Consider the following 230,686-nt stretch of genomic DNA (forward strand, 5'->3'; position numbering starts at 1 on the left):
CATCATAGTGTCCATACTTGATTGAGGTAAAGTAAGTGTAGTTTATCTTGGGAAAGTTGCAAAAGTTATTATGGGTGGTCTGATTAACTTACGTACAGTGCGGCTACAAATGTGGTAATAAGGGGTATTGAGTAAACTAATTTGTTGTGAGCGTGGTTTAGGCATCATAGTGTCCATACTTGATTGAGGTAAACTAAGTGTAGTTTATGTTGGGAAAGTTGCAAAAGTTATTATGGGTGGCCTGATTAACTCGATATCAATCTGGCTTTTACTTGGAGCAAAATATTTACTGGACCAAAATTTGATAAGAAAAATAGGCGAGGATTATACAATTAATTGGTTTGTAGCTATATCTTCAACACTAACGGTATTTGTAATATTATCAATGTTAAAAGGACACGGTAGAGGCCGCTTTGGTTCACGACCAATTACAACGTACCGTAGGCAAGTGCATTATAAAAGTAATCCAGATTAATCATTAAACCGATCAATCACAGCTTTCATTTTCTCAGCCACCTGATTCTTTTCAAGGTGAGCATAGCGCATAGTGGTTGCGATATTTGAATGTCCTAAAATATGTGCTGTTTCCTGAACCGTCATACCGTTCTGTACAAGCCTACTAGCACACGTAAGACGAAAATCATGTACACGGAAATCTTCTATACAGCATTAGCTAACATTAGGAACGACTCGACGAATAGCGATAGTAGAATGTTTACAGGGATTATTCCCTCTTTTATCAGTGCTATTTATTCGATATAAAATTTGTATATACCTTGTTATCATTTCTAAATTACAACACCAGATACACGCGATTTGACACGTATAACACCGCTTCATTATTTGTCTTTGAACGCTTTAATAAAATAATTTTTATACAACTTTAAATATGGTAGGATAAAGTAGTATTAAATACTCGTGGGAGACAATGATGGCTATGGTAAAAAAAAGTATCACAGTGACAGATCAGCAAGCACAATGGATACAAGCTCAATTAGCAACAGGAAATTATGCTAGTGATAGCGAAATACTCAGAGACTTAATCAGAAAAGAGCAAATGCGCACAGCTGAAATTGATGTTATTCGACAAGAATTAATCAAAGCTGAACAAAGTGGCTTTAGCTCCCGCACTACTAGTGACATTGTTAATGCTGTAATTGCACGTAAACAAGTTAATGACCAAATATAGGTTAAGTGAAGCTGCCGCCAATGATTTTGAACAGCTTTTTGAATATGGTATTGATAACTTTGGTTTACCTAAAGCTAAAGAGTATATAGATGGATTAACAGCTCATTTTCATAATATTGCTGAACATCCATTACATTACCAAGCGGTTGACTATATACGAGAAAACTATCGGCGTAGTGTATATGATAAATATTCAATCTATTACATTATCACTGATAGCAATATTGATGTAATGCGAATATTACGAGCTGAAAATACTTCAACAGCATTTGAATAAGTTAGAAAATATCACATAGGGCTATTTTTGTACTTTAGTAATTTATTCATACAGTTAAATTGCATAATTAGTGGTTACATAAATACTAAGCAGCTACCTTGTAATCAATAGCTCGCCGGTGCGACTCTGGTAGTCGGCACTATTTATTCCAAAAAGAGGTAACAATTTTTTTAATGGCATTAATGCGTTTTTTACTATTTATTTAGCAATAAATTAGCTAGACTCGATTGCTTTTTATTAAAGGGGGTCTGTGTTGATTCGAGTATATTGTCTTTTTTTGTTAACGCTTTTTATACCGTGGTCTTATGCTGATACGCTTGAGACGTTTAATCTCGAATTCTCGATACATGTTGCCAAACAACTCAAAAAATACGATATTCCTGGTGGCGCTTATGTCATTGTAAAAAACAATAAGATAGTTTCCTTAGAAACGTTTGGCCACACTGATAAAACAAAACGCCAAACTGTTGATAGTAATACGGTATTTCGTTTAGCTTCTGTATCTAAAACCTTTGCTTCCACCATTACTACAATGCTAGCACAAGAACATGTGCTTAACTTATCAGACTCAATCACTAAATATGTACCCGACTTTGCTTTGGCTAAAGAAGGTGCTGCTGAAAAAATTCAATTGAAGCATATCCTTAGCCATTCCAGTGGTTTAATGCCTAATGCTTATGATAATTTACTGCATGAAAACTGGAGTATGGATAAAATTATTGGTCGCTTTGATCGTATTACTCCTATTTGCCAACCCGAAAAGTGTTACGGCTATCAAAATATCACTTTCGGATTATTGCAACCGGCCATTGAAACTAGCCAAAATAAAAGTTATTCCACTTTACTGACAGAAAGACTATTTTCGCCTTTAAAAATGGATGACAGCTCCATTGGCCTTAAGGCATTTCAACAACACACCAACACAGCTAAACCTCATGTTTTAAGAAAAACCATTTTAACTAACAAGAGAGACAAAGAAGGTAAAAGACTAAAGCAATATATTTGGCGCGCTGTAGATGTAGAGCCTGATTTTTATAAAGTGGCGCCTGCTGCAGGTGTTAATTCAAGTATTTCCGATTTATCAAAATGGCTAATTGCAAATTTAGGTCATAATCCAGATGTTTTATCGCCTGCACTGTTAAGTGAAGTGACAACACCAAGAATAAAAACTAAAAAAGATTTACGGAGAAAATATTGGCGAGAGCATTTAACCGATGCACATTACGGTTACGGGTGGCGTATTTATCAACTTCAGGAGCAGAAAATTATCTATCATTCAGGTTGGGTAGAAGGTTTTCGAGCTGATATTGGCTACTCACCTGGATTAGATGTAGGTTTTGCCATACTTATCAATGCTGAAGCTAATGTTATTAATCAAATCTCTAGTGAGTTTTGGTCACAAACCCATAAATTTTCAACCCCATAATCAAGTGAATATTGTATGTATGAGGTATCAATGGATCTATGGCATTTATGAATAGTATGTATATTCATGTGGGCGCCCGCTTTATTACTAAACACAAAATAAAAGTATTAATTAGGTTACAACAATGAAAATAAACTTACAGCCGACTAACTTTATAGATTCAGAAAATAGCGCAGTTATTAATTTTGTTAAAGAAGTTATTGGCAATAGCACAGATCCAAAAGAACAAGCGATTAAGCTTTATTATGCTGTGCGTGATGGTTTTCGTTATGACCCGTACCATATTCAGTTTACGCCCAAAGGAATGAAAGCCAGTACTGTTCTTGCTCAAGGATATGGTTACTGTGTATCTAAAGCGGTTTTACTTGCTGCGGCAGGGCGTGCAGTGGGAATTCCTACCCGCTTGGGTTTTGCTGATGTAAAAAATCACCTTAGTTCAGAAAAGCTAAAAAAAATGATGCAATCTGACATTTTTTCTTGGCATGGTTATACCGAGTTTTACCTTAATAATAAGTGGGTTAAAGCAACTCCCGCATTTAATAAATTATTATGTGATAAAGCAAGTATCAAACCTCTAGAATTCGACGGTATGAATGATTCCGTGTTTCATGAGTTTGACCGCTCTGGCAATAAGCACATGGAATATCTGACAGAGCATGGCTATTTTGACGATCTACCTTTTCAAAAGATCTATGAAGCATATAAAAAGGACTATCCAATGTTTACTGCACTGTTTGAACCGGAAGCGGAGTTTAATATAGATGGTCAATTTGAAGATGACGCTTCAGCTAACTAACATCAACTCGGTTCAAAATCTTTTAACTCATTGTTAAATAAAGGTGTTTTTACTGGTTTTTGTCTCCCCCTCAGCTTCTGAAGTAAAAACTTCATGCTCGGTAGTTATTTTGCTGCTCCATAAAAACTAGCAACTACCCTATCACCGGTAAGTTGCTAGTGTGAAAAAAAATTTTAGAAATATCCATTAAGGCATAATCAGTTCATTTTCATTATCTGAATTGGTAACACGTGTTAAGCTATTTGCTGTTGTAGTATTTAAAAAATAGATCTCTGTTTGTTCAGGTAATTCTGGTAGTTGTGGTACAGGGTCTATTGTATGTGAAACAATGCACAGTACATTAGCCCCAAAACCTAAGCAGTATATATTTGTTAAATTACTTGAAACCTCAAATGTACCAAGTACAGAACCTGGTACAGCCGAAATTGCATCTACAGATGTTACCTTAGCACCTGCAAAGCCACCCGCCGTATTAACAAGATTAAAACCTTCGGCAAGCAAAACTGTTTTACTATTATCGTAAGAATTAGTAGTGCTAGTGTCGAAACTGGTATCCCAAGCAGCGCCAATCCATGCAGCAGTCGGTGTTTCTTCTTTACTACCACCCGTTTCATTAACTACAGGCAAGAATGGGGATTATACTCATTTGACCTTGGTTCACTGCCATATTCCTAATATTGTAGTAAATGTAAGTATTATTAACTTCCATTAGCACAATGTCATTGTCACTAGTTGCAGCAGCAAGGCTTATTGCTGTGCCGCCAGTTTTTGGAATTGATTTCACTTCTTTTCCTGAGCCATTAACCCCAACTTGATATATAACATTAGAAACACTCGGTGTAACAATTTGGATGTCATCAGTTTCACTTGTTAATACTGTTGCCACGCTAGTGCCGTCAGCAGGAAATTGATAAAGTGTGTTACCTTGGCCAAAATAAACCATGCTACTGTCACTTGCAGCAACCGTAATATGAGTGCCATTTGCGATAGTAAAAATAGCGAAAGATAACGTACCACTGCTAATATTGTATGAAAATAATTGGTTATCTATTTCGAGTAGATAAAAATTGTCTGCCACTTTTAGTTTATAATTAGCGTAATCGCTAACCGCTACAATAAAACTACAATTGGTAAAGTCAGTATCACAGCGTTGTAATGCGCCATTATCAACCACTAACCGGACCTGAAATTGCCCCTGTATTTTCATCAGTAATATTAATTACTGGTGCTTTAGCGATAATAGGTGATTGAGTGGCGTCCATGCCAACAGTAACCATTTTCCAAATATCGTCAGTAGTATCACATACCTCATCTATACCCGACAAACGATAAACATATTGTGAGTTTTCTACATTGGCAAAGTCTGATATAACCCCACCATCAACCAAATCACACACTTGATGCGCTAAACTTTCATTAGAAATCTGAACTGGTGTATGAGAGCCACTTTTTAATGCACTCGTTTTATATAATTTTCCATCAGTTTTTGGGTAAACAACGGCGTAGTTATTCACATTACTGATAATTTTAGTGGTTCCGTTGTACACTCCTGACCTTACTAAACTTTCGCGTTGTGTTGGTAAGGTAATACCAAATAACAAGTCTGTAACAAGGTTTTCAGTGGCCTCAATGAGAGTTGGTGAATTAGGACTGGATGGGTCTACCGAGCTTAAACCATGTGTATAAAATAAAAGAGTTTCTGTGCCTCCCGCAGTGCTACCACTATTGTTTATCGTGATCTTAACGGTATCAGTAACACTAGCGCCATCATTGTCAGTTACTGTGAGGCTAAACTCTAATGCTTCTGTATTTTCAACTTGGAGAGCAATAAATGTTGGGCTGCTAATTTCCGTAGCAGATAACTGCACTGTTGTGCCCGATATCTGCTGCCATAAATAACTTACTGAACCTTCAATATCATTGCCACTTCCAGACAATTGCACCGTACTGCCCTCATCTACTGTTTGATCTACGCCAACATTAATAGTGGGAGGTGTATTGGTTGCAGGCGTAGATGGGTCACCTCCTCCATCCCCGTCATTTCCACCACTTCCTCCTCCGCAGGCAGATAAAATAAAAAGGCAAGTTAACAATAATACGCTTTTGAATTTATTCATGTGTGCTCCTAGCATTGTATCTATTCAACATTTTAATAAAGTAATAAAAATAAACTTATCTGTGCCAACCATCCCCAAAAAAAGTCAACGAGATGTTTCTGTAAAGCAAAATTTCTGCCCGTATTTATTATTATTTTCTTTTAATCAAACCATTAAACACTACCAGAATAGTTGCATTATTACATCGACACTTATCGACACTTATCGACAATTAAAGCCACTTAAGAGGTGTTAAGATGAATGATAATTAGTTACTATTTATTTGTTGCCTAATTAAAAGGAGCCAACAACAAAAAAAATGCTTGAGTATAAGGACTACCATGACAGATAAAACAGCAGTCAAACGTCGAAAACGCGGTGTAAAAGCATCTCGAGTAAAACTTGAAAAAGCACTTATTAATGCAGGTTTTACAACGCAAGCAGCTTTAGCAAAACACATAGCAGAAATTGAAGGCACTGACTCAATACCCAAGGATATTGTCAATAGAGTATTCAGGGAAGTGTCTGTATCCCCACATACTTTAGAACGTGTAGCCAATGTATTAGGTGTTGAAGCTTACACCCTCTATCTTACCAATGACAATTTTCAAGCTCCTAGTATGACATCTGATAAGGAAGACAATGAAGACAATAGCCATGATATTCTTAAGGTAACAACCAACAAACCAACATATACCCAGTATTGGAAATACTCATCCATAACCATCGCTTTGCTAGTTTTCTGCGCAAGTATTTTCTTTATTATGCAAATAAAAAAAGTGTCTAATGAAAATACCTTAATAAAACTTCAAACATTAATTCCTTCGTTAGGTACCCCCACTAATAAGTATTCATTGGCGCTTAGATCTTCGCCATCAATAGAATCCACGGCCGAGAAACTTAAGGCATTGCTGAAAAAAGATTTTAACGTGGTGCCTAGAATATACAAACTAGACGAAAACAGCATACAAACAGAAAATATTGAACGCTCAAGCCAAGTAGATATGATTATCAACATGCAATTATTTAAGTTGGGACGATTCTGGCTAGTAGAGTCATCTATTCTTAAATATCCAAACAAGGTGATTTTAGCCAGAAAGTTACTGACAAAATCAGAGTGGTTATCATTGGGAGAGGAATATACAAAACAACTTGCTCATACTCTTAATACGTTTATTCAAAAGGGCTATACTCAACTACCTAATGAAACACTACCCAGTTTAGAGTATTTAACACTCATTGGTGAAGGTTTGTCACTCTTAGACGAATCAAGTGATTTCAACAAAATAAAACAAGCACAAAGTAAGTTTCTTTTAGCAAAAGACATTAATGAAACATTATCACTGGCTAAAGGCGGGATTTGCCTAACCTACTTATATGAAAGTTGGACTGGTGATGAAAAAACATTACTCACGCGTGCTAGCCAACATTGTGAAGAGGCAAAACAAGGTGAAGAAAACTCAATAGTTGCAACCGCAAATAGCTTTTTATTACGTAGAACGGGGCGATTAACTCAAGCCTATACATATGTTGAGCAACAATTAAATCAAATGCCTGAAAGTGTAGATCTACTTATCGAAAAAGGTAATATACTTTTAGAGCTATTTCGACAAACGGGGGAAAGCAACAAGCAATTAGAACTTGCTAAAAAGTCATTACAACAAGCCTCCTTATTAGCACCTAATTTATGGAAAAGTTATTTTATTTTAGGATTAGTAGAATGGACTCTAGGACATCAACGAGCTGCAATTGAGGCAACATCTGTTGCAGCAAACCTTAACCCCAATGATCTTGTTTTATCAAATATGGCTACCTTAAGTTTTTGTATCGGTGATATAGAGCCTACCAAAGCATATGTACAGCAAATACTGCTAAAGCAACCTGACTCTTATTTAGGTTTGGAAAAAATGAGTATGCTGCATTACTATGCTAACGATTTTCAGGCTGCAATAGATTATCGCCTTAAATCCATTGCTAATCTTTGGAGAATCAAGTATTCATGAAATGTGGGGGGCACTAGCAGATGCATATCACTTCAATGGAGACATAGAACTTTCAATCCAAACTTATGAAAAAGCATTACAAATTATAGATAGGGAATATGCTCGAGGAAATCAAAACCTATCGCATCAGGCCTTCAGGTTATATTACCAAATAAAACAACATATATTAGATAACAAGCAATACCCCTTAAATGAGTCTGTAAATACAATACTACTGTCACTTGCGAAGCAACATAACACTCTCGATAGCTCAACCATTGCTCGTATTGCGTTAAGTTTTTATTACCTAGGCGAAAAAGTCCACACTGATGAATATAAACACTTGGCAAGTACTCGCTGCCCTGTCTATCTACAACTTCCTGATTGGCAATAACGGATAGTAGTTCAATAATTGATCTTCACCTCCTACCTCACAGCCAAGTAATATTTATTTTTTACAAGTAAATTGAACTTATTTTGAAAAGCACACTCTTACTAATAGTAATGTTATTCCCTTAGTGTTTCATGTTTTATGCACCTATTTTTATAGGTGCATTTTTTTTGCCTTTTTATATGAGTAATACATTCGCACATACTAGAAATACACTAGGTAACCTCAGATCGGCTTAATAAATGTTCTTCTAGCAGCTATTTTTACTAACTTCGGCGTTAAATTCACTTGCAATAGCTCCCTATTGACGCGTAAATTTGCCTTGCTTATTTTGCGGACTAAAGTAGTAAAACTATCAAACCAGAAGCAAATAGAAATTTTAATCTATAATTTTCAAAAAGTTAACCATATCTTAAACCGAGCTTAGGTTAGGTAAACTTTATAGTGATTAAAATTAATACCACTAAAAATTCACTTCTACTTTTATATTTCAATATTTAATTTATACTGTACAAATAAACAGTATAAAATTGAGAGTTATGAAAGTTATTCCAATATACATCGAGGCGGGTATTTCAGGTTTTGAATCTCCCGCAGCAGAATACAAAGAACTGGGATTATCGTTAGATACACTGCTGATCCGCCACCCTAATGCTACATTTATTGGGCAAGCCTCTGGTAGTTCAATGCAAGGTGTGGGTATATTTGATGGTGATTTATTAATTGTTGATCGATCACTCAGCGCCCGAAACGGTGATGTTATTGTGGCCAATTATAATGGTTGCTTCGTTTGTAAGATTATTGATAAACAACAAGCACGATTACTGTCAGCATCTAAACACCATCAACCTGTGATAATTTCACCTGAGGATGATTTTCAATTAGAAGGGATTGTTACTCGTTCAATTAGACTACATCACCAGGCACCCGAGTTAAAAGCATGTATGGCTTAGTTGATGCTACTTCATTTTATGCATCGGCCGAAAAGGTATTTGACCCAAGCATTCGTAATAAGCCCGTTGTTGTTTTAACCAATAACGATGGTTGTATTTGTGCCGTTTGCCCTATTGCCAAACGACTTGGTATTCCTAAATTTACGCCTTATTTTCAAATTAAAGATTTACTGCATAAACATGGTGTTGTTATTCGTTCATCAAACTATGAATTATATGCTGATTTATCAGAGCGCATGATGACTGTAATCAGTCGATATTGTGATAACCAACACATTTACTCTATTGATGAATCTTTCTTATACTTTAATAATTTTCATAAAGCGATTAACAGTTGGTTTGACTATGGTCACCAAATACGCAAAGCAATATGGAAAGAAACGCGCTTACCTGTTGGTGTCGGTTTTGGCATTACCGCAACCTTAGCCAAAGCAGCAAACCATGCATCTAAAAAGCTTGATGGCTTTGATGGCGTAGCTGTTATTGATTCGATTAAAAGTGCGGCCCCTATTTTACAGCGTATGAATACCTCAGACGTATGGGGAATTGGTAGTAGAATAACGAAAAAGCTCGCGGTACAAAATATTCATACCGCCTTTGATTTAGCTAAACAAAACCCTAAAGATATTCGACAACAATATAGTGTTGTAACTGAGCGCACCGTAAATGAATTAAATGGCATTAGCTGTTTATCATGGGATGATGTAAAACAGCCCAAACAAGCCATATTTTCAACTCGAAGCTTTGGACTACGTATAAACGATCACCATCTACTTCATGCAGCATTAGCAAGCCATGCCAGTATCGTTGCTAAAAAACTGCGCCGCCAATCATCACAAGTTAAAAAACTCATGGTGTTTGCTTCAAATTCCCCTCATGATGACTACTATTATAAACAAGCTATTGTTTACTCGTTTGCAATACCTACAGATAACACCACCCAACTAGCACAAGCGGTTTCACTGGTGTTACCGCAAATATATCAATCAGGTGTTAACTTTTATCGTTGTGGTGTAGGTGCTATCGAGTTAGCAAGTAACCAATTTAAGCAAGGTGATTTATTCAATGTTGATCAAAGTAATCCGACCTTAATGCAATGTTTTGACAGCATCAATAAACGCTATGGTGATGGTTGTATTAATATTGCCAGTGCAGGACAAAAAGAAAAGTGGAATATGAAGCGCAATTTTCTTAGCCCACAATTCACCACAAATTGGCGACACATACCTAAAATAAACTGCTAAACTCAATCAATAATTCAACTCAGTAAATAACTAAAATCAGCTATCAGCAAAGATTAAAAAAGGTTTATTATGTGCGGTAGATTCAACGCTACTTTTGATAGTGGTGTAAAAAAACTTTATACCAGTTTAAAAATTAATAAAGTCAATGATAAACCCATTGATAAACGGTTTGTGAAAGCGGCTGATACCGTTTCTATTGTGAGAGAAAAAGGTAATAAGCGTATTGTTGAAAATGCAATTTGGTGGTTGTTAATTGATCAAACAACAACCGGTTTTACCCCCTCAAAATACACGTCATTTAATACCCGATACGATAAATTAAATACACCTAGAAGTCTTGGTTATCAAGCCTACCGACACTCACGCTGCGTTATTGCAGTAAAAGGTTTTGGTGAAACTGAATTTAAAAACAAAAAGCCCGTACATTATTTTGACATAGCAGCGCAAAATGGTGGTTTGTTGCCGGGTGGTTTATGTCGAGACTGGGTTAATAACCACACAGGCGAAATAAAAACGTCCTGCTCGGTCATCACTTTACCACCCCATGAAAAACTAACACATATTCATAGTAAAGCCATGCCGCTGATACTGCCGCAAGATGAAACTATCATTAATAATTGGCTTGATGTGGCATTAACCGATATTGAACAATTTACACCACTACTGCGACCACATATCCCACAAAACTTAATAGCTCAGCAGATAGATAAACCCATGACACACAACCCAATTAGCAAACCTGAATTAATCACATTGGATAACTTAACTTAGGGAGAAATAAGATTAGTGCTTGTTCCTTGACAGTTGCCACTTGTATAATTAAAACAGGTTAATCAATATAGAGGTTTTGCGTGTGAAGGGGTTATTGTTCTTGCTAGTATGTGTTTTAGCTAGCCATTCATGTTATGTCATTGCAGAAAAACCAAAAACACGAGACATAAGCCATTTAATCTCTAAAAAAGAATTTACAAGCTACAAAGACGTAGCAGAATTTATTGATAAATCACCCAAAGTATCAATTACTGTTGCACCATCGAAGGCAGACATTAATGAATACGGACAACAAGTAGTTAAAGTATTAACGGGGTCAGATTGTGATAGAGATGGCACGATGGATGACAATGCAACCTGTAATGCTGTTTTTTATAAACTCTGGCTAAAATATTCTTTATAAATTCCCCTTTGAATTCACAATAACGTATTTTATGTGCGGCTTTAATGACACGGGTATTAATCTATAATTGCCGCAGTTATAGCGCAAGATGCTGAGTCGAGATCAGGCAATAATATGCGTGCACCATCAACATCTCCGTCTTGGAATTTACCTCGTATTAATTGAATAATACCGTCTGCTTTATTATACATTGCTTCCAAATTATCAATATCGTCAGCTTTAAACATTCTTTCTTTCTTTTGTCGGCAAATCCAATTTTTACAATGGTTAGCTTGATCACCTAAAATTGGCCACTGGCTATCATCCGTTGAAGATAAAGTTAACTGTCGAATTTTTTCAAAGGTATGTAGGCATATTAATTTAAATACCGCTAAATGATTCTGCTTTTTATTTAGGTTTTTTGATTTCAAACTCAGCCATTTTTCATTGGGAGTGTAATCGCTTAACCAGGTTATAAAAGCATCATTTGGCATTGGTTTGGCTATTTGATAACCTTGGGCTGATTCGCACCCCATTAACAATAACATAAGACCATGATTGGTTGTTTCTACACCTTCAGCAATAACATGACGGCTAAATGACCTAGTTAAGGCAATAACACCTTCAATGATTGCAAAGTCACTAGGGTCATCTAGTATATCGCGAACAAAACTTCGATCGATCTTAATTGTATTTACCGGTAATCGACGTAAATGCGTTAAAGATGAATAACCCGTACCAAAATCATCAAGTGAAAACGCTACGCCGAGTTTATTTTGACAAGATTCAATAATATGGGTCAGTGTTTGAATATCTCCAAATACAGAGCTTTCCAGAATCTCTAGTTGTAAATACTGCGAATAGTGTAGCGGGTATTGAGCTAACGACTTTTCAAGTTCTTTAACAAAGGAGGATGACAACAAATGATTTGAGGAGATATTAATACTCAACTCAAGCGTTAATCCCTGCTTTAACCATTCATCTATTTGTTGTAATGAATTTTTAATAACCCATTCACCTACCTCAATATCTAATGGCGTATTATCAATTAAAGGCAAAAAATCTAATGGCGGAATAATCCCTTTTTGTGGATGATTCCAACGAATTAATGCCTCAGCACCAAACACTTCGCCTGTGGCCATGTTTACTTTTGGCTGAAAGTACAATTCCAATTCATTATTTTCTAGGGCCTGTTTTACTTCATCTACTAACAGATTTTTTTGAATAATACGTTGGTCTGAAGCCGGGCTATATAAGTGAAAACAGTTTTTGCCATTCAATTTAGATTGATACATAGCGTGGTCTGCATGACGCAGTAACGTATCAATATCACCGGTATCTGATGGGTATAATGTTACCCCGCTAGAAGCGGTAATATGAAGTTCAACATCGTCAATGAAATAGGGTAACGACAGTATTTTATGAATACGACACATCATTTTTTCATATTGTGACGTACTTTTAATGTCATTTAGTAAAATGGCAAACTCATCACCGCCTTGACGTGAAACAGTGTCTTCGTTTCTAATACACGTTTTAATGCGGTTAGCTACTTCAACCAGTAACAAATCACCTGCTTCATGACCATGATTATCATTAATTGGTTTAAAATTGTCTAAATCAAGAAAGCACACGGCAAGTTGGTGACCTGTACGTTCACTATGAGCAATAGATTGTTGAAAGCGATCAACAAACAAGGCTCTATTAGGTAGCTTAGTAAGTTCATCATAATGTGCCATCTGGTTAAGTTTTTCTAATTGTTTTTTACCTTGCGTAATATCTGAAAACACACCAACAAAATGCGTTACTTCATCAAAATCATTTTTCACCGATGAAATGTTGAGCAACTCAGCATAAAGTTCCCCTTGCTTTGTTCTATTCCATAATTCGCCTTGCCAAAAGCCACATGCTGCAATTGATTGCCAAATTTGTTCATAAAATTCTTCGCTTTGTTTACCCGAATTTAATATGTTTAAATGTTGCCCAATAATCTCTTCATGACTATAGCCCGTTATGTCAGTGAATCTTGGGTTTACTTCAACTATAATTTGTTGCGCGTTAGTGATTAAAATACCTTCATGCGTATCATTAAATACTTTAAAAGAGATTTGGTGTTTTTCGGAATTATCCTTTTGTTGAGTAATATCTTGTATGGTACCTATACTCTGAATATGTTGATTATTATCATCATAAATATGCTCAGCATTATCTAGCACATACTTTAAACGTCCGTCTGGTAATAACAGTCTGTATTCGCTTTGAAAAGGTGTGTGTTTTTCGATACTAAAATTTAAACACTTAAAAAGATCATCCCTGTCATCGGGGTGAATTCGTTCAAAGAAAAGTTCAAATGTTATTGTTTCTTTTTTGTCATATTCAAAAATACTATAAACTTCATTAGTCCAAAATATCGCTTCAACATTAACTGTTTGTACCCAACTACCTAACTTCGCTACCGCTTGAGATTGTTCTAATATATTACTAAGGTATACTTGCTCTGAAATGTCACGCACAACACAAATTAATTGATCATTGATGGCTATTTTATTCAAGCGAGCATCAAAGTGAGCCAATTGGTTGTTTATTATTAATTCATAATTAAAAGCAAGCGGGGTTTGTAATTTATTAATTTTATCAATTTTTAGTTGAAATAACTCGCCAACACTACCACCTAAAACATCTTGCATACGTTTACCAATAAAACTTTGCGGTGGCTTATACAACAAGATTGGGTTCTGAGTGATGCAATCTAAAATGGTGCCGTCGGACTTCATGCGAAAATAAGTGTCAGGCAATGCTTTAAATAAGCTTTTAAGTTCATCATGGTGACGTATATCATTTAACTCAAGTTCTTTTAATATCGTTACATCTTGAACTATCCCACACATTAAGTTTACTTCGCCGGTTTCGGCGTATGCGAAGCCACCTGAGACTAAAATCCAACGAATCTCCCCATCCGTTCTTCTTATTCTACATTCAAAGATCCAATCAATTTTATGGTTAATGGCATATTGATACTTCTTATCTACAGCTTCTTTATCTTCAGGAATGACATGGCTTAGAAACAGATCATAATTCCATTCTGGTAATTTTGAGTCATACCCAAAGATTTGGTCGTGCTTTAATGAGCGAACAGACGTGTTGTTTATTAAATCAAGATCCCAATTTCCAATATGACTATGATCAAGAACAAAGCTCAACCTTGCATCATTTTCACGTATCTTTTTTTCGACTAATCGACGTTTTGTTGTGTCAACTGCTTGAATGATAAAGCCATAAACATGATCACTTTCAGGCTTAAAAATTGCTATGGTTGATGATCTAGGATAATAAATAGCGCCATCTTTTACTTGAAAAGCGTCATCGTTTAAAATCGTTGTTTTTTTTGTCGCCGCTTCAGTTAACCGTTGCTTCCATATACTTTCCGACTCAGGTAAATTTTTCCATGTAGTTGTTTCCCAAAAAAGCTTACCGACATAATCATTCCGATTTACTCCTTGAGATTCGAGGGCAGTGTCATTAACTTCAATCACTACGCCTTCAGCGTTAAGTATCGCCATAAACTGAAACTGTTGATTGAATATCGTATTAAATAGTAACCCTGATGCTTCAAGTGTTAAAGAAAAGGGGATATTGGGATTTTTAAATTTCATCCCCTGATTATGATGTATATTGTCAATACTTCCACCAAAAAACTGTTATTTTTCACGAAAATCTACTAAAAAGCAGTAATAAAAGCAGTAATGTTGTCATTTTATATCATAATACCTGTTAAAGGCATCAGCTTTATATTTCGTTATATGGCCATTTACCTTAAACTAATGTTTCAACCTTAATGACTTTTGCCATTAATTATTTTATTCCTTTATTAACTGATTTCAAATTACCCTATATTATGGCCGCAGAACGTTTTATCCCCTATAGAAAACAAGATATTGTAAAAATGTGCACTCAGGAGTTGGCCGATGAAGACTCGGTACTGTCTTTTGAACAATTCTGCCAACTACTTTCCAGTGTTATTCATTATGACTATCACGAATTACTGGAGTCATTAAAAAATAATTACGCTCCCTTTGATCCAAATACGGATACAAAGCAGTTAAAACAACTTAGCTTAGCTGAGCGTGAGCAATGTCAAACAGCCTTCACTGAAAATTTTTCTCAAATTTTAAACGCGGCTAATTTTGAAAAAGTTACCAACCAAGACTTACAAGAAGCACTCACCGAAGAATCATTATTTAAAGTGAGGCTTGAAGTGGAATTTGATGATTTTGAGCAAATGGTTTTTTATCGCCGAGGTGAGTCGCAATTAAGTGAAACCGTGACTTCACTGTGGGGATTACGTAAACAAACAATCAATTTTACGAATTATGATCGTGTTGCCGTATATATTACTTTTAAAGATAAAGCGTATTATGCTAAAAAAAGAAATCAACACTGGGTTATGAACCAAGCTCTACCATAATAAAATTATTTCAAAATGTACCAAAAGCCGATTTAGAGATGTTATTCCCTAACAGCGAAGTAAGAATGCGGCCAATTGACAAGGTAATTATTGGGGCTTCCGCTATGGTGGGCGGTACCGTGGTATTAGTAACGAAACTAGGCGCGTCTATTTTAATACTATCGGCATTATTTGCCTTTTGGCTTGGTTTACGATCTGACTCGGTGGCGATGACACAACAACATTTTATTTCTCTTGGCTTAGGTATGGCTGTTTTTTCTGGTTTTATTTTTAAAGAATGGAGTAAATTTAAAAATAGAAAAATTAAGTTTATGAAAGCGTTGTCAGATAATCTATATTTTAAAAATTTAGATAACAATCCGGCGTTTTTCATACCTTAATTGATGCGGCCGAAGATGAAGATTTCAAAGAAGCCTTATTAGCTTACACCTTCTTACTTAAAAATAAGCAAGGACTAAGTAAAGCCGCTTTAGATAACAAAATTGAGGCTTGGTTTTTAAGTAAGTACAACTGTCAGCTTGATTTTGAAATATCAGATGCACTAGACAAACTTGAGCGCATGCAATTAGTAATTTCAGAGGGGGAAACTTATCAAGCACTTTCATTGGTTCAAGCAAAAAAGCACTTAGATAAGCGATGGGACTCTATATTTGATTACAACCAATAAGTGTATCAATGTTATTTTTATGTATTGCTAGTCATTTTTTTCTTTGCCCTTCTCGCCCTTTTTGGCTTAAAAGCCACCTTGGGCAAACCTGAAAAAGGCTGTTGGCTAGCCTCTGTTACCATATCAGTGATAGTACTAATGAGAGGGTCCATAAAACTGACATAATTAGCATTTTTTTCTGCAATAGCGGTTAATACCGATTCCCATTGAGCTGTCATATCAGGCAAAGTTGCCTTAACAGGTAATGCATTAATCAGTGCTACGCCAATATCAGTGGCTACTATTTTTTTTCCTTGTCGTTGTAAAAAGTTACGCTTAAAAAGTAAATCTATAATTCCTGCCCGAGTTGCGTCAGTACCTAAGCCGTCAGTATATCTTAACACTTTGCGAATATTTTCATCGCTAACAAAACGTGCAATGCCCGTCATGGCGGCTAACAGCGTTGCATCAGTAAACGACTCAGGTGGCGATGTATGCTTTTCAATTAATTCACCTTGTTTACAATGTAGGTGTTGTCCTTTTTTTAATACTGGCAGCTGATTAGTCTCGTGTTGCGATGCTTTATCATTGCTCGGAAAAAGCACTTTCCAACCTTTTTGCTGCTCAACCTTTGCATTTGTAGTGAATAACCCTCCTGCAATTTTTACTGTCAATTTGGTTTGTTGATATTTATAAACAGGATAAAATTGTGCCAAATATTGGCGAGTAATCAATAAATATATATTCTTTTCAAACGAATTTAAATTGATGTTATTCGGCGACTTTTCGGTGGGAATAATCGCATGATGTGCTGTGATTTTTTTATCATTCCAAACATGGCTTCGAATAGAAGCATCGGCATTTTTTGCTTGCTCATGACAGGGTAGCTTAGTGCCTGCCAACATATTAATAATCGCCGGCGCTTGCTTCAATTGCTCTTTAGGTAAATAACGGCAATCTGACCGTGGATAAGTGATCAGCTTATGTTTTTCATAAAGTGACTGACATACATCAAGTACTAATTTGGCATTCATTGAAAATTGCTTAGCTGCTGAAATTTGTAAACTAGATAAATTAAATGCCAAAAATTTCAGGTTTTGCTGTTTTTGTTCAATACTTATGTCTTCAACAATCGCAGGTTGATTATTAATTCTTGCAACGACATTCTCAGCCAAGCCTTTAACTAAAACACGACCTTCTTCATCGCAATATTGTTGGCAAGCTTCGCTAGGTTGCCATTTTGCAGTAAAACACATGTTTTCATTGTCTTGCTTTTGACTAAGACTTAAATGAGCTAACACTTGATAAAATGGCTTAGAGATAAAATTAGCAATGGCTTGCTCCCTTCTTACCACCAACCCTAACAACGGTGTTTGTACTCGTCCTACTGACAGTACGTTATTGTATCCTTGTTTCTGCCCTTGTAAGGTATATGCTCGAGTTAAATTGAGTCCATAAAGCCAGTCAGCTCTTGAACGTGCTAACGCTGAAATTGACAAAGGCATAAAATCTTGATTGTTTTTAAGTGAGTTAAGAGAACGCTTAACAGCGGGTAAATTTAAATCACTAATAAGCAGCCTTTTTACTTTGGCTTTTTTAGCTGTAGAAACATTAAAATAATCAATAACCTCGTCAACTAACAATTGACCTTCTCTATCTGGATCCCCCGCATGAATAATGGTATCGGCTTGCTTAACAAGATGACGTAACACCGTTAACTGAGCACGAGTACGAGCAATGGGTATTAACTTCCATTGCTGAGGTAACATAGGCAGAGTTTCCATAGACCACTTTTTAAAGCGTTCATCATAATCTTGAGGATCGGCTTGCGCCAGAATATGCCCCACACACCAACTGACAACGTCACCATTAGCAACTTCAATATGTGTTTTGTGATTTTTGTGAGGTTTAGGAAGTGCAGCAGCAATAGCCCGACCTAAACTGGGCTTTTCAGCAATATATAATTTCAACTAAAAGCGCTATTAGATTAAGTTATACAGCAAATATAACTCAAAAACTGTTTTTATGTACAGTACTCTTTTGCGTTATCTGAAAATAACTGACTATTATTCGTTATTTTTTAGGCATTATTTTATTCTGTACTTTGCGCATATGTTCACGAAAGCTTTTATCAAATTGACTTTCCCCGCAAGAAAAAACAGAGGTAGAGCCTTCTACTGGGCTTCCTAAGAATTGCTCTCTCTCAATGATACAAGTACCGTTATCATTTTTAGTTATCGATATATCACCCGACATTTTCAGCGTATTTTTTTCGTGAACTTGTTCTAATGTTAACTGCTGACTGGAGTGTGGTACAGGAATTTGAGCGCCATGCATAATTGAAGGCGATCGAAATTGTTGATGTGTGGCAACGCCTTCTGCCATTACTTTTTCTTTAATCGATTTTCGTAAATTTTCTAACTGTGTGTAACTTGAAAACCCTGCGGTAATGGTTTTCTTTATAATCTTTTGTTCTTTATTACCTGATAATAAATCATGTTTTTCTTGCCTAACATCAGATGAATCTTGTTCTGATTGCTGTGTTACTGATTGTTTTGGCTTTGATTTTAATTTTGGTGTTGATGTTGCAATTTCGCTGCCAACCGTTACGTCTTTACCTATGACAGGTATAGCATTAATTTTGGCAGGTAATTTATCTACAGCGATAGGTTTTTCTTTAACTGTCTTAGGAATAATAGCCACAGGCTTGGGTGGCGTTTTGTATAAATAGCTTTTAATCGTTTTTGAGATGATTTTCTTTTGTTTCGGTTGCTCTTTCTCAGATATAAAAAAAAGCAACAAGGCAAGTAAAACATGTATTAATACGGAAACAACTAAGAAATGTTTTTCCATTGAAAAAACGCTCTTCTTTGCGGCGCGAGCGTTGGTTGCTCAATAACATTTCCTTTAATTATTAATACCGGCACAAATCTTGTCCCCTCCTTTTAATACTTATACAAAATAGACACAGCATAAACGAGTAAGTTCAATATCTTATAAATATGTGTTTTTCGCAAAAGAATGCAATAAAAGAAATGGTTCAGCTAATTAAAAATTTCTTTTTCATTAGCATAAATTTCATCGTCAATAGACTCAATTCTCGATTCAAAAATTGCTCGAGCATCATGAAGTCCACGGTTATAAAAATAGGCCCCTATCTCTTTAGAAAAGAAATCGAGTAGAAACTCCGCGTCAAATTGTTCAAGCTCTTGCTCTAATTCATTATCGAAATAGGTTTGTAGTTTTTGAACCATACAATCGCGTTGCTCTTTAGAAAATTCAATTTTAGACATACTTATACCAAGTTGATTACGTTATTTTCCTTCAAGCAAGTCACACACCTACTATTTGATTAAACCATATCAGCAAAAGGGTTTTCTGTAGGTAAAGCAATTTTATGTTTAAACTCTGCAAAACGTAAAGCGTCACTATGAATCTCAATCAAGTTTTCATCTAGCAAACCTTCACCAAACTTATAAATAAGATCAAACTCACCATGATTTGCACGTTGACGATACACATTTTGTGCTTGTTCAACTAAAGAAAGTTTTTCTTGGTATTCACCCATTGCCTGTTCACCATAGCGTTTGCTCATCATCGCAAGTGTTATTTTAGGTGACATTACCGTAGCCGTAGCGTTATTACCGCCAAAACCTTTCGAATTAATAAAAGCAACATCCATATCACCACAATGCCAATGTTCTGTCGCAATATTTAAACGATCATTGTGAACATCATCAGCCACTTTATCAATGGTAGTAACGCCTGGCATAATATTGTCATTAAAAATACCCAAAGCCATCGCCATTTGATCACCACTTGCCGGGCCAATTGTATGTCCAACAAACGCTTTTGGCGCAGCAACAGGCCAATTAGTGATATCGAAACTCGATGCGATACGATCATAGATCAACGATTCTGTAACACGGTTTTGTGGGGTGCTTGAACCATGCGCCAAAATAAAGCTGCGCTCTTTTAATGATTCTTTTCCTAAGATATTTTGAGCTAACGCAACCGATTTAGCCATTGTAATATAGTTACCAGGGCCAGGAGCGGTAATAGACTTTTTGTATCCATCAGCATTCACAAATACATCAGCAACAGAAGCCATAACTTTGGCTCCCATTTCAAGTACAAGGGCATCATCCATTAACACAACAAATTGAGCGCCTTCACCAATAGTAAAGCCACAGTTTTCACCAAACGGACGACTAGTTCGGCGATGATCTGCTGTATCACTACGGTCTAATTTTTTTAATCCCTCTTCATTCGCTAACGCACTCATATTACCAAAGCCTTCAATAACTTCAGGTGTAATAGGTGCTTCTGCACTGCCGACAACAGCAACACGAACTCTGCCTGCTTGTATATCTTGAACAGCAGAACGTAAATTATAAAGAAAAGTGGCACATGCGCCTGATGAAGAAAAGGTGGTACCAACATTACCCGTAACATAAGCATTAATAAAATCAGTAGACATGGTATTTAACCCCAATGCTAACTGTTTTGTACTCACTCGAGAACCTGACAAACGGCTTTTCAAAAGCCCGCCAAGCCCTTCCTGTTGCATTTGTCCTACGACAGATGCTGAATAAGTGCCGACTTGATCTGGACTAATTTTATCTAAAATCGCATCCCATTCTATACCAGTAGAGCGAATTGCATCGGTAGCAGCAAAAATAGTGGCTTGTAAACCCCGTGGTTGATACCGACTATTATAAAGGGTGCTTGGCTCAAAACCTGTTGGCATTTGTCCGGCTTTAATTGGGTTATCGCGGTAGGCATCGTGAGTAATGGTTAAGTGCTCAGGAATTTCAACCTGTACTTTGCCTTCACCAATATCAGTAACCTGCCAAGCATGAGGTAATGGACGCGGTAGTTCTTTAGCTCGTAGTTCAAACGAGATATGTTTATCGATAGGTTGCAGATGCATTTTCTGATGCCAATGGGTGGCATCGGGATCAAAGTGATTTGTTTCTATTTTACGTATCAATGTACCATCAAGGATCTGTTGTCCTAGTTTAGCTTCCACTTCACTAGCTGCAATAGTATTCCCTTGCTGATCAACTAATTTACCTTCCTGAGACGAAACTAGCTTCATTAAACTAGCTAAGCCAACAAAGGTCTCTTCACGCGCTTCTGCATTAATTTTATCAATAACAATACGGCGAAAACCTTGATGAAATGATGTACGCCCGGAGGCGTTAATGCCTCCCATGCCAATAACTACAGGTAATGCTTTCATTTAAATACCTAATTTAACGATAAACAATTTATCAAATTCTAATATCGCTAGTTTATCGTTAAGAAAAATAAAATAATAAGCAATTACAGCCAAAAAATATGCAATAATGGCCACAAAATATAAATACAACAAAATATATGTCAATAGATGAAAAAAACAGTATAGAGACAAATCAATTAAACGTGGGTTTAGTGATCTATCAACAGATATTAGCCACAGGCTTAACTTTACCACTAGAGATGTTATTAGCAGGTGAAGCTTTTGGTCGTCGGTATGATAAATCAGCGCCAAAATTATCAACGCAATTAATTAGTCAAGAAAGTACCGCAGTCACCTCACGTCTTGGTATTCAGCTTTTACCGGACATTACCTTAGAAAAGGTGACATTTAAAAACAACTCAAATATAGAAAGCAACACGAACAATGAAATATACAGACCCGACATTATTTTGGTTCCTAGCTTGTGGCGAAACCCTAGACCTATATTAAAACAACACAAAAAACTCATATCTTGGCTAAACTATTGTTGGCAGCAAGGCTCTACTTTACTTGCTGTAGGTACGGGGGTTTGCTTTCTGGCCGAATCTGGTTTACTTGATGACCACAGTGCCACCACCCATTGGCACTATGTTGAACAATTTAAACGTGATTATCCCAAAGTTGAGATCAAACCTGATTTTTTCATTACCCAATCCGAACGCATTTATTGTGCAGCAAGTTTAAATGCTTTAGCTGATATAATTGTTCATCTTATTGGCCAAACCTATGGTCAAGCTGCTGCACAAAATGTTGAACGAAACTTTTCCCACGAAATAAGAAAACCTTACGAAGAACAACGTTATTTAGAAGGGGCTGTCGACAGGCATGCTGATGAATTAATTGCACAAATTCAGTTTTGGTTACACACAAATTTAAGTAGTAATATCAGCTTGTTAGAGGTAGCGAAACAATTTGATTTAAGCCGCCGATCATTTACACGCCGTTTTAAAAAAGCGACAGGCATTCGTGCAACCGAATATTGGCAGCAACTTCGCATAGAAACCGCGAAAGAGTTATTGGCCTCAAGTAATTTATCTATACAAGAAATAGCCTACCAAGTGGGTTATCAAGATCAGGGGCACTTCACTCGTTTATTCAAGAAAAATCTTTCCTTAACACCTAAAGATTACCGAGCAATGGTACGTAAAAAATTATTTAGTCAAAAGTAAATATCAGCAAAACTTCAGCTAATACTTGTCAGAGTAGTTTAGGTTAGGCAAAATAACCCCGACTAAATTAAATTATCAGAGATTAACATGAGTGAAAAACTATCCACCGCCCTGTCAGTAGCACAGAAGCAAATCAATCAAATGCTAACCATGCAAGATGCAATGAACTCGCGTGTAAGCGAATCTTGGCGTAGTAATGGTTACGAGTGGTATCGCGCTATTTGGGTTGAATGTGCTGAAATGCTAGACCACCATGGTCGGAAATGGTGGAAACATCAAGAAATTGATATTGCTCAAGTACAGCTTGAGTTAGTAGATATTTTTCACTTTGGTTTGAGTTTACGCTTAATGACAGGCGATAGTGTCGATTATATTTCTAGCAAGTTAGCTAAAGAGTTACATCAGGGCACGGGAGAAAATGATTTTAAGATTGCCTTAGAAAATCTAGCCTCTGCCGCAGTCACCAAGAAATCTTTTGATGCTAAGGCATTAGCTGACTGTATGTCATTAATGAATATGGATTTAGATGAATTATTTCGTCAATACGTTGGTAAAAACACCTTAAACTTTTTCCGTCAAGATCATGGCTATAAAGAAGGTAGTTATATCAAAATTTGGCATGGAGAAGAAGACAACGAAGTATTAGCAAATTTAGTGAAAACACTCGATACAGGCGCCGATGATTTTCAGCAACAACTGTATGCCGCACTTGAGGCTAAATATCCAAGCGCCTAACCTATAGCAATAGCGGTATTTAACTTTATACCGCTCAATACAAAGCATAGCGTCTCAAAGAAAACACTTACTATAGCTTGCTATATATAGTGCACTAACCTAAGTATTAAAACTAAAATATCTAAACTAATTTCTTTGGCACAAATTCTGCTTAATCAATATTAAGTACTCGTTTTATTTATTGTTAGCAATAAAGCGTCAAGAATTTGAATTGTTGGAGATGTTATGGAAATTATTTTATTTGCTTTAATCAGCCTAATTGTTATTGTTGGTGTCTTAGCAAGTCGCTTAAATGACAACAGTTTTCCCTTTCCTTTTGACTCTAAAGCCGCTGTTTTTACACCCGCAGAAAAAAACTTTTTAAATTTATTAGAACAAGCGATGGGACAAAAATATCGTATTATCAACCGTGTGAAACTGTCTGACATAGTTACTATACGACAAGGCGTTTCTAACCGTGCAAGTCAAAGTGCTGCAGCAAATGCTGAAGGAAAATACTTAGACTTTGTTATTTGTGAACGTAGCACAATGAAATTATTAGGCGTGGTCGATTTAGTTGACACGCAAGGTCGTGGTTACAAAGTAAAAAAAGATTGGTTTGTCAGTGGCGCACTCGAAGCCGCTTCAGTACCCCACTTACGCATAAAAGTTAAAGCCAATTACACTTTAGATGAAATTCGGGCATGTATAAATTCACGTTTATTAGGTAATAAAGCTCCCGTACCTCAAGTTAAGGGTAAAATTATTCCCGCCCCGATGATCAGAGCACGTTCAAAAAATACAGGCGTGTTAAGTTCCGTTGCGGCGAAGGCCGAACTTTCTTCACAAATGTCTGGCCGCTTACCTGGAAAAATGTCAGAACAAAATGTTGCTGCACTTCCACATTAATGGGTTTATAGCGCTAATACATAGCAAAACATAGCAAATTTTCGTGAATAGTTGTAAGGCAAAATTTTTGCCTTAATTTTTTGCCTGAATATTGACTAACTTTTTTCTACTAGCCAAGTTATAATCTTTAGCTAATTGAAACGTTAAAGAGACACTCATGAAAGCAGGTATTATTGGCGCAATGGAGCCTGAAGTTGCCATTTTAAAGGATAAATTATCACATTGTGAAACTAGCAGCCACGCAGGTTACATTTTCCATCAAGGTAAGATAGACAACAATGACGTTGTTATTGTGCAATCAGGTATTGGTAAAGTTGCGGCAGCACTCGCAACCGCAATACTTATTGATAGATTTAAGCCAGATTATATTGTTAATACTGGCTCTCTTTGGTGGCTTTGATGCCACACTGAAAGTTGGCGATATTGTAGTTAGCTCTGAAGTTCGTTATCACGATGTTGATGTAACAGCCTTTGGCTATGAAATAGGTCAATTACCCGCAAATCCTGCCGCTTATACACCACACGAAACACTAATAACAGCAGCGACAAAAGGCATTGAAGCACTTAGCGACATTCAGGCAATGCTTGGTTTAATTACCACTGGTGACACTTTTATGACTAAAGACGACGATATTGCCAAGGCACGCGCCAATTTCCCCACCATGGCAGCAGTTGAAATGGAAGGAGCCGCTATTGCGCAAACCTGTCATCAATTAAACGTACCTTTTGTTATTATTCGTTCATTATCAGATATTGCAGGAAAAGAGTCTCCAACCTCTTTCGATGAGTACTTAGAAACCGCCTCGGTTAATTCTTCACAATTAGTTGTCAACATGCTTAATGCACTTAAAGACCAAACGCTTAACAAATAGGTTTTGATAATAAACACACATGACTGACTTTACCGCGCTTTCTCCTTTTAGCTACCAACTCTTAATATTGCTGACTGTAATTTTAGTTAAAGCGCTTGTTAGTCATTTTATTATTCATGAACCGTTACGTGCTTTTCAGTTTTATTGTGACAAACTAAGTAATAAAGTTAATAAATCTCAGAATAGTCCCAAACAGCGAGCAATCGCGGGCTTAGTTGCTATTGTCATCACACTAGTACCTATTGCCATTATCCTATGGATGTTTGAAATTTTAGTAGAAGTTAATTTTTTATGGCAAGCATTATTACTGTATGTAGCCTTGGGCTCGTTTGGTATTAAACAAACAAGTAACATTATAGTGCAAGCATTAACCACTAAACAAAATCATTTAGCAAAACAAACTCTTAAACCTTGGGTACTAAGGGAAACAGAACCTTTATCTAGTGTAGGTTTAAGTAAAGCAACCATTGAAATGCAGCTATTGCGAACCTTGCAACATGGATATACAGTAGCTTTAATATTTATGCTTGTAGGCCCTTTAAGTGCCATTTGCTTTCGACTATTAATAGAGATGCATTATTGTTGGAATAGTAAACTAATTAAATACCGACATTTTGGGCTATACAGTAAACATCTCGTAAATCTAATTCAATGGTTACCCGTTAGAATATTCTCATTATTGTTGTTGCTAATGAGTATAGGTAAAAATGCGACGCTTATTTGGCGCTTAAGTCGACCCTACTTTTTTAAACTCCATAATAGTATTGCCTTAAGCTTATTAGCACTGAATTTAGCTATAAAGCTAGGCGGGGTCGCTATGTACAATGATCTGCAGCACCCTAAAGAAAAGCTAAGAAAAATTAGCTTTAACGATTTGGCAAGACAACCCCAAACCAATGATATTATTCGTGCGCATAAAATAATACATGGTATTATTTATATCAGTTTGTTTTTTATGATCTCACTTGCAGCGGCGATAGAATTTATTGCTGCTAATAGTTAGTTGCGGGTTAATATAAACGCGGCTAAATATAGCGTAAAGTAGACGCAAGGCACGGTTAAATTTAATGAATACGTCACAAATTCAACACACTATTAGGAACCACTATGATTAACATTACTCACCTGAACATTATTAAAAGTATTGCGTTGGCCACCAGTCTTTTTATCTCTACCGTATTTGCCAGTGATATCCCTGAAATTTCGCAACAGGCATTTTTATCTGCTGTTAAAATGCCCAGTAACAACATTGTACTATTAGATGTGCGTACTCCGGCAGAGTATAACGAAGGCCACATTCTTGGCGCCATTAACATTAGCCATAATGCTATAGAAGCTAACCTCCCTCAATTAGCACAATACAAAAATAGCAATGTAGTTGTATATTGTCGCTCAGGTAAACGTGCGGCTATCGCTCAAGACATTCTTAACGCAAATGGTTTTACCAAACTTCAACATTTAACTGGCGACATGAATGGTCGGCTTGAAGCAAAATTACCCGTTGTAAGTCAACAACCTTAATATGAATCCATATTTACTGATAATAATGCGCCAATAAACACATGACAGAGCTTTTATACTACTTAGATATTTTTGGTATTATCGTGTTTGCTCTTTCTGGCGCATTAATGGTCGGTAGATATAAGCTCGATCCCTTTGGTGTTGTCGTTCTCGCTTGCGTTACTGCCGTTGGTGGTGGCACTATTCGTGACACCATTTTACAAGCCCCTGTATTTTGGGTTGTTAAACCGTATTATCTATACGTTATCCTAACCACCGCACTCTTAACTATTATTTTAATACGTCAACCTAAGCGTATTCCCAAACGCTTTTTACTTGTTGCTGATGCTTTAGGCTTAGCGCTTTTTGCCGTTTTAGGAACGCAAAAGTCAATTATGCTTGGTGCTGCTTACCCAGTAGCCATTGTTATGGGCACTATTACCGGTGTTGTCGGTGGTATGATTCGTGATGTTTTATGCAATGTTATTCCGATGATCTTAAGTAAAGAAATATATGCGTTAGCAGCCATGCTAGGCGGCAGTTTATTTGTAGCGTTTCATTTATTGGGTTGGTCTGAAAATGAAGCAACGATTGCCGCTATTTCAGGTGCTTTACTCGTTAGATTGGCAGCAATTTACTGGCGTGTTTCGCTGCCTGCTTTTGATATAATTGACAAAGAAGATAAATAATTTACGCTTCTATTCCCCAACCGTCATTGTAGCCAGAAAATTTAGTCGCAAGTCGGACAAAAAAAGCTAACTTTCGTTAGCCTTTAATTCAATTGATAAAACTATTTTTTATAATATGTTTATTTCATCTTACGGCGTGCAACTAAGCCACCCGCTAATAGCATAAGCATCCAACCAAAACTTGCTGCATCTCCGTCTTCACCTTCTACGGTAACTTCTACTGTGGTTGTTGTCGGAGGCGTACCACCAACACTAGAAATCTCTGGTGCAACAGGCTCTGGTGTCACTGTAATATTAAATGTACGCACAGTTTCAGTGCCAAATCCGTCGGTTACTGTCAATGTTACACGGAATGTTAACTCAAATGACGGGAAGCCAGATAAGGTCACGGTACCATCACCATTGTCGGAGAAATTCATCCAATCAGGTAAACCTGTTGCTGTAATTGTTGGAATACCACTACCTTGGTCAACATTGGTTTTAATGGTGATATCCATTGCGGTATCAACAGGTACTCGAATATCAGATGACATCTCAAAGGTTGGTCTTTCAACTAAATTAATAGTCAATGTTTTTTCAAAGGTATTGTCTGCACTGTCGGTTACTTTCACTCGAATATCATGCGTTGCATTCTTATCAAAATCTAAACGATTACCGCCATCGGCAACTACAACATAAGTAATACCACTTTCAACCACTAACGCAAAGCGCCCATCGGCATCGTCAAGCAAACTATAAGTAAAGGAGTCATTATTATCCGCATCAATTGTAGTTAAAGGGCTAACTTTCGTGCCATTTTCAGACGCTTCTAATAGTTTGTTACTGTTATAAACAGGGATATACTGCCCATCAACAAACATCCAAGCAAAAACACCCGGATGATTAATATTACTGCTAGTTGAGTAATTTGTATTTTTGTCTAACGATACATAATTGGTATTATCATCATTACTCCGGCCGCCTAATAAGCCGGTTGTCCAACCGGTATTTTCATAACGGTACTCAACAACAAAGTTACCGTTACCAATATCATGAAAACGCATTTGACCCGCAAAAGGCGTAGTATCGGTAGGATGCGCAGGCCAACCGTAATCTGATGATTTAGTAATTCTGTCATCATAGGTTAACGTAACTACGTTCTTCACTGGATCCAGATGATAATAAACTTTATTACTGCCCGTTGAATTTCCACCAACAGACAAAACGCCAGGGTTACAAGTTTTAGTGAAATTACATGCAATACTTGTATGCACGGCAAAAACAGGGCCCGTTCTACTCCATAAATCTTGCCCTACCTGTGTAGAAGAGTCAGAATCCACTAATAACCAATCAAATAACCCCGTTTGTACCGTTTCAAAAATGACATTACCATGCTGATTCATTTTAAATTGAGTTGCCGCATTATAATTCGTTCCGTACAGGTTAAAACCATTGGCAAACACACTAGAAACATCAATATCTTGGGTCTGCCAATTAGTTACAGCAACAAACTCAGTGCCAAAATCACCAGGGCCATTTACCTCAATTAAATCATTACCTGGCTCAATAACAACAGGTATACCAAATTCAATATCAGTGGGGGCTGTATTTAGCGGTACCGCCCAAGAAGAGTGTGACACAAATGCCATAGATAATGCCAAAGCACTATGAACCATGCCTCTCATAAGTTTATTATACATATATTCCATTAACCTTTTTTTGATTAGAGACACGCGTAGCAGTCTGATTGATATAAAGTTTATTGAGGACATACTACCTGATTAATTCAATGGTTGAAAGTTGTAAACGGAAACTCAACTATTTCTTATAAGGACAGATAAATAAATAATGAATATAATGAATAAGTGGGCAATCAGCGCTCAACAATTGCCTTTTCAATAAGTGCTCGACAAGTAAAGCATTAGCGAAATTTATACCAGTTTCATTAATTAAGTGATCTATTTTATACGTAGAAAAAATTGCCAAATACAAGGCATTTATTTCAATAACTAGTTGTTCTAATTATTAAATAAATAACGATGTAATTGGTGATTTTAGCAAGTAGAGATGATCGCATAGTTACCGAGATTGGTATTAGAGCCTTTCACTCAATATTTAAACCAAAAAAAGGCTAACTTTCGTTAGCCTTTAATTCAATTGATAAAACTATTTTTTATAATATGTTTATTTCATCTTACGGCGTGCAACTAAGCCACCCGCTAATAACATAAGCATCCAACCAAAACTTGCTGCATCTCCGTCTTCACCTTCTACGGTAACTTCTACTGTGGTTGTTGTCGGAGGCGTACCACCAACACTAGAAATCTCTGGTGCAACAGGCTCTGGTGTCACTGTAATATTAAATGTACGCACAGTTTCAGTGCCAAATCCGTCGGTTACTGTCAATGTTACACGGAATGTTAACTCAAATGACGGGAAGCCAGATAAGGTCACGGTACCATCACCATTGTCGGAGAAATTCATCCAATCAGGTAAACCTGTTGCTGTAATTGTTGGAATACCACTACCTTGGTCAACATTGGTTTTAATGGTGATATCCATTGCGGTATCAACAGGTACTCGAATATCAGATGACATCTCAAAGGTTGGTCTTTCAACTAAATTAATAGTCAATGTTTTTTCAAAGGTATTGTCTGCACTGTCGGTTACTTTCACTCGAATATCATGCGTTGCATTCTTATCAAAATCTAAACGATTACCGCCATCGGCAACTACAACATAAGTAATACCACTTTCAACCACTAACGCAAAGCGCCCATCGGCATCGTCAAGCAAACTATAAGTAAAGGAGTCATTATTATCCGCATCAATTGTAGTTAAAGGGCTAACTTTCGTGCCATTTTCAGACGCTTCTAATAGTTTGTTACTGTTATAAACAGGGATATACTGCCCATCAACAAACATCCAAGCAAAAACACCCGGATGATTAATATTACTGCTAGTTGAGTAATTTGTATTTTTGTCTAACGATACATAATTGGTATTATCATCATTACTCGGCCGACTAATAAGCCGGTTGTCCAACCGGTATTTTCATAACGGTACTCAACAACAAAGTTACCGTTACCAATATCATGAAAACGCATTTGACCCGCAAAAGGCGTAGTATCGGTAGGATGCGCAGGCCAACCGAAATCTGATGAATAAGTAATTCTGTCATCATAGGTTAACGTAACTACGTTCTTCACTGGATCCAGATGATAATAAACTTTATTACTGCCCGTTGAATTCCCACCGGCAGACAAAACGCCAGGGTTACAAGCTCGAGTAAAATAACATGCAATACTTGTATGCACGGCAAAAACAGGGGCGATTCTAGCCCATAAATCTTGCCCTACCTGAGTGCTATCAGGATGCACTAATAACAGACCTTCTACCGTTTCAAAAGAAACATTACCATGCTGATTCATTTTAAATTGAGTTGCCGCATTATAATTCGTTCCGTACAAGTTGAAACCATTAGCAAACACACTAGAAACATCAATATTGTGGGTATACCAATCATTTACAGCAACAAACTCAGTGCCAAAATCACCAGGGCCATTTACCTCAATTAAATCATTACCTGGCTCAATAACAACAGGTATACCAAATTCAATATCAGTGGGGGCTGTATTTAGCGGTACCGCCCAAGAAGAGTGTGACACAAATGCCATAGATAATGCCAAAGCACTATGAACCATGCCTCTCATAAGTTTATTATTCATATATTCCATTAACCTTTTTTGATTAGAGACACGCGTAGTAGCCTGATTATTATAAAACTTCTTATATATATTACCTAATTAATTCATTAGATGAAAGTGATAAAACGCACTAGGTAACCCTTCTATTTTTCAACCATTTCACTTACTATTTTTGTTGCTCCTGCGAATAAGTTCTTAGTTGGTCATCGGCTTTGAGCCTATATTAAACAACCTGCATGATATATCTATTACGCTTCTATTCCCCAACCGTCATTGTAGCCAGAAAATTTAGTCGCAAGTTGTTCAAAATCAGCTTCTTGTTTACTGACCATGTCATAACTTGGCACAATTGACATGGTACAGTCTACGTCCCAAACATTGGGACTTTCATCAGGATGCACTCTTACACTGACTTCTTCCATGTTTTCGTTAATAAAATCTGCCATTGCTTGCGCTTGTGCTTCTTTTTCAAATAAATGAAAAAAAACCACTTTATGTGTCACACTGAGATCTATACCGACTTGGTGCATTTCTGCTAATACTTGACCTGTTTCGTCGTTGGGAAAATTCATGATTTCACTCTACTTTTTTTAAACATTGAGACGAACGATATGAACGAATAACAGCATTATAAACAGCGGTTATCCACTTGAATAGTTTTTTGAAAAATTTAGTCTAAAACAAACTCAGCTCGGCTTAACAAATCTTTCTATAGTGAAAATTTTTTCAAACCAAGTTGAGGTTGAAAGAGTGAATATTTACGTCACTAAACGGTTAATCTTCTTGAGGATATTCGGCTAACATGGTTGAAATGGCTTGTTTAATTCTGTCATTAGTATCGGCACTATTTTCCTTGGCTTTTAAACCCAACGGATAAACACTACGCCATACAGAGCGATTTTGTTTAGGATCAACCAAGTCAACCACTAAGCTTCCTCGGTTGACCGTTGCATATTTTTGGTCCGTTTTCCACGTTGTAGCCCGTAAACAACTAGAGCAAAAACGTACTGATTTATTATAGTTAGCATATTCATTCTTTTTACCGTTAAACACATGATAAGTTACGATAACATCTGCATTATCGAGCGATTGATAGCTAAACTTTTTATTTGCCATTGTACGTTCTATAGCAATTTCAATGGCATTACGACGAGTATCTAACAGGTTTTGAGTCTCAGTAAATGTAGAATTTCGATCATAGAGGCTATAGCTTTTTACACCTGAAAAATCAAAATTATCATGGTAAACCACGCCCGCTTTTTGATTACTTGCACAAGCACCAAGCAGCGTAAAGAGTGCAAACATAATAATTATTTTCAACATGGTAAATAAAAAGCTATCAAATAAAAGAACTTACCTTAGCCTAACAAGTTCTTTAGTAACTATAAAGCCATGACACAAAAAACAAAGAAAACAACCATGCCACGCTTACTGTAATGTATCAAAGCTAATATCTTTAAAGCTAACTACTATTCCACCAAACTCTTTGGCGAACGCTTTCGCATCGTTTTGTTGACTAAAGCTTGCTAAGGTTTGCCCCATAGCGCCGGTTTTTTCTGAGCCGGTTACGTACCAAGCTGTTTTAGCATCAATAAAATATTTATCGTCAATGCTGTCACTGCCCCAGGGCATTTTGCTCATGTCATGCACTAACATTTGGCTAACGTTACGCTTATTTTCTGGATCTAAATAATAACTGAACATATCGCGCGTTGAGCAAAATTTGAAAACTTTATCGCCCTGCTCTTTTCTAAAAAGTTCACCTTTAGGTCCATCAAAACGGGTAATCAGCATGCCACATAAATGACATTCATCGCTTGACTCCATGGCGACAGCTTGATGTACCATTTGGGTTTTCTCTGACTTATCAGAGCAAGAAATTAACGACGTAGTAGCAATAGCAAGGGTGCAAACCAAAGTTAATATTTTAAAAATTTTCATGGTAAATATTCTCGATAGATTAGTTAAAGTTTCTTTTTCTTAAAAATAAAAATAGCCAACATAAGTGGCAGAATGACCCAAGCAACTAACGCAGAAAATAACTGCATTTGTGATAGGCTTGCATTAATAGCAACTGACAAAGCACCATTTACATCACTACTGTCTAGTCCTGCAAAGTTAACAAGGCGAAATATATCGGTAGGATTTAGCATCATTAATTGCGTTAGTCCTTGCTGAGTAACGCCTTCTTCAACGCCTACCAGTAAAGCTAGTAAAGCTAGGTCAAACGCCAAGGCAAATAAGAACCATGTTATTAATGCAAACCCGGCTGCTTTGGATTTTTCACTGACCGACAGACTAATTAAATAAGCAATAGCGGTGAAACTTAACCCTAATAAAATAGCACTGACAATAAACAAACCAAAGGTACTTAGGATAGTTGCATCCCCCATTTGCACGTATAAAACGACAGCCGATGCACCAAATCCTAGTAATGTTGCCAGTGCGATAATCCCGCCCTGCCCTATAAACTTGCCTAACAATAATTGGCTTTTACTCAACGGGTACGTCAACAATAATAATAAGGTACCGCTTTCTTGTTCCCCTACAAAACTGTCATAACTAAGTAATAACGCAATAAGGGGAATCAAAAAAACAGCTAGACTAGCCAAGCTTGCCACAGTAGTTGATAATGATGTAACTCCTACAGCACCTGATGCTGCAGCACCAAAATAGGTTAGACCAATAGATAGCAACGCAAAAATCAGGGTGATGGACACTAACCGGTTACGTAAACCATCATGAAACTCTTTATTAGCAACAGTGAAAATTTGTTTCATTGGCTTTGCCCTCTTGTTTGTTGTTGCTCATGTTGTGAGAGGAAGTGCCGGTAAACTTTTTCTAAATTAGCTGATTCAAGTTGTATGTCATTCAGATCATCCAACATCAGCAGTTGCTTTAATACTGCTAATTTCTCATGCTCTGGCACCATCAAAGTGTTCTGACACGTATCGCTTAAAAAACGACTTAATTTTGAATCTTGCGCCACCGCATCATGTGAACCTTTGGGTTTAATAATAACGGGTAAATCCGCTTGTTGACGTAATTCACTTAACGTACCCATCGCCAAAAGTTTTCCTGATGATAAAATCATGGCTCGATCAATATGTTGCTCTACGCCCGGTAACACATGCGAACATAAAATAACACTAGAACCATTGGATTTAAGTTGGTCAACAGTTTGATAAAAATCGCCGGTGGCAATGGGATCCAAGCCAACGGTTGGCTCATCAAGTAATAATAATTTTGGCTCACCAATAAAAGCTTGTGCCAAGCCAAGACGTTGACGCATGCCTTTTGAATAAGTTTTCACTTGCCGCTTCATCGCATGAGTAATACCAACTTGCTCTAATAAGTCTATTGCTTGTTTTTTACTAAAGCCCTTCAATTTAGCAAAATAGGTCAGTACTTCCAAACCGGTTAATTGTTCATAAAAACTCACATTTTCAGGTAGGTAACCAATTTTAGTACGACAATGCCAAGCTTCCTTTGAATCTGGTGCCATGCCCATGACTTCAACGCTTCCTGAACTGGGTGAAATCACCCCAAGGATCAGCTTCATCATCGTGGTTTTTCCTGCGCCATTATGACCAAACAAACCTAGTACTTCGCCTTCATTTAACGTCATAGTCATCGCACTCAAAGCGTCTAATTGACCATACGTTTTTCCAAACCTTCAATTAAAGAAACTAACGGGGTGTTCATAATTATTCTTCCTGCGCAGACATTGTATTTGTGTGGCTAATTTGTAAGACCGGTGTTACATCCGATTTTTTCTTAGGGATGAAAGGAGCCATCAATGGAAAACTATCTTTCACACCGGGTGGCTTCAATACGGGAAATTGTTTTTGTACCCAACGTAAAATCAAAATTGCAGGGCTGTCCATGATCATTTTCATTTCTGGGTATTGCCAAACTAATTTATCAATACCATCATTCGGTTCAAAAATAGCATCACCTATACCGTTATTGTCCATATCCCAACCAAGGTAATTACTCCAATAGTTGCCTTGGCCGTCTTTGCTCCATTCCTGCTTTTTATTAGAAACATACTTTACTTGAGTTGGATTATTAATAAAGTTGTTACCATAAATTTTAATGTTTTCTGATCCTGCGGTTAAATGAATGCCAATTTCAGCCGTATCAATAATATTATGTTCAACCGTGTTATAACCCGAGTTGTAAACAAACAAGCCTTTACCATCACGACCTAATACTTTGTTTTCTGGTTTGGTCCATACATTTTTAATGTAATTATGGCTAATAGTAGACTCGGTAATGAAATTGAATAAAAAGCCATAATCTTCGCTGTCTGTCGTTTTATTGCCCGTAATTATTAAACGACGTGAGCTCATAAAGGCGTAACCCGCACGAGTACTGTAAGCTGTATTATGTTGAATCGTATTATCATAAGAATACATATAATGAATACCATAACGAAGATCATGCATTGTATTGTTTTCTATTAGGTTATTTTGACTAGAAATAACATAAATACCATCTCGTGTTTCATATGTTTCATTATTAAAAACATGACTATAGGTCACATTGGATAACTGGATACCATTGCCTCTGTCCGCAGAGCGCAACGCTAAATTTCCTTTAACTTTGTTATTAAACACTTTTGCTTTGGTGATATTATTAAGCCAAATACCAAAACCATCGCCTGATAACGTCGTATTTTTAATGACGATACCTTCAGCTTTTTTCTTATCTGAACTTACGCCAACTTTTTCATTAGAATAAATACCTGAGGTTTGCTCAGTAAGATCATGACCCCAGTTGATAATATTGAGGTTATCGATAGTAATATAAGAATTTTTGAGAACAAGTGCATGCCCGTATCCTTGAGCATCGATAATACTACCAGTCTCACCACGTAGCGTAATTTGCTTAGTAATAACAAAGTTACCACGGTATGTGCCGGCAGTTAATGCCACAATATCGCCATCTTGACTGGCATCAAGTATTTTTTGCAGATCATCAGCCGTTGATACTGAAAATTCTGCAGCAAAAAGAGGCGAACTAACACTAGTCAGAAAAAAAGTAAAAGGACGAGTAAAGGGTATTTTTTATTCAAGCGTAACAAGAGAAATTCATCACTAAGTTCTAAAGGAATAACAGCATAACATTTTAAACTATGCGTCTGTTGATCTTAAGTAAAAGTTACCTAATTATAACCATAAAAACACTTTTAATTTTGCAAAAATAAAGCCCAACACCTCACAGTATTGAGCTTTAAAAATCAATTTAAACTGAGTTTATGCATGAACAAACATACGACCGCGCATTTCCATATGTAAAGCGTGACAGAACCAGTTACAGTAATACCATTGAACACCGGGTTTGTTCGCAATAAAAGTGATAGACGATGTTGCTTGCGGGCTAATCTCCATTTGCACACCGTGGTTAGTCATACAAAAGCCATGGGTTACATCTTCGACTTGATCTAGGTTAGTTACCACAACGGTCACTTCATCACCTAAATTAACATCAAACGATTCTAAGCCGTAGGTTGGCGCAACTGACGTCATGTATACTCGTACTTTTTTAGGATCTTTTTTGTCACGAATAACTTTATTGTCACTCATTAAGTCAACACCATCTTTCTTTGCCATTGCTACTGTAGGAGCAAAAAATGGGTCGTCACGTGTCCATATTTTTTTAGGTTTAACTTTACTACGGTGTACCATAATACAGTCATGTGGTTCAGCAAACGTAGGTCCATCATGAACAAGCTTCATTTCATCACCAGTAATATCAATTAATTGATCATTTTCTGGTTTTAATGGACCCACATTTAAAAATCTATCTTTAGAAAACTTACATAGCACAACTAACCATTTACCATCTGCGTCTTTCGTCTCACCTTGCGATGTATGGTTATGACCTGGTTGATAATTTACATCTAATTTTTGACGAACATAATTAACCTTTTCACCATTATAGGCTTTTATTGCATCTTCAACATTCCATTTAACCACTTGGCTATCTAAGAATAAAGTAGTGTAGGCATTACCACGACCATCAAAAGAGGTATGAAGTGGCCCTAAACCTAATTCAGGCTCAGCGACAATAGTATCACGCGGCTTAATTTTATTTGCAAATAAGTCATCTAATTTAGCAATAGAAATAACGCTCACTGTTGGTGATAATTTACCATTGGCAATAAAATATTTTCCTTCGGGAGAAGTGTTTAAACCATGTGGTGATTTAGGTACTGGAATATAACGTGTTAAATCCGAACCCTTGCGGCCATCTAATACTGGCACGTTATTACCATTATAGGTTTTGAATTTACCGGCTTTTAATGCAGCTTCACAAGCCGCTAAACTGAAGATAACCACATGATCACGTTCTGAGGCAAGCATTTCGCCTAAGTTCATGCCCATTTCTGAGTTGTAACAGGTTGAAGCGAAATATTTACCATCAAAGTCAGCATCAGTATTATCTAAATTACCATCAACCATGACTTGGAAAGCCATTTCCATGGTTTCTGCATCAATAACATTATATAACGAACGGTAAGTGCTGACATCTTTCATACCCGATTTCCCATCATTATTCATCGGGATTTCAAATTCACCATTACAAACAACATATTTTGTATATGGTGCTTTTTGCACACGTAAACCATGCACAGCTTGTACGTTAGGTATCGTTAGTATTTTGTCTGTTTTCATAATATCACAACGAATACGACCTACGCGGCTATTAGCCTTATCGTTGATAAATACATATTTACCATTGTAGCTACCATCAGTCATTGACATATGTGGGTGATGAGAATCACCGGCTAGATAGTGATCACCATCACCTCTAATGTGCTTACTTTCATTTGTTAAGCCCCAACCTGTTGCAGAGTCGATATTAAACATTGGAATACGCATTAACTCACGCATTGAAGGTACACCCATAATGCGTACTTCGCCTGAATGACCACCTGACCAAAAACCATAATATTCATCTAATTCGCCAGGGTGAACAACTGGGCTCATCGCAGCATGTTTTGCTTGCGCTTTTGCGGTTGATGCAAACATTGCTGCTGTCATTGGTGCAGCAACAACCCCAAAGACCAATAAGTGCGGTTTTACCGAAAAACTTTCGGCGGTCTTCATTATCTAATGCGACTTCGTTATTTTTTTGATCTTCATTACTCATGGTTTCTCTCCACTCTCTTATATTTAAATGTGGTTTAGATTTGGTCTAGTGTTTAAATGATACTTACACAACTTCTTTAATGTTAATTTCAGCTTCTTTATACTTAGCTTTTTTTCTTGCCATTTTTTTAAGTGGCGGGCATTTTTCTTCATTATAATAAGTTACCTGACAATCTAGACAGTAGTGACACTCTCTCATGTTGATAACACCATCAGGATTAATTGCTTGAATTTCACACTCTTTGGCACAAGTTTTACACGGCTGACCGCACTCTGGACGACGGCGTAACCACTAAATAAACGAATACTGTTACTGGTTGATAACGCAGCACCTAGCGGACACAAATAACGGCAAAAGAATTTACGGTTAAAAATATTAATAATTAGTAACGCTGAGGCATATAAAATAAAAGGCCATTCCCGATCAAACTTCAACAAAAATGTTGTTTTAAACGGTTCAACCTCAGCAAATTGCTCAGCTAACGCTAATGACTCCATTGACAAGCCAAACAAGGCCAATAAGATTAGATATTTAATTGCCCATAAACGCTCATGTACAGCCCAAGGCAATTCAAACTGAGGAATTTTAATATACCGAGCAAAAATATTGATTAATTCTTGTAGCGCCCCAAACGGACATAACCATCCACAATAAACCGCACGTCCCCATAAAATCATGGTAACCGCCGCAGCACCCCATAAAATAAAGATAATGGGGTCAAGTAAGAATAAGTCCCAAGAAAAGTCTGACATAAAGGCTTGCAAAAAGGTAAAGACGTTTACAACAGATAATTGTCCTCCCCAAGACCAACCAATAAACACGACCGTGATTATCAAGAAGCTGTGGCGGAAATTGTGCATAAACGTTGGATGACGTACGAGAATATCTTGGAAAAATAAACTCATTACAACAATGAATAATAAAATAATTAAGATAACAACTTCGGTATTTTTTTCTTTCCACACTTGTTGTGTTAACGACAACTCTGGCTCAGGTAAAATCAGTGGAGGACGATCTACATACTGATCTAACGTGTGATAGTCGGCCTTAAAGCTTGTAAAAATACTATCTAGAGGACCGGTTTGACGACGCACAAGTAATTCTAACTGCCAGTCAGATCTTTGGGTTAAAGTTGTGATGAGCACGAATAGTAAAAATTGATTTTTCTTCAAAATCAGGCAAATTATCCATTGCCAGATCAGTGATCCTAGTATGATCTAAATCTCTAAAGGCAAAAGCATCACCATTTTGTAAAACTTGAATACGATCAAATATCCCGCCTCTAACATACCCAGAGCCCTTATATGAGTATCCTTGTCCCATTAAAATTAGTGCATGTTCATCAGGCTTTAGGGTAGACATTAAATATTCATATTCACTATCACCAAGTAAGTTTCGTCCAATAGAAGGAATATCAACTTGTGCAAAATAAATTTCCGCAAACATATCTTGCTTTTGTTCTGGGCTAGCTTCATTTATATGCTCAGCTTCCGTGCCAACAAAGGCTTTATCAACAGTTTCTCTATTGAGATATAGCTTACGGATAGCACCATTACCAAGCATTGTTAACCAATCTGCTTTTTCATAAACATCTGGGTATATAGTACCCATGGGTTGAATTGCTTCTTGTCCAAAGCCTTAATAATCCCTAAAGAGCGCGCGACTTGTATGGCTGATTTAACGATAGCAACATTCATCACCATTACGGTAACAGTAGCACCTGACAAGCCGTCAATATGAATAACACCTTCTGTTTTGTTTCCACCAACTTTTAGCCTATCTTTTACTGTTAGGCCATCATATTGATCTGCAAATTTATGTAGCTTGGATTCAGGAATTCCAACCAAAATAATAGGTTCGTGATGCTCTAATACTTTAGCACCTAAATACACACCGTTAGTGTCAATGGCCACAAGCATGTTAACTGGTTCGCCAGAGTAAGCAGGGATTTTTTCTAAGTCATTAGTTTCAAAAGCGTAGCCTAATACAACTTCTTTTTGACTCTCATCTTGACCAAAAACAGTCCAAATTAATGGTGCACCTTCTTTGGCAACCATTTTTTCTGAAATTTTGGTTTGTTCGGGGAAGATCTCTTTAATTAAAGGCATTGGATCTTTAGGCGGGCTAACAAATAAAGCCTGCGCAGGAAAGACAACCGCTAGAGACAAAAAGAATACAGGACCTAAAAGAATTAAGATCTTATTCAAGATTTTATTAATGGGACTGAAGAACATCAAGCATCCTATTCTTAATACAAAACAGCAGATAATAATCATAATAAAGCATAGCACCGCTGCGACAATATGCCACAGTCTACTTTATTAGTATAGAAGTGTAATGATTTAGATCAAACAATTGTCATCGATAAATTCCCTTTAACAACAAGGATATACCACTTTAGTGGTAGGTATTATAAAGAATTAAACCTAGTAGTGTGATAACAGTAACTTTGATAGTTAGGATGGTTTATTTGGCAATGCCGTCAAGGTAAAGCAATTGCAATTGATACGTGAAAAGAAGCAAGAAAATTATAACAATATTAATACAAAATAGGTTACCACTTAAGAGGTAACCTATTTTAGACCAGGTAAAAATTATTTAACCGTCACTCGCGCAAATTTACGTTTGCCCACTTGGTATACAGCATTACTACCACGGAGAACCACCAAATTTCTATCGGTAATTTTTTCACCGTCTATTTTTGCTGCGCCCTGTTTGATCATGCGATAAGCATCTGACGTGCTAGCAACCAAGTCAGCATCTTTTAATAAGTTAGCAATGGCAATTTCACCATCTTCAGGCGTAATGTCAAGCTCTGGCATTTCATCAGGCATTGCACCTTTTTGAAAGCGATTAATAAATTCTTGATGTGCTGCTTCTGCCGATGCTTCATCATGAAAACGGGCAATCAACTCTTTAGCTAAATCAATTTTCACATCCCGTGGGTTCTTCCCTTGTTCAATTTCAGCTTTATACGCTTCAATTTCGGCTAGGGGTTTAAAGCTAAGTAACTCATAATAACGCCACATCAGCACATCTGAAATCGACATGATCTTACCAAACATATCTGACGGGCTGTCAGTAATACCGATATAGTTACCCAATGATTTAGACATTTTTTGTACGCCGTCCAATCCTTCAAGTAAAGGCATCATCAACACGGTTTGTGGGCGCCGCCTTCTGATTTTTGTAATTCACGACCCATCAATAAATTAAATTTTTGATCAGTACCGCCTAGCTCAACATCGGCTTCAAGTGCAACAGAATCCCAACCTTGTACTAAGGGGTACATAAATTCGTGAATGGCAATGGCTTGCCCATTCGCATAACGTTTTTTAAAATCATCGCGTTCCATCATACGAGCAACCGTTTGGCGAGAAGCAAGTTTTAACATGCCGGCAGCACCTAGTTTTTCCATCCAAGTTGAGTTAAACGCAACAGTCGTTTTCGCAGGATCTAAAATTTTAAATACTTGATCTTTATAGGTCTGCGCATTAGCTAACACATCTTCTTTCGTTAATGGCTTACGCGTTACATTTTTACCCGTGGGATCACCAATCATGCCAGTAAAATCGCCAATTAAGAAAATAACTTCATGACCTTGTAGCTGAAACTGACGCAATTTGTTAATTAATACGGTATGGCCAAGATGTAAATCTGGCGCTGTCGGATCAAATCCGGCCTTAATTTTTAAAGGTTTACCCGTTTTTAACTTCGCTAATAATTCTTCTTCTACTAAGATTTCTTCTGCACCACGTTTTAATTCTGCAAACGCTTGACTAACATCGGTCATTTTCAGTTCCATTAGTGATATTTATTTCAATGTGCGAATTCTACTCATTTTAGCGACCACATAAAAGTAGAAAAACGAATGAACGCCTTATTTATAAAAGTTTTTATACAAACATTGATAAAAACTTTGCTATAGTGGCTGATATGTTAACGACAGTTATCGTATTTCAGTTCTCAACATTTCTATCATTATAAAATAAACTAAATAAATACCTCCGTGAATAAAAAACAAATATTACAGCGTCAATTAAAAAGTTTGCTTCGCATTGCCCAAAGCCTACAAAAAGCTTTTCAAACACTCCCCAAAAAACATCAAACGGTTATTATTGGCATTAGCGTGCTCGCCTTGATATTAGTTTTATTACCTTCAAGGGAAGAGTTAACGGTAAAAAACACACATACTCAACGTTTTGAAGTAGGTAAACGCTATCAAGTAGCCATGCCAGGACAAACAACGGATAAACAATCAATTAGCCCTATTGAAATTGAAGTACCGACAATAAGTCAACCAATCAAGAAACTCGATGAGGTGGATAAAGCGTTCACAAGCACGGTAAATTCGGAGCAGCAAAGTAATATTGCTTGGCAAACGATCACGGTGCGTAGTGGTGATTCTCTTGCCAGAATATTTAAACGTTTAGGTTTTAGTGCTCAAGACACCTATGCCATTAGTAGTGCAGAAGGTAAAGACAGCAAATTACTCCTTAAAATGAATGTGGGCGATACCCTAAGAATTGCGACAAATGACGCAAAAAAAATAACGGCATTAGAATACCCTCGCTCTAAAACAGAGACACTTTATATCAACTTAGTTGGTGACACTTATCAGTCATATAAAGAAAGTAAAAGCGTTGAAATTCGTGAAAATTTCGCCCACGGTACCATTAATACTAATTTTTGGAATGCCGGTACCGCATCCGGATTAACAGATGGACAAATTATAGAACTTGCCAATATTTTTGGTTGGGATATTGATTTTGCATTAGATATACGGGTGGTGATAGTTTTCATATTATTTTTGAACAAAAATATGTTGATGGTGAATACATTGGTACAGGTAATATTTTAGCTGCAGAGTTTATCAATCAAGATGATGTATTCCAAGCGGTTCAATTTAGCGACAAGGAATATTACACCCCTGACGGTAAGAGTATGCGTAAAGCCTTTTTACGCGCACCTGTAAATTTTAAATATATCAGTTCAAGCTTTAAACGGAAGCGTTTTCATCCGGTGCAAAAACGTTGGAAGGCACATAGAGGCGTTGATTATGCAGCTAAAACTGGCACACCGGTTGTTGCTGCAGGTAATGGTAAAGTAACGCATTCAACCTATAATAAATACAATGGCAATTATGTCTTTATTCAACACGGCAATGGTATCGTTACCAAGTATTTACATTTTTCAAAGCGTGCTGTAAAAAAGGGTCAACGAGTGAAACAAGGACAGCTCATTGGGTACGTGGGCGCAACAGGTTTGGCTGCCGGGCCTCATTTACACTATGAATTTTTACTCAATGGCGTACACCGTAACCCGAGAACAGTTAAATTACCCGATGCGAAACCCATAGATAAAAAATATAAGACTGAGTTTACCGCGCTCGCAACAGAACGTTTACAGGCACTCGCTAGTGCGAAACATGCCATCCTATCGATGACGGATAATGAAAAAACATTACAACCAAATAATGATTAAATAAAATCAGGTAGTTTCAATGAGCAATAAACAAAAATACTATATTGGTTTAATGTCAGGCACTAGTGCCGATGGTATCGATTTAGCCTTAGTCTCATTTGAACGAAATCATAAGCTTAGGCATCACGCCAGTTATTATCAACCTTATAGTAACGAAATAGCTGAACAAATTAAGTCACTGTATAGGCCTAATGCCAATGAAATTGATCGAGCGTTTACTCTGGATGTAGCACTCGCTAAACTTTTTTCTCGTGCGATTCATGATTTTTTAGCTCAGCAGCACTTAACACATGCTGATATTATTGCTCTTGGTAACCATGGTCAAACTATCCGACATAGGCCATTAAATACAAATGCTTTCACTTTACAAATTGGTTGCTGTCAAACATTAGCCACCTTAACTAATATTCGTGTTATTGGGCAGTTTCGTCGTAAAGATATGGCATTAGGTGGACAAGGTGCACCACTGGTACCTGCTTTTCATCAAACTATTTTTAGTGAGAATAAAACACATAATCCATCAAGTAAGAATGCTATTGATGTTTTTGTTGTAAACATTGGTGGCATTGCCAATCTCACCTTTCTTCCGGCGCAAGATACTTTCAAAACACTCGGTTACGATACTGGTCCGGGTAATGCGCTCATGGATGATTGGTTTCAATTACATAACCCAGACAGTACATTTAAATATGATAAAAACGGTAATTGGGCAGCTACAGGTATTATTAATGATGAATTATTACACCAATTATTGTCCGATAACTATTTCAAGCTCCCTGCCCCTAAAAGCACTGGTAGAGAGTATTTTCATTTACCATGGTTACAAAAACAGCTAAATAACGTTGCTCATATAAGCAGTCAAGATGTGCAGGCAACATTAACCGCTTTTACAGCAATAACCATCGTGAATGCGATTACCCAACACCATCTAGATAATACAAACATGGTCAAAATTTATCTGTGTGGTGGTGGCACGCATAATAAAGATTTAAAAAACCAACTAAATCAACAGCTAGAAAAACAAATAACAAACTACGAACTTCTTCTTACTAATCAAAAAGATATAGATGTAGATCAATTAGAAGCCATTGCCTTTGCTTGGTTAGCATTCGCTTATGACAAAAAGTTCTTAAGCAATATGCCGGCAGTGACAGGGGCTAGCAAAGGTTGTACTCTCGGCACTGAGTTTTTACCCTAATAGTTACTAGTAAATATCAATTTTATCTCTATACTAAATCATTCTAAGAATAAAAAAACAGCAATACTGAGTTATTTCTCATACAAGAGTTCTCTTTTTTTATCGCTTTTAATTTATAAAAATCGAACTATTTGTGTGTTTTTTAATCTAAGTATTTACGTATTTATAATAAATGATTAGGAGAAGCTATGGAATTCAAAGATATTCATATTGGTATGAAATGCGGCAGCAGAAAAGGCAGTGGCACTGTGACTTGGATAGATGGTTCAACACGCAAAATTTATATGGCTGACACCTGTAATAATAATAATTTTGAAGTGGAATTTGAAGACATCATTGAAGATCCACAAGTACACAATAAACAAGATACCTTTTATTAGAGCGATTGTTTTACCTAATATAGTTAACTTATCATTTAAATTATTTAACCTTTAAATTGAACCTAAAAGCCCATAAATATTATGGGCTTTTATTTATTAATTGCTGAGACTATGATGCTCACCACTATTAACATAGCACACGATTACTTTTCTGGCATAAAACTGTCTTCTTCTATCGAAAGGGCATAAGCTTTATATTCCATATCAGATTGCAAAATATGCTTAGCCATCCAATTATAAAGAAACATCCCTATTTTATGTTGTATATCGATATCATAATGAATAAGTCTATTTCTAAGCGCATTAAAATTATGCCTCAATTCTTCATGTTGTTTAATATGTTCATCCGTTGCAGGGTAATTAATTTGTCTTAATAAGTTTTCTTCCGATTCAAAATGCAAATCAATATAGGAAGACAAACTTTCAAAAAGAATAATGGCGGACTGTTTATTGTCTTGTTTAAAAAACTCATTAATCATATCAAATAGTTCTTTATGCTGATTATCCATATCCGCATTGCCAACCGCGTATTCTGCATCCCAATGAATTTCAGACTGACCGAAACTTTCATCGTAAGTAAGCACATCTTCCGGATTTTTCACTGCATAGTTAACACTTGCTAATATCGCACTTTTTTTCAAAGGCTTAAGCAAATACCCACTTAATCCCTGCTCTATCCATTCTTTCATCACCGCTTTTTCAACATGATTAGCGTATGCGATAATAGGGACTTTATTACCTTTTTTACGGATAGTTTTTGTAACATCAATACCATTAACGTTAGGTAAATCATAGGCAAGCAGCACTACATCGGGCTGAAATTTTGCTATTTGAGATAACGCTGATTTTCCGTCGTTCACTAATAAATATTTAAAAACAGTTTCTGAAAAAATTGCCTCTATGACTCGTGTAAACAAGTCTGATGGCTCAGCAATAAGTACTTTATAGCGAGACGTTATAAGTGGTAAGTCTTTTTCTTCAGTTGAGGTTAAAAGCTCAGCATTTACGCCTACAATTGTTTTGTTACTTTGCGTGTTATGCTTATTAACACTCTGCTTTATTTTGTCATTGTTTAGTTTTAATTGGTTTAATTGAGTTAAAATATTTTGTATTTCAGAAGAAATGTTTTCATTCATTTCATCAAGGGACAAGCCAATTAGGTTTTGTAAAACCGTTTTTGCCTCCATGCCCTCTATCCCTGCAAAAGAATCATTGGTAGCCGACAGTAGGGTTTCACCACATTTATTAACTTCGTGGATAAACGACTTTTTAAGTGCTACACCGTGCTCAATACATGAGGCGAGTTGATCATCCCCTTCAGAAATAAGTATATCTAAACTATTATTTTTATGACTATCGATTATCTTTAACTCTTGTAACAACACCGGCTTTAATCGATAAGGCTCATTTAACGGATTGATTATAACGTAATTATCGAATAAACCATTTTCACAAGCTAAATAAGCGTTAAGCGTTTCACGATTGTTAATCAGTAATACTGCACTATGGGGCGCAATATTTTGTTCATATTCTTCCAAATAATCGATATAAAACTGTATTGTGTTTTTTACATCATTTGAAGATAATAGTAAAACTTTGGGCGCTAGCTTAGCTATCTCTTGCATTCTTTTTGGGTTATGTTTATATGCTTTAAAATCAAGCTCTAATTCCATAATTTGTTTAATAGCCGGTTCCACCACATCACGATCTTGATAAACCATAATTACGTCAGGTTGGTTAAGCACTCTCATTGAGCTCACGGACAATCTTCCTTATTCTGTTGATTGGTTGTAGCTACAACCCTATATTTTTCGTTAAACGTCATAATCCATTGTTCAAAGTGATACGCGTTAAGTGGTTTACTGTATAGAAACCCTTGGTGATTATAACACCCTAATTCACATAATTTATCGGCTTGCTCTTGTGTTTCAATTCCTTCTGCAATTAGCTCAATATTAAATGTTTCCGACAATAATATTATTGCCTTAATAATAGCCGCATCATTCTTATCATGCTCAATATTATCAACGAAACATTTATCAATCTTCACATTATCAATAGGTAAACTTTTTAGGCGTTGTAAAGACGAATACCCCGTACCAAAATCATCAATAGCCACTTTAATACCTAGCTTTCTTAAGGCACGTAAAATAGGCGTGTGATGATTATTGTCTTCAGAAAAAACCGATTCAGTTACCTCAAGTTCAATAACATTACCAGGAAGCGACTCCTCTAATAAGATACGTTCAACCTGAGAAAAAAGATCATTTCGGTCGAACTGTTTTAACGAAATATTTATTGCCATGGTGCCAGTAAAGAGATCGCTATCTCTCCATAGTTTTAATTGCTTACAAGCATTTTTTAAAACAAAATAGCCAAGCTCTTTAATCGTGCCATTAGCCTCTGCAATGGGAATAAATAAATTAGGGGGATTATCCCCTGTTCTGGGTGTATCCAACGAATTAAACATTCAATACCATACACCTCATGACTTTTGGCATTAATTTGGGGTTGATACCACACTTCAAATTGTTCTTTTTCAATGGCTTTATAAATTTCAGCATCAAGTTCTAAACGCCGTTTTATTAACTCTTTTTCTTTTGTATCAAAAAATAAATAGTGATTGCCTCCTGACTCTTTTACTTTCAACATAGCAACATCGGCAAAGGTCACTAGCTCTTTAATATCGGTAGAATCCGCAGGAAATTGACTTACCCCAATACTGGCCGTTATTTTAAATGTACCATATTTTGTTTTAAATGGTTTTTCAAAAAATAATAGCATTTGTTTGCAAATGTTATCTAAATTTTTTATTGTTTTTTGCCCTTCAATAACAATAATAAATTCATCTACGCCACTGCGCGCTACAATATCACTATCTCGTAATTTACCACCTAACCGATTAGCCACACTCTTTAATAGTTCATCGCCTGCTTCATGCCCTAATGAATCATTAATAAATTTAAATCGGTCTAAATCACAAAAAAATACACAGAAGCAGGTAGGACTTTCTTTATGTGTTTCCGTTAAATATTCGAGTTTTTCAAATAATAAATGCCTATTAGGTAAGCTAGTTAAAACGTCATGATATGCATGGAAATGTAATTCTTCTTCAGATTTTTTTCGGTTAGTGATATCCGAGAATTGACAAATATAATTAGAAATTTCCCCAGTGCGATCTTTAATACTACTAATATTTGACCATTGAGGATAAATTTGCCCATTTTTACGTTTATTCCATATTTCGCCCTGCCAACAGCCTTTTTTTATCAACGCTTTCCAAAACCTTTGATAAAATTCTTTATCTTGTTTTCCTGAGCTAAGTACTGCGGGCGTTTTTCCTGTCACTTCAGCTTGTGTGAAACCCGTTATATCAGAAAAACTTTTATTCACTGTTTGTATACAACCTTGACTATCAGTCACGATAATAGCTTCGTAAGTTTGGTCAAAAATTTGTTCAATAATCGATTGATTATATTGAGTTATATTTTCATAATTGACAGCTTTAACAAACAGCAAGGTTTGCTTTTTTCCTGCTAGGTATTGTGAGAAAAAAGACACCTCTACGGGAAGTTGCTTTCCCCTTTTATGTTTGATAATGGCATGAAAATGGCCACATGTAGGGTTATCATTACTTGCCTCAATTTTTGTCGCTAAAAAGGCGTCTATATTTTCAATTGAAGCCCCGAGTAACTCGTCTTTACTGCCGCCAGTCATTGTAAGGTATGGTTCGTTAACGTCTATTAACACCAAGTTTTGATCGAGTATTAAAACACCTGTGGTCACACAGCTTTGAATTAACGTTTTACCTACACCTTTCATAGCTTATATTCCTTAATCAACATAAAAACGTGTGATATACACTAAATTTAGTGTAGTAAAGAAATATTAGGATGTACATTTTTGAATGCGTTAATTTAACAAAACCAGGTACTTAGTAATGTTATTATTTTATCATTAGGGGTAAACTAACGGGTAATATTCCACGTGGTTTTTGCTTACCAAAAACAATAGAAATACTAGTATGGTACCCAGGACTATAAGGTGTGTTGCTAGCCATTTGATAAATACGATCATCAAAAGTAACTAAAATAGCGTCTGCTTTATCAAGATAAGGTTGTAACAAATAAGGTGAGCCTTTTGCCACCACTACACTGGTTATTTTTTTCTGCTTTGCTTGATTTAATTGGAGAGTGAGTAACTGCTGATAACTGACCTTCTCTTGTTCACTCACTAAATAGGCTTGTGTGGAACGATCTTCTGCTCCTCCAATATCAACTAGACTCGCAATTTTGGTGTCAATGGTTGCTATGAGTAAATCTGCTTTTATTAACTTCTCAGCTTGTTTAATTTGCGCCTGGGCATCAGCATCAGCTACCACGGTTGCGCTAATTTTTGGTGGTGTTAGCCCTAAGCTTGTCCAATGAGACCCAATGGCATGCTTTAAAGCGCCAAACTCTTGCCAGTTTAAAACAAACAGGTGAATACGTGTCATTTTCAAAACATCAAACGGTAACTTATGCCGTTCGTTAGTTAATAAAACGACTGCATTATCGGCTAACGCTTGTTCAAGCTTCAAATGTTGCGGTTTAGCTATCAATTGCTCTGCGATAGCAACTTGTTCTGCCATGGAAATTTTTGGTAGCGTTATAAATTTCGCCTTATAGCGATTAATACGTGCGAGTGATTGCGTAACTTCAGCTAATGAAAAAACATTATTATCACTTTTTTGTTGTAACATGTTAGCAACAGATTTAATGAACAAATAAAATTTGCCTATGTCCTCTTTAGTTCTTATTTTAAAAGGCATGACGGCCAAATCGGCACCAAGAACAAAGGTTTCAACAACGGCAGTTACTTCATCAAAATAATGCGCAATACCTGCCATATCCAGAGCATCTGTTGCAATAATGCCATCAAAATTCATTTTTTTCTTAAGAGTTTTGTTAATATTTTTCGTGACATAGTTCGGACGAATAATTTGCTCACCAAACATGTTTTCAACCGTTGTGTTATCGAGTGCCGGATATTGAATATGTGCGGTCATAATCATCGCGGGAGAACTGTGTTTTATTGCCCACTGAAATGGTGCAATATCTTTCTTTTCTATTGTCGCTAAATCATGTAAAACTGAGGGTAAACCTAGATGACTATCAACATGGGTATCGCCATGCCCTGGAAAGTGTTTCAAGGTAGCCATAATGCCTTGCTGTTGAAAGCCATTAACAGCCGCAACACCTAGCTCTGCTACCTGTTGAGCATTTTCCCCAAAAGAACGAGTATTAATGACAGGATTATCAGCATTGGTATTAACATCTATAACAGGAGCATAGTTATTATTTATGCCGAGCAAGGTCAATTCTTTGCCAATTACTGTCCGGTATCCGTAGCGTACTTTGTACCATAATCTGGGTAAGTGGCACCAATAGCCATGTTGCCTGCAAATGAGGTTGCTTGTGGTAACCTCACAACCCTCCCCCTTCTTGATCTATAGAAATAATTAACGGTAATCCTGAATCTGATTGCACTGCGGCTTTTTGCAAGTCATGCGTTAACTGAATCACCTGCTTAGTTGAGACTAAATTTTCCGCAAAAAGAACCACACTACCGATACCTGATTTCGTGATCATCTCAGCTAAAGCTACTGGTAATTTTGTCACGGGTTGTAAACAGGTTCCTTTTTTTGAATTGGCACTATCCGTGCAATAATAACGAATATCTAACGCTATTTTTGCGGCAATTTGTTTTTCTAAATCAGAAAAAAAACTCGATGATTCTTTCGCGTTTGTCATAGGTTTATTTGATACGTTATTGCCAGAAAAAGGTTGGCTAGAATAATTATTCGGTAATGAAAAACAATTACCGATATAAGTGAAACAAAAAAAAACAACAATCAATTTAAGACTATTGTTTAACGCTTTTACTTTCATTTACATAACGCCAAAACGTTTTTAACTAAGTTATTAATCCCTGACGCTGCTTCTGTTAGGGAAGTAGCTAACATATAGGCGGGTGTTGTCACTAATTTATGAGCATGATCAATAACGACTTCATCAACATTACAATTTTCATGTATTAAGCCTCTGGCTGTAATTAACGCGGCTGTCCCTTTATCGGTACCGATAGTACCTTGTACGCCTTTAGGATATATAAGTGGCAACATGGAAGGGGCAATACACATATAACCGGCGGGCTTATCTGCTTTAGCAAACCCCTGACAAGCGGATAATACTTGAGTATTCACTTCGTAATTATCACCATCTAAAGCAAAATTACATAAGTTTTTTGCTGCACCAAAACCACCAGGTACAATCAAAGCATCAAATTCTTGTGTTTGTAGGTCGACTAAATCTTCTATGTTGCCACGGGCAATACGAGCAGATTCAACTAAAACATTTCGATTTTCTCCCTCACTTACCTCACCCGTTAAATGATTTATAACATGGTGCTGTGCAATATTGGGTGCAAAACAACGATAGCCGGCGCCATTTTGCTCTATCGCTAACAAAGTTAATACTGATTCATGAATTTCACTACCATCATACACACCACAACCACTTAAAATTACCGCAACTTTTTTCATCATTCATCCTTAGGGAGCATATTAGCCTTACCATTAAGCCAGTTTATTAATTGACATATTAGCACCAACAATACAGAAAAAAACATCAATCCTGCAAATGGTAAAGCACTACCATCATAATAAAAAGCTAAAATAGGCCCCGCCATTGCACCAATACCAAATCGTAGGGTACCTATTACGGCGGTAGCTGTACCTGATTGTTCAGGAAACTTGGTTAACACTAAAGCATCAGCATTCACGGCAACCATTGAAATACTTCCCATCAATGGAATGATGGATAGCACAGTGTAAGAAAGAGGCATCCCTGTTAAATTAACAAAAAATAAGCCTGCAGAAGTAATAATCGATAAAATTAGCCCATACCACAACATTTTTCTTGAGCCTTTTCGCACAACTAAACGGGTATTAATAAAATGCGCCAACATTAAGCCAAATACGTTCATTCCAAATAAAATACTAAAGCTAAATTCAGAGACTTGATATACCGTTAAATAGACAAAGGGAATAGCCGTAATATAAGCAAAGAAAGCAAGTGAAACCATCATTGAACTAATAATATCTAAACGCGCTTCATTATTTGAAAACACAATTTTATAACGACCCAAAAAGTTTACTTGATTCTCTTTGTTCACTTGGGTTCGAGAAACATCAGGTAAATACCGCATAACAAGCAATATTACGATTGCACTATAAAAAACCAACACATAAAAAATTAACTGCCAACTATGTGCAACTAATAAAATACTACCTATACTCGGCGCTATCATAGGAGCAAGCATCATAATCATTGACACATACGACAGCCCTTTTGCTGTATCCTTTTGATAATACTCACGAATTGTTCTGGGCACAACAACCGTTGCTGCACTACTAATAAACGCTTGTATAAAACGTAATAGCAAAAACTGCTCAATATTAGTCACAAATGGTAATAATAAACTCGCAATTAAAAAGCCACTTATGCCAAATAACACCATTTTCCTTCGTGAACTATTATCAGCCATAGGACCAAAGATAATTAAACCCAAGGCGAATCCCAACAAATAAATACTCAATGAATTTTGTATCATTGGCATGTCTGTATTTAAATCCTCAGCCAATATAGGCATTGCAGGTAAATACATATCAATAGCTAACGGAGATAAAGCCATTATTGATGCAAGTAAGGGTAAGATTATTTTAAGTGATACTTGTGTCGAAGTGTCTAATTTCATAATGATTTTTGCGATTACTGTAATTGTTTATATGTATATTCAAACACTAATTTACCTAATGCTTTCACTGCGTTTTCTACCTGTGTATTCCACTGCACACCAAAACTAATGCGCATAAAGTTAGCGTACTTTGCTGAAGGGGAAAATATGATACCGGGAGCAAAGCTGACTCCGAGTTCTAATGCTTCTTGAAAAAAATCACTGGTATTAACGTGCGACTGACACCTAATCCACAACACGCTACCCCCTTGAGGTTTAGAAATGCAAACCTCCTTGGGAAAACTTTCGGCAATTAACGCTCGCATACGCTCACAATTATAAATTAATTTTTTTCTGAGCACGTTTAAATGTCGATCATAGTCGCCACTTTGAATATATTCGTTTAATGTCCATTGCTGTAACAACGGTGTAGAGCATGATTGAGCGCGTTTCGTGCGTTTAGCTTGTTCTTCATATTTACCGGGTAACAACCATCCGATTCTATACCCTGGCGCCGCTGTTTTAGAAAATGAGGAGCACGTCATAACCAAGCCATCTTTCGAATATAGTTGCGCTTGGTCTGGGTTTACGTTCAGTAAAATACAGCTCGCTGTATACATCATCTTCTATTAACGGAATGCCTTTTTGTTCAAGTAAGCTAACCATGGCTTGTCGTTGCGTATCTGTTTTCATGGAACCCAATGGATTATTTATCGCCGAAGAAAACAAACACGCCTTAATTGGATGCTCTTGAATTGCCTTCGTTAAGTCATCTAAACAAACACCGTCTTCAGTGCAAGTATATATTTCTAATGCTTGCATACCCAAGGTTTCAATAAGCTCTATAATACCAAAGAAGCAAGGCGACTCTACCGCAATAACATCACCACGTTTAGCAACACATTGCAACGCAATAGACAAGGCTTCCTGCGCGCCATTAGTAATCACTATGTCATCAGGGTTAATAGCCACTCCTTGTTCTTGATAACGAAGCGCCAATTGCATACGTAGTTTGCAATCTCCTGTAACGGGTCCATAGCTAACAGCTTTTTCAGCGACTTTAGAAATAACAGCGCGCATTAATCTTGCCAGTGTTTTATCTGGAGGATTAGCCAAAATAGGGTTTGAAATACCTAAAGCAATAGTATCAGGCATATGCACAGCCTGATAAACCTGTTCAATCATATTACGACATTGTACGGTTGTCGGTGTACAATGAGACCATTTTTTAGGTCTAGGTTGTAACGTGCGTGCTTGCTCTGCCGTTAAATAATAACCCGATTGGGGTCTAGCGCAAACACGCCCCTGACGCTCTAATTCAATATAAGCTTGCTTTACCGTTGGCACACTGATTTCAAATTGTCGACTTAACTTACGTAAACTCGGTAATTTATCGCCAGGCAATAAAGCACCTGTTTTTTGTTGGTAGCCAATAAAGTCTATAACTTGTTGATATAAAAAAGCAGTTGATGATTTATCCAGTAATTGCATAACATAAGCCTTTGGAAAACAAACTGTACAGGTTCCATTTTCAATATTTTGTATATGTTATTAGAACAAATAATCACTATACTGTCATTCTCTATTTTAAAATTGCACAATAAAATGACGTACCGCTGTTATATCTAACCATCAGCAGTAAAAGGAAAAATAATGAGTAATAGTATTCTATATCTACTTACCGTACTTATTTGGGGGTCTACTTGGATTGCCATTAATTATCAACTGGGCGATGTTGCTCCCGAAGCATCTGTGTCATATCGATTTTTACTTGCTGCAATTATTTTATTTGTTTTTGTCAAAGTAAAACATTTGCCGATGCTGTTTTCTTTGAAACAACATGCTTTGTTTGCTGCTTTTGGCGTTTGCTTGTTTGGCATGAACTATTTATTGCTTTATAACGCCCAACAACACATTAATTCAGCATTAAGCTGTATTGCCTTTTCAACGTTAATGCTAATGAATATAATTAACGCCAAAGTTTTTTTTAAAACACATATCACCAAACAAGTCTATTTCGGTGGCGCTTTTGGCTTATTTGGTATTGTGACACTTTTTTGGCCACAATTAACTGATGTACACTTAGGTACGGCAACCTTTTTGGGCTTAGGGCTGTGTTTATTAGGCACCTTTTCTGCTTCGATGGGGAATATGCTATCCATCAAAAATCAAAAAAATCATATTCCCATTGTTCAGGCCAATGCATGGGGAATGCTGTATGGTGCTATTTTCACTAGCTTAGCCGTGGTAGTACAAGGTAAACAATTCACTTTTTCATTTGAACCGGCTTATTTAACCTCGTTGGTCTACTTATCACTTTTTGGCTCTGTAATCGCTTTTGGTTGTTATTTAAGCTTGATGACACGTATTGGCTCTCACAAAACCTCGTACGCGAATATTATTTTTCCGGCTATTGCGGTATTAATCTCAACCGTTGTCGAGGGGTTTGCTTGGAGTGAATACACAGTAATTGGGCTAAGCTTCGTTTTATTAGGCAACATAGTGGTACTAACCAAAACAGAAACATTACAGCGGTTATTCAGCTTTAAACAAGCAGCAAAAGTTTAATGTAAATGGCATGCTTTAATGAATAATAAAGCCAAAGATATGTGCCAATAGCATACGACATAGTGGCTCCTTCCTGCTATGTCGTTTTTTATACACGTTATTTATACATGATGCTTTAACATTTCATCATGTCTTGCTAAAACCTCAGAATTATCTTGCGGTGACAGTGTGCTTACCACATAAATAACCAAAGAGCATAAAATAAAGCCGGGAACTATTTCGTACATAAGTGAACTTAATGACTGCCCATTAATAGTTAATGGTAAGTAAATCCATAGTAATACAGTTACCGCCCCAGTTACCATGCCGGCTAACGCAGCATTTTTTGTCATTTTTTTCCAGTATAAACTACCGATAACAACAGGACCAAATGCAGCGCCAAAACCCCCCAAGCATTACTAACTAATGATAAAATTGAAGAGTCACGATCGTAAGCTAGATAAATGGCGACAAGTGCTACTAAAAACACAGAAATTCGTCCAACCAACACCTGTTGTTTGTCTGTAGCATTTTTATGTAAAAATGTTTTGTAAAAATCTTCTGTCAAAGAACTTGATGTCACCAAAAGCTGAGATGAAATAGTACTCATAATTGCGGCTAAAATGGCAGCTAATAAAAAGCCTGAGATTAATGGGTTAAATAAAATTTGCGACAATAAAATAAAAATAGTTTCCGCATCATCCGGCTTTATTCCTGTTTTAGCAACATAGGCAATACCCGCAAATCCTGTTGCCATCGCACCTATAATAGAAACAATCATCCAACTCATACCAATACGACGCGCTGTCGGCATATCCTTGACACTTCGAATTGCCATAAAGCGAACAATAATATGAGGCTGCCCAAAATAACCTAACCCCCAAGCCATTGCAGATAAAATACCAATAAAGCTCATGCCACTAAAGATATCTAACAAAGCAGGATTTATTGTATTAATACTTGAATACATTTGTGATACCCCACCAATTTCAAAAATCGCAACCACAGGGACTAACACCAAGGCTATAAACATAATACACCCTTGCACAAAGTCGGTTAAGCTCACCGCTAAAAAGCCACCAAATAGCGTATAGGCAACAACCACACCCGGTAACATACAAACCTACCTCATAATTTAACCCAAAAGAGCTCTCAAACAATTTTCCACCTGCAACAATTCCGCTTGATGTATACAGTGTAAAAAACAACACAATAACCACTGAGGACACGATTCTTAGCCAACGAGAATCATCATGAAAGCGATTTTCAAAAAAATCCGGTAAGGTAATTGAGTCATTCGCAATTTCGGTATAAGTTCTTAGACGAGGAGCAACGATAAGGTAATTTAAAAAAGCGCCAAGCACCAACCCTATCGCAATCCATAAGCTACTAATACCAGTAATGTACATTGCACCCGGCAAGCCCATTAACATCCAAACCGCTCATATCAGAAGCACCAAGCAGACAGTGCAGCAACACTCGGGCTTAAACTCCTACCTCCAAGCATATAGCCTGAAACGTCACTCGTTGATTTACGATACGCATATAAACCGATACCAAGCATTGCAATAAAATAAAGCCCCAAGGAAAAAAGTGTTTCAAATTCCAAAATAATACCCACCATTATAATTATATTTTTATCATTGCAACTAAAGAGTACTACTGCGCGTTAATCCATAAATAATTCTTAATCCATCTACCTTCTCTGTATACCAAAGTTAACTTATAGGTGCATAAACTCGCATCTTGGCGTGATTTGAGTAGAAGCCCCTCCTCTTGATGCTTACCAATTTTCATGGTTTTATGCGCTAAAAAATAAGAAACTAAGCTAAAAAAATAATACAATAAGTAATAAAAAAATTATTCTGCCCTTTTTTTGTATAAAGTAGTTACGGATTAAGCCACCAACAAGCTCTTTAATATAATAGTGTGTTATTGGAAACATTAAATGCCTACAAGCAAGCAATCAAACAATAGAGTGTTAACTGCTTTTCAATCATGCAGAGACGGCTTAGTGCGTTCCATAATGAAAATGAGCGTAGAACAGCAAGATGTTGATGATATTTTACAAGAGACATTTATTAGGGCTTTACGCTCTGATAATAAGCAACAAATTAGCTCTCCAAAGGGATACTTATTTGTCGTTTCAAGAAACCTAGTACTGAAAAAATTGATGCAACAATCAAAAGAAATACATATTGAGTTAGATGAAGCCTTATTAGAAGATGACGTTGATAATACTGTAGAAAAAGAACTGTATCAAAAACTAAAATTTGAACGTTTTAGTAAGGTGTTAAATTCACTACCTGAAAAACACCGACGCGCGATACTTTTACGTAAACTCTATTGTTTAAGTCATAAAGAAATTGCAAAAAAAATGGATGTATCCGTAAGTTCTGTAGAAAAGTATATTGCGACAGGCTTAAAGCAATGCAAACAGTCACTTTGTGCTCAAGGATATGAAGTTAACGAACATAAACTTCCACTGCATCTAAATCAATCAAGCGAAGAGCGTACAAAATGAATGCTAACAATAAAGTAATTTCCCTACATACAACCAATTCGATTGATGACGAAGCATCGATTTGGTTAGTGAGACTCGACAATGGAAATTTATCAAATCAATCTAGGAAAGAATTAAAGGCTTGGCTATTAGCAGATAAAAGGCATCCTGCAGCATTAAATGCTATGGCCGACGTTTGGGATGGTATAGATGAAGTACTCATTAATATTAGTGATGAAAAAACATCAGCTAAGGTGTCTTTATGGCCAGTAATAAAACCTATTTTCAAACCGTTTGCCTTAGCAGCAAGTGTTAGTTTCGTTGCGATTTTTATTTGGTTTGCTATGCCTGAAAATATTCAGAGAAATTCATATGCCACCTTGATAGGTCAGCAAATGGATGCAACCTTTGACGATGGTTCTATAATACATTTAAACACCAATAGTCGCATTGAAACTGAATTTACTGATGATAAAAGAGTCATTAAATTAATTAAAGGCGAGGCATTATTTGAAGTCGCCCATGATCCTAGTCGCCCATTTATCGTCTATGCGGGTAATCGCTTAGTCCAAGCAATCGGCACAAAATTTGTTGTGCATTTAGCTCCCGAAAATATTCAGGTTACCGTTACCGATGGCAAAGTTAAAATGTCAAAAGTCGCTCTAAATACTGAATTAGCCGATATTAAGGAATTGAATAATTTAGCCATGCAAAAGGATGATGTTTATATTGCTAAAGGTGAAAAAGTTATTGTGGGCAGTAATCAAGCACCTAAGTTAACTCATATTAACCCTGATAGTATAGAACGAGAACTATCATGGCTTGATGGAAAATTAATTTTTGATAATGAAGAGTTGTTTGACGTAATTGAAGAGATTAACCGTTATCTCGATATTCAAATTGTGCTAAAAGATCCTTCGCTACACAATATTCCAATAAGCGGTCGCTTTGATCTAAAAGATAGCGAAGCCTTAATTGAAGCAATTGAGCTTTCTTTTAATATGACATCTCAGCAATTGGGTTCAAATAAAATATTACTGACTAAAAAAATATAACAACTCAGCCTAATAAAAATTATTGTTTAATATTAACGTATTACACTACATACCTCTGTTGATGTTTGGCCTTAAACGGCCAATGACAAAACCTCAAATTACTGCCTTCTGCGTTATACCGTAAAAAAATTTTATTTTTTATAAAATATCTTTACGGTTTTACTATCCCTGCTACTCTTTAGTATGTGTTGCAAATAAAAAGAACAGCAACAGCACACAATAATTATAAAATTAAATTATCATTAGGAAGGAAATAACATGTCTATAAAATTTCGTACTACAACGTTAGCACTAGCAGTGGGTGTAGCATTAGGAACCGCCCCCTCATATGCTGCAGACAGTAATTCAGGACAAGTCAAAGAAGAAGCGGTTGAACGTATTGCGGTGGTAGGCTCACGTGGAGCACCACGCTCTGTTGATGATTCACCCGTACCTATCGATTTAATTGGCGCCGAAGAACTAGAAAAATCGGGTAATACCGATATGTTGGAGCTATTAAAAGGTACAGTCCCTTCATTTAACGTTCACACAAACCCTATTTCTGATGCGGCAAGCTTAGTTAAACCTGCTAACCTTCGTGGTCTTTCGTCAGACAGTACGTTAATACTTGTAAATGGTAAGCGTCGTCATCGTGCTTCAGTCATTGCCTTACTTGGTGGTGGTATTAACGATGGTGCGCAAGGTCCTGATATTTCAGTTATCCCTAGCTCTGCACTAAAACAAGTGGAAGTATTACGTGATGGCGCTGCCGCACAATATGGCTCAGATGCAATAGCGGGTGTCATGAACTTTGTATTAAAAGATGATGCAGAGGGTGGCTCATTTACCGTACGTCATGGCTCGTATTATGAAGGCGATGGTGACACTACAGAATTTTCAGGCAACATTGGTATGCCGCTAACCCCAGATGGTTTTGCTAATATCAGTTTTCAATATAAAAATTCCGATGCAACCAGTCGCAGTCAACAACGTTCTGATGCGCAAGGGTTGATAGATGGCGGCAATACAGCAGTCTCTCCATTAACACAAGTGTGGGGCTCTCCGGAAATTAACGACGATATTACTATTTTTGGTAACTTCGGTTTAGATTTAGGTAATGACCGCGAAGCTTACATGTTTGGTAACTTCTCTGAGCGTGATGTACGTGGTGGTTTCTATTATCGTAATCCACACACACGTGGTGGTGTGTATAGTAATGGTGACACGGATGATGATGGGGTAAGTAATCTGCTGATTGCCGACCTTGATGGTATCGGTGTTGGTGGTGAGTGTAGCCCAGTGAATATCACGACAGGTAACGTATTAACGCAAGACGATTACATTAATAATGTCGCCAATAACGATAATTGTTTTGCCTTTAACGAAATATTACCGGGTGGTTTTACGCCAAACTTTGGTGGCAATATTGTTGATACTGGCTTAACCATGGGTACGCGCGGTCAAATTGATGATACTTTCTCGTATGACGTGAGTGGCTCAGTGGGTCGTAACGAATCTAGCTACATTATTTTTGACACCGTAAATGGCTCTTTAGGGCCGGATACTCCACGTGACTTTGCACCGGGCAAACATATTCAACTTGAAAAATTCTTTAATATTGATTTAGTTAAAGAAATTGAAGTGGGTCTAGAAGCACCGTTAGTGATTGCCGGTGGTTATGAATATCACTCGGAATCTTTTGAAGTGATCGCGGGTGAAGAAGCCTCGTTCATTGCCGGCCCTTATACTGACCAAGGTTTTGGTATCGGCTCAAATGGTTTCCCTGGTTTTAAACCGTCAGCAGCAGGTAAATTCTCTCGTCAAAACTATGCATTTTATGTTGATGTTGAAGCACAGTTCACCGAAGATTTCTTGATGGGTTATGCCATTCGTTATGAAGATTATAGCTCATTTGGTGATACCACTAACTTTAAAGTCACTGCGCAGTATGATGTAACAGATGACTTTTCACTACGTGGCTCAGTCAGCACAGGGTTTCGTGCACCAACGGTTGGTCAAGCAAACTATGCGAATGTTCAAACCAACTTAGATGGCGGTGTGTTAGTTGATTCAGCTTTATTACCACCAACCAATGCGGTAGCGGTTCAACTTGGCGCAAACGAGTTAACGCCTGAAGAATCTGAGAGCATGGCCTTTGGTGCAGTTTGGTCACTTGATGACTTTCATTTCACCCTTGATTACTACCATATTGAAGTAACCGACCGTGTGTCTCAATCGGCTAAACTTGATTTATCAGCAGAAGATAAAGCGATATTAAAAGCCGATGGTGTACCTAACGTAGATTCAATTCAACAAGTAAGTTTCTTTACCAATGACTTTGATACCACAACGGAAGGTTTCGACTTTGTTGCGAATTACTCTACTGCGTTATTAAGTGGAGACACAACCTTTAGTCTTGCTTATAACTACAATAAAACCACGGTTGATGACTATACTCCAGAAATTACAGGTGTTGGTAAAGTGTCTCGTTTAGAGAATGATTTACCTAATCATCGCGGAACCTTCACTTGGGCGCAAAACTGGGATGATTTTAGTATGTTTACGCGCGTAAACTACTATGGCGAATATCAAGGTGTGCATGTAGATTGGATAGGTACGCCTGATGAACCTGGTACAGAGATTAATGCTGATGCAGAAGTAACAGTGGATATTGAAGTAACGTATCACGCCATGGAAGATCTTAAAATCAGTGTCGGTGCACAAAATATATTTGACGAATACCCAAGTCGTTTAGATTTCAAAGAACAAACAGGCTCTGATAATAATAGGTGGGGCGGTCAGTATTATGAAACATCGCCCTTTGGTTTTAATGGTGGTTTTTATTACTTAAAAGCGACTTATAGTTTTTAAGGAGGGGGAAATAAAGGCTTTCAAGTTTTTATTACCTTCGCTTAATAAAGTACTATAACAAAACCTTAGCAATTGCATAACGCCACTCGTTTATAAACGGGTGGCGTTTTTCTTTAAAACTATTTTGAATGCTAGAATGGTTTGGTGTTAAGATAAAGATATTGTTTAATTAACCCCAGATCTGCTTAAGCAACGACCACAGAGTTTAGCTCTACATCACTGATATTAAGGGATGGCTTATCTTTCTTTAAGCAATAAGCCACTAATCCCGCGAGTAAATTGAGCATAAAACCATTAACACTACGATGTCTTGAGTGTTCGATGAACGAAATATTCTTTAATTGGTCATTTATGGTCTCAATAATAAATCGTTTTGAAAGCATGGCTCTATCCCATAATGACATCGCTTTTGCTTTCATATTCTTCCTAACAGTGGTGATCAGTGTCACACCTTTATCAAACAAATCGGCCGCTAAAGCTTTACTTAAATATCCTTTATCACCATATAATTTATCTGGTAAATGTTCTGCTAACTCACTAACTGGTTGAGTATCATGAACATTGCCACTAGTCACTTTAGCTGCCACTATTTCACCGAGGTGGTTTACTACTAAATGGAGTTTGAAGCCATAGAACCACCCCATAGTACCTTTACCTCGTTGGGCAACACCTTTGAATGTTTTATGTCTTGGAATACGAATATTGTGACAGACTTTTATTGATGTTGAATCAATAAATTCAATGCCTGTAGGCTTTCCTTTAAGTGTTGAAAAGTAAGCACACATTGGCGCAATAATCCGGGGCATGACCGCTAGGAAACGTGTATAACTCAGTAAGTTTGGAAAGGCGTCTTTATAAAAAGCGGATACATGGCCGAGGTAATAATTTTTAAAATCACGATAATGTGACATGTGAAAACCAACCACTATTGTCATAACTTCACTGGTGGTCATTTGCCCTGTTCGTTGACGTTTTTTGGTTCCGTCTTCCAGTAATTGTTTTTGCCATTGCGGAATAAATATTTTGCAAAAGTCATCGACATCGCAATACAATTCAACTAAATTCTTCATGCCTGTTCCTTGTGTGATTGAATGTTTTTTGGTCGAAAGATCTGATCACGGAACAGGCAATTAGTTCAATTTTCTTAAACAAGATTCAGGTTAATTATTTATTATTTAAATATATGATTATCAATGTGAAGATTAGACTAATTGAAAAATATATTAAAAATTAATAGAAAACAAAAAAATAAGAACAAAAAAAGGGGAAACTCAACTCAAACAATGGTCATACGTTGTCCATTAAATAGATTACTTTCACCCGTGAGTTAATATTCTGAGATCTGAATTAAGTGTTTAATCGTCTTTTGAACCATAATAAAAATAAATACCTTCAGTTTACGATAGTTTTTAACTTGTTATTGTTTACTACGCCCTTGCTGTCTTATGCGGCAGAAAGTTATCGTTTTAATTTACCCGCGATGAATGCAGCCACAGCCTTAGATAAATTGGCTGATATTTCGGGTTACTCTCTCTTATACCCATTTGATGACTCACTGGCTATTGTTACCAATCCATTAGTGGGGACCTATTCACTATCAGATGCCTTGGCAAAACTGCTGTTAAATACCCCATTAAATGCAATTGCTACCGAAAAACGTGTGATTGCGGTGTCTTCAATCTTGAAAAAAAACAACTCAGAAGATCTTGATGCAAGCACATCATCTCCATCCCCTAAGTCTACCGAATTAACCAAAAATATAGAAAAAAAGCCAAACAAAGAAATTGAACCTGAACGTATTCAAATAATAGGTTCGCGTCGGATAAATAGGTCACCCAGTGATGCATTAGCACCATTAGATATTATCCATAAGCAAGATATAAATGCTCGTGGAAATAACGATATGCTATCCACATTATCAAATGTTATTCCTTCATATAATGTTAGTCAGGAAGCGATCAGTGATGCAGGTACGCTAATAAGACCAAAGCAAGCCTTAGAGGCTTACCTACTGATAGCATGTTAATATTAGTTAATGGCAAAAGACGTCATCGTAGCGGTGCAATTTATGAATACGTATCAGGAGTAAATATAGGTGCCCACGGGGTTGATCTTGAGCCAATCCCTAGAATTTCACTTAAAAATATCGAAGTTTTACGTGATGGAGCTGCCGCGCAATATGGCTCTGATGCAATAGCAGGCGTGATTAATTTTCGATTAGAAAACAGCTCAGAAATAAACAGAATAGAAATGCGAACAGGTCAATACTTTGAAGGTGATGGCACTAAATTTGAGCTATCTGGCATTATGGGAACTGAAATTAGTGACAGTGGCTCAGCGAATTTTTCATTTGAATTTTCAGAAAGTGATGCAACTTCTCGTGGGATACAAGACTTGCCGGTGCAAAGTTTAATTGATAGTGGGGTTAGCATAGAAGACATACAAAACCCTGTTGTTATTTGGGGAGATCCGAATATAACCAATAATATTAAGCTATTGGGTAATTTGGAAATGGATCTGGGCACTAGTAATAACTATAAACAACTGTATCTGTTTGGCAACTGGGCACGGCGCGATATAGATAGTAGTTTTTTTTATCGTCACCCCAATACCCGCGCAGGTGTATTTATTAATCCAAGTGATGGTACTCGTCTTTTCTTTGACATGACTAATGATAATACAGGCAATTGTCCAACGCCAACTATACCAGGCGATTTGGGTGATATTGAAGCCTTAAGAGACGTTTCCAGTAATCCTAACTGCTTTTCTTTTAATGAACAATTTCCGGGAGGTTTTACCCCAAGACTAGGTGGAAGAATAATCGATAGTAGTATGGCAGTTGGGTTGCGAGGTGCATTAACGAATAACAAAGCTGAATTAACTTATGATATTAGTCTGGTCATTGGTAAAAACCATGTTGGTTATGAGTTAAGTAATAGTGTCAATGCATCATTTGGTGAGCTTTCACCTAACGATTTTGATTTAGGCTCTCAGATACAAACCGAGCGTTTATTTAATGCTGATTTCACTTATCCTATTGACGTTGGTTTTGAGTCAGAATTAAATGTAGCCTTTGGTTACCAAAACCACTTTGAGCAATTTGAAATTAGAGTCGGAGATAGCGCCTCTTATGAAGCAGGAGCTTTTATTCACAACGGCGAAGCTATTGGCGCAAATGGTTTTCCTGGCTTCTCTCCCGAGACTGCCGATAAAAATAATCGTACATCTAATGCTGTCTATATAGACATAGAAAGTGACGTTACAGAGTTTATCTCTGTTTCACTTGCCATGAGACATGAAGATATTAGCAATATAGGCAATACTTTTGATGGTAAACTATCCGCACGTTTACAAATAACCGACAATGTTGCCATACGTTCAACACTCAGTAGCGGATTCAGAGCCCCTACCGTTGGTCAGTCAACGCTTCAACGTATTTCTACTTCAAATTCTATTGTAAATGGTATCGTTGCTCAACAGAGCTCACAATTAGTCAGTGCTTTAAGTCCAATCGCTACTGCCCGTTCAGGTGGTGGGCTTGAATCGGAAAAAGCCACGCGTTAGTTTTGGCGTATTGTCAGAAATAGGAATAGTTAATGTTACCTTAGATTATTTTTATATAAACGTTAAGGATCGTTTATCACTATTTACCAGTGAAATAACAGCCAGTGATGCTCCTTTGTTAGCCGCTTCAGGTATAAACTCAAACGTAGCAAATATACAATATTATGCTAACGACTTTAATTCAATTACTCAAGGTATTGATTTGGTGACAAGTTTACCGTTTGAATTTCTTTGGGGTAATAATATGCTCTCATTAGCGTTTAACTATACAAACACTGAATTAGAAGTCACTAACCCTAAGAGCCCAATATCAAATAGTAATGTACGTAAAGAACGAGAAGGTGGCATTCCAAAAAACCGCAGTGTATTAACATACGCATACACTAAAGAAGCGCTTAGCGCATCAATTCGCCTTAATTATTATGGGAGTTTTTACAATGCACAATTTAACGATGTGTCGTTGATTGAAAAAGTTGACCCAATTATTATCACTGATGCTGAAATTTCTTATAATGTCACAGATAATTTAGTGGTCGCTTTAGGTGCTAAAAACATCTTTGATGTTTACCCAGAGGAAAATAGTAAAGGCCGTACACCAGGATTTTTAGGTGCTATCTACCCTATTAATTCCCCAACAGGTTACAACGGAGGGCATTATTACCTTAGCATGGGATGGGATTTTAGCTGATATTCCTAAAGATACCAATCTATTAAACAGTCAGTTCGCTGTTCATTTATTAACTACAAATCAATATCTTAATTATATATCTCTTCAAACACAGGTTAATTAATTTTCAAAATCCTTTCGAAATCAGTACATTAGAAATGATTAATTAATAAACGCATAATAAAGTTAAGTTAATTCTTTAGAAAGCAAAGTGAAACTTGTTATAATTAAATTGAAATTAATAATTATCATCAATATATATTTTATAAATATAATTTAACGCTATTAGGTAACCCAATGCAACGACTCTCTCTGACTTTACGCCAAGACAATGTACCTTTAGATCTAATTTCTCTAATTAAAACGATATTAGCAGCAACCAAAGAGATTTCATTCCGTGTAAGCCAAGCGCATATGAGTGGCTTAATGGGCTCAACTTTAGATGAAAATATTCAAGGTGAAATACAAAAAAAACTAGATGTTGTTGCTAACGAACTATTTAAAGATATTTTACTTGAATCAGGCTTTGTTAAGGCTATTTCGTCTGAAGAAGAAGATACTTCAGTCGCAGGTAATGCTGTGGGCAAATATATCGTTTCTTTTGATCCATTAGACGGTAGCTCAAATATTGATATTAATTCACTTATTGGCACTATTTTTTCTATTCATGAAGCGCCAGAGCATATGGATGCTAACAACCCTGATATGTTCAAACAATCTGGAGATAAACAGGTTTGTCTTGGCTATGTGTTATATGGCCCTGCCACCATGTTAGTTATGACCACAGGTAGCGGAACGCATTTCTATGTGCTTGATAGAACCCATGGTGGTTACCTACTCGTTCATCGCAACGTAAAAATCCCTGAAGATACGCAAGAATTTGCCATTAATATGTCCAACCAAAGGTTTTGGCAAGAGCCTATGCAAAACTATATTGGTGATTTAATTGCCGGTGAAGCCGGTGTCCGCGATAAAAACTTTAATATGCGTTGGATTGCAGCCATGGTAGGTGATATTCACCGTGTATTAAGCCGAGGCGGTATATTTACTTACCCTACAGATAGCAAAAACCCCAACCAACCTCATAAGTTACGCTTAATGTATGAAGCTAATCCAATGTCTTTCTTAATAGAGCAGGCCGGAGGCTTAGCCATGACAACAACTGGCCGTATTATGGATATAGAGCCTACAAGTATACATCAACGAGTCGAAGTGATTATGGGTTCTAAAAACGAAGTGGAAACTTGCTTAAGTTACTTTAAATAATACTTATTGCTAATACATTAAAAGCACTTCAGAGCATCAATTCTGGCGTGCTTTTAAATAACCATGCGCCCTAACGCTAATCAAGTGATAGCAAGCATTGCATCGGACCAATGAATAGATTCTTGATAAGCATTTAGATACTCTTCATCCATTAGTTTAATTTTATTAGCAATCCTTTTAGCTTGCTGCCATTTACCTTGTTCTAAGGCTAAAGAAAGTGCTAAGTAAATAGCCAAGTAATTATTTCTTTCAATTAAGGCCGTTTTAATTTCTTTATGCACAGGCAAAATATTCATCACTTCAGTAATGCTTTGATCTAATACTCCATCTATATGAGATAACATACCGGTTAAAAAAGCGGTGGGTGGATTTTGATCTATTTTTTTAATACTCGCTATTTTTTCGCAAAATTTTGCTCTAATAAGCGAAACTCTTATAATTTGATCTGGTTTTCCTTCGGCTAAATCGGCAAGCACAAGTAATGCAATAAACTTTTTCAACTCAAGGTCACCAATATATATCAGCGCATGTTTTAAAGAACATATTTCTTTACTTGGTCCATAACCTGGGCTATTAATAAAGCGTAGTAATTTATACGTGAGAACTACATCTTTACTAAAGACTTCGCTGATCGCATCAAAATCGAACTCTGGCCTATTGGCATGCTCCATTAAATCCATAATGTGTTTTTTCGATGAAAGAATATTTTTCTTCCTTAGCATCTCAGGTTTTGCAAAAAAATACCCTTGAAAGAGTGTAAAACCTAGTAATTTCAATTGTTCAAATACTTTTTTAGTTTCAATTTTTTCAGCAAGTAATGTAAATTTATAGTCTTTTAGTCTTGATAAAGAGCGGCTAATATCAAGCATACTAAGTTCGAGTACATCCACCTTAAGAATATCAATATAGGGCAAGAAAACATCCCACTGAGGATCAAAAATGTAATCATCTAAAGCAAGGGTATACCCTTTTTGTTTTAATGATTTACACACCGCTAGGAGTTCGTCGGTAATAGCGACATCTTCAAGAATTTCTACCACTATTTTCTTAGGATCTAAAAAACTAGGAAAACGATGGATAAGCGCTTCTGCATGAAAATTAATATAGGCAGGCAAATTTCCAGTGACCTCTTCCAGACCTAGCCTTAATTGGTTATCAACGATAATTTTTGATGTTGCTTGATCTGGATTAATACTAGGAAAGGTATTAGATTTCCCATCACGAAACAACAATTCATAAGCCACGGTTTCTTGCTTAATGTTCAGTATCGGTTGCCTAGCAATATACGAATACAAATTACTCACCTCTAAACGTTAAAGCATCAAGTTTTACTATAAGATAATTACTAACTAAATTAAATATAATTTAATACGTGTGCATATGCTTTAATCATTTCACGTGATCCAAAATATGTTTTATAACCAATCTTATACCCAAATAAAGTAGACTTTGTTAGAATAATGCCAATATTTAAAATGAAATTTTAAGAGAGCTATCATATGCCACATTATGCTGTGGGTCACAAGATACCTGATTCAGATTCTATCTGTTCAGCTATCGCGTTATCCTATTTAAAAACTACCCTAGGTGAAGAAACTGTACCTGCCCGTTTAGGCGAACTCAGCCCTGAAACCTTATTTATTCTTGATAAATTTGGTTTTGAGCAACCCATATTAAAAACGAGTTATCTTGGTGAAAGCCTTTATATTGTTGATCACTCAGAACGCACGCAAGGACCTGATGACTTAGATGATGCAACGCTACTAGGTATTATCGACCATCACAAATTAGGTGACATAACTAACTCAACTCCACTAGAAATTTGGGTTCGTCCAGTTGGTTGTACAAATACTATTATAAAAATGATGTATGACTTTCATGAAGTTGAGATCCCTAAAAATATCGGTGCCATGATGTGCGCAATTTTGAGTGATACTGTTATTTTTAAATCGCCAACCTGTACTACCGCAGATATAAAATGTGTTGAAGCATTAGCTGAAATTGCCGGCATTGAGAATCCAACTGATTTAGGTATGGAAATGTTTAAAGTAAAATCAGCGGTCGTTGGAACCCCTGTCAGGGATCTCGTATTACGAGATTTTAAAGATTTTAATATGAACGGCAACCTTGTTGGTATTGGTCAATTAGAAGTGATTGATTTAGCCATCTTTGATGACATGAAAGCAGATTTAGAAGCCGACATTGCCAAATTAAAAGCCGAAGGTAACCGTCACACTGTTATGTTATTGTTAACTGATATTATGAAAGAAGGCTCAGAGCTACTTATTGTTAGCGATAATGATAACTTGACCCAAACAGCTTTTGGTAAAGCAACGACTGATGGTAAAGTTTGGCTTGATGGTGTACTTAGTCGTAAAAAACAAGTGGTTCCACCATTACAAGATGCTTTTGCTTAACCACCCTTCTCTTATTGAAGTTATAAAAAAACCGGCAGTTCTTTGTTTTTTTTATGTTTAATATCACTATGTAGTGTTGGGCTTCTGTCCGATAATGGGGCAATAAATTACCCCTACAATGGATGGAATATTTTTTCCTGAACAGAAATGCATAGCCAAGTTGCTTAATAGCTAACAAAAAGCGTTCTAATATTACAGATGAAAACTTTAGTAACAAGGCGAAAGCACGGAGTTGACGTTAGTCATTACTCCGTACATCCTGTACTTCGCCTTTCAGGCCATCCTTCGGATGTTCAAATTATTTCCCGAAGAATTTGTGAGTACTTTTAACGATGTTAATAAAAAATTTCAGCAAAAAGATTAGACTCGCTCGAAAACAGTTGCTATCCCTTGGCCTAATCCTATACACATAGTAGCTAGTCCAAGATTCACATCTTCCCCTTCCATTAAGTTAATTAGGGTACCTGAAATACGTGAGCCAGAACAACCTAGTGGATGTCCTAAGGCAATTGCCCCACCATTTAAGTTAATTTGATCCATTTTATCTTCAACTTTTAATGCTCTTACACAAGAAAGTGCTTGCGCTGCAAAAGCTTCATTAAATTCAAATAACTCAATATCTTCAATAGATAAGCCGGCACGTTTTAATGCTTTCTTCGTTGCAGGTACAGGACCGTAACCCATCGTTGATGGATCGCAACCTGCAACGCCCATACCACGAATTTTAGCACGAGGCGTTAAGCCTAACGCTTTAGCTTTCGCTGCTGACATAACTAACATGGCAGAAGCCCCATCAGAAAGTGCAGACGAAGTTCCCGCGGTTACCGTACCATTTACTGGATCAAACACTGGACGTAACGCAGATAAACTTTCAGCTGTCGTTTCAGGACGAATAACTTCATCATGCTCAACTAACGTTAAAGCACCAGATGCATCATGCCCTTGAGTGGCAACAATTTCATTGTCCCAACGACCATTTAATTGTGCTTCATAGGCTTTTTGATGAGAGCGCGCGCCAAAGGCATCTTGCATCTCACGTGTAATGCCATGTTGTTTACCTAACAATTCTGCAGTTAGCCCCATGTTGCCAGATGCTAAAGCGATATGCTTATTCAATGCGGGGTCGAAATCAACGTCATACATCATAGGTACATGACCCATATGCTCAACACCACCAATCAAAAATACATCACCCTGTCCACACATAATACTGGTTGACGCTTGGTGAAGGGCTTCCATTGAGGAACCACATAAACGGTTAATCGTTACACCACCGATAGATTTAGGTAATCCGGCCGAGTAATGATGCATTACGTGCAATGTTAAAACCTTGTTCTTTAGTTTGTTTTACACAACCCCAAATAACATCTTCGATGTCGTCTGGATTTAATTCAGGGTTACGTTTTAATAATTGCTGCATCAAGTGCGCTGACAATGCTTCAGCACGTACATTACGAAAAACACCGGCTTTTGAGCGCCCCATTGGAGTTCTTATGCAGTCTACAATTACAACTTCGTTCATTTTATTCTCCTTGGGTTAAGCGTTAGTTTTAACGTCTGTAGTGAAGTAAGATTTACCTGATTTTGCCATTTCACGTAGGCCGTCAGTTACATGATAAATTTCACCTAAGTCAGCATATTTATCAGCCATAGCGATAAAATTATCCAAGCCAAGTGTTTCTAAATAGCGAATTGCACCACCTCTAAATGGAGGGAACCCAACACCATAGATTAAGCCCATATCAGCTTCAGCAGCGGTATCAACCACACCTTCTTCTAAACAGCGAACAACTTCATTCACCATAGGGATCATCATACGAGCAATAATTTCTTCTGTCGTAAAGTCTTTCTTGTCTGCACAATGTGGAGCAAGTAGTTCATAAGCAACAGGTCTTGGCACTTTCATTGGACGACCACGTTTGTCTTTCATATGGTCATAAAAGCCTTTGCCGTTTTTCTGACCAAAACGTTCATTAGCATACAAAGTACTGACGGGATCATTATCAATTTTTTTCATACGCGTAGGAAAGCCTGCTGACATAACACCAGTACAATGGTCAGCCGTATCAACACCAACAACATCAAGCAAATAAGCCGGACCCATTGGCCAACCAAATTGTTTTTCCATTACTTTATCTATCGCAGTGAAATCAGCACCTTCAAGCACTAATTGGCTAAAGCCTGCAAAGTATGGGAATAAAACACGGTTAACATAAAAGCCGGGGCAGTCATTAACAACAATAGGTGATTTACCCATTTTAGCTGCATAAGCAACCACTGAGGCTACCGTTTCATCTGAGGTATCTTTACCACGAATAACTTCAACCAATGGCATTTTATTTACTGGATTGAAAAAGTGCATACCACAAAAATTTTGAGGACGTTTTACACTTTGCGCTAATAAATCAATAGAAATAGTAGAAGTGTTAGACGTTAAAATAGCGTCTTCGCTGATTACGCCTTCAACCTCTGCTAACACAATACCTTTTACTTTAGGGTTTTCAACAACAGCTTCAACAACAATATCCACATCTTTAACGCTGTCATAGCTTAAGCTTGGTGTAATATTATTTAAAACACCGGCCATTTTTTTCACGCTCATACGACCGCGTTCAACTTGCTTAGCTAAAATACCAGTTGCAGTTGTTAACCCTAAATCAAGTGCCTGATCATTAATATCTTTCATAATGATCGGCGTACCTTTATAAGCGGATTGGTAAGCAATACCACCACCCATAATTCCGGCACCTAATACAGCGGCTTTTTTAACAACCTTAGTTGCTTGTTTACTCGCCTTTTTAGCCTTGCCTTTAATAACTTGGTCTGCCATAAACAAACCAATTTGTGCGGTTGCCGCATCTGTTTTTGCTAGTTTTGCAAAACCTGCATTTTCAGTTGCCATTGCACCCGTACGATCTAAACCTGCAGCGGCAATCAAGGTGTCTATCATCACCATCGGCGCAGGGTAGTGTTTACCTGCTTTAGCCGCAATCATGCCTTTACACGTATTGGATGACATAATAAATTCTGTTTGAGAAAGTTTTAGCGCTTCAAATTTAGGTTGACGTTTAGCGCGCCAATCAAGTTTTCCATCAATCGCCAATTTCAGCATACTAATTGCTGCCGCTTGTAAATTTTCAGGAGCAACCACGGCATCAAGCAAACCTTGTGCTAAAGCTGATTCGGGTTTAAATGTTTTACCTGTTGACATCCAAGTGGCTGCGTTATCAAAACCAATAATACGTGGGAGTCTTACCGTTCCACCAAAACCAGGCATTAATCCTAATTGCACTTCTGGTAATCCAATACTGGCATTAGTATCAGCAACACGATAGTCGCATACCAACGTCATTTCACAACCACCACCTAATGCGATGCCATTAATAGCCGCGATTGTAGGTAATTGAATATCTTCAAATGAATCGAACACATCTGTGGCTGTTTTTGCCCAAGCGGCTAATGTTTCTTCTGGCTGCTGAAATGAAACTAAAAATTCAGTGATGTCGGCACCAACAATAAACGTTGATTTTCCAGACGTCACCATAACGCCTTTAGCATCGCTGCAGTTGTTTATGGCTGCAACTACTGCTTTATATTCTACAAAAGTTGCTTGATCAAATTTGTTTACTGATCCCTGAGCATCGAACTTAAGTTCTACAATGCCGTCTTCGAGTAATTGGGCTGAAAGGCTCTTGCCTTGATATATCATACTCTGTCTCCTTCACCTAAAAGTGGTGTTGATGTTTTGATGATTAATCTCAATTTTAGCGCCTATATATTTACGCTAAAACACATGGATAACTAATAATAGCTGACTGAGTGTGCCTTGAAATACGATGAATAGCAAATATTTTTAAACAAGCGTTTTAATTGACTGTATTAATTGCAGAGCATTCCATATAAACAACTGTTTTAACTAATAATTAATTATTTACTAATTCTTGTGATTGACTAAGTATGATTTGTTAAAAATTGTTAATTACCGTAAAATACATCACTCTTACGTTCTTCCTTCGGTATAAATTACACTAATGATAAAATTCATTAAACGCTTCAATCAGCCTGAACATTTATTGCTTGCTATGGCTTTTACTATGCCCTTAGTTTTTTCTGTTTGGATGGTATTGTTAAACAATTTTGTTATAGAAAAAGCCAATTTCACCGGTATTGAAATTGGAATATTACAAAGTTTGCGTGAAGTGCCTGGCTTTTTAGCCTTTACGGTAATTTATGTTTTACTTTTTATTAAAGAGCAACGACTCGCGTTAATATCATTAGCAGTGATGAGTTTAGGGGTATTTTTAACAGGTTTTTTTCCTAGTATTGTTGGCTTATATTTCACTACGGTATTGATGTCTGTTGGTTTTCATTATTATGAAACGGTTAGCCAATCTTTAACGCTGCAATGGGTTGATAAAGACAAAACCGCACATTTCCTCGGAAAAATGCTCTCGGTGAAATCAATAGCTTCATTAATAGCTTTTTCTAGCATTTGGCTTTTTATGGAGCATTTTAATTGGTCATATCAACTCACTTATGCCCTGTTTGGTGGTATAGGTTTATTATTTACTATATTTTTGGCCTTATCATTTCAGCATTTTAAAGAAAAGACAGAGCAGACAAAAAAGATAGTAGTGCGAAAACGTTATTGGTTGTTTTATGCCTTAACGTTTTTTAGTGGTGCACGCAGACAAATTTTTGTCGTGTTTGCAGGTTTTTTGATGGTTGAAAAATTTCACTATAGCGTTGCCGATGTCAGCGCCTTGTTTCTTATTAACTATGTATTCAATTGGTTATTTGCAGCCAAAGTAGGCAAATTGATTGGCATTATTGGTGAGCGTTTAGTATTACGATTTGAATATATTGGCTTAATTATTATTTTTATTTGTTATGGCTTAGTCGAGGATGCGAACCTTGCTGCCGCATTGTATGTTATTGATCATTTGTTTTTCGCTCTAGCTATCGCTATTAAGACCTACTTCCAAAAAATAGCTCAACCTGAAGATATCGCAGCTAGTGCAGGCGTAAGCTTTTCAATTAATCATATTGCGGCAGTAATTATTCCTGCGTTGCTTGGTATGCTTTGGATTTTAAAACCTGCTTGGGTTTTTTATATCGGGGCTTGCTTTGCCTTATGTTCACTATGTTTAGCCATGCTGATTCCAGACAAACCCAAAAGATAGGGATGGAAACACGCATATCAGTGAGCTAGGTTTAACCTATATCACGGCATCAGGTATTAAGTTTTCTGGTATCGTGCTTAAAAAAATAAGCCAAGCTTCTCTACCTTATAATAATCTATAAACCTGAGAGGGGCTTGGTTATATCATTATGACTTGGTATTAATCCCTTTTTTGTTCAAGAAATTTTAAAAATTCTTCTTCCGGCATAGGTTTTGCGTAATAGAAACCTTGTACTTCGTCACAACCAAGTTCAACTAATCTTGCTTGCTGATCGAGCTCTTCAATCCCTTCTGCGATAACTTTTAAGTTCATCTTTTTGCCTAAATTTATAATCGTTTCAGCAATAATTGATTGTCCTTCTTGTGCTATATCAGTGATAAAAGCACGATCAACTTTCAAACGATCAAGCGGCAATTTTTGTAAATAACTCATTGATGAAAAACCCGTACCAAAATCATCAAGGGCAATACTAATACCCACTTTCTTTAATTCAACTAAAGCATCTATTACGACTTGAGGTTCATCCATTAAAATACTTTCGGTAATTTCTAACTCTAATTTACTAGGTAACACTGCATGCTTTTGAATAGCATGTAAGACAGCCTCGACAAAGTTTCCGCTTCTAAATTGGGGGATTGAAACATTAACTGAAATGGTCACATCGTTAAAAGCATTTTTTTCTAAGGTTTTAATTTGCGAACAAGCTTGATTGACAACCCAATCACCAATTTCAATAATTAACCCTGAGTATTCTGCTAACGGAATAAAAACAGCCGGAGAAATAAAATTACCGTCTGTTGTACGCCATCGTAGCAAGGCTTCTGCACCAATCACCTTACCTGAACTTAACGATAATTGAGGCTGATACCAAAGCTCAAGACGATTTTCAGCAAAGTCATTACGTAATTGCCTAATCATATTCAAACGCCATTGCGTTTCATCCTCCATTTCAGGATTATAATAGGCAAAATGAGTGCTACTATTTTTCTTAGCGAGGTTTAAAGCGATATTAATTTGGTTTAACACTTTTACACCGCTACTGTTTGCATGCTCCTTACTACAAAAACCAAAACAAGCATTAATGGGTAAATTTTGTTCACCCGCTGTAAACGGTTGTTCAAAAATAGCGTTTAACGACGTCGGTGAAAGGCAGGTATCAGAGCCAATAACGCCAAAAACATCCGCACCAACACGTGCTATTTTGCAGCTACAACTTAAGCGCTGTAAACGCTGAGAAACAGCATTAAGCAGTTGGTTTCCCACATCTTGCCCTAAGGCATCATTGATATCACTAAAATGTTTTAAATCAATCAATACGGCAACAGCATTATCTTGGCCATCTTTTGAAAAAGTCTCAAGCATGCGCACAAACTCTAATCTATTTGGTAAATTAGTTAATACGTCTTTATAGGCAGCATTATTAAGTTTTTGAAACAAGTGAACATTCTCATAACCAATCGCTATCCCAGTTAAAAACACTTCAACTAGCTGCTTTTGTATATCACTAACAGATTGCGCTAGGGTTAGATAAATAACCGCACGATAACCTCCTCTCGCTAAATAGAAATAAAGCGAGTCATCACAATAAATATGCGACTTTTGGGTGAAACATGATTTAACTTGATCACTTATTTGTTTATCTTCAATCGTTTCTAACTTTTGATTAACTAACTGAGAAGAAAATCCTTGCTGCGCGATGATATAGAAACTTAAATCATCTGCATTTTCTATAATCCCTTGCCCTCTTGCACAAAATAAGCAATTAACATCTTGCTCTAAAAGAGAGCCTAATTGTTTTAATGCACCTTGGGTGTATTTAGCAATTGAATGAAATTCAAGTAAGCTAGAAGATCCGGAAACAATTTTTTCTAACCCCAAACGACTTTGATTGACAGTCGATATTTGCTGATAGGAACGAATAGCAGCATAAACAGTCGTTACCAGTTTTCTACGTGTTAACTCTGTTTTTGTTTTGTAATCATTAATATCATATTCTTTAATCACACTCTCTTCTGGCGCATAACCCGGTTGGCCGGTTCTTAAAACAATGCGAATATCTTGTCGATTTAATACTTCACGTATGTATTTCACAACTTTTAACCCAAAGATCATCTGTTTCCATCACAACATCAAGTAGTACTAAAACAATATCAGGGTTATCGTTTATAATTTGACAAGCGTCTTGGCCTGAGTAGGCGTGAAAATACTCTAAGCGTCGACCTAGGACAATTAAATCTGACAGCGCGAGTTGGGTAACTGAATGAATTTCAGGATCATCGTCAACAATCAGTACTTGCCAAGTTTTTGTCTCGCTGCATTCCGGCGTTTCTTCTTCATCACTATCATCAATGAATAGAAAGTCATCATGTGAATTTTCGGATACTTGCATACCATCCTCGAGTGATTAGCTTTATCAGCCAATTACATTTGAATTTATAACTTTGTGCTTACTTATTATATAACTATAACCGAACTAAGCCTTATTGCTACTTTTTTACTAATTTCTTTCACATAATAAAAGTCACTTTGACAATTTTCAATAAACTCATACAATAAAATTATGCCCTATCTTTATTAAATATCAGGTGAGGTATCATTACATTGTGATGAGATGTTATTTGATTAATTCTTATCTATTGATATTATTAAGAAAACATTTACTTCGGGGTATTAAGGTGAAAACAAAAAAAACAACGACTATTGTCATTGACCAAACTAACGACAATGCGCGAGATCTCCCAATAGCCAATGAAGAACAAGACAAAAAATCAGAATCTCCTACGCACAAACAGTTTTTTAAAATATCACAACTATTGGGTGTTGAAGCACCTTTGCTACCGATAGAAAAACGTATGCCCCTTGAAGATCGTAGTAATAAACGAAAAAGATTAACTAAATTACGTAAACAAGAAAATATTGAAGCCATAATGGATAAAACATTTAGCTTTTTCGAACACAAGGATATCGATAAAAGACCAGATATAGACTGGCTTAACCGATATATAGTTTTAGCGGAGAATGTTAGTAACAAAACCATGCAAGATTTATGGGCTAAAATTTTAGCGGGTGAACTATCACGCCCAGGTTTGTATTCCCTTAAAGCATTAAAAGTTTTTCGTGATATGAGTATTACGGACGCTAAGTTGTTGGCAAAGGCCTGCTCTTTAGCAGTAAAAGATCATAGTAAAAAAAATATTCGTATTATTTCAGGTAGTTATCAACAACCAGGACTATTTAATTTTCTCAATAAAGATAGGCAACAATATGTAAATCTAAGTCATTTTGGTTTGAATTATGCTGACATATTAGCTTTAGCCGATAACAATTTGATCTTTCAACAAGAAAGCGAATCAAGTGCTATGACAAAGGGTGAAACACTTACGTTTTATTATAATAATGTGCCGCTGAAATTAAGCAGTAAAAACAATAACATTGCATTACAGTTTTATAAATTCACACCTATAGGTACCGAGTTGGCGAATTTAATTACAGAGAAACCAAATGATGAATTTTTCGCGACATTAAAGCAACAATTAACTCATCATTTTGATCTAAAAGATAGCGAATGATCTGTAATGAAATAACAACCTTCGATAAAACGAAGACATTTATGAATTACAAATTATCTTCTTTATTATCATTTAGTTGAGAGGAATTACACTTAAATTCCATCACCATCTGTATGTAATCCACACTCTCTTTGCCCTGGACCAAAACGGGTTTCACTTTCGTCCATACCTAACGTTAATGGTCTAGTACTGTGAACATCCCCAACAGACACATAACCTTCATCCCACAACGGATGATAAGGTAAATTATGTTGTGTTAGATATTGATGCACATCTCTATTACTCCAATCAATAATAGGGTGTACTTTAAAACGACCACGTAAAATACTAACGACAGGCAAGCCTTGCCTATGCTCAGTTTGCTGACGACGAACCCCTGAAAACCAAGTACCACAATTTAGCTCTGACAAACCACGTTCTAAAGGCTCTACTTTATTTTTATGATTGTATTCTTTGAGTGCTTGCTCGTCTTGTGCCCATTGCTCTCCATACTTAGCTAATTGCCAAGCGGCACTTTCTTTTGCACTATAAACATGTAAGTTTAATTTTAATCGTTCAGTTAACTGCTCAATGAAACGATAAGTTTCTGGAAATAAATGCCCAGTATCGGTTATCAATACCGGAATATTCGCATCAACTTGTGTCATCATGTGCAGCATAACGGCTGATTGAATACCAAAGCTAGACGATAATACGAACTGACTAGGTAAATTTTCCATAGTCCATTCTATGCGTTCAATGGGCGATTGTTGCTCCAAAGATTCATTCCATTGTTCAAGCCAAGGTTTAGGTAAAGAGGCCGGAAAGCGATTTTGAATTGGCGCTTTCTCTTTGTTTAGTAAAGTACCTTCTTGGCTCACTTTAGCTAACTCTCCTGCTTTGCTCAACGTTAAAGCATTATTCATCATGAAAGTCTCTTACGCTTATTACTACTTCTTTTACAATGCCAAGACGAATAGTAAAATCACCAAACCCCTCGCCTTTATTTCGTTCTGCAGCCCAACGCGCACTTAAGTTATCTATTTCGTTTAAGATGTCTTGCTCGCCTAGGTTTTCTTTATAAAGCTTAGGAATTCTTGTACCCGCTAAGTTGCCACCTAAATGCATGTTGTATTTACCAGGACCTTTACCTACTAAGCCCATTTCTGCCAACATTGCTCGACCACAGCCATTAGGACAACCTGTAACGCGTAAAATGATAGACTCATCTTTCAAACCATTTTTATCTAGAATTGTTTCAACATCATCAATTAACCCAGGTAAATAACGCTCTGCTTCTGCCATTGCTAATGGACACGTAGGCAATGCAACACAAGCCATAGAATCTTTACGTTGTTTGGTTACGGTTGCATCCATTAGGCCATATTTAATCGCAATGGCTTCGATTGCAGCTTTCTGCTCAGTAGGTACGCCTGCCACGATCAAGTTTTGATTTGCGGTAATACGGAAATCACCTTGATGAATTTTCGCTAATTCAGCCATACCTGTTTTTAATGGCTTATTTGGAAAGTCTTTAACACGGCCATTTTCAATAAATAACGCTAAATAGTGTTTGCCATCAATACCTTCTGACCAACCAATTCGGTCACCGCGTTCAGTAAATTCATAAGGGCGGCTTTCAGCGAACTTACTTCCTGCACGTTTTTCAACTTCGGCTTTAAAAACATCAATACCGACGCGATCAAGGGTATATTTTGTTTTCGCATTTTTGCGGTCAACACGATTTCCCCAATCTCGTTGAGTGGTTAATACGGCCTCTGCAAAAACGAGTGTTTGATCAACAGGTATATAACCAAAATCATCCGCCTTTCTAGGGTAAGTTGCTTTATCACCATGAGTCATCGCTAACCCACCACCAACTAACACATTAAACCCGATTAATTTACCGTTTTCTTGAATAGCCACAAAGTTTAAGTCGTTACCATGCACATCAATATCGTTAAGCGGTGGAATAACAACCGTGGTTTTAAATTTACGAGGTAGATAAGTACTACCTAAAATAGGCTCTTCTTGCTTAACAGTACTTTCAACCTTGTCAGCATCTAACCATACTTCAGCATACCCACGCGTTCTAGGCATAAAATGTTCGCTAATTTTCTTTGCCCATTCATATGCTTCTTGATGTACTTCAGACTGATACGGGTTAGCAGTACATAACACGTTTCTGTTCATATCTGACGCAGTGCCAATACTATCAATTCCAATACTATTTAAGGCTTTATGAACGGTTTTAATGTTCGGCTTTAAAATACCATGATACTGAAATGTTTGACGCGTTGTTAAACGAACACTACCAAACATAGTATGTTCAGTCGCCCATTTATCTACGCCTAACCATTGTTTAGGTGTAATAATGCCGCCAGGTAAACGTGCACGAAGCATTAAGGTATGCAACGGCTCTAACTTTTGCTTTGCACGTTCAGCGCGAATATCACGATCATCTTGTTGATACATGCCATGAAAACGGATTAATTGGAAATTATCACCTGTCATACCACCTGTGGTTTGATCTTGTAAATCTTTAGCTATCGTTCCACGTAAGAAGTTACTTTCTGTCTTAAGACGTTCGTTATCATGCAACTTACCTTCAACAATGATAGGACCCGGTGCGATAACTTGTTCAGAATTATTACTTGTGCTCATTAATAAACATCCTTCTGATAACGCTTAGCGTTACGTAAATCTTTTAAATACTCTTGTGCTTGCTCTGCTGATAACTTGCCTTCAGTGGCAATAATATCTATCAATGTTGCTTCTACATCTTTTGCCATGCGACTCATATCACCACAGACATACACATGAGCACCACGCTCTAACCAACTAAACACTTCAGCTGAATTTTCTTTTAACCTGTCTTGTACATATATTTTTTCAGCTTGATCTCTTGAGAAAGCTAAGTCTAGTCGAGTTAACAAACCTGATTTAAGGTAAGCTTGCCACTCAACTTGATAGAGAAAATCTTGGGTGAAGGTTTGATCACCAAAAAATACCCAATTATCGCCGGTTGCTTCGTCGGCTTCACGCTGTTGCATAAAAGCTCTAAACGGAGCAATACCTGTACCCGGACCAATCATAATGACAGGGGTATCATTATTTACGGGTAGACGGAAGTTGTCATTATGTTCAATAAACACTTTAACCGCTTGTCCTTCTTCAAGACGATGCGCTAAATAACTTGATGCACCACCAAAACGTTGCTGACCATCAACTTCATAACTCACAACACCTAAGGTTAAGTGAACTTCTTCTTCCACTTCAGCTTGTGCAGAAGCAATAGAATACAAACGAGGCGTTATTTTACGTAGTGCATCAACGAAAGGTTGTGCTTCAACCGCTGCCGGAGCTTGCTTTATAATATCAATAATTTGATGATTAGCTGCAAACTCACGGCTAGCATTTTTGTCTGAAGCAATCTTAACTAGATTTTCATTACCTGACTGATTTGCCCAAAATTCAATAAACGTCGGTGCCGTTTGTGTAATTTCTAATTGGCTAATCAAGGCATCTTTTAAATTGAATGTTTGTTGCTCTCCATTTACTTTTAATGAGATGTCTTCATCACCTGTAAAATTAAGTGTGCTCAGTAATTCCTCGGCTAAAACCACATCATTTTCAAACCATACCCCCAAGGCATCGCCTGCTTGATATGTAAGGCCAGAATCACCAAGGTCTATTTCTATATGACGTACATCTTTTGCTGAATCTCTACCCGTAATTTTTTGACTCACAGAGAATTCAGCCGTTAATGGATTTTGTTTAGTATACTGACTTACCTCTGAACCATTACTAGTAACAGGTAAATCAATCACAGTAGCCATTCCGGCATCTTGTTGAGTTAACTCATCTTTTAATGCCTTAACCATTGACTCAGTCCGGCTTAATGTTTCACTGTCATAGTCAAGGTCACAATCAATACGTGGAGCAATCTGTTTTGCACCTAACGCTTTTAAGCGCTCATCAAAATCTTTACCTGTTTGACAGAAAAACTCATAACTGCTGTCACCTAAAGCTAATACGCTATAACTTAATTCAGGTAGCTTAGGCGCTTTTTTACTGAATAAAAACTCATGGAATATAAGCGCATCATCTGGTGGCTCGCCTTCGCCATTCGTACTGGAAACTATCAATAAATGTGTTTCTGATTTTAATGATTTTACTTTATAGTCAGCAACATTTTTAAAATTGACTGTAATGCCTGCTGCTTTAGCACTTTGCTCTAATTGCTTTGCAACACCTTTCGCATTACCTGTTTGTGATGCATATAAAATGGTTAATGTTTTAGCAACTACGGCCATAGGTGCAGTAGATATAGGAACACTTTGCCCTGATTCACTTTTTGCCGCAAGATAACCACTTGCCCACGCAAGTTGCAACGACGAATAGCTTGAGGTTATTTGCTGTAATAAACCAAGTTTGGTTTGCGTCAAGTGAACTTGACGATGTATTTGAAGTTTGCTGTAAAGATAGCTGCTCTTGTGGCATAAGAATATTCACCTATAACAATGTATGGGTAAAGGATAGACAAAAACTAATAAAGCTAAAAAGAATAGATAGCTGTTTATTATTCTAAAAAGGTATATAAAGATAAGTAGCCATCAAAAATTAACCTTAGACAATCGTAAATTATCCCGCTATGTTAATAAAAATAAGTACTTATAGTAGGATAATAGGAATAACACCTTTGTGAACATTATTAACCCATTCAAAATACTTTTTTCACCGCTGCATTTATTTATTCTCCTTGGTGTTATGTATTGTGCTACATCTCATAGTTTTGAGAAGAAAACTGTCTATAAATATGTATCTGCCAGTAATGTTACTTCTTTTTCTGACATTGAACCTATCGGCCGTAACTTTAAAAAGATTGTTGTGGACTGCTACGCCTGTAAAATTAATTCAACTGTCGACTGGTATAGAACTAAATTATATTTATCAGAATTTAGACAATACATTAGTCAAGCGGCGTTACTTCATAGTGTAGACCCTGCGTTCGTTCGAGCAATCATTCATGCAGAATCTCATTTTGATAGAAAAGCTATTTCCAAACAAGGCGCACAAGGTTTAATGCAATTAATGCCAGATACAGCACAATCATTAGGCGTTAAAAATGCCTTTATAGCCAAAGAGAATATTAATGGTGGTGTAAAACATTTAGCCCACCTATTTAAGAAATATCACGGGAACAAAAAATTAGTAGCCGCTGCATATAATGCGGGTGAAGGTGCGGTAAAGAAGTATGGTGGTATCCCTCCTTTCACAGAAACAAAGGTTTACATAGAGCGAGTTGATATTTTACATAGACGCTATCAACGCGCTATAAAAATATAAATCCCAGAGAAACAAGTTCACTGGGATTTTACCATATATGGTATTATTTAATGGTGTGCTCTTTAATTATTAGGCTTAAAGCGTACCTTTAAAAATGCACGATTGTACCCACAAAAACACCATCAAAGGTTAAATCAGAATACAAATCATCTAAGTCGTTTAATTCTAACTTCATTGAGCGATATCCAAGCATTACATTTAAATCAACCGCTAAATTGTCAAGCACTTCATAGCTTACACCTACTTGATAATCGTATAGTGTTTGATCGTCGTAAGAAGCAAAATTACCCTCTGCAAAAACATTAAAGCCAGTAAATGGCAAACCAACAATAGTTGATACATATAACATAGGTACAATACCTGAGCCGCCTAACTCACTGGTAATTGTGTTTTGTCCCCCCTCTTCAGTATCTGAACTATAGATGCTTGATGCACTAATATGTGTATCTATATCGCGGGCTGTTAAGCCAAAATCAATAGTAAGCAAGTCATTATCAAAGAGTTCATAATAGAAGGTGTAATCTATATAACTTAGATCAAATACGGCATCAACATGTGCATTAACATCGTAGGTTTGTCCGCCAAACGTAAACTGGCTTTGAAGATCAGTATTACCTTTTGTATCTAAGGTCGTTGATGCTATTTTCAAGTTTGGAATCAAAGGAATTGGATGCTCAAGTGCAATAAAATAATTACTTTGTGTTTTATCTTTAAATGAAAAACTTGTTTGATCTTCTGCAAGCTCTCCTTCGCCAAAAGAACCATCAGCCTGATTAGCCCAAATTTGTCCACCAATATAAAGCCCTAATAACGTATCTGCTTGCGAATTAGTACTGAGTACTGCCGCTAAGCTTGTTATTATGATTGCCTTTTTCATTCTCGTTACCCTTTTCTTAATAATTCATTTAAATCAATTAATGCTGCATTAGCGCGCGAAATATAGTTAGCCATGACTAAAGAATGATTAGCTAACACACCAAAACCGTCACCATTTAACACCATTGGGCTCCATAGTGTTTCTTGGCTAGCTTCTAATTCGCGAATGATTTGTTGCAGGCTAATAGTCGCATTTTTATTTTTTAACACACTGTCAAAGTCAATTTCTACGGCCTTTAAAAAGTGTAATAACGCCCATGCTGCGCCACGAGACTCATAAAACACATCATCGAGTTTCCACCAACTTGTTCTTACTTGTGAATGAGACCCTTCGTTTGTTGATTGCCTTGCTTCACTGTCTCCTGCTAAATCAGTATTAATTTTATCTTTACCTACGCTCGCACTTAGTTTTTGAGAGTAACTACCTAACCGTTTTTGAATCTCATCTAAATACGACGTTAAATTATCAGCTCTCGCATAAAATTGAGCACTATCATTTTTAACGTTACTAATACCAACTAATGCATTTCTATAGAGGTATAAACTATCGATCGCCTTTCTATATTCAGATTCAGCACTTGGCATAGCCCAACTTCTATTATCAATATTAAATTTGGGTTGAGCTTTTTGAATATGTATGTTTTCTAATGATTGCGATTGTGAGCGACTAAAGTCTTTTCTCAAGACTAACGCCATATCTCGCACCATTTCTAATACCCCAAACTCCCAAGCCGGCATATTATCTAAAAATACACCTGGCGGTAGTGCATCGTTAGAGATATACCCCCCGGGTTTATCAAGAATACTTGAAGCGACTTTTATTAACGTTGTGGTAGTGGTATACCCCACAACCGGTGATACATTGTCGGCCGCTGCTGCTGCAACAACTTCTTCTTTAACATCAAACGACGCAACATCGAAGCTCCAATAAACGCCAACCAAATAGAAAAGTAAAAAAACACTGGCGACAGTAAAGCCAACAGTTTTCGCTGAGAAATTCATTCGCATAGTTTGCTCCTAGTGATGATGAACATGCGTTTTTGACACAGTTTTCTGTGCTGCTTGTTCTTGAGTCGGACTATAAACAGGCATTTGCATCGTCACAGACACATTATCAGAAAAATTTAAAGTTATCTCAACCTCTTGCTGAGATTTTAGGGGATTTTTAACATCAAATAACATTAGATGAAAACCTGAGGGCTGAAGCTTAACACGTGCGTTAGGTTCAATCACAATAGAATCTACTTTACGCATGCGCATCATACCATCAATCATTGAGTGTTGGTGAATTTCGATTCTAGGAGATACATCACTATGAGCACTCAGTAATGTAACTGCTTTCTCTCCTTTATTTTCAATATCCATATAAGAGGAAGAGTGAACAGTGCCTGGGATGGTTGCACGAACATAGGCATGCTCAATTAATAGCATTGAGTTTGGCTTTTCAGCCATTGGATTTGCTTTTCCAAAAAAGCTTATAAAAACACATGGTAATACTATACAAAAAAAATATATCTGCTTCATTTTATGCTACACATCCCTTTAAATAATTGATGAAGTTAAATTAGCCTTAGCTCGTTTTTTTAACTGGTTTTTGAGTTTTATTGTTCATTTTTTCTTGGTTAAGGCTATTTCTTCATCTTCTAATATATCATCTTGACAATTTATTCGTGCGATAATTTATACATTTGAAATTTTAGTGCTGCCTAGCTCGATTATATTGTATTTCTGACTTATTTCTAGTGACTAACCAAATAATTAAAGCAATTAATAAAACAGGCCAAAAAATACCAATGGCTACCATAACTATGGAGCCTGCAATTAATAAAGCAATAAAAATCAATGAACCAAAAACACTTAACACTATCGCTAATGCAATGAGTACAAGAATAACAGTGGCTACTGCTGATACGCCTACCGCTTTTAACGGCTCAATTAATTGACCATCCATATAAACGTCTATGTCAAGAAACTCCAAAAAACTAGTACCTAAAACATACGTAAGAAATAGCGTTGCAAATATTGCTAATAGTAAAGATTTAAAAAATGTCATCATACCCTCCCACATTTAACCGTATTAATTCTTATCTGCGTCGACTATCTGGCAATAACATACTGGCAACGACATAAGCAACCGCAGTTGCAACGGGAAGCATAATTAGAGCACCTATTGCCGCAATTCTCACAACGACACGTGGAAGATCAAAGTGTTTGGCAATCCCGCCGCACACACCCGATACTTTTTTATGGTCGCAATCTCTAGACAAACTTCTGCTTATACTTGGGCTCGCCGAATATTCTCTTTCATATTTCATACTATTTTCCTTCTCAATGTTGCTTGTATTCCAGGGAAAGTGGAATATGATTCAAATTTACCTCCCCTGCTTTCCCCAATTACGCACTTTTTCTGAACAAACCATTTTCTACGTAGGTTGTGCAGGCAAGTTACCATTTAAGCCGCTGCTAATTTCTGCCTAATTTGCGCTATTTCTTTTTCTATTGCGTCATTTTTTTCTAATTCATCAAATTGTGAATTCAAGCTTTCATCTGCTGAATTTGTTTGTACTAAATCATATGCTTCAACTTGTGCTTCAATGTTATCTATTTTTTGTTGGTATCGTTCAAACTTACTCATTGCTTCTTCAATATTGTACAGCGCAGACTTTTCTCGAATTTTTAACCTCACTTGAGCTGATTCTTGGCGGAGTGTATATGCCTCTTGACGACGTCGTGCTTCTGACAGTTTAGTTTGTAAACGAGACGCATCATCTTGCACTTGCGCTAAAAATTCGGCTAATTGCTCGCTTTCATTTTCAAGTTGCTTTAGTTCATTTTGATATTTATGTTTTTGAGTTAATGCAGATTTCGCAAGATCTTCTCTTGTTTTCGTCAGGGCTAATTCAGCTTTACTTTGCCAGTGTTCAATACTCGCCTGCACCGACGCTATGTTACGATCCTGTGATTTTTGCTCTGCAATATTTTTCGCTGCTGTTGCTCGAACCTCAACTAACGTTTCTTCCATTTCTTGAATGATCAAACGTATCATTTTTTCTGGTTGCTCTGCTTTGTCTAGCAAGCTATTTAAATTTGCGTTAATAATGTCACTAAAACGTGTAAATAATCCCATGAGTTTTCTCCTACTATTTCAATAATTGTTTATTCAGTGGTTTAATTAGCTTCCGGTTGCGTTGCTTGCTCAGATTCATTAGTTTCTGATTCCGATCTGCTCTCAGTAAAAAATGCTAAAGACTCTATAATCGACTCATCAAAAGTAAAGTTAGCATTAAGGCGATTAATTTCTTCAGATATTGACTGTTGTAATTGCAACGTAAAGTCTCCTATAACCTGTTGTCCTTGTGCTATTACCATCTCACTTATTGAATTTTCAATAAGTGACGAATCAGCTGCTTTGGCATTGACACTAAAAGCAGCTCCTAATGTAATAACTAATGCCACGGTAATTGCGCTACGATTAAAATGTTTCATGTTGAAATTCCTTCTTTAAATTGTAAAAAATATTGGTTAAATCATTAACAACATCACGTTGTTATTGTGTGTATTTGAACACTTATGACTACTATTACAAATGTCATGCCAACAGAATAAAAAAACACAACAAATTGATTTAAAACAATTAATTTCAAACTAACAAAAACACACCTAATACAGACATAATATGTCAAACAAAAATTTAGTTAAATTGACCATGCCAATAGTAAATTTGACCAATGTATATTACTGCCTAAATTTAAACTCACATTAGTTTAAAGTTTAGACATTCGTTAGAGGTAACCTCTAGCCACAATGCTTACGTAATTCAAGATATAAAAATTAAACATTAACTTTCAATAAATTAAAGATTGCAAACTTCTTAAGCCGAATTGAGATCAATTAAACTAGTATAAAAATAGCTGCTATAAGTAGATTGAAAAGTCGAACTCAGATTAACTAAACCAACTTTAATTAATTCATGATAGTGATTTGATAGTTGATGGTTGTTTGGTGGTTATGGTTATGGTTAAGGTGATAATTTCAAGTAATATCGCTTCAGGCAATGGAACAAAATTGATGCGAAATTTGTCTCTATGATTAGTTAAATCATATAACTAAAGGAGATTTACACTTTATTCTATGTTCACTAAATTGAATAGTTGCTAGTTTTGCCCCTGTTTTTGTGCAAAGAAACTCACCAGTAAAGACAAAGCAAATATTGAAAAAACGGGTACCATCATTAAAACGAGTAAAGAAGTTGGCGTTAACATAATTTGTTCCTTTAAGTTATATTGAAAAATAGTCGATTTTGGCAATCCACTTTAACTAAGGAGATGAATTACGCACCTTAGTAATAAATTTTACTAACTATTACAAAGGTTGTGCCATTCTTTCAATTAGAAACTAACTTATTAATAATTAACAAGTTATAGTTAATTTTATTTGTGTTTTTATATTATTCCCGTAGGATAAAACAACCAAATCTGGCATAAACAACTATTTTTTAGCGAATTATGTAACAAAAGATAAAGAATACTATGCCCAATAAAAGTACCGCCATAATTATACCAATGGTATTAAATGCCTTTTTTATGCTAACAAAGTTGTACTTGATACTGGCAGTGTTGACGAAATAATCACGTATTCCACCGGCGGTAGAGGACAAAAAAACAACTCGCCGACCAAAGTGTGAGGTTACTTTATGGAGTAGTTTTACCTCACTGGCAATTGTTCAGATATTTATTTAGTTAACCTGAGCTCGGTTCAAGGTATGATTAACTTGTTGAAAATTAATATTTAATTTTAATTTTATCACTATGATTAGATAGTTTTGCTACTTTAGTCCGCAAAATAAGCAAGGCAAATTTACGCGTCAATAGGGAGCTATTGCAAGTGAATTTAACGAAGAAGTTAGCAAAAATAGCTTTTATAAAAAGATTTATTAAGCCGAGCTGAGGTTAGTTATTACAACTTGAGCAAAGGCTTGCTTTAAGGTGTCGCCATTTGCCTTATCGTCACCAGATGAATCCCCCAAAGAACGCCGAAACTGTCGCGCCCCTGCCAAGCCATTACATAGCCCCATCATATGACGAAGTACATGCCATGCTCGATTATTTCCATGTTCTGGCGTTGTACTAATATAACTATCAATATACTCCGCCATAATATTCACGACTTGCTCCCGCGAGATTATTGGTTTATTCACACCATAAATCTGTTGATCAACTTGAGCCAACATATAAGGGGAGTTATAAACTTCACGACCGATCATCACACCATCAACATGCTGTAAATGCTCATTAGCCTCTACCAACGTTTTGATACCCCCATTAATAGAAATGTTTACGTTTGGGAAATCTTGCTTTAGTTGATAGACCCTAGCATAGTCAAGAGGTGGAATATCACGGTTTTGTTTTGGGCTTAAACCACTTAACCAAGCTTTACGAGCATGTACAATAACGTGCCGACAGCCTGCGTTAGCCACTTGTTCAACAAATGTGTGTAGAAACTCATACGAGTCTAAATCATCTATACCAATACGCGATTTCACCGTAACTGGTACATTTGTAGCCGCTTGCATTTCACTAACACACTCAGCTACTAATTGTGGCTCAGCCATCAAACAAGCACCAAAACGGCCGTTTTGAACGCGATCTGACGGACACCCCACATTAATATTAATTTCATCATAACCATGTTGCTCTGCAATTTTCGCACATTCCGTCATGTCTTTAACATTACTACCACCCAATTGCAGAACTACGGGATGTTCAGCATTATGATAAGAAAGATAATCCCCCTTACCATGTATAATAGCCCCTGTTGTTACCATTTCGGTATAAAGAACCGTATGGGCGGACATTGTTCGGTAGAAATATCGGCAATGCCGATCCGTCCAGTCGAGCATGGGTGCAACGCTGAAACGATGATCTATTGATTTTGTTGTATTTAATGGGTTTACTGGGTTTACTGGGTTTACTGGGTTTAACATTCTATAGCCTTGAAAATTACACTGTATAAATTATCGTGATTTTCTATTAATTGCCGTCAATTTCCATGAATAGTACACCCTATGTACACCATAAATGAGTAGGATTTTTAATGGCTTCATGCACTGACCAAATTTCACTAGACAATTACCAAACGTCAAATGGTAAATGGTGACTTTAGCTATCGCTGTACAATTGTAGTTAAGAAAAACAGCGCGATTATACACTGAGAATCTAAAACATTCTGTAAAAAACTAGCAAAAAATTGGAAGGAAAAAGTTGATGTTAACCCTAACGATGCATTTTTGATACTTGATGGGGCAAGGTTTGGACTTCCCAGATTTCACTACAATATTTATAATTATTAGAAATAAACAAAATCTGTAGATTCAGTAGATATAGTTACGTTCACATTCTATCGCTTTAATAAAGATTCATTTCATTTTTTTAATTATTGTCTATAATCATCACTCAACGAATTAAGGATGATTAAGTGATGAAAGAATTCCCTCCTGTAGTACTTGTTGAAACCTGGCTACATATTATCAACTGCAAAAGTAAAAACATTTCTCGTCAAAAAAAGAAATACTCCAAAACATCAAAGTACATTTTGGCACAGTGGAATTAGCAAAATTATATGTTGAACAAAGTAAGGATGAAGAGATTGAAATTCATTTTCTTTAGTGTTTACATAACAGGTAATGAGGAAACTTTATTTTTCAAACTGATGCTTAGGCTTCTTATTGTAGACAAATCGAGTTAACTAACCTGAACTCAGCTTAATAATTGTTTTTCTAATCGGTATTAATCTATAACCATTGGCATAGCTTCAATATTTACAATTTCACTACGATTCATCGTTATTTTAAAACGCTGTAAGTGTTCACCTGTTTTGTCTACACAGCGAAGAATAAGGTTGATTTGATAGCGACGTTCAACCGCTTGGCTTGATATTTTTTGCCCATCTAAACTATACAAACGACCAAGACCTTTTTTCAAAAAACGAACAAAGGGGGTTAAATTAAAAAATATTTGTTGTTGAATTTCATCATACCCGGGTAAAAAGGCTTTAACGATCACTTTATTATCGCAACGAAAATGAAACAAACGGGCGGCTTGCTTATTTTGTTGCCGACGCTTTTGAAATAAGTCATTCACTGATTTAGGTAAATCTTTTGGGGTTATGTATTCTAACCACAGTATTTGATTCAAAATACGTTTTTGATTAACACTGTGCCTAAATATATTTTGCCATTTTGGGCGACCTTTTTGAATTTTACGCCAAATTACGTTGGTCACGTCTTCTTTAAATGTTTCTCGTAAACCGTAAATCAAGCCTAAAAAAGCGATCAACGCTAAGGTGACTTCGGTGAAGCTTGATCGTGCATTCAGTACAAGCAACATAACAAAGGCCATAATAACCGCAGTAACGCTGCCTCTGACTAACCGTTTCAAATTTAAATCTAAATATCGCGTTTGTTTTTGAAATACCACACCGTATTCAATTAAACGCTGTAACAACCGCATTTTATTCGTTATACGATTAGGGTCTGAAAGCGTTATCTGCGAATTATAGTTACATTCAATACGATAATTATTTTCTTCACGACAAAAAGTATATAAAAACTCGCGTTCCGTAGTAAATTCACTACTTTTAGGCCCCTTAGACAGTAACTTTAAAAATGACTGTTCTATGTGCCAACTCAAATAGTTATCGGCATTTTCAAAAAAAGAACTCAATTTAGTGTCGGAGGGGGTAGATCGTCGTAGTTTTTTTACTAATCCTGCTATCTGGTCTGCTAATTCAATAGCTGCAGGATAAAACTCTTCTGCCGTTTTTAATTTTAAGGTTTGTTTGACATCAGCATCCGCTATTTTTAACTGATAGGAATACAAATTTAAATTCAGTCGATAGTCACTTTGCCCATTTTGATCTTCTTCTTCGAAACGTTGACTGATAAAACGACTTCGCACTAGAGGAAGATGTAATTGGGCCGAATAATAGGCACTATGACTTTTAATATTACTGTAAAAGTAATCTTCAACATTTAACGTGCTTGGGCTGATGCCCATTTCAACAGGCAGCGAAAAATAAAGATCAATACGTTGCAATTCTTGAGGCAACAATTGATAACTTATTTTAATCGATAAATTCTCATCTTGAGATAATTTGACTTTTTTCACGCCTTAATACTTCACCCTAGATAATATGGTTAATTTTTTCCCTCTAATTACAATATACTAACCTTATTACTTAAAATAAAGCAAAGGCTCTCTGTTCAGCCATTAACAGTATATTAATGGCTGAGGTTGAAACATTACAATGTTAGAGACTTTACTTTGCCTTCTTCGTTAGTTTTTCAGATATTTTATAAACCACCACAAAAAACAAAGGTACAAAGAAAATAGCCAATACGGTTGCCGATAACATACCACCAAATACCCCAGTACCAATCGCATTTTGACTGCCAGATCCGGCGCCAGTGCTTAAAACTAAAGGGGTAACACCAAGCATAAACGCTAGTGACGTCATGATAATGGGTCGTAAACGTAAGCGCGCGGCTTCAATAGTTGACTCTATCAAGCTTTTTTTACCATGATTTTCTTCATACAAAGAACGCGCAAACTCAATAATAAGAATAGCGTTTTTAGCCGCTAACCCTATAGTGGTTAACAAGCCCACCTGAAAATACACATCATTCGATAAGCCTCTAGCCAGTGCAAATGATAATGCACCTATCACACCCGCCGGTACTACCATCATCACTGAGAAAGGAATACTCCAACTTTCATATAATGCCGCTAGACATAAAAATACAACTAATATTGATAAGGCATACAATAACGGTGCTTGATCACCTGATTGCCTTTCTTGCAGTGACATACCTGACCATTCAAAACCTATGCCTTTTGGTAATTTCGCTGCAATTTCCGTCATCGCCTGCATGGCATCACCCGTACTTAACCCTGGTGCTGCTTGCCCCAAAATTTGTACCGACGAAACACCGTTGTAGCGTTCAAGTTTTTCGGGCCATATATCCAACGCGCTGAACTAAAGGCAGTAAAAGGTACCATTTCATCCTGATTATTGCGTACATACCAAAATTTAAGATCATCAGGCATCATTCTATAAGGCGCATCAGCTTGTACATAAACCCTTTTCACTCGACCATTATCAACAAAATCATTCACATAATTTGATGCCCAAGCCGTCGAAAACGTTTGATTAATATCTGTAAGTGACAAACCTAACGCCATCGCTTTTTGTTGATCAATATCGATTTTAAATTGTGCTGTATCTTCTTGACCATTGGGCCTAACAGCCATTAACCGTGGGTCTTGTGCTGCCATACCTAATAACTGATTACGTGCATTTATTAGCGCTTCATGCCCAAGTCCAGACAAGTCTTGTAACTGGAAGTCAAAACCTGATGAGTTACCTAGCTCTCTTATTGCGGGAGGAACAAACGCAAATGCGGCCGCTTCTTTAAATTGTGAGAAATGCCCCATTGCTCTACTAGCAATAGCTTTAACGTGTTGATCTGCTCGTGTTCTTTCTTTCCAATCTTTGAGCTTCACAAAAACTAAGCCCGAATTTTGGCCTTGTCCACTAAAACTAAAACCAATCACGGAAAATATCGCCTCCACATTCTCAGCTTCATCTTCTAAATAAAATTTTTCTATTTTATTCATCACTTCTGCAGAGCGTTCCTGACTAGCACCTTGTGGTAGTATCATTTGTGTAAACATGGTGCCTTGATCTTCATCAGGTAAAAAAGAAGTTGGCAGACGCATAAACAAAAAGACTAGACCAACAACTAATAATCCATAAATCAACATGTAACGAACAGTTTGGCTTAAGATCTTTCCTAAAGCCGATTGGTAGCGGATGGTTGATCTATCTATTAATCGATTAAACCAAGCAAAAAAACCTTTTTCCGGTTTCTTATGATGCTCAACAGGTTTTAGCATTGTGGCACATAACGTCGGGGTTAGAATAAGGGCAACAATGACAGATAACACCATAGATGACACAACGGTAATGGAGAATTGTCGATAAATAACACCTGTAGAACCACCAAAAAATGCCATGGGCACAAATACAGCAGATAAAACTAATGCAATGCCAATTAAGGCACTGGTAATTTGTTTCATGGATTTACGCGTAGCTTCTTTCGGAGACAAGCCCTCCTCATGCATCACACGCTCAACATTTTCAACAACCACAATGGCGTCATCAACCAACAACCCTATGGCAAGCACCATACCAAACATCGTTAAGGTGTTAATTGAAAAACCAAAAGCCCATAAAATCGCAAACGTTCCCAGTAATACAACCGGCACTGCAATGGTTGGAATAAGGGTTGCTCTAAAATTTTGTAAGAACAAATACATAACACAAAAAACTAAAACAATTGCTTCAGCTAACGTTTGTATTACCCCCATTATGGATAATTTAACAAATGGCGTGGCATCATAAGGGAATACCACTTCCATTCCTTCAGGAATTAATGGGCTCAATTCGGCAATACGAGCACGAATAGCTGCCGCTGTTTCAAGCGCATTAGCCCCTGATGCTAAAGAAATACCTAAACCTGCAGCCGTTTGATTTTTATACTCTGTCAATAATTGATAGTTTTCGCCACCCAGTTCAACACGAGCCACATCTTTTAGCAATATCGTAGAGCCATCCGCATTAACTTTAATCAAGATATTGCTAAACTCTTCCGCTGTTTTTAAGCCCGTTTCAACAATAATACTGGCATTAATTTGTTGTCCTTTAACCGAAGGTGCCCCACCTAATTCACCCGCGGCAATCTGTGCATTTTGATTGGTTATCGCTTCAGTAATATCTTGGCTACTTATCCCGTATTGCGTCATCTTTTCTGGATTAATCCAAACACGCATAGCATATTGTGATCCAAAAAATCTTACGTCACCAACCCCGTTAACCCGGCTGATTTGATCTCGAATATTGGCAGCAATAAAATCTGATATATCATTTCGGTTAAAGTGATTATCTGGTGAATAAAAAGCAATAACCATTAAAAAACCAGAAGATGACTTTGCTACTTGAATACCATTTTGCTGTACGGTTTGCGGTAATAATGGCATGGCCGTTTGAAGTTTATTCTGAACTTGTACTTGTGCTGTATCAGGGTTAGTACCCGCGGTAAAAGTTAGTGTAATACTGGCATTACCGCTAGAATCAGACGAAGCACTAATGTATTGCACATTGTCAATACCCGTTAAACTTTGCTCAATCACTTGTACTACCGTATCTTGAACCACCTCACTAGAAGCCCCCGCATATTTTGCGGATATAGAGACCGATGGAGGGGCTACATCCGGATACTGAGAAATAGGTAATTGCAAAATAGACAACACACCGGCAAGCATGATCATTATGGCAATAACCCACGCTAATATAGGGCGATCAATAAATGTTTTAGCCATGCTTTATTTCACCTCTAAACTTGCATGTACAGGAGTAACAGGTGCGCCAGGGGCAATTTTTTGTAAGCCTGTGGTGATCACTTTCTCGTTAGCCACTAGTCCCGAAAGTACTAGCCAATTTTGCCCAATTGAACGGCCAATTTTAATAACTCTAATTTCAGCAATATTATCATTGTTAACCACATAAACACTCGACTCACCTTTACGGTTAAACTGCACCGCTTTTTGTGGAACCAAAATACTATGTAAACGCCGGCTTGAGTTAATTCAATACGTGCAAACATACCCGGCAACAACCGTTTATCTTTATTTTCAAATTCAGCACGTATTGTTACTGTGTCTGTATTTGGATTAACACTCACTTCATTAAACAATAACTTACCCTTGTATGAGCTATTGCCTAAGGTAATTTTCGCTCTATTTTCAACAGATTGTAATTCGCCTGCAGCAATACGTTGCTGTAATTTATTAATCTCTGAGCTCGCTTGCTTAATATCAAAATATATTGGGTCTAGTTGAGTAATAGAGGCTAACGCATCACTTTGTCCTGCGGATACTAGCGCCCCTTCTGTAATATTCGACTTACTAATTATTCCAGAAATAGGTGCTAACACTTGAGTATAAGTTAATTCAATATTGGCTTTGTGTAATGCAGCTTTATCCATCGCTAATTCAGCGTTCAACGCATCAAATTGCGCCTGTGCTTGGTCAACACTTTGTTGACTAACAGACTTGTCTTTGATTAGCGTTTTATAGCGTTTTAATTCTGCCTTAGCGGTAACTAAATTAGCATTCGTTTGTGCTAATTTTGCCTGAGCAGAAGCCACATTTGCTTGATAAATAACATCATCTATTTGATACAAAGGTTGTCCTGCTTCAATACGACTACCTTCAACAAAATGACGTTTTAAAATAATCCCTGTTACTTGCGGACGTACTTCAGCTACTTTTGATGCAACCGCTCTCGCAGGTAAAACATCTACTAACGAGACACTTTGCTCTGCTATTGTCACAACATCAACTTGTTGTCTTGGTCTTGTAGATGCCGATTGTTTGTTTGCTTTACTTGGCCGGCATGCTGTTAAGAACACAATAAACGATGACAACAACATAAAGGTGTTGATCTTCAATTTCATAAAAACCTCTAACTGATTTTAATTATAATGACAAAACATGACAATCTATAAAGCACAGGAGCCACGGTTAAATTTGAAATATCTTACGATAGGCAGACAAATACGAAAAAGGCCTTCTACTGTAGATACACTCCTTTGAGCTAAATAAAATACGTACATTAATTACAAAATTAAACATACATACACGAATGTTTTGTATTTTAGATTAGTATTAACTACAATATCAACCATTAATTAAACGATATTGATGCTTTTTGTAAATATTTATGTAGGTGAGTTATGGTAAGAAAAACCAAAGAAGAAGCAATAGAAACGCGTAATCAATTACTCGATGCTGCGGAAGCTGTTTTTTATGATAAAGGCTATTCTCAAACGACCTTAATGGATATTGCTAAACATGTAGGTATGACGCGTGGTGCGATTTATTGGCACTTTAAAAACAAAGTTGACATATTTGAAGCTATGGTCGATCGAGTAAGGTTACCACTAGACAGATTGGCTGAAGAATGTGCTGATGAGAACGAACCCGATCCTTTAGGAAAATTACGTGAGTTTTCAATCGCTTTATTGCGAGACATAACAACAGATGGAAGAAAAAATAGAGTGATGTCTATTTTATTTCACAAATTTGAACAAAATGGTCAAGCGGAAGAGTTAGAAAAAAGACAAGTGATGTCATTTATTGAATGCACTAATCGAATTGAACGTAGTTTAATTAATGCCATCAATAAAGGGCAGTTACCTCAAGATTTAGATGTTTATCAAGCAGCTATAATAAAACATGCTTATTTCGCAGGTTTACTCAATAATTGGTTATTCTTGCCTAATCATTTTGATCTAAATTCAATGATAGAACCCTTAGTTGATAATTATATGTTCTTACTCCACAACAGTCCTGAATTAAGAATTAAACAGTAAGCATTACAACTTCAACTACTTCATAGTTGCACTATTGTACTTTATTTAATAGTGCAAGGTACTAGCGTGAATCTATCGACTTTAAATTTTGATAAATATTCTACGTTGGTACAGTAATAAAGAAATAACCCAAAATAAAACAACATGAGTTAGCGCAAATAAAAATGATGCAAGAGTTGGTTCTGCTATTAACTTAAATTGTTCATACAACCACCGATATAAACTACTATTACCAACAGAAACATTTAAATAAACAGTGACAAACAAAAACGATAAAATATAAACAAATAACGGATTTGTGCCATAAACAAGTAATGGCGAGGCCAACTTTTCTTGCCCTTTTACATCAATTAACCAAATAAAAAAGGCTAATAACAAACAAGCAACCCCTGTAGTGTAAATAACATAAGAACTTGTCCATAAGGATTTATTAATAGGCAAAATAAAACTCCATAAAATCGCAAGTCCTACACCAAGGCAGCCAATAATTCCAAGCTTAGAGACACTAGAACTTTTATTTTTTATCGTAGTTAAATATCGCGTTAATTCAAAACCTAACAGCATATTCACCACAGCAGGCATCGTACTAAGTACCCCTTCAGGCTCAAAAGATATACCGTGCATACTATACATATGATTTGCCCCCAAAATGGCAAGGTCAAATTGACGCACAATATTACCTTCAATGGTTAATCCTGCTTCTCCTACACTCAGTAACATTCCCCAATAGGCCAATAGAATAACTATCGAAACAATAAAAATACCACGACGACTTAATAACATTACAAAACTAGCCGCTATGACATAGGCTATACCAATACGTTGTAAAACGCCCATAATACGCCATTCTTCCATAGGTGTATCAAAGGGAATAACATTAAGCATAAAGCCAATAAAAAACATGATAAAGCCACGTCTTAGAATCCTTAGGAATTGAATAGGAGACGCTGAAAAGTTACTCTTTTTAAAAGAAAAAAACATTGCAGAGCCAATAATAAACAAAAAGAAAGGAAACACTAAATCCGTTGGCGTAACACCATGCCAATTCGCATGCAATAGAGGTGCATAAACATGTGCCCAAGTACCAGGCGTGTTGACCAAAATCATCAATGCAATCGTTATACCTCTAAATGCATCTAGGGCAAGGTATCTAGTCATAGGTTAAATCCAAAATATCTAAACAAATGTTAAAAATATTAATCATACAAAAATGACAGCGCTATCATTAGCTAATGTAAAGCAATATTAAGCATTTTGCTAATGTTTTAACTGAAATATTACCAAATCAAATTGCTATTTTTAGGCTAAGACTTTTTAAAGTCAGCCATAACCTATAGACGCTGTGAACTACTGTGTTAAACTGAAGAAAAATCTATAATGCTAACTGCTATGTCTGCTGAAAAATTACTCTATCAAGCCCAACAAGTGTGTCAAAAAAAGGAGCTCGTTTAACTAAAGCTCGTGAGCAAGTTTTTTTACTACTTGCTAAGCATGAAGGTGCCATAGGTGCCTATGATTTATTGGATAAACTCAAAAAATCAGACTCTTCAGCCAAGCCCGCTACTATTTACAGAGCCTTAGATTTTTTGTCTAAACAAGGCTTTGTTCATAAAATTGAGTCCATTAACGCCTTTGTTATGTGTCATCATTTTGGTGATTGTAACCATCCTGTACAATTACTGATTTGCGACAAATGTGGTCAAGTAGAAGAAATACAGTCCAACAATTTTGATCTGGCGTTGCGCTCTATGGCTGACGCTAACGGTTTTAGCATTACCCATCAAATTGTCGAAGCACATGGGCACTGTCAAAGCTGTCAAAGCTGTCAAATCGAATAAACATAATTCCATTAATCTCATAAATTAAACATTTTATCTCAAAAGCTTTCTCTAAATTACACATATAATGATACATGTGGTATAAATTCCGATTAAAATTCGGTTTTATATCGAAATTCAAAAATAATCATTAAACTTGGACGGCTATGAAATATTCATTATCAACAGCACTTGTTTGTTTATCTGTTGCTTTTAGCAGCAGTTTGTATACCACAAATGTTCTCGCTAAAAACACTATCGCAAGCGACAAGTTTCGCCAACTTGAAGAAATTTTACCCACGCCAAATGTCTATCGCACTGCATCAGGTGCGCCTGGCCATCAATACTGGCAACAACAAGTTGACTATACTATTGACATTAAGTTGGATGATAAAACACAGCAACTAACAGGTCGTGAAACTTTAAATTATCAGAACAACTCACCGGATACCTTGCGTTATATCTGGTTACAACTTGATCAGAATATATTAAAACGTAATGCTGATAGCAAGTTATCTACTGCAACAAAACCGTTAGAAAAAGTGACCTATACGGGCGTACGCAATATGGTTGAAAAACCAAAGTTTGATGGTGGCTACAACATTACAACGGTGGAAGATAGCAAAGGTAAACCGCTACATTTTGTTATAAATGGTACAATGTTACGTATCGATCTACCCAAGCCATTAAAATCTGGCGATGACACCGAATTTAAAGTTGAGTGGAATTACCAATTACACGAACAAAAAGTATTAGGTGGTCGTTCTGGCTATGAGTATTTCGAAAAAGATGATAATTACCTATACGAAATAGCAGGTTGGTTTCCACGTGCTGTTGCATATTATGATGTGATGGGATGGCAAAACAAACAATTTCTAGGCCGTGGTGAGTTCACCCTAGAATTTGGTGACTATGATGTAAAAATTAGCGTGCCGAGTGATCATATCGTGGCTGCTACGGGTGAACTACAAAATCCAAAAGATGTCTTAACTAAAGCTCAACGTCAGCGTTTAGATAAAGCAAAAAAAGCTAAAAAGCCAGTGCTTATTGTGACCGCTGACGAAGCTTTAGAAAATGAAAAGTCTCGTTCAACAAAAAATAAAACGTGGCACTTTAAAGCTAAAAATGTGCGCGACTTTGCCTTTGCCTCAAGTAGAAAATTTATTTGGGATGCACAAGGTTACAAGCATGGTGGCAGTAACACTATGGCGATGTCTTATTACCCTAATGAAGGTAACCCTCTATGGGAGAAATACTCCACTGAAGCCATCATTCATACCATGGAGCAATACAGCAAATACACTTTCGACTATCCATACCCAGTTTCTATTTCAGTAAACGGTCCGGTTGGTGGCATGGAATATCCTATGATCACTTTCAATGGTCCACGTCCAACACTTGATAAAAAAACCGGTGAGAAAACCTATTCTCGTCGCACTAAATACGGTCTAGTTGGTGTTATTATACATGAAGTGGGTCATAACTATTTCCCTATGATTGTCAATTCAGATGAACGTCAATGGACCTGGATGGATGAAGGTTTAAATACTTTCCTACAATTTTTAGCTGAACAAGCATGGGAAGAAGGATATCCATCACGTCGTGGAGATGCTGCTAACATTACGAGCTATATGAAAAGTACTAACCAGGTCCCAATCATGACGAATTCTGAGTCTATATTACAATTTGGTAATAATGCCTATGGAAAACCTGCAACTGCACTTAATATTTTACGTGAAACAATCATGGGCAGAGAGTTGTTTGACTTTGCTTTTAAAGAGTATGCACAACGCCGGAAGTTCAAACGTCCTACTCCAAAGAGATTTCTTCCGTACAATGGAAGATGCCTCAGCAGTTGATTTAGACTGGTTCTTCCGTGGTTGGTTTTATACCACTGATCATGTTGATATTGCCCTTGGTGACATACATCTTTATACCGCAGATAGCCAAAACCCAGATACTGAAGAAGCTTGGTTACGAGCATTAGAAAATGAAAAACCGGAATTTATTACTCGTCTTATGAACAAAGGTAAAAAAGTTCGTACTCAAGACAAACCAGAGTTATTAGATTTTTACAACGAACATGATAAATTCACTGCCACAAATGCGGCACGAAATAAATACAATGCCGGCAATAAAAAACTTGAGCAATGGGAAAAGGATTTATTACTCAACCAAAGTAACTTTTACTTAATTGATTTTGAAAATAAAGGCGGTTTGGTTATGCCTATTATTTTAGACATCACGTACGCAGATGGCAGCACTGAACATATGAAAATACCGGCTGAAATTTGGCGACAAAATTCAGTAAAAACCTCTAAACTGCTTGTACGTGACAAAGAAATTACGGCACTAGCAATAGATGCTAAATGGGAAACGGCTGATGTTAATGTCAATAATAACTATTGGCCGACTAAACCTATTAAGTCACGTTTTGAACTTTATAAACGTAAAAAAGAAGATATGATGCGCGATTACAATAAAAAATTGAAAGCTGCAGATGATGAAAGTGAAAACGCGGATAACTAATGCTAACATTTTTACTTTCTAGCATAAGTAAACGAGCCATAGGCAGAATACTGTTAAGTATTTTGCTCATGGCTGCTACGCACACTATTGTTGCCCACACTTACTTTTTTGGTGTTTCAGAACTTAATTATAATAAAGTGACTCAACATATTGAAGTAATACATCAACTTACCGCTCATGATATTGAAAATGCTATTGCTGAAATACAACAAATTAATTTCTCTTCTGAGCATCCTAAATATGATGAACTAATACAAAAATATATCGAAAAACATTTTATTTTAGCGCAAGGTGATAAAGCGATTAAAATGAACTGGATTGGCTTTGAAGTTAAAAGAGGCCAACTTTTTGCCTATCAGGAAAGCGTTTCTAAAGAAATTTTAACTCACCTCATGGTAAAAAACACAATACTCGTTGATACTTATGAGAAGCAAGTCAACACAGTCAACTATCAAAGTTCACGCCTAGAAAATACAATACAAGGTAGTTTAACTTTTGATCACCGACATAGGGTGGCCATAATAACTTCAAATGAATAAGTAATTAATAAAAAATTACGCTAGATTGATTTACATTTGTGACAGAAGTGTGCAAAATCAAAGTACTAAAAATAGCTAAAGCTCGGAAAATCCATGAGAGTAGAGTTCATCAACCCGTTTTTATCATCAATGCTTAATGTTATGTCTACCATGGCGCAAATGGAGCTCGTCCCTGAAAAGCCTAAATTGAAAACAACCGAAGTATCAATGGGGGATGTTTCTGGCTTAATAGGTATGATTAGTCCACAAACAAAAGGCTCTTTATCCATTACATTTGATGCACCTTTAGCTTTAGCAACAATGAAAGGGATGGTAGGTGAAGCACCCGACGAAGTGAATGAAGAAATCACAGACTTAGTGGGTGAAATCACAAACATGGTTACCGGTGGTGCTAAGCGTATGCTGAGTGAAAAGGGTATTGAATTTGATATGGCGACTCCTATTGTTGTCTCGGGAAAAAACCATACGATACACCATAAATCAGAAGGTCCTGTTGTGGTTCTTGCACTTAGAGGCGAGCATGGAAAAGCTTACATTGAATTCTCTTTTGATGAATAAATAGAACAGTAACAAATATAACCTGAACACCCAATAAACACTATTTTTCAATAGTGTTTTTTTGTCTCTGTTCCACAGAATACAAGGCGTTTATTTCAATAACTACTTGCTCTAACTATTAAATAAAAAAGGATGTAGCCGGTAATTTTAGCAAGTAGAATTATCACGTAATTAGCGAGACTGGTATAAAGCACTGGATATCACAATATGTGGCAACAAATAGAAATACAGTTAACAGCAAAACCAAGAGCATTTCATTTAATAACAAATGAAATAATCAATCAACTACCTGCTCTTACTAATATTCAATGTGGTATTTTACATTTGTTTATTAAACATTCATCTGCATCATTAACTATCAATGAAAATGCTGACCCTACTGTGCGTAGCGATATGGAAAAACATTTTAATGTGATAGCCCCAGAACAAGCACCGTATTATCAACATACCTATGAGGGAGATGATGATATGCCTGCTCATATAAAAGCAAGCTTACTTGGCTCTAATGTGACTATCCCAATTACCAATGGAACGCTTAATTTAGGTATCTGGCAAGGAATTTACTTAGGCGAGCATAGGAACCATCCGGTAGCCGTACGCTAGTTGCTACCATTCATGGCGAATAACAATGGGTTAATCTTCCTCAAGTACGTGCGGCCCTGCATAATTATCGAAGCGTGAATATTTACCTTGGAAAGTTAACGGTACTCGACCAATAGGGCCATTACGCTGCTTACCAATAATAATTTCCGCCATTCCTTTAAATTCACTATCATCGTGATAAACCTCATCACGATAAATAAACATGATTAAATCAGCATCTTGCTCGATTGAACCTGATTCACGTAAATCAGAGTTAATAGGACGCTTATCACTACGTTGCTCTAGGCCACGGTTCAACTGAGAGAGCGCAACAACTGGCACTTGTAATTCTTTTGCTAACGCTTTTAATGAACGTGATATTTCAGCAATCTCTAAAGTACGATTATCAGAAAATTGTGGTGCACGCATCAATTGCAAGTAATCGATCATGATCATTGAAATACCGCCATGATCTCGATGGATGCGTCGTGCCCTGGAACGAACTTCTGTCGGAGTTAAACCTGCAGCGTCATCTATAAACATTTTACCATTTTCAATCAACAACCCCATGGTAGAAGACAAGCGCGCCCAATCTTCATCATCCAATTGTCCTGTTCTTATTTTAGTTTGATCAATTCGCCCTAATGAAGCGAGCATTCTCATCATAATTTGATCTGCCGGCATTTCAAGACTGAAAATTAAAGCAGGTTTATCCTGAGTCATCGCGGCATGCTCTGCCAAGTTCATAGCAAAGGTAGTTTTACCCATTGAAGGACGTGCTGCAACAATGATCAAATCAGATTTCTGTAAACCTGCCGTCATTTTATCTAAATCAGCAAAGCCACTAGGCACCCCCGTTACACCACCAGTATCCGTTGAACAAAGCTTTTCAATTCTATCTACGGTTTTTTCTAATACAGAATGAAGACTTTCAGGTCCTTCAGATTTATTAGCACGCTTTTCAGCGATAGCAAATACTTTGGTTTCAGCAAAATCGAGTAGCTCTGCGCTGCTCCGTCCTTGGGTATCATAGCCTGCTTCAGCAAGCTCATTAGCCACACTAATCATTTCACGCGTAACGGCTCGTTCTCGAACAATATCAGCATAGGCCGTAATATTTGCAGCGCTCGGAGTATTTTTCATCATCTCCGCAAGGTAAACAAATCCCCCGGCATCATCTAATTTTTGATCATTCTCTAAGGCTTCTGATAGCGTAATTAGATCAACCGGCTCACCTAGCTCAATTAACGTAGCAATCGTTTCAAAAATAAGACGATGAGAACGACTGTAAAAGTCTGCAGCTACTGTTTTTTCTGCAACACGATCCCAGGTTTCATTATCCGGCAATAAACCACCCAGGACTGACTGCTCAGCTTCTAGAGAATGTGGTGGTGTTTTTAATTCATCTATTTGCTTGTCTTTGATAAATTGCTTTTCTTTGGCAAATTTACCAGGCTTTCTGTCTGCCATTTTTGAGCCTTACTTTTAGAGATTTGAGAAGGTATTTCTAAGTGGGGTAATGTAGCAGAAACACCGATAAAAATAGAGCAATAAAACAAAAATTAACTTTCAATGAGTTAAAAACGTCTCAAACCGAGGTTACTTAATTTGAGTAACAACGTCATGTAAAATATTCACAACCAATTCTATAAGTTCATTATCTGATGATTTTGGATAAACGACATAGGCAGGTAATTGAAATGAGGGTGCTGAGTCAACAGGAAATAAGCGCCCCTGATTAATAAGTTCGCGTACGAGTCTACGCGGGAAGTATCCTGATCCTCCCATACTTAGAATATACTGTAAACCTAACCAACCAATACCAACCGTAATACGTGGGCTACTTAATTCAGGCAGTATAGCCGTTAATTGTGAAAGAAATTCTGGCCCCCAGTTTACATGCACATAGGTGTTAGGGTTAGCGAGTTCGAGGGCTATTTTTTGAGTACTAACGAGGATTAACTCTTCATCTAATAACCAATCTACTTTCAGCGTAGGACGGTGTTGAGGTGTATACATAATACCGATATCAAGCCGACCATCAATCAAGTTTTGCATTAAACCTTCTTCAATGCCACTTTCGGCTTTTATTTGCATATTGGGTTGTTCAACACTGAGTCTTTCTAACCAACGAAGTAGTAAGCCATCCCAAAGCCCAAATCTACCGCCCACTGTCAAAGCGGTATCATACACAGGAGCAAAACCAATATCATGGCGAGCATGTTCCATTGTCTGTACCATATTAACCGCATAGCGTAAAAAACGTTTTCCTGAAGGAGTAAGCGTAGCGCCAGATTTATTACGTATAATAAGTTGGCACCCCATATACTCTTCTAAAGAGCGTATTCTACGACTAACAGCTGTTTGTGTTAGATGTAGGTTCCGTGCCGCCGCAGTAAAACTGCCTGTATCGACAATTTTTATGAAGGTACGTGCAAATTCAATATCCAAAAGTAACCTTTTTAAAATCAAGTAAAATTATGTGTTTTTATACCGTCGCTGCTATTTCGCACGTCCACTAATATAACCTGAGTTCGGTTTAAGATATTTTTAATTAGTTGAAATACATAACAATATTATTTTAACTAATACCCTAGCTTGATGGTTTTTCTTAATTCAAGGCAAATTTCGCGTCAATAGCTTATCTATTGCAAATAAATTTAACGATGAAATAAGGAGAAATAGCTACTAGAGAAACATTTATTAAGCCGAGTTCAGGTTAGTATAGCGGTGACTCTCTCTAATTTAACACGATATTTAATATTATCAAACATGACAATTCGTCATACTATTAGTGCTTATTTTTCATTTGTGTAATACATAATTCAAGCTTAAGCTTGTCAGGTAAATAAGTTTGTTACAAAAATTAATTCGTTATTAGAATAAATCAGTGCTGAATTTTATGAGTACTTTACTCATGAGCTTACTGTTCTAAAGGAGGTTACCGTGATCGTTCCTTATTATTTAAAAATGTTATATTCGTCGAATACTGTTTGGGAGGAGGTTGATCAGTCCGTAGTGAAAACTCTATTTTATATGGTGTTACCGTTATCTTTACTACCTCCTGTGATGATTCTCTATGCCGGATTTGAATACGGTGAACGTTTTTTCCCGGCTGCAAACGAAGTGCTTTGGATTTCAAGTGCTGCGGTGTTTTTAATTGCAGAGCTCATTACGGTAATGATGATGGCTTGGGCGATTAAAAATATCGCCGCATCACGAGGTATACAAACAGAGTATCGCAATACACTCGCGGTAACCTCTTTTTCAGCCGTTCCTATGTGGCTTTCTTCATTTGTACTATTTCTACCCCACCCTTTATTTGTTATTGGCATGGTATTGCTCGGCTTATTAGCCTCAATCTGCCTAAACTACTTTGGTACAAAAAATTTACTTAAAATGCACGAAGAGCTAGAGGTCGCGAACATTACCCATACAACAATTTCTTTAGGTGTTGTCGCATGGGTATTCCTGGTGACACTCATTGCCATTCCGCTTTTGTGGTAATTGATTTATCTTGTAAGGGCACTGATATAAATAATTAAGTGTTTTTTATACTAAACTTGGCTTATACCAATCTCAGCAACTATATGATCATTTCTACTTGCTAAAATCACCCACTACATCGTTATTTATTTAATAATTAGAACAACTCATTATTGAAATAAATGCCTTGTATTTGGCAATTTTTTTTACGTATATTTTTTCTACGTATAAAACAGATCACTTAATTAATGAAACTGTTATAACTATTTTCGGAACAAATTAAGGCTATGACTTTACTAACCTGTAATCAATAGCCTGTAATCAATACCAAAATACACAAAAAAAAAGCTTCTGATTAAAATCAGAAGCTTTCATCTCTAAAAAGAATAACCTAGATCATAGAAAATGAATCGCCGATCAGTACTACTCTTTTGCCGTATGCTGCTACTTTACTTTTTAGAAAGTGCACCAAAACGTTTGTTGAATTTATCAACACGACCACCAGTCTCAGCAGCTTTTTGCTTACCAGTGTAGAATGGGTGACACTCAGAACATACGTCTAAATGAATGTCTTTGCCGGCAGTTGAACGAGTTATAATAACATTGCCACAAGAACAAGTTGCTTTAAACTCAACATACTTAGGATGAATTCCGTCTTTCATGGGGACCTCTATATCTCTCTCGAGAAATTGGGCGTATCGCCACTTAGCCGCTCGCTTTATCAACGTAAACGCTAAGCACCATACGGTGTAAAATTAATGGGGGCGAATAATAAATGATCACCGCGTTAACTGCAAGCTAAAACAGTACAAAATTTGTTATAAAAGACTTATTAATTAATCATTAGTTTTACGTTAAGATAGCCTATAACTCACTATCATCATTATCTAATATAATTCGTGTCTGATCAATTTGTACAAGTAGCTGTGCCCGTGCCTATGCGGCAGTTATTTACTTACCAAGTCCCCACAGAAATGCAACACCCCTCTATAAAAATTGGTGAGCGCGTTGCGGTTTCATTTGGCGCTAGAAAAGTCATTGCAATTGTTATGGTTATTGATAACCATTGCACTATCACATCAAAAATAAAACCAATTTCACAGCGCCTGAATGACAGTTTTCATTTAAGTGATTCTTTAGTTAATTATTTAAGATTGTGTGCTGACTATTACCATCACCCTATCGGGGATGTATTGCAACAAGCTTTACCTAAATTATTAAGGCAAGTAAAAAAAGTAGACTTAAAGCCACCGATGGTTTGGCGTAATGAAGATAATTTACAAGACGCACAACTTAAGAGCTTGACTCAAATTCAAGCAAAAGCACCAAAACAATTTGCCTTGTATCAATTAATTGTGAAGCATTCTGGTGTAAGTTGGGCTGAATTACGCACCCTAGGTTACAGCAAAGCACAATTAAATGCGCTAGTTGCTAAAAAGCTAATAAAAGAAGTTAAGCACACGCCTTTGCCCTTCTCATGGCAAATTGAGATGTTAACTCAAGAAAATAAGCAAGTATTATCGACCGAGCAAGCTCTTATTGTAGCGACGATAAATCAATCTCTCGATCTTTTTTCTTGTCACTTAGTTGATGGCGTAACCGGCAGTGGTAAAACGGAAGTCTACCTTCAAGCGATGGAAAATGTTTTAGCAAATAGTCAACAAGTGTTGGTGATTGTCCCTGAAATTGGATTAACGCCACAAACATTGTTACGTTTTGAACAACGCTTTAGTGTGCCTATTTGTTTGCATCATTCAAACCTTAATGATACTGAACGGCTAGATACTTGGCTAAATGCGCAACAAGGCAGTGCTGCCATTATTATTGGCACACGCTCTGCCATTTTTTCACCACTACATAAACTCGGTATGATTATCGTCGATGAAGAACACGATAGCTCATTAAAACAACAGGACAGTTTTCGTTATCATGGGCGAGATATCGCCATTTTACGTGCTAGACAACTCAATATACCTATTATTTTAGGTAGTGCTACGCCAAGTTTTGAATCACTACAAAATGCCTTGTCAGGCAAGTATCAATATCACCAGTTACGTCAGCGAGCAGGCGCCAGTAGTAAAGCCAAAATTGCATTAATTGATATTGCTAAGCAACAAATGGAGTTCGGTTTATCTGGCACGTTAAAACATGAAATAAAACAAACACTCGCGCGAGGCGAGCAAGCACTCATTTTTTTAAATCGTCGAGGCTACGCACCCGCAATAAATTGTCAAGAATGCCATTGGCTTTGTGATTGTCAGCGTTGTGATAAGCCCTATACTTTTCACCAAAAGCAACAGTTATTAATTTGTCACCATTGTGGTAGCCAAAAGCGAATACCCAAACAATGTCCTTGCTGTGGCAGTGTCCGTATTGCGCCAGTGGGGCAAGGTACAGAACAACTTGAACAACGTATTAGTGAAATATTTCCTGACGTGAGTGTTGTCAGAATAGACCGTGATAGCACACGTAAGAAAGGCGAACTCACTAAACTATTACAAGAAATAACCGCGAAAAAACATCAACTACTCATTGGTACGCAAATGCTCGCCAAAGGTCATCATTTTCCTGATGTTACCTTAGTTGCTGTGCTCGATGGTGATGGTGCCTTATTTAGTTTTGATTTTCGTGCCAGTGAACAAATGGCACAACTTCTGATACAAGTAGCGGGTCGGGTGGACGTGCAAGTAAGCCGGGTAAAGTGTTAGTACAAACCAATTACCCCGATCATCCACTATTACAAGACTTGGTACATAACGGTTATCAACATTTCGCTAAACAAGCCCTAGTTGAACGAAAGCAAGCACGATTACCGCCATTTAGTTACCAAGCTCTATTTCGCGCAGAGGCAAATTACCCGAGTTATCCTGAAAAATTCCTGCGGTCGTTGGCTGAAATTACGTTAGAAAACTGCCAATACGCCGGTCCTATCCCTGCTGCTATGGAGAAAAAAGCAGGTAAGTTTCGATACCATTTAATTTTACAAGCCACCTCAAGAAAGTCGCTACACCTTGCAATAGCTCAATTACTTACCGCTATCCCCCAAAATGAATGGTTGAGTAAAGTACGTTGGAGTCTTGATATTGATCCCATTGATTTAAACTGGTAATTTAATACATTTTAAATCAATGCCATACTAAAAGGTATTCTGTATGTACTTGTAATTAGAAATGACTTAAGTATAGAATACCTAACATTCTTCGTTATTTCCCTGTAGTTCATGTCAAACCAAGATTACGTTTCTCGAACGCCCCCAAAAAAGAAAAAAAGTAGCCCATACAAAAAAAATGTGGCGGCACCAACTCGAACATTAACAATAAAAACCAAGCTAATTGGTTTACTTGCAATTATACTAATTGCGGGTTTTTCATATAGTTTATGGTTTTTAAAAACTGACACTTCGACTAAAGATCCTATTCAAGTTCAAGAAGAATCATCCGCCGAAAAAGAACAAAATCTACCTGAGCCACCAAAAGAAAAATGGACTTACGTTGAAAATTTAAAAACGAAAAATGTTGAAGTGGGCCAATATGAAGTAAAACAAAATGGTCCCTATAAAATGCAATGTGGATCGTTCAAAACCCGAGCCCAAGCTGAATCACTTAAAGCAAAAATGGCTTTTCTTTGGTGTTGAAAGCCTAATTCAAACGGCTCAAGGTAAAAACAACATTTGGTATAAAGTTGTATTAGGACCCTACGAACGAAAACGTGCCGCGGAAAAAGACAAGCACAAACTACGAAATAACAAGATTAACGGTTGTCAAATTTGGCTGTGGAAATAAGCGCTATTTTCTCATAAAACCAACACAAGCCAAATAGTTAAATTATTACCTGCTTAACATAACACCACCTAATCAGTTCCGTGAAAACTCCCCTGTTAGCCATTAATACACTGTTAATGGCTAAATAAAAAACTACGCTGTAAGAATAATCACCCAACACTTTAAATCGAGTACAGCATTAAAACAGACATTTATTTAATAGAATGAGGATAAAATTAATTCTATCCTTGAAAAGTCATTAATAACCCCAACTTTATCTACAACAAAATGTAATTATTGAGATTGGAGTTAATGTGACAACTATCGTTTCAGTTAGACGCAACGGCAAAGTTGCTATTGGTGGTGATGGTCAAGTATCACTGGGTAATACCGTTATGAAAGGTAACGCCAAAAAAGTACGCCGCTTATACAATAATAAGGTGCTAGCAGGTTTTTTGGCGGTACCGCTGACGCATTTACCTTATTTGAGCGCTTTGAAAGCAAACTTGAACAACACCAAGGGCATTTAACCAAAGCGGCAGTAGAGCTAGCAAAAGATTGGCGTAGTGATCGAGCCTTACGAAAGCTTGAAGCCTTACTAGCTGTTGCTGATGAAACCGCATCCTTAATCATTACAGGTAATGGCGATGTTGTTCAGCCTGAGAATGATTTAATTGCCATAGGTAGTGGTGGAAATTTTGCTCAGTCAGCCGCAACAGCCCTTTTGGAAAATACCGATTTAAGTGCTAGAGAGATAGTTGAAAAATCGTTGACTATCGCCGGTAATATTTGTGTATTTACTAATCACTCTCAAACGATAGATGAATTATAAGTATTACGCTTGATCACTATTTTACGCATTATGTTTTGAATAAAGACTATTGTCTTGTAGAAAAATCAAAACGATACGAGGAATAAACTATGTCAGATATGACTCCCCGCGAAATTGTTCATGAATTAGATAGCCATATTATTGGCCAAAGCGATGCTAAACGTGCCGTTGCTATCGCCTTGCGAAACCGATGGCGCCGTATGCAACTAAATGAAGCGTTGCGTAATGAAGTGACACCAAAAAATATTTTAATGATAGGTCCAACTGGGGTTGGTAAAACTGAAATTGCGCGCCGCTTAGCAAAATTAGCCAAGGCACCTTTTATTAAAGTTGAAGCCACAAAATTTACCGAAGTTGGCTATGTAGGCAAAGAAGTAGAAACTATTATTCGTGACCTTGCCGATATGGCAATAAAAATGGTTAAGGAAGATGAAATTGGCCGTGTGCAACACCTAGCCGAAGAAGCTGCCGAAGAACGTATTTTAGATGTATTACTACCGCCGGCAAGAGATAGTTTTGGTAATGTAGAAAAAAAAGAAAGTGATAGTGAAAGTAGCAGTACACGTCAAGTGTTTCGTAAAAAGCTACGTGAAGGTAAATTAGACGATAAAGAAATTGAACTTGACTTAGCTGCACCACAACTCGGTGTTGAAATCATGGCTCCTCCGGGTATGGAAGATATGACTTCTCAGCTACAAAGCATGTTTCAGAACATGTCGAGTGATAAAACCAAAAAACGCAAACTAACTATTAAAGAGGCTTTTAAAGCACTTAAAGAAGAAGAAGCAGCGAAAATCGTCAACCACGATGACATTAAAGAAAAAGCTATTTATGCCGTAGAACAAAATGGTATTGTGTTTATTGATGAAATAGACAAAATTTGTAAACGTGCTGATAGTAACAGCGGTGGCGATGTATCACGTGAAGGCGTACAACGTGATTTATTACCCTTAATTGAAGGCTCCACCGTTAGTACCAAGCATGGCATGATAAAGACCGATCATATCCTTTTTGTTGCTTCTGGCGCATTTCAAATGGCGAAACCATCCGATTTAATTCCTGAATTACAAGGTCGATTACCTATTCGGGTTGAGTTAAAAGCATTAACAACAGAAGATTTTGTAAGAATATTAACGGAACCTTTTGCTTCCCTAACCGAACAATATATTGCATTACTTGCAACAGAGGGCGTTGATGTTGAGTTTAGCGACGATGGCATTCAAGCGATTGCTAATGCAGCTTGGCAGGTAAATGAAACAACAGAGAACATAGGTGCACGCCGTTTACATACCATGATGGAAAGGCTCACAGAAGATTTATCTTTTCATGCTGACAAACGTCTTGGCGAGAAAGTGGTGATTGATAAAGCTTATGTTGATCAAACCTTAGATGAAGTAGTTAAAAACGAAGATTTAAGTCGTTTTATTCTTTAATAATTAAGTTTTACAGGCAGTTATGCGTATTAAACAGTTTACGATCAATACCAATAAAAAAAGTATCACTATACATTTCGTTCATGGTGATACTGCCTGTTTAGATTTTGAGTATTTGCGCGTTTTTAGTCCTAACCAACAGAAATCTACAAAACAACAAACCTTAGTGACAAATAAAAAAGTCGTGCTACTTCTCTCGATAGAGAATGTTGGGAAACACGGCTTTCGCTTTGTTTTTGATGATCAACACAGCGCTATATATACCACAGAGTACCTTAACCTGCTAATCACGGAGTATGAGCAACGTTGGCAGCATTATTTAGCAGAAATAAAAAATTCAGGTCATTCTAGAGAAGCAATGATCGACATAACACAGCTGTAGTCCCCTTTTCCATCCATACTAATAACGCTAAATTTATGATTGCTCCTGTTCTTTAGCGGGTGATTTGACGCCAGGTGATTTTCTCGTTAAATAAGTAATCAGTTTCTCTTCTGGTAATGGCTTATCAATAAAATAGCCTTGCACTGCATCACAGCCTAAATTACGCAGGACATTAAGCTGATCTTTATTCTCTACACCTTCAGCAAGCACACGTTTTCCCAATCCTTGTGAAAGATTAATCATCGATTTAACGATAGTTAAATCTGAATCATTCGTCGCAACTTCTGCAATAAAGCTACGATCAATTTTAATCGTATCTATCGGTAACTTTCGTAAGTAAGCCAATGAAGAATACCCGGTACCAAAGTCATCAATCGACACTTTGATCCCCATATTCTGTAGTGCGGAGATAGTATTCATGGCTGCTGTAATATCTGTCATCACAACATTTTCTGTTATCTCCAACTCTAAATATTTGGGCGAAAGCTTTTTCTCTAATAATATCGCTTGAATATTACTGACCAACTTTGGATCTTGGAACTCTACCGCTGTTATATTGACAGCGATAGCAATACGACGTTTAAATTGTTGATACCATCGAGCATTAGCACTACAAGCCTTGTTTAAAATATAATTATCAAACTCGCTGTTCATGTATAATGCTTCAATATCTTTCAGAAAACTGGCAGGTTGCAATAAGCCTTTTTCTGGATGCTGCCAACGCACTAACGCCTCAACGCCTTCTAACCGGTTAGTGATCAAATTTAACTGAGGTTGATAGTAAAGAACAAATTCGTCATTGAGAATAGCTGCTTTGAGCTCTTTTTCTTTAAGTACTAACCGCCTCCCTTCAGCTTGCATACCTGATTCAAAAGCAATTGTAGCTATATTATTGGTTTCAGCGTGATGCAAAGCAAGATTAGCATTTTGAAGTAAATCTTCAGCGTTATCACCATTATCAGGATAAGTACAATACCCAACACTCGCTTGAATATTTACCTCTTGATGTTCATCAGTATAAGGGTGACTAATGAGCTGATGCAAATGCTCAGCTATTTTATTTAATGAGACACTTTCATTAAATTCCACTACGAACATAAATGAATCACCACTAAGACGCCCTACGGCTTGAGGTAGTAACATACTATTGTTTAAGCGGTTTGCTATCTCACCTAGAATAAAATCCCCGGTTTTCAAACCATAGGTATCGTTAATAAATTTAAACTGCTTTATGTCGAGCAAAAATATGGCTAACTGATTAGTTTTTTCTTCAGCAATAATAATAGATTCTGATAACTTCTCCATTACTTGCCCGCGATTTAGAGCACCAGTTAACGAATCATGTTTACCTAGATATTGAGCCCGACTAATAGCATTGACAGCCATATTCCGCTCTGTACCCTGCATCCAAAGTAATAATATGAAGCCTAAAATAATATAGGCACCCACATCAAAATATAATAATAATAACTCAATTTGATTAAACCATGACTCAGTTATACCAATCAGAGTAATAAACAAATTAAATAAATGACGAACACCTAAAACAAGAAAAAAACGAGTAGAAAGTTACTAGAAAAGTGCGCACTTTTATCAACAAAAAGATAAAAACTAGTAAGAAGCAAACAGCTTGCGAAAATAAGGTTTTGCAAGCTAACTTTAAGATAAAAACGGTTAAATATATTATTTTCTTCGAAAAAATACAGTGTCGCAACACTCAAACCAATAAAAACAGCTAAACCAACCACAGTAAAAAAAAGGCGTTTTGTCAGTTTAATTCTCTTTTTAATACTATAAAGACCAAGCAATAAAAATGTTAAAAATAAATACAATCCTACTTGCTGTATTTGTTCATATAATAATTGAAGATAATAACCTGTTTTATGAGTTTCAGCGTAGCCTAACATAGCGTAACTGGCATAATAACAACTTAAAGAAATTAAACCATACAGCCAATATTTCATATATTCACGATGAAAAGATCGGAAATAGGTGAAGAAGATAAACGCCAAAAGTGCGAAAATTATTGCTTGAGTGGCATATAATAAGGCTAATGAATTTAGCTGTACAAACATTAAATATGTTCTATATTTGGAGATAAATAGTAGACATATTAAAAAGAGTTTTACACTAAAATACAAGTCTCTATTTTATTCTCATTACAACACGTTATACTAACTAGTAACTTTTTCTTAAATCAAAGATTATTGTTATGGAATATGACACTTCACAATTATGTGACACTTATGCAGATTTAGTCGATGTAGTTGACCCAATTTTTAGTAATTATGGTGGTCGGCATTCTTTTGGGGGCAAAGTTGTTACGATAAAATGCTTCGAAGGCACTGGCTTGATCAAACAAACAATCAAGATGGATGGTAAAAGTAAAGTACTCGTTATTGACGGTGGAGGATCAACTAGGCGAGCACTAATCGATATTAATATTGCCGAAACTGCCGCACTTAATGGCGGGAAGGGATCGTTTGTTATGGCAGCGTACGTGACGTTGATGCTATTGAAGAAATCGAAATAGGTATTCAAGGACTCGTATCGATTCCTGTTGGGGCAAATGATAATGAATTCGGCGAAACTGATGTTGCTATCAATTTTGGCGGAGTCACTATTTTACCTGATGATCATATTTACGCTGATAATACAGGCATTATTTTATCACCTGAGCCGTTAGATTTAGAATAAAATACTAAACTGGGTTGTGTCTCTAATACCTTGTTGCTTAGCGCTGTACCCTAGCATTTCCTCATTAGCATCATACAGAGGTTACGATCTGTTAGGCTTAGCTTTTGGGTGCTTGATATACCAATTTTGCAGCCATGGTTCTATTTCACTGGGGTTAACCCCTTTATGAATCATTTCACCCTGTATAAGGCTTCCTCCCATCGAAATATAGCTATTCGCAGTCTCACTGTTATCTATATGAGTACCAATCAAAGGTAGCTTCATGCTATGTGTGAAAGTAATTAAGGCATTGATTATCGCTTTGTCTGCTCTATTATCATCACTGGTGTCTAAATCCTGACAATTTATTTTTACTTGATCAATAACCATTTTTCTTAAATAGCGTAAAGATTCATAACTACCAGAAAAATTATCAATGGCAACCGTTATATCAAGTGACTTTAACTGATCAATGGTATTTTTAGCTCGTTGGCAAGCACAAAGCATGATTTGCTCATCGAGTTCAATCATTAAATATTTGCCTGCAATATTATAGTTTTTCATTTGTTGTTCGATATAATCAACAAGATCAGGTTCTAGCAAGTTTTGACTCGAAAGGTTAACAGATACTTGTGAATAAACACCAATTTTATGCAAAGAAAATAACGCTTTAAAAGCCTGTTTAAACATTTGTTTTGTTAAACAATAAACATCACCACTGTGTTCTGCTAAATTAATAAAATCGGCTAATTCAAGTACTTTTCCATCATTAGTATGCCAATTAACTTTTAATTCAAAACCAATAATTGCGTGGTCGTTAATATCCACTTGTGGCTGTAAATACCAATGTAGGTTTTCATCCACAATATCTTGCCGCAAGCATTCCATCAAACGCAATTTCTGTTCTGTATAAAAAATGGAGTTATTATCAAAATATTGAATAACTTGACCACTATCAACGCCTTTCAATAAAGCATCAGTAGCGTGCGATACTATTTCTTCAACACTATTACCATGCTCTTTACTAATGGCTACCCCAAAAGCTAACTCAAAATTTAATGAAAAACTCTTAAAACTCATCGCATCAGGTACTGCTTTAGCTAATTGATGACATAATTCATCTACAATACTTTTAACCTCATGTTTAGTATTTGATAAATCGAACACAACCAAAAAGTCTAAACCATGTAGGCGCGCAATTTTTACTGATGTGGCGTTGTTATCGAAATCAATTAAATTGGGGTTTTCTGAAACACTTTTCTTTAAACAAAGCGCAAGTTGTAATAACAAAATGTCAGAATTATGACGTCCTAAAATAGTATTAACTTGTTGGAAATTGATCGGTTTAAAAACGATTGCTGCCAGTTTTGAATCTTTTTTGGTTTTTAATACATGCTCAAATTGTTTTAATGCTTGCGAGGCTATGGGTAGATTTGTTGCAGCATCGCGTGGATAGTTAACAGATGTATTTGGAGTTAATAAAATGTCGTTATGCCCTTTAGCCGACTTTGAAAACATCTTCCAAAAAAAAGGCAATAAGAGGGACACTTAGCCCAACTAAGAATGGTATTACGCTGATAGAATACAAATTTGAATTTTGCTCAGCCACAACAGAAAAAGGAAACAATAAACCGCTAAGCAATAATAAAGAAGAAAAACGCCCCCTTGAATATCTTGCCTTAAAGTATGCCTTAGCGATATAACAATTTGGATAAAAAACCGCACTTACACGACTAAAATATTTGAATACAATATCTAAACAATTAAAGCCTTTGCAACAATCCATATTAAACCAACCATTTAATTATTATACCAAGTTGATTAAATTGGTATTAATAGAGTGGATACTATAGCGCTAAAGTTCCCGTCCATAAAGTAAAAAATAGTGTAAAAAAAGCCTACTTTACATACCTACTATAATTTAAATTTAGCAAGTTGTTCATTCAAACCATTAGCCAATGCAAGTAAATGCTCGCTAATTTCTTTACCTCTAATGGCATCTGCACTAGATTTTTCAGCCGCATCACTAATATTAACAACATTAATGTTAATTTCATCTGCCGCTAAGTTTTGTTGTTTAGCCGCGTCTGAAATATGGCAATTTAGTTCATCTAACTCTTTAATTTGTGAGGTGATATCAACTAATAAATTGGCTACATTAGCGACATCTTCAGCTTTTTCATTAGCTTGTTGACTGGCATCATTCATTGAATCTACAGCACTTTTAGCATCATGCTGTAAAGCGCCGATTGTTGATTGTATTTGGTCAATCGTTTCTCGTGTTCGTGTTGCCAATGACCGCACTTCATCAGCAACAACAGCAAACCCACGCCCTTGTTCACCTGCTCTAGCAGCCTCTATAGCGGCGTTCAGTGCCAATAAATTAGTTTGTTCAGCAATGGATGTTATGATGTCTAGTACGCTGCGGACTTCATTAGTTTTATTACTGAGCTCGGTAATCATACTGGTATTATGAATCACTTTATCTCGCAATTCATTGATACCTTTATTTGCTTCTTCTACCAAAGCTAAACCTTGCGAAGCCCGTTCTCTTGCAGACACAGATTTATCCGCCGCACTTTGCGTATTTTTTTGCACTTCATTTGCAGAAGCATCAAGTTCATTGATAGCAGCGGCAACCGAGTCTGTACCATTTTTTTGTTCTAATACCGCCGCCCGTGTTAGCGAAGATATTTCATCAACACTTTGTGCTGACAGCGTAAGTTTCTCTGTTGCATCAGAAATCGACACAAAACTTTGCTTAAATGTTTTCATCATGCCATTCAGTGCTGAACTAACTGCCCCAAGTTCATCATGGTAATGCACTTTGATATCTTTATTTAAATCAAGATTATCTTCTACACTCTTAATTGTTTTACGTAATCTGTTTAACCTAAAAAACACTAATTTTTTTAGTGTAAAACTTAGTAAGCCAAAGCTGATAATGGTGATTATAAGTTGTAACAATGTGGCATGAGTAATTGAATTAGTGATCGTTTTATTAACAGAAGATAAATCATAAGTAATCTTAACTGCCCCTAGAATTACACCTTTTTCGACTTGATGACAGGTCAAACAGTTTGTTCCACGATAATCATCACTTGCTTTGATAGGCATGATAAAACTCATCATCTGCTTGCCATTTTCAGTGAATTTTTCAAATGCCTGTGTACCTGATAAACCTTGATGTTCAAAGGTGGATTTTGCACTTTGATCATCATGACCTTTACCAAAAGATTCAGTTAACGCGGGAGATCGAAGTATTCGTGCTTCTACAATTTCTTCTTGGCTAACAATTTTATCTTGAATGATTTTTCTATTAGCAACAGTACCAGTCAACATCATAGTATTAACAGAATCAAAATAATTTAGCGCTAAGCTTTCCAAGTTTTTCTCAACAAAATACTCGGCTAACTCTCGCTCATCATTATAAAAGAAAAAGATTGTTGTGCTCAAAAAACCAAACGCAATAACAACAAGAGAAGCATTGATTTTTTTAGCTAAAGACATGTTTTGAAGCATATTACATCCTATTAATCGATAATGAGAGGATGAAGCTACTGGCTACATCCCATTCACTGAGCCGTACCTACAGATTGTATTACGGCTAGTGTAATTTACTAGTTACTATCAAATTGCCCACAATAAAAGGTACTATCAACAAGTTACTCCGTTTATTATCATAGATGACGTAATCACCTTGAATCATGCCTTAGGCATTTAAAGGGCGCAATACATAATATAATGCTCTCGTTCAAAAAAAACAAAAAGCTTACTCTTTATTGATTTATCTCACACTTTATCGTTATTTTTAAAAATAGAATAAACTAACTTTGTGCTATTAATTAGTTGTTTCATTCTCGGTTTTACCACTAATGTTGGTATTTTAAATATATGCTTTTTAATAATTTTTCATGAATAGAGTCAAACGAGCCGTTACTCATCACTACAATACTGTCTCCTGCTTGAACATAGTCTGTGATTTTAGCGACTAATTGATTTATATCATCTTCAACAACACAAGGTGACTGGCACTTGTTAATTAACTCACTCACTGACCATTTAACGTCTTCACCCTGAAAAATATAAACGTGGTCAGCTTGCCTTAACGAAGCCGGTAATGTGTCTTTATGCACGCCTGACTTCATTGTATTTGATCGTGGCTCTAATACAGCAATGACACGACCTTGGCTACTATTACCTGCTATTTGTGAACGCACACCTGCTAAAGTTTTTGCAATGGCCGTCGGGTGGTGAGCAAAATCATCATAGACATTGATGTTATTAACACAGCCACGCAATTCCAATCTGCGTTTAGTATTAATATACTCAGCTAAAGCTTCGGTAGCAATATGGCTTGGAACCCCTGCATGACGGGCAGCAGCGATTGCCATTAACGCATTGTCGATATTAAAATCACCAATCAATGACCATTTTACTATTCCCTGCATTTCACCATTAAAAGTCACAGAAAACTCACTACCGTCAACCGCGAGCTTTTGTGCTTGCCACCCTTTTTTACAGGAACTTTGTTCTGTAGGCGTCCAACATCCCATTGCTAATGTTTCTGTTATGGCTTCTTCATTTTTGGGCGATAAAATTAAACCGTTACTGGGCACCATACGAATAAGATGATGAAATTGTCGTTGTATGTCTGACAAGTCATTAAAAATGTCACCGTGATCAAATTCTAGATTATTAATAACTAATGTTCTTGGACGGTAATGAACAAATTTAGAGCGTTTATCAAAAAAAGCGGTGTCATACTCATCGGCTTCTATAACAAAAAAAGGCGCATTGCCTAATCGTGCTGAACACTCGAAGTTTTGCGGTACACCTCCAATTAAAAAGCCTGGTGATAATTTTGCATACTCTAAAATCCACGTTAACATGCTACTAGTCGTTGTTTTACCATGAGTACCCGATACTGCAAGTACCCAACGGTCTTTCAATACATTTTCTAACAACCACTGTGGGCCTGAAATATAAGGAATATTCCGATCAAGCATGTATTCTACCATCACATTTCCCCGAGACATTGCATTACCCACTATCACGAGATCAGGTTCATCATTAAAATGCGCGGTTTGATAACCTTGCATTAGCTCTATTCCCAGTTGTTCTAATTGGGTACTCATTGGCGGATAAACATGGGCATCACAGCCCGTTACACGAAAACCAAGAGCTTTAGCTAAAGCGGCTATACCTCCCATAAAGGTGCCACAAATACCAAGAATGTGTAAATGTTGAGTTTTATTTGTCATAAGCAAGAAAAATACTGAAATATGATGAAAAATTATGAAGGTTAATATACCGTATCCACTTATAACAAGTAAGAAAATATTAGACATAAAATGCCAAAAACACCTGCAGTAAAAGTTAGTAGCCTTCATATTTATCCGATTAAATCGACAGCGGGGATAACATTGCTTTCTACAAAAGTTGAGGCCTTGGGCTTAGCGCCTTTGATCGTCGGTTTGTAGTCAGCGATCCTTCTGGGCAGTTTATTACCGCCAGAACGGAACCAACATTATGTTTAGTTCAAACAAAACTATTCCCTGGTGGATTAACATTATCAGCTCCCAATATGTCGACGCTAACGTTAACTTATACCGAATTTACGCCTCAGTACCAAAAAGTCATGGTTTGGGGAGATAACATTGACGGGCAACTATGTTCTGAAAAAGCAAACGCATGGTTTAGTGAATACTTGCAACGTCCCTGTGCGCTATTATTTTTTGGCGAAAACTCTTATCGTGAAAGAAGCGCTAATGGGGATAATGCCAGAAAGCTAGCTTTTGCTGATGGTTATCCGTTATTGCTTATTTCTCAAGCCTCGTTGAATGATCTTAATACAAGGCTTCTAGAAAGTCAGCTTAACGGTGAAAACTTTGTTAATAATGCTCAAGAAAATATCTCTATGACACAGTTCAGACCAAATATTGTTGTCAACAACACAGCACCTTTTACTGAAGATACTTGGCAACATATTCGTATTGGTGAAGTAGAGTTTAAGGTGAGTAAACCTTGTGAACGCTGTGTATTCACTACCATTAACCCTGAAACAGGCAAGAAACATCCTCAACAGCAACCGCTACGCATGTTACAGTCTTTTAGACAAACCCCTCATGGTGAGGTATTGTTTGGTCAAAATTTAATCGCGCTCAATAGCGGCACTATAAACGCAGGAGATGAGTTGACTGTTATCAGTACACAACCCCCCCCAGTTTTTGCCCTTTCTACTTCAACAACACAAACCACAAATACACTAGGTAACACCCAAAAAGTTGATCCATTAGAAAATAACAATACCCTAAATGATCATATTGTGGACAAATCAGTCAACAAAAAGCTAAACGTTTTCTTTGAAAAATGGAATAAAAGATACCAAATTCCTTCTCCCTCCCTTAATGATCAAGGCAGAGAACAAACTAAAACCCTTTTGGAAAATGGTGAAGATGCAGGGCTTATTTTACCTTACTCATGTCGCGCCGGTATGTGTGGTCGTTGTAAAGCAAAATTAATTAGCGGTGATGTCAAACAATTATCAACGGATGACATGAATGGTTTAACAGAGCAAGAAAAAAAGGAAGGTTACATTTTATGCTGTTCGACAATCGCAACAAGTGACGTAGTCATTAAGCATTCCTAATCCCCCTTATGGTATGTATCACTGTTGTAAACATCATTTTTATTTTCTATTCCTCCTCTATAGTTTAGAAAAACCCCATTAGCGCAAACAAAAATTACAAAAGATTGATATACATCAACAGACATCTGTAATTAAAAAAGTTGGTTTTAGAAGTTGATTTAAATCAACTTCTAAAACCTAACTGAATGTAAGAATTAGCTCCACAAAAAGTACGCATAAATAAAAACAATAACCGTACTAAGCAACATTTTAAATTGATTTATAAAACATAAGACGGGAATAATATAATGAAAACAAAAATTTTGAATACAAATAAGTTCGTCCTCTCAGTATTAACTACAGCAATTTTAGCTGCTCCTTCAGCATTTGCTTCTGATACCGCACATGGCAAAAGTATCACGGATGCATTAGCTGACAGTAAAGTAAATGTTTCATTTCGTGCTCGTTATGAAGCAGTTGATGAGGACGGCGCCTCAAGTGCAGCAGATAAAGAGGCGACTGCATTTACCTTAAAAAGTCGTTTAACACTTAATACTGGCGCATATCAAGGTTTCTCTCTAGGGTTAGAAGTTGATAATGTTACCGCCATCGTTGATGACTATAATGATGCCGCAGGCAACAATCCGGCTGACTCTGTTATTGCCGACCCTGAAATCACTGATGTCAACCAAGCATACATTAAATATAGCCATGGTGACTTTAAAGCAACAGGCGGGCGCCGGCGTATTTTACACAACAATCAACGCTTTGTTGGTGGCGTAGGTTGGAGACAAAACGAACAAACTTATGATGGTATTCGTATTGAATACGCGGCTAATGACGCCTTATCTTTTGATTACAGTTACATTCACAACGCAAACCGGATTTTTGCTGACGATGCAAAATCTGATTTAGGTGGTGATTTTCATTTTATTAATGGCGCCTATAAAGTAAATAAAGCACATAAAATAACAGCTTTTGCTTATATTCTTGATTTTGATACGGCTGCTGCCTTATCAACTAGCACGTTTGGCGCTTTATATAATGGTAAATTTGACCATGTTTTTGTTAATGCTAGTTTAGCCACACAAAGTGACAATGGGGACAACGTTAACAATTTTGATACCAATTATATTAATGCTGAGGTTGGCACTACTCTTGGTAAAATTACCCTGTTAGGTGGCTATGAGTTACTTGGTAGTGACAACGGCGTCGGTTTTTCAACGCCTTTTGCTACATTGCATAAATTTCAAGGTTGGACAGATAAATTCTTAGGCACACCTGGTAGTGGCGTTGAAGATATTTATGTCACCGTTAAGGGTGCTGTTCTTTGGGGTAAAATTAAGTGCAACCTATCATAACCTCACCTCAGATGTAGATAACATTGATTACGGTAACGAGTTAGATTTAGTCGCAAATTACACCGTAAACAAAAACTATAGCGTGTTAGCTAAATTTGCTAATTATAGTGCTGATGATTTTTCAACAGACACTAACAAACTATGGTTACAAGCCGTTGCTAAATTCTAAACATAACTAACCTATAAAATACTAAAGGTGTTTTGTTATATATCAAAACACCTTTTTTCATTTCAAATAAATACTTTATTGTGCAATTTTCTAACTTCCAACTTGGTATTAAAACGATTAGAATAACCGCGGTTTTTTATGGTTAGGTTTTTTCTATTGTTATTAATGATCGACAATTACGACTCATTTACATTTAATTTAGTGCACTATTTTCAGGCGTTAGGCCAAGAAGTAAAAGTAGTTCGACACGATGAAATTAGCATTCCTGAGATCGAACAACTTAAACCTGACTATTTAGTTATTTCTCCAGGTCCATGTAACCCTGACAGTGCCGGCATATCCTTAGCTGTTGTAAACCGATTTGCAGGGGAAATACCTTTGTTAGGTGTTTGTTTAGGTCACCAGTGCATTGCGCAACATTTTGGCGCTAAAATAATTAAGGCTAAAAAGTTAATGCATGGTAAAACAAGCATCATCACGCATTCTGGCTCAGGCTTATTTCAACACATTAAGCCGTCTTTACAAGTGACTCGGTATCATTCACTTATTGTTGACCAATCATCACTGCCTGATGATTTAATTGTGACCGCATGGAGCACGGATGAGCAAGGTAACCAAGATGAAATTATGGCTTTACAGCACATAGATTTTGCGCTTTGTAGTGTTCAGTTCCATCCCGAATCTGTACTAACAGAACAAGGTTCTGCGCTATTAAAAAACTTTCTTTCAATGGCGTAATACATAATATGATTAAATTGAACTAAATTAGTATAAAACGTTTTTCTCTCATTAATGCTTTGATAACATATACCGATAACTTTAGAATACCTCTACTTCGTACTTTTTAAGATAAAAAGTGAGCTTATGAAATGCTGATTAACACCTATGCTATTTTTTGATAATAACGACACGCTTTCTGCAATACATCAACAAGCGGTTAGTTTAACTATCAGTAAAGACTTTGCCGAGCAACGTAATGGCAAAGTGAATCTTGTCGACTTTCAAGGAAGTGAGCAGGAAAATCGCCGCAGAGAGCTATTATCCGTTGAATTAAAAGCGCAGCAAGAAAAAATAGTGGCCGCCCATGGAGAAGAACATTTTAAAAAACAAGTGATGGCTACCTTCTTTGCGCAAGTAAATAAAAAAGTAAATGAAGAATTTGATAATAAAGCCTACCTGTATAACCGAGTGCTAAATATTGAAGAAGCTGCCCCCATGATTCTCGAGTTGCTTTCTTTACGAGCAACCTCAATTAATAAAATTAAACCCCTAGCAACCTCATTACCTTGGCTTGCAACTGATTTATTGAGTTTAGTTAATAAACCTCAATATCGAAAACGTGCTGATGTACAAGTAAATGACGCAAAACTTGCCCTGAGTTATATCGGAATAGATAATTTAAAATTAGTCATGCCAACTTTTATTCTGAAACACTGGTTACCGGCAAACACTGCACCATTTGGTTTGATGAAACGAAAATTATGGAACGACAGCTTATCTGTCGCCTTAGCATCGAGCGCGCTTGCAGAAAATGCAGGCATCAATCGTTATACAGCTTTTACTACAGGCATGTTATCTAATATTGGTAAACTAGCCGTTACTCGCTGTTTTATATCTACATACACCCGTATGTATAAACAAGAATTACGTGAAGCATTTAACGCTAAAGATAAACGTTTGCATAATATTCTCAGCAAAATCAAAAATCCTCCTGAACTCTTACTAGAACAATTAATTTTACGCAGCAGTCAATTATCAGCAGAATTAATAGAGTTAATGAACTTTGATAGATTAACGATAACAGAACCCATGTTTGACTTGGCGTATGCTGATTCATTAGACAATATGTGCCCTATTGCTCAAATCGTGACTAAAGCAAAAGCTTATGTCTGCTATCGTAGCCTTGCAAAAGATAATTTAATCACGGAAGATGAAAAAGCCACTTTATTTGAGGCTGCAAATTTGAGTCAAAGTGAGATATCTTTACTCAACAAAAGTGATATAGACCACATAAAGTTAAAATTTAACTAGTTTCCACGCTTATTTAATAAATTATTTTTGATTATTTATTAAAATGTCTAAATAATCGTTTTCACTTAAGTAACCGACCTGCATTAAACATAGCGCACTTTTTAGTGTTTTTTTTCATCACTATAAATATTCATTATATCTGAATAAAACCCCTGAAAGCTTTATTTTTACTAGCCTGTAGCCAATTCAAACAAGACAGCGTGTTTTTTTCCTGTCATAATAACCTTCTATTTTTTACACGCTGACCAATATTCTTAGCATAATAAAACCTATTGCTTATATACTGAACTCAGTGTTATCCATGCAAATATAGTTATCCATTTTTTGAGGAGTTTGAAATGTCAGAACAGTTTTCTGTAAATCGCGAGTTATTTGATGATGTTATGGTGCCTAACTACGCACCTTCTGCTGTTATACCAGTGCGCGGTCAAGGCTCTCGAGTATGGGATCAACAAAACAATGAGTATGTTGACTTTTTGGCGGTATTGCTGTGAATTGTTTAGGTCATTGTCACCCAACACCTGTTCGTGCACTACAAGAGCAAAGTGAAAAAATTTGGCATTTATCTAATGTTATGACAAATGAGCCGGCTTTACGTTTAGCTAAAAAGTTAGTGGATAGTACCTTTGCAGAAAAAGTGTATTTTGCCAACTCTGGCGCAGAATCAAACGAAGCTGCTTTGAAACTTGCTCGTCGTCAAGCACTGGAAGTTCATGGTAGTGATAAAACACAAATCATCGCCTTTAATCAAGGGTTTCATGGCCGAACGTTCTTTACCGTTACCGTTGGTGGGCAAGCTGCTTATTCTGATGGATTTGGTCCAAAACCAGGCGATATTGTTCATGCAGAATATAACAATTTAGACAGTGTAAAAGCGCTTATCTCTGATAAAACTTGCGCGATCATGATTGAACCTTTGCAAGGCGAAGGAGGCATTGTTTCACCTACTGATGAATTCATCAAAGGTGTTCGTGAATTATGTAACCAACATAATGCGTTACTAATTTTTGATGAAGTACAAACGGGTCTTGGTCGTCTTGGTTCGCTTTATGCATATATGGATTTAGGCGTTACTCCTGACATTTTAACATCTGCTAAAGGCTTGGGCGGCGGTTTCCCTATTGGCGCAATGTTAACAACGACTGATATTGCGAAACATTTAAAAGTAGGTACTCATGGCAGTACTTATGGTGGCAACCCACTCGCTTGTGCCGTAAGTGAAGCAGTTATTGATGTGGTAAACACACCTGAAGTTCTTGATGGCGTAAAAGCTAAATCAGTACTTTTTGTTGATGGTTTGCAAGCAATTAATACTAAATATAATGTATTTAAAGAAATACGTGGTAAAGGTTTATTAATTGGTGCTGTCTTAAATGACGCTTATCAAGGTAAAGCAAAAGACTTTTTAGTAGCCGCCATGAGCGAAGGTGTAATGACTTTAGTTGCCGGCGCTAGCATTGTTCGCTTCGCGCCTTCATTAATCATTCCAGATGAAGATATAAAAGAAGGTTTGGCTCGTTTTGAAAAAGCGATTGCTAAGATTACCTCTTAAGATAAAACCCTAGCCAATATTCTTACTACCATTTTATAGGTAGTAAGAATTTCTTTTAATCATCGAGAACTGTTTATGATTATCATCCGTCCTATTAGAATGAGTGATTATGACGATTTATATCGCATAGCCATTGAATCAGGTCATGGTTTTACCTCGTTACCTGTTAATGAAGACATTTTAAAAAAACGTATAATACACTCAGAAGAATCATTTAAAGCGCAAGTAAGTCAACCCGGTAACCAGGGCTACTTGTTTGTGATGGAAGATACCGAAACGGGTCAAGTTGTTGGTACTACGGGTATTGAAGCGGCTGTTGGTTTAGATAATGCTTTTTATCACTACCATTTGGGTAAAGTTGTTCACAGCTCCCGTGAATTGAATATTCATAATACGGTGGAAACACTTTCGCTTTGTAATGATTACTCTGGCGCCACAGAAATTTGCACATTATTTTTGCAAGAAAGCCATCGCAAAAATAGTAACGGGCGCTTCCTATCTCGCTGTCGATTTTTATTTATTGCTGAACATAGCGAACGTTTTTCTGATTGCGTTATTGCTGAAATGCGAGGCGTGAGCGATGAAAAGGGTAAATCCCCTTTTTATGACTGGCTTGAAGAACATTTTTTATCCATTGAATTCACCAAAGCTGATTATTTAACAGGAATAGGCAATAAAGACTTTATTGCCGAATTAATGCCCAAGTACCCTGTATATGTCAGTTTACTAAGTAAAGAAGCTCAGCAAGTTATCAACCAAGTGCACGACAATACGGTGCCGGCTTTGCGCCTGCTTAAAGCAGAAGGTTTTTCTCGCCGTGGCTATGTTGATATTTTTGATGCAGGTCCAACAGTCGAAGCAGAACGAAGCCAAATTCGTTCAGTGCGTGAAAGTAATAAATATCAGGTACTTATTAACGATACTCATGAAGAACAAAACAGCCAAAAGTATATTGTTTGTAATACAAAAGTAAACGAATTCAGAGCAATACAAGTGAAATTATCACTACGCGAAACGGCGAATCAAGTTGTACTTACAAGTGAAATAGCACAAGCATTACAAGTACAAGAAGGTGATTGGGTTCGCCTTATTAGTAATTAACAGCCTAAATTAACATAGGAAGAAACATGTCAAACGTTCAATTTATTAATGGTCAATGGCAAGCCGGTTTAGGTCATGATGTTACCTCACTAAATCCTGCCAAAAATGAAGTGATCTGGCAAGGTAAAACAGCCTCACCGGCGCAAGTAGAATTAGCTATTAGCAGTGCTCGAAATGCTTTTGAAAATTGGTCTACTCGTAGCTTCGAAGACCGCGTAAGCATTATCACTAAGTTTGCAGAACTTTTAGGTGAAAATAAAGACGCATTAGCAAATACTATCTCCTTAGAAACAGGTAAACCCCTGGCCGGAAACCTTAGGTGAAGTTGGCGCTATGGTCGGAAAAATTAATATTTCACTTAACGCTTATAAAGAACGCACCGGCACAGTCGAAAACCCAATGCCCGGTGCTAAAGCCTTTATTCGTCATAAACCTCATGGGGTTGTTGCCGTTTTTGGTCCTTATAACTTCCCTGGACATTTACCTAATGGCCATATTGTTCCTGCACTGATCGGTAATACAATAGTATTCAAACCAAGCGAATTAACCCCTAAAGTAGCAGAAGAAATGGTGAAAATATGGCAGTCTGCAGGGCTTCCGGTGGTGTTCTTAATCTAGTTCAGGGTGAAGTTGATACAGGTAAAGCACTTGCAAGTAATAAAATGATCGATGGGTTATTCTTTACAGGTAGCTCAACCACAGGTCACTTATTGCACGAACAATTTGGTGGCCAACCGGGTAAAATTTTAGCTTTAGAAATGGGTGGTAACAATCCGCTTATTGTTAAAGATATTAGTGATATTACGGCAGTGGTACACGATATTATTCAATCTGCTTTTGTGACAACAGGACAACGTTGTACTTGTGCTCGTCGGTTATTCATCGAACAAGGTGAACAAGGTGATACCATAATAGCAAAACTCATTGAAGCGACCAAGGCATTGAAAATTGGTTATTATGATGATGAAGAACAGCCCTTTATTGGATCTATGATTTCTGAAAAAGCGGCTTTAGGTTTAGTTGCTGCACAGCAAAAATTACTTGATTTAGGTGCAACATCATTACTTGAATTAAAGCATTTAGAAGCGAATACTGGTTTTATCTCTCCTGGTATTGTTGATGTTAGCAACATTATTGCTGATGTACCTGATGAAGAATATTTTGGTCCATTACTCAAAGTATATCGTTACACTGATTTTGATGAAGCTATCAATGAAGGCAATAATACTGGCTTTGGCTTATCCGGTGGTTTATTAAGTGACAGTGCGGCCTTGTATGAGCATTTCTTTACCCGTATTAGAGCCGGAATTGTTAATTGGAATAAACCAATTACGGGTGCAAGTAGTGCCGCACCTTTTGGTGGTATAGGCGCAAGTGGCAATCACAGAGCAAGTGCATTTTATGCTGCAGATTACTGTGCTTACCCAATTGCTTCAGTAGAAGCAGACAAAGTTAGCTTACCTGCCACCTTGAGCCCTGGTATCAAACTTTAATACTTATTGAAATGATGTAATTTAACCATGCATTTTAAAGATACTTATCTATTAACTCAGCAAAGAGAAGATGGGGTTCGCCCCAACTTCTTTAAGAGTATCGATCAACTCTAATTTTGGTGGTAGCGTCAGTTATCACTAAATTTTTTCATCGTCCCCCGAAGAAACCCAATAACTGCCACTGCCTCCTTGTTTATAATTAATAGCTTATAAATCGCTAATAACAAAGGAAAAATCATGACAAAAGTCACTAAACTTTTTGACAATATTTGGCAGCAATACATTGCTGTAACACCTTCAGCTAAAAACATACACCAACTATTAGGTGATGGCAAAGACGTGGTAAATGACCATGTTGCCTATCGCACATTTAACACTGGAAAAGTCAATTTAAACAAATTTTCTAAGCACCTTGAAGCGATGGGATATTCCGAGTGTGGTCAGTATGATTTTGTTGCAAAAAAATTAACCGCTAAGCATTTTGAACATCAGGATGCCTCTATGCCAAAAGTTTTTGTCAGCGAACTTCGCGTAGAAGAATTTTCACCTACGGTACAAAATATAATCCATACCTTGGTAGATCAACTACCTGAAAATATTAGTGAACAACCTAACTTTTTATATTCAGGCCGCCCGTGGAAAATTAGTTTTGAAGATTATCAAACGCTATTAGCTGAGAGTGAGTATGCTGCTTGGTTAGCCGCTTGGGGTTATCGCGCAAATCACTTTACGGTAAGCATAAACCACCTAGATAATTATCATTGCATTACTGACGTTAATAACCGCCTAAAACAATCAGGTTATGTGTTAAATAGCAATGGCGGCGAAATTAAAGGAAATAATGTTGTTAAGCTAGAACAATCGTCAACTTTAGCAGACAAAGCATTCGTTGAATTTTCGGATAAAAAAGCAGAAATACCTAGCTGTTTTTACGAATTTGCTAAACGCTATCCCAGTGCTAATGGTGAGCTTTATACCGGATTTGTGGCGGAATCAGCAGATAAAATTTTTGAAAGTACCAACGCTGTCGCCTAACGAATAATCTTTATATACCAGTACTTATTAAGTCTTGGTATTAATACCTAGCAGCAGCTCGGTTTCGCCCACTATAAACCACTTCTAACTCGACCCTAGTAATAGATTTATTCGCTAATAATTCATTATATACTGTCATAAGATCGTCTGTTTTTTGTGGCGTAATTCTAAAAGTATTTTTCGCTATTTTTGTGATATTCTTATAGGATGTATCCAAGCATTTCATCAGGCTTTGTTATTACAACAAAGGTACCTTTAACCGTACCGTATTCAGACATTTTACTATGACGAACCTCACTCCCTTTTTCTAGTTTTGTCCCCGTAAAAATATATTTTTCACCATTAAATGAAATGGATTTTTTACCTTGTTTTATTGGTGTTGTTTGCTTTGCTACTATTTCTTTTTTAGTCGCTCTCGTGTTTTTACCATGTTTATTTTTATCGGTTGATATAATCACTTGTTCTTCAGCGCTATCCGCTGCTAATACTTCTTTCTGCTCTGCTTGTGAACACGAAGTCATTAAAAAACCAAGACAAAAGCTAATAACCAACACACTATTATTTTTCATTATAAAGACCTTTCTCACCTTACAGTATATTGAAAAGCCAAGCTAATATGACCGAGTAAAAAGGCGGCTTTTATATACTAAACTTTCTAATTAACCTGAGTTCGATCTCATCAAAACATCTTAAACCGAATTCAGGTTATTTATTACTTACGACGACGTAGTAAAGTTAAAGGAAGTAGTAACAAGGTTAACCAAGTTGTAGAGCCACCACCACTCGATTTAACCGTAGGTTGAGTCGTTTGTGTGGCAACATTCGTTACTTTAACCGTAATGGTATTAACCACGTTATCAGTACCGTCATTAACCGTAGCATTAAAGACAAGCTCATCACCGCTAGCAGCAACGTCTGGTGCGGTAAAACTAACAGAAGCTGAATCACTGCCAGTAAGCGTCACTGCAGCACCAGATACTTGTTCCCAACTATAAGTTAGTACATCACTATTTGCATCCGTAGCCGCCACAGATAAACTCACGCTAGTGCCCTCTTTAACGCTTTGATCACCACTTGTAGTAACAACCGGTAAGCGATTATCACAGTCAAAGCTATCACCCGCGACAACATCAGAGAAAACGCTAGTTTGAATATTTGTGAAGGTTATATCATCGATATACCACCGGACAAAGATCAAAACCAAAATCATCTGGTTCAGGTGCAAAAGCAGAATCGGTTGCCAAGCGGAAACGGAATTCGACTTGGTTACCATTCAAACTTTCACCAAAGTTGATTGTTTCCATGCCATTATTGGAACCTGAAAACATAGCACGACCGGCAATTACAGCTTCGGTGTCAGCTATTCCTGTATCAGTATACCCATCACCCAAAAACTCACCGCCCATATCTGTAACATCAACCCAGTCACCGCCATTAACTCGTACTTCTACCACGGCGCCATCATAACCTTCTTCCATGTTATATAAGTGCCAGAAGTTAATAGTATATTCACCATTAAAACCAACTGACATCGGGCGCGTTTGATAAGCGACATCTGAGATAAAGCTATTAGCAGTAGCTGCAATCATACCGTCATCTGCATCCCATTGATCTAATCTCCAAGTACTATTAGCCATTTCACCGCCATCAATAACGGTTTCAGTAAAATCATGTAAACGCGATAGTGTATTTAAATCTTCATATTGTGTTGTACCGACTAACTCGCGAGGTACAAAATCAACGTTTACCGTTGTTGATACTAAGTAATCGCTTGCTTCAACACCATCGACCAAGTCTGGAACAAATTTAAGTATTAATTCATCACCTGTATTTGCTTCGTTAAGTGTAAATTCAATAGGTGCACTCGTTGCAGAGCCAAACATCGCTACGTCACCTAAAGTGACTGCGCCACCGTTGGCAAACGTTACATCATGATCACTATCAACTACAACAGTACCCGATAATCCTGATAATGCAGCATTACCGCCATTCTTAATGGTAAAGCTAACAGTGCCCGTTTCACCCTTATCAAGAATTTGGTCATTTGAACAATATCCAGTCGTTAAACCTTCATAATTGGTATTTAATGTATGTTCAGTAACAGTAAAGGTATCTAAATCTGTTTTATATGATTCAACTACTCCCATATGATCAGTTGAGAAGCGACTTGGTGACACGGCACCAAGCCCCATGCCTCGACGTGCAAACGCCCCTAAGATAAGTTTATAATCTTCTTGATCATTAGCATAGGCAGCAGCTAATAATGCATCTCGTCCTTCGGTAAAAGTTGGCGCCATTGGCATCATTTTGTAACTTAAAACAAGGTAATCTTTCATTAGACTTTTTGCTTCAGCGAAGGTATGACGTTCGTCATTTACCATAGCAATAAATGAATCCCATAACATTGCTGCATATACAGCACCTGACGCATGTACTTCAGGATCAACTTCAACATCACTAAAGGTCGATGGATTAATATCCATATTCGTTGAATAAGGATATTGACGAATACCTGAGACAAAGCTAGCAACATACGTTGTGTCACCATACCCACCTGCATAATTTTCATTACCTAGGACTAAATTATCGTCAGCATCAGAAGCAAACAATAGCGCATGAAAATCGCCAAAGCCTTCCCCCATAGAACTAGCTTGATTACTACTTAAACCTGAGCCATTACCCACTAAGCGGTTACTGATATAATGACCCCACTCATGAGCAACAATAGCATTATCCCAAGAACTATCTTTAAATACGCGTGATAGATCATTTTTAAACATCTCAATTGAAACCGTTTCATTAGCATCAATTAGTGCATAGATAGCATTTGCTTCATTTTGCGAAATCCCCATGCTTGGAATGGTGACCGTATCATCGCTTCCCCCCATTGGCGCAGGATCATCGCCATCTTTATTATTTGCCACAAGTACCGCGATAGCACCCGCTTCTTGAGCATTTTTAACTTTATCTGTAAAATTGCAAGAACCACGATCTATGATTGCAATTTTCCCAACAAGGTCGGCAATATTGATAGCTTCTTCACAGCCATCATGAGTAGGATCCGTACCATCTTCTAAACGAACTAACTCAGCTGAAATTGCATAAATATCAGCGCCAAAACTAGAAATTTGTACGTGTTCTAATAAACCTATACTCGCATGTGAAGTGGCAGTTACCCCATAATCAACCCCATTAACAGCCTGTGTGGTTTCCCATAAATACATTTGCATACGAGGTGAAGAACCATCCGCCGGCGTAGACATATTTGCATTATCAAACCCTGAATTATCTTGTACTTCTACATTCAGAGCATCACCTTCAACACCACCGCGACCATAATTTAGTGCCTGAGCATTACCCGAAGCTTCATCAAAACCATGATCATAATAGTCATCATGTAAATAATTATTCATGAGAAATAAGTTAACAATGGCCGCTTTACGGTTATTCACTGAGTATTCTGGTTCAGCATCATTGTACTTATAGTCAAAGGTATTAGCCGTGGTCACTTCTGCTACGTAATCACCATTAGTAAATCCTTGTGGTGCTACCGCATCAACATAGGCTGTAACATTGTTACCCTCTGTCGTTGTTGCATCATCAGCTAACCAAGCATCTTTTGTGCTAATAGGACCATGAGTTAACGTGACTAACGGCGCATCTAAATACGCTGCTGTCAAATAAGCCTCGGAGTCACTTCCTGTCGCTGCAGGCATTACATTTCCATGCGGGCTATCCCATGGTTTGCCGTTAGCATCAGCATAAATACGGTAGTTAAAATCTGCAGCGTGACTGGTTAAATTCTTTTTAAATAAAATTTCACCTGTTTTAGCTGATACGACATAACCATAATATTCTGAATTACGACTATCGAAATCTCCAGTTTCAACTTCTACATAATGAGCAGCAACTAACTCATTTTTATGCTCAAAAAATACTTTTTTAGCTCGCGGCTCACCCAGTATTATTTTACTCTTTGAAGTGTTAGTCACTTTAAATTTTTCGTACTTGTCATCCGAAACGTTAGCAACGAGTGCAACTGAGTCGCTATCGCCACCCATTGCCGAAAATACTGAGCTAATTGAATTCGCAGAACTTCCGAAAGCATTATCGATATTTTTAATCGCTGAAACGGATGACTTACTTGCCGATTTGCCAATGAAGTAGCCTGATGAAGCAACTAAGTTAAATTCACGGTCCATCATGATGTTATATTCACGATTAAAGACCTCTACACCCGCAATTTCTTGTTTGTATTTAGCTATTTTCGCACCACGCCCCAAGTCATGTATATTAGCTAAAACTGGCTTACCTAAGCTTTGATTCGATTTATTAGCACCCGTTAATTGATTTAAATAATACTCTGCTGCAAAAACATTTTGATATTCTGGCGCAATTGCACCCATATTTGGTGATGCAGCGCGTTTTGCTGCCCATTGAAATGTTGTCTTACCTAGTTGCGCATCAAATTGATTAGACATACCACTTGCAGAGTCAGGACTTGTTTGCGCTTGTGATACTGAATAGAGAGGTGATTTGATTTTTGAAGGTACATTCAAAATTTCAGCCACACTTCCCATTGACGTAGCTGACAATGCTGCAGCAACGACGCTTGCAACAACTGATTTATTTAGGTTCATGAAAACTCCTTGAGTATTATTACTTTATTCTTAGCAAATGATTATTTCATTCATTTTATTGTGTTTTACGATTAACACACTAAAGCATAACTGCAACAATAAACAGCATATAAACATATTTATTACATTTTTTTTACATACATTTGTATTTAAATATTTACCGTTGTAAAATTTAGTGAGGTCAAATTTTTCTTTACATTGTCTTCACAAGGCAGTTTCTAAACTGCTAATTTTGATTATGTTGATAATTATTAAATTTTATGTCTAAAATAATAGCGGCATACTGTTATAATCTGATTATCGTCATACACGAGTTATATAAGTAATAATATGGTTACAAGCAAAGAAGGTTACATTCATTTAATAGAGTATTTGACAGAACATTTAAGTTTATTTGAAAATACTCAAGCGGTAGATCAAAACTCAGAAACCGTGCTAACCCTTATAGAAAATGAGCTGTGCGAACAAATAATTTCTGTTTGCAGCCAAAATACAGCGTTAACCCCCACCCGGCCGTCATGCCATGGTAAGTGAAATTGATACCATTGTGCGTGACCTTGAAGAAGTGTTATCTGCAGTCATTAATAACCCAAAGATCTGATCAACAAACTATCTTTATCAAGGAGTTTTCTTCACTTATTAAAAACTTATTTGATACTGAGATAAATGAGCTTTTAACCAACAACCAATAATCACCGCTAGCTAAAATTTTTAAGAAATTAAAGTTTCTACTCCTCCTCCGTGTTTTTTTAAACAGTTTATGGAAAGGAGATCAAATCTACACAAGTTGCTCATGAAGTCGCCTTGTATGCTGAAAATATTGCTCAGTAGCGCTGATGCTAGATAGGAAGGTTGGAATTACACACGATTTTTCAATTGTCGCTGAGCAGTAAATAAGTCATCTATTTGTTAAAGGTCACTCATCCAATCTAGCTGCTTATTTGCTAAGGTTTTACGTTCCATTAAATCACGGATAAGCGGCGTTAATATTAATTCCATTGCCAACCCCATCTTACCACCAGGTACAACCAGAGTACTGACTCTAGACATAAATGAACCGTCAATCATACGAAGGTAATATTGAAAATCTACATTTTTGACTTCTCGAAAACGAATCACAACAAAACTCTCATCTAGTGTAGGAATGGCTTTTGCGCTAAAAGGATTCGAAGTATCAACGGTTGGCACCCGTTGAAAGTTAATGTGAGTACGAGAAAACTGTGGCGTGATAAATGAGATATAATCTTCCATACTACGTACTATACTTGCGGTTACAGCCTCACGGTTATGACCTCGCTTGTTAGTATCACGTACAATCTTTTGAATCCACTCTAGATTAACAATTGGAACCATGCCGATAAGTAAATCAACGTGTTTCGCAACATCATTGCTTTCAGTTACTACACCGCCATGTAAGCCTTCATAAAACAATAAATCAGCGCCCTCACCAATTCTTCCCATGGGGTAAAAGTACCTGGCATTTGGTTATAGGGAACAGCATCATCAAAAGTATGAAGGTATCGTCGCATCATCCCTTTACCCGTCTCACCGTAAGTTTTGAATAACTTTTCTAATGCATCAAAATCATTAGCAAGATCACCGAAATAACTAATATTAGTATGCGACTCTTTTGCCTTTCGTTTCGCTAAATCCATTTCTTGTCGCGAAAACCGGTGAAAACTATCGCCTTCAATATTAACTGAATTAATACCTAAGGTTCGAAACATATGCTCAAACGAAGAAGTAGTCGTTGAAGTGCCTGCACCCGAGGATCCAGTAACAGCAATAATGGGATTTCGTGATGACATCTAAAAACTCGGACAGTAGTATCAAATGAAGAATTATGCCTTTATTTGATATAAGTAAAACGATAGCTATTTTATACGGGGAATTTCCGCTAACGTCAAGAAACAAAAAACCGAGCCAAGGCTCGGTTTTTACTTCTTTTCAAGATTGAAACTTAAACTAGTGTTTAAGCTTCTGCTGAATCTTCAACTTCTTCAACAATTTCTTCAACTGCCGGACGGTCTACTAATTCAACATAAGCCATAGGCGCTTTATCACCAGTACGGAAACCACATTTTAAAATGCGAGTATATCCACCTGGACGTTCTTGGTAACGTTCACCAAGTTCGTTAAATAAAATACCTACTACTTCTTTGTCTTGTGTACGAGCAAATGCTAAACGACGATTTGCAACACTGTCGGTTTTAGCCAATGTAATCAAAGGCTCTACAACGCGACGTAGTTCTTTAGCTTTAGCTACAGTCGTTTTGATAACGCCGTGCTTAACTAGAGAGCTTGCCATATTGCGGAACATCGCTTGGCGATGACTGCTATTACGGTTTAACTGGCGACCACTTTGACGATGACGCATGTGTTAATCCTTCTTAAAAAACTATTAAAAAAACGATGATCGAACTAGTCGTTGTCAACAATGCTTTCAGGTGGCCAGTTTTCTAGGCGCATGCCTAGTGACAAACCACGTGACGCTAACACGTCTTTAATTTCAGTTAATGACTTCTTACCTAAATTAGGCGTTTTAAGAAGCTCAACTTCCGCACGTTGTACTAAATCACCAATATATTGAATTGCTTCTGCTTTTAAACAGTTTGCACTGCGGACTGTTAGCTCTAGATCATCCACTGGACGAAGCAATATAGGGTCAAACAATGGTTTTTCTTCCACTTGCTCAACTTCTTTAATATCACGAAGTTCTACAAACGCATCTAGCTGTTCAGCTAAAATTGTTGAAGCACGACGGATAGCTTCTTCAGGATCCAATGTACCATTGGTTTCCATATCTAAAACTAATTTGTCTAAATCTGTACGTTGTTCAACACGTGCAGAATCAACAGAATAAGCAATTCTTACTACAGGACTGAATGAGGCATCAACCAACAAACGACCAATAGCACGATCTTCTTCCTCGGCATCACGGCGCGCTGAAGCAGGTACATAACCACGACCCATTTCAATTTTAATGCGCATACTGATAGAACCTTCACCTGTTAAGGTGCAGATAACATGCTCTGGATTAGTAATAGTTACATCACCGTCATGTTGTATATCAGCTGCCGTTACAGGGCCTTCACCAGACTTAGTTAAAGTCAGAACGGCTTCATTTTTGCCTTCTAAAATAACAGCAAGCCCTTTAAGGTTTAACAATATTTCGATGATGTCTTCTTGAACACCTTCTTTACTACTGTACTCATGTAATACACCATCAATTTCTACTTCAGTTACAGCACAACCTGGCATTGAAGATAAAAGAATACGGCGTAACGCATTACCTAAAGTGTGACCAAAACCACGTTCTAGTGGCTCTAAAGTTACTTTAGCGCGACGAGGGTTAATATTTTCAATACCAACCATGCGTGGTCTAAGGAATTCGGTTACAGAACCCTGCATATATGTCCTCTCTTAAAGTGTAACTTTACTATTTAGAGTAAAGTTCAACAATCAACTGTTCATTAATTTCAGCAGATAAGTCAGCTCTATCAGGAACACGTTTAAACGTTCCTTCAAGTTTTTTATTATCAACTTCAACCCAAAGTGGCTTTTCACGTTGGTCGGCTAAATCTAAAGCGGCGATAATACGTGCTTGAGTTTTAGACTTCTCACGAACAGAAACCACATCTTCAGCTTTAACAGTGAAAGATGGAATATTTACTACACCGCCATTTACCACGATAGCCTTATGGCTAACTAATTGACGAGCTTCAGCACGAGTGCTTGCATAGCCCATACGGTAAACTACGTTATCTAAACGCGTTTCTAAAAGTTGTAACAAGTTTTCACCTGTATTACCTTTTAAACGTGCTGCTTCTTTGTAGTAATTACTGAATTGTTTTTCTAGTACGCCATAAATACGACGAACTTTTTGTTTTTCACGAAGTTGAACACCGTAATCAGACAAACGACCGCGACGGGCGCCGTGTTGACCTGGTATTGTTTCGATTTTACATTTAGTGTCAATTGCTCTAACACCGCTTTTAAGGAATAAATCTGTTCCTTCGCGGCGACTAAGCTTTAACTTAGGACCTAAATATCTAGCCATTTTCTTTCTCCAACTATCCTAAAAAAACGATTAAACGCGACGTTTCTTAGGAGGACGACAACCATTATGAGGAATAGGTGTAACGTCAGTAATGTTGGTGATTTTAAAACCGGCAGCATTTAAGGCACGGATAGCAGATTCACGACCTGGACCTGGACCTTTAACGAACACTTCAATATTCTTCAAGCCAAACTCTTTTGCAGTAGCGCCTGCGCGATCTGCAGCTACTTGCGCAGCAAAAGGGGTAGATTTACGTGAACCACGGAAACCTGAACCACCTGCAGTCGCCCAAGATAATGCATTACCTTGACGGTCTGTAAGAGTCACGATTGTGTTGTTGAAAGAAGCATGGATATGTGCCATGCCATCAGCAACTTGTTTTTTTACGCGTTTACGCGTACGAACTGGTGTTTTAGCCATTGTCTAGTTCCTCTTACTTCTTAATAGGCTTACGAGGACCTTTACGGGTACGCGCATTTGTTTTAGTGCGTTGACCACGTAGAGGAAGACTGCGACGGTGACGGATGCCACGGTAACAACCTAAATCCATAAGACGTTTAATGTTCATTGAAACTTCACGGCGCAAATCACCTTCTACGGTAAATTTGTCCACTTCAGCGCGAAGCAAATCAATTTTTGCTTCGTCTAATTCACTGATCTTCGTTGATTCTTCAATACCGGCTGCCGCACAAATAGCTTTTGCACGGGTAGCGCCGATACCGTAAATCGCAGTAATGGCGATTACTGCATGCTTACGATCAGGGATGTTAATGCCGGCGATACGGGCCACTAACACATCTCCTATATTAATTTAAAATTACATTGGTTGGAAAGCCCGTTAGGATACCCAACCATTCTCGTTTTTCGCAAATCGAAGCGGCATTATACAGAAAAATCTGCATAATGCCAGTTCAAAAAGATTTATACTGAAAACATTAACTTATTCAGACTTATAGAATGAAGAAATCAAGGACTTCAAAGGTAATTAACCTTGTCTTTGTTTGTGCTTTGGTTCAGAACAAAGAACGCGAATTACGCCTTTACGCTTAACCACTTTACAATTACGACAAATCTTTTTTACGGATGCACGTACTTTCATATCATTATACTCCGTTAACTAAATCAGCTCGGTCTAACGACCGTAACCTTTTAAGTTTGCTTTTTTAAGTACATTATCATATTGATGAGACATCATATGTGTTTGTACTTGTGCCATAAAGTCCATAATCACAACCACGATAATCAATAATGATGTACCGCCGAAATAGAACTGAACGTCCCATGCCATGATCATAAACTGTGGAACCAAACAGACAAAGGTAATATACATCGCACCCGCAAGGGTTAAACGTGTCATGACTTTATCTATATATTTGGATGTTTGTTCTCCCGGACGAATCCCTGGAATGAACGCACCTGACTTTTTCAAGTTATCTGCAGTTTCACGCGGATTGAATACCAATGCCGTATAAAAGAAACAGAAAAATATAATTGCTGCGGCTAACATCAATACATACAAAGGTTGCCCAGGCGACATAGCCTGAGATACGCCTTGTAAGAAATCAGCCATTGGGCCTTCACCTTGTCCGAACCGACTCGCAAGCGTGCCAGGGAACAAAATAAGACTTGAGGCAAATATTGGCGGGATAACCCCGACCATATTCACTTTCAATGGTAAATGCGTGCTTTGCGCGGCAAAAACCTTACGGCCTTGCTGACGTTTAGCATAGTTAACAACAATACGTCGTTGACCACGCTCTACAAATACCACTAAGAAAGTTACTGCAAATACCACAAAACCAATTAACAATAATACTAATAAGTGCAATTCACCTTGACGCGCCATCTCAGCTGTTTGACCAACAGCCGATGGCATGCCGGCAACAATACCAAACAAATATAATGATTGAAATACCATTACCGATCCCACGCTCAGTAATTTGCTCACCTAACCACATTAAAAACATGGTACCTGTAACCAAACTTACTACTGCCGTGAAATAGAAACCAAAGCCGGCATTTATAACTAAGCCTTGCATCATATCCGGTAAACTTCTCGCAATCGCTATTGATTGTACTGTTGCTAGAACTAATGTGCCGTAGCGTGTGTATTGACTGATTTTACGACGTCATCCCTTCACCTTCTTTCTTAAGCTCTGCAAACTTTGGACTAACCACTGTTAACAGTTGCATAATAATTGAAGCTGAAATGTACGGCATAATACCTAACGCCAATACCGAGGCTCGCTCAAGTGCACCACCAGAGAACATGTTAAACATTTCTACAATGGTGCCCTTTTGCTGTTCAAAGAACTGAGCTAATACAGCGGCGTCAATACCAGGGATTGGTACAAAAGATCCTAAACGTAGCACGACTAATGCTATGAATACGAACCACAATCTTTGTTTTAGCTCAGACAAACCGCCTGCGCCTTTGCTTCCCTTTTGCGAAGCTTCCAATCCTGGTTTAGCCATAATCTGTATTATTCCTCGATGTTACCACCGGCAGCTTCAATAGCTGCACGAGCACCTTTAGTTACGCCTAAACCGCGAACAGTGATCTTGCGAGTAATTTCGCCAGACAGCATAATTTTTGCTGTTTCAATGTTACGGCTGATTAGACCAAGCATCTTTTAACGCGTGAATATCAACAACATCACCTTTAATAAGATTTAATTCATGTAAACGAACTTCAGCGCGAACTAAAGATTTACGTGAAGTAAAACCAAATTTAGGTAAACGTTGTTTCAATGGCATTTGACCACCTTCAAAACCTGGACGTACACTACCGCCAGAACGTGACTTCTGACCTTTGTGACCACGACCACCAGTTTTGCCGATACCTGAGCCAATACCACGACCACAGCGTTTTTTAGCTTTATGAGATCCCGGTGCAGGGGATAAAGTATTTAAATGCATTATTAATCCTCCACCTTAATCATGTAAATAACCTTGTTGATCATACCACGTACAGACGGAGTATCTTCTAACTCTACTGTATGATTAATACGACGTAGACCAAGGCCTTTTAATGTAGCTCTATGCTTCGGTAAACGACCGATAGAACTTTTCACTTGAGTTACTTTAACTGTTTTTGACATGCTGAATTACCCCAGTATTTCATCAACGCTTTTGCCACGTTTAGCTGCCATGCTTTCTGGCGAATGCATATTCGTCAAAGCAGAAACAGTAGCGCGAACCACGTTAATTGGGTTAGTAGAACCGTATGCTTTTGACAACACGTTCTGAACGCCTGCAACTTCAAGTACTGCACGCATCGCGCCACCGGCGATGATACCTGTACCTTCAGAAGCGGGTTGCATGTAAACTTTTGAACCAGAATGACGGCCAATGATGACATGCTGAAGAGTAGTTCCCTTCAAGTCAACGTTTACTATATTACGGTGCGCTTTTTCCATTGCTTTTTGAATAGCAGCAGGCACTTCACGTGCTTTACCGTAGCCAAAACCAACGCGACCATTACCGTCACCAACTACTGTTAATGCCGTGAAACTGAAAATACGACCACCTTTAACCACTTTAGATACGCGGTTAACGGCGATTAGCTTTTCAGCCATATCACTTTGTTGTGAGTTTTCTTGATTATGATTTGCCATTATCAACCCCTAGAACTGAAGGCCGGCTTCGCGAGCTGCTTCTGCTAATGCTTTAACGCGACCATGGTAAAGGAAGCCTGAGCGATCAAAAGCTATCTTAGTGATACCTTTTGCTACAGCACGTTCAGCAATTGCTTTACCTACTGCAGTTGCTGCTGCAACATTACCTGTTTTTTCTAACTGAGCACTAACTTCTTTATCTAAAGTAGACGCTGATGCGATAACTTCAGAACCAGTTGGAGCAATCAATTGCGCGTAAATATGACGAGGAGTACGGAATATAACTAGACGATTCGCACCCAACTCGCTGATTTTTGCACGAACGCGTTTAGCGCGGCGCAAACGAGATGTTTTCTTATCCATAGTATTACCCTACTTCTTCTTAGCTTCTTTACGACGAACATATTCATCAACATAACGAACACCTTTGCCTTTATAAGGCTCTGGTTTACGGTATGCACGAATGTTCGCTGCGGTTTGACCAACTAAATGTTTATCACAACCTTTCAGTGTGATTTCAGTTTGGCTAGGAGTTTCAACAGTAATTCCTTCAGGAATAGCGTGACTGATTGGGTGTGAAAAACCTAAAGATAAATCTAATGATTTACCGGCAGCTTTTGCACGGTAACCAACACCCTGTAAAACTAATTTCTTTTCAAAACCTTTACTTACACCTTCAACCATATTATTGATTAAAGCGCGTGCAGTACCGGCTTGAGCCCATGCTTTGCTATTATCGCATGCGATATTCGTAATGATTTGATTTCCTTCTTGAGAAACCGAAACAAAACTGTGGATCGTACGTGATAATTCACCTACTGGACCTTTAACTTTAATGTCTTGACCTGATAACGTTACCGTAACGTCAGCAGGAACAACGACTGGTGCTTTTGCAACACGAGACATAATTCTCTCCTTACTCTACGAAACCTAAGATCTCACCACCAATACCCGCAGAGCGAGCGGCGCGATCCGTCATCAAACCTTTAGAAGTCGAAACAATCGCAATACCCATACCTGCAAGAACTTTAGGAAGTTCATCACAGCTTTTGTATACGCGAAGACCAGGACGTGAAACACGTTTGATCACTTCAATAACTTCTTTACCTTCAAAATACTTCAACGTTACAGCTAACTCAGGTTTTACATCACCTGATACTGAATAATCTGAAATATAGCCTTCTTCTTTAAGTAAGTTAGCAATTGCTACTTTAACTTTTGAAGATGGCATTTGTACTGCAGTTTTTGCTGCAGATTGACCGTTGCGGATGCGTGTAAACATGTCCGCGATAGGATCAGTCATCATAACCATTTACTCCCGTGAATTACCAACTAGCTTTCTTAAGACCTGGAACTTCACCACGCATAGTTGCTTCACGCAACTTAATACGGCTTAAGCCGAATTTACGTAAGTAACCATGTGGACGACCAGTAACATTACAACGGTTACGTTGACGGCTACTTGATGAATCACGTGGTAAACTTTGAAGTTTCAATACCGCATCCCAACGATCTTCTTCAGAAGAATCGACACTTGAGATGATCTCTTTTAACGCACGACGCTTTTCAGCGTACTGAGCTACTAGTTTTGTACGTTTAGCTTCACGAGCTTTCATTGACGATTTAGCCATAACTCTACACCTTCTTCTTGAACGGGAAATTGAAGGCAGACAATAGTGCATGTCCTTCTTCATTATCTTTCGCGCTAGTAGTAATAGTGATATCTAATCCGCGAATTTTATCGATTTTATCATAATCGATTTCAGGGAAGATGATTTGCTCACGAACGCCCATGCTGTAGTTTCCACGACCATCGAATGACTTAGGATTTAAGCCACGGAAGTCACGAATACGTGGAATTGAAATAGAGATTAAACGCTCTAAAAATTCCCACATACGCTCGCCGCGTAGAGTTACTTTTGTACCAATAGGATAGCCTTCACGAATTTTGAAGCCCGCAACTGATTTGCGTGCTACTGTCGTGACCGGCTTTTGACCTGAGATTGCAGTAAGATCATTCGTGGCGTGTTCTAATACCTTTTTATCGGCAATAGCTTCACCAACACCCATGTTCAGGGTGATCTTTTCAATCCGAGGGACTTGCATGACACTTTTATAACCGAATTGCTTTTGCAAATCGCTTACAACTGTATCTTTGTAAAAATCATGCAGTTTCGCCATCGTTTACTCCAATTAAATTAATTCGTTATTAGATTTAAAGAAACGTACTTTTTTACCGTCTTCAAATCTAAAACCAACGCGATCAGCCTTACCCGTTTTAGGGTTAAGGATTGCTACGTTAGATACTTGTAAAGGTGCTTCTTTTTCAACTATTCCACCAGGCTGCTGTAACTGAGGTACAGGCTTAGTATGTTTTTTGATTAAGTTAACGCCTTCTACGAATACTTTACCACTTTCAACAAGAACTTTGGTCACTTTACCTGTTTTGCCCTTGTCTTTACCGGCAAGTATAACTACTTCATCATCACGACGAATCTTAGATGCCATTATCGTGACTCCTTATAGTACTTCTGGTGCTAATGATACGATCTTCATAAATTTTTCATTACGAAGTTCACGTGTCACAGGCCCAAAAATACGAGTACCAATTGGTTGTAAGTTAGCATTTAACATTACAGCCGCGTTTTCATCAAAACGGATAGCAGAACCATCTGAACGACGAACACCTTTCTTAGTGCGCACCACTACCGCAGTGTGAACATCACCTTTTTTTACTTTACCGCGAGGACTTGCTTCCTTTACGGCAACTTTGATGATATCACCAATGCGTGCATAGCGACGGTGCGAGCCACCAAGAACCTTTATACATTGAACACGCTTAGCGCCACTGTTATCAGCAACATTCAGCTGTGATTGCATTTGGATCATTGATTTTTGCTCCGCTGTTATCTTTTAACTATTTATTTCCTATCTAATAGAAAAACAAATATAAATCATTAAGATAAATTAAAATTCAAGGCCAGAAATTTGACCCGTCACTGCCTTAAAAAGACTTCCCACCGACATTAAACTTCTACTAAAAGTGAACCACTCAAAGTTAATGGGCGCGAGATTATAACACCACTAAAAATAAAGTGATAGCTTAATTAACTAAAAAATGAACAACAACATAATAAATAGGATATAAGCTATATATAAGCAGCATGTTTAACATAGCTTTATACTTAATAAAGCTGAATAATGATTGACTAACACACTATAAACTTGCTAAAAAGCTTGCTCAAGAAAAAAGACTGATAACAATAAGTCATAGATACAGTATTTATTTGTTGCTAAACCACTGATAAAAATGACTAATATTTTTATTTTACATTTTATTAGTTCAAAACATTGATTTTCATCAACTGTGATACAATATAGTCCTGATATTTTAGGTCTATATCTATATTAAGTAAGTTACGTAGTTGATATTGGCAATTACAACCAAGGTAAAATTGTTAACTGGTGTTATTACCAAGCAACCTTGATATTTGTAGTATTAGGAGATTCAGCATGCCAACAAGTAAACATAGAACATTAGGTATTTTAGCATTAGCAGGCGTTGAGCCTTATCAAGAAAAAGGCGGTGAAGAATACATGGGTGAACCCCAACAAGAACATTTTAAGAAAATTTTAGATGCATGGCGCATACAGCTACGTCAAGAAGTCGACCGCACTGTTACCCACATGCAAGATGAAGCAGCTAATTTTCCTGATCCAGTTGATAGAGCAGCTCAAGAAGAAGAGTTTAGCCTTGAATTACGTACCCGTGATAGAGAACGTAAGCTCATCAAAAAAATTGAGAAAACATTACAATTAATTGAAGATGATGATTTTGGCTTCTGTAATTCTTGCGGTATCGAGATTGGTATTCGCCGTTTAGAAGCTAGACCCACTGCCGATCTTTGTATTGAATGTAAAACACTAGCTGAAATAAAAGAACGTCAAATGGCGGCTAAGTCACCCGTTTTGCAAGCCTTGCAACAAGACATTCTATATTCCGAGCGACCATTGTTAGCATCGCAAGATTGTTATCGTGGTCGTTTTGCTCCCTCACCTTCTGGATTTCTTCACTTTGGTTCTTTAATTACGGCATTAGCAAGCTTCTTAGATGCAAAAGCGAATGTGGATAGTAAAGGCAATCAGGGTAAATGGTTAGTTCGCATAGAGGATATTGATCCCCCTCGAGAGCAGACAGGTGCCAGTGCTGCCATATTAAAAACCCTTGACGCTTTTGGACTTAATTGGGATGAGCAAGTGCTATATCAAAGCCGGCAGTCTGATTGTTACCACCACATACTTCATGAATTACAGCAGCGAAAGCTCAGTTATTATTGTCAGTGCACACGTTCAGAGATCAAAGTTCTTGGTGGTATTTATCAAGGAAACTGTCGTACATTAAGCAACTCACAGCAGCATAGCGCTATTAGACTCATTAATCATTACGGTTTATATCAATTTAATGATATTTTTCAAGGGGATGTTACTTGTGATAAAGCCTTAGCTGAAGAAGACTTTATTATTCACCGAAAGGATAAGCTGTTTGCTTATCAATTAGCTGTAGTTCATGATGATATTTATCAGAATATTACCCATGTGATTCGCGGCTGCGACCTACTCGAACCTACCGCCAGACAATTAACGTTATTTAAAACCCTTAACCAAAAGTTACCTGAGTACGGACATATACCTTTAGCTACAACTAAGCACGGCTATAAACTCAGCAAGCAGAATAACGCACCTTGTATTGACAACACTAAACCACAAGCGACCTTAGTTGCCGCACTATCCTTTTTAGGCCAAGAACCTGTCCATGATTTGGTTCATGAATCCGTTGATACTATTATCACTTGGGCTATTAAACACTGGGAAAGAAGCAAAGTACCTAAGCAAAAAGAAATAAGCATCTCGACACTATAATTAACTTGAAGCATCTAACCTACATTACCGATTAACCAATTAATAGAGATTAACCATGAATTTAAATTTTGCTGAATTATCTCCGAATCAACGTTACCATTTAATGACACAAACGATCATTCCCCGACCTATTGCTTGGGCATTAACCGACTCAGGTAACAGTTCATTTAATTTAGCTCCGTTTTCATATTTTACAGCCGTTTCGAGTGCACCGCCTATATTGATGTTATCTGTTGGAAAAAAACCCAATGGTGATAACAAAGATACGCTAGTAAACATTATTAAAAATAAAAAGGTTGTTATACATATTGCATCCACACAACAAGCGGCACTAGTTACCCAAACATCTCAAACATTGGACCATGGTGAATCAGAACTAACAGAAGCAAATATAGAGACCTCTGAATTTGCTAATTTTTCACTGCCAAGAATAGCGCAATGTGATATAGCTTATGGTTGTGAACTTTATGAAATCAAGGAACTTGGCGATGTACCACAAAGTTTAATTTTTGTTGAAGTTAAACAAGTGTATATCAATGATAAAGTGGTAGACATCGACGAAAAACAAAGAATTAAAGTGCATGCTGATAGAGTCCTACCTTTATCTCGTCTTGGAGGCGGAGAGTATGCCACGATCAATCAACCCTTTGAAATTATTCGTCCCAAGTAACTTAAGAATAACGAACATTAACATTAACTTATGAAGAAGCTGTATCTATTATGTCTAAAACAATTGTAATTACTGGCGCAAATCGAGGTATTGGTTTTGCTATAACAAAAATTTGTAAAGAGCGAGGAGATATTGTTTATGCTCTATGTAGACAAAGTTCTCCACAACTCAGTGCTTTAGGTGTTCAGGTAATAGAAAATATTGATATTGCAACGGAAGTAGGCATTTCTATAGCTAAGCTTGCGCGGCTAATGTTGATATTGACGTGTTAATTAATAATGCCGGTATTTTACGTGATGAAAGCTTATCAAGATTTAATAAAACAACAATAGCAGAACAGTTTTCAGTCAATGCGCTTGCTCCGCTTGCATTAACACATGCGCTATTAACACATTTACATACAGGCAGCAAAGTCGCTTTTATTACCTCAAGAATGGGCTCTATCACTGACAATACTTCAGGTGGGCGTTATGGTTACAGAATGTCGAAAGCAGCACTTAATAGTGGTGCCATGTCTTTAGCTAGAGATCTAGCAACTGAGCAAATTGCCATTGGTATTTATCACCCTGGTTATGTTAAAACAGAGATGGTTAATACAGGCGGCAGTACTAGTAATGGTGATATTAGTGCTGATGCGTCAGCATTAAAATTAATTACCTTAATAGATAATTTAACCATGGAAGACTCCGGTGTATTTAAACATTCTAATGGTGAAGTCTTGCCTTGGTAGGTATTTTTTATTGAAAATATGTTCTAAAAAAAGCCTGTAATTTGCAAAAATTAGCGGCTTTTTCATTCTCTTTTTTACTCATTTGTTATATCATTACAACTAAATTATCCAGATATTTTTTCATATACTTCCTATTACCAATAAAAGGCCGCCGATTATCAAACGCGTCATAAATTTATGCAAAAAAGTTTTTACTAAAAACACCAGTAAAAAAGCACTCAATAACAACCATGTCACAACACTTAAAGAGCCAATAATAATCACTCGTGATCAACACCCTGTATCGCGTCAGTTAATTAGTCCAAACGCACTTAAAGTACTGTTTAGATTAAACAAAGGTGGTTTCGATGCTTATCTTGTAGGTGGTGGTGTTCGCGATATTTTACTTGGTCAAAAGCCTAAAGATTTTGATATTGCTACCAATGCAACACCTGATGAAATCAAAAGCTTATTTAGAAACTGCCGTTTAATTGGTCGCCGGTTCCGTCTTGCACATATTGTGTTTGGACGAGAAATAATTGAAGTTGCTACCTTTCGTGGTCATCACAACAGCGCTAACGACAAGGATAAAAATTGCACTAAAACATCGAAACAAAGTGAAGATGGCATGTTATTACGTGACAATATTTATGGCAGTATTGATGAGGATGCAGAACGTCGCGATTTTACTATTAACGCCCTTTATTATTCATCAAAAGATTTTAAAATATTTGACTTCGCCAACGGTGTTCAAGATGTAAAGGATAAAATCATTCGCCTCATTGGCGATCCTGAAACCCGTTATAGAGAAGACCCTGTACGTATGCTACGTGCTATTCGTTTTGCTACAAAACTGGATATGGAAATAGCCGTTGAAACCCGTAAGCCTATCAAAGAGTTGTCACCATTGATGGCTAATATTCCTGCGGCGCGCATGTTTGAAGAATTTTTGAAAATGTTCATTTCAGGCAAAGCCTTAGCAAACTACCATCAATTACGTGAATACAACCTATTCAGTTATTTTTTTCCTGCGGTAGACCAGAAATTACCTAAGCTTAATGCACCAGATAAAGATGAATCAAATGACGGTGACTTGCTTGAACGTTTCATAATTCAAGCTATGAAAAATACAGATAAACGCATCAACAATGAACAGCGTGTTACTCCTGCATTCTTATTTGCAGCCATGCTTTGGTATCCATTACAGCATTATATTAAACAGATAAATCTTCACAATCAAATGTCTCCTCAAGATGCATTCTTTGCAGCCTTAAGTGAAATAATGCCAGAACAACAACGCAGTATTGCTATTCCTAAGCGGTTTCAAAGTGTGATGAAAGATATCTGGATTTTGCAAGAAAAGTTAGCACGACGTGAAGGTAAAAAAGCATTTAAAACGTTTGAACATCCTAAATTTAGAGCCGGTTATGACTTTTTATTATTACGTGCTCAAATAGAAACAGACAATACTCAGCTAGCAGAATTAGCAAAATGGTGGACTGATTTTCAAGATATTAGCTTTGATGCGCAACAACAAATGGTAAAGAGCGTTAAAAGCGTCCCCGGTCCTAAACGTCGTACACCAAGAAAACGACGCAAACCGACAATCAATCCTGCGGTTGAATCCTAGTTCACATGATTTCTTCCCCTAAAATTGCCTATATTGGCTTAGGTAGTAATTTATCTGGGCCTGTTGAACAAATCAAACAAGCGATTAAAAAAGTAGAGATAATACCGCATAGTCGACTGCTTTCTGTCTCATCTTTATACCTTAGTAAGCCGATGGGACCCCAAGATCAAGATGATTATATCAATGCGGTTTTAGCGTTAGAAACATCACTCTGTGCCATTGAATTATTAAACTCACTGCAATCTATTGAAAATAATGCAGGGAGAGTACGTAAGGAAAACAGATGGGGAGCGCGTATTTTGGATCTTGATATCATTCTTTTTGGTAATGAAATAATAAATACTGACCGTTTAACCATACCCCATTATGGCATGAGTGAGCGCGAGTTTGTGCTACTACCTCTTGCAGAAATCGCCCCTAAATTAATACTTCCCAATGGTGATAGCCTCGAAGACTTAAGCCAAAAAATAGCAAAAAATTCAATGGTAAAGCTAAGCTAAAGCAATCTAAGCCGAGCTGTATATTGCAGTTAAAAAAAATTTATGCCACAGTAGCGTAACTGAGTAATTACTCAAGTAATACTCTCACGAATCAACTCAACAAACGAATTGAGAACTGTATGGCTAAAATAACCACATCTACCTTGTTAAAAATGAAACAACAAGGTGAAAAAATTTCAACCATTACTGCTTACGATGCGAGCTTTGCAAAGCTATTCGATCAGGCAGGCATTCATGCTATTTTAATTGGTGACTCTCTCGGTATGGTACTACAAGGTCAAGATGATACCTTACCTGTTACGATTAATGACATGGTTTATCACACGCAATGTGTACGCCGAGGTGTTGAAAACACGTTAATTATTGGTGATATGTCTTTTATGACGTATGCCACTAAAGAGCAAGCCTTAATTAATGCCACAAAACTGATGCAAGCGGCGCAAGTATGATCAAAATGGAAGGGGGCGCCTGGTTAGCTGATACAATTAAATCTCTGGTTGAGCGCGGTATTCCTGTTTGTGCTCATTTAGGTTTAACACCTCAGTCAGTCAATGTATTTGGCGGTTTTAAAGTACAAGGGCGTGATGATATTCAAGCGCAAAAAATGATTCAGGACGCCCAAATACTAGAACATTTGGTGCACAATTACTTGTCTTAGAGTGTATTCCTGCACCACTGGGTAAAGCAATATCCGAAGCTGTTAGCATTCCTACCATTGGTATAGGTCTTGGCAAAGATACTGACGGACAAATATTAGTAATGCATGATGCTTTAGGTATTTCGTGTAGTTATATGCCCAAGTTTTCTCGTAACTTCATTAAAGAAACGGGTGATATCAAAAAAGCCATTGAGCTTTATATCAGTGAAGTATCAAAAGGTAACTTCCCTGGCGAAGAACATATATTTAAATAAATTTACGTCAATATATCTATTCTAGTGACCAAAGAAAAACTCTCGCTAATAAGAGCTTTATATCACTTTAAGCATTACTTATTGGCGATTTAAGAGATAAATATGAACACAGTTGAAAACATAAAAGATTTACGTGACCAAGTTAAAGCTTGGAAAATGCAGGGCTTAACTATTGCTTTTGTACCTACCATGGGTAATTTGCATGATGGACATCTAGCGTTAGTCAAAGCCGCACATCGTCATGCAGATAAAGTTATTGTTAGTATATTTGTCAACCCTATGCAGTTTGGACTAAGTGAAGATATTGATAATTATCCTCGCACATTAGCACAGGACAAAGCTAGCCTAAGACAAGTAGATACCGACCTACTATTTACCCCAACCTCTGCGATTATCTATCCGAAAGGGTTCGGTGATAATAGCTATGTTGAAGTACCAAATATTTCAAGTTTGTATTGTGGTGCGACTCGGCCCGGACACTTTCGTGGCGTAGCCACCGTTGTGTGTAAACTCTTTAATTTAGTACAACCGGATGTTGCTTGCTTTGGCTCAAAAGATTATCAACAATTACAAGTAATTAAAACCATGGTTGACGATTTATCTATGCCTGTTGAGATTATTCCTGTAGAGATAATTAGAGAAAAGTCAGGTTTAGCAATGAGTTCACGTAATGGTTACCTAACACCTGAAGAGTTAGCGATTGCCCCTACATTATATAAAACGTTACAGTGGTTAAGTGAGCAATTACGCACAAGTCATGAAGCAAGAGACTATGCTGCTCTTGTGATGCAAGCGAGCGAAAAACTCGAAAATGCAGGCTTAAAAACAGATTATATAAATTTATGCCATGCTCAAACATTAGCACCGGCAATGCCAAACGATAAAGAGATTGTTATTTTAGCTGCTGCCTATTTAGGTAAAGCAAGGCTAATTGATAATTTGCCCGTTAGTCTATAAATAACCTAAGCACTTACATTTAAATGTAAGTGCTTAAATCTAGTCCCTCTAAGATGACTCTTTATAGCGTTTTTCAAACGCAGCAATACTAAAGCCATTCATTTTGTTTTTTCCCCACAAAATAACAGGCACACCTTTTCCCCCAAGCGCTTTAAATTCACTGTGATATTTTTTTGAAGTTTCAATGTTTTTTTCTTTGTATATTATGCTTTTTTCAGCAAAGTATGCTCTTGCTTTCGCGCAGTAACCACAACTTGAAGTGGTGTACATAACAATTTTTTGCTGCTTTCGATAAGTTGATGGGTTACCAGTTGATAATAGCTTTTCTTGGGTTTGTGAATAAGTACTAGCACGAGAATTTAGGTGTTGCTCATCGATTGTTTCGGTAGCATTACTCGCAGATGGCGTGTCGCTATAATGCACCTTACCATTAGCATCTACCCATTTATAAATTGCAGCTGCGTCCAAACTAGACATGCCGCTAGTGAATATTAACAAAAAATAAAGCAATCCTTTATACATATTATATCCTTATTAACTTATACCCGTTTAACCGAGATTTAACTTATTTTTGCCATATTCAATAATTGAGGTAAAAATGTTTCACTTTCTTTGGCTAACAAACACTGCTCAGCAAGAATATCATGTAGATTACTTTTACTCGTTAATGGATTAGCTAGCACAACTCTAAATACAATCATTTTTTCGCCACCATAGCGTGCGACTTTAATGCGTGTACGAGAAACAAATGAGCGACCGACCTCACGTTGACGCTTTTGTATGAATTTAGTTAATTTACCTAAAATCAAATTAAGCTCAGCTTGCTGCTCTTCATCACCGCTTAATTGACAATCAGCCAGTAATGCTTGAACTAATTTAGGCACATACCTATATGTTAATAAGCACAACTCAGGTTTAGTGATTAATTCAAAATCATCATGCTGATCAATGATGCTCGCAAAATACTCAGCCTTTTCAATTGACTGATTTATAAGCATTTCGTAACCAGGACGGCTAATTATATGCAAACTGGCGTACACTAACATCGCCATTCCTGGGCGTGAGCCTTCTAATGTATGACTACCTAAATCCTTAGAGCCTTTACGTAAGATATACTCAGCATGATGTTCAATATCGGCAACAGAAGAGGGATCTTTAAATAAAACGACACCTGCCCCCATAGGTACATACATCTGTTTATGTGCGTCGATAGTTACAGAATCTGCACGTTCAATACCCGCAAGAATACTTCTATATTTATTAGAAAATAAAGTTGCTCCCCCCCATGCGGCATCCACATGAAAATGACACTGGTATTCTTTTGCAATATCAGCCATCTCATCTAATGGATCAACATTGCCCGTTTCTGTGGTACCCGCTATGCCGACAATAGCTAAAACTTTAATATTTTCAGCTTGAAGTTGCCGACATTTTTCTGCCAATTTTTGACAGTCTATTTTATTGTTTTCATCTGTTTCGATAGCAATAACACTGTCTTGCCCAATACCAAGGATATCAGCCGATTTCTTTAATGAATAATGTCCTCGCTCTGAAACAAGAATCACCAGGCCCTGATAACCGTAATGAGTCAAAGCTGAGTATAAGCCAGAGCGACTAATGCCTTTAAAACTGCCCTGCGATTTTAATAACTTGTTACGGGCAACCCAAAGTGCGGTGATATTAGCAACAGTTCCGCCCGAACAAAATGCTCCTAAAGAATGCTGAGCACTGTGCATCCAGGTTTGGTAAAAATCATCCTTTTCTTGATACACTAAATTATGCATCATACCTAGCACTTGTCGCTCTAGCGGTGTGAAAGCTTTTGAGGTTTCTACTTTTACTAAATTTTGATTAAGACCTACCATTAATTTAGATAAAGGTAAAATAAAGGCAGGTAAAGCCGATGTCATATGCCCGATAAAGCTAGGGCTTGCAGTATGAACTGATTGCGAGACTAATTTGTCTAACAAATGGTGCATATGATCAGAAACAAATTCAGGTTGTTCGGGTATTCGTGGACAAATAAAGTCTTGTTCAATATCCGTTAGCGCATTTTTACTGGCAACAATATGATTATTCAAAAAACCTAGTAGGTTTTGAGAAATTTCTTGTTCAATACGCCCTAACGTTGACTCAGGAGATTCAGCTAGTGTAAAAATTCTATGTAAAGCTTCGGGGGTTGCTCGGGCAAAACGCTTAGGCGTAATCATACTAATTCATAACAAGTTATCTATTTAAGCAGACAACTTTAATAAAAAAAACCTCTAATGTCTTCTATTTTCAAAAAAAGAGCCGTAATAATACCTTAATAATAGATATAATCGTTATTCACAAAGTTAATGGATTAACGAACTAGCGTAAATTAAGGCAGCCTGAGAGCAGAGTGCTATTACAGTTATTATCATCAATATTTTATTCTTCATGGCTTTCATCACAATTTCCTTCAATCTATGTACTGATTAAATATATACAATCAATTGTCATACCAAAAAGTTAATTAATTGATTTACAAGACAATAAATAAATTAAAATTGTGAGGGTTAAGAATGATGTGGTGAAAATAACGATAAATTAGTGTTTTTGAGTAATCAATGTTCTACCGGGAAAACTACCAACAAAAATTTAACGCTTGAACACTAATTGCCAAGACACTTGTCCACTTGCCTGATACTTAGCCTCAAAAGGTGTCAGTGGTTGTACTTCAACCGTTAACTTAGTAAGTTCCCCCGGTAGATTTACTTGTTTAGCTGCTTGTTGAAACTCTTGTAAGTACAGTTGCCAATTACTACGCAAAATGATTTGTTTACCTAACGTAATTAATGTTGGAAATACAGCACTTCCGTGCCAACGTCGTTGTAAATGTTTTGATTTGGGCCAGGGTTAGGATACAAAATATAATGTTTAGAAATAGGCCAGTTAGCCATTTTTACTAAACGATAAAAATCATTTAAATCAGCACGAACTAAATGAAAATTATCCGCTTGATAGCCGTTTTTCAAATCAAAACCGACAATATTTCGCTCAAGTCGACTAGCAGATTTATCCACACCTATAACTAACGCTTCAGGATTTAAGCTTGCAAGTAAGCGTGTGCTTTGACCAACACCACAACAGGAATCAAGTATGATCTCTCCATTGGGTTTATCAAGAAGAAATGCATCAACAAGTTCGTTGATGTCATCAAAGGCTTTTTGCGTATGCACTTGGTAAGGTTTTTTAAAAGGATGTGCTAAATGTTTTTTTACAATGTCATCCAATTTTTCATGTATACCGCTTTGATTGGTAATAATAGCTTTAGAATCACCTACGGAATGACTCAATTCTGCATTTGTTGATATTTTCGAATTTGTATTCATATAAATTAACTACTTTGTTGCCTTAACTTCTAAGACCTATTCCTTTACTAATTAAAATCATGGCAAGAGTAAATAACGTAATAATAAAGAAACCTATCACAGCAAAAGCCGTAATGATATTCACATCAGATATTCCCAAGAAGCCATATCGAAAGGCATTTACCATATACACTATTGGATTAATTTGAGAAACACCTTGCCAGAACTCAGGTAACAAACTAATGGAATAAAAAACACCACCAAGGTACGTTAAAGGCGTTAATATAAAAGTGGGAATAATAGATATGTCATCAAATGAACGAGCAAAAATAGCATTAATTAACCCACCTAAAGCAAAGGTTGCAGAGGTTAACGAAACCGTAGCAATAATAACCCATACATTATGAATTTGAATATCAACAAACAGTAATGATACCAAAGTCACAATTGAGCCCACTAACATGCCTCTCGCCATACCGCCGCCAACATACCCCGCAACAATAACCCAATTAGGCACAGGGGCAACTAACATTTCTTCGACATTACGCTGCCACTTAGCGCTAAAAAAAGAGGAGGCTACATTTGAATATGAATTGGTAATAACACTCATCATGATCAAACCTGGCACAATAAACGACATATAATCAAAGCCGCCCATTTCACCAATACGCGAGCCAATAAGCGAACCAAAAATGACAAAATATAAGCTAATGGTGATAGGCGGTGGTACTAGAGTTTGCACCCAAATACGCATAAACCTTTGTATTTCTTTATTTAAAATGCTTTTTAAGGCAATTGTGTTATTCATATTATTTAGCCTTCTTTTTCGCAACGTTATGCTCAATTAAGTTAACGAAAAGCGCTTCTAAGCGATTACTTTTATTTCGCATACTTAAAACATCAACATCTTGTGCTGTTAGCTGTGCAAAAACAGCATTTAAGTTTTGCGGTTTTCGTAAATCAATTTCTAATGTGTGATCATCTATCATGCGATACCCCACATCTTCTAAGGTTACTTCATGTTGGTGTACCGCTAGATCTAACACGAAAGTCTCCCCTTCTAGCTGTGCTAATAGCCCTTTCATACTAGTATTTTCAACAATTTCGCCACCGTCGATAATAGCGATATTTCGACATAAGCTTTCAGCTTCTTCTAAATAATGCGTTGTCAATATAATGGTAATACCCTGCGCATTGAGTGTTTGCAAAAAATCCCACATGCCTCGACGAATTTCAATATCTACTCCTGCAGTAGGTTCATCTAAAATCAACATTTGCGGCTCATGCATTAATGCACGAGCAATCATCAAACGACGTTTCATTCCACCAGATAATTCACGGGCTGCAGCATGTCGTTTGTCCCATAACGATAGCTGTTTTAAATATTTTTCTGCACGAATTACGGCTGTTTTTTTATCAACACCATAATACCCGGCTTGATTAACTAAAATATTCATTAGCGGTTCAAATTGATTAAAATTGAATTCTTGTGGTACTAATCCAATAAATGATTTTGCTTTTTCTAAATCAGTATCAATATCATAACCAAATACTTTAACTTGTCCCTTGGTTTTATTGACTAATGAAGTTATTACGCCAATTGTGGTAGATTTACCCGCACCATTTGGGCCAAGTAATGCAAAGAAGTCTCCTTGTTTTACAGTTAAATCAATACCTTTAAGCGCTTGAAAGCCACCTTTGTAGGTTTTAGCAAGCGCGTTTATTTCTAACGCATAACTATCATAAGCATGAGTTTCTATGCTGTTAGTATTTGATGTAGATGTCATGTTTTTCCTTTAAGGGTTATAAATAAAAACAGTCAAGGATAAGGAAATTTAATATGGTGCTATTAATTGTAATTTCAACCGCAATGAAGATCTATAAAAATAAAAATAGAATCAACCACTACGCGGTTTCTTGATATCAATTAAATAGATTGCCTATATTGTTATGCTATAATTAACATTATATTTTCAATACATCTTTTATTGATGTGATTCATGACTAAAAAAAACCTATCTATCCGCGAAAAAACCATCTTTGACGGGCTATTTACCAAATATTTTTTAAAATCGTTATTTACACTCTGGTTCAAATTAGCGGGCCGGAAAGTATGTAAACACCCTCCTGAAGGTGCGGGCGTTGCTATTGCAGCGCCACATACTTCTAACTTGGATTTTATTTACGCGCTCGGCGCAGCAATAATACAAGATGTAAAAATTTACTTTTCCATAAAAGACAGTATGTGCAAAGTGCCTGTTTTAGGTACTTGGCTAATGTGGTTAGGGGCTATGCCGATTGATCGCTCCTCAAAAGGTCAAGGCCAAGTTGAACAAATAAAAGCATTTATAGATTCACAAAAAGGCAATCGAGTATTCTTCTTATTTACCCCTGAAGGCACCCGTGGCGCAGTTAAAAAATGGAAAACAGGCTTTTATCATATTGCTCAAGGTTGTGATTTACCTATTTTTCTTGCCAAGGTAGATTACCTAAGTAAAGAAACTGGTGTGTTTCATACTTTTAAATTAACGGGTGATAAAGACAACGACATTCAAGCAATGCAGGCATCATATAAAAGCGTTCATGGTAAACATCTTAACGATCAATTTCCTCCCTATATTGGTCAGCTGCCATCAATCACCGAAGCAGAAGCCGCTATTATTCAAGCCTTGTATTCTCTTAAAGGTGTAGCGACAAAAATGGAAATTACTGCTAAAGCTAAATTAACCAAATTATCTAGCAATATGTTAACGCTTTTAATAGACAAAGGTTTATTAGAAAAAATCACCGTTATCGGCGGCACTAATGAAAGTACTTACCGACTAACGTTCTGCCGGTAAAGGTTATTTTTTGCACCTAACGCCACGATATGACAATTGAAACAAACCCGTTAGTACTTAATAAACACCACACTTGATAATGCAGGCACAGTAAAGCCTTTTTCATCGGCTTTACTTTGTTTGATTACTGCGTCAACGCTGTTTTGTTGAATTGGGTGCAATTGATATTCACTCGCGCCTGGGTAAGCAAAAGTTTGTGCTTCGGTCTTGGTGTTAAAGATGACCATTAAACTATCAACATGATCATCTGCCACCTGCCCTTGCGTGTCGTCTAGTTTCATCACCAATAAACCTAGCTGTTCGTTTTGAGTATTCAGAAAACTAACTTTTTCGATAATATCATTCGCTGTGGTTAACCTAAATAAAGGTGAACTCATGCGCAGTGCTAGCATTTCTTCAAACACGTTAGCGCTAAATTCAATATGCTTAGCCTGAACGTGATCTCGACCTTGATGCCCTTTCAATACGGCTTTAATTAACGGCCAGTTGTCTTGATCTTTATCTGCCGGTGGCAGACCAACATTGTAGTAATTATTTTGTTTACTAAAATCGACTCGATTAAACCAGTCACCATAATCATAACTGTCTCTAAGGTAAGATTTAGAGCGCATAAACTCTGAGCCCATATGTAAGAATGGAATACCTTGAGCAAACAATATGAATGATAAACTTTGTAAATGCATTCTGACGCGATTGTCTGTAGAAACATCAAAAGGCAATCGATATTGGCTGTTATCCCACAAGGTTTGATTATCGTGCTTTGAAACATAATTAATAGTATCTGCCGGATCTAAGGCATAACCTGTGGGTTGATCTCCATAGGGGATATCCTTACCGAGTATTTGTGTACCATTTTGCTGTTTTAGTGGAAACGTTGATAAGTTACCCGCTAAACCAATACGCAATTGATCCATGCGCAACTCATACTCTTGGCGGCTGTTAGTTTGACTTAAGCGTTCGTTTGGTTGCATCAACAAGCCATTACCTATGCCTTGAGAGTCACGGGTGTTATTTCCTCCGCCGCGCACTGCATCACGTAGTCTATCGCTATAAGTACCAATTTCTGTACCGCCTAAATTTAACTGGCTCGCTTGTTCAAAACGGCTATTGTTGGCAACTTCACCAAAATTCCACCCTTCACCATAAAAATAGGTATCGCTATCTACGGCACGCACCGCTTCACGCGCAGCTAACATCGCCGCTTTACTCTGATGCCCCATAAGATCAAATCGAAAGCCATCAATTTTATAATCTCGTGCCCAAACCACCAAAGAATCTGACATCAATTTTGCCATCATAACGCGCTCTACTGCGGTATTATCACAACAGGTAGATTGCTCAATAGCGCCTGTAATGGGGTGAAGCCTATGATAATAATTAGGTACTATTTTATCTAAAACGGCATTAGGCTCTAAACCAGATTGATGAGTATGGTTATAAACCACATCCATAATTACTCTGAATCCTAAGCCATGAATGCTTTGTACCATTTCTCTAAACTCAACCAAGCGTGAAATGCCTTGCGGATTTAGCGCATAATTACCTTCGGGCACAGTGTAATGATAAGGATCATAACCCCAGTTATAATCATCAAACTCTCTTAACTCACTTACTACTTGTTGTGCCTCTGTGCCACTCACATTAAAACTGCTTAGTAATGATTTTAGCGTTTGTTTATCGTCATATTTTTCAGTACATAGTTTGATATATGGTTTGATGTCGCATACTTTAGCTTTAGCGTTTTCCACCGTGTCAGACAAACTAACCACTTTGCTTGATTGTTCATTCACCGTAGCAATATCAAACGTTGGCAATAAGTGGATATTATTCAAACCTGCTTTTTGCAATGCTTTTAAATGTTGTATACCCTCTGAATTTTGTTCACTAAAGGCTTTATATTTACCACGATAATCATCCTCAGACAGCGACAAATCATCAGAGCTAAAATCTCGAATATGGGTTTCATAAAAAATATTATCCTCTGCGTTCTTAACTATGGGGATGCTATGGTTTTCCCAATTTAACGGTTGTGTCGCCGGATCGTCCAAATCAACTACTTGTGAGTACTTACTATTTACAGACAAACTCAAAGAATAAGGGTCGGTAGTCGTTAGCGTTTCTACTTTTTTAGATTCAGGATGATAGACAGTGACTTGATATTGATAGAAGGCGCCTTTAAGTGACGTATCACCTACGACAGACCAAACACCCGTTTTGGTATCTTCAATCATAGTAAGTGAAGGTGTTTGAGTGGTGTTAGTACACCTGATGAATCATCATTAAAAAGTAATAACTCAACTTTTTGTGCGGTGGGTGCCCATAACTTAAAACTCACGCCATTAGTTAAGATGGTTGCACCAAGATCTTTAACTTCATCTGCGTCATTATCACCTTCTGTGTACAAAGCATCAATCACCGCACCTGTTTGCACAGTAGACACTTTCTTTACTTCACCCTTGGCATCAATACCTGCAACGAATAGAGGTTGTTTTAACCAAGCTTTCGCTTGTGATCTTGATAAGTTTACTTGAAAGGCTTGAAAGTTCCTTAAATGTGGGGATTGCTCTTCCACTTTGCTTGGCAACGCCATTTTAGTTAAAGCAACAGTCTCCATGCCTGTTTTCGAGCTACTCAGTAATTGATAGTCTATTGCTGTATTTGTCTTAGGTAACACGAGTAAATCAGTGGTTAGCCAATGCGCCGAGCTATCAGTGACTGAACGCATTAACTCTTCCGTACTCTTTAAACTCTGCTTATTGATTACTGTAGAAGGAGTTTGCTTTTGAGTATTGTCCCCACAAGCAGTTAACAGCATTGTAGTAAAGAATATTGTATAGAGAATCAGTGAAGCTTTGTGTTTTTTCATCATAATAGGTCTAATAAATGTTTATTATTAACTTACTTGTTCTACCTAAATAAAAAAACCAGTTTCGTTATATTGCATACGTATTCACTTAAAAGCTAAATTTTTTGACTTTCACCATCCATTCATATTTAATGTCGCAAAATTGTATCATTACACACATTAATTAGGTTTTTGATACTTCTTGATTGATTAATTGTTTAAGGACGAATAATGTACTTCTTAATTAGATCTATTCTGTTATCTACCCTATTTTTTATGCTTTGCGCATGTGGTGGCGGAGCTTCGGATTCAACAAATTCTACCACACCTTCATTATCTAAAGATTCAAACATCATTAGTAACTCAAAAAATCATAGTATTGATGAGCTAAAAGATGCATCCGTAAATCTTGCCAAGAAACGGTATACTGGTCTCAATAACAAAGCTGATATTGATATTGAATTAGCACAACAAGTATTTTTAAAGTTGTTCCATGATTCAATCACCGAGGAACCCGAAATAGTCAACGAAAACTTTAGAGAGCACCTTGATGACAACGGAAATATTGATATTACATTCTCATGTGAATACCAAGGAAGTGTTGAATATAAAGGGAAACTAGATGCTAGCTTTAAAGGAAATATCTCTTTAAGTTATAACAATTGTGAGCAATCAGACAATAATTTTGCAATTTCAGGCTCTGCTGCTATAAGTATTATAGAGCTGACAGAGTCATCAATTAATATCACTTACTACTATGATAACCTACATTGGAATGTTGACGGCCAATCAGTACAACTTAGCGGTTATTCAAACTACATATCAAATGAAAATAATACAACAGGGGTGTTCTTCGATAGTAACGACCAACAAATACTGTATACAATTGATAACAAAGAACAATTTTTTCTAAATGCGCAACTTGATTATAGTAATCAAACAAATGAGTATGAAGCAAATTTATCTGGAGAATTTTTTATAGGCGACACAGGAAAAGTCTCATTAAGCCTAGAAAATGTTAATGATTTACCTCCTTATCTCAATTCAGGAAAGTTTATTTTAACGGGTAATAACGTTGCGGCGTTTGAATTTGACCGTACTTATATTCGTTACGTTGAAGATAACAATAACGATGCTATTTTTGATGTTGGTACATTCTTTTCTGGCACGTACGAATTGCTTAATGGTGTTGCTTCTTCAAAACAATTAGTTTCTTTAGATAATTTATCTTTCCCTCCATCCTCAAACTCTCCAGGATTAGTATACGGTCAATCAGTTAATACCTTAACCCCAATTGAAATTAGACCGGGAAGTTACAGTGATCCAGATACTGATACCGACCAACTACAAATATCTTATCGTTGGTATATCAATGATGAAATTGTCGCTAATAATTTAAGCAATATACTTCCAAGACACTTAGCTGTTTATGGTGATAATGTTAAAGTTACCATGCTAGTATCGGATGGTAGTAGTTTAATAGAAAGTCGCCACCTTTCAATTACCTTGGAAGATTCACCTGCACAAATTCAAGTCACTAATTTACCAAAGGTAATTAAATCTGGAGATGTCATTCAGTTCTTAGCGGTTGTTTCAGACCCCGATACAGATACAAATGCAAATGAACTCAATAGTGTTTTAGTATCGGGGCCAAGTGGAGCAACTATTGATGAAGATGGCATTGTAAATTGGGAGGTACCCACTAATTTATTGTTTTCTTTTCAAGAATATGAATTCACTTTTGCCATACTTGAAAAAGAAGGGGAACATAGCAGTGAAATAAGTGTTCCTGTGATGGTTGAGTCAGATAAAGATTTTACGATCGCTCGTTCTGGAATTGAAGTTCCAAAATCTAATAAATCTATGTGGGTTGGCGACTTTGATGGTGATGGAAAAAATGAAATATTATCTACCGATAGTATAGGAAGCATATTCTTACTTGAATATGACTCGGGAACTTATCAACAAAAATGGGTTTACCCTTTTAAAGTGCCTAGCGAAGGTCGAATTAAACAGGTTCTGGCTATCAATATTGATAATGATTCTGAACTAGAAATCATCGTTGTAACTGAAAATGGTATTAGCCTAATTAATGGCCTAAACAGTTTGGCAACATTACTATTCTCAACAGATAATTATTTAACCTTTGCAACTGTTAAAGATATTGATAATGATGGAACGCCAGAGCTTGCCTACCTATCTTCATCTCAAAGTTTTTCTAGTTCAGACATATCTTTAAATGTAATTTCAATGGAAGCCCCTGAGCAAAGCTTATTTAGCACAAATGTATCAGAAGCGAGACAAATTGAATTTGCCAACGTTGATACTGATAGTAATCTCGAATTAATAACAAATAATGGCTTAGTATACGATACATCAACATGGCAAAATCAATGGTTTAGCGGTACTGAATTTGGCAATGCTAGTGTTACAGCCGGAGACTATAACGGAGACGGTATCGCAGAAATCGCAGGTTCCAATCGTTGGGGAAACATTGCAGTTTATTCTGCCACAGATAAATCACAGCTAGACAGTTTAGATAATTTCAATACCTGTTCATTACATAGTGCTGACGTAGATAATGATACTATTGATGAGTTGTTAGTTGGTGATTGCCAGTGGGGGAACATTACTGCTTATAAGCTAATCAACAATAAACTGACATCATTATGGTCTATTAATATGCAAGATCATGGCTCAGTTTCTCTTACTAGTGGTGACTCTGATAATGACGGGAAAGTGGAGTTGCATTGGGGCAGCGGCATTAGCAGTTCTGGTGAAGATATTTTTGTCAGTGCCGATCTTGAAGGCAGTACAGTGTCTATTAAAGAAGAAGCAACGTCTAGTCAATTAGGCCCATACAATAGTCTTGGATGGGCAAACTTAACCGATGCCCAAGAAAGGGCTGTCTTTTTTATTCCCAGAACGGGAAGTGGCTATGGTGGCAGTCGAATAGCAACTATGGACCAAAGAGGGTCATTTTGAACTAAGTGATGAAATTTCATCAAACTGGGATAACAGTGCATACGCCGTTACTACTGATTATAATAACGACGGTTTTGGTGACATTTTCTTACCTAGTACTCCAACTTATAACGGTTCGTTTGCTGCCATGCAATTAAATGATAATAGTATTCACTGGCAAACAGTGGGACTATAATTCAAATATTGGAATAATTAAAGCAAATGATATTAATGCCGATGGTTTTGAGGATGCTATCTATGCGGATAGTAAAGAATTACATGCTATTGATGTACAAAATCAAATCATTATCTCAAACTATACATTTGATTCACAAATAACTGATTTCACGCCTTTTAGAGTACAAGATAAACCCTCTGTTATTGTTGCTTTTGACAATAAATTATCATTTCTTACCAGTAATAATTCAGTTTTTTCAGAACAATCTTTTATCAATCAATCATGTAACCGTTTAGAATTAATTAATTATGATACTAATACTGATTTAGAATTAATGTGTTTACAAAAAAACAGCAACAAACAACAGTTAATAATATATAAATTAAATGATCTTACTTTTACTGAAGTTGCTAGAAACGATATTGATAATATAGTGCTCGATATAGCCATAGATCCAACCACAGATCAGCAACAAAATATATTCTTAACGGTTCAAACAGGAACTGACTCTGCTTGGTATGATGACAATAATTCGTACCAAATAAAAAAATCGACCGCAGACGGAAATATTATTTGGAGTAGTCCTGCTTTAGTTGGTAAGCCAAGTTCTCATGGACTTAAAACGCGATATATTGCGGGCAAAGGGTTAGAGTTAATGATATCAACTACAAATATGATGTATTGGATTAAGTAACGCTTTATAAACTATTTATGTTTTTTAATACTTCAATGGGCTTGTTGAAAACAATCAGCAAGCCCTTACTTCTCCTCCTCTAAAATGATTCTATTCTTTGACATCCAACTAGTAGCTAAAAATAACAGCTGAATACGTATGCACATGCTTGTAATCGTTACTGTTAAATAATTAACATAGGTGTTTATTATTAAGTACTTATAAAATAATAAATAAAAACACTTCACTCATCATTAAGCATCTAACACGGCTATAAAAATACTGGCAATGTTATAAAATAGGATAATGCAACCATGAATATCACCCGAGCCATAGCGTTAACATCGGTCAGTACAGTGTTAGCTTTGTCTATTTTTGGTTGTAACTCGTCTTTAGAACAACCCGCAGCATCGTCACCAGCTGTCAAATGAGAAAAACAATGCATTTTATGGCACGTTAAATCCCTATGCTTCTGAGTCAGTGTACTTTTTATTAACTGACAGATTCGTTGATGGTGACAAAACAAACAACCACGAAGGGCAAGGTGGAAAATATCCAAGTTTTGATATTCCTTTAAAGGGGACTGACGGACAACGAGCCAATGTAGGTTATTTAGGCGGGGATTTTAAAGGCGTTTTAAATAATGCTCAGTACATTAAAGATATGGGCTTTACCTCAGTTTGGTTAACCCCAATCTATGACAATCCAGATCAGGCTTTTAATGGTGGGGAGAAAGTCGCTTTTGGTGAATATTACAAAGATGGCGGTAAAACAGGATATCATGGCTATTGGGCTAGTAACTTTTATAAAGTTGATGAACACCTGCCGTCAATAGGTTTAACCTTTGCTGATTTCACCAGGCAATTAAAAACGCATTATAATTTGAATTTTGTATTAGATATTGTTGCCAATCATGGTTCGCCTTCCTATACCATGATTGAGGATCAACCTAAATTTGGTGAAATTTATGACCAAAATGACACCTTGATTGCTGATCATCAAAATATCCATCCTGAAAATCTCGATCCTAAAAATCCATTGCATTCTTTTTTCAATACCCATACAGGCCTTGCTCAATTATCTGATATCAATGAAAACAATGAAGCTGTACTTGATTACTTTGAAGGTGCGTATCTTAAATGGATAGCACAAGGTGCCCATGCACTTCGTGTTGATACAATTAAAGAAATGCCACATCACTTCTGGAAAAAACTGTTTGACCGCATTCGATTACACCATCCTGATATTTTTATATTCGGTGAGAGCTATTCTTACCAAGCTGAATTTATTGCTGAACATACTCGCCCTGAGAATGGTGGCGTTAGTGTTTTAGACTTTCCAGGAAGAAAAGCAATTACAGCGATATTTGAAAATGCTGAAAGTGATTACAGTAATATACTAACCTATTTACATTTAGATGACGGAATGTATCAAAACCCGTATGAGTTAATGACGTTTTACGATAATCACGATATGGAAAGAATGAATACCACCAATGAAGGTTTCATCGATGCTAACAATTGGTTATTTACTTCTCGTGGTATACCCGTTATTCACTATGGATCAGAAATCAATTTTATGACAGGAACACCAGAACATAAAGGCAACAGAAACTACTTTGGTCAACAGAGAATAGAACAAGCTAAGCATCACATTATTCACAAAGAATTAACAGATATTGCCAATATAAGGAAAAACTCCGTGGCTTTACAACGTGGCTTACAGGTTAATTTACAATTTAATGATGATTTAGCCGACTTTTATCGTGTATACCAAAATAATAATGAAAACCAGACCGCTCTTGTACTCCTCAACAAAGGCAAAAGCGAAGCTGAATTTAACATTAGCAGAATGCTCAGTGCGGGGTTATGGACAGATGCACTTACGGGTACAACATACAATATCGGTAATGATAACCAGGTCCTAAACACTAAGGTAAAAGGTCATGGTGTAAAAGTGCTCTTGTTTAATCATGCCATCGATAATGCTGAACTAAATGCCCTACTTATCGCCCAACAAAACACGTTACCTTAATTAATACAATTTCACTAAATTATTGCCCACTTGTACCGATCAAAATATTCCATGACGGCATTGCTCTGATTGATTTCACCTACGTACAACAAGATCACAAAGATTCCTATTAACAACACAACTGAGCCGTTTAGTTATATTTCCTAAACGGCTCGGTTGTTTGGCAAGTAGTTTATAAGAAACCATCTCATTGCATACGTATTCAATACATTTGTAGCACCGATGCTACTTATGAATACGTATGCATACGCTATTCATCAGCAAATTCCCCCTTTATATTAAAGTTGTTCCTAAATTTACTGTTACATTAAAAATATGTGCAGTTAAGGTGACATTAAACATATAATTATTTAGCTAATGGAAACTAGCTAATACAAATTAATCAAGGATGGCTAGGGGAGAACATTCAATGTTAAATTTTAAACCAAGCAAAATGACGCTAGCACTAATTTCAAGTGGTCTTTTCGCATTAAGTGCACCTACATTTGCGGCAGAAGAAGCACAAGCAACTGAAAAAACAGATGAAGTTGAAGTAATTCAAGTCACTGGTATTCGTGGTTCATTACAAAGAGCACAAGCGATTAAAATGAGTTCAAACTCAATTGTTGAAGTTCTTTCTGCAGAAGATATTGGTAAGCTACCAGATACTAGTGTAGCAGAATCTTTAGCACGTCTTCCTGGTGTAACAGGTGAACGTCGTAATGGTCGTACTAGCGGTCTATCCGTGCGTGGTTTTAATGAGAATTATGTTGGTACCTCATTAAATGGTCGTGAATTACTAGGTATGGGTGATAACCGTGGCGTAGAATTCGATTTATACCCCACTGAAATAGTCTCTAATATTGTAGTATATAAAACACCTGAAGCCGGTCTTATCACGCAAGGCATTGGTGGTACTATTGATTTACAAACAGTTAGTCCATTAAATTCAGACGCGTCGATGACACTTAATGCTGTTTACGAACAAAATGCAAAAGATTCGGCTAACCCAGATTATGATAACAACGGCCATCGTTTATCGTTCAACTTTGTTGATCAATTTATGGACAACACCTTAGGTCTTGCTTTAGTTGTTTCGTCTCAAGAAACGCCTCGTCAAGAAGAAAACTTCCGCGCTTGGGGTTATGCTGATACTCCAGAAGGTAACAAAATTTTAGGTGGCCACGACTCTTTTGCTCGTTCAGCATTAATGGAGCGTAATTCATTTGCTGCGATTGTTGAATATCAACCAAATGACCAACTGAGTGTTAAATTTGATGCTCTTTATATCGATTTTGAAGAAAGTGATGTTCGTCGCGGCCTTGAAGAAGGCGGTCCAGTATGGGGTGGCACAAATTATACCTCATCATCAATTGAAGATGGCTTGGTTACTTCTGGTTACTGGGATGGTTTCCACTCAGTCGTTCGAAATGATGCTAGAACACAAGGATCAGAATTAACCACCTTTGGTTTAAATGTTGATTACGCTTTAAATGACAATTGGTCAGCCGTTTTAGACATATCAACCGGAGATGTTGATAAATCAATTATCGACTTAGAGAGTTATTCAGGTACAGGTAGAGCAGGTACTGACGGACGACCATCTGCAGCTCGCTCATGGGAAATGACATCTACTGGAGTTATGTATAGCGCGCACCCTACCCTTTCTAGTGTTGACTATACTGATGAAAGTTTAATGCGCCTATTTGGACCACAATCTTGGGGAGCTCCCGTAATTGGCAGTGATGCACAAGATGGCTTTGTTAACCGTCCTGAGTTTAAAGAAGAATTAGACAGTATTCGTTTCGAAATTAATGGCACAGTTGAATACAGTATTATTAGTGGTATCAGTATGGGTGTTAATTACTCTGAACGTACTAAATCTAAAATCAATGAAGGTGATTACCTTACGTCTCAACAGTATCCTGGTGATGCCGCTATCCCTGACGTTTTAGGTGTAACCAATTTAAGTTTCATTGGTATTGATGGCGTGCTTGCTTACGATAGCTTAGGTTTATACAAAAGTGGTTATTACACTGCGACAGAAGCTTCTTTAGTGCAAACTGACCGTTTAGGCGATACCTATTCTGTTGATGAAGAGGTGTTAACGTTATACGCAAAACTTGATTTTGAGGCTGATTTCGGTATCTACATGACAGGTAACTTTGGTATTCAATATGTTGATGTAGACCAATCGTCAACAGGGTTTTCAACCGTTGAAAATGAAAACGCTTATGTAGTAGCAACACCTGTCAATAGTGGCGCATCATATTCAGATGTTTTGCCCACCTTAAACTTGAATTTTGAAATTGCTGAAGACCAATTTATACGTACTGGTTTATCAAAAGTACAAAGTCGACCTCGTATGGATGATATGCGTCCAAATGCCAGAGCTACCTTTGCTTACAACGATAATCAAATTCAAAGTACCGATCCCCAAAATGGTCCTTGGTCTGGTAGTGCCGGTAACCCAACCTTAGAGCCGTTAACCGCTAACCAGTTTGATCTTTCATATGAAAACTACTTCGCTGATGATGGTTATTTTGCCGCAACTTTCTTCTATAAAGATTTAACAAATTGGCATAGAACATCAAATGCTCTTACCGATTTCTCTGATGTATATATTCCTGAACTTCACAGAGATTCTAATGGTGATGTACCCGCAACACTAATGGGATTTTTAGATACAACTGAAGATGGCTTAACAGGATTTGTTCGTGGTTACGAGTTACAAGCCGACTTGCCATTACGTATAATGCATGATTCTTTAGAAGGTTTTGGTTTAGTCGTAAGTGGAACATTCTTAGATGGAAAACTTGATGATGGTGGCAAGGTACCTGGACTTTCTGAAGAAAGTTATTCATTAACTGCATATTATGAAAGAAATGGTTTCGAATTCCGTATTGCCGGTACCAAGCGTGATGAATTCTTAACTGAAACTCGCGGAGGCAGCCTTGCCTTACAGGCAACTGATGATTTAGGTGCTGAAATTTGGGATGCTCAAATCAGTTATGACTTCGATGAATCTGGCATTGAATCATTACAAGGGTTACGTGTTTCATTCCAAGCTCAAAACATTACCGACGAAGATACTCTTCAAGCTGAGGCATCTGATGGGAGACAAATTACGTCTTATCAATCATTTGGCGCTAACTACTCGTTAGGTCTTAACTACTCCTTCTAGTAATATTTTAGTTAAAGCAAAACCTGTCAGTGTACTGACAGGTTTTTTTAATGCCTTTGACAATAAAAGTAAGTAGAGGTTAAATTGCAGACATATACCATATTACTGCTGATTTATTTTGTTAAGTAACCAAACCGACAAAGTTTACTATATCCAAGCCACTTAAGATGCAGAACTCAGGTGGCTTAGGTATATATTACTCCGCATATTTTATATAAGAGGAACACCAATATGAATAGTACAATTAAAAAAGTAGTGGTTTTAGGTGGTGGAACTTCTGGGTGGATTACTGCGGCATTATTAAAAAAGATACTCGGTACGGCTATTCAACTTGAATTAGTTGAATCTGATGACATCGGCACTATTGGTGTTGGTGAAGCAACTATTCCTCCTATCCAACACTTAAATAACGTTTTGGGTATCAATGAAATTGAATTTTTACGCGAAACCAAAGCAACCATAAAATTGGGTGTTAATTTTGAACACTGGAAAAATAAAGGGCACAGTTATTTACACAGTTTTGGCGCCGCAGGAAAAAGCTCCCCTTTTTGTCATTTCCATCATCTACTGAAACGTATGAAGCAGCTTGAAGATGATAGCTATTTATGGCAATACGATTTGAATTATTTATGTGCTAAAGCGGGAAAATTTGCAAAAATACAAAGTAAAAACCCTATACTTGAACTACCTTACGCCTATCATTTCGACAGTATTTGGATTATATGCAAAGTTCTTACGTAAATTTACTGAAAAAATGGGTGTAACTAGAACTGAAGGTTTGGTTGAACACGTTGAACAATGCCCTACATCTGGACACATAACGTCTCTTAAATTGAAAAATGGACAGACAGTTACAGGTGATTTATTTATCGACTGTTCAGGTTTTAGAGGTTTACTTATCCAAGAAAAACTTCGCACCGGTTATGAAGATTGGAGTCATTTATTACAATGTGACAGAGCAATTGCAGTACCTTCTGAACGTTTTGAGCAAACATTACCCTATACTCGCTCTATCGCGCACACAGCCGGTTGGCAGTGGCGTATTCCGTTACAACACCGAAACGGTAATGGTTTAGTTTACAGCAGTAGTCATAGTAGCGATCAACAAGCAATGGATACACTCTTGGGGAATTTAGAGAGTAAAGCACTTAGTGACCCTAAAATTATCAAATTTCAAACCGGTCGACGCTACAAGCAATGGAACAAAAACGTTATCGCTATTGGTTTATCAAGTGGTTTTTTAGAGCCCCTTGAATCTACGAGTATTCACCTTGTACAATCTGCAGTTGTTCGTTTAGCACACCTTTTTCCTCATCAAGGCATAAATAATAGTCTAGTTGATGAATTCAATAAGCAATCCGCCGCTGAATTTGAACAAATCAGAGATTTTTTAGTACTGCATTACCATGCAACCCAACGTACTGATAGTGATTTTTGGCAAGATATGCGACAGATTAAAATTCCAGATAGCCTTGCCAATAAAATTGAAACATTTAAACAAAGTGGTCGATTAATAAGAGAGCAAAACGATCTATTCACCGATAGTTCATGGCTGCAAGTCATGTTAGGTCAGGGGATAATACCACAAGATTATCATCCTATTGCTGACGCGATGACAGAAGAACAACTTGATAAAATGCTAAACGACATAAAAAAAATAAAGCAAGAGCCTATTAGTAAACTGCCTGATCATGACACATTCTTAAAAATGTTTTTGTCGTAAGTTGGTAAACAACCAAACAAGAATGAATAGTGCCAGTTTCATTAATTAAGTGATCCATTTTATACGTAGAAAAAATTGCCAAATACATGACATTTATTTCAATAACGAGTTGTTCTAATTATTAGATAAATAACGAGTGGTTGGTGATTTTAGCAAGTAGAAATGTTCACATAGTTAGTGAGATTGGAATAATCGAAGAATGATGAGTTATACTGACAAGAGTACTTCAAGAAGAGGGTAACAAATGAAAACATTGCCACTAGGCTCATCAAATATCAGCTCATCTCGTCTAATTTACGGCTGTATGCGTATTCTTGGTGACAATTCAGCCCAAGATAGAGCTAAAGGTAAACGGGCCATCCAAACCGCTCTTGAGGTGGTTACAACCATTTTGATCATGCTGACATTTATGGTGGCGGTGCGTGTGAAAGCTTATTTGGTGAATTACTAAAAGCATCACCAAGTTTGCGTGATAAAATAATCATCACATCCAAAGTGGTATCCGTGTTGGTGATGTGCCCAATATTGGCGATCCTAAATGCTATGACTTTTCTCATCACTATTTAACTCAGCAAGTAGAAAATTCACTACAACGTTTAAATACCGATTATTTGGATATGTTTTTATTACATCGCCCTGATTATTTATTTAATGCAGTAGATGTAGCTGAGACTTTTAATCAATTAAAAGCTAGCGGTAAAGTTAAACATTTTGGCGTGAGTAACTTTTCTCCTTCACAAGTGAGTTTATTGCAATCAGCTTTAGATAAACCACTTTTAGTTAACCAAATTGAAATTAATATCCACAATATAGACAGCTTCATCGATGGCACGTTAGATCAATGCCAACAACAGAGTATTACCCCTATCGCTTGGTGCCCATTGGGTGGTGTTGTTTACCCGGCATGGGGCAATACGTTCTCGGCAACAGATGAACAACGTATTGAGACTGAATTAGCTCATCAAGCCCAAAAGTATAACTGTGTGCCTTGGCAAGTTATTCTAGCCTGGTTGTTAAAGCATCCTGCAAACATTTGCCCCATTATTGGCTCAACCACACCTGAGCGAATTGTTGCGGCCACACAAGCACTAGAAATGAATTATAGCCATGCAGATTGGTATCGTTTGCTTGAAGCAAGAAATGGTCACAGCGTAGCTTAGCATGATGATTAGGTTGCCACTAAGCTTTAGATTAGTGGCAATGATTCTTGGTAACTAAAAAACTTCAGCAAAATCAGCTTCTAGATCGGCATAATCAACAGAACTAATCCCCAGTATATCTAAAAGTAAACCTTCGGACTCTTGCCACATAGGCGCATAGTTAAAACGTTTAGCACGTTCAACTATATTCTCAGCCGCTTTCAGCGTTGCAAATGCTATTTTATATTCAGAATCAACAGAACTTGTTAAATAACTATTATCATGATGCCTAAGTATCAGGTAGCAAATTTCTTTTGGTAAATGCCAAGATGAGGAAATATAATAACCTAATACCGCATGGTTGGTTCGATAATGCTTTTCTTCTACAGCAATAAAATCTTCATTCGCTGTATTGGCTTCAATAAGTACCTCTTTATAATCTGTATACTTGAGTGCTAATAGTGGAATACCACAATTATGGAATAACCCTATGGTATAAAGCATTTCTAGTGGGATATTATTTTTAACTTTATTACCGATAAAAATCATTGCATTAGCAATATCATTGGCATCATCCCAGAACCTTTCCAATGATATGCTAGCTTTGCCTGTAAAGGACTGCTTAAGTAATGTCGCGGTCACTAAACTATTAATAGTATTTAGACCTAGCATCATCACAGCTTGTTTTATCTCGGAAATACGTCGGTTCATACCATATAATGGAGAGTTTATAATTTTCAATATCGTGGCAGACAAACCAACATCACTTGAAATCAAGTTAGCAACGGCTTCAATATTAGGGTCTTCTTCATTCATCAAATTATCTATTTTAGATAAAATCTCTGGTCTAACAGGTACATGAAACCCGGCAACAACCTTTGCTATTTTTTGCTCGTCAATATCAAACAAATCACTTCTCCTTTAATTACTTAATTTAACCATAATCTCACTAACTATAATCTCACTAACTATGTGCTCATTCCTGCTTACTAAAATCACCAACCACATCGTTATTCATTTAACAAATACAACAATAACCAATTGAAAGTTAACATTTAATTACCATCCATTCACTTATAGCATGATAGTTTTGCTACTTTAGCCTGCAAAATAAGCAAGGCAAACTTACGCGTTATTAGCGGCCTATTTCAAGTAAATTTAACGAAGGAATTAATAAAAATAGCCACAATAGAAAGATTTGTTCATCCGAGTTGAGGTTACTTAAGGTTTATTCAGTATAGAAGAGCGATAAAGGCCTAAGCAAGGAGACAAAAGAATTATTTTTGGCTTAATACAAAAATAAGTTAATATTGAACCTAATTAACTTCTATTCAAGTTGGTAAAACTTGTTTAACTACTATTTAAGGACTTTTTGTGTTTACCAATCAACTTGCCAACGCGGCAGAAACAAGCAAGCTATCCCTTGCTCCAACTGATTTATTAAAAGACGAAATCGATCAGGTTGCCAATATCTACAACATCGTTATTGAATTTTTTACCAATTATAGCTTTCAACTTATTGGTGCTTTCATTATTTTTATTCTGGGTTATATGGTAGCCGGAAAAATATCTTCTTGGGTATTAAAATTATGTTTGAACCATAAACTCGATATCACCTTAAGTCAGTTTTTATCAAGCACAACTAAAATGCTGATTGTCATCATGATAACGATTATTTCATTGAGTAAATTAGGCATTAGTGTTACACCTTTTATTGCAGCAATAGGCGCTATTTCGTTAGGTGCAGGTTTAGCATTACAAGGCTTATTATCTAACTATGCTCTTGGCTTTAATATTATATTAATCCGCCCTTTTGTCGTTGGTGATACTATTACTGTTCACGGTGTTACTGGCGTAGTAGAAGAGGTTTTATTAGCTTACACTGTGCTAAAAAATGAAGACGATGTTACAATTACAATTCCTAACAAGCATATTGTTGGTGAAATCCTGCATAATTCTAAGAATGATTCGTTGCTTGAACTACAAGTCGGCATTGCTTATGACCACAACCCTTTAGACGTAGTAGAATTACTTAAAGAAACCATGCTCACTCTCGATAGTGTTGATGAAAATACTAAACTACAAGTTGGTATTGATGAGTTTTCAGACAGCGCTATTACAATCGCTATTCGCTTATGGGCCCCTACCGTTAGCTTATATGAGACAAAATATAAAGCTTACGCCGGCATTTATAGCGCGTTAGACAAAGCCAATATCCATATTCCATTTCCACAACGTGATGTACATATTCATCAAGTAGCTCAAAAATAAAGCAATAACAATAAGCAAAAAAATTAACAATACTTTTTTATCGTTTATCGATAAAAAAGTATTGAATAAAATTATCCTACTGTTATATTAAGTGCATAACACCGCTTCTTAATAACGCGCATGACAAAAATATCTAAAGCTAGTATGTACATTTGTGCATTACTGATCACAATGGCAACGTTCCAAGTGATCTCACACATTTTATTGTTATGCTTTGGCGAGCTAACAACTACGGGTGTGAGTCAACTAAGCATAGATTTCCACCTATTTTCTAGTCATATATCCCATCAATCTACACATGGATGGACAAACATATCTCAAGCCTTGATAGCAGAAAACTTTAATGCGTTAGCCATTCTCGGAACCGCTGAATTGATACCTTACCTTTTTATTTATTACTTTCTATTCAGGCTTTTTAGCTATTACCAACACGGTGAGATATTTACTATTTCCAACATTACTTGCTTTAAAAACATAGGAAAAACACTTTTATTTTGGATTGTATTAAGTGCTCTCTATCCTGTCCTAGTTTCCTTATTTATCCGATTCATGGGTTTTTCTGACAAGCTTTCCATTTATCTGAACTTTGGCAGTAATGAAGTATTTTACTTAGTTTCAGGATTAGTGATTTATGTTATGGCTTGGGTAATGACAATGGCCATTGAGTTAAAACAAGAGCAGGAACTTGTGGTTTAATGCCTATTATAATTGAACTTGACGTGATGTTAGCTAAACGAAAAATGAAATTAAATGATTTAGCTCAAGCCGTCGGTATTACACCCCAGAATTTATCGGTATTAAAAAGCGGTCGTGCCAAAGCAATACGGTTTTCTACCTTAGATGCAATTTGCCATGCGTTATCTTGCTCCCCCGGCGACATTTTAATTTATCAGTCAGATGATGCAAATGAATAATTCACAATTGATTTTTATACAATTATTGATGGAAATAATCACTGTGCAATTCTCTGTGAAGCGCTCTGCGCCTATGGGTCCTCGGTGATTAGTAAGTTTGTTTTGTTTTCTTAATGGAGTTATATATGTTTAAAAAATTTATAGTTATAGGTCTACTCACAGGTCTTTTTTCTTGTACTGCAACGCTAAAAGAAGATAAATTCATCAGCCAAAGTGAAGCAGTAGAAGTTTATGATGATGAAAGTATCAATAACTGGCGGCAACAATTCCCTGAGCATCAACTTAAAACACTTTCATTACTAACGGCTGACAAAGGTGCACAACTAGAAGGTTTGTACTTAGATAACCCTCACAGTGATCAACTGATATTTGTTATTCAAGGAAATGGCATGCAAGTTAAAGACGGTGGCATAGAGATGTTACATAGTCTTGCAGCCTTAGGGTTAGATATAGTCATTTTTGATCGTAGAGGCTTAGGGGCTAGTTCTGGTAAAGCAACAATCAATAACTTAATTTCAGATGCAAATGAACAATATCAATTTATAAAAACCGAATTAAAAGCCGATAGAATTATTGCTCACGGCTACTCACTGGGTAGTTTTATTGCGACGCAATTAGCAAAAGATCAACCAATAGACGCACTAGTTTTACAGGGTTCAGCGACCAATGTTGATGATTGGATTAAAGCAAAAACGCCTTGGTACGTATACCCTTTCTTAACCGTTAATATGGATTCTGCGTTCCATGCAGCCAACAACCAAGTTATTGTTGCACAGCAATACCAAAAGCCCTTACTTATAATTCTTGGCGAAGAAGATCAACAAGTACCTGTAGCGCTATCACAAAAACTTTTTGATGCCAGTAAATCAACAAACAAAAATCTAATTATTGTTAAAGGTGCAAACCACAGCAATATGTTTAAAGACCCGACAACGATTAATACCTATATTCAATTTTTGAATTCTATTTAAGCTGATAAATAGCAAAACTCAATGGCGAAAGCTCACCTTTAGTATTAGCAATTGATTGGTAGAGCCGTTTTTCAGTTTGTGATTTAGTTAGCACATTAAGGCTTTGAACTTGTGATGAGGTATTAAATACAATCACTAACGTCTGCTCTTCACCCTGAATCATCGCAACCCGTTGAATTGCAAAAACACCCGGCTTGTTTTGAGAATAAAGCGTTGTTTGTTGACCAAATCGCAATGCTTTTGGATATTGCTGATATAACTCGGCATATTTTGCAAACGTTTGATAAAACAAATGGCTAGTGTCGAAGTTATTGTCAGCCGTGGTTTTATTGGTTGCTAATAAATCATCATTATTATAACTGTCTACGTTTGATGGCATCATATCTTGACGTGAATCTTGATCGCCGCCATCACCGACAAAACCTTGCTCATCACCATAATATATTACCGGTACGCCACGGGTAAAAAATAACATAGCATTGGCCGGCAAATTACGTTGAATTTGTTCTTGCTCACTGTAATTATGTTTACTTTCTTTTAAAAAGTAAGCAAACCTTCCCATGTCATGATTACCTGTGAAGTTTACCAACTGGTTAGCATTAGTATTTTCAATATCCTTATGGTTAGTTTGATAAAAGTGATCTTGAGCAAATAAATTTGCCAACTCATCAGACCCTTTTTGCTCAACTAAAGCACTTCTAATCGCACCTTGTAAAGCAAAGTCTAATACTGATGGAAGTTTTGCTTTTGTTGTAAAACTACTTAATTCTTTAGCGTCAAAACTATAAACTTCACCAAACATAAAAAAGTTTTCAATGCCTAATGATTTAGCGTGTGCCATTAATGCCGGTGAAAATGCTTGCCAAAATTCAGTGTTAACATGTTTAACCGTATCAATACGAAATCCGTCTGGTTTGAATTCATCAATAATAGCCTTGTAAATGTCTATCATGCCGATAATAACGTTTTCGCTATTAGTATCTAAATCGTCAAGGCCAAGCAAAGTCACCACGAATTGAGCTTTCACCAACCCAGTTTGAATCACCTTGGTTATGATAAACCTCAGTATCATTAAGCCATAATGGCGTTTTTAAGGTTTCATTTCCTTTTGGAATAATAGGCGTATAAACATTCCCATTAGCTAGCTCGGCAACTGATTTAAAAGGACAATCTTCACCTTCTTCTTCGCCTTTTTGCTCGGGAAGCCAACCTAAACCATCATCACCATGACATTCTTTATACTTAATAACATCAGCTGTATGATTAGTAATAATATCGAAAAACACTTTAATATTACGTTGGTGTGCTTGATCAATAAAGTGCTTCAGGTCAGCGTTGCTGCCAAGATGAGGATCGATTTCAGTAAAATCTAAAATCCAATAACCATGATAACCAGATGTACCAGATTGCATTGCTTGATTACGCAAAACAGGTGTTAGCCAAATAGCGGAAATACCCATGTTATCAAGATAGGGTAATTTTTCAGTCAGCCCTGCAAGATCACCGCCGTGATACATACCTTTATGGTTTTTATCAAAACCGCCATGAGATAATGCACGCTTGCTATCGTTTTCTGCAGCACCCAAATCATTACTGACGTTGCCATTGTGAAATCGATCGGGTAAAACAAAATAAAAAACTTCATCCTGAAACACTCGTTGCTGATAAGGTTTCAGCTTGCCTGCTTTTGCCGTTAAGTCCTGATGAATACCTGCTGCAAATGTTGTTAAATTAACAACCAACGATACTGTACAAAAAATAATGGTGAATACTTTGCTCATTTTCATTTTATTGTGCTACCCAATTAAGTAGGTTATAACGACGCGTAGAAACAGCCAAAAGCAGGCAATGTAATTTGGTTATCAGTTATCGTAGTCGTCGTTAATAATTTATGGTCGCTAAGTACAACAATATTCTCATCGGCAAGGTTAAGTGCGAATGTTTGTGTTTGATTACTAAAATTAAAACAAACAACAAGCTTCTCCTCGGTATTCTGCCTAATAAAAGCAAGTATTGGCTCTGGGGTGTCTATAAAGCTAATATCACCATAAAGTAATGCACTGTGTTGTTTGCGCCATTGGTTAAAATGTCGATAGCTGTTTAAAACAGAACTAGGTGAGTTTTCTTGTACATCGACTGATTTATTATGGTGTTCAGCCACTACCGGCAACCATGGTTTAACTTGACTAAATCCGGCATTGATTTGGTCATGCTGCCAAGGATGTGGCGTTCTACAGCCATCTCGCCCTTTAAATTGCGGCCAAAAAGTAATGCCGTAAGGATCTTGAATATCCTTGAAATCAATATTAGCTTCAGTTAAACCCTGACTCTTCTCCTTGATAACTACACACGCTACCGCGTAAAGAAGATATCATGGCAAATAACATTTTAGCTAAATCTGTATTCTGTTCTGCCTTTTGACTTTTCCCCCAACGACTAGCAACGCGTTGCACATCATGGTTTGAAATTGACCAACAGGGCCATCCGTCTGATACTCGTTCTTCAAGGGTTTGTACAACTTGCTTAACATATTGAGCAGAAAACTCATCTGTTAACAAATCAAAACTATAACCCATGTGTAACCTGTGTTCGCCTTGGGTATATTCCGCCATGGTTTTTAATGAGTCTTCAGACGAAATTTCCCCTAAGGCAACAGTACCCGGATATTGATTTAATAGCGTTCTAATAGATTCAATAAATCCTAAATTTTCATCTTGGGTATTATTGTAATAATGATATTGATAAGCGTATGGGTTTTTCTCATCAAACCCTATACTTTGTCTTAGTGCTTTGGGTTTAGCGGGGTTATCACGTAATTGTGCATCATGATAACAAAAGTTAATAGCGTCTAACCTAAATCCATCAACGCCACGTTTTAGCCAAAACTCAACATTATCAAGAACAGCTTTTTGCACTTGAGGGTTATGGAAGTTAAGATCAGGTCGGCTTGATAAAAAGTTATGTAAATAATACTGTTGACGACGTGGCTCCCAAGTCCGACCCACTACCACCAAAAATAGATAACCAGTTATTTGGTGCCGTGCCGTCTTCTTTAGCATCAGCCCATACATACCAGTCAGACTTATCATTAACTTGATCTTCTCGGCTTTCTATAAACCATTGGTGCTGATCTGAGGTGTGACTCAGTACTTGGTCTACCATTATCTTAATATTACGGTCATGAGCTTTGGTAATTAATTCGTCAAAATCAGCCAAGCTACCAAATAGGGGATCAACATCACGGTAGTCACTAATATCATAACCAAAGTCTTTCATCGGTGATTTAAAAAAGGGCGAAATCCAAATAGCATCAACCCCTAAGCTAGCAATATAGTCAAGTTTTTGAATTATACCGGGTAAATCGCCAATACCATCTTGATTAGCATCATAGAAGCTTCGCGGATATATTTGATAAATTACCGCTCCGCGCCACCACATTTGTTTACTCATCCTAAAACTCCGCACTATATGTTTAATTCATAATTACACTTTAAGAATACGCAATTCGTTTCAAGGGGAATACCCCCTGCATACGTATGCATTGACTTTCCTTGATTTTGCATACGTATGTAATACTAATCAGCATAAATAAATGATTAAATAAATAACTCTCTATGACATTCGATTAAGGAATTATCTTGCGTTCACTTTTACGGTTCAAATATACAGTTGTGTTTGTTCTTTTATTTACTGTTCAGGTTATTGCGCAACCCATCGCAAGTGAAAAAAGTAAACTTGAACAGAATAACTACCTTAGCTATCAACTAAAAAAAAATCATGTTGAAATCAACACTTCACATGGGCAGGTAACCTTAACGGCCTATAATAATCATGCGATAGAAGCCCATTATAATGATAAAAGCAAACATAATACGGCAGCATTCTTACCTTCATTTTCAATAAAAGAACAAGCACTTACACAACACTTCGCGATTACTGAAACGGCTGAAAAATTAACGCTGTTAGGGGGTAAACTCAAGGCGGTTATTAATAAATCCCCTTTTTACATAAGCTACTATCAAGGCAAAAAATTACTCGTTTCTGAAGAGCAAGGTTTTTTTGTTGGTACGACGATTGAAAAAGATCAACACGTTAATGTGCGAGGATTTCGTTTTAAGCTAAGTGAACAAGAACAATTAATGGGTGGTGGTGAACGTGTACTCGGCATGAACAGACGAGGTCATCGTATGCCGTTGTATAACCGTGCACATTACGGATATGAAACACAATCTAATCAAATGAATTTTAGTATACCTGCAGTATTTTCAAGCAATAAATATATACTGCTATTTGACAATTCAGCCAAAGGTTGGATGGATTTAGGCAAAACAGATCCCAACATAATTCAATTTGAAGCTGTGTCAGGGCGCATGGCATATCTTGTGTTTGCCGGCGACACTTATCCGGAATTAATCAATAACTACGTAGATGTTACTGGCAAGCAACCCATGCCACCGCGTTGGGCATTCGGCAACTATGCCTCTCGTTTTGGTTATCGAACAGAGCAAGAAGTTCGCGATACCGTTAACAAATTTCACGAATTAGACTTTCCGCTCGACGCACTAATTCTTGATCTTTACTGGTTTGGTAAAGACATAAAAGGTCACATGGGCAACTTAGATTGGGATAACGACGCCTTCCCTACCCCAACAAAAATGATCAGCGACATAAAAGCACAAGGTGTCAATACCCTATTGATCACCGAGCCTTTTGTGTTAACCACCTCAAAAAAATGGCAGGATGCAGAAAAAAGTCAAGCCTTAGCAAAAGATACTGATGGTAAACCTAAGCGTTTCGATTTCTATTTTGGCAATACTGGTTTAATTGATGTATTCAACGACAGTGGCAAAAACTGGTTTAATAATATTTATAAAGGCTTATACCAACAAGGTGTGAGCGGTTGGTGGGGTGATTTAGGCGAGCCAGAAGTTCATCCGAGCGACACCTTGCATACACTTGAAGACGGCAGTGTTGTCAATGGTGATGCTATCCATAATGTTTATGGTCATCAGTGGGCTAAAATGGTTTTTGACAATCAATTAGACCTTGCCCCCGATAAACGCCCGTTTATTCTAATGCGTTCTGGTTTTGCCGGTTCGCAGCGTTATGGCATGATCCCTTGGACGGGTGATGTCAGCCGCTCGTGGGGCGGATTAAAACCGCAAGTTGAACTTAGCTTACAAATGGGGGTTTTAGGCATGGGCTATACTCACTCTGATTTAGGCGGTTTTTTGGTGGCGAAAAATTTGATAAAGAACTGTATATTCGTTGGTTGCAATATGGTGTTTTTCAACCTATTTATCGCCCACATGCGCAAGACAATATCGCCCCAGAAGTAGTATTTCACGATAAAGAAACGCAAGATATTCTTCGAAAATTCATAAAACTCAGATATAACTTACTGCCTTATAATTATACTTTAGCTTATGAAAACAGTACTACGGGCATGCCGCTTATGCGACCGCTTTTCTTCGAAGACGAGAGCAATACCACATTAATGAACAATGCCACAAGCTATCTTTGGGGTGACGCTTTTCTCGTAACGCCAGTAGTTGATATAGGGGTAAAATCAGTTTCAGTTCCACTACCTAAAGGCGTGTGGTTTAACTACTTTAGTGGCGAGAGACATCAAGGCAACCAAACAGTAAATATTGCAACTTGACCTAGAAACACTACCGGTATTAGTGCGAGCCGGTTCATTTATTCCGATGACTGATGCTATTCAATCGACTAAAGATTACGATAACAGCAAGCTAACACTCCACTACTATGCCGACAAATCAGCGAACAGCAGCAAAGGTGAAATGTATGACGATGATGGTGAAATGTTTCAAGCTAACACCCATAGTTTTTTTGAGTTATTATCCTTCGAAGCCCGTCAACAAAGTGAAAGCTTAAGTCTCCATTTATCAAGAAAAGACACTCGCTATGTGGGCATGCCTAAAAATAGAGATATAACCCTAGTTATTCATCATTGGCAAAAGACCCAGTAAAGTTATAGTGGGCGAAAAAACAGCAACCAACTTCAACTGGAATAAAGAAAAACAAACATTAACTGTAAAATTTAAATGGCAACATCAACCGTTAACGTTAAGCATACTGAATTAGGTAATAAATAAGTTATGAATACCCAGAATAAAAAAATTGTTAATTTAATTGCCGATATCGGCGGAACTAATATTCGTATAGCGCAAGCCGATGCACAAAGTGAGGCAAAATACACAAATATTGAAACCTATCAATGTGCAAAATTTTCAAGCTTGGCTGACGTTATCGCGCTGTATATTGAAAGCAAAAACATAGCTGAGGCCGGCATTAATGCTTGTTTAGCTATCGCTTGCCCGACTGACAACGATATTATTTCGATGACGAACTTGCCCTGGCAGTTTTCTCAAAAAGAACTAATTAAAACGTTAAACTTAAATAGCTTAAGTATGATCAATGATTATACTGCCATCGCTATGGCAATTCCGCTGCTAAACGATAGCCAAAAGGTAAAAATTGGTGGTGGTGAAGCGGTTGCAGGTAAGCCTATTTCTGTTTGCGGCCCGGGTACAGGCTTAGGCGTGGCTAACTTAATTCCTATTACCATAGGTGATAAAAGCCAATGGCATTGTGTTAGTGGCGAAGGTGGTCATGTCGATTTCGCGCCCGTTGGTGAGCTAGAAATTGCCGTATTACGCTACTTAAATGACATTAAAGAACGTGTATCCTATGAGCAATTACTCTCAGGTTATGGTATTGAACAGATTTACCAATCTTTAGCTAACAAGGGCGATGACGAAGAAGAAGCTCCTTTATCCGCACAAGAAATTAGCAAACGAGGTATTGAAAAAACCTGCATTATCTGCCGGCAAACTATGCTAATTTTCTGTCAAGCGCTTGGCGGCTTTGCCGGTAACTTAGCGCTTATCATGAACAGCCAAGGTGGTGTATACATTGCCGGTGGCATCGTACCTCGCTTTATCGATTTTCTAAAAGCAAGTAAGTTCAGAGAGCGCTTTGAAAGCAAAGGGCGTTTATCGCATATTACTCAGCAAGCACCCACTTATGTAATTACTGAAGCACAACCCGGTTTATTAGGTGCTGCGGCTTATATATTGCAACAATAATAATTAAAGGGTAGAAAGTATTAAACGCAGTTAATCCGTTAATTACTAATTATCGTATTAACTGCTCCGGTAGGACAATTCAAAATTATAGTTCTACGCCCCCTGTCATATGTGTTTTAACTAGATTTGCTATGTTCAACGAATCACTTGTTTCTTCGTTAGACAATCCAAACTACAAGCCCCTGTTTATTTATTTCTGGCTGATTTTGGCTTACTTTCCATTTTCCTGTTATTGACAAGATCTCAATTTCTAAACCGACAATGGCTGCTAACATGCGTTGAATATATTGCATTGGCGCATCTGTAATTGACCAAGGTTTCTCTTGGTTTTGTTCATGTTGAATCGTTAAATTATTTAACATCGCCAGTTTAAAATCAGTATCAAATCGATAATGCAGCAGACCTTTTACATGCACAGCAACATAATTCCATGTCGGCACTGCTTTACCCTGCTCCTTTTTTGTTGGGTAATAATTGGGTGAGATGTAACAATTCGGCCCGTGAAAAACGAGCAATATCTCGGCGTTATCTTTTACGTTTTGCCATAATGGGTTCGCTTTTGCAATATGCCCTTGCAAAGTCAGCTTCTCGGTCGTGTTGCCATGCAATTCCTCTGTTGAGTTAGTAAGAAAAAAAGGAATATGGTTTACCTCTATTCCTGTTGCTGAATAGGCAATCAAACTTGCCAATGGGTACTTCATCATGAGTTCATGTAAAGCAACAGGATCATCTTGTTGAAAAACTTTAGGCACATGCATTGTTCATCCCCTTTTATTTCAATTCTCTATTAAATTGTTCATAATCAAAGCATTACATTTTTGCTTCTAAACCGTTTTTAATCACTAGCCATTCACTATTGATAATTGAAAAAATGGCAGTATTGCGAAAACTACCATCGGGCAAAATTCGCTGATGGCGTAAAATTCCTTCAAACGTGGCACCTAGCCGACTAATAGCATTACGTGACTTTATATTATGGTCGTGTGTTTTAAACTGAACTCGAATAGCCTCTAGTTGCTCAAAAGCATGCTTTAACAAGCAATACTTAGCATGAGTATTCACATAAGTACGTTGATATTTAGGCGTGATAAAAGTAAAACCAATTTCTAACGTTCTATTTTCATGGCTAATTTCACAATAGCGTGTGCTACCAACTAGCTCACCACTTTGATTATCAAAAATTGAAAAAACAACCTGCTCTCCTTGTTTAACCTTCTCAAGTGACTTCGTTAGCCAAGTTTCAGCTTGTGTTTTTGAAGTGCATTGATTTGGCAATGACCACTTCCATAGCTCAGGAAAAGCGCCCGCTTGATAAAAAGCATCAAGATGTTCTATTGATAACGGACGCAAGGTTATTTTATTTGTTGAAATGGTGACTGGTTTAGGTTCAAACATAAATAAACTCCTTAAAAATTTAGTTGATATTCTGCAATTTGTGGTATAAACACAACGACCAGTTTCAAATAAACACTTATACCAAAGACGGATTTTTCTATTGAAAACGCTTAACCTAACGTTAAATAACTCGACTAAAAAACTGTATTTGCAGATAGCCTTCGCTATTCGATATGCCATTGAAAGTGGTAATGTTGTTTCATCTGAAAAGCTACCCTCAGCGCGAGTACTTGCTGAGCAGTTAGCTGTTAACCGCCATACGGTTATGGCCGCTTATCATGAGTTAGTTGCACAAGGTTGGGTTGAGGCTCGACATAGACAGGGTTACAGTGTAGCTGCAATATTGCCTATATTTTCCACAAAAAATATCAATAAGAATCTCAAGAATAATCAAGAGAAGGTTGTACAAAGGCACATCTGGCGACTAGCAAAAAGCAATGACAACAAGGCTATGCCAACAGCAAGTGGCTACGAATTTAATTTTGCCGGCGGTAATCCAGATATTAATTTATTTCCATTCAATGAATTCAGAGGTTTTATGAATCAAGCCTTAAATCGGCCCGATATTAAGGAATTGAATTATGGTCATAACAACGGGTTTTCACCCTTTATTCATGAAGTAAGTAAATATTTACGTAGGGTACGATCAATCACCAACAAAGAAATTATTGTCGTCAATGGTACTCAGGAAGCCTTATATATTATCGCTCAAGTTTTAATAAAAACAGGTGATAAAATAGCGGTAGAGAGCTTAGGTTATCAACTGACTTGGAACGCATTTAACAATGCAGGCGCTGAGTTAATTGCGGTGAAACAAACTGACCAGGGTATTGATATTGATCATCTTGAACAGTTGGTTAAAACACAAAAAATTCGCTTACTCTACCTAACACCATTACATCAATACCCTACCACCACAACGCTTGCAATGAGCAAACGTAAAAAAATATATCAGTTAGCACAACAGTATAACTTTCCTATTATTGAAGATGACTATGACCACGAGTTTCACTATAACAGCCAACCACTAGCGCCTATGGCCGCCAATGATCCGTCTGGTTTAGTTATTTATCTTTCTAGTTTTTCAAAAATTATGTTTCCTGGAATTCGCTTAGGACTTATCGCTGTGGATAAATCACTTGTTCTCCCCATTGTAAATTATCGCGCCTTACTCAATCACAAAGTCAATGTACCGCTTCAAGATGCTGTAGCGCGCCGGATGAAAGATGGTGGCTTTGAGCGCCATTTACGGAAAGTTACCCGACATTATCAAAAAAGGCGGCACTACATGGTTGAATTGCTCAGCCAATTTATTGAGGATGGACTAGAGATTGAATTTTCCATTCCTGCTTGGTGGTATGGCGCTGTGGGTAAATATTGGTGATAAGGCACAAAAAATAGCAGAAGTTGCAAGACAGCAAGGCATATTTATATTAGCAGAACATGCCTTTCATTTAGATCAAAAGAACGATCAAGATAAATACATTCGCTTAGGTTTTGCCGGACAAAACGAACAACAACTAAAACAAGGTTTATTACGATTGAAATCAATATTAATTGAATACGTATGTAAGAGATAGCTGTCAATGATGATAGTGAGTATATTGTTCACATTGCAATAATTAATATAAGAGTCTTCACATGACCACGACAGATACTGATAAAAGTAGTAATAATACTCATCGAAAACCCCATCTTAGTTTTTGGCAAATTTGGAATGTCAGCTTCGGCTTTTTAGGTGTGCAAATTGGTTTTTCATTACAGAATAGTAACGTCAGTCGTATATTATCTGATTTAGGAGCTGATCTTTCTTCATTATCACTCTTTTGGTTGGCAGCGCCTATCATGGGATTACTGGTACAGCCTATTGTGGGTGCTTTATCTGATCGAACATGGAATCGCATGGGTCGGCGCTTACCCTTTGTTTTAGGTGGTGCGTTAGTTGCTGCCACCGCGATGATATTACTTCCAAACGCCTCAATGGTTGTGGCTTTTATTCCACCGATTATTTTTGGTTTACTAATATTTGCCATTAAAGATGCGGCATTTAACGTAACGTTTCAACCATTTCGTTCACTAGTGTCTGATATGGTGCCCGCCGAACAGCATAACTTAGGTTATTCTGTACAAACCCTATTAATTAATATTGGTGCGGTAGTTGGTTCAACTCTTCCTTTCGTGTTAACTAACGTGATTGGCTTAGACAACATATCAGAGCAAGGTAAAGTTGCACCGTCAGTTATATGGGCATTTTATATTGGAGCCACGGTGTTACTAGGATCAGTTTTGTGGACTGTATTTAGAACCAAAGAATACAAGCCAGAAGATTACTACGCTTATCAAAATTTAAATTATGAAAAAATAAAACAAGAGCAAGCTGTTAAGAAAACTCTATCAGAGCGATTAAGTGGTTATTGGATATTATTAAAAGATATGCCCATAATCATGAAGCAATTAGCGATAGTGCAATTTTTCTCATGGTTTGCATTATTTATTATGTGGACATACACGCCTGCAGCAATTACTCAACATGCTTGGGGAGTAGCGGTTGATTGGTTTGATCCTGCTTATATAACTGCGATGGGTGGTTTGCCTGAGACGGTAGCAGCAGCCAAAGGTGCGGTCATGACTGGGTTGGCATTTTATATGCTGCACAAGCTTTGTTTGCTGTGTTTTTCGCTATTTTATTAACTAAATTAGCGAATACATTTGGTCGAAAAATAGTTTATTCATTCTCATTAATTGCAGGCGGGCTTGGTTACTTAAGTTTTATTTTATTTCAAGACCCAACAATTACCCATGTAAATTTATTAATAACCGACGTAAAAGTGCCCCAAGGCGCGATAGGTTTAATTTGGTCTATGTTAGGTATTGGCATGGCATGGGCGGCAATTTTATCTATGCCTTACGCGATACTTGCAGGGGCTTTACCTGCGGATAAAACAGGTGTTTATATGGGGATTTTTAACTTTACTATTGCAGCACCACAAATCGTGTCAGGTTTAGTTTCAGGCCGGATTTTAAGCCATATATTCGACAATAATGCGGTTTATATCATTATGTTAGCGGGTGCCTCGATGATCCTAGGTGCATTCTCAGTGTATTTTGTTAAAGATGGGGTAGAAGAGAAATTAGCCGATTGCAGTGAGGAAGTTATTGCCTAACGGCAATGTCATTGCTTTGATTAAACACGCTTAGTTTTTAAAGTGTTAGTAAATATTTTGACTTCATATTTGATAAATACCCCAAACTTGATTAGTAATATCACCTTACTAAGCTGATACAAAGAGAAAAGAGTACAAGAAAACAGAGAAAGGTGTGGAATTGTGCGTAATTAAATAACTTAGTATTTGAAAATTATTTTAATACAGTAAAAATAATTTATCGGTTTATGTTAAGTTGTATTAATATGACTTCAAAGTGCGCACAGAAGACATTAGCCTCAAATTTTTTGACATATATTTTCTAATCAATTGATATACTGATTCTTGCTCTGATATAGTAATTTAAGGATAATAATTCGTGGATGTCCCATTTTGTTAGGAGTTGATAACTGGGCAAACTCACCAGGAGGCGTTAACGATGAATATTTTTGTGACGACCAAATTCGATTATTCGATTCATCCGATAGGCACGAAGGGGGACTTAGCGGTTTAGATGGTCTAAATCTAGTTCGCACAAGACTACATGAGCAAAAGTCACCTATAAGGTTGGTAGGATTATCGGGGGTTGTAAAATCATGAAATAAAAATAGTTTTTTGAAAAACAAAAGGAATTAAAATTGAACGATAAATTATTAGAAGAAATAAAAGATGAAGTTTTCAAATACTACAATCAGAGTAAAGAAAAAAAATCACTAAATCAAAATATAGACGATACGTTAGAGTCAATTTCAAAAGTTACAGGTTTATCAATAGAAGAAATAAAGCCTATAGCTGATGATGTTCACAGCAACTATATTACGAATAAAAACAAAAAAAGAAATAAACTTATTTTACTTTTTCTTCTTTTATATTGGTTGTGATATTAATTTCTAGTTTCTTTTACTTTTCTAAAAAAAGTCCTGTAAAAATTGTTAGTGCTACAACGTATATTACAGACAAAATCACAGGAAAAAACAAGCCTAATAAAGTGATTGAAACTGTAAATATAGATCAAACGATTTATGGCTATGTAAAATGGGATTTTGAAAAAAATAAAAACGAGTATCAATCTCAATTAAAAATAACAGATAGCAAAGGCAGAGTAGCGAGGATTTGTATGCACGACACAAAACAACAAAGTTACTCTATGGTCTGGTCATGCTCGTATAAGTTTAAAAAAGGACTTGATTCTGTTGGAACTTGGAAATTTGAAGCGTTTATTGATGGTAAAAAAACAAGTGAAACATTTTTTACTGTTAAAAATATTTAATATTGGAAACTCGATACAAAATCTAATCCAAATCACCGCTACTGATTAAATGCTAATGTCCGCAATGTGGCAATAGCGATCAAAACAGAATAAATAAAATGCAAGTTAGAAAAAAACTAGAGGACTAACTTGTACTTTTGAACGGATTCGCCCAAAAGAGCAAGTTAATCCTATCTTGTTGTAAATACAATTAATTTGCAATTTTAATCATACTGACTCGCAACATTGTTTCGAGGGGATGGGCTTGTGCATCCCCTACAAAATCTCTTTAATTAAGTAGCTTTTAATGCCATTTTAGCCGCTTTAGTTAATCGGCCTAACGTGATATCAAATACCCATCGAATAAATTTATAAGTCAGTTCAATTGGAATAGCGCTATATTTTCCTGCAAATACCAACATATGCCCTAACATGCCTCTAACTTGTTCTTCGTAACCTGCCATATTTGCTATTTTTACCACTGACAGTGCCATTAAATCATAAACCGTACCTACACTTGCTCCCATTACTTGTAATGATGCCACAGTACCGGCAGCTCCTCCGTCAATCATTAAAGTCATCAAAGCGGCGGCTAGTTTGTCTGCCCAATGAGTAGAGTAGGTCGTTTGTAAGCGATTATTATAATTTAAGACAACTCTTTGCGATAAAGAACCCGCTTTTTGACTATAAATATGATGCCAATCATTCTTGTTTGCCGTATTAATATAACCAGGGCTTGCATCCATAGAATGGGCACCAAGATTAATACCTTGTGCTCTGTCTGAAACATACTCAACGCCATTAATAGGGGCGTGGTGAAAAGGCCAGACAGGAATTTTAGGTACTGGATCAGCACCATGTACACAGCGAAATATTTTATCAATACGGGCACTGCTTTTTATTGCAAAATCTTTTTTGCCTACCCGTGGGCAACCAAACGTATACAAGTAAACGGTTTTATTAAACTCAACCTTGATCCAGTCAGCCACTAAAGTGGCTAATGCCCCTCCTAAACTGTGCCCAATACAATGAATAGCCCCCGTACTTTTTTGCACTTCTGGTTGTCTCATGTATTGAGACAGATTATCTCTAAAAGAGGCGAAAGTGTTTTGAAAACCTGTGTGTACTGCACTGCCTGTATCGCTATTTTTACTGTGACAAGTCGCATCAGTCAGCGCATCAGCTAATGACGCCGTACCTCGAATGGCAATAACATGATCGCCTTTATGTGTTTGGCTATGCCCTTGCCCAATTAATACAAAACCTGTAGTTTCTCGCCAAAAAAAACCGCCGGATGTTCCTTGATGTACATTGGTTAAATTAAATTTAAAGTGGCTTTTTGTTGCAGGTAACGGCCTAAGTCTTTTTGGAGTAGTCTCAATTTGATAAGCAAGAGAAGCTATCTCTGATGCTACTTTAGGTGATATTTCTACCATACTTCATCCTTAATGTTAGTGTGAAATTAATTTATTTCTTCATAAGATCTTATTACTTCATTATTGTAATAAGTAGTAACCTTGTCATTTTCCCAATGACAAATAGTCGAGACTAGTTGTTCATTTCTCGTATTGTATCCCGTAGTATCTACCATCTGATCTACTTCTTTATTTTGTAAGTCAGCATTTAATTGAAGCATTAAGTTGTTCAGTGGTGGAGATGAGCGCCAATGCTTACTTGCTCCCCACAACAAAAACATATCATCTTCATGTTCGTTAGTTTCTTTTTTAATATATATTTCTTGTGATACTGGGAGGTTTTGACCAAAAATATCACTTGGTGAACGTGATTTGACTACTATTTCATCAAATGAGAATTCGCCTTGGGTATTGGTTAACGCATAATCAATAATCGCATTTTTTTTATCGTAGCCACTATAAAAAAGCTCACGTACAACTTCTACGCCAGATAAGGGTTGTCCATTATCTGTAATTCGACCTTTTACTGGAGGGGATAACTGAACCTCAGTCTTTTTAAAAAAACCAAACATGGCTTGACTCTCCATAGAGTAAAGAAATATTGCTATAAGTGTAAAACACAGAGTAAATAAGCTAACAGGGGAAAGTAGATAACGACATTTTTGATAAGTTTTTTCCTTCAACATAATAACACCCTCCTTTTTGTTATGCTTACTTCTAGGCGCTCATTATATTCAGCTACTCAAGATAAATCAATAAAGGGGATTTCTGACTGCGTCATTAAATCATAAATAGTATCTACTCTTGCCCCCATGGTTTGTAATGATGCAACTATATGTTGAATAACAATTAACGGGGACAGTCACTCAACATAGCACGGATATCGATACAAAATCTAATCCACCTTGCTTGATTTGTTCTTATAGCTAATGTCAGCAATGTGGCAAAAGTTTGTGTTCTGAGAAAGATTAGAGCAACAAGCTGCTTTCAAGTTGCTCAAATGAATAAAGTCTAACTTAATCAGCTACCACATGATTTTCGAACAATAACGCTAGGTTCAATTAAGGTAGTACTGATCTTTTGACCACTTATTGATGATAGTAAGGTGTTTACTAACAGCTCGCCTGCCAATTGAGTATCTTGCTTAACCGTTGTTAACGGTGGAAATGTAAAGCCGGCAATGGCGATATCATCAAACCCAACCACCGCAACTTGGTCTGGTATGGTAATATTATGTTCTTTTAACGCACGCATTGCGCCTATAGCAATCAAATCACACGCCGCACAAATAACATCAAATTTTTCACCAGTATTTATTAATTCACACGCGGCTTTGTAACCGACTTCTTCAGTATACAGAGCGTTAAACTGCATTTTACTATTAACCACTAAACCGTGATCTTTCAGTGCCTGACAATGGCCTTTATAGCGATCATAAAATTCAGGTGCATGGCTAGTAGTTTTATCATGGGTGGCCTAGTTAATTTATCAGTGTTTTTTGTTAAAGATGGTACAGCAGAGAAAGTAGCCACTTGCAGTGAGGAAGTTGTTGCCTAACAGCAATGCCATTGCTTTGATTAAACACGCTTAGTTTTTAAAGTGTTAGTGAATATTTTAACTTCCATATTTGATACATACCCCAAACTTGATTAGTAATATCACCTTACTAAGCTGATACAAAGAGAAAAGAGTACAAGAAAACAGTAAAAATAGTTCATCGGCTTATTTTTAGTTGTATTAATATGACTTCAAAGTGCGCATTGCTGACATTAACTTCGAAATATTTGCCATATGTTTTCTAATGAATTATTGGTGTCATATTACTGAGAAGCCGTCCATAATAAACGTTATACACCAGAGGGAATCAAGCAATGAAATTAATTTTTACAAATGAAAAAGGTATTTCTGAAGTTTTAGCCACTAGTGGCGATCTTTCGACACTTAAGCAAAAAGCATCTGAACATTATACTGGTAATGAGCTGCCAATTTGGGAGTCTGACCTAGTTGGTAAACCATACAATGATCATGTACCTGAATTACCGTATTCGTTCAAACTTGAAAACGGTTCGTCTTACTCAATTGGCAAATAATGTAAAACAAGTTTGTCAATGAAATGCACTTACGTGCTAGACCGCTCAAATATAAGTTTTAATGTATTATTACCTCAGAATTAACGTAGCCGCGATGAGAGAAATATGAACACATTTCAAAAAAAATATGACCATGCAACGATAGCTTTAAGGAGGGCAAAGCTCCTTTATAATGAGTTTTGTATTTTATTCGAAGATGATAAAAATCTAGAGATATTGAGATTGGGTGCAAAAAATTTCTTTGGTTTGCTGTTTGATGAATTACAGGATTCGATTTTGATAAAACTGTGTAAACTAACTGATAATACTAAACAGAAACAGAACACTAATCTGACAGCTGAATATTTTTTGAAACAAGAAATACTATTAAAAAATCAGGCATACCAAGATATAAAAAACATTTACTATAACGAAGTGATTCCTGCTAGGAACAAAGTCAATGAATATAGAAACAAGTACATGGCGCATTCAGATTACCAAAAAATGATTACACTGGATGGTACAAGACCATCGTTAAATGAAATTAAAGACTTACTGGAATCTCTAGAGAAATATTTTGGTGAAATTAGTATCCATTGTCTGGGGGTTACGGATTTCTTTAGAGGGCCTACTCCTCTTTACTGTGGTCTTGGATATTTGGTTCAACTTTTGGATAGTGCTAATAGTGGTTAATAAATCCATTATTTATACTAAACCTAAATAAGCTAAATAGTATTGAAGTCTTAGGTCAGCTAAGTGGCATTTTTTGTCCTTAGCTTAACGCTAACAAAGTGCATTACTGGCATTAGAAATGATTTTCTTGCGTTATGATTTCTATTGATTTATTCGAGTCATATTACTGAAAATCCTCCATAATAAGGGGGGCATCGATTACAAACTGTTACAGTTATTTATTTAATTCTCTGTAATCTAGAGTGGCGAGTTGTTTAATTTACAGTAACTGTTTTATAGGGAATTGATATATGGATTTAAAAGTAATTGTTTTGCCTTTTTTAGGTTTACTTACTTTAGTTGGTTGTGATGAAAAAACAACCACAGATGGCATCACTTGTACCGCTAACGTTGCACCTGCGATTACGATTGGTGTTATAGATAAAGCTACAGGTGATTTTATTGCTTGTGATGCAAGCGCTGTCATTGAAGATACTGGTTTTTCTGTAGAGATCCCACCATATGTTGATGCTTACGGGGTATGTGATAACACTCACACGCTTCAAGTCGCACATGAAAGAAGTGGAGTATATGATGTCCATGTATTTAAGGAAGGATACCTTGATTGGTCTATGTATAGTATTGAAGTAACCTCTGGTATATGTCATGTCAATACTGTTCATATAATTGCTGAACTAGAAAAATAAATTATAAGAATTTAAAGCGTTATCCATACAAAGTCTAATCCAAATAAGCTAAATAAGCTAAATGGTGTCGAGGCCTAAGGTCTCTTTTGTGGCAAAAATTAGTGTTCTGAGAAAAATTAGAGCAACAAGCTGCTTTCAAGTTGCTCAAATGAATAAAGTCTAACTTAATCAGCTACCACATGATTTTCGAACAATAACGCTAGGTTCAATTAAGGTAGTACTGATGTCATGACCACTTATTGAAGATAGTAAGGTGTTTACTAACAGCTCGCCTGCCAATTGAGTATCTTGTTTAACCGTTGTTAACGGCGGAAATGTAAAGCCGGCAATGGCGATATCATCAAACCCAACCCCCGCAACTTGGTCTGGTATGGTAATATTATGTTCTTTTAACGCACGCATTGCGCCTATAGCAATCAAATCACACGCCGCACAAATAACATCAAATTTTTCACCAGTATTTATTAATTCACACGCGGCTTTGTAAGCAGCTTCTTCAGTATACAGAGCGTTAAACTGCATGATCACTTTATGAGTCAAGCTTACGTTAGCGTTTGTTTCACTCTTTGACCTTATGGGCATGGTTGGAAGCACAAACTATTGCCATGAAGACGATGGATTTAGATACTAAAAATCAGCTCTAGAAGAGGCTGTTCATGCCTGTTGCGTCGTTCATATGTATTACGGGGTGTAATGTTCCCAAGGGGCTTTCCTTTAACTAGCTTTACTCTCAATGAAATGCTCTAGCATATAAAGTGGAATGCTCATAACTGATGCTTGGTATTCTTCATCATTATTTTTAGTTATACTCCAAGTTTCTATTTCAGTATTGCCAGAGTAACAACGAAGTGATGTTTTGAATACTTTCTCTTCTAGTAATAATTTTAATGATTTTAGTTTGTTAGATTTCCCAGATTTACATTCTATCGGATAGATTTCGCTACCAACTTCAGTAATGAAATCAACTTCTGCTGTTGATCCTTTCTTTTGCCTTTCCCAATGATAGATTGCCTTCGTTTTATAAAAGGGAGGAATAGAGGCGAGTGTTTGAGCCACATATTGTTCTGCGATAGCGCCATTAGCCATGTCGTTAATATCAATATTTGAATAAATTGACATCGGGCTTACCCCCATAAATGAGTAACAAAGTCCAAGATCGAGGCCAAACAGCTTGTAGTTTTTAGGGTTAACACCATTAAGTAAAGGTGTTTTGTTTTCACTAGTGTGAATACTACGCCTAATTACTTTCGCACTTGCAAGAATATCAATGTGTTTTTTAACTTTTTCAATTTTATACCCTGGAGCTATTTTGTTGTACTGTAGCCCTTTAGAAGGGTTACTCATAACTACACTAAGTATTCTTTCTAGTAGTTCCGTGTCGTACTTTGTATCAGATAGGTCGGAATATTTAGGTAAATCTTCAATGTACCCAGTAATTATGTCGTTTTTTATCGCATCTAAACGCAAAGGCCCTTCTTTATTTATACTGGCTTGAACCGCAGCAGGCATTCCACCGCATACGAGATATTCTTTAAAGATATTTGAAAGGATTGTGTGAAGTCCTTCGCTTACTGGTTTTGTTGGAGATAGTTCTTTTAGTTTGTCATAAGCAAGTTTATTGGCTGCCAATAAATATTCTTCAAAAGTCATCGGGTTTAGATAACTATATTCTATTCGACCTGTTGGGCCTTGTTGTCTGTTTTTATTGTTAATTTCGAACTCTAAAAGTGATCCTGCCGAAATCACTTTAAAATCAGGGGCTTTTTCTTTGAAGTAACGTAAGTATGAATAAAGATTCGGTAGCTCCTGTATTTCATCAAAAAAAATACTACGTTTTTCGGGTCGACGTTAACACCTTGTTCTAACATAATGTGTTCAAGGATTTCCTTAGCCTTTTCTTTGTGTTCAAGCATATGTGTAAAGCTCTGAGATTCTTCCATGTTGATCTCTATAAGATGCAGTTCCAATTTTTCAGCTAATTTCCGAATTAGGGTTGTTTTTCCGACTTGTCTTGCTCCTCTAAGAACCATAACCCCTCTTGAGTCTCGTTCAGCCCATTCAATTAACTTTTCTAAACACTTTCTATACATCGCGCTACCCAAGACCAATCAATATTGTATTTTAATTGGTATATAGTAAATAAGTAGGGGTAAAAAAACAACATAAAGGTAAAAAAGAATGGGTATTAACTACCGTAAAAAGGTAAAAAGTAAGGGTTAACGTACTGCTAAAAGTTAAAATTAAGGAGGGCATCGATTACAAACTATTACAGTAATTTATTTAATTCTCTGTAATCTAAAGTGGCGAGTTATATAATTTGCAGTAACTGTTTTTAGGGTATTGATATATGGATTTAAAAGTAATTATTTTGCCTTTTTTAAGTTTGAAAAATAAATTATAAGAATTTAAAGCGTTATCCATACAAAGTCTAATCCAAATAAGCTAAATGGTGTCGAGGCCTAAGGTCTCTTTTGTAGCAAAGTTAGTGTTCTGATAAAGATTAGAGCAACAAGCTGCTTTCAAGTTGCTCAAATGAACAAAGTCTAACTTAATCAACTACCACATGATTTTCGAACAATAACGCTAGGTTCAATTAAGGTAGTACTGATGTCATGACCACTTATTGATGATAGTAAGGTGTTTACTAACAGCTCGCCTGCCAATTGAGTATCTTGCTTAACCGTTGTTAACGGCGGAAATGTAAAGCCGGCAATGGCGATATCATCAAACCCAACCACCGCAACTTGGTCTGGTATGGTAATATTATGTTCTTTTAACGCACGCATTGCGCCTATAGCAATCAAATCACACGCCGCACAAATAGCATCAAATTTTTCACCACTGTTTATTAATTCACACGCGGCTTTATAACCCGCTTCTTCAGTATACAGAGCGTTAAACTGCATTTTACTATTAACCACTAAACCGTGATCTTTCAGTGCCTGACAATGGCCTTTATAGCGATCATAAAATTCAGGTGCATGGCTAGAGGCGCTTCCTAAAAAAGCAAAGTGTTTTCGCCCTTGTTTAATTACATGCTCAGTGATCTCTTGCCCGCCACGAAAGTTATCACAACCTATAGAGACTATAGGCAATTCTTGTACTTCAGCTCCCCAACGAACAAAATGCGTTCCTTGCTCACTTAATTGAATCAGTTTTTCTTCAAAATCAACATAATCACCATAACCCAACAAAATTAGACCGTCGGCTTTATTACTGTCTTCAAAATCAGCATGCCAATCGTTACTCGCTTGTTGAAATGATACTAATAAATCATAGCCTTTTTGTGCGCAAGCTCGGGTAATACTGCCTAACATGGAAAGAAAAAAGGATTGATGGCTGAATCATCATTGGTGGGGTCTTCAAAAAGTAGCAAAGCAATGGTATCACAATGCTTCGAACGCAAATTACTGGCGTTTTTGTCGACTTTGTAATTTAATTCTTTGGCAATTGCTTGTATTTTGAGTCGCGTTTCTTCGTTCACTAAAGGACTATTTCGCAAAGCCCTAGACACCGTCGACTGAGAAACCCGACCTGAAAGGCAATATCAAAAGAAGTCGCTTTTTCTTTCACTTGGCTACTCGCTAATATTTGATAAAAAACAAAGATAACAAGAATATACCTGAGCAGGCGACAAAAGTATAGATAGCAAAAAGGCTCAAATAAATGCTATTTGAGCCTTTTGGGGTAAATTAAATTTACGGTTTACTTGGAAGCGCGTGAAACGTATTCACCAGATCGTGTATCGATTTTCACTTTTTCACCAATTTGTACAAACAAAGGTACACGAACTACGGCACCCGTAGCTAACGTAGCAGGTTTGCCACCTGTACCCGCAGTATCACCTTTTAAACCAGGGTCAGTTTCTGTAATGTCGATTTCAACAAAGTTTGGCGGTGTCACCGAAATAGGTGAATTATTCCATAAGGTGATCGTACAAATGTCCCCTTCTACTAACCACTTTTCGCTATCAGCAACGGCTTTATCATCGGCAGCTATTTGTTCAAACGTTTCATTATTCATAAAGTGCCAAAACTCACCATCGGCATATAAATAAGCTAACTCTATATCCATTACATCAGCACCTTCAACAGACTCACCTGATTTAAAGGTTTTTTCTAATACCTTCCCTGAGACTAATTTACGAATTTTAACACGGTTAAAAGCCTGACCTTTACCCGGTTTTACTAATTCGTTTTCAAGGATATTGCATGGTTCGTCATCAAGCATGATTTTAAGTCCGGCTTTAAACTGGTTAGTACTGAAATTAGCCATAAGTGCGCTCTTTTATTAATTGTCTATTACCATTAAACTACACAGCATCTAAGGTAGAGAACATAGGTTGAAATTAGAATTGTCGCAGATAATAACCCAAATTGACCCTCAATTGCATCTTTGTGATGAAAATTCATGGCAAAAAGATTTACGTGAAGTCATAATTGACCCAAAAAAGCTTCTAGATTTACTTGATATTGATTGTGATGGTTATTTGCAGCACTTTAAGGCGCGTAAATTATTTCCTGTTCGGGTGCCGTTACCTTTTATTAAGCGCATGAAAAAAGGTGATATTAATGACCCTTTATTAAAACAGGTTATGCCTTTATCTAATGAGTTTATTGTCTCTGATGGTTATGTAACAGATCCTTTAAATGAGCATGATACTGTTGCAGCAGGTCTACTTCATAAATACAAACATCGGGTACTAATGATTGTTAAAGCAGGTTGTGCTATCAATTGTCGTTATTGTTTTAGACGGCATTTTCCCTACCAAGACAACAGTCCAAATAAACAACGTTGGCAGCAAGCATTAACGTATATTGAAAACAATCAAGACATATCAGAAGTGATTTTTAGTGGTGGCGACCCGTTAATGGCAAGTGATGAACATTTAACTTGGCTTGTTGAACAACTAGAGAAGATTACCCATGTAAAACGCTTACGTATTCATAGCCGTTTACCTGTGGTAATTCCGCGTCGTGTTACTTCTAGATTAGTAAACTTGCTAAAAAATACTCGTTTAAAATCAACCGTGGTATTGCATATAAACCATCCTAATGAAATTGATCATGATTTTATTAATGCGCTTGAACCATTAAAGGCTGCAAGAATTCCATTATTTAACCAAAGTGTCATGCTCAAAGGTATTAATGATAATAGTACTGTACTGTGTGAATTAAGTGAGCAGCTATTTGATGCAGGCATTCAACCTTACTATTTACACCTATTTGATCCAGTACAAGGTGCGGCTCACTTTGATGTACCCGAAAAAAAGGCTATAACAATTGTGAATGAAATGCTTGCCGCTTTGCCCGGCTTTTTAATGCCAAAACTTGTACGTGAAGTAGCAGGACAAACTAACAAAACACCAATAAACCTGACATAATCAGACTTTATTAATTCAGACCAAATCACCTGACATTGAACCAAGACTAGCTAAAAAGACAACCATTATGACCAAAGCCATTGAACAACAATTAATTGAAAACATCTCATTAATCTTAAAAAGATCACTAACAGCCGATGCCACTTTAGCTGATTTACGCGAACACAATAAAGCAGGCTTTGAAGCCATTTTTAAAAAAGATCCGGCTTTCAATGTTCTGCAAATACATTTCAACCCTATGTGGAAGAAATTGCTGATGATCTATTAAACTGGCAAGCACATAAAGACCAACAACAATTACTCATTCCATTAGTTAAAAAAATTGAACAACTATTTACCGTTTTGGTGGCTTTGAACAAAGCCACAGTGCTTAGCGCCCTATCCAGGTTTTATCTTATCAAGTAGTAAGACAAGAAATAGCCTGCCCCCATTAAATAAACAAATAAGATACTCGCTAGATAAATCGGTTTAAAACCAACATGCTTAAATTTATTAAAGCGAGTTTCCATACCTAATGCTGTCATCGCCATTGTTAATATAAAACTATCAAACTGATTAATGCCATTCACTACGCTTTCTGGCAACAAATTAAGTGAATTAAAGCCAACAACACCAACAAAACCTAATGCAAACCAAGGAATAGTAATTGCCATTTTATGCTGACGTTGAGCAACGCCTTGCCTTACATAGCTTTGTTTAACGCCTCTCGCAATCCAAAGACTTAACACAATTAAAAAAGGTGCTAATAACATTACTCGCAACATTTTCACAATAATTGCTGTGTTTGCAATGTTATCCCCCATGGCTGCACCTGCGCCAACTACATGGGCGACTTCGTGTAGGCTCCCACCAGTATATGCCCCCATTGCTTGTTCAGTTAACCCTAGTACACCACTTTGGTACAACATTGGATAAATAAACATTGCAAGTGTGCCAAAAACCACCACAGTTGCCACTGCGATACTGGTCTTATAAGGCTCGGCTTTAATAATTGGCTCTGTTGCTAATACGGCAGCCGCACCACAAATTGCGCTGCCCGCACTAATTAAAATACTGGTATCACGATCAAGTTTTAATAGCTTTATACCAACCCAAAGATCCTAGAATAAAGGTAGTAGTTACCATAATAAAGCTGACTGCAACCCCTGCCACCCCAACTTGTATAACGTATTGAAATGTTAGCCGAAAACCATATAAAACAATACCTAATCGTAATAAGGTTTTAGTAGAAAATAACAAGGAAATTTGCCATTCATCAGGAAATTTATGCCGTAAACTATTCCCGTATAGCATACCCAACACAATGCTAATAATCAGTGGGCTAATCGCTAATTGCTTAAACAATGAGAATTCAGACAGGTACGTAGCTGCCATTGCTAATAATGCGACAAATAGCAGACCATTTAAGGTGTTTGCTCGATTTTCTATAGAAAAAGCCATCATATCTCTCAGTTATTCATTTTAGCGATAATATATAAGAGATAATTAAATAAATATAATGGATGTTTTTAATTTAATACATTAAAAAAACTTATGTGTAATTATAACCTTTTTATAATCACTCATTAGTATTTGTACTTATAAACCTATGCACTAATACGTAAGTGTCGGGTTTAACATACTGTAAAGCCCAAGTCATGCTTGGGCATCTATTACTGAAGGGTTTTATTACTCTGGTAGTTTGTCAAATCCCATATTGAAGAGTGTAAAAGCAAATAGGTCTGCGTAAAGATCGATCGTTTTAGAAACGGGCGTACCCGCCCCATGACCACCATTTGTTTCAATTCGAATTAACGTGGGTGCAGTGCCGGCCTGCTTAGCTTGCAATTGAGCCGCAAATTTAAACGAATGAGCAGGTACAACGCGATCATCATGATCACCTGTTGTTATCATAGTCGCAGGATAGCTAACGCCTGATTTAACGTTATGCACGGGTGAATAGGCTTGCAAATAATTAAACATTTCTTCACTTTGCTCAGCTGTACCATAATCGTATGCCCAACCTGCACCCGCAGTAAAGGTATGATAACGAAGCATATCTAAAACCCCAACAGCCGGTAATGCTACTTGCATTAAATCAGGACGTTGCGTCATTACTGCGCCAACCAACAAGCCACCATTAGAGCCACCTTGCACAGCAAGATATTCGCTCGAAGTATAATTTTGCTCAATCAAGTATTCGCCTGCAGCAATAAAATCATCAAACACATTTTGTTTATTTAATTGTGTTCCTGCGTCATGCCATTTTTTACCGTACTCACCACCGCCACGTAAGTTAGCAACCGCGTAAATGCCTCCTTGCTCCATCCACACAGCACGAGTCACACTAAACGATGGGGTTAAACTGATATTAAAACCACCATAGGCATATAATAATGTTGGATTTTTACCATTCAGCTTAAGGCCTTTTTTATAGGTAATAATCATAGGTACTTGAGTACCGTCTTTTGAGGTATAAAATACTTGTTTAGATTCAAAGGCATTACTGTCAAATTTAGCACCTGATTTTTGATAAACGTTACTTTTACCCTCGTCTAAATTGTAACGGTAAATCGTATCAGGTGTTTTATAGTTGCTAAATGAATAATACAAGATACTATCATTTTTCTTACCTGAAAAATCACTCGCACTGCCTACGTCTGGCAGTGCAATTTCACGTATTTTTTTGCCTTGATAATCATATTGATACACTTTAGATATGGCATCAATCATATATTCTGTAAAGAAGTAACCTCCTCCTTTTGAAACACTCAATACGTTGTCTGTTTCAGGAATCAAGTCTATCCAATTTTGACGTGCAGGAGATTTCCCATTAACGGTAACCACTTTTTGGTTGGGCGCATCAATATTTGTTACTAAAAACAGAGTGTCGCCTTCGTTGTCTATCACGTAGGTGTCACCTAAAAAATCATCTACAATGGTAACTAACGGGCTATTAGGTTTAGTTAGGTCTTTTAAAAACAACTTATTGCCAGAAGTAGATACCGCACCTGAAATGATTAAATAACGGTTATCTTCGGTCACGCTACCACTCACATACCGATGTTTTTCTTGCGCAGTAGCCCCAAAAATGACCTTGTCGTTTTTTTGTGCTTGCCCTAATTGATGATAATACAGCTTATGTTGGTCTGTTTTGGCAGAGAGTTCACTCCCTTTGGGTTTGTCATAACTAGAGTAGTAAAAGCCTTCATTTTTATACCACGAAATACCTGAGAACTTTACATCAATTAACGGTGTTTCAAGCACTTTTTTGGTGGCTGCATCAACAATGATAATTTTACGCCAGTCACTACCGCCTTCTGAAATCGCATAAGCGGCAATAGAACCATCTTTAGAAAAACTTAATTGCCCCATTGAAGTCGTACCGTCTTCACTGAAAGTATTCGGATCTAAAAACAACTCTACTTCGCCACCGTCTTTTTGACGATAAACAACGTATTGATTTTGTAAACCATCGTTTTTGTAAAAATAGGTATAATCACCTTCTTTAAAAGGCGCGCCTATTTTTTCATAGTTCCATAATTCTCCTAAACGTGATTTCAATCGTTCGCGATAAGGGATCTGCTTTAAATAATCAAAGGTTAATTCATTTTGCGTTTTTACCCATTCACCCGTTTCTTCACTACGATCATCTTCTAACCAACGATAAGGGTCAGCAACTTGAGTACCAAAGTATGTATCAACAATATCGCCTTTTTTTGTTATGGGGTAATTCACATTTATACCTTTTGAATTGGCTGCAATAGCTGCAACATTTGACTCAGGGCTATGCCCTGAACACGCTGTTAATATAGAGGCTATTAACACACCAGTAACTATAGTACTGGATAAAATGATCTTATTCTTCATTCCATTACTCGCTGAATTAATTGAATCGTGTTTACAATAACTATTGACTTATTATTATTTAAATAAGACAAAGATATAAACAATTATTTTACAAACAATTAACACTGTAGCAGAAATGATATCAACTTGACTATGTTATAACGTAATGTTTATCGGCATCGGCGGAATATTACTGTTTCAGTTGTCTGGTTTAAATTAACGAATTAATTCATGAATCATGTAATACATTAAGCTAACTAAATAAATCTAATACGTTTACTATGCTATATTAACATTATTAATAAGCGCTAGATTAGAACGTTATAAATCGCACATGAATATAACATTAAAGCAGTTATCTGTATTTACCACCACAGCAAGACTCAGTGGCATCACAAAAGCGGCCCAAGCACTTTCTATGACACAATCTGCCGCGAGTCAGTCGCTAAAAGAGTTAGAGAATACCTTGGGTCACCCGCTATTTACACGTTATGGTCGTAAGTTAGTAATCAATGATCACGGGCAAGCATTGCTAAGTAAAGCGACACAAATGCTCGCATTACAAACCCAAATTCAGCAACCAACCACGGTTGAGTTACAAGGAGAATTGAAAGTAGCTGCCAGTGTTACCATCGGCTCTTATGTTATGCCTCAGATTTTAGCTTCATTTATAGCAAAACATCCACGAGTAGAGCCTAAACTCGCCATTAGTAACTCTGACTTCGTAACAGATAAGCTTATGGCCGGACAGGCTCATATAGGTTTAATTGAAGCCCCTATTTCGCATCAATCGCTACATTTATCTCCTTGGCGTAGTGATGAACTTGCAATTTTTTGCGCCGCCGACAATAGCCTAGCCACTCAAAATAAATTAACGATTGAAGATATGTCAAAACAACGCCGGATATTACGTGAACACGGCTCTGGCACACGCACTGTGTTCGTTAATGCGATGCAACAACAAGGAGGTATAATAAGTCACAGCATGGACTTAGCAAGACAAGAAGCAATAAAGCAAGCCGTTAAAGCTAACTTGGGTTTAGGAGTATTATCCTTATTATCCATTCAACAAGAATTAGCGCTTGGTATATTTAAAGTGCTGCCAAGCCCTTTAAATTTAAACCGTCAGCTATCTATTATTCAATCTGAGCATTATTATTATGACCCGCTAGTAAATGCTTTTTATGATTTTCTTCAGCAGCAACGCTCAAATGACCAATGAACTCGATTTTCTCTTTCTTATAAGTTGAAAGGAAATTTAAGTTAAAAATAAAATTGGTTTTTATTTTTGAAGTTCAGCCGCCTTTAAGCTGTGAACGGCAAGTTTCGAGATGGTATTGAGTAATTTACCATCACAAGTAGCATAATCAATAATTTTATCTGTCATAGACGGTGCCCAAAAATTACGGATATGCACAACCACTTTAGGAACTATTACGGCTTCATTTTCACCTATAGCAATATGTTCGGCAATATGGTTAATCATTTTTATTAAATTATTTAATTCTGCGCATGACATTATTTATTTCTCTTTTTTTAATCGATAGGCATGGCTATAAACAACATGCCTATTTTGTCGTGAAAAACCGATCAGAGTAATACCTGTTTCATCGGCAATATTTATCGCTAATGTTGTTGGTGCTGATACAGCCGCGATAATAGCAATTCCCGCTTTTGCTGCTTTTTGTACAATTTCGTAACTAGCGCGACTTGATATTAATAGAAAGCCAGGCTGACGTAACACATGATCAGACCACAGCAAACCAATGAGTTTATCCAGAGCATTGTGACGACCCACATCTTCACAGACGTGGATAACATTGCCATCTATATCGCACCAAGTAGCACCATGAACCGCTCCTGTTAATTTTTGTAAAGGTTGGTGCCTTGCCAAATTAACGGTAGCCTGATTGATGGCTGCATGTTCGATAGTAAAATTACTAACCACTGACTCTAATGGCACCTTAACTTGCTCTAACGATTCTGCACCACAAATGCCACACCCCGTTCTTCCTGTTAAACTTCGACGACGGCCTTTTAACTGAATAAAACGCCGACTGGATATAGTTAAAGCTATTTCAATACCTTTTTCTTGTTCAATAATATCAATAGCATATATCTCATCAGTGCGATTAATAATGCCTTCAGTTAAGCTAAAGCCTATAGCAAAGTTTTCCAATGCCGTTGGACTTACCATCATCACAGCATGAGAAATACCATTGTAAACCAAGGCCACAGCAACTTCTTGGGCAATTAAGTCAGCACAACGATCGACGGCATTGTTTTGCCATACGTTAACATTTTGCTTTACTAAGCCTAATTGCTCTTTAACAGGCCCCACTATTGTATTATTCAACACTCACTCCATTTCAGTTATTTACTTTGTATTTTTAGGCATCAGCCTTATTTACAAAATCAATTTGTGTCTCTGTAAACGACTTATGAGCATGCTGCCAGTTTGACTTCTCAGTAACTTTAGTAATTTGCACCGCGGTTACTTTATATTCAGGGCAATTGGTAGCCCAATCTGAATTGTCAGTGGTGACGACATTAGCACCACTTTCGGGGTGATGGAACGTGGTATAAACCACTCCTGGTTGTACTCGATCGGATAATTGGACAGTTAACGCTGTCTCTCACCCGGCTTTTTACTTGTACTAAATCACCGTTGTTAATACCGCGATCTTCTGCATCATGAGGATGAACTTCGAGAATATCTTTATCATGCCAATCATGATTAGCTGTTCGTCGAGTTTGTGCACCAACATTGTATTGGGATAAAATACGTCCTGTCGTTAGCAAAAAGGGAAAATGTTTATTCACTTTTTCAGAAGTAGCCACATATTCAGTTAGCACAAATAAACCTTTACCACGTACAAAACCCTCTACGTGCATTATTGGCGTACCATTGGGTGCTTGTTCATTGCAAGGCCACTGTAAAGATCCTTCCTCATCAAGGCGCTGATAGTTTACTCCGCTAAAGGTTGGTGTTAATGCAGCTATTTCATCCATAATTTCAGACGGGTGGTTATATTTCATTTCATAACCTAACGCATTTGATAGAGCCATAGTGCCTTCCCAATCGGCTTTGCCACCTAATGGCGCCATCACTTTTCTTACCGGCGAAATTCGTCGCTCAGCATTAGTAAAGGTGCCATCTTTCTCTAAAAACGAGGCGCCAGGTAAAAACACATGGGCGTATTTAGCTGTTTCATTCAGGAATAGATCCTGAACTATTAAACAATCCAAATTACGCAGCGCAGCTTGTACATGATGAGTATTAGGATCAGATTGAGCAATGTCTTCTCCTTGACAATATAACCCTTTATAGCTTCCCGCCACAGCGGCATCTAACATATTAGGTATACGTAATCCTGGCTTATTATCGATTTCGACCTGCCAATGTTGTTCAAATTGTTGACGTACAGCGTCATCTGAAACATGGCGATAACCCGGTAGTTCATGAGGAAAGGATCCCATGTCACAAGAGCCTTGAACATTATTTTGTCCCCGTAAAGGATTAATCCCAACGCCGTCTCTGCCAATATTCCCCGTCAGCATCGCTAGATTAGCAATTCCCATAACCATAGTCGACCCTTGACTATGCTCAGTAACACCCAAGCCATAATATATTGCACCATTATTGGCTTTTGCATATAACCTTGCCGATGCTCTTAACTCTTCTGCCGGTATACCTGTAACATCTGCCATAGCCTCTGGGGAATTATGCTCTTGACAAATAAAAGCTTTCCAACGCTCAAAAGCCTCCAATTCACAGCGTTCTTCAATGTACGTTTGAGCATGTAAATTTTCAGTAATAATGACATGCGCCATAGCATTAATAAAAGCGACATTGGTACCTGGTCGTAACTTCAAATGATGATGTGTTTCAACATGCGGGCTTTTCACTAAATCAATACGGCGCGGATCTACCACAATCAATTTAGCTCCTTCACGCAAACGCTTTTTCAATCTCGACGCAAATACTGGGTGTGCATCTGTTGGATTAGCCCCAACGACCATGACTACATCGGCTTTTTCGACTGAGTCAAATGTTTGTGTTCCCGCAGACTCTCCTATGGTGGTTTTTAACCCGTATCCCGTAGGTGAATGACAAACCCTTGCGCAGGTATCAACATTATTATTACCAAATGCCGCCCTGACCAATTTTTGCACTAAGTAAGTTTCCTCGTTAGTACAACGTGATGAAGTAATACCACCAACACTGTTTTTACCATATTGTTGCTGAATTGATTTAATTTTAGTGGCGGCAAAGTTGACCGCTTCGTTCCAAGATACTTTTTTCCATGCATCATCAATGCTGTCTCGGATCATTGGTGTGGTGACGCGCTCTGCGTGAGTTGCATAACCAAAAGCGAATCGGCCTTTAACACAAGAATGTCCTCTATTCGCCTCCCCCTTTATAAGGCACCATGCGAACGACTTCGTCCCCTTTTAACTCAGCTTTAAATGCACAGCCAACGCCACAATAAGCACATGTTGTAACAACACTACTCATCGGTTGACCTTTTTCAATGACCGAATTTTCCATCAAGGTGGATGTTGGGCATGCTTGCACACATGCCCCACATGAAACACATTCAGAATCCATAAAATTTTCAGCTTGCCCTGCCGTCACCTTAGAATCAAAACCACGCCCCTCAACTGTAAGCGCGAAAGTGCCCTGTACTTCTTCACAAGCTCGTACGCAACGCGAGCAAACAATGCATTTACTGGGCTCAAAAGTAAAATATGGATTCCGGTATCTTTTTCTGCTGTCAAATGATTTTTACCTTCAAAACCATAACGCACATCTCTTAAGCCGACTTGTCCGGTAACATCTTGTAATTCACAATCACCGTTAGCAGCACAGGTTAAACAATCTAATGGGTGATCAGAAATATAAAGCTCCACCACATTACGGCGTATTTTGGCTATTTTCTGGTTTTGCGTTTTTACAACTAAGCCCTCTTCTACTGGTGTAGTACAAGAAGCAGGAAAACCTCTCCGGCCTTCTATCTCAACTAAACAAACACGACAAGAACCAAACGCTTCAATTGAATCTGTAGCACATAGTTTAGGAATGTTAATGTCTGCCAAAGCTGCTGCGCGCATAATAGAAGTACCTTCAGGCACCGCTATGTTTTGACCATCAATAGTGATGTTGATCAATTCAGCTGAGTTATCCGTAGCAAAATTTACGCCTGCTGACGGCGTTCCATAGTCTTTATTGGGATTACTCTCTTTTTTAGGATCGAAGTATTGCAACATGGTAACGCCCTCTTAAACCTTGTGTGAAGAAATAAAATCTTCAGGAAAATATTTTAACGCACTCATCACAGGAAAAGGAGTCATGCCCCCCATCGCACATAATGAGCCATACGTCATGGTTTCGCATAAGTCTTCCAAAAGTGTGAAATTTTCTTCAAAAAGAGCCGAATCCTTGTTTGTAGATAGAATTTTATCGATCACCTCGATACCACGAGTTGAGCCAATACGGCAAGGCGTACATTTTCCACATGACTCTTCCGCGCAAAATTCCATAGAAAAACGCGCCTGCTCGGCCATATCTACGCTATTATCGAAAGCAACTATCCCCCCATGACCAAGTACTGCATTAATGCTAGTAAAGGCTTCATAATCTAAGGCTGTATGCCATTGGCTTTCGGGTAAATAAGCTCCTAAAGGCCCACCAACTTGCACACTTTTTATCGGTTTACCGGTACGAGTACCCCCGCCAAAATCTTTCAGTAAACTATGCAGTGAAGGGCCAAAAGCTAATTCAACTAAGCCGGCTTGTTTGATGTTTCCTGCCAATTGAAATGGTAGGGTACCTCGTGATCTTCCCATACCAAAATCCTGATAATAATTTGCACCTTTAGCTAAAATAATAGGTACAGATGCGAGCGAAATAACATTATTGATGACTGTAGGTTTTTGCCAAAGACCATTAATAGCGGGTAGCGGAGGCTTAGCCCTAACCATACCTCGTTTACCTTCAATGCTTTCCATCAAAGCGGTTTCTTCACCACAAATATAAGCCCTGACCCCTAGTCGCACTTCGATAGTAAATTCTTTACTGCTACCTTGAATATTTTTCCCAAGATAGTTTTCGTTAGTGGCAAGTTCAATCGCTTTATTTAACACCTCGTGTGCTAGCGGATATTCTTCACGTAAATAGATAAATCCTACTGTTGCACCAACGGCTAAACCGGCAATGATCATTCCCTCAAGCAAGCAAAAGGGATCACTCTCCATAATCATGCGATCAGCATAAGTACCTGAATCACCTTCATCTGCATTACACACTATATACTTTTGATCCGCAGACGCATTTAACACTGTTTGCCATTTAATACCCGTAGGAAAAGCTGCACCTCCTCGTCCACGTAAACCAGAGTCAGTTACCGTAGACACAATTTGCTGAGCAGAATCCAGTAATGCTTGTTTTAGCCCTAAAAATCCACCATGCTCGCAATAGTCATCAATGCAAAGGGGATCAATAATACCTACTCGTGAAAAAGTTAGCCTTTGTTGTTTTTTCAAATAGGGTATTTCTTCAGTCAACCCCAGATAAAGTGGGTGCCCTTCATTTTCCTGCCAACATAAAGATTCTATAAAATCTTCAACATCATCAGCCTTCACAGGCCCATAGGCCACTCGTCCTCGTTCCGTTTGTATTTCTATCATGGGTTCTAACCAATATAAACCCCGAGACCCATTACGCACGATATGCAGGGGTAAGTTATTTTTATCCGCTAAATGTTGAATAATATTGGCTACTTTATCAGAGCCTAACGATAGTGCCGTGGTATCTCTGGGAATATATAAGGTATGCATAGAGGCATTTTTTGACGTATTTCTAGGTATAGATACTGAACTCATTTTATTTCACCTCCACAACTTGCGTACGAAGCGAAGAAAGCAATTGCTCAAATTTAGCTATATCGACATGACCATGCACTTCATCACCAATGCGTATGGCAGGAGAACACGCGCAATTACCTAAGCAATATACTGGCTCTAGGGTAATATCACCATCAGCCGTGGTTTGTTGATAATCAATATTCAACACTTTTTTAGCATGAGCCTCTAGCCCCCTACTTCCCATAGCCTGGCAAGACTCCGCTCTGCAAATCTGAATAGTGTGATTGCCCGCAGGTGTTGAACGGAAATAATGGTAGAAACTCACTACACCATGTACTTCAGCTCTAGAAAGGTTTAAACCATCCGCCAAAGAAAGGCAATGACTCAGGAGGGATATAACCTATTTTGTCCTGTACCGCATGTAAAATAGGTAACAATGCACCTGGTTTATCCCGCATCGCTTCGACTATCTTGGCCACGTCACTAGTTTGCCAAGAGGCTGAATGAAATTGTTTGTTCATAAGGGGCTCTGTATGTTTTTTGTCATTAACTCAGTATAGATAAATTTATTCCAAAACAACCGCCAACTAAATTACATCACTGGCAACAGTTTTGATAATGGTGTACATACAGTAACAATATATGCACAAAACTACCTATTTAAATTTTATATGTTAAACTTAAAAATCCAGAATAACATAGCTTTATAGCCACCTAAATATGAACTTTAATTCCTATATATTTAAAGAATAAACTAGATAATTATTTATCAATGTGGGCTAAACAAAAAACATCGATCTAAAACAAGGGACAAGAAGCACCATGACTAAACGTATTCATATCAGCCCTGCTTGGTCATTTCATGATGACGCAGGCAATAAACTTAACGCTCAGTTATTCCCTTTGCTTAACGGAATCAAAAAAACAGGAAAGTTAACCGCTGCAGCAAAGTTCGCAAATATTTCTTATCGACATGGTGGAATCTTCTAGAACAGGCAACATTGTTTTTTGGAAATAAACTAGTGATATTAGAAAAAGGTCGAGGTGCCACGGTCACCCCGCTAGGTGAAAAATTATTGTGGGCTGAACAAAGGGTCGCAGCAAGATTACAACCGCAAATGGAAAACCTAGCATCAGAGTTAAATATTGAAATTCATAAGGAAATGGCTGATTTAACTCCTGTTTTACGTCTACACGCAAGTCATGGTTACGCCGTTGCACTCTTGCCGGCGTTCGCCAAAAACTTCCAATTAGACCTGCAATATAAAAGCTCACACGACGCACTTTCTGCTTTAAGTCGCAATGCCTGCGATCTTGCCGGTATACACATTCCCGCTAACATACCTACTGAATCGGTAATTGAGCGCTATAGCCATCACCTTAAAAAACAAAATAATAAGGATAGTTACAAAATCATTCGTTTTATTACTCGTCAGCAAGGATTAATGGTTGCTCCATTAAATCCAAAATCGATACGCAATATCAATGACTTGAGCAAAAGCGGTATTAAATTTATTAATAGACACAAAGATTCAGGTACACGAGCGCTACTAGATCAATTACTCAGTGATCAAAACATCATGACTAATGAAATAGATGGGTATCAAGATGAGGAGTTTACTCATTCAGCTGTCGCAGCTTATGTTGCTGCAGGTATGGCAGACGTAGGTTTTGGTGTAAAGGCGGCGGCAAAACACTTTAACCTTGAATTCATTGAAGTAGCCAGTGAACATTATTTAATGATTTGTCATGAGCGCAGTTTAGAACAACCCGCATTAATTCACTTTCTAGAACAAATACGAAGTGCTGAATTTCATAACAAAGTTTATCAATTAGCCGGTTATTCAGCTCAGAAATGCGGCGTTATTGAATCTTTAACTGACAGCCTTTCGTGAGTAGTGTGCAACATAACATGCTAAATAAAACATGATTGTTGCAAGGCCGCTACCGTCAAAATTAATTTGGTACTTAACAGAGTTTATTCTTTATTCTTTATTCTTTATTCTTTATTCTTTATTCTTTATTCTTAACAAGTTGCTCTTTAAACGTGTCAAAAAACCAATCATCAAGCATCTTCTTTTCATAACCGAGGGATTCTTGACGGTATCTCAACGATGCCCCCATCATAAAACTCATATCTTTTAGGATCACATCATCAGTAAGCATGACACTGCCATTGGCATCAATTAATTGATAGGAAAAGTTCATACGAGGAAAGTAAATATCTCTGATAATACGTAACCGACTGATACCAAGCATCATGAGTATCACCGGCTAAATCTATATCCGTTACCTCAATTTTTAATACCTGCCCCTCAGGAAGCTTTGTCGCAAGTTTACTAAAGTGTTTTTCAAAGCTTTGAAAGGTATTTTCACGAAAGTGTTTTCTGTGCCCTTCCCCAGGGTCAATATCCCGGTATTTATCATAATCGGTCCATGTAACTTCTACTGTTGCCGCAGAAGCAACAGTAGTACCTAGTATAAAACCGAATAAAGACAAAAAGATAACGCTGTAATTAAGTATTTTCATAATGATATAGCTTCTGTTAAATATTATTAATTTAGTGCTCGTCACACACTGACTTATTACACAAACCCTTTATAAGTTTTCCTCAGCAAACGAGGCTAATCGGCTTCGTACAACACCATTAAGGTTAACAGTTGCACTCCCTGGAAAATCTTTGAATCGTTCAACAATATAAGTTAACCCCGATGTCACCGCGGTTAAATAATTACTATCAATTTGTGCTAAGTTGCCTGAACACACTAGTTTAGTGCCTTCACCACAGCGCGTTATAATCGTTTTAAGTTGTGATGCCGTTAAGTTTTGACATTCATCTAACAGTACTAATGCATTTTGAATACTACGCCCACGCATGAAGTTAACCGACTTAAACTGAATATTCGCCTTATCCATAATATAGTCTAAACTGCCTGACATACTCTCATCTTGCTTATGTAATACTTCTAAGGAATCAGTGATAGCCGCCACCATGGCGCCATTTTTTCTTCTTCGGTTCCTGGCAAAAAGCCAATAGATTCAGCTATTTCAGGTGTACTACGTGTCACGATGATTTTATCATACAAGCCACTTTCTACTACTTGCTCTAAAGCTGTAGCAAGTGCCAATAAGGTTTTACCACACCCCGCAGGACCGGTTAAAATAACTAAATCAATGGTTGGGTCAAGCAAAGCATCCATAGCCATGCCTTGGTAAATATTTTTAGGATGAATACCCCAAGCTGTTTTTCCGAGTAATCGTTCACGACCTAAATCCAAAATGGACACTTGCTCGTCACTCCAACCAGTAACTTTCCCAAAGAAAGGTTTCACTTTCATCAATAAGGTATTCATTCATATAACATAACGGCACTGAGCTTTTATCCACAATATGAGTGGTATTTCTTCCTTCAGTTTGCGTATCGCAAACCTTAACATGCTGCCAAAAATCCCCTTCAAACTGATGATAACCTTTAGTTAAAAATTGAATATCATCAATAAGTTGGTCTGTTCTGTAATCTTCTACATGCGCTAAGCCTGCTCCCTTTGCTTTTAAACGCATGTTAATATCTTTAGTCACCAAAACTATTTTACTGGTGGGATTTTCTTTTTGGATATGCAAAGCCGCATTAATAATTCGATTATCATTTTCATTAAAAGACAATACTTGTGCAGTTTGCTTTAAACTGTAGTCATTAATAATAGATAAATGACCGGCGGGGTGTTGTTCATCATTTTGTGGCAATTTTACACCTGCTAATACCTCCTCTGGGGTCGCATCAGAAAGAGTATCCTCAAGTGCTCGAATAGCAACCCTTGCATCTCTACTAACATCTTTTCGTCTATCTTTAATTGAGTCTAATTCTTCTAACACTGTCATAGGAACAACCACGTCATGCTCTTTAAAAGATAAAAAAGCGAAGGGTTCGTGCAGAAGGATATTGGTGTCGAGAATATAAATTGTTTTTTCATCACTCATATAAGCATCTCCGGCCTAATACTATGCAGACAAAAGTAGTATAATGATAAGAACGTAGCGTTACTGTACAGAATCAGCACCTACTATTTAACAATGGCAGTTTATTTAAAGTATGACAAGAAAAAATTGCTAATCTTTACTAAAGCTAACTATTATTATTTACAGCGAAAAGGTAATATAGCGCCTTTTTTCAGTGCTGCGTGTTCAGCATCGTAATTTCGCCTAAATTTTTAAGTTGTTTGGAGTTTTTTTATGCCATTTCAGGTAGGTCAACGTTGGATAAGTGATAGTGAATCAGATCAAGGGTTAGGAACCGTTACCAATATAGAACACAGATTCGTTACTATTATTTTTACCGCAACGGGTGAATCTAGACAATATGCAAAAGCGAATGCCCCATTAACACGGGTTATTTTTAATCCTGGTGACTCTATACCAAGCCATGAAGGTTGGACATTAAAAGTCACCTCAATGACTGAAGATAATGGCATTATTACCTATCACGGCGTTAAGCAAGGTAGTGAATCTGAAGAAACAATATCACTAAAAGAAGTGATGATTGATCACTTTATTAAATTTAATAAACCACACGACCGTTTACTAAATAATCAAGTAGATAGGCTTGATTGGTTTAGCCTTCGTAAAAGCTGTATAAATCACCAATATCAACAGCAACAATCTGAATTGATGGGCTTAACAGGCGCGCGCGTAAACCTTATTCCTCATCAACTTTATATTGCTGATGAAGTAGGCAACCGTTTCGCGCCCCGAGTGTTACTTGCTGATGAAGTAGGTTTAGGTAAAACTATTGAAGCCGGCCTAATCATTCATCAACAACTTGTGAGTGGTCGAGCAAAACGTATCTTAATTATAGTACCAGATTCATTAATGCATCAATGGTGGTAGAAATGCTACGACGTTTCAACCTTAATTTTAGCATTTTTGATGAAGAACGCTGTGCGGAAGTGGTGGTGATGATAATACAAACCCATTTAGTAGCGAACAATTAGTACTTGTAAACCTCAACTTTGTGACTAAAAACCCACAATGGTATGACGAACTAATTAATGAAGACTGGGACTTGATGGTAGTAGATGAAGCACACCACTTAAATTATAGCCAAGACAATCCAAGTATTGAATATCAATGTATTGATCAATTAGCGCAAGTGATTCCTGGTGTACTATTACTAACTGCAACACCTGATCAATTGGGTCATGAAAGCCATTTCGCCCGTTTACGTTTGCTCGATCCAGACAGGTTTTTTGATTATAACAAATTTATCGAAGAAGAATCACATTATAGTGAAGTAGCCGATGCTGCTAATGCATTACTTGAAGGAATAAAATTATCAAGTAGTCAAGAAAGCACCTTGTCTGACCTACTCAAAGAGTCTGATATTAGCCAACAACTAATACAATTAAATGATAAAGATAATGAACAAAAAGAAAACATTCGATCGCAATTAGTCTCTCAGTTGCTCGATAGACATGGTACAGGTCGCATCTTATTTAGAAACTCTCGTAATTCCATCAAAGGCTTCCCTGCGCGTGAAACACATTCAGCAGCACTAACAATGCCCGAGCAATACCAAGAAGCTTTAAATGAGTTTATGCTCAGCGACTGCCCCGAAGGATTAGCAAAAAAAGCACAAGCCAAGTATGTTTTTACACCTGAAATGTTATATGGCTTAGATAATAAAGCTGAGGCATGGACTACGTTTGATCCAAGAGTAGATTATTTAATTGATTTACTAAAATCTTTAAAAAAAGAAAAAGTATTAGTCATTTGTGCCCATGCACAAACTGCCATTGATTTAGAAGCGGTACTACGTATAAAAGAAGGAATACGCTCAGCAGTCTTTCACGAGGGGCTATCGATATTTGAACGAGATAAAGCGGCGGCTTATTTTGCCCAAGATGAAAACAGTGCACAGCTGTTACTTTGCTCGGAAATAGGTAGCGAAGGACGAAACTTTCAGTTTGCACACCACTTAGTATTATTTGATTTACCCAGTAATCCCGACTTATTAGAACAACGTATTGGACGTCTAGATCGTATTGGTCAAACTGAAGTAATACGATTGCACGTGCCATATTTTGAAGATTCTGCACAAGCTTTATTATTTGATTGGTATAAACAAGGGTTACAAGCATTTGAGCACACTTGTGTAACTGGTCGCGTGGTGTATGAAACTTATGGTGAGCAATTATTATCGTTAGCCTTAAGTGCCCAAACAGGTGTCACGTGAGGCAGAAGAACTCATTAGTGAAACCTGGAAAAAACACTGTCAAATAAAGGCAGAGTTAGAATCTGGCCGCGATAAATTACTCGAACTAAACTCCTCAGGTCAAGGACGCGCGCAAGCATTAGTTGAGAAAATTGCTCGCAATGACAGACAAATACACTTACCTCAATTTATGTTTCAAGCACTTGATGTTTTTGGTGTTCAACAAGACGATAAAGCCGACAATGCTATTGCACTAAATCAAAGCGAACACATGCTTAACAATAATTTTCCTTGTTTACCTGAAGATGGTACAACCGTTACCTTTGATCGTGACACAGCATTAATTAATGAGAATTATCAATTACTCACTTGGGACCACCCCATGGTTCGTGGCGTTATGGACTTAGTGCTTAGTGATGAGATTGGTAATGCCAGTATCGGATTATTAAAAAATGAAGCCTTACCCGTGGGCACTTTCTTTCTAGAATGTTTATTTACTGTCGAAGCAACAGCTCCAAGACATTTGCAACTGAATCGTTATCTACCAACAACACCTATTCGAATTTTAGTTGATAAAGTGGGTAATAACCTTGCCGACAAAGTCACTGAGACCGTTTTAGATAACCAACTAACCCCAGTTAAAAAGCAAATGGCATTACAATTAATTAAAGCTTTAAAATCACAAATAGGTCCATTAGTAACGAAAGCGGAAGAGCACGGTAAACAGCAAATTAAAGCAATTCAAACCAAAGCATCCACCTCAATGCAAGCCAAGCTTGAAAAAGAACAACAAAGATTAACCGCCTTAAAGGCCATTAATCCAAGTGTTAGACAAGCTGAAATTGATTTTATAGCTCATCAGCAAAACGAATTACTTCACTATATAGATAAAGCACAGCTAACCTTTGAAGCCATACGTATGATTGTGGTAACGCATTAATGACTGCCAATCCTGAGTTTGTCTATACCCCTCCAATGAATCCTTATCTTGATATTGTTTATCAAGATAAGGATATTGTTGTATTAAATAAAAGTAGCGGTCTACTGAGTGTACCTGGGCGATTGCCAGAGCATCAAGATTGTTTACAAAACAGAGTACAGCGTGTTTTACCTACAGCCACAGTAGTGCATCGTTTGGATATGGCAACGTCAGGTATTATTATTATGGCACTCAACAAACCTGCACATGTTTTTATTAGTCGACAATTTGAACAAAGAAAAACTGAAAAAAGCTACATTGCTCGAGTGTATGGGCATGTAAAAGCGCAAGAAGGTAGCGTTAATTTGCCACTCATTTGTGATTGGCCTAATAGACCTAAACAAAAAGTTGATCATGAAAATGGCAAGCAGTCACTAACCCATTACAAAGTATTGAGTTACAGCGAGCAAAATTCAACAGTCGGTCACAGTTTAGCGCATAATTTAGATAATAGTGTAGAGGGTTGTATCAATAGCACCTTACTTGAATTAACACCGATAACGGGTCGTTCTCATCAACTACGCGTCCATATGCTAGCCTTGGGTCACCCTATTCTGGGTGATCGATTATACGCCCATGATAAAGCATTATCGGCTAGCCCCAGGTTACAATTACACGCCCAACACTTGAGTTTAGCGCATCCAACAACAGGAGAGATACTCAGTTTTAACGCTCCTTGTTCATTTACAACGGCATAAAACTATTAACATATTTCGTTAATAGTTTTATCGAATAAGCCGATATAAACTTATTCAGCCCATTTTTAACATCATAATAAATACGGATAAGCTGTGCGCGTGCTATTTAAATCAACATTACTTACACTTTTTTCTTGCTATTAAGTTGGTCAAGCTTTGCTGTATTAGCACAACAAGATGAAAATATTGACGAGGAAAAAACGGTTACTCAAATAACATCTGCAACGTCTGAGCCTGAAGTAACGAATACAAGTAACCGTAAGACTAATGCCGTACCTCCCAAACCCTTGACCTTGCAATATAACGAAGACATAAAACACTACCTGCCGGCAAGTAAAGTAACGCCTTTATTAGCCGGTACTGAAGAATACATTACTTTAATTACTGAAAATAGCAGCATGAATAACAAAGGTGTGGCTATTTTATTACCTGACTGGGAACAGGGAGCGACAAGTCCTAAAGCATTAAATTTTTTACGTCAACAACTCCCTGAACAAGGCCGGACGACCATCAGTGTTCAACCAAGCAGTAAACCAAGTAACTATCCGTCAAATGCCATAACGGTCCTACAGCAACAAGAAGAAAATAAAAAAATTATTGATGAATACCGGCGAAAACTGAGTGTCATGATGAACGCAGTGATTGAAAAGGCGAATGAATTCCCTGGTATTATTATGATCGTTGCTCAGGGTAATCATAGTGCAATGTTAGTAGAACTATTGAATCAAGACATCAATCCTCCGCAGATTACTCAACCGCCTAATGCCTTAGTTTTATTAAGTAGCTATGTATTGAGCAGTAACGTTTTACTTGATGAAACCAATACGGTTTTTGCAAAACAATTAGCAAAAAGTGAATATCCCGTTTTAGATCTATACTTAAAACATGATAACCCTGTAGTCATTTCAAAAGCCAAGCAACGTCTCACATTGTCGAAGCAAGAAATGAAAGTTTATTATCGACAACGACAACTGAATAATACCGCCATGGGATACTACCCAGAACAAGAGCTACTCACCCAGATCAACAGCCGGTTAAAAGCGATTGGCCGGTAACAACCTTGTACCGAAATATACCAATAAGTGATGAACACCCAAGACACAAGGGCGTTCAATATTCTTCGTCTGTATTATAAACCATACCAATTTCATTAATTAACCTCAGCTTAGGTTAATTAAGTGATCTATTTAATCCGTAGAAATGATCACATTGTTTGTGAGGTTGGTATCACCACTAACAGCGCACCGTTTCACCTTCTTTACTTCTCGTGCTTTGAAATCAAATCATACGCAGCTTGAATATCTTGCGTTTTTTCTTTTGCGGCTTCCATCATCGCGGGAGGTAACCCTTTAGCGATTAATTTATCAGGATGATGCTGTGACATAAGCTTACGATAAGCCTTTTTAATATCAGCTTTTGCATCGTCTTTACTAACACCTAAGATTTTATAGGCATTCTCTAACTGCCCTGCACTCGTTGGTGAGTTTTCGCCATTAAATTGCTGATACCCTGCCCCACCTTGCTGATTAAAAGCAGCACTGGCAATAATCATTTCTAACAAATTATCTAGCTGACGAGATGAATAACCTAATAATTTAGCGATGGTGTGTAATACTTCACGTTCTTTCGAATCCAAATCACCATCAGAAAAAGCCACTTGAATTTGAATTTCTAAAAACATCAAACGTAAATCATGTCGGGCACCACAAATACGTCTGAACTTACGTAATCGTTCTTGCAAAGGAAAACCTGTCGTTTTACCTTCACGAAAAGCATCTTGTGCTTGTTGACGCAATTCACTGGTTAAACCCAAACTTGTTCATATAGGCGCCGGCAAACGCAATCTCATGATTAGTCACTTGACCTTTAGCTTTAGCTACATGCCCCATCACTGAAAAAGTTGTGTAGAAAAAAGCTGCCTGACGGGCAACATCATCTTCCTTACCACCAGACATACCATCAAAATCAAAGCCTCGTCCACGATCAAACATGTGCCCCGCCCACATACCGAACAATGCTCCAAAGAAGTTTTTACTTAACATTAAGCCAAATAGAAACCCTAAAACTTTTCCCCAAATACGCATACGTTTATTATTTTCCTACACTTTAATTTGCTATTTACTCGCTACTCGTAGCGAGAAAGCGACATTTGCTATATCATATACGTTTCATTGCACATATTTAAGATAACCTTTACAAATAAATGCTTTTTCTTCGACTATCCCTTATTTTCATCACCTTATTTTGTGTGGTATTTTCAGTATTTGCATCTGCTACTGAAAATAGCGAAACACACTCCGAATCAGCCGAATTCACTCAACAATGCGCAATTCCTGTTTTTTCGCCCATGATAAGTGATGCACCTCAGATCACAGATGATAGTATTAACATTACCTCCAAGTATGCGAGTATTGAAAAAGACCAAGTCGCCAATTTTAATGGTGGCGTAATACTGTTAGATAAAAGTCAAACAATCAAAGCCGATCAACTCGCTTTTGATCGTTCATTAATGACCTTTAATGCGCAAGGTAATATACATTATCAGAACCAAAGTATTGATATTTTAGCCAGTGAACTTTACGCCAGTAAAAAAGATAAAAAAAGTACCATGCTTGATGCCGCCTATCAATTATATGGTAATCCTGGTCATGGAAGTGCTGATCAATTAGAAATTAGTGCCCAAAAAGGTTTAAGTTTACTCGATTCTACATTTACCACCTGTATTGGTGAAAACCCCGACTGGCAAATAAAAGCATCCGAAATAATAATATCAGCCGACGGTAGCGAAGGTGAAGCTTATCATGCACAAGTTAGATTATTTGATACCCCCATACTGTATTTACCCTACTTTACTTTCCCTGTATCTAAACAAAGAAAAAGTGGTTTTTTATACCCTAAAATTGGTAGTTCTAGTAACTCGGGGGTAGAAATTGAAATCCCTTATTATTGGAATATTGCACCCAATATAGACGCAACAATAACGCCACATTATATGTCTAAACGTGGTACTCAACTAAAAACAGAACTACGGTATTTGTCAGGGTTGCAAAATGGCAGTATTAATTTTGAATACTTAAACAAAGATAATGAACTAAGCGCTAATAGTGATGCACGTTACTTAACTAGATTTCAACATGTGGGAACTTTTTCTGATAATTTCCGAGCCTATGTTGATTACACCACAATAAGTGATGACAATTATTTAATTGACATTGGGTCTAACCAATACAATGCAAATGATGCCTATTTATACCAAGTTGGTGAGTTAGCTTATTTTGGTGAACAATGGCAAACCACCATAAAATTACAAGATTTTGAAGTACTCGGTAATCATCAATCAAGTTATAAAACATTACCTCACGTTGAAATATCTGCCCAAGAGCCATTTAAGCTGTTTTCCCAACAAAATTTATCTGGTCAATTTGAATTTAATTCTGAATTAACCAGTTTTCAAGCTCAATCTGACGATCAAGTCAGTGCGAATCGTTATCATGTTGAAGCAGGGGTAAGTTTTCCTATCTCCACACCTGCTTGGTTTTTAACTTCTGAATTTAAGTTAATGCACACTTATTATCAACAAGATAATATTCAAGCCGGTAGCACATTGAGCGAAACAGTGAATCGTACTTTACCTAAAGTTCGGTTTCATGGGGGGATTAATTTTGATAGAAATATTAATTTATTTGATAATGACTATACCCAAACAATAGAACCACAAATTCAATATTTGTACATTCCCGAAAAAAATCAAAGTAATATAGGTTTATACGATACAACCAAACTACAAGATGATTTTAATGGTTTATTTAGAGATAAAAGCTTTAGTGGTTTAGATAGAGTTGCTAGCGCTAACCAATATACATGGGGTGTAACGAGTCGCGTTCTTGATCAATCTAACTTAGAAGTTTTTCGATTGAGCATCGGTCGCATACAATATTTATCCACCAGCAACACAGTTGATGCTTTATTTGAATCTAATAATAACAATCTACAGTCTTCCGTGGCAGCGAGTTTGTTCTACCGTTTAAATCATAAGTGGCAAATCAGTAGCGATATACAATACAATACAGATGAGAGCTTCACGAATAAGAGCCAAGCAGCCGTTAATTATCAAATTGATAAATATAATTCAGTTCAATTGAACCATAGGTATGCTCGTAATGTCTCAGATAGTAGTTTAGAACAAATGTCATTACTCGCAAACTTTGCAATTAATAAAGACTGGGCTTTTGTAGGACGCTTAACGCAAGATTTAAAGGAGCAACGCAGCATAGAAAGTTATCTTTGGAATACAATTTGAAAGTTGCTGTTGGGCTATACGTATTGCCTATCATAGACATATAAATTCAAACTTAAGCGATAATGATTTTAACGACGAAAACCGTGATGATTTTAATAGTGGCTTTGAGTTACAGTTCATCATCAAGGGGCTCAATGGTAATCAGAAGACTATTGGCACACAAGATATGTTTAATTCAAGTATTTTTGGCTATAAGCGCCCATACTATTTACAAAATTAAACATAAAATAATTAATAATATTCCATAAACAAGATGTAATAATTCATGAAAAAATTAGTGAGCACTTTACTTAACACATTACTACTAACCAGTTTATTTTATACTGGGTTTCACACTATCGTACACGCCGAAGAAAAACAAATTGATAAGGTTGCTGCAATTGTCAATGAGGGCGTAGTGCTCGAATCTGAAGTACAAGATCTTCTCATTAACATAAAAAGACAGGCTGAAAAAAACGATCAGTCACTCCCCTCAGATAAAGCGTTACGCACGCAAGTAATGGATAAGTTAATTAACGATAGCTTACTGCTACAAATTGGTGAGCGCATGGGGATACAAGTCAGTGATGCTCAGTTAGACCAAACGATTACCAATATGGCAAAAGAAAACAACCTCACTTTATCTCAATTTAGACAAGCACTGATAAAAGATGGTGAAGATTATGAAAAGTATAGAGAGAATGTTCGTGTTGAGTTGATTTCTGGTGAAGTTAGCCGTAATAGCGTTCAACGCCGTATTTATATTTCACCACAAGAAGTCTCCAATTTATTAGATTTAATGAAAGAGCAAACAAATAATAATGTTGAATACCACTTGGGTCATATACTTATTGAATTTCCTGCCAATGCAACACAAGCAGACTTAACAGCAAGTAAAGACCGTGCCGATAAAGTTATAGAATTGCTAAACTCTGGCTCTGATTTTAAGAAAATAGCAATAGCTTCATCAGGCGGTGCAAATGCACTTGAAGGTGGTGATTTAGGTTGGAAAAACATTAATGAAATGCCAACACTTTTTTCTGAACTAATCGATGGTAAAGACAAAGGTACTGTCGTTGGCCCAATTCGTACGGGTTTAGGTTTTAGTATTGTCAAGGTGCTTGATATTCGTGGTCGCCAAGTAGTTGAAGTTGAAGAAGTATTAGCCGCCCATATTTTAATCAAACCGTCAATTATTTTAAGTGAAGCTAAAGCTGAAGCCCAACTACAAGGAATGCCGGACAAAATTGAAGCAGGAGAAGCTAACTTTGCCGATCTTGCTAAAGAGTTTTCTGAAGGTCCTACATCCGTGAGAGGCGGGGATTTAGGTTGGGCGGACCCAAATAACTACGATCCTGCATTTAAAGAAGCCCTTGCAACAATGAAAATTGGAGAATACCACAAACCATTTCGTTCTTCATTTGGTCGGCACATCATTCAATTAAATGACCGTCGCATGGTTGATGCAACATCACAAATGAATCAAAGACGTGCTTATCAAATACTTCACAATCGTAAATTTGGTCTTGAAAGTGCTCGATGGATCAAAGAAACTCGTGATGAAGCTTACATAGAAATTTTTGAACAGGATAAATAATTATGACTAAACGTGTTGCTATTACGCCTGGCGAACCTCCGGTATCGGCCCTGATTTAGTTATTACAATCGCGCAGCAGTCTTGGCCTGTAGAACTTGTTGTTGTGGCGTCTAAAGCCCTAATAACAAATCGTGCCAAACAATTAAATTTACCCATTACGCTGATAGACTACGATCCTAATGAGCAAGCGCGTCCACAGGCAAAAAATACCTTAACGATACTTGACGTACCGTTAGCTCAACCAACAGTTCCTGGCATCCTTGATGTGAACAATGGCGTTTATGTTGTCGAAACACTCAAAGTAGCCAGTGATAAAAATATATCAGGTGAATTTGATGCTGTCGTCACCGGCCCCGTAAACAAAGGCTTAATCAATAAAGCAGGTGTACCTTTTAGTGGACATACTGAGTTTTTTGCCCACCAAGCAAATTGTTCCGATGTTGTGATGATGCTAGCAACTAAAGGTTTGCGCGTAGCACTAGTAACAACGCATATACCGTTAGCATATGTATCTAAAGCGATCACTTTTGAAAGATTACAAAAAGTAACACGTATTCTTCACGAAGATTTGAAAACTAAGTTTGGCATTCAATCTCCAAAAATTTATGCCTGTGGCATTAACCCCCATGCAGGAGAAGATGGACACTTAGGTCGTGAAGAAATAGAAACAATGGAACCTGCTTTTGCCCGACTTAGAGAAGAAGGCATCAACATAATAGGTCCTTTACCTGCGGATACTATTTTTCAAGAAAAATACCTGAAAGATGCCGATGCAATTCTAAGTATGTATCATGATCAAGGCTTACCAGTATTGAAATATAAAGGCTTTGGTTCATCAGTAAATATTACGTTAGGTTTGCCTTTTATCCGTACATCAGTTGACCATGGCACCGCGTTAGAATTAGCAGGTACTGGAAATGCTGATTCAGGCAGTATGATGGAAGCCATTAATAGTGCCATCTACTTAATAAATAATAGCGCCCCACATTAAGTACATATGAGCATCGCCTGAACATTCGAGAATATTTATGAACAGTAAAACCCACTTAGGTCACCAAGCAAAAAAGCGCTTTGGTCAAAATTTTCTTCATAATGATGCTGTTATTAGTGACATTATCGATGTAATCAATCCTGAACCAGGTGAAAACTTAATTGAAATTGGTCCAGGTCTTGGTGCATTAACTGAGCCTGTAGTTGAACGAGCAAAAAAGTTATCCGTAGTAGAGTTAGACAGAGATCTTGCCCATAGATTACGCCATCACCCTTTTTTAGCACCGCATTTAACTATTTATGAAACCGATGCCTTAAATTTTGATTTTTCTCAACTAGTCAAAGAAGAAAACGGCATTGAAAACCCATTACGTATTTTTGGTAATTTACCTTATAATATTTCTACACCACTTATTTTTCACCTATTAACCTTTAAAGATAAGGTTAAAGATATGCATTTCATGCTACAAAAAGAAGTGGTTGAACGTATGGCATCGGGTCCAGATTGCAAAGCCTACGGCCGATTATCTATTATGACTCAATACCAATGTCAAGTGTTCCCTGTCATGGAAATAGGTCCTGAAGCATTTAAACCCCCCAAAAGTTGACTCAGCTATTGTGCGTTTAATCCCTCATAAAGTGATTAAAAACCCAGTCAAAGATATTAATGCTTTGAATACGGTTTGTTTAGCAGCCTTCAATCAACGAAGAAAAACCATTCGAAACAGTTTTAAAAAGTTAATGAGTGAAGAACAGTTAAGTAGTCTTGGTATCGACGCTAACTTACGCCCTGAAAATTTATGTCTTGATGATTATATTAAACTCGCCAATTTTATTGTAGAGAACCCTCCTCTTGAAGAAGTAGAAACACAACATAAAAAGCAATCGAGACGGGCACAAAGAAGAGCAGCAGAACAGCAAGACTGATTAACGCGAAACATTGTAAACGAAATGCTCAGGTAACAGTTAAGGAGAATATTGGTGATATGGCTATTTATTTAGTTGGTGACATTCAAGGCTGTTACAGAGAACTAAAAGCACTCTTAAAGCAAGTAGCTTTTAACCCCACATTAGACCAATTATATTTAGCCGGCGATCTCGTTGCCAGAGGCCCTGACTCCTTAGCGACTTTACGATTTGTTAAGTCGCTCCATCAATCAGCCAAAGTGGTGCTAGGTAATCACGATCTTCATTTACTCTCGGTTTACGCGGGATTAAAAAAGTCAAAAAACAAGATCAGCTTGACGAATTACTAGCCGCAGAAGACATTGAAGACCTAATGACTTGGTTAGCTCAACAACCTTTATTGCAACAAATTGGGCAAGACAATGCTTACATGAGCCACGCGGGAATACCACCGCAGTGGGATTTACAACAAGCAATTGAACAAGCAAACTTTGCAAATGTACGACTAAGTTCTCCAGATAGAAACCATTGGCTTGCAGCCATGTACGGAGAAAAGCCTGATGATTGGCAACAAGTAAAGACCGAAGAAGATAAGTTTCGTTATACTGTTAACGCGTTTACTAGAATGCGTTACTGCTTTGAGGATAAACGATTAGAATTTGCAAACAAATCATCCCCTGACGCACTCAAATCGAACAGTCAGCCTGCCCCACATATACAACCTTGGTTTGAATTATCTCCAACAATTACTCAAACAACTTGGGTTTTTGGTCACTGGGCCGCCCTGATGGGACATTG

The 230,686-nt window shown here is 37.2% G+C and carries 194 protein-coding genes and 35 pseudogenes (1 of these 229 cut by a window edge); 108 read left to right on the plus strand and 121 right to left on the minus strand.

All coding sequences use genetic code 11. The annotated features are described in order from the left end of the window. Nucleotides 1-471 precede the first annotated feature (471 nt). Nucleotides 472-663 carry a tyrosine-type recombinase/integrase gene (locus L3081_RS16965; protein WP_338027407.1) on the minus strand — a complete coding sequence of 64 codons (192 nt, stop codon included), beginning with the start codon at nucleotides 661-663 and terminating at the stop codon, nucleotides 472-474. A 268-nt stretch (nucleotides 664-931) separates the two neighbouring features. Here L3081_RS16965 and L3081_RS16970 point away from each other — a divergent pair, with 268 nt between their 5' ends. From L3081_RS16970 to L3081_RS16985, 4 genes are all read left to right on the plus strand, one after another. Continuing rightward, the gene (locus L3081_RS16970; RefSeq protein ID WP_242287240.1) at nucleotides 932-1,189 is read left to right on the plus strand and encodes a ribbon-helix-helix domain-containing protein; all 258 of its coding nucleotides are present in this window, start codon (nucleotides 932-934) and stop codon (nucleotides 1,187-1,189) included. Next, nucleotides 1,176-1,466, plus strand: a complete 291-nt coding sequence (locus tag L3081_RS16975; RefSeq protein ID WP_242287241.1) for a type II toxin-antitoxin system RelE/ParE family toxin — start codon at nucleotides 1,176-1,178, stop codon at nucleotides 1,464-1,466. Before L3081_RS16970 ends, L3081_RS16975 begins: the two co-directional genes overlap by 14 nt. Nucleotides 1,467-1,716: 250 nt before the next feature. Then, nucleotides 1,717-2,892 (plus strand): serine hydrolase domain-containing protein, encoded by a 1,176-nt coding sequence (locus L3081_RS16980; protein WP_242287242.1) that lies wholly within the window; start codon nucleotides 1,717-1,719, stop codon nucleotides 2,890-2,892. A gap of 124 nt (nucleotides 2,893-3,016) precedes the next feature. Continuing rightward, nucleotides 3,017-3,688 (plus strand): transglutaminase-like domain-containing protein, encoded by a 672-nt coding sequence (locus tag L3081_RS16985; protein WP_242287243.1) that lies wholly within the window; start codon nucleotides 3,017-3,019, stop codon nucleotides 3,686-3,688. Nucleotides 3,689-3,874: 186 nt separating this feature from the next. Here the strand turns inward: L3081_RS16985 and L3081_RS16990 are convergent, their stop codons facing one another. Genes L3081_RS16990 through L3081_RS17000 form a run of 3 tightly spaced genes read right to left on the minus strand, consistent with a single transcriptional unit; the run spans nucleotide 3,875 to nucleotide 5,805 of the window. Continuing rightward, nucleotides 3,875-4,315: a hypothetical protein gene (locus tag L3081_RS16990; protein WP_242287244.1), complete on the minus strand. Its 441-nt coding sequence runs from the start codon at nucleotides 4,313-4,315 to the stop codon at nucleotides 3,875-3,877. Next, nucleotides 4,302-4,862 (minus strand): hypothetical protein, encoded by a 561-nt coding sequence (locus L3081_RS16995; RefSeq protein ID WP_242287245.1) that lies wholly within the window; start codon nucleotides 4,860-4,862, stop codon nucleotides 4,302-4,304. The genes L3081_RS16990 and L3081_RS16995 overlap by 14 nt, the downstream gene beginning before the upstream one ends. Further along, a complete protein-coding gene (locus L3081_RS17000) occupies nucleotides 4,855-5,805 on the minus strand; it encodes a PKD domain-containing protein (RefSeq protein WP_242287246.1) in 951 nt (316 codons plus the stop codon). The genes L3081_RS16995 and L3081_RS17000 overlap by 8 nt, the downstream gene beginning before the upstream one ends. Before the next feature lie 320 nt (nucleotides 5,806-6,125). On the opposite strand from L3081_RS17000, the gene L3081_RS17005 reads away from it, so the two are divergent. From L3081_RS17005 to L3081_RS17030, 6 genes are all read left to right on the plus strand, one after another. After that, nucleotides 6,126-7,787 (plus strand): hypothetical protein, encoded by a 1,662-nt coding sequence (locus L3081_RS17005; RefSeq protein ID WP_242287247.1) that lies wholly within the window; start codon nucleotides 6,126-6,128, stop codon nucleotides 7,785-7,787. Then, a complete protein-coding gene (locus L3081_RS17010) occupies nucleotides 7,756-8,160 on the plus strand; it encodes a tetratricopeptide repeat protein (RefSeq protein ID WP_242287248.1) in 405 nt (134 codons plus the stop codon). The genes L3081_RS17005 and L3081_RS17010 overlap by 32 nt, the downstream gene beginning before the upstream one ends. A 536-nt stretch (nucleotides 8,161-8,696) precedes the next feature. Continuing rightward, entirely contained in the window at nucleotides 8,697-9,110 is a 414-nt protein-coding gene (locus L3081_RS17015) for a LexA family protein (protein ID WP_242287249.1), read from the plus strand. Then, nucleotides 9,098-10,354, plus strand: coding sequence for a Y-family DNA polymerase (locus tag L3081_RS17020; protein ID WP_242287250.1), 1,257 nt, complete (start codon nucleotides 9,098-9,100; stop codon nucleotides 10,352-10,354). Before L3081_RS17015 ends, L3081_RS17020 begins: the two co-directional genes overlap by 13 nt. Before the next feature lie 69 nt (nucleotides 10,355-10,423). Next, nucleotides 10,424-11,125: an SOS response-associated peptidase family protein gene (locus L3081_RS17025; RefSeq protein WP_242287251.1), complete on the plus strand. Its 702-nt coding sequence runs from the start codon at nucleotides 10,424-10,426 to the stop codon at nucleotides 11,123-11,125. 100 nt (nucleotides 11,126-11,225) lie between these two features. Then, nucleotides 11,226-11,528, plus strand: a complete 303-nt coding sequence (locus L3081_RS17030; RefSeq protein ID WP_242287252.1) for a hypothetical protein — start codon at nucleotides 11,226-11,228, stop codon at nucleotides 11,526-11,528. Nucleotides 11,529-11,584: 56 nt separating this feature from the next. Here the strand turns inward: L3081_RS17030 and L3081_RS17035 are convergent, their stop codons facing one another. After that, on the minus strand, nucleotides 11,585-15,160 hold the full coding sequence (locus L3081_RS17035; RefSeq protein ID WP_242287253.1) for a bifunctional diguanylate cyclase/phosphodiesterase: 3,576 nt from the start codon (nucleotides 15,158-15,160) through the stop codon (nucleotides 11,585-11,587). A 242-nt stretch (nucleotides 15,161-15,402) separates the two neighbouring features. Here L3081_RS17035 and L3081_RS17040 point away from each other — a divergent pair. Then, nucleotides 15,403-16,639, plus strand: a pseudogene (locus L3081_RS17040) (TMEM143 family protein). 17 nt (nucleotides 16,640-16,656) lie between these two features. On the opposite strand, the gene L3081_RS17045 reads toward L3081_RS17040, so the two are convergent. The 4 genes from L3081_RS17045 to L3081_RS17060 form a co-directional block, all read right to left on the minus strand. After that, nucleotides 16,657-18,588, minus strand: a complete 1,932-nt coding sequence (locus L3081_RS17045; protein ID WP_242287254.1) for a DNA topoisomerase III — start codon at nucleotides 18,586-18,588, stop codon at nucleotides 16,657-16,659. Between the two features lie 103 nt (nucleotides 18,589-18,691). Continuing rightward, the gene (locus tag L3081_RS17050) at nucleotides 18,692-19,471 is read right to left on the minus strand and encodes a hypothetical protein (RefSeq protein WP_242287255.1); all 780 of its coding nucleotides are present in this window, start codon (nucleotides 19,469-19,471) and stop codon (nucleotides 18,692-18,694) included. 191 nt (nucleotides 19,472-19,662) lie between these two features. Further along, complete coding sequence (locus L3081_RS17055; protein ID WP_242287256.1) at nucleotides 19,663-19,911, minus strand: DUF2164 domain-containing protein; 249 nt, start codon at nucleotides 19,909-19,911, stop codon at nucleotides 19,663-19,665. 59 nt (nucleotides 19,912-19,970) lie between these two features. Then, nucleotides 19,971-21,863 carry a beta-ketoacyl synthase gene (locus L3081_RS17060; protein WP_242287257.1) on the minus strand — a complete coding sequence of 631 codons (1,893 nt, stop codon included), beginning with the start codon at nucleotides 21,861-21,863 and terminating at the stop codon, nucleotides 19,971-19,973. A 137-nt stretch (nucleotides 21,864-22,000) separates the two neighbouring features. On the opposite strand from L3081_RS17060, the gene L3081_RS17065 reads away from it, so the two are divergent. The 7 genes and pseudogenes from L3081_RS17065 to L3081_RS17095 all read left to right on the plus strand — a co-directional run bounded on the left by L3081_RS17065 (nucleotide 22,001) and on the right by L3081_RS17095 (nucleotide 27,755). Continuing rightward, complete coding sequence (locus L3081_RS17065) at nucleotides 22,001-23,071, plus strand: GlxA family transcriptional regulator (RefSeq protein ID WP_242287258.1); 1,071 nt, start codon at nucleotides 22,001-22,003, stop codon at nucleotides 23,069-23,071. Between the two features lie 111 nt (nucleotides 23,072-23,182). Then, nucleotides 23,183-23,806: a dUTP diphosphatase gene (locus L3081_RS17070; RefSeq protein WP_420839760.1), complete on the plus strand. Its 624-nt coding sequence runs from the start codon at nucleotides 23,183-23,185 to the stop codon at nucleotides 23,804-23,806. Between the two features lie 225 nt (nucleotides 23,807-24,031). Then, nucleotides 24,032-24,694 (plus strand): DUF2726 domain-containing protein, encoded by a 663-nt coding sequence (locus L3081_RS17075; RefSeq protein WP_242287260.1) that lies wholly within the window; start codon nucleotides 24,032-24,034, stop codon nucleotides 24,692-24,694. 157 nt (nucleotides 24,695-24,851) lie between these two features. Continuing rightward, a pseudogene (mtnN, locus tag L3081_RS17080) lies at nucleotides 24,852-25,566 on the plus strand (5'-methylthioadenosine/S-adenosylhomocysteine nucleosidase). A gap of 19 nt (nucleotides 25,567-25,585) precedes the next feature. Further along, complete coding sequence (locus L3081_RS17085; RefSeq protein WP_242287261.1) at nucleotides 25,586-26,569, plus strand: cobalamin biosynthesis protein CobD/CbiB; 984 nt, start codon at nucleotides 25,586-25,588, stop codon at nucleotides 26,567-26,569. Between the two features lie 104 nt (nucleotides 26,570-26,673). Then, nucleotides 26,674-27,087 (plus strand): rhodanese-like domain-containing protein, encoded by a 414-nt coding sequence (locus L3081_RS17090; protein WP_242287262.1) that lies wholly within the window; start codon nucleotides 26,674-26,676, stop codon nucleotides 27,085-27,087. Nucleotides 27,088-27,128: 41 nt separating this feature from the next. Next, nucleotides 27,129-27,755 carry a trimeric intracellular cation channel family protein gene (locus L3081_RS17095; RefSeq protein ID WP_242287263.1) on the plus strand — a complete coding sequence of 209 codons (627 nt, stop codon included), beginning with the start codon at nucleotides 27,129-27,131 and terminating at the stop codon, nucleotides 27,753-27,755. 119 nt (nucleotides 27,756-27,874) lie between these two features. On the opposite strand, the gene L3081_RS17100 is transcribed toward L3081_RS17095, so the two are convergent. The 12 genes and pseudogenes from L3081_RS17100 to tyrS form a co-directional block, all read right to left on the minus strand. Then, the gene (locus tag L3081_RS17100) at nucleotides 27,875-29,434 is read right to left on the minus strand and encodes a putative Ig domain-containing protein (protein ID WP_242287264.1); all 1,560 of its coding nucleotides are present in this window, start codon (nucleotides 29,432-29,434) and stop codon (nucleotides 27,875-27,877) included. 484 nt (nucleotides 29,435-29,918) lie between these two features. Further along, nucleotides 29,919-30,779 carry a putative Ig domain-containing protein gene (locus L3081_RS17105; protein WP_242287265.1) on the minus strand — a complete coding sequence of 287 codons (861 nt, stop codon included), beginning with the start codon at nucleotides 30,777-30,779 and terminating at the stop codon, nucleotides 29,919-29,921. Further along, a complete protein-coding gene (locus L3081_RS17110) occupies nucleotides 30,719-31,462 on the minus strand; it encodes a hypothetical protein (RefSeq protein ID WP_242287266.1) in 744 nt (247 codons plus the stop codon). The genes L3081_RS17105 and L3081_RS17110 overlap by 61 nt, the downstream gene beginning before the upstream one ends. Before the next feature lie 227 nt (nucleotides 31,463-31,689). Further along, nucleotides 31,690-32,013, minus strand: a complete 324-nt coding sequence (locus L3081_RS17115) for a ribonuclease E inhibitor RraB (RefSeq protein WP_242287267.1) — start codon at nucleotides 32,011-32,013, stop codon at nucleotides 31,690-31,692. 202 nt (nucleotides 32,014-32,215) lie between these two features. Next, nucleotides 32,216-32,746 carry a DUF4136 domain-containing protein gene (locus tag L3081_RS17120; protein ID WP_242287268.1) on the minus strand — a complete coding sequence of 177 codons (531 nt, stop codon included), beginning with the start codon at nucleotides 32,744-32,746 and terminating at the stop codon, nucleotides 32,216-32,218. 123 nt (nucleotides 32,747-32,869) lie between these two features. Beyond that, nucleotides 32,870-33,382 (minus strand): nitrous oxide reductase accessory protein NosL, encoded by a 513-nt coding sequence (locus L3081_RS17125; protein ID WP_242287269.1) that lies wholly within the window; start codon nucleotides 33,380-33,382, stop codon nucleotides 32,870-32,872. A 23-nt stretch (nucleotides 33,383-33,405) separates the two neighbouring features. Then, the gene (locus L3081_RS17130; RefSeq protein WP_242287270.1) at nucleotides 33,406-34,221 is read right to left on the minus strand and encodes an ABC transporter permease; all 816 of its coding nucleotides are present in this window, start codon (nucleotides 34,219-34,221) and stop codon (nucleotides 33,406-33,408) included. Continuing rightward, complete coding sequence (locus L3081_RS17135; RefSeq protein ID WP_338027377.1) at nucleotides 34,218-35,069, minus strand: ABC transporter ATP-binding protein; 852 nt, start codon at nucleotides 35,067-35,069, stop codon at nucleotides 34,218-34,220. Before L3081_RS17135 ends, L3081_RS17130 begins: the two co-directional genes overlap by 4 nt. A gap of 79 nt (nucleotides 35,070-35,148) precedes the next feature. Continuing rightward, nucleotides 35,149-36,480 (minus strand): nitrous oxide reductase family maturation protein NosD, encoded by a 1,332-nt coding sequence (locus L3081_RS17140; RefSeq protein ID WP_242287579.1) that lies wholly within the window; start codon nucleotides 36,478-36,480, stop codon nucleotides 35,149-35,151. 222 nt (nucleotides 36,481-36,702) lie between these two features. Further along, nucleotides 36,703-38,602: pseudogene (gene nosZ / locus L3081_RS17145) on the minus strand (TAT-dependent nitrous-oxide reductase). A 63-nt stretch (nucleotides 38,603-38,665) separates the two neighbouring features. Further along, nucleotides 38,666-40,836, minus strand: a pseudogene (nosR, locus tag L3081_RS17150) (transcriptional regulator NosR). A 360-nt stretch (nucleotides 40,837-41,196) separates the two neighbouring features. Then, nucleotides 41,197-42,395, minus strand: a pseudogene (gene tyrS, locus L3081_RS17155) (tyrosine--tRNA ligase). Between the two features lie 255 nt (nucleotides 42,396-42,650). Here tyrS and L3081_RS29185 point away from each other — a divergent pair. The 3 genes and pseudogenes from L3081_RS29185 (at nucleotide 42,651) to L3081_RS17175 (ending at nucleotide 45,664) form a co-directional block, all read left to right on the plus strand. Beyond that, nucleotides 42,651-44,086 (plus strand): annotated as a pseudogene (locus L3081_RS29185) (OapA family protein). 19 nt (nucleotides 44,087-44,105) lie between these two features. Beyond that, a complete protein-coding gene (locus tag L3081_RS17170; RefSeq protein ID WP_242287273.1) occupies nucleotides 44,106-45,284 on the plus strand; it encodes an anhydro-N-acetylmuramic acid kinase in 1,179 nt (392 codons plus the stop codon). A gap of 188 nt (nucleotides 45,285-45,472) precedes the next feature. Beyond that, nucleotides 45,473-45,664 (plus strand): hypothetical protein, encoded by a 192-nt coding sequence (locus L3081_RS17175; protein WP_242287274.1) that lies wholly within the window; start codon nucleotides 45,473-45,475, stop codon nucleotides 45,662-45,664. Between the two features lie 143 nt (nucleotides 45,665-45,807). On the opposite strand, the gene L3081_RS17180 is transcribed toward L3081_RS17175, so the two are convergent. From L3081_RS17180 to L3081_RS17210, 8 genes and pseudogenes are all read right to left on the minus strand, one after another. Then, nucleotides 45,808-47,415 carry a bacteriohemerythrin gene (locus L3081_RS17180; protein WP_242287581.1) on the minus strand — a complete coding sequence of 536 codons (1,608 nt, stop codon included), beginning with the start codon at nucleotides 47,413-47,415 and terminating at the stop codon, nucleotides 45,808-45,810. 5 nt (nucleotides 47,416-47,420) lie between these two features. Next, nucleotides 47,421-49,486 (minus strand): annotated as a pseudogene (locus L3081_RS17190) (putative bifunctional diguanylate cyclase/phosphodiesterase). A 124-nt stretch (nucleotides 49,487-49,610) separates the two neighbouring features. Next, complete coding sequence (locus L3081_RS17195) at nucleotides 49,611-51,017, minus strand: glycoside hydrolase family 3 N-terminal domain-containing protein (protein WP_274620601.1); 1,407 nt, start codon at nucleotides 51,015-51,017, stop codon at nucleotides 49,611-49,613. A gap of 112 nt (nucleotides 51,018-51,129) precedes the next feature. After that, the gene (locus L3081_RS27155; protein WP_274620602.1) at nucleotides 51,130-51,594 is read right to left on the minus strand and encodes a glycoside hydrolase family 3 N-terminal domain-containing protein; all 465 of its coding nucleotides are present in this window, start codon (nucleotides 51,592-51,594) and stop codon (nucleotides 51,130-51,132) included. Then, entirely contained in the window at nucleotides 51,591-52,247 is a 657-nt protein-coding gene (gene elbB / locus L3081_RS17200) for an isoprenoid biosynthesis glyoxalase ElbB (RefSeq protein WP_242287583.1), read from the minus strand. The genes L3081_RS27155 and elbB overlap by 4 nt, the downstream gene beginning before the upstream one ends. Continuing rightward, nucleotides 52,247-53,461, minus strand: a complete 1,215-nt coding sequence (locus tag L3081_RS17205) for a multidrug effflux MFS transporter (protein ID WP_242287277.1) — start codon at nucleotides 53,459-53,461, stop codon at nucleotides 52,247-52,249. Before L3081_RS17205 ends, elbB begins: the two co-directional genes overlap by 1 nt. 14 nt (nucleotides 53,462-53,475) lie before the next feature. Then, entirely contained in the window at nucleotides 53,476-53,985 is a 510-nt protein-coding gene (locus L3081_RS28485; protein WP_338027379.1) for an aminotransferase class I/II-fold pyridoxal phosphate-dependent enzyme, read from the minus strand. Further along, nucleotides 53,963-54,931, minus strand: coding sequence for an aminotransferase-like domain-containing protein (locus tag L3081_RS17210; protein WP_338027380.1), 969 nt, complete (start codon nucleotides 54,929-54,931; stop codon nucleotides 53,963-53,965). Before L3081_RS17210 ends, L3081_RS28485 begins: the two co-directional genes overlap by 23 nt. A 162-nt stretch (nucleotides 54,932-55,093) precedes the next feature. On the opposite strand from L3081_RS17210, the gene L3081_RS17215 reads away from it, so the two are divergent. After that, nucleotides 55,094-56,008 (plus strand): DMT family transporter, encoded by a 915-nt coding sequence (locus tag L3081_RS17215; RefSeq protein WP_242287278.1) that lies wholly within the window; start codon nucleotides 55,094-55,096, stop codon nucleotides 56,006-56,008. 101 nt (nucleotides 56,009-56,109) lie between these two features. Here L3081_RS17215 and L3081_RS29190 read toward each other — a convergent pair whose 3' ends face one another. From L3081_RS29190 to L3081_RS29195, 3 genes and pseudogenes are all read right to left on the minus strand, one after another. Then, nucleotides 56,110-56,340: a hypothetical protein gene (locus tag L3081_RS29190; RefSeq protein ID WP_420839751.1), complete on the minus strand. Its 231-nt coding sequence runs from the start codon at nucleotides 56,338-56,340 to the stop codon at nucleotides 56,110-56,112. Next, nucleotides 56,337-57,420 (minus strand): annotated as a pseudogene (gene putP / locus L3081_RS17220) (sodium/proline symporter PutP). Before putP ends, L3081_RS29190 begins: the two are co-directional and overlap by 4 nt. 14 nt (nucleotides 57,421-57,434) lie before the next feature. Beyond that, the gene (locus L3081_RS29195) at nucleotides 57,435-57,596 is read right to left on the minus strand and encodes a hypothetical protein (RefSeq protein ID WP_420839752.1); all 162 of its coding nucleotides are present in this window, start codon (nucleotides 57,594-57,596) and stop codon (nucleotides 57,435-57,437) included. Nucleotides 57,597-57,935: 339 nt separating this feature from the next. Between L3081_RS29195 and L3081_RS17225 the strand changes: the two genes are divergently transcribed. The 3 genes from L3081_RS17225 to L3081_RS17235 all read left to right on the plus strand — a co-directional run bounded on the left by L3081_RS17225 (nucleotide 57,936) and on the right by L3081_RS17235 (nucleotide 62,395). After that, nucleotides 57,936-58,511 (plus strand): RNA polymerase sigma factor, encoded by a 576-nt coding sequence (locus L3081_RS17225; protein WP_242287279.1) that lies wholly within the window; start codon nucleotides 57,936-57,938, stop codon nucleotides 58,509-58,511. After that, nucleotides 58,508-59,545 (plus strand): FecR family protein, encoded by a 1,038-nt coding sequence (locus L3081_RS17230; RefSeq protein ID WP_242287280.1) that lies wholly within the window; start codon nucleotides 58,508-58,510, stop codon nucleotides 59,543-59,545. The genes L3081_RS17225 and L3081_RS17230 overlap by 4 nt, the downstream gene beginning before the upstream one ends. Nucleotides 59,546-59,809: 264 nt before the next feature. Next, a complete protein-coding gene (locus L3081_RS17235) occupies nucleotides 59,810-62,395 on the plus strand; it encodes a TonB-dependent receptor plug domain-containing protein (protein ID WP_242287584.1) in 2,586 nt (861 codons plus the stop codon). Between the two features lie 185 nt (nucleotides 62,396-62,580). Here the strand turns inward: L3081_RS17235 and L3081_RS17240 are convergent, their stop codons facing one another. After that, a complete protein-coding gene (locus tag L3081_RS17240) occupies nucleotides 62,581-63,465 on the minus strand; it encodes an IS982 family transposase (RefSeq protein WP_242283445.1) in 885 nt (294 codons plus the stop codon). Nucleotides 63,466-63,746: 281 nt separating this feature from the next. On the opposite strand from L3081_RS17240, the gene L3081_RS17245 reads away from it, so the two are divergent. From L3081_RS17245 to L3081_RS17255, 4 genes are all read left to right on the plus strand, one after another. Then, the gene (locus L3081_RS17245; RefSeq protein ID WP_242287281.1) at nucleotides 63,747-64,421 is read left to right on the plus strand and encodes an STN domain-containing protein; all 675 of its coding nucleotides are present in this window, start codon (nucleotides 63,747-63,749) and stop codon (nucleotides 64,419-64,421) included. Further along, complete coding sequence (locus L3081_RS17250; RefSeq protein ID WP_274620604.1) at nucleotides 64,415-65,959, plus strand: TonB-dependent receptor plug domain-containing protein; 1,545 nt, start codon at nucleotides 64,415-64,417, stop codon at nucleotides 65,957-65,959. The genes L3081_RS17245 and L3081_RS17250 overlap by 7 nt, the downstream gene beginning before the upstream one ends. Next, on the plus strand, nucleotides 65,934-66,647 hold the full coding sequence (locus L3081_RS27160; RefSeq protein ID WP_274620605.1) for a TonB-dependent receptor domain-containing protein: 714 nt from the start codon (nucleotides 65,934-65,936) through the stop codon (nucleotides 66,645-66,647). The genes L3081_RS17250 and L3081_RS27160 overlap by 26 nt, the downstream gene beginning before the upstream one ends. Nucleotides 66,648-66,923: 276 nt before the next feature. Beyond that, nucleotides 66,924-67,892 carry a class 1 fructose-bisphosphatase gene (locus L3081_RS17255; RefSeq protein ID WP_242287282.1) on the plus strand — a complete coding sequence of 323 codons (969 nt, stop codon included), beginning with the start codon at nucleotides 66,924-66,926 and terminating at the stop codon, nucleotides 67,890-67,892. Between the two features lie 80 nt (nucleotides 67,893-67,972). On the opposite strand, the gene L3081_RS17260 is transcribed toward L3081_RS17255, so the two are convergent. Then, on the minus strand, nucleotides 67,973-69,187 hold the full coding sequence (locus L3081_RS17260; RefSeq protein WP_242287283.1) for an EAL and HDOD domain-containing protein: 1,215 nt from the start codon (nucleotides 69,185-69,187) through the stop codon (nucleotides 67,973-67,975). Nucleotides 69,188-69,391: 204 nt separating this feature from the next. Between L3081_RS17260 and L3081_RS17265 the strand changes: the two genes are divergently transcribed. Next, nucleotides 69,392-70,309 (plus strand): manganese-dependent inorganic pyrophosphatase, encoded by a 918-nt coding sequence (locus tag L3081_RS17265; protein WP_242287284.1) that lies wholly within the window; start codon nucleotides 69,392-69,394, stop codon nucleotides 70,307-70,309. Between the two features lie 360 nt (nucleotides 70,310-70,669). Here L3081_RS17265 and fadA read toward each other — a convergent pair. Continuing rightward, nucleotides 70,670-71,831: pseudogene (fadA, locus tag L3081_RS17270) on the minus strand (acetyl-CoA C-acyltransferase FadA). Between the two features lie 15 nt (nucleotides 71,832-71,846). Continuing rightward, the gene (gene fadB / locus L3081_RS17275) at nucleotides 71,847-74,018 is read right to left on the minus strand and encodes a fatty acid oxidation complex subunit alpha FadB (RefSeq protein WP_242287285.1); all 2,172 of its coding nucleotides are present in this window, start codon (nucleotides 74,016-74,018) and stop codon (nucleotides 71,847-71,849) included. A gap of 322 nt (nucleotides 74,019-74,340) precedes the next feature. On the opposite strand from fadB, the gene L3081_RS17280 reads away from it, so the two are divergent. After that, complete coding sequence (locus tag L3081_RS17280; RefSeq protein ID WP_242287286.1) at nucleotides 74,341-75,492, plus strand: MFS transporter; 1,152 nt, start codon at nucleotides 74,341-74,343, stop codon at nucleotides 75,490-75,492. Nucleotides 75,493-75,651: 159 nt separating this feature from the next. On the opposite strand, the gene L3081_RS17285 is transcribed toward L3081_RS17280, so the two are convergent. Continuing rightward, entirely contained in the window at nucleotides 75,652-77,583 is a 1,932-nt protein-coding gene (locus tag L3081_RS17285; RefSeq protein WP_338027381.1) for an EAL domain-containing protein, read from the minus strand. Next, the gene (locus L3081_RS28490) at nucleotides 77,567-77,881 is read right to left on the minus strand and encodes a PleD family two-component system response regulator (RefSeq protein ID WP_338027382.1); all 315 of its coding nucleotides are present in this window, start codon (nucleotides 77,879-77,881) and stop codon (nucleotides 77,567-77,569) included. Before L3081_RS28490 ends, L3081_RS17285 begins: the two co-directional genes overlap by 17 nt. 286 nt (nucleotides 77,882-78,167) lie before the next feature. Between L3081_RS28490 and L3081_RS17290 the strand changes: the two genes are divergently transcribed. Then, entirely contained in the window at nucleotides 78,168-79,061 is an 894-nt protein-coding gene (locus tag L3081_RS17290) for a TIGR03899 family protein (RefSeq protein WP_242287287.1), read from the plus strand. A 92-nt stretch (nucleotides 79,062-79,153) separates the two neighbouring features. Here L3081_RS17290 and L3081_RS17295 read toward each other — a convergent pair whose 3' ends face one another. Genes L3081_RS17295 through L3081_RS17305 form a run of 3 tightly spaced genes read right to left on the minus strand, consistent with a single transcriptional unit; the run spans nucleotide 79,154 to nucleotide 83,488 of the window. After that, entirely contained in the window at nucleotides 79,154-79,966 is an 813-nt protein-coding gene (locus L3081_RS17295; protein WP_420839761.1) for a phosphoadenylyl-sulfate reductase, read from the minus strand. Next, nucleotides 79,959-81,704: an assimilatory sulfite reductase (NADPH) hemoprotein subunit gene (gene cysI / locus L3081_RS17300; RefSeq protein WP_242287289.1), complete on the minus strand. Its 1,746-nt coding sequence runs from the start codon at nucleotides 81,702-81,704 to the stop codon at nucleotides 79,959-79,961. The genes L3081_RS17295 and cysI overlap by 8 nt, the downstream gene beginning before the upstream one ends. After that, nucleotides 81,704-83,488 (minus strand): assimilatory sulfite reductase (NADPH) flavoprotein subunit, encoded by a 1,785-nt coding sequence (locus L3081_RS17305; RefSeq protein ID WP_242287290.1) that lies wholly within the window; start codon nucleotides 83,486-83,488, stop codon nucleotides 81,704-81,706. Before L3081_RS17305 ends, cysI begins: the two co-directional genes overlap by 1 nt. A 256-nt stretch (nucleotides 83,489-83,744) precedes the next feature. Between L3081_RS17305 and L3081_RS17310 the strand changes: the two genes are divergently transcribed. Then, entirely contained in the window at nucleotides 83,745-84,389 is a 645-nt protein-coding gene (locus L3081_RS17310; protein WP_242287291.1) for a lytic transglycosylase domain-containing protein, read from the plus strand. Nucleotides 84,390-84,477: 88 nt separating this feature from the next. Here the strand turns inward: L3081_RS17310 and L3081_RS17315 are convergent, their stop codons facing one another. The 12 genes and pseudogenes from L3081_RS17315 to L3081_RS17365 all read right to left on the minus strand — a co-directional run bounded on the left by L3081_RS17315 (nucleotide 84,478) and on the right by L3081_RS17365 (nucleotide 97,839). Continuing rightward, nucleotides 84,478-85,266: a TIGR04219 family outer membrane beta-barrel protein gene (locus L3081_RS17315; RefSeq protein ID WP_242287292.1), complete on the minus strand. Its 789-nt coding sequence runs from the start codon at nucleotides 85,264-85,266 to the stop codon at nucleotides 84,478-84,480. Between the two features lie 5 nt (nucleotides 85,267-85,271). Beyond that, nucleotides 85,272-86,273, minus strand: a complete 1,002-nt coding sequence (locus L3081_RS17320; RefSeq protein ID WP_242287293.1) for a DUF2333 family protein — start codon at nucleotides 86,271-86,273, stop codon at nucleotides 85,272-85,274. A gap of 9 nt (nucleotides 86,274-86,282) precedes the next feature. Further along, nucleotides 86,283-86,717, minus strand: a complete 435-nt coding sequence (locus tag L3081_RS17325; RefSeq protein ID WP_242287294.1) for a copper chaperone PCu(A)C — start codon at nucleotides 86,715-86,717, stop codon at nucleotides 86,283-86,285. Nucleotides 86,718-86,961: 244 nt separating this feature from the next. Beyond that, nucleotides 86,962-87,318: a hypothetical protein gene (locus tag L3081_RS17330; RefSeq protein WP_242287295.1), complete on the minus strand. Its 357-nt coding sequence runs from the start codon at nucleotides 87,316-87,318 to the stop codon at nucleotides 86,962-86,964. 31 nt (nucleotides 87,319-87,349) lie between these two features. Continuing rightward, a complete protein-coding gene (locus L3081_RS17335) occupies nucleotides 87,350-87,580 on the minus strand; it encodes a PspC domain-containing protein (RefSeq protein ID WP_242287296.1) in 231 nt (76 codons plus the stop codon). Between the two features lie 137 nt (nucleotides 87,581-87,717). Beyond that, nucleotides 87,718-88,392, minus strand: coding sequence for a phage shock protein PspA (gene pspA / locus L3081_RS17340; RefSeq protein ID WP_242287297.1), 675 nt, complete (start codon nucleotides 88,390-88,392; stop codon nucleotides 87,718-87,720). 41 nt (nucleotides 88,393-88,433) lie between these two features. Further along, nucleotides 88,434-88,751: a hypothetical protein gene (locus tag L3081_RS17345; RefSeq protein WP_242287298.1), complete on the minus strand. Its 318-nt coding sequence runs from the start codon at nucleotides 88,749-88,751 to the stop codon at nucleotides 88,434-88,436. A 1,447-nt stretch (nucleotides 88,752-90,198) separates the two neighbouring features. After that, the gene (gene dusA / locus L3081_RS17350) at nucleotides 90,199-91,248 is read right to left on the minus strand and encodes a tRNA dihydrouridine(20/20a) synthase DusA (protein ID WP_242287299.1); all 1,050 of its coding nucleotides are present in this window, start codon (nucleotides 91,246-91,248) and stop codon (nucleotides 90,199-90,201) included. An 802-nt stretch (nucleotides 91,249-92,050) separates the two neighbouring features. Next, entirely contained in the window at nucleotides 92,051-93,430 is a 1,380-nt protein-coding gene (locus L3081_RS17355) for a UbiA prenyltransferase family protein (protein ID WP_242287300.1), read from the minus strand. 151 nt (nucleotides 93,431-93,581) lie between these two features. Next, nucleotides 93,582-96,703 (minus strand): annotated as a pseudogene (locus L3081_RS17360) (efflux RND transporter permease subunit). Nucleotides 96,704-96,706: 3 nt separating this feature from the next. After that, on the minus strand, nucleotides 96,707-96,886 hold the full coding sequence (locus L3081_RS29200; protein ID WP_420839753.1) for a permuted SH3 domain-containing protein: 180 nt from the start codon (nucleotides 96,884-96,886) through the stop codon (nucleotides 96,707-96,709). Then, a complete protein-coding gene (locus L3081_RS17365; protein WP_242287301.1) occupies nucleotides 96,814-97,839 on the minus strand; it encodes an efflux RND transporter periplasmic adaptor subunit in 1,026 nt (341 codons plus the stop codon). The genes L3081_RS29200 and L3081_RS17365 overlap by 73 nt, the downstream gene beginning before the upstream one ends. Nucleotides 97,840-98,118: 279 nt before the next feature. On the opposite strand from L3081_RS17365, the gene L3081_RS17370 reads away from it, so the two are divergent. Continuing rightward, complete coding sequence (locus tag L3081_RS17370) at nucleotides 98,119-98,757, plus strand: TetR family transcriptional regulator (RefSeq protein WP_242287302.1); 639 nt, start codon at nucleotides 98,119-98,121, stop codon at nucleotides 98,755-98,757. A gap of 81 nt (nucleotides 98,758-98,838) precedes the next feature. Here L3081_RS17370 and L3081_RS17375 read toward each other — a convergent pair whose 3' ends face one another. Continuing rightward, nucleotides 98,839-99,915, minus strand: a complete 1,077-nt coding sequence (locus L3081_RS17375) for an acyltransferase family protein (RefSeq protein ID WP_242287303.1) — start codon at nucleotides 99,913-99,915, stop codon at nucleotides 98,839-98,841. 269 nt (nucleotides 99,916-100,184) lie between these two features. Here L3081_RS17375 and L3081_RS17380 point away from each other — a divergent pair, with 269 nt between their 5' ends. From L3081_RS17380 to L3081_RS17400, 5 genes and pseudogenes are all read left to right on the plus strand, one after another. Then, on the plus strand, nucleotides 100,185-100,595 hold the full coding sequence (locus L3081_RS17380; protein ID WP_420839754.1) for a transcriptional repressor: 411 nt from the start codon (nucleotides 100,185-100,187) through the stop codon (nucleotides 100,593-100,595). Nucleotides 100,596-100,741: 146 nt separating this feature from the next. Next, nucleotides 100,742-103,103 (plus strand): annotated as a pseudogene (locus L3081_RS17385) (M1 family metallopeptidase). Next, nucleotides 103,103-103,642, plus strand: coding sequence for a DUF6702 family protein (locus L3081_RS17390; RefSeq protein WP_242287304.1), 540 nt, complete (start codon nucleotides 103,103-103,105; stop codon nucleotides 103,640-103,642). Before L3081_RS17385 ends, L3081_RS17390 begins: the two are co-directional and overlap by 1 nt. Before the next feature lie 93 nt (nucleotides 103,643-103,735). Continuing rightward, a complete protein-coding gene (locus tag L3081_RS17395; protein ID WP_242287305.1) occupies nucleotides 103,736-104,200 on the plus strand; it encodes a chemotaxis protein CheX in 465 nt (154 codons plus the stop codon). A 207-nt stretch (nucleotides 104,201-104,407) separates the two neighbouring features. After that, nucleotides 104,408-104,826: pseudogene (locus L3081_RS17400) on the plus strand (secondary thiamine-phosphate synthase enzyme YjbQ). A gap of 7 nt (nucleotides 104,827-104,833) precedes the next feature. On the opposite strand, the gene dnaB reads toward L3081_RS17400, so the two are convergent. After that, a complete protein-coding gene (gene dnaB / locus L3081_RS17405) occupies nucleotides 104,834-106,252 on the minus strand; it encodes a replicative DNA helicase (RefSeq protein WP_242287306.1) in 1,419 nt (472 codons plus the stop codon). A gap of 129 nt (nucleotides 106,253-106,381) precedes the next feature. Next, entirely contained in the window at nucleotides 106,382-107,233 is an 852-nt protein-coding gene (locus tag L3081_RS17410; RefSeq protein WP_242287307.1) for a LysR family transcriptional regulator, read from the minus strand. Between the two features lie 495 nt (nucleotides 107,234-107,728). On the opposite strand from L3081_RS17410, the gene L3081_RS17415 reads away from it, so the two are divergent. Further along, complete coding sequence (locus L3081_RS17415) at nucleotides 107,729-108,289, plus strand: Yip1 family protein (RefSeq protein ID WP_242287308.1); 561 nt, start codon at nucleotides 107,729-107,731, stop codon at nucleotides 108,287-108,289. A gap of 428 nt (nucleotides 108,290-108,717) precedes the next feature. Here the strand turns inward: L3081_RS17415 and rpmE are convergent, their stop codons facing one another. Next, nucleotides 108,718-108,930, minus strand: coding sequence for a 50S ribosomal protein L31 (gene rpmE, locus L3081_RS17420; RefSeq protein WP_242287309.1), 213 nt, complete (start codon nucleotides 108,928-108,930; stop codon nucleotides 108,718-108,720). A gap of 237 nt (nucleotides 108,931-109,167) precedes the next feature. Here rpmE and priA point away from each other — a divergent pair, with 237 nt between their 5' ends. The 7 genes and pseudogenes from priA (at nucleotide 109,168) to L3081_RS17450 (ending at nucleotide 114,676) form a co-directional block, all read left to right on the plus strand. Continuing rightward, nucleotides 109,168-110,976 carry a replication restart helicase PriA gene (gene priA / locus L3081_RS17425; RefSeq protein WP_242287310.1) on the plus strand — a complete coding sequence of 603 codons (1,809 nt, stop codon included), beginning with the start codon at nucleotides 109,168-109,170 and terminating at the stop codon, nucleotides 110,974-110,976. Continuing rightward, on the plus strand, nucleotides 110,970-111,377 hold the full coding sequence (locus L3081_RS17430; RefSeq protein ID WP_242287311.1) for a hypothetical protein: 408 nt from the start codon (nucleotides 110,970-110,972) through the stop codon (nucleotides 111,375-111,377). The genes priA and L3081_RS17430 overlap by 7 nt, the downstream gene beginning before the upstream one ends. A 180-nt stretch (nucleotides 111,378-111,557) precedes the next feature. Beyond that, complete coding sequence (locus tag L3081_RS28500; RefSeq protein ID WP_338027385.1) at nucleotides 111,558-111,902, plus strand: SPOR domain-containing protein; 345 nt, start codon at nucleotides 111,558-111,560, stop codon at nucleotides 111,900-111,902. Then, entirely contained in the window at nucleotides 111,814-112,050 is a 237-nt protein-coding gene (locus L3081_RS17435) for an SPOR domain-containing protein (RefSeq protein WP_338027386.1), read from the plus strand. The genes L3081_RS28500 and L3081_RS17435 overlap by 89 nt, the downstream gene beginning before the upstream one ends. A gap of 293 nt (nucleotides 112,051-112,343) precedes the next feature. Further along, nucleotides 112,344-112,861: pseudogene (gene hslV / locus L3081_RS17440) on the plus strand (ATP-dependent protease subunit HslV). Between the two features lie 89 nt (nucleotides 112,862-112,950). Further along, the gene (hslU, locus tag L3081_RS17445; RefSeq protein WP_242287312.1) at nucleotides 112,951-114,294 is read left to right on the plus strand and encodes an HslU--HslV peptidase ATPase subunit; all 1,344 of its coding nucleotides are present in this window, start codon (nucleotides 112,951-112,953) and stop codon (nucleotides 114,292-114,294) included. Between the two features lie 22 nt (nucleotides 114,295-114,316). Further along, nucleotides 114,317-114,676, plus strand: a complete 360-nt coding sequence (locus L3081_RS17450; RefSeq protein WP_242287313.1) for a gamma-butyrobetaine hydroxylase family protein — start codon at nucleotides 114,317-114,319, stop codon at nucleotides 114,674-114,676. A gap of 33 nt (nucleotides 114,677-114,709) precedes the next feature. On the opposite strand, the gene L3081_RS17455 is transcribed toward L3081_RS17450, so the two are convergent. Both L3081_RS17455 and L3081_RS17460 read right to left on the minus strand, forming a co-directional pair. Then, entirely contained in the window at nucleotides 114,710-116,197 is a 1,488-nt protein-coding gene (locus L3081_RS17455) for a putative bifunctional diguanylate cyclase/phosphodiesterase (RefSeq protein ID WP_242287314.1), read from the minus strand. 20 nt (nucleotides 116,198-116,217) lie between these two features. Beyond that, nucleotides 116,218-116,751 carry a hypothetical protein gene (locus tag L3081_RS17460; RefSeq protein WP_242287315.1) on the minus strand — a complete coding sequence of 178 codons (534 nt, stop codon included), beginning with the start codon at nucleotides 116,749-116,751 and terminating at the stop codon, nucleotides 116,218-116,220. A gap of 137 nt (nucleotides 116,752-116,888) precedes the next feature. On the opposite strand from L3081_RS17460, the pseudogene rraA reads away from it, so the two are divergent. Further along, nucleotides 116,889-117,373: pseudogene (gene rraA / locus L3081_RS17465) on the plus strand (ribonuclease E activity regulator RraA). Between the two features lie 81 nt (nucleotides 117,374-117,454). Here the strand turns inward: rraA and L3081_RS17470 are convergent. From L3081_RS17470 to mpl, 4 genes are all read right to left on the minus strand, one after another. Beyond that, nucleotides 117,455-118,870, minus strand: a complete 1,416-nt coding sequence (locus L3081_RS17470; protein ID WP_242287316.1) for a GGDEF domain-containing phosphodiesterase — start codon at nucleotides 118,868-118,870, stop codon at nucleotides 117,455-117,457. Then, nucleotides 118,851-119,138, minus strand: a complete 288-nt coding sequence (locus tag L3081_RS17475) for a hypothetical protein (protein ID WP_242287317.1) — start codon at nucleotides 119,136-119,138, stop codon at nucleotides 118,851-118,853. The genes L3081_RS17470 and L3081_RS17475 overlap by 20 nt, the downstream gene beginning before the upstream one ends. Nucleotides 119,139-119,266: 128 nt before the next feature. Then, nucleotides 119,267-120,874, minus strand: a complete 1,608-nt coding sequence (locus L3081_RS17480; RefSeq protein WP_242287318.1) for a methyl-accepting chemotaxis protein — start codon at nucleotides 120,872-120,874, stop codon at nucleotides 119,267-119,269. Nucleotides 120,875-121,224: 350 nt separating this feature from the next. Continuing rightward, nucleotides 121,225-122,616 (minus strand): UDP-N-acetylmuramate:L-alanyl-gamma-D-glutamyl-meso-diaminopimelate ligase, encoded by a 1,392-nt coding sequence (mpl, locus tag L3081_RS17485; protein WP_242287319.1) that lies wholly within the window; start codon nucleotides 122,614-122,616, stop codon nucleotides 121,225-121,227. Between the two features lie 90 nt (nucleotides 122,617-122,706). Here mpl and L3081_RS17490 point away from each other — a divergent pair. The 10 genes and pseudogenes from L3081_RS17490 to L3081_RS17535 all read left to right on the plus strand — a co-directional run. After that, nucleotides 122,707-123,014, plus strand: a pseudogene (locus L3081_RS17490) (MOSC domain-containing protein); the annotation flags it as partial. After that, nucleotides 122,994-124,004 (plus strand): YcbX family protein, encoded by a 1,011-nt coding sequence (locus L3081_RS17495; protein WP_242287586.1) that lies wholly within the window; start codon nucleotides 122,994-122,996, stop codon nucleotides 124,002-124,004. The pseudogene L3081_RS17490 and the gene L3081_RS17495, both read left to right, overlap by 21 nt. A gap of 287 nt (nucleotides 124,005-124,291) precedes the next feature. After that, nucleotides 124,292-125,344, plus strand: a complete 1,053-nt coding sequence (locus tag L3081_RS17500) for an alginate export family protein (protein WP_242287320.1) — start codon at nucleotides 124,292-124,294, stop codon at nucleotides 125,342-125,344. After that, complete coding sequence (locus L3081_RS17505; protein ID WP_242287321.1) at nucleotides 125,289-125,513, plus strand: hypothetical protein; 225 nt, start codon at nucleotides 125,289-125,291, stop codon at nucleotides 125,511-125,513. Before L3081_RS17500 ends, L3081_RS17505 begins: the two co-directional genes overlap by 56 nt. A 156-nt stretch (nucleotides 125,514-125,669) precedes the next feature. Further along, the gene (locus L3081_RS17510; protein WP_242287322.1) at nucleotides 125,670-126,251 is read left to right on the plus strand and encodes an anthranilate synthase component II; all 582 of its coding nucleotides are present in this window, start codon (nucleotides 125,670-125,672) and stop codon (nucleotides 126,249-126,251) included. Nucleotides 126,252-126,398: 147 nt separating this feature from the next. Beyond that, on the plus strand, nucleotides 126,399-127,544 hold the full coding sequence (locus tag L3081_RS17515; protein ID WP_242287323.1) for an HDOD domain-containing protein: 1,146 nt from the start codon (nucleotides 126,399-126,401) through the stop codon (nucleotides 127,542-127,544). A gap of 338 nt (nucleotides 127,545-127,882) precedes the next feature. Then, nucleotides 127,883-129,096: pseudogene (locus L3081_RS17520) on the plus strand (aspartate aminotransferase family protein). Between the two features lie 75 nt (nucleotides 129,097-129,171). After that, nucleotides 129,172-130,197, plus strand: a complete 1,026-nt coding sequence (astA, locus tag L3081_RS17525) for an arginine N-succinyltransferase (RefSeq protein ID WP_242287324.1) — start codon at nucleotides 129,172-129,174, stop codon at nucleotides 130,195-130,197. Between the two features lie 26 nt (nucleotides 130,198-130,223). Beyond that, nucleotides 130,224-131,690 (plus strand): annotated as a pseudogene (astD, locus tag L3081_RS17530) (succinylglutamate-semialdehyde dehydrogenase). Nucleotides 131,691-131,924: 234 nt separating this feature from the next. After that, entirely contained in the window at nucleotides 131,925-132,725 is an 801-nt protein-coding gene (locus tag L3081_RS17535; protein WP_420839763.1) for a DUF1338 domain-containing protein, read from the plus strand. Nucleotides 132,726-132,925: 200 nt separating this feature from the next. Here L3081_RS17535 and L3081_RS17540 read toward each other — a convergent pair whose 3' ends face one another. The 3 genes from L3081_RS17540 to L3081_RS17550 all read right to left on the minus strand — a co-directional run bounded on the left by L3081_RS17540 (nucleotide 132,926) and on the right by L3081_RS17550 (nucleotide 137,365). Then, nucleotides 132,926-133,294 carry a hypothetical protein gene (locus tag L3081_RS17540; RefSeq protein WP_242287326.1) on the minus strand — a complete coding sequence of 123 codons (369 nt, stop codon included), beginning with the start codon at nucleotides 133,292-133,294 and terminating at the stop codon, nucleotides 132,926-132,928. 143 nt (nucleotides 133,295-133,437) lie between these two features. Continuing rightward, a complete protein-coding gene (locus tag L3081_RS17545; protein ID WP_242287327.1) occupies nucleotides 133,438-133,923 on the minus strand; it encodes a PKD domain-containing protein in 486 nt (161 codons plus the stop codon). After that, nucleotides 133,895-137,365, minus strand: a complete 3,471-nt coding sequence (locus tag L3081_RS17550; RefSeq protein WP_242287328.1) for a rhombosortase-dependent M36 family metallopeptidase — start codon at nucleotides 137,363-137,365, stop codon at nucleotides 133,895-133,897. The genes L3081_RS17545 and L3081_RS17550 overlap by 29 nt, the downstream gene beginning before the upstream one ends. Nucleotides 137,366-137,695: 330 nt before the next feature. Between L3081_RS17550 and L3081_RS28505 the strand changes: the two genes are divergently transcribed. Both L3081_RS28505 and L3081_RS28510 read left to right on the plus strand, forming a co-directional pair. Further along, nucleotides 137,696-137,899: a DUF3802 family protein gene (locus L3081_RS28505; RefSeq protein WP_338027387.1), complete on the plus strand. Its 204-nt coding sequence runs from the start codon at nucleotides 137,696-137,698 to the stop codon at nucleotides 137,897-137,899. A gap of 17 nt (nucleotides 137,900-137,916) precedes the next feature. Further along, on the plus strand, nucleotides 137,917-138,057 hold the full coding sequence (locus L3081_RS28510) for a DUF3802 family protein (RefSeq protein ID WP_338027388.1): 141 nt from the start codon (nucleotides 137,917-137,919) through the stop codon (nucleotides 138,055-138,057). A gap of 217 nt (nucleotides 138,058-138,274) precedes the next feature. Here L3081_RS28510 and L3081_RS17560 read toward each other — a convergent pair. The 18 genes and pseudogenes from L3081_RS17560 to rplN all read right to left on the minus strand — a co-directional run bounded on the left by L3081_RS17560 (nucleotide 138,275) and on the right by rplN (nucleotide 147,931). Continuing rightward, nucleotides 138,275-139,173: pseudogene (locus L3081_RS17560) on the minus strand (phosphoribulokinase). 164 nt (nucleotides 139,174-139,337) lie between these two features. Then, nucleotides 139,338-139,742 carry a 50S ribosomal protein L17 gene (rplQ, locus tag L3081_RS17565; protein ID WP_242287329.1) on the minus strand — a complete coding sequence of 135 codons (405 nt, stop codon included), beginning with the start codon at nucleotides 139,740-139,742 and terminating at the stop codon, nucleotides 139,338-139,340. A gap of 44 nt (nucleotides 139,743-139,786) precedes the next feature. Beyond that, entirely contained in the window at nucleotides 139,787-140,776 is a 990-nt protein-coding gene (locus L3081_RS17570; protein WP_242287330.1) for a DNA-directed RNA polymerase subunit alpha, read from the minus strand. Nucleotides 140,777-140,804: 28 nt separating this feature from the next. After that, on the minus strand, nucleotides 140,805-141,425 hold the full coding sequence (gene rpsD, locus L3081_RS17575) for a 30S ribosomal protein S4 (RefSeq protein WP_242287331.1): 621 nt from the start codon (nucleotides 141,423-141,425) through the stop codon (nucleotides 140,805-140,807). A 30-nt stretch (nucleotides 141,426-141,455) separates the two neighbouring features. Continuing rightward, nucleotides 141,456-141,845, minus strand: a complete 390-nt coding sequence (rpsK, locus tag L3081_RS17580; RefSeq protein ID WP_159817719.1) for a 30S ribosomal protein S11 — start codon at nucleotides 141,843-141,845, stop codon at nucleotides 141,456-141,458. A 13-nt stretch (nucleotides 141,846-141,858) separates the two neighbouring features. Beyond that, entirely contained in the window at nucleotides 141,859-142,215 is a 357-nt protein-coding gene (gene rpsM / locus L3081_RS17585) for a 30S ribosomal protein S13 (RefSeq protein WP_242287332.1), read from the minus strand. A 195-nt stretch (nucleotides 142,216-142,410) separates the two neighbouring features. After that, nucleotides 142,411-142,524 (minus strand): 50S ribosomal protein L36, encoded by a 114-nt coding sequence (gene rpmJ / locus L3081_RS17590; RefSeq protein ID WP_130603190.1) that lies wholly within the window; start codon nucleotides 142,522-142,524, stop codon nucleotides 142,411-142,413. 33 nt (nucleotides 142,525-142,557) lie between these two features. Continuing rightward, nucleotides 142,558-143,900: pseudogene (gene secY / locus L3081_RS17595) on the minus strand (preprotein translocase subunit SecY). 8 nt (nucleotides 143,901-143,908) lie between these two features. After that, a pseudogene (rplO, locus tag L3081_RS17600) lies at nucleotides 143,909-144,344 on the minus strand (50S ribosomal protein L15). A 2-nt stretch (nucleotides 144,345-144,346) separates the two neighbouring features. Next, nucleotides 144,347-144,526 carry a 50S ribosomal protein L30 gene (gene rpmD / locus L3081_RS17605; protein WP_242287333.1) on the minus strand — a complete coding sequence of 60 codons (180 nt, stop codon included), beginning with the start codon at nucleotides 144,524-144,526 and terminating at the stop codon, nucleotides 144,347-144,349. 6 nt (nucleotides 144,527-144,532) lie between these two features. Then, nucleotides 144,533-145,042, minus strand: coding sequence for a 30S ribosomal protein S5 (rpsE, locus tag L3081_RS17610; protein WP_242287334.1), 510 nt, complete (start codon nucleotides 145,040-145,042; stop codon nucleotides 144,533-144,535). Between the two features lie 9 nt (nucleotides 145,043-145,051). Then, entirely contained in the window at nucleotides 145,052-145,405 is a 354-nt protein-coding gene (rplR, locus tag L3081_RS17615) for a 50S ribosomal protein L18 (RefSeq protein ID WP_242287335.1), read from the minus strand. Between the two features lie 9 nt (nucleotides 145,406-145,414). Then, nucleotides 145,415-145,948 carry a 50S ribosomal protein L6 gene (gene rplF, locus L3081_RS17620; protein ID WP_242287336.1) on the minus strand — a complete coding sequence of 178 codons (534 nt, stop codon included), beginning with the start codon at nucleotides 145,946-145,948 and terminating at the stop codon, nucleotides 145,415-145,417. A gap of 10 nt (nucleotides 145,949-145,958) precedes the next feature. After that, the gene (rpsH, locus tag L3081_RS17625) at nucleotides 145,959-146,348 is read right to left on the minus strand and encodes a 30S ribosomal protein S8 (protein ID WP_420839755.1); all 390 of its coding nucleotides are present in this window, start codon (nucleotides 146,346-146,348) and stop codon (nucleotides 145,959-145,961) included. Between the two features lie 19 nt (nucleotides 146,349-146,367). Then, nucleotides 146,368-146,673 (minus strand): 30S ribosomal protein S14, encoded by a 306-nt coding sequence (gene rpsN / locus L3081_RS17630; protein ID WP_242287338.1) that lies wholly within the window; start codon nucleotides 146,671-146,673, stop codon nucleotides 146,368-146,370. Nucleotides 146,674-146,677: 4 nt separating this feature from the next. After that, nucleotides 146,678-147,223 (minus strand): 50S ribosomal protein L5, encoded by a 546-nt coding sequence (gene rplE, locus L3081_RS17635; protein ID WP_242287339.1) that lies wholly within the window; start codon nucleotides 147,221-147,223, stop codon nucleotides 146,678-146,680. Between the two features lie 12 nt (nucleotides 147,224-147,235). Continuing rightward, nucleotides 147,236-147,550: a 50S ribosomal protein L24 gene (gene rplX, locus L3081_RS17640; RefSeq protein WP_242287340.1), complete on the minus strand. Its 315-nt coding sequence runs from the start codon at nucleotides 147,548-147,550 to the stop codon at nucleotides 147,236-147,238. A 12-nt stretch (nucleotides 147,551-147,562) separates the two neighbouring features. Then, complete coding sequence (rplN, locus tag L3081_RS17645) at nucleotides 147,563-147,931, minus strand: 50S ribosomal protein L14 (protein WP_242287341.1); 369 nt, start codon at nucleotides 147,929-147,931, stop codon at nucleotides 147,563-147,565. A 624-nt stretch (nucleotides 147,932-148,555) separates the two neighbouring features. Between rplN and dksA the strand changes: the two are divergent. The 8 genes and pseudogenes from dksA to panC form a co-directional block, all read left to right on the plus strand. Continuing rightward, nucleotides 148,556-148,996 (plus strand): annotated as a pseudogene (gene dksA / locus L3081_RS17650) (RNA polymerase-binding protein DksA); the annotation flags it as partial. Next, the gene (gluQRS, locus tag L3081_RS17655) at nucleotides 148,991-149,962 is read left to right on the plus strand and encodes a tRNA glutamyl-Q(34) synthetase GluQRS (protein ID WP_242287588.1); all 972 of its coding nucleotides are present in this window, start codon (nucleotides 148,991-148,993) and stop codon (nucleotides 149,960-149,962) included. The pseudogene dksA and the gene gluQRS, both read left to right, overlap by 6 nt. A 55-nt stretch (nucleotides 149,963-150,017) precedes the next feature. Further along, entirely contained in the window at nucleotides 150,018-150,632 is a 615-nt protein-coding gene (locus tag L3081_RS17660) for a flavin reductase family protein (protein WP_242287342.1), read from the plus strand. A gap of 50 nt (nucleotides 150,633-150,682) precedes the next feature. Then, a pseudogene (locus L3081_RS17665) lies at nucleotides 150,683-151,362 on the plus strand (SDR family oxidoreductase). A gap of 259 nt (nucleotides 151,363-151,621) precedes the next feature. Continuing rightward, complete coding sequence (pcnB, locus tag L3081_RS17670; RefSeq protein WP_338027408.1) at nucleotides 151,622-152,971, plus strand: polynucleotide adenylyltransferase PcnB; 1,350 nt, start codon at nucleotides 151,622-151,624, stop codon at nucleotides 152,969-152,971. A gap of 5 nt (nucleotides 152,972-152,976) precedes the next feature. Beyond that, entirely contained in the window at nucleotides 152,977-153,471 is a 495-nt protein-coding gene (folK, locus tag L3081_RS17675) for a 2-amino-4-hydroxy-6-hydroxymethyldihydropteridine diphosphokinase (protein WP_242287343.1), read from the plus strand. A 119-nt stretch (nucleotides 153,472-153,590) separates the two neighbouring features. Continuing rightward, nucleotides 153,591-154,383 (plus strand): annotated as a pseudogene (gene panB / locus L3081_RS17680) (3-methyl-2-oxobutanoate hydroxymethyltransferase). 102 nt (nucleotides 154,384-154,485) lie between these two features. Further along, nucleotides 154,486-155,340: a pantoate--beta-alanine ligase gene (gene panC, locus L3081_RS17685; RefSeq protein WP_242287344.1), complete on the plus strand. Its 855-nt coding sequence runs from the start codon at nucleotides 154,486-154,488 to the stop codon at nucleotides 155,338-155,340. Between the two features lie 48 nt (nucleotides 155,341-155,388). Here the strand turns inward: panC and L3081_RS17690 are convergent, their stop codons facing one another. The 5 genes and pseudogenes from L3081_RS17690 to L3081_RS17710 form a co-directional block, all read right to left on the minus strand. Continuing rightward, on the minus strand, nucleotides 155,389-155,862 hold the full coding sequence (locus L3081_RS17690; RefSeq protein WP_242287345.1) for a glutaredoxin family protein: 474 nt from the start codon (nucleotides 155,860-155,862) through the stop codon (nucleotides 155,389-155,391). A 38-nt stretch (nucleotides 155,863-155,900) separates the two neighbouring features. After that, nucleotides 155,901-157,550 (minus strand): pyridoxal-dependent aspartate 1-decarboxylase PanP, encoded by a 1,650-nt coding sequence (gene panP / locus L3081_RS17695; RefSeq protein ID WP_242287346.1) that lies wholly within the window; start codon nucleotides 157,548-157,550, stop codon nucleotides 155,901-155,903. 412 nt (nucleotides 157,551-157,962) lie between these two features. After that, nucleotides 157,963-158,696, minus strand: a pseudogene (trmB, locus tag L3081_RS17700) (tRNA (guanine(46)-N(7))-methyltransferase TrmB). A gap of 22 nt (nucleotides 158,697-158,718) precedes the next feature. Continuing rightward, nucleotides 158,719-159,483 (minus strand): ABC transporter permease, encoded by a 765-nt coding sequence (locus L3081_RS17705; RefSeq protein WP_242287347.1) that lies wholly within the window; start codon nucleotides 159,481-159,483, stop codon nucleotides 158,719-158,721. 1 nt (nucleotide 159,484) lies between these two features. Beyond that, a complete protein-coding gene (locus L3081_RS17710) occupies nucleotides 159,485-160,462 on the minus strand; it encodes an ABC transporter ATP-binding protein (RefSeq protein WP_242287348.1) in 978 nt (325 codons plus the stop codon). A 213-nt stretch (nucleotides 160,463-160,675) separates the two neighbouring features. On the opposite strand from L3081_RS17710, the gene L3081_RS17715 reads away from it, so the two are divergent. After that, complete coding sequence (locus L3081_RS17715; RefSeq protein ID WP_242287349.1) at nucleotides 160,676-161,515, plus strand: 1-acyl-sn-glycerol-3-phosphate acyltransferase; 840 nt, start codon at nucleotides 160,676-160,678, stop codon at nucleotides 161,513-161,515. Nucleotides 161,516-161,565: 50 nt separating this feature from the next. Here the strand turns inward: L3081_RS17715 and pulA are convergent, their stop codons facing one another. Next, nucleotides 161,566-163,746 carry a pullulanase-type alpha-1,6-glucosidase gene (gene pulA, locus L3081_RS17720; protein WP_242287350.1) on the minus strand — a complete coding sequence of 727 codons (2,181 nt, stop codon included), beginning with the start codon at nucleotides 163,744-163,746 and terminating at the stop codon, nucleotides 161,566-161,568. Continuing rightward, nucleotides 163,743-164,384, minus strand: a complete 642-nt coding sequence (locus L3081_RS17725) for a hypothetical protein (protein WP_242287351.1) — start codon at nucleotides 164,382-164,384, stop codon at nucleotides 163,743-163,745. The genes pulA and L3081_RS17725 overlap by 4 nt, the downstream gene beginning before the upstream one ends. A 207-nt stretch (nucleotides 164,385-164,591) precedes the next feature. Here L3081_RS17725 and L3081_RS17730 point away from each other — a divergent pair, with 207 nt between their 5' ends. Both L3081_RS17730 and L3081_RS17735 read left to right on the plus strand, forming a co-directional pair. Beyond that, nucleotides 164,592-167,345 carry an FG-GAP repeat domain-containing protein gene (locus L3081_RS17730; RefSeq protein ID WP_242287352.1) on the plus strand — a complete coding sequence of 918 codons (2,754 nt, stop codon included), beginning with the start codon at nucleotides 164,592-164,594 and terminating at the stop codon, nucleotides 167,343-167,345. A 137-nt stretch (nucleotides 167,346-167,482) separates the two neighbouring features. Beyond that, nucleotides 167,483-168,196, plus strand: a complete 714-nt coding sequence (locus L3081_RS17735) for a hypothetical protein (protein WP_242287353.1) — start codon at nucleotides 167,483-167,485, stop codon at nucleotides 168,194-168,196. 250 nt (nucleotides 168,197-168,446) lie between these two features. Here the strand turns inward: L3081_RS17735 and L3081_RS17740 are convergent, their stop codons facing one another. Beyond that, nucleotides 168,447-168,602 (minus strand): hypothetical protein, encoded by a 156-nt coding sequence (locus L3081_RS17740; RefSeq protein ID WP_242287354.1) that lies wholly within the window; start codon nucleotides 168,600-168,602, stop codon nucleotides 168,447-168,449. Between the two features lie 53 nt (nucleotides 168,603-168,655). On the opposite strand from L3081_RS17740, the gene L3081_RS17745 reads away from it, so the two are divergent. The 6 genes and pseudogenes from L3081_RS17745 (at nucleotide 168,656) to L3081_RS17765 (ending at nucleotide 176,255) form a co-directional block, all read left to right on the plus strand. Beyond that, nucleotides 168,656-170,209: an alpha-amylase family glycosyl hydrolase gene (locus L3081_RS17745; protein ID WP_242287355.1), complete on the plus strand. Its 1,554-nt coding sequence runs from the start codon at nucleotides 168,656-168,658 to the stop codon at nucleotides 170,207-170,209. A gap of 409 nt (nucleotides 170,210-170,618) precedes the next feature. Next, the gene (locus tag L3081_RS17750) at nucleotides 170,619-173,372 is read left to right on the plus strand and encodes a TonB-dependent receptor (protein WP_242287356.1); all 2,754 of its coding nucleotides are present in this window, start codon (nucleotides 170,619-170,621) and stop codon (nucleotides 173,370-173,372) included. 231 nt (nucleotides 173,373-173,603) lie between these two features. Next, nucleotides 173,604-175,095, plus strand: a pseudogene (locus L3081_RS17755) (tryptophan halogenase family protein). 244 nt (nucleotides 175,096-175,339) lie between these two features. Continuing rightward, nucleotides 175,340-175,546, plus strand: a complete 207-nt coding sequence (locus L3081_RS17760; protein ID WP_242287357.1) for a hypothetical protein — start codon at nucleotides 175,340-175,342, stop codon at nucleotides 175,544-175,546. After that, nucleotides 175,501-175,662 carry a hypothetical protein gene (locus tag L3081_RS29205; RefSeq protein ID WP_420839764.1) on the plus strand — a complete coding sequence of 54 codons (162 nt, stop codon included), beginning with the start codon at nucleotides 175,501-175,503 and terminating at the stop codon, nucleotides 175,660-175,662. The genes L3081_RS17760 and L3081_RS29205 overlap by 46 nt, the downstream gene beginning before the upstream one ends. After that, nucleotides 175,611-176,255 (plus strand): aldo/keto reductase, encoded by a 645-nt coding sequence (locus tag L3081_RS17765; RefSeq protein WP_338027389.1) that lies wholly within the window; start codon nucleotides 175,611-175,613, stop codon nucleotides 176,253-176,255. Before L3081_RS29205 ends, L3081_RS17765 begins: the two co-directional genes overlap by 52 nt. A gap of 54 nt (nucleotides 176,256-176,309) precedes the next feature. Here L3081_RS17765 and L3081_RS17770 read toward each other — a convergent pair whose 3' ends face one another. Then, nucleotides 176,310-177,143: an HDOD domain-containing protein gene (locus L3081_RS17770; RefSeq protein ID WP_242287358.1), complete on the minus strand. Its 834-nt coding sequence runs from the start codon at nucleotides 177,141-177,143 to the stop codon at nucleotides 176,310-176,312. Nucleotides 177,144-177,608: 465 nt separating this feature from the next. Here L3081_RS17770 and L3081_RS17775 point away from each other — a divergent pair, with 465 nt between their 5' ends. The 4 genes from L3081_RS17775 to L3081_RS17790 all read left to right on the plus strand — a co-directional run bounded on the left by L3081_RS17775 (nucleotide 177,609) and on the right by L3081_RS17790 (nucleotide 180,390). Then, nucleotides 177,609-178,505, plus strand: a complete 897-nt coding sequence (locus L3081_RS17775) for a mechanosensitive ion channel family protein (RefSeq protein ID WP_242287359.1) — start codon at nucleotides 177,609-177,611, stop codon at nucleotides 178,503-178,505. A gap of 120 nt (nucleotides 178,506-178,625) precedes the next feature. Next, nucleotides 178,626-179,201, plus strand: a complete 576-nt coding sequence (locus tag L3081_RS17780; protein WP_242287361.1) for a DUF2975 domain-containing protein — start codon at nucleotides 178,626-178,628, stop codon at nucleotides 179,199-179,201. Next, on the plus strand, nucleotides 179,201-179,419 hold the full coding sequence (locus tag L3081_RS17785; protein WP_242287362.1) for a helix-turn-helix domain-containing protein: 219 nt from the start codon (nucleotides 179,201-179,203) through the stop codon (nucleotides 179,417-179,419). The genes L3081_RS17780 and L3081_RS17785 overlap by 1 nt, the downstream gene beginning before the upstream one ends. A gap of 125 nt (nucleotides 179,420-179,544) precedes the next feature. Continuing rightward, a complete protein-coding gene (locus L3081_RS17790; protein WP_242287364.1) occupies nucleotides 179,545-180,390 on the plus strand; it encodes an alpha/beta hydrolase in 846 nt (281 codons plus the stop codon). On the opposite strand, the gene L3081_RS17795 is transcribed toward L3081_RS17790, so the two are convergent. The 3 genes and pseudogenes from L3081_RS17795 to L3081_RS17805 form a co-directional block, all read right to left on the minus strand. After that, nucleotides 180,383-181,393, minus strand: coding sequence for an alpha-amylase family glycosyl hydrolase (locus tag L3081_RS17795; protein WP_242287366.1), 1,011 nt, complete (start codon nucleotides 181,391-181,393; stop codon nucleotides 180,383-180,385). The genes L3081_RS17790 and L3081_RS17795 overlap by 8 nt on opposite strands. After that, nucleotides 181,380-182,177 carry an alpha-amylase family glycosyl hydrolase gene (locus L3081_RS17800; protein ID WP_242287368.1) on the minus strand — a complete coding sequence of 266 codons (798 nt, stop codon included), beginning with the start codon at nucleotides 182,175-182,177 and terminating at the stop codon, nucleotides 181,380-181,382. Before L3081_RS17800 ends, L3081_RS17795 begins: the two co-directional genes overlap by 14 nt. A 26-nt stretch (nucleotides 182,178-182,203) precedes the next feature. Beyond that, nucleotides 182,204-183,840, minus strand: a pseudogene (locus tag L3081_RS17805) (alpha-glucosidase). Between the two features lie 188 nt (nucleotides 183,841-184,028). Between L3081_RS17805 and L3081_RS17810 the strand changes: the two are divergent. The 4 genes from L3081_RS17810 (at nucleotide 184,029) to L3081_RS17815 (ending at nucleotide 187,502) form a co-directional block, all read left to right on the plus strand. After that, a complete protein-coding gene (locus tag L3081_RS17810) occupies nucleotides 184,029-185,729 on the plus strand; it encodes a TIM-barrel domain-containing protein (RefSeq protein WP_338027390.1) in 1,701 nt (566 codons plus the stop codon). After that, a complete protein-coding gene (locus L3081_RS28515; protein WP_338027391.1) occupies nucleotides 185,663-186,052 on the plus strand; it encodes a TIM-barrel domain-containing protein in 390 nt (129 codons plus the stop codon). Before L3081_RS17810 ends, L3081_RS28515 begins: the two co-directional genes overlap by 67 nt. Then, on the plus strand, nucleotides 186,042-186,383 hold the full coding sequence (locus tag L3081_RS28520; protein WP_338027392.1) for a DUF5110 domain-containing protein: 342 nt from the start codon (nucleotides 186,042-186,044) through the stop codon (nucleotides 186,381-186,383). The genes L3081_RS28515 and L3081_RS28520 overlap by 11 nt, the downstream gene beginning before the upstream one ends. Nucleotides 186,384-186,512: 129 nt before the next feature. Then, nucleotides 186,513-187,502 carry a glucokinase gene (locus tag L3081_RS17815; protein ID WP_242287370.1) on the plus strand — a complete coding sequence of 330 codons (990 nt, stop codon included), beginning with the start codon at nucleotides 186,513-186,515 and terminating at the stop codon, nucleotides 187,500-187,502. 158 nt (nucleotides 187,503-187,660) lie between these two features. Here the strand turns inward: L3081_RS17815 and L3081_RS17820 are convergent, their stop codons facing one another. Together L3081_RS17820 and L3081_RS17825 are read right to left on the minus strand one after the other, a co-directional pair. Further along, nucleotides 187,661-188,260 carry an FMN-binding negative transcriptional regulator gene (locus L3081_RS17820; RefSeq protein WP_242287372.1) on the minus strand — a complete coding sequence of 200 codons (600 nt, stop codon included), beginning with the start codon at nucleotides 188,258-188,260 and terminating at the stop codon, nucleotides 187,661-187,663. 52 nt (nucleotides 188,261-188,312) lie between these two features. After that, nucleotides 188,313-188,897 carry a GNAT family N-acetyltransferase gene (locus L3081_RS17825; protein WP_242287375.1) on the minus strand — a complete coding sequence of 195 codons (585 nt, stop codon included), beginning with the start codon at nucleotides 188,895-188,897 and terminating at the stop codon, nucleotides 188,313-188,315. 100 nt (nucleotides 188,898-188,997) lie between these two features. Here L3081_RS17825 and pdxR point away from each other — a divergent pair, with 100 nt between their 5' ends. The 6 genes and pseudogenes from pdxR (at nucleotide 188,998) to L3081_RS17855 (ending at nucleotide 193,310) form a co-directional block, all read left to right on the plus strand. Continuing rightward, on the plus strand, nucleotides 188,998-190,281 hold the full coding sequence (gene pdxR, locus L3081_RS17830) for a MocR-like pyridoxine biosynthesis transcription factor PdxR (protein WP_242287377.1): 1,284 nt from the start codon (nucleotides 188,998-189,000) through the stop codon (nucleotides 190,279-190,281). Continuing rightward, the gene (locus tag L3081_RS17835) at nucleotides 190,229-190,477 is read left to right on the plus strand and encodes a hypothetical protein (protein ID WP_242287379.1); all 249 of its coding nucleotides are present in this window, start codon (nucleotides 190,229-190,231) and stop codon (nucleotides 190,475-190,477) included. Before pdxR ends, L3081_RS17835 begins: the two co-directional genes overlap by 53 nt. Nucleotides 190,478-190,538: 61 nt before the next feature. After that, nucleotides 190,539-192,061 (plus strand): annotated as a pseudogene (locus L3081_RS17840) (MFS transporter). A gap of 372 nt (nucleotides 192,062-192,433) precedes the next feature. Next, nucleotides 192,434-192,640, plus strand: a complete 207-nt coding sequence (locus L3081_RS17845) for a hypothetical protein (RefSeq protein ID WP_242287381.1) — start codon at nucleotides 192,434-192,436, stop codon at nucleotides 192,638-192,640. Between the two features lie 38 nt (nucleotides 192,641-192,678). After that, nucleotides 192,679-192,921, plus strand: coding sequence for a hypothetical protein (locus L3081_RS17850; protein WP_242287383.1), 243 nt, complete (start codon nucleotides 192,679-192,681; stop codon nucleotides 192,919-192,921). Next, nucleotides 192,918-193,310, plus strand: a complete 393-nt coding sequence (locus L3081_RS17855; RefSeq protein WP_242287385.1) for a hypothetical protein — start codon at nucleotides 192,918-192,920, stop codon at nucleotides 193,308-193,310. The genes L3081_RS17850 and L3081_RS17855 overlap by 4 nt, the downstream gene beginning before the upstream one ends. A 272-nt stretch (nucleotides 193,311-193,582) precedes the next feature. Here L3081_RS17855 and L3081_RS17860 read toward each other — a convergent pair whose 3' ends face one another. The 3 genes and pseudogenes from L3081_RS17860 to L3081_RS17870 form a co-directional block, all read right to left on the minus strand. Next, nucleotides 193,583-194,725, minus strand: coding sequence for a lipase family protein (locus tag L3081_RS17860; protein WP_242287388.1), 1,143 nt, complete (start codon nucleotides 194,723-194,725; stop codon nucleotides 193,583-193,585). Between the two features lie 26 nt (nucleotides 194,726-194,751). After that, nucleotides 194,752-195,390 (minus strand): DUF6795 domain-containing protein, encoded by a 639-nt coding sequence (locus L3081_RS17865; RefSeq protein WP_242287390.1) that lies wholly within the window; start codon nucleotides 195,388-195,390, stop codon nucleotides 194,752-194,754. A 334-nt stretch (nucleotides 195,391-195,724) separates the two neighbouring features. Further along, nucleotides 195,725-196,129, minus strand: a pseudogene (locus L3081_RS17870) (LacI family DNA-binding transcriptional regulator); the annotation flags it as partial. Nucleotides 196,130-196,575: 446 nt separating this feature from the next. Here L3081_RS17870 and L3081_RS17875 point away from each other — a divergent pair. From L3081_RS17875 to L3081_RS17885, 3 genes are all read left to right on the plus strand, one after another. Continuing rightward, nucleotides 196,576-196,794, plus strand: coding sequence for a hypothetical protein (locus tag L3081_RS17875; protein ID WP_242287392.1), 219 nt, complete (start codon nucleotides 196,576-196,578; stop codon nucleotides 196,792-196,794). Between the two features lie 105 nt (nucleotides 196,795-196,899). Beyond that, the gene (locus tag L3081_RS17880) at nucleotides 196,900-197,466 is read left to right on the plus strand and encodes an AbiU2 domain-containing protein (RefSeq protein ID WP_242287393.1); all 567 of its coding nucleotides are present in this window, start codon (nucleotides 196,900-196,902) and stop codon (nucleotides 197,464-197,466) included. Nucleotides 197,467-197,756: 290 nt separating this feature from the next. Further along, nucleotides 197,757-198,152 carry a hypothetical protein gene (locus tag L3081_RS17885; protein WP_242287396.1) on the plus strand — a complete coding sequence of 132 codons (396 nt, stop codon included), beginning with the start codon at nucleotides 197,757-197,759 and terminating at the stop codon, nucleotides 198,150-198,152. A 168-nt stretch (nucleotides 198,153-198,320) separates the two neighbouring features. Here the strand turns inward: L3081_RS17885 and L3081_RS17890 are convergent, their stop codons facing one another. The 5 genes and pseudogenes from L3081_RS17890 to efp all read right to left on the minus strand — a co-directional run bounded on the left by L3081_RS17890 (nucleotide 198,321) and on the right by efp (nucleotide 202,427). Further along, nucleotides 198,321-198,674: a substrate-binding domain-containing protein gene (locus tag L3081_RS17890; RefSeq protein ID WP_242287398.1), complete on the minus strand. Its 354-nt coding sequence runs from the start codon at nucleotides 198,672-198,674 to the stop codon at nucleotides 198,321-198,323. Nucleotides 198,675-198,866: 192 nt separating this feature from the next. Next, on the minus strand, nucleotides 198,867-199,979 hold the full coding sequence (locus L3081_RS28525; protein WP_338027409.1) for an ATP-binding protein: 1,113 nt from the start codon (nucleotides 199,977-199,979) through the stop codon (nucleotides 198,867-198,869). Beyond that, nucleotides 199,895-200,254: an AAA family ATPase gene (locus L3081_RS17900; protein WP_242287400.1), complete on the minus strand. Its 360-nt coding sequence runs from the start codon at nucleotides 200,252-200,254 to the stop codon at nucleotides 199,895-199,897. Before L3081_RS17900 ends, L3081_RS28525 begins: the two co-directional genes overlap by 85 nt. Nucleotides 200,255-200,704: 450 nt before the next feature. Then, nucleotides 200,705-201,725 (minus strand): annotated as a pseudogene (locus L3081_RS17905) (LacI family DNA-binding transcriptional regulator). A 132-nt stretch (nucleotides 201,726-201,857) separates the two neighbouring features. Further along, entirely contained in the window at nucleotides 201,858-202,427 is a 570-nt protein-coding gene (gene efp / locus L3081_RS17910; RefSeq protein WP_242287402.1) for an elongation factor P, read from the minus strand. Between the two features lie 79 nt (nucleotides 202,428-202,506). Between efp and epmB the strand changes: the two genes are divergently transcribed. Next, nucleotides 202,507-203,535, plus strand: a complete 1,029-nt coding sequence (epmB, locus tag L3081_RS17915; RefSeq protein WP_242287404.1) for an EF-P beta-lysylation protein EpmB — start codon at nucleotides 202,507-202,509, stop codon at nucleotides 203,533-203,535. Nucleotides 203,536-203,602: 67 nt separating this feature from the next. Continuing rightward, complete coding sequence (locus tag L3081_RS17920) at nucleotides 203,603-203,803, plus strand: hypothetical protein (RefSeq protein WP_242287406.1); 201 nt, start codon at nucleotides 203,603-203,605, stop codon at nucleotides 203,801-203,803. A gap of 121 nt (nucleotides 203,804-203,924) precedes the next feature. Here the strand turns inward: L3081_RS17920 and L3081_RS17925 are convergent, their stop codons facing one another. The 3 genes from L3081_RS17925 to L3081_RS17935 all read right to left on the minus strand — a co-directional run bounded on the left by L3081_RS17925 (nucleotide 203,925) and on the right by L3081_RS17935 (nucleotide 207,384). Then, the gene (locus tag L3081_RS17925; RefSeq protein ID WP_338027410.1) at nucleotides 203,925-204,620 is read right to left on the minus strand and encodes a YeiH family protein; all 696 of its coding nucleotides are present in this window, start codon (nucleotides 204,618-204,620) and stop codon (nucleotides 203,925-203,927) included. Next, nucleotides 204,601-204,975, minus strand: coding sequence for a putative sulfate exporter family transporter (locus tag L3081_RS17930; protein ID WP_242287408.1), 375 nt, complete (start codon nucleotides 204,973-204,975; stop codon nucleotides 204,601-204,603). Before L3081_RS17930 ends, L3081_RS17925 begins: the two co-directional genes overlap by 20 nt. Nucleotides 204,976-205,203: 228 nt before the next feature. Beyond that, entirely contained in the window at nucleotides 205,204-207,384 is a 2,181-nt protein-coding gene (locus tag L3081_RS17935; protein WP_242287410.1) for a prolyl oligopeptidase family serine peptidase, read from the minus strand. A 313-nt stretch (nucleotides 207,385-207,697) separates the two neighbouring features. Here L3081_RS17935 and L3081_RS17940 point away from each other — a divergent pair, with 313 nt between their 5' ends. Beyond that, nucleotides 207,698-208,585: a LysR substrate-binding domain-containing protein gene (locus L3081_RS17940; protein ID WP_242287412.1), complete on the plus strand. Its 888-nt coding sequence runs from the start codon at nucleotides 207,698-207,700 to the stop codon at nucleotides 208,583-208,585. 60 nt (nucleotides 208,586-208,645) lie between these two features. On the opposite strand, the gene L3081_RS17945 is transcribed toward L3081_RS17940, so the two are convergent. From L3081_RS17945 to L3081_RS27190, 8 genes and pseudogenes are all read right to left on the minus strand, one after another. Next, complete coding sequence (locus L3081_RS17945; protein WP_242287414.1) at nucleotides 208,646-208,882, minus strand: formate dehydrogenase subunit delta; 237 nt, start codon at nucleotides 208,880-208,882, stop codon at nucleotides 208,646-208,648. 3 nt (nucleotides 208,883-208,885) lie between these two features. Continuing rightward, nucleotides 208,886-209,719, minus strand: a complete 834-nt coding sequence (fdhD, locus tag L3081_RS17950) for a formate dehydrogenase accessory sulfurtransferase FdhD (protein WP_242287416.1) — start codon at nucleotides 209,717-209,719, stop codon at nucleotides 208,886-208,888. Nucleotides 209,720-209,753: 34 nt separating this feature from the next. Then, nucleotides 209,754-211,788: pseudogene (gene fdhF / locus L3081_RS17960) on the minus strand (formate dehydrogenase subunit alpha). After that, the gene (locus tag L3081_RS28530) at nucleotides 211,769-212,089 is read right to left on the minus strand and encodes a 4Fe-4S dicluster domain-containing protein (protein WP_242287601.1); all 321 of its coding nucleotides are present in this window, start codon (nucleotides 212,087-212,089) and stop codon (nucleotides 211,769-211,771) included. Before L3081_RS28530 ends, fdhF begins: the two are co-directional and overlap by 20 nt. After that, nucleotides 211,999-212,634: a 2Fe-2S iron-sulfur cluster-binding protein gene (locus tag L3081_RS28535; protein WP_242287420.1), complete on the minus strand. Its 636-nt coding sequence runs from the start codon at nucleotides 212,632-212,634 to the stop codon at nucleotides 211,999-212,001. Before L3081_RS28535 ends, L3081_RS28530 begins: the two co-directional genes overlap by 91 nt. Before the next feature lie 12 nt (nucleotides 212,635-212,646). Further along, nucleotides 212,647-214,248: a formate dehydrogenase beta subunit gene (locus L3081_RS17975; RefSeq protein ID WP_242287422.1), complete on the minus strand. Its 1,602-nt coding sequence runs from the start codon at nucleotides 214,246-214,248 to the stop codon at nucleotides 212,647-212,649. Between the two features lies 1 nt (nucleotide 214,249). Further along, complete coding sequence (locus tag L3081_RS17980) at nucleotides 214,250-214,600, minus strand: NAD(P)H-dependent oxidoreductase subunit E (RefSeq protein WP_242287423.1); 351 nt, start codon at nucleotides 214,598-214,600, stop codon at nucleotides 214,250-214,252. Further along, nucleotides 214,575-214,709, minus strand: a complete 135-nt coding sequence (locus tag L3081_RS27190) for a thioredoxin domain-containing protein (protein ID WP_274620607.1) — start codon at nucleotides 214,707-214,709, stop codon at nucleotides 214,575-214,577. Before L3081_RS27190 ends, L3081_RS17980 begins: the two co-directional genes overlap by 26 nt. 343 nt (nucleotides 214,710-215,052) lie before the next feature. Here L3081_RS27190 and L3081_RS17985 point away from each other — a divergent pair, with 343 nt between their 5' ends. Further along, nucleotides 215,053-215,220, plus strand: coding sequence for a hypothetical protein (locus L3081_RS17985; RefSeq protein ID WP_242287425.1), 168 nt, complete (start codon nucleotides 215,053-215,055; stop codon nucleotides 215,218-215,220). Nucleotides 215,221-215,252: 32 nt separating this feature from the next. Next, entirely contained in the window at nucleotides 215,253-216,125 is an 873-nt protein-coding gene (locus tag L3081_RS17990) for a substrate-binding domain-containing protein (RefSeq protein ID WP_242287427.1), read from the plus strand. A 118-nt stretch (nucleotides 216,126-216,243) separates the two neighbouring features. On the opposite strand, the pseudogene L3081_RS18000 reads toward L3081_RS17990, so the two are convergent. Continuing rightward, nucleotides 216,244-216,760: pseudogene (locus tag L3081_RS18000) on the minus strand (DUF3016 domain-containing protein). A 69-nt stretch (nucleotides 216,761-216,829) separates the two neighbouring features. Then, a pseudogene (locus L3081_RS18005) lies at nucleotides 216,830-218,209 on the minus strand (PhoH family protein). Nucleotides 218,210-218,461: 252 nt separating this feature from the next. On the opposite strand from L3081_RS18005, the pseudogene rapA reads away from it, so the two are divergent. From rapA to L3081_RS18020, 3 genes and pseudogenes are all read left to right on the plus strand, one after another. Next, nucleotides 218,462-221,379, plus strand: a pseudogene (gene rapA / locus L3081_RS18010) (RNA polymerase-associated protein RapA). Then, on the plus strand, nucleotides 221,379-222,116 hold the full coding sequence (locus tag L3081_RS18015) for a pseudouridine synthase (RefSeq protein ID WP_242287433.1): 738 nt from the start codon (nucleotides 221,379-221,381) through the stop codon (nucleotides 222,114-222,116). Before rapA ends, L3081_RS18015 begins: the two are co-directional and overlap by 1 nt. A gap of 134 nt (nucleotides 222,117-222,250) precedes the next feature. Then, nucleotides 222,251-223,171, plus strand: coding sequence for a DUF3530 family protein (locus tag L3081_RS18020; RefSeq protein ID WP_242287435.1), 921 nt, complete (start codon nucleotides 222,251-222,253; stop codon nucleotides 223,169-223,171). A 203-nt stretch (nucleotides 223,172-223,374) separates the two neighbouring features. On the opposite strand, the gene djlA is transcribed toward L3081_RS18020, so the two are convergent. Next, entirely contained in the window at nucleotides 223,375-223,929 is a 555-nt protein-coding gene (gene djlA, locus L3081_RS18025; RefSeq protein WP_338027393.1) for a co-chaperone DjlA, read from the minus strand. Next, a complete protein-coding gene (locus L3081_RS28540) occupies nucleotides 223,913-224,200 on the minus strand; it encodes a co-chaperone DjlA (protein ID WP_338027394.1) in 288 nt (95 codons plus the stop codon). Before L3081_RS28540 ends, djlA begins: the two co-directional genes overlap by 17 nt. 119 nt (nucleotides 224,201-224,319) lie before the next feature. Here L3081_RS28540 and L3081_RS18030 point away from each other — a divergent pair, with 119 nt between their 5' ends. The 6 genes and pseudogenes from L3081_RS18030 to L3081_RS18050 form a co-directional block, all read left to right on the plus strand. Beyond that, nucleotides 224,320-226,416, plus strand: a complete 2,097-nt coding sequence (locus tag L3081_RS18030; protein ID WP_242287437.1) for an LPS-assembly protein LptD — start codon at nucleotides 224,320-224,322, stop codon at nucleotides 226,414-226,416. A 265-nt stretch (nucleotides 226,417-226,681) separates the two neighbouring features. Next, nucleotides 226,682-227,992, plus strand: coding sequence for a peptidylprolyl isomerase SurA (gene surA / locus L3081_RS18035; RefSeq protein ID WP_242287439.1), 1,311 nt, complete (start codon nucleotides 226,682-226,684; stop codon nucleotides 227,990-227,992). A 2-nt stretch (nucleotides 227,993-227,994) separates the two neighbouring features. Beyond that, a pseudogene (pdxA, locus tag L3081_RS18040) lies at nucleotides 227,995-228,983 on the plus strand (4-hydroxythreonine-4-phosphate dehydrogenase PdxA). Between the two features lie 37 nt (nucleotides 228,984-229,020). Further along, nucleotides 229,021-229,909, plus strand: a pseudogene (gene rsmA, locus L3081_RS18045) (16S rRNA (adenine(1518)-N(6)/adenine(1519)-N(6))-dimethyltransferase RsmA). 59 nt (nucleotides 229,910-229,968) lie between these two features. Continuing rightward, on the plus strand, nucleotides 229,969-230,238 hold the full coding sequence (locus L3081_RS29210) for a metallophosphoesterase (protein ID WP_420839757.1): 270 nt from the start codon (nucleotides 229,969-229,971) through the stop codon (nucleotides 230,236-230,238). Between the two features lie 11 nt (nucleotides 230,239-230,249). Next, nucleotides 230,250-230,686: the 5' portion of a symmetrical bis(5'-nucleosyl)-tetraphosphatase gene (locus tag L3081_RS18050; protein ID WP_420839765.1), read on the plus strand. Its footprint extends 145 nt past the window's final position; 437 of the gene's 582 nt are visible here — the first part of the coding sequence; its start codon is at nucleotides 230,250-230,252; its stop codon lies off the right edge, out of view.

Source organism: Colwellia maritima (genome assembly GCF_022669015.1).
Lineage (GTDB): Bacteria > Pseudomonadota > Gammaproteobacteria > Enterobacterales > Alteromonadaceae > Colwellia > Colwellia maritima.

What these genes read in the sequence shown, in the direction of transcription:
- rplE (WP_242287339.1), bottom strand. Translation starts at nt 147,223, where the DNA reads ATGGCGAAACTGCATGATTTTTACAAAGATACAGTTGTAAGCGATTTG.
- surA (WP_242287439.1), top strand. Translation starts at nt 226,682, where the DNA reads ATGAAAAAATTAGTGAGCACTTTACTTAACACATTACTACTAACCAGT.
- L3081_RS27155 (WP_274620602.1), bottom strand. Translation starts at nt 51,594, where the DNA reads ATGAAAGTAAAAGCGTTAAACAATAGTCTTAAATTGATTGTTGTTTTT.
- L3081_RS17255 (WP_242287282.1), top strand. Translation starts at nt 66,924, where the DNA reads ATGCAACGACTCTCTCTGACTTTACGCCAAGACAATGTACCTTTAGAT.
- efp (WP_242287402.1), bottom strand. Translation starts at nt 202,427, where the DNA reads ATGGCTAATTTCAGTACTAACCAGTTTAAAGCCGGACTTAAAATCATG.
- L3081_RS17725 (WP_242287351.1), bottom strand. Translation starts at nt 164,384, where the DNA reads ATGATGAAAAAACACAAAGCTTCACTGATTCTCTATACAATATTCTTT.
- L3081_RS17890 (WP_242287398.1), bottom strand. Translation starts at nt 198,674, where the DNA reads ATGCAGTTTAACGCTCTGTATACTGAAGAAGCTGCTTACAAAGCCGCG.
- L3081_RS17660 (WP_242287342.1), top strand. Translation starts at nt 150,018, where the DNA reads ATGAATTTAAATTTTGCTGAATTATCTCCGAATCAACGTTACCATTTA.
- L3081_RS17170 (WP_242287273.1), top strand. Translation starts at nt 44,106, where the DNA reads ATGAGCAATAAACAAAAATACTATATTGGTTTAATGTCAGGCACTAGT.
- L3081_RS17335 (WP_242287296.1), bottom strand. Translation starts at nt 87,580, where the DNA reads ATGAAATATGAAAGAGAATATTCGGCGAGCCCAAGTATAAGCAGAAGT.
- L3081_RS17470 (WP_242287316.1), bottom strand. Translation starts at nt 118,870, where the DNA reads ATGTTTTCAAAGTCGGCTAAAGGGCATAACGACATTTTATTAACTCCA.
- L3081_RS17815 (WP_242287370.1), top strand. Translation starts at nt 186,513, where the DNA reads ATGAATACCCAGAATAAAAAAATTGTTAATTTAATTGCCGATATCGGC.
- rpsE (WP_242287334.1), bottom strand. Translation starts at nt 145,042, where the DNA reads ATGGCAAATCATAATCAAGAAAACTCACAACAAAGTGATATGGCTGAA.
- panP (WP_242287346.1), bottom strand. Translation starts at nt 157,550, where the DNA reads ATGATTACGCCTAAGCGTTTTGCCCGAGCAACCCCCGAAGCTTTACAT.
- folK (WP_242287343.1), top strand. Translation starts at nt 152,977, where the DNA reads ATGATTTCTTCCCCTAAAATTGCCTATATTGGCTTAGGTAGTAATTTA.
- L3081_RS16985 (WP_242287243.1), top strand. Translation starts at nt 3,017, where the DNA reads ATGAAAATAAACTTACAGCCGACTAACTTTATAGATTCAGAAAATAGC.
- L3081_RS17130 (WP_242287270.1), bottom strand. Translation starts at nt 34,221, where the DNA reads ATGAAACAAATTTTCACTGTTGCTAATAAAGAGTTTCATGATGGTTTA.
- L3081_RS17860 (WP_242287388.1), bottom strand. Translation starts at nt 194,725, where the DNA reads ATGGTAGAAATATCACCTAAAGTAGCATCAGAGATAGCTTCTCTTGCT.
- L3081_RS17865 (WP_242287390.1), bottom strand. Translation starts at nt 195,390, where the DNA reads ATGTTGAAGGAAAAAACTTATCAAAAATGTCGTTATCTACTTTCCCCT.
- L3081_RS17460 (WP_242287315.1), bottom strand. Translation starts at nt 116,751, where the DNA reads ATGTTTGTACAGCTAAATTCATTAGCCTTATTATATGCCACTCAAGCA.
- L3081_RS17450 (WP_242287313.1), top strand. Translation starts at nt 114,317, where the DNA reads ATGCGTATTAAACAGTTTACGATCAATACCAATAAAAAAAGTATCACT.
- L3081_RS17015 (WP_242287249.1), top strand. Translation starts at nt 8,697, where the DNA reads ATGAAAGTTATTCCAATATACATCGAGGCGGGTATTTCAGGTTTTGAA.
- rpmD (WP_242287333.1), bottom strand. Translation starts at nt 144,526, where the DNA reads ATGTCAAAAACAGTTAAAGTAACTCAAGTGAAAAGTTCTATCGGTCGT.
- L3081_RS17265 (WP_242287284.1), top strand. Translation starts at nt 69,392, where the DNA reads ATGCCACATTATGCTGTGGGTCACAAGATACCTGATTCAGATTCTATC.
- L3081_RS17710 (WP_242287348.1), bottom strand. Translation starts at nt 160,462, where the DNA reads ATGACATCTACATCAAATACTAACAGCATAGAAACTCATGCTTATGAT.
- L3081_RS17035 (WP_242287253.1), bottom strand. Translation starts at nt 15,160, where the DNA reads ATGAAATTTAAAAATCCCAATATCCCCTTTTCTTTAACACTTGAAGCA.
- L3081_RS17945 (WP_242287414.1), bottom strand. Translation starts at nt 208,882, where the DNA reads ATGTCATGCGCAGAATTAAATAATTTAATAAAAATGATTAACCATATT.
- L3081_RS17480 (WP_242287318.1), bottom strand. Translation starts at nt 120,874, where the DNA reads ATGCTTCAAAACATGTCTTTAGCTAAAAAAATCAATGCTTCTCTTGTT.
- L3081_RS16970 (WP_242287240.1), top strand. Translation starts at nt 932, where the DNA reads ATGGCTATGGTAAAAAAAAGTATCACAGTGACAGATCAGCAAGCACAA.
- pspA (WP_242287297.1), bottom strand. Translation starts at nt 88,392, where the DNA reads ATGGGATTATTTACACGTTTTAGTGACATTATTAACGCAAATTTAAAT.
- L3081_RS17005 (WP_242287247.1), top strand. Translation starts at nt 6,126, where the DNA reads ATGACAGATAAAACAGCAGTCAAACGTCGAAAACGCGGTGTAAAAGCA.
- L3081_RS17390 (WP_242287304.1), top strand. Translation starts at nt 103,103, where the DNA reads ATGCTAACATTTTTACTTTCTAGCATAAGTAAACGAGCCATAGGCAGA.
- L3081_RS28535 (WP_242287420.1), bottom strand. Translation starts at nt 212,634, where the DNA reads ATGTTGCAATACTTCGATCCTAAAAAAGAGAGTAATCCCAATAAAGAC.
- panC (WP_242287344.1), top strand. Translation starts at nt 154,486, where the DNA reads ATGAACACAGTTGAAAACATAAAAGATTTACGTGACCAAGTTAAAGCT.
- L3081_RS17540 (WP_242287326.1), bottom strand. Translation starts at nt 133,294, where the DNA reads ATGAAAAATAATAGTGTGTTGGTTATTAGCTTTTGTCTTGGTTTTTTA.
- L3081_RS17825 (WP_242287375.1), bottom strand. Translation starts at nt 188,897, where the DNA reads ATGTTTGAACCTAAACCAGTCACCATTTCAACAAATAAAATAACCTTG.
- L3081_RS17940 (WP_242287412.1), top strand. Translation starts at nt 207,698, where the DNA reads ATGAATATAACATTAAAGCAGTTATCTGTATTTACCACCACAGCAAGA.
- rpsK (WP_159817719.1), bottom strand. Translation starts at nt 141,845, where the DNA reads ATGGCTAAAACACCAGTTCGTACGCGTAAACGCGTAAAAAAACAAGTT.
- L3081_RS17345 (WP_242287298.1), bottom strand. Translation starts at nt 88,751, where the DNA reads ATGAAACATTTTAATCGTAGCGCAATTACCGTGGCATTAGTTATTACA.
- L3081_RS17730 (WP_242287352.1), top strand. Translation starts at nt 164,592, where the DNA reads ATGTACTTCTTAATTAGATCTATTCTGTTATCTACCCTATTTTTTATG.
- L3081_RS28505 (WP_338027387.1), top strand. Translation starts at nt 137,696, where the DNA reads ATGGTTACAAGCAAAGAAGGTTACATTCATTTAATAGAGTATTTGACA.
- L3081_RS17205 (WP_242287277.1), bottom strand. Translation starts at nt 53,461, where the DNA reads ATGAAATTAGACACTTCGACACAAGTATCACTTAAAATAATCTTACCC.
- rpsN (WP_242287338.1), bottom strand. Translation starts at nt 146,673, where the DNA reads ATGGCTAAATCGTCAATGAAAGCTCGTGAAGCTAAACGTACAAAACTA.
- dusA (WP_242287299.1), bottom strand. Translation starts at nt 91,248, where the DNA reads ATGTTAAACCCAGTAAACCCAGTAAACCCAGTAAACCCATTAAATACA.
- L3081_RS17115 (WP_242287267.1), bottom strand. Translation starts at nt 32,013, where the DNA reads ATGAATTTTCCCAACGACGAAACAGGTCAAGTATTAGCAGAAATGCAC.
- L3081_RS17325 (WP_242287294.1), bottom strand. Translation starts at nt 86,717, where the DNA reads ATGGCTGAAAAGCCAAACTCAATGCTATTAATTGAGCATGCCTATGTT.
- mpl (WP_242287319.1), bottom strand. Translation starts at nt 122,616, where the DNA reads ATGACAAATAAAACTCAACATTTACACATTCTTGGTATTTGTGGCACC.
- L3081_RS17550 (WP_242287328.1), bottom strand. Translation starts at nt 137,365, where the DNA reads ATGAACCTAAATAAATCAGTTGTTGCAAGCGTCGTTGCTGCAGCATTG.
- L3081_RS17365 (WP_242287301.1), bottom strand. Translation starts at nt 97,839, where the DNA reads ATGAAATTGAAGATCAACACCTTTATGTTGTTGTCATCGTTTATTGTG.
- gluQRS (WP_242287588.1), top strand. Translation starts at nt 148,991, where the DNA reads ATGGCGGCTAAGTCACCCGTTTTGCAAGCCTTGCAACAAGACATTCTA.
- L3081_RS28485 (WP_338027379.1), bottom strand. Translation starts at nt 53,985, where the DNA reads ATGACGTGCTCCTCATTTTCTAAAACAGCGGCGCCAGGGTATAGAATC.
- L3081_RS17515 (WP_242287323.1), top strand. Translation starts at nt 126,399, where the DNA reads ATGCTATTTTTTGATAATAACGACACGCTTTCTGCAATACATCAACAA.
- dnaB (WP_242287306.1), bottom strand. Translation starts at nt 106,252, where the DNA reads ATGGCAGACAGAAAGCCTGGTAAATTTGCCAAAGAAAAGCAATTTATC.
- L3081_RS17735 (WP_242287353.1), top strand. Translation starts at nt 167,483, where the DNA reads ATGATAATAGTATTCACTGGCAAACAGTGGGACTATAATTCAAATATT.
- astA (WP_242287324.1), top strand. Translation starts at nt 129,172, where the DNA reads ATGATTATCATCCGTCCTATTAGAATGAGTGATTATGACGATTTATAT.
- L3081_RS28540 (WP_338027394.1), bottom strand. Translation starts at nt 224,200, where the DNA reads ATGCGTATTTGGGGAAAAGTTTTAGGGTTTCTATTTGGCTTAATGTTA.
- L3081_RS17785 (WP_242287362.1), top strand. Translation starts at nt 179,201, where the DNA reads ATGCCTATTATAATTGAACTTGACGTGATGTTAGCTAAACGAAAAATG.
- L3081_RS17500 (WP_242287320.1), top strand. Translation starts at nt 124,292, where the DNA reads ATGAAAACAAAAATTTTGAATACAAATAAGTTCGTCCTCTCAGTATTA.
- L3081_RS17570 (WP_242287330.1), bottom strand. Translation starts at nt 140,776, where the DNA reads ATGCAGGGTTCTGTAACCGAATTCCTTAGACCACGCATGGTTGGTATT.
- L3081_RS17760 (WP_242287357.1), top strand. Translation starts at nt 175,340, where the DNA reads ATGAAAACATTGCCACTAGGCTCATCAAATATCAGCTCATCTCGTCTA.
- L3081_RS17375 (WP_242287303.1), bottom strand. Translation starts at nt 99,915, where the DNA reads ATGACTAGATACCTTGCCCTAGATGCATTTAGAGGTATAACGATTGCA.
- L3081_RS17120 (WP_242287268.1), bottom strand. Translation starts at nt 32,746, where the DNA reads ATGTTTGCACTCTTTACGCTGCTTGGTGCTTGTGCAAGTAATCAAAAA.
- rplR (WP_242287335.1), bottom strand. Translation starts at nt 145,405, where the DNA reads ATGGATAAGAAAACATCTCGTTTGCGCCGCGCTAAACGCGTTCGTGCA.
- L3081_RS17505 (WP_242287321.1), top strand. Translation starts at nt 125,289, where the DNA reads ATGTCACCGTTAAGGGTGCTGTTCTTTGGGGTAAAATTAAGTGCAACC.
- L3081_RS17370 (WP_242287302.1), top strand. Translation starts at nt 98,119, where the DNA reads ATGGTAAGAAAAACCAAAGAAGAAGCAATAGAAACGCGTAATCAATTA.
- L3081_RS17055 (WP_242287256.1), bottom strand. Translation starts at nt 19,911, where the DNA reads ATGTCTAAAATTGAATTTTCTAAAGAGCAACGCGATTGTATGGTTCAA.
- L3081_RS17690 (WP_242287345.1), bottom strand. Translation starts at nt 155,862, where the DNA reads ATGTATAAAGGATTGCTTTATTTTTTGTTAATATTCACTAGCGGCATG.
- L3081_RS17180 (WP_242287581.1), bottom strand. Translation starts at nt 47,415, where the DNA reads ATGAGAGTGCTTAACCAACCTGACGTAATTATGGTTTATCAAGATCGT.
- L3081_RS18015 (WP_242287433.1), top strand. Translation starts at nt 221,379, where the DNA reads ATGACTGCCAATCCTGAGTTTGTCTATACCCCTCCAATGAATCCTTAT.
- L3081_RS17090 (WP_242287262.1), top strand. Translation starts at nt 26,674, where the DNA reads ATGATTAACATTACTCACCTGAACATTATTAAAAGTATTGCGTTGGCC.
- fadB (WP_242287285.1), bottom strand. Translation starts at nt 74,018, where the DNA reads ATGATATATCAAGGCAAGAGCCTTTCAGCCCAATTACTCGAAGACGGC.
- rpmE (WP_242287309.1), bottom strand. Translation starts at nt 108,930, where the DNA reads ATGAAAGACGGAATTCATCCTAAGTATGTTGAGTTTAAAGCAACTTGT.
- L3081_RS17330 (WP_242287295.1), bottom strand. Translation starts at nt 87,318, where the DNA reads ATGACATTTTTTAAATCTTTACTATTAGCAATATTTGCAACGCTATTT.
- L3081_RS17060 (WP_242287257.1), bottom strand. Translation starts at nt 21,863, where the DNA reads ATGAAAGCATTACCTGTAGTTATTGGCATGGGAGGCATTAACGCCTCC.
- L3081_RS17475 (WP_242287317.1), bottom strand. Translation starts at nt 119,138, where the DNA reads ATGGATTGTTGCAAAGGCTTTAATTGTTTAGATATTGTATTCAAATAT.
- L3081_RS17025 (WP_242287251.1), top strand. Translation starts at nt 10,424, where the DNA reads ATGTGCGGTAGATTCAACGCTACTTTTGATAGTGGTGTAAAAAAACTT.
- pulA (WP_242287350.1), bottom strand. Translation starts at nt 163,746, where the DNA reads ATGATTGAAGATACCAAAACGGGTGTTTGGTCTGTCGTAGGTGATACG.
- elbB (WP_242287583.1), bottom strand. Translation starts at nt 52,247, where the DNA reads ATGAAAAAAGTTGCGGTAATTTTAAGTGGTTGTGGTGTGTATGATGGT.
- L3081_RS17125 (WP_242287269.1), bottom strand. Translation starts at nt 33,382, where the DNA reads ATGAAAATTTTTAAAATATTAACTTTGGTTTGCACCCTTGCTATTGCT.
- L3081_RS29210 (WP_420839757.1), top strand. Translation starts at nt 229,969, where the DNA reads ATGGCTATTTATTTAGTTGGTGACATTCAAGGCTGTTACAGAGAACTA.
- L3081_RS17100 (WP_242287264.1), bottom strand. Translation starts at nt 29,434, where the DNA reads ATGTATAATAAACTTATGAGAGGCATGGTTCATAGTGCTTTGGCATTA.
- L3081_RS17930 (WP_242287408.1), bottom strand. Translation starts at nt 204,975, where the DNA reads ATGGCTTTTTCTATAGAAAATCGAGCAAACACCTTAAATGGTCTGCTA.
- L3081_RS17110 (WP_242287266.1), bottom strand. Translation starts at nt 31,462, where the DNA reads ATGAATAATAAACTTATGAGAGGCATGGTTCATAGTGCTTTGGCATTA.
- L3081_RS17315 (WP_242287292.1), bottom strand. Translation starts at nt 85,266, where the DNA reads ATGAAAAAGGCAATCATAATAACAAGCTTAGCGGCAGTACTCAGTACT.
- L3081_RS17715 (WP_242287349.1), top strand. Translation starts at nt 160,676, where the DNA reads ATGACTAAAAAAAACCTATCTATCCGCGAAAAAACCATCTTTGACGGG.
- rplX (WP_242287340.1), bottom strand. Translation starts at nt 147,550, where the DNA reads ATGGCATCTAAGATTCGTCGTGATGATGAAGTAGTTATACTTGCCGGT.
- L3081_RS17295 (WP_420839761.1), bottom strand. Translation starts at nt 79,966, where the DNA reads ATGAATAATGCTTTAACGTTGAGCAAAGCAGGAGAGTTAGCTAAAGTG.
- L3081_RS17135 (WP_338027377.1), bottom strand. Translation starts at nt 35,069, where the DNA reads ATGACGTTAAATGAAGGCGAAGTACTAGGTTTGTTTGGTCATAATGGC.
- L3081_RS17780 (WP_242287361.1), top strand. Translation starts at nt 178,626, where the DNA reads ATGACAAAAATATCTAAAGCTAGTATGTACATTTGTGCATTACTGATC.
- L3081_RS17880 (WP_242287393.1), top strand. Translation starts at nt 196,900, where the DNA reads ATGAACACATTTCAAAAAAAATATGACCATGCAACGATAGCTTTAAGG.
- L3081_RS29190 (WP_420839751.1), bottom strand. Translation starts at nt 56,340, where the DNA reads ATGACAAAAAATGCTGCGTTAGCCGGCATGGTAACTGGGGCGGTAACT.
- L3081_RS17210 (WP_338027380.1), bottom strand. Translation starts at nt 54,931, where the DNA reads ATGCAATTACTGGATAAATCATCAACTGCTTTTTTATATCAACAAGTT.
- L3081_RS17175 (WP_242287274.1), top strand. Translation starts at nt 45,473, where the DNA reads ATGGAATTCAAAGATATTCATATTGGTATGAAATGCGGCAGCAGAAAA.
- rpmJ (WP_130603190.1), bottom strand. Translation starts at nt 142,524, where the DNA reads ATGAAAGTACGTGCATCCGTAAAAAAGATTTGTCGTAATTGTAAAGTG.
- L3081_RS17920 (WP_242287406.1), top strand. Translation starts at nt 203,603, where the DNA reads ATGACCAAAGCCATTGAACAACAATTAATTGAAAACATCTCATTAATC.
- rplQ (WP_242287329.1), bottom strand. Translation starts at nt 139,742, where the DNA reads ATGCGTCATCGTCAAAGTGGTCGCCAGTTAAACCGTAATAGCAGTCAT.
- L3081_RS17800 (WP_242287368.1), bottom strand. Translation starts at nt 182,177, where the DNA reads ATGAAAATGAGCAAAGTATTCACCATTATTTTTTGTACAGTATCGTTG.
- L3081_RS17395 (WP_242287305.1), top strand. Translation starts at nt 103,736, where the DNA reads ATGAGAGTAGAGTTCATCAACCCGTTTTTATCATCAATGCTTAATGTT.
- rpsH (WP_420839755.1), bottom strand. Translation starts at nt 146,348, where the DNA reads ATGATGACTGATCCTATCGCGGACATGTTTACACGCATCCGCAACGGT.
- L3081_RS17000 (WP_242287246.1), bottom strand. Translation starts at nt 5,805, where the DNA reads ATGAATAAATTCAAAAGCGTATTATTGTTAACTTGCCTTTTTATTTTA.
- L3081_RS17435 (WP_338027386.1), top strand. Translation starts at nt 111,814, where the DNA reads ATGGTCCCTATAAAATGCAATGTGGATCGTTCAAAACCCGAGCCCAAG.
- cysI (WP_242287289.1), bottom strand. Translation starts at nt 81,704, where the DNA reads ATGAGCACAAGTAATAATTCTGAACAAGTTATCGCACCGGGTCCTATC.
- L3081_RS17095 (WP_242287263.1), top strand. Translation starts at nt 27,129, where the DNA reads ATGACAGAGCTTTTATACTACTTAGATATTTTTGGTATTATCGTGTTT.
- L3081_RS17705 (WP_242287347.1), bottom strand. Translation starts at nt 159,483, where the DNA reads ATGAATAACACAATTGCCTTAAAAAGCATTTTAAATAAAGAAATACAA.
- L3081_RS17975 (WP_242287422.1), bottom strand. Translation starts at nt 214,248, where the DNA reads ATGAGTTCAGTATCTATACCTAGAAATACGTCAAAAAATGCCTCTATG.
- L3081_RS17935 (WP_242287410.1), bottom strand. Translation starts at nt 207,384, where the DNA reads ATGAAGAATAAGATCATTTTATCCAGTACTATAGTTACTGGTGTGTTA.
- L3081_RS17085 (WP_242287261.1), top strand. Translation starts at nt 25,586, where the DNA reads ATGACTGACTTTACCGCGCTTTCTCCTTTTAGCTACCAACTCTTAATA.
- L3081_RS17750 (WP_242287356.1), top strand. Translation starts at nt 170,619, where the DNA reads ATGTTAAATTTTAAACCAAGCAAAATGACGCTAGCACTAATTTCAAGT.
- L3081_RS17065 (WP_242287258.1), top strand. Translation starts at nt 22,001, where the DNA reads ATGTCAATAGATGAAAAAAACAGTATAGAGACAAATCAATTAAACGTG.
- L3081_RS17230 (WP_242287280.1), top strand. Translation starts at nt 58,508, where the DNA reads ATGAATGCTAACAATAAAGTAATTTCCCTACATACAACCAATTCGATT.
- L3081_RS17240 (WP_242283445.1), bottom strand. Translation starts at nt 63,465, where the DNA reads ATGAAGAATTTAGTTGAATTGTATTGCGATGTCGATGACTTTTGCAAA.
- L3081_RS17075 (WP_242287260.1), top strand. Translation starts at nt 24,032, where the DNA reads ATGGAAATTATTTTATTTGCTTTAATCAGCCTAATTGTTATTGTTGGT.
- L3081_RS17885 (WP_242287396.1), top strand. Translation starts at nt 197,757, where the DNA reads ATGGATTTAAAAGTAATTGTTTTGCCTTTTTTAGGTTTACTTACTTTA.
- L3081_RS17050 (WP_242287255.1), bottom strand. Translation starts at nt 19,471, where the DNA reads ATGGAAAAACATTTCTTAGTTGTTTCCGTATTAATACATGTTTTACTT.
- L3081_RS17495 (WP_242287586.1), top strand. Translation starts at nt 122,994, where the DNA reads ATGGTTTGGGGAGATAACATTGACGGGCAACTATGTTCTGAAAAAGCA.
- rplN (WP_242287341.1), bottom strand. Translation starts at nt 147,931, where the DNA reads ATGATCCAAATGCAATCACAGCTGAATGTTGCTGATAACAGTGGCGCT.
- rpsD (WP_242287331.1), bottom strand. Translation starts at nt 141,425, where the DNA reads ATGGCTAGATATTTAGGTCCTAAGTTAAAGCTTAGTCGCCGCGAAGGA.
- L3081_RS17215 (WP_242287278.1), top strand. Translation starts at nt 55,094, where the DNA reads ATGAGTAATAGTATTCTATATCTACTTACCGTACTTATTTGGGGGTCT.
- L3081_RS17790 (WP_242287364.1), top strand. Translation starts at nt 179,545, where the DNA reads ATGTTTAAAAAATTTATAGTTATAGGTCTACTCACAGGTCTTTTTTCT.
- L3081_RS17320 (WP_242287293.1), bottom strand. Translation starts at nt 86,273, where the DNA reads ATGCGAATGAATTTCTCAGCGAAAACTGTTGGCTTTACTGTCGCCAGT.
- L3081_RS28490 (WP_338027382.1), bottom strand. Translation starts at nt 77,881, where the DNA reads ATGCAAGTATCCGAAAATTCACATGATGACTTTCTATTCATTGATGAT.
- L3081_RS17225 (WP_242287279.1), top strand. Translation starts at nt 57,936, where the DNA reads ATGCCTACAAGCAAGCAATCAAACAATAGAGTGTTAACTGCTTTTCAA.
- L3081_RS17280 (WP_242287286.1), top strand. Translation starts at nt 74,341, where the DNA reads ATGATAAAATTCATTAAACGCTTCAATCAGCCTGAACATTTATTGCTT.
- hslU (WP_242287312.1), top strand. Translation starts at nt 112,951, where the DNA reads ATGTCAGATATGACTCCCCGCGAAATTGTTCATGAATTAGATAGCCAT.
- L3081_RS17020 (WP_242287250.1), top strand. Translation starts at nt 9,098, where the DNA reads ATGTATGGCTTAGTTGATGCTACTTCATTTTATGCATCGGCCGAAAAG.
- L3081_RS17820 (WP_242287372.1), bottom strand. Translation starts at nt 188,260, where the DNA reads ATGCATGTGCCTAAAGTTTTTCAACAAGATGATCCTGTTGCTTTACAT.
- L3081_RS17250 (WP_274620604.1), top strand. Translation starts at nt 64,415, where the DNA reads ATGTTAATATTAGTTAATGGCAAAAGACGTCATCGTAGCGGTGCAATT.
- L3081_RS17985 (WP_242287425.1), top strand. Translation starts at nt 215,053, where the DNA reads ATGACTAAACGTATTCATATCAGCCCTGCTTGGTCATTTCATGATGAC.
- L3081_RS18030 (WP_242287437.1), top strand. Translation starts at nt 224,320, where the DNA reads ATGCTTTTTCTTCGACTATCCCTTATTTTCATCACCTTATTTTGTGTG.
- L3081_RS16975 (WP_242287241.1), top strand. Translation starts at nt 1,176, where the DNA reads ATGACCAAATATAGGTTAAGTGAAGCTGCCGCCAATGATTTTGAACAG.
- L3081_RS17875 (WP_242287392.1), top strand. Translation starts at nt 196,576, where the DNA reads ATGAAATTAATTTTTACAAATGAAAAAGGTATTTCTGAAGTTTTAGCC.
- rplF (WP_242287336.1), bottom strand. Translation starts at nt 145,948, where the DNA reads ATGTCTCGTGTTGCAAAAGCACCAGTCGTTGTTCCTGCTGACGTTACG.